Consider the following 230,686-nt stretch of genomic DNA (forward strand, 5'->3'; position numbering starts at 1 on the left):
GGGCCGTCCAGGTGATGCCATCGGGGCTGGTCATCACCCGGTTGCCGGTGCCATCGACTGATACAGCGACAAAGAGGCCATTACCGTAGGTGATGGATGTCCATTGATTATCGGTGGCTGCTGTGCGGGACGTCCAGGTAATGCCATCGGGACTGGTCATGACCCGGTTGCCGGTGCCATCGACTGATACAGCGACAAATACGCCATTGCCATAAGTGACGGAGTACCAGGTATTATCGGCGGCTGATGTGCGGGCCGTCCAGGTGATGCCATCGGGGCTGGTCATCACCCGGTTGCCGGTGCCATCGACTGATACAGCGACAAAGAGGCCATTGCCATAGGTGATGGATGTCCATTCATTATCGGCGGCTGCTGTGCGGGCCGTCCAGGTGATACCATCGGGCGAGGTCATCACCGGGTTACCACTGGCATTGGCTGCCACGGCCACAAACAGGCCATTGCCGTAGGTGACAGAGGTCCATTGATTATCGGCGGCTGACGTCCGGCTGGTCCAGATGGTGCCGGGTTGAGCTTGAGTGGCTGGGGCCAGGACTAGCCAACAGACAAGCACATAAAACGCCCGGAGAATGCGGCTGATGTATTGATGCGTCATAATACGTGAAAAATGAGTAGGAGAAAACGATGAACCAGGCTTAGGCAAAGGTGCCAAAAGCCACAGCAATAGGCCAGATAAACGACGAGAGCCAGCGGGGATCAACTGGCCCGGAAAGAAACGGGAGTAGATTGTATGCATCTGTAATTGGGTTATTGAATTTATACCCGCAAAGCACCCTAATTTTCCGGTCCTAATCCTGCCAATCGTATCCCTCAATCGGCAAACCACATCCCCAATTCTGCCAATCGTATCCCCAATCCTGCCAAACCGCATTTTTGTCGGCTTTGACTGCTATTTTAGCTACATGTTAGCGCTCAAACTGCTTATTCCGTTTTCTGCCGGCTCTTAGTTGGGTGGATAGAAGCTACCAGAGCGACTACTTTTATCGTAACTTGATATGCGTTACCAGTGCTTTTGCAACGCCCTCAGCCGTTGCCTGAAAGTCAGTCTGCTACTTAGCTGGCTGGTGGGGGCTGGGTCCGGTATTGTTGTTTGTGGTCAGGCTCCGGTTCCCAAATCGCCGTTCCTGTTCAGTTCACGCCACCTCACCGTTGAACAGGGATTACCCAACCGGTATGTGTTTACCGTTGGGCAGGACAAAAAAGGCTTTGTCTGGATTGGTACCCTCGACAATGCGTATCGGTTCGATGGGCAACGGTTTCATGCCCTCCCCACGAAGGCCAACACCCCCCAAAACAAGCGGTATGTGCCGATGGTAAACCACATCCTGACCGATCCGGTTGGTAATTTGTGGCTAACGGGCTACCTCAACACGGAATATGATAAACTCCTGATTTTGCCGCCTGGCAAAACTACCCCGCTGCCGGTGGAGGTTGCCTTTAAACAAGCCTCGCTGTTTCGCAACGACCCCATTACGGCCTTCGTCGAAAAAAACGGTCAGTCGTTTCAGTTCCTGCTTACTCTGGGCGGCCAACTCATTCACTGTACGAAAAAGGGTCGTTTTGTGTCGATTGGGCGGTATGCTGAATCCGGCAAACCAGTCAAGTTGCTGGGGCAGCTCGAAACCCCGCAGGGCAACCTGATGCTGTCGATGGCGACACCCCAAACCCCGCAACGCAGCCTGTTGCTCGAAGTAGATGCGAGAGGGCAAACCATCCGTCGGCGAGTGCTGCCCCATCGGCTCAAGCCCATCTGGTGCGAACCTGATGGGACCGTTTATTTGCAGGCCAGCCCGCCCCCCGCAGGAGCCCCTGCGCTGCCCCGCCTGTCGGCCCATCTACTCGATCAGTTTCTGTTTCGGCTGGCCCCCGATGGCACTCTCAGTCCGTTACCGATTCCGTTTGCGGCCAGCCCCTTTGCCGACAACGACCCTACTTTGCTGAATGGAGCCCAGGCGCGGTACGACCCGATCCGAAAGCTGTTCTGGATCAGCGGTAAACGAACCTGTTTTGCCTGGCATCCCACCCACGGCGTCATCTTCGACCTGCGCAAAACCGACCTGTTCACCAACAGTATGCAGCTTTTCTGGCCTGCCTTTATCGACCGGACGGGTGCGGTCTGGTTTGGTACCGAAGATGGCGTAGTGCTGATCACGGTAGAAGCCGACCGGTTTAAGCGGTATTTATATCAGGCCGATCCGAAATCGGATGCGGCCCGTTTTTCGATTCGGGGCATGGTGCCGCAGGGCAACCGGATGTGGGTCAATACTACCACCAGCCAATGGCTCCAGTTAGAAACGGGGCGGAGCGAGCCGTTAGCCTCCCCCACCGACTCAGTCCAACAGTATCTAAAAGGCCTTTACCCGGCCATAGGCACGAGCCGGGGCGATATCTGGGCGGCCGAAACCTACCTGATTCACCGCGACGGTGCCACCAACCGGTTTCGTGTTTATCCCTTCGTCCGCAATTGGACCGACAATTTTGGCAGTGCTCTCTGGCACGATGGCAGGCATCGGGTCTGGATCGGTCACGAGCATGGGATTTCGGTATTCGATGAGCGCCAGAAACAGGTTCGGGCCTTTGACGGGTACAATGGGTTTAGCGAACTGGCCCAAAACCGCATCAATGGCTTCTTTCCTGATGACAGGGAGGGGGGCGGTCGGTATGCCGCATCACCCGCATCGGCGAACCGGTCGTCACAGATTTGGGTGGCGGCCTCATCGGGACTGTATCTGCTCGACAGCCTGCGGGGCATTACGGCCCGCTACAGCACCCACAACAACACCTTACCCTTCGACCATATCATGTTTGTGCATCCCGATCCTGAACAGGCGGGGGTGTACTGGCTGGCCACGCGGGGGGGCGGGCTGGTTCGCTGGAATCGCCGTACGGGTCAGTATCAGCAATTCACCCAGAAAGATGGCCTGTCGGACAATACGCTGTATGCCATTTATGAAGACCACGCGCACCGGCTCTGGCTCCCCAGCAATTATGGCCTCATGGCGTTTCACCGACAAACGCATCAGGTACGAATTTTTCATGTCCGAAACGGGATTGCCGACGAGGAATTTAACCGAACCAGCTTTTGCCGCACCGCTGATGGGCAATTGTTTTTTGGGGGACTGAATGGCATTACGGCCTTCTACCCCGATCAGATTCAGTTCGAGAAACCAGCCCAGGCCCCCATGCTGATTACGGGGTACCATAAGTTAAACGTCAATACCGGTCAAACGGTCGACTACCTGGCGGACTATCAAAAACAGGGTGAGATTGAGCTTACCGCCAACGATCGACTAATTTCGCTGTCGTTTTCTGTGCTCGATTACCGATTTCTGAACAAAACCCGGCTGTGGTATCGCATTGTCGGCTGGCAGGACAAATGGGATATACAACCCCAGATGGACCTGCGCATGAACGGCCTGCCCGCTGGCAGTTATACACTGAAGGTAAGGGCTCAGACCATAAACGGCGACTGGGTATCGCCGGTGCTTAGTATTCCCATCCGCATTGCGAAACCGTTTTACCTGCAAACCTGGTTCGTCTTGCTGATGTTACTGCTGGTGTTGAGCCTTTTTCTGGTTGAAATTAACCGCCGAAACCAGCGATTTGTGCTTGAACGGGCAAAGCTGGAAGAAGAAGTGGCCCGACGAACGGCCCAAATTGAGCGCGATAAGTCTATAATCGAACAGCAGGCGGCCGATTTGCGGGCCAATGCCACCCTTAAAACCCGGTTTTTTGCCAACGTATCCCACGAGTTTCGTACTCCGCTGACTCTGATTCTGGGACCTATCCAGTATTTGGCCAAACGGATTTCTGACGTCGGCACCCTTCAACTGCTACAGGCTATGGAACGCAATACCCAGCAGATGCTGGGACTGGTAACGGACCTGCTTAACATGACCCGGTTCGACAGTGGGCAGTTTGGCCTTAATGAGCAACCTGCCGAACTTACCCAAACGATCCGGCAACTGGTGGATACGTTCAGACCACAAGCCCAGTTTAACGGGGTTGACCTTTGGGTGACGGGTCTCGATACCCCTCTGACGCTCCCGTTAGATACGGAAAAATTCGAGACTGTTTTACGCAACGTAGTTGCTAATGCCATACACTATACGTCGTTGGGCGACAGTATCATTGTTCGCTTAACCCGTACGGATGGTCATGCCCTAATCGACGTTATCGACACGGGCCTGGGTATTCACCCCGACGACCTGCCTCATATTTTTGAGCGGTACTTTCAATCCAACCAACCCGACAAACCCCTGCGCGGAGGAACGGGAATCGGGCTGGCCCTTTGTCAGGAATATTGTGCACTCTGGGGCGGCACCATCACAGTGAGCAGTGAGATTGGCAAAGGCTGTACGTTCAGGATCGCCTATCCGATACGGCCATTTGAACAGGGCCTTGTTCAGCACTCAACCACAACAGCGGCTGTCCTGTCGCCGGACTGCTCCCCCACGCTTGGTACTAACCTTGGTAGTGATAACCCATTGTTTATCAACCCGCCCGGTATCGCTGACGAAATTCCGGGCGTCAGCCAGCCCTCTATTTTGCTGATCGACGACAATCCCGATATTATTCTTTACGTACAAACACTGCTACGTCCGTATTACCGGGTCAGCACGGTACAAAACGGCCGGGAGGCCCTTAGTATATTAAGCTTGTGTCCGCAGAATCAGCTACCCCAGTTGATTATATCCGATATTATGATGCCCGAAGTGGATGGGTTGGCGCTCGTCAGTGAACTCCGGTCGAATGCTCTGCTCCGCTCAATTCCGGTTATTCTGCTTACGGCACGGGCCGATCTGGAGGTTCGATTACAGGCCCTTCAGCTGGGCGTAGCCGACTACCTGACAAAGCCTTTCAGTGAATCAGAATTGCTGACCCGTGTGCAAAATCTACTGGATCGCTTCGACGAGCAACGCGTCTGGCAACAGGCCGAGGGTGCCGGTGAGGTGATCGCGCTGGCAACGATGAACGATGCTGACTGGCTTCAGTTTGTTCAGTTTATTATTCGTAAAAATTTGATTAATAGTCAGTTAACTATTAAGTCGCTGTCCGAAATTGCCAACGTGAGCGAGCGGCAACTGTACCGTCGTACTAAAACTCTGACGGGCTTATCGCCCAATCAGCTTATTCAGGAAATCAGGCTACAGGTCGCGCATGAACTGTTCGAACTGCACCCCGAAGCCATGATTAAAACGATTGCCCTACAGGTAGGTTATCAAAAAGCCTCGTATTTCTCCCGGCTCTACCGCGACCGGTTTGGCCATGAACCCGGCAAGCGATATGAACAGGAAACCGCCCTGTAGGCTGTCATCCTGATGGAGTCAACCCGTTGCCAATGACAGCCAGAGCTTACAGGACCGGGCCTGGCGCGGAGGCAATTGAGTGTGAGTAGCCAAAATTCACCGTCTGCGCGTACAATCCCAGTCTAAACCGCTTTTTGGTCTCGTTGCGTCTAAAATAATACGAGAAAACTAGTGGTCGCCCTGATGTGTATTGGGATGCTGTATACCCAGTTTTTCGCCCAAAACGGGGGTAAAGGGCGTTTCCGTATGGTAGTCCGTTGGTAACTGGTTTACGACGATTCGCAAAGTGAGTCTTGCCGAACTTGGGAAATCCTATGTAATTATAGATTTCGGTGCACTGGCAGACAGTACCCTCGTGCAGACCGGCGCGATTCAGAAAGCTATCGATGCGGCCGCTCAGCAGAGTGGGGCTTCGACGTTGCCATATCCGAACATGACCGTCTATTCAATTTTAAGTTCGAAGATATTATCGTCGATAGTAAAAACGCGGCTATTAATAAAAAAGCAGTGAACGGGATAACGCTCAAAAACGTGAAAATCAATCAAACCATCGTAAAGTAACTGACGGTCGTTACCATAATTTGGTAAAATAGCTACTCAAACAAAATGCCCTCTGAATGATTCAGAGGGCATTTTGTTTGAGGGAAATTCGCTTTGCAGGGACTACTTATCCAGCACCACCGTTTCGCCGATCAGGTAAGCACCCGACTCGGTCGCCAGGTTGTAGACGGCCTTCACCGACCGGATGGTGGCTTCTGTCCGAACGACTTTATAGCCAACAACGCTGTTAGTTGTTGCTTCATAGCGGTACAGTACCTCTCCGGCCTGTACGTCGCCCAAAGCCTTGCGACCGGTTGCGGTCAGGACGGGATGGTTACCCGTTGCTTCCAGTAACATAGGGGCCACAAGGGTATTACGAGTACCGGCGGTTAGTTCGTCTGCTGAAGCCAGCCACACGCCAGCCAGGTTGAATTCGGCGTTTTTGTGAACGGTCACGTTCGTAACGCGGGTTGGGGTCAGGGTTTTCGTTTTAGCATTATACCCGAGTACTATATCGCCCGTTTTTACGTCGCTGATGGCTTTGGATGAACCATCGGCCAGTGTAACCGGCGCATCGGCAGCAAAGCAGAAGTTATACTCTTCTTTTTTCTTGCCACCCTCTTCCGTCTTGCCCGCGCCACCTGACAGCAGATTCGCCATCTCGCGCGACAGTACGAACGTCAGTGTTGACATCAGGCCGGGTTCTTTCTCCCCAACATATTTGAGGTCATCGATGTAGGCATCCCACGCTTTCCGGTCGCCCGTAGCACCGGGGATCACGAACGGCTTCACCTCGTTGGTTTTGGTATTCTGGTAAATGGCTAGTAAACCAAGTTCCTTGGTGTCTTCCACGGTGAATACCTTGTACAGATAAATTTTGCGCGTTACCCCGTCGCTGTATGTGAACACATAGGCCGGGCGCTCTTCGTAGCGATCCAGAATAAAGCCGCCCGATTTGAAATAGGTGTCTTTGTCGAGGTTAGCCACTTTAATGGCTTTGATTGCTTTTAATTGCTCAGCGGTCATGCTGGCACTGGCCGTTGCTGTTTGTGCCGAAACACGCTGGCTGAGTAGCTGTGTTGCCAGGGCGCAACACAGAAAGATCACAATAGAGAGCAGGTTGTTTTTCATAGTATTTTCTGTCATGCTGACGAAGGAAGCATCTTCGGACAGGACACATTTATAATATTGATGAAGATGCTTCCTTCGTCAGCATGACAAACGTAAAACTTATTATTTCTTTGTGTATTCACCAACTCGGGCATGGAGTGCTTCGACCGTTCGTCGGGCCGATGTGAACGCACCCGCCATCCAGGCAGTCAGGTAGGTTGTGTGTTCTCCCGCGAAATAGATGTTACCATCCGGTTCGAGTAAAGTTGCGTAATATTTTTTACGGGTGGCATCATCGTAGGTAGCCCAGCCGCCACCGCTGTACGGCAGTCGATGCCAAGCCAGCGAGAAGGAATTTTCAAATTCGGATGGGTACTGCGGGTGAATTTTACCCCCCTGGGCCAGCGCGATTTTCTCGCGCTCGGCAACCGGTAAAGCGCCAATGGCTTCGGCTCGGCTGTAAAAATTATAGTAGCCAATTAACACGCCCTTTTTGCCTTGTAAGCCAAACGATGGGTACCAGATCTGGTTTATGTCCATGTTGGTTCGGGAAATGCCGCCATAGATACCGTCATCCTCTTCCCAAAAACGACGCTTAAACTGAAGCCCGATCTTGCCGGTTTTCATGTAGGGAATAAAGTCGGCCGCTCGTTTTACCGTCCCTGAGAGGTCGGATTCGAGGTTTTTAAGCATAGGCAAGGGCAGCGTGCAGACGCAAAACTCGCCGGTAATCTCGACAGGCTTACCGTCTTTCTGGTACACCACCCGAACGCCGTTTTCGGTCTTCCGAAGCTCACTGACCGGCGCATTGAAAAAGATTTTACCGGCCAGCTTTTTTTCGAGTGCTCTGGGAATTGCATCCATACCGCCAACGGGCTGCAAGAGCGTCGACTGCTGTTCGTAGGCATAGTCTCCCACGTTATAGAAAACGGGCTGCATAAATCCCGAGCGAAGTAAATCTGTCAGGCCGTAAGGGTCGGTTAGGGTGCCGGGTGTGTGGCCTGCACCGGGATCGCTCTTTGCTTTGTAACCCCGGCGGTTAGTGCCTTTATAAAGATGGGCAGTGTTCAGGTCACCTTCATTCTTGAGAAAATCAATTAGCTTTTCAACGTCTTCTTTGGTGAGTTGCTGATCCAGCGACGATTGGTCGAGGGCTTTGGCCAGTAGTTCGGCTGTGTAACCGCGCATATCGAAGTGATAGTCACTAATGCGCATACGCCGGTTGGCTAGATCGCCGGTACCGCCCTCATTGTAGAGGTAGGCCGATTCGTTAGCCCCATTGAAGATTTCGAGGGGTACGCCCAGTTCGCGGCAGTATTGCAGCGTAATCTGGTGGTGGTGCGGAATGCGGGCGGCTCCGCCGTTAAAATAAAGACCGTTTTCGAACGAACAGGTTTGTGGCGTTCCGCCCGCCAATTCGGTTTCTTTGGTACCCCCGCGAACGGTCCAGACGCGTCCACCGGAGCGAGATCGGGCTTCCAGAACGGTACAGTCGTAGCCCAGTTTACCGAGTTCATAAGCGGTGGTCATACCGGCCAGGCCGGCCCCTAAAATAATGACTTTCCGACCTTTGCCGTCACTCGTCTTCCCGTTGGCGGGTAAGTCGAGGGCCGATGCCGGTGCGGGATGCAACATTCCCCAAGCCAGGAGGCTGGCGTAACTGGCACTTGTTGAATTAATAAAGTCTCTTCGTGTCATTCCTTTTCAGTAATAGGAGCGAGGAGTCGGGAGCGAGAATAAGAACCTGCTTTGGCAAAACTCCTGACTTCTCGCTCCTCGCTCCTACCTCCTTTTTTAGCCAACTACCTTTTTGAATCCATCAATGAACATGGCCATTTCGTCCATGGTACCCACGCTGACCCGGCAATAGGGCTGCCCGTTGAAGTCGCGTGTCTGGATGCCGATGCCCTGCGCAAACATCTGATTGCTGAAAGCCCCCGTTTTCATGCGAATTGGGAACAGGATAAAATTGGTGTACGACGGAATGACCTCATATCCCATGTTCGTCAGGGCTTTGGTCGTATAATCGCGTGCTTTTGCGTTTTCGGTCCGGCAATGGTCCTGCCAGGCTACGTCTTTGTAACTGGCGATACCGGCCATCAGGGTCGTTATGCTGACATTACCTTCGGCACCGATGTACTGGTGCAGTGTTTTCAACATTTCAGGCTGAGCCATAGCATAACCTAAACGCAAACCGGCAAAGCCATGGATTTTTGAGAAAGTACGTGCCTGGATAATATTCAGCCCTTCGGCCACCAGCTTGCCGAGCATGGGCCGGTCTGTAGGCGACAAAAAGTCAATGTAGGCTTCGTCGAGGAAGACGGGGACTTTGGGAGCCACTTCCCGACAGAACGCTTCGAGTTCGGCCGGCGACAGGATGGTGCCCGTCGGGTTGTTGGGGTTCACAATGTACACCAGCTTCACGTCGGGCGTGAGGGCGGCCTTTAGCGCGGGCAGATCAAACTTATAATCTTTCGTTAAAGGGATGGGCTTGATAGTGGCGCCGAATTTGGTGGTTTTATCCAGCAGGTCGTCGTAGGTAGGGCGGCAGGTAAGAATGGTGCCTCCCCCCTTTGCGAAGTGTTCGGCGGCAGCGAGCAGGATATCCGATGACCCCGGCGACATCAGAATGTTCTGAGGTTTTACCCCTTCATTGTCACTGATCAACTTCTTCATTGGGCCAAACTCCATCCAGGCATAGCGGTTGCCAATTTCGGCTGCTTTCATGATGGCATCTTTCGCACTTTGAGCGATACCCAGTGGGTTTTCGTTGGCAAGCAGGCGAACCTTCAGTTTGGACATCTTCTCAAATGGGTCGTCCGTAAAGGCAAACTCATTCGTAAATCCGGAAGCTAAAGGGGCATTAGGACTACCGGCGGCAGCTGGTGTAAACCGGCTCAAACCAAGGCCAGCAGTGAGAAGGCCGCTGGCGCGAAGCCAGTCCCGACGAGATAGTTGTGATGACATATTTGTGTGTTTTTGTACTTATCAGGGATAAAATAAAAGTAAAACAAAATCTAACTCATTAGTAGATAGGGTTTTGTGAAAGTACGAATTAATGTCAATAAAAGAGTTTTTTTCGTAAGAATACCTTTTAAAAAATTTTGGCTATTCTGCTTATTTCAAAATTATCAGGGATTGATAAAGACTTTAATAGAATTAAAGATGCCCATTTGATCAAATTTCATTTGTTAGGCTATCATTGGTAGATCATGTATTAACGAGATCCTGTTGAACTCAGATGGCACATAAAAAAGGACAGTGTTTTGATACACTGTCCTTTTCTAAAAAGACTAATCAGGTGTACCGGGCGTCTTATTTCCGGTAAATCAACTGAACTTTACCAACAGCCGTGGCCGTCGACGATACCGGGAGGGTATAGCTAACAGGAACTGATGCGGCAAGCTCTTCAATATTCTTGGTTTTAGAATAGGTATATGTTTCCTGACTACCAGCGTCGTACTTCAGCGTAAGTGTGTTGTTGGTAAAGTCCCAGGTACCACCCGCATCATCAACCGTTACACTTTTATAGTTTTCATTGAAGGTATTGTCTGAATAAACATCGATAGTCGACCCAAACGATTCGAAATAATATAAGTCGAGGGCTGCTCCGTTGATGTTAGCGGTGGCTGGAAAGCCACTCAGTAAACCTCGGTTCAATTCCCAGCGCCCTACAACGGCCGGTGGTGGTGCCGGATCACTGTTTTTATTACAGGATGTCAGCCCTACGAACGAGACGACCAGGCAGAACACATATACATAATGCTTCATAAACAATTGATTTTCAGTAAAGTCAAAACGAAACAGGGACAAGTGATGGTAAGCTACAAAAAATAATAATAGAGCACTACCGTAAATACGCTAAAAACACACTTATTGATGCAATGAACACTTACATTGTTTTTGGCTTCAGGTATTTATCGAACCATTGCAGATACCGGTCAATCCGATCTTTCTGATAGCTGGGAACGGAGATGCCGTGGAACTGGCCCGGATAGATAATTAACTGGGTTGGTATGCCCAGCGACCGGAGTGCCTGAAACATTTGCTCACTGCCCGCCGTCGGTACGTTGAAGTCTTTCTCGCCCGCCATAAATAACGTTGGGGTTTTGATACGGTCCGCTTTCAGGAACGGGTAGGATAATTTCAACCATTTATCCGTGTTCTTCCACGGAGCACCCAGTTCCGTTTCGTACTGATTTGTATATTGGTCGATGCCGTACATGGATAGTTGCAGGGAGCTACCGGCTCCGCTGGCAGCGGCCTTAAATCGGGTGTCGGTGGCGATGGTGTAATTGGTTAGGATACCGCCGTAACTCCATCCGCCAATGCCTAGTCGGTCGGGGTCGGCAATGCCTTTTTCAACGACGTAATCCGTTGCTCCCAGAATATCCAGCACTTCTTTGTTGCCCCAGTCAGCGTAAATGGCTTTGGTGTAATCAAGTCCCCGCCCATTACTGCCCCGGTAGTTGACCGCTACCACCGCATAGCCCCCGGCCGCCAGCAGTTGCCGGGTTATGTCGAACGAGAATTCGTCCTGTGATACGGGTCCGCCGTGAATGAAGAAGATGGTGGGTAATTTCTTACCAACGGGTGCATTGGCGGGTTTGAACAATAGGTTGGATACCTGCGCCCCATCTTTACTTTTCGATGTAAATCCTTCTACGGTTGCCAGTTCGAGCGGGGCCATAAATGCATCGTGTGTATGCGTAAGCCGGCGTGTTGCGCCGTTCTCGATGGCGTATAGTTCACCGGGTAGTTGTGGCTCGCTCATGAGCGTGACCCAAGTGCCAGCGGCTACGGGCTCTAACTCGCCAAAAGCCCGGTTACCGCTAATGAGCTTAGTGAATTTCCCGTCCAGCGTATACTGACCTACGTAGGCCTGCCGGTCGTCCTGTACCAGTACGCCAATCGTTTGCCCATCTTTGGCCCAGCGCGGGTTACGAATGGGGCGGTCCATTGCTTTCGAGAGAAGTGTAGGCTCGCCCCCATCACGGCTGATAACGGCCAGAACGGGCTGATCATACATCAGGAAATTGCCCGATGCCGTAGAGCGCGTGTAGGCAATGCGTTTGCCGTCGGGACTCCATTCGGGGTTGTTGTCGGAGCCCGGCCAGGAGGTCAGCTGTTTCATTTTGGCCCCCTTTTTGGCGTCGATGATGTAAATGTCGGTGTTCTGATTCCGGTCGGGGTCTTCGGTGCGGTTACTCACAAACGCCAGCTGCGAACCATCCGGCGACCAGACCGGCGAGGATTCGTCATAGTCGCCCGTTGTGAGCGTATCCAGTTTTTTGGTTGCTATATCAAATACATAGAGGTGTGAAGACCCTTTTTCGAGATACCCTTTCACATCGGCCTTGAAGTGGTAGCGGTCCAGTACGTAGGGTTTGCGGACTTTGGTCTTGGCCGAATCGGCATAATCGGGGTCGCGAAGGACCATCGCGATCTTTTTTCCATCCGGCGACCAGACGTATTCTTCCAGATCGGTTTTCAGATCAGTGAGTTTTTTGGCTTCGCCACCCCGGCGGTCCATCAGCCAGATCTGCCCTTTGGTAGCCCCCTGCCGCGAGGAGATGAACGACAGGTATTTGCCATCGGGGCTGAACCGCGCCCTCGATTCGGGATCGGGGCTGTTGGTTACCTGAATGGACTCCTTCCCGTCGTAACTCACCATCCAGACATCGGAGCTACGTTTGTCTTTGGTCGTATCGACTGTTGATAGGCCATATGCAATCCATTTACCATCGGGTGATACCTGCGGATCGCTCAGCGTTTGTAGTCGGTAAATATCCTTTGAGTTGATTGGCCGTTTTTTTACCGGCGTCTGGGCCATACTCACAAGCGATGAGAGGGCAAAAAGAGAAAAGAGGATCGAGCGGTTCATAGGGTAATTGATTAAATGTATTCCTGGACCGGGCCGCGTTCGGCTTTAGTCCTTGTTTTGATCGTATTAGTAGTTTATCGTAGTGGATAAATCAGGGGCTAAAGCCGAACGCGGCCCGGCCCGTGGGTACGTTACCCCGCCAACTCCTGTAGCGCCTTCACAAAAGCGTCGAGTTCGGCGGTGGTAGTGTATACATGGGGAGTGACGCGCACACCCTGCACCGGGGGCGAGTCGATGGCGACGGTGAATATCTTGTACTTGTCGAGCAGTACTTTTGCCAGCTCGGCGGGTGTTTTCCCGGCTACCCCTACGTTGGCGATGGCGCAGGAGCGGGCGGGTGCTTCGGGCGTGTTCAGGATAATCTTCGGGTTGTGCCGTACCTGATCTGTCCAGTAGCGTTGCAGGTAGCGAAGTCGGGCTTCCTTGCGTTCGATGCCAATACTTTCGTGAAATTTGATGGCGTCCTGAATAGCCAGATCGGTAGCAACGGGGTGCGTTCCGGTATGGTTGAGTTTCCGGATGTCGGTATCGGGAACGCTGCTATCAGCAAACATGGGCCAGATACCGGCAATCTTATCCTTGCGAACATAGAGCATGCCGGCTCCCAGTGGTGTGCCGAGCCATTTGTGCAGGCTACTCGCGTAGTAATCGCAGCCACCGAGATCGGCCAGTTTGAAGTTCAGCTGAGCAAAGGCGTGGGCGCCATCCACCAGCACCTCAACCCCGTGTTTATGCGCCATCTCGGTAATCTGACGGATCGGCAAAATCTGCCCGGTGATGTTCACCATATGGCACACCATCAAGAGCCGGGTTTTGGGCGTAATCGCCCTCTCGTACAGACTTACGATCTCCGCATCGGATTTGGGGTGGTTGGGTAACGAAAGCGTTCGGTTCACAATCCCGTGCCGCCGGGCCTGAAGCTTGAACATATCCTGCATGGCCCCATAATCCTGCTGCGCCATGATGGTTTCGTCGCCCGCTTTCCAGCTCAGTCCGCCAATGACCGTATCCAGCGATTCGGTGGTGTTTCGGGTGATGATCAGTTCGTCGGGGGAACAGCCCAGCAATCGGGCCAGCTGCGTTTGGGATTCCCGTTTATCATCGAACTGGCGCGTCCGCATGTAGTAAGACGACACCGAGTTGATCCGCTGAATGTGTTTCAGGTAACTGTCCATCACGGGCTGTGCCGCCAGCGAGTAATACCCGTTTTCGAGCTGTATAAAGTCCTTCGTAACGGGGTAAGCCGCCCGAATGTCGGTCCAGAAGTCTTCGGTTTGGGCTAGTGTTGCCGAGGGTACATGCGCCACCTTCGCCAGCGTTTCATCCAGACCTGCCCAAGTCGATAAGGCGGCTGTTCCGGCAAGGGATTTCAGGAATTGACGTTTGGAGAGGTTGGACATGGGGATTTGACGTAGATTAAGCGTTTGATGTACGACAAGAAAGAGACCGTCTGCGTGGTGTCAGGTTCTCAAACCTGACAGACAAGGGTGTTTCGATTCTCAAGATCTCGATAAAGACGAGCGTTAGGTTTTGAGAAGCCTAACGCTCGTCTTTATCACCTCTATCGCAAATTCGGAACCGGCAAAACGGGTAGGCTTTCGTTGCCATCTTCGCTGACGGCCTGCACGGCAAAATAATAGTTGTCCTTTGAATAGGGGAGGGTCATGCCGAGTTTGGTCGTGAAGAATTTCTTCTGCCAGAATGGCCAGTAGGTTTCCCGCATCAATACATAATACCCCTTCACTTTGCCTGTCTGTGGTGCCTGCCAGTATAGTACCGTTGCGTTAGTGAGGTTCCGAACATCGACCGTTACTTTCTGGGGGACCGCCGGGGCCTTCGCCAGGTTGGCGAGTGTAGCCAGGTTGATCGCGGTGTTTTTGCGGAGGTATTCGAAATCCATGAACTTGGGGTAGTCGCCGTATTCAATGCCGTTTTCGGTGCGTAGATCCTGGTGCTGATGTTCGTAGTTCTCGTTCATCTCGGTCAGACGAACGGCGGCAAAACCACGCTGTACGTAGGGCGTATGGTCGCCCCCGCGCAGGTACCGGTCATTGCGGTACACCATGACGACCTCCAGATTTTCGACGTACCGCTCTCCGACTTCTTTCAGGTAACGGGCCAGGGTGCGGGCTTTACCATCGTTTTCATTGCCAAACTGCCGGATTTGTCCGATACGTCCGGTCGTGTCTTTCATTAGATTGCCCGGTAACCCTTCGCTGAATACCCGGATGCGAGTGTTGTCGATGATGCGGGTGTCGCTGCTGTTGTTGCTGCCCATAATGTCGTTATTGAGCACCGCTTCGAGGTTCCATTTCTCCTTGATGGCTCGCTCCGACAAGTGTTCCGCACCTAATAAGCCCTGCTCTTCACCCGTCAGCGTGACGAAAATGACTGTGGCCGGAAAGGATGATTTGCTCATGACCCGGCACAGTTCAATGACGGCGGCCGTGCCTGAGCCATCGTCGTTGGCACCCGGCGCGTCCGATTCGCGGTTCATCACGTTCGTGACGCGGCTGTCCATGTGGCCCTGCACAATGAAAACGCGGGTGTCGGTGGGGTCGGTACCTTTCAGGGTGGCCATCACGTTGCCCATGTTGGCGGGCTTGTCCACGCGCCGACCGTCGGGCTGGAGTGTCCAGGTGTCGAGGGTAGCGGTCATGCGCCCACCCGACTGTTTGGCGTACTGGTTGAATTTGCCAAGAATCCACTGGCGGGCGGCACCAAGGCCTTTCTTCGCGACGGGGGCGTTAGCATCGGTTGGAACGCTCAGCGTATGGCGGGTACCAAAACTAACGAGGCCATTGATATGAGCCCGCAGGCTATCGGCCGAAATCTGGCTAATGAGATCTGCGATTTGGGGGTCGCGGTTAACAATGGTTTGTGCGTTGAGTAAGGGTGAAAAAAGAAGGAAAGCGATAAAAAGGAGACGCGATGTACCTGTTTGCATGAGTTTGCTGATTGAATCAGCGAAACTACTAAAAAAGCACAACCCAGCCTAGTTCGCGCTTTTTAGAATGGCTGGGCCAATGAATATTTTGATAAGTAATGTCTGCGCCGAATAATGATGAGCCTTTTTCGGCATCGTTTGCTGCGTATCGTCTCGTGTTTAGTACTATCAGTGCATAACGGGTAAACAGCTTTTGACCGACGTAAGCCCATAAGCCCGTTTATTCCGGATGGTGTAGTTGGCTATCAATTTGCCGTCTTTGTCCCACACGCGTTGGGGGCCGTCCTGTTCACCAAGGGTATAACGGCTTTCTTCCCGTTTCTTACCATCCGGAAAAAAGACGAGCTGCGGTCCATCATATTGATCGTGGCGGTAGTGGAACACGTACCGGGGCTGGCCGTTGGGCCACCACTGTTTATAAATCCCTTCTTTTTTTTCGTTCACGAATCGGCGTTCCAGTAGTTTCTCGCCCGTATTATACCAGCCTTTTGCCAGTCCGTTCTCCCGACCATCCACGATGGGTAATCGGTAAACGATCAGGCCATCTTTTTCCTTCTCGACCATGTAGCCTGAAAACAACGCTCCTTTGTAGTACCAGCCGCTATCGGTTTTTTGCAGCAACGGATCATAATTGACAACCTCTACTGGCGGTGGGTTTCGGGAGTTGTTCAGCCAGAGAAACAAACACGCCCCAAACGAAAGCAGCAGACCGGCGAGCAACCATTTTTTCATACGACGAGCTTAAGAAACGAATAGGTTTATTGAACAACCAGGAACTGGCCCATCATGCCGCCGTCTTCGTGGTTCGAGAAGTGGCAATGGTACATAAAGGCGTTGGTGCTGCTGGCGAAATCATCAAACTTGGCGATCACCGAAACGCTTTCGCCAACGGGTACAAAAACCGTGTCTTTCCAGCCCGATTCGTGCGTACCCACAGCCCCCGAACTTCTCGAAATAATCTTGAACTGAATGTCGTGAATATGGAAGGAGTGCCCGAAAATGTTGTTGTTGGTGATCGTCCATTTTTCAATGGCATTCAGCTTGATCGTGTGGTTAATCCTCGTTTCGCCGTAGAGGTTGTTGTCGAACGAAAAGGCCGTGGCACCCTGTCCGCCGGTGATGGTGATGGTTCGGCTGTTGGTCACGTCGGCATTTGTCCAGTATGTGTTTGTGGTCAACTTGGCCGGAAGGGCCGTGATGCCGGTTGGTGTAGAGGCCTTCACATTAACATGCAGCACGGCAAAATCCTTGTTGTTCAGTAAACTTCCGAAATCCCCGCTGGTACTGGGCTCGCCACCCGGAAAGCCAAAGGCCTGCCCGGCGTTGTACGCCATCAGGTCCAGACTCGACCCAACGGCATCGTTGCCAAGGTTGACCAAAATCTCGACGCGCTCGCCTACCATCATTTTTACCCGCGTTACCGGTACCGGCGTATCCAGTAGTCCACCATCGTTGGTAATAATGTAAAACGTTCGGTTGTCGCTGAAACCCAGGCTGTACCCGCGTTCGATTTCGGCGTTGAGAATGCGCAGCCGCACAAATTGCTTTGGTAAACTCACTTGGGCATTGGCAGTGCCGTTGGTCAACTGATAGTCGCCATAGGCACGATTGGAGAGGTCGAAGGCGTTGGTTGAGGTGTAGTTCCGGCTGGTGAGGATGAGTGGAATATCGTCTTCGCCATAGGTGCGGGGCAGGGCCAGCGCCGATTCAACGGGGTCTTTGATGATGATCAGGCCACCGGCCCCGTAGGTTAGCTGCTCCTTGGTTTTTTCGTGCAGATGCGGGTGATACCAGTAGGTACCCGCATTGTTCTTCACCTCAAACGACGGCGACCAGGTGGTACCAGCGTCGATCATCTGGTGCGGGCCACCGTCCATAACGGCCGGGATATGGAAACCATGCCAGTGGGTGGTTGTTGCTTCCGCCAGGTTGTTGGTCACGTTCAGCTTCACCAGATCGCCCTTATTCATGATCAGCGTAGGACCCCAGAACGACGTGTTGTTATAGCTGTAAGTGTTGGTCACCGAACCCGACCGCAGTTGTTTAGTCGATTTGGCGAGCGTCAGGTTAAAGGTTGTGCCCGATAGCGTAGGCGGAATCCAGAGGTCATTATAGGTCGATGTGCCCGTCGTGGTCGTGGTACTAGTCGTTCCCGTCGTTGATGGCGTAACGGTGTCGTCGGCCTGTTTACTGCAACTGATAACAAACAGGAAGCCCAGAGATACGGTGAGCGTGAGGATTTTTTGCATGGTAGGGCGGTAAAATGAACACTTGGGCAGTGCCGAAACAGGTTGCCAAGGTTCAGATTAGACGACACGACATGCGTATTCCTATGGGTGAGGGTTGAATTTTGGGCGGGGTGAATTTTTTGGGTATTAAACAACATCATTTTATTAAAACCCCAACGAAACCCCTACCCCTGCGGCCAGTTGCCCCGTTACCGGAACAGGAGCCAGGGACATGCCCACGCGGGGTTGACGCAGCAGTTCATTATAGCGCGTGACGGCCTTATTGACCTGCCCGTTCCCGATAATCGAAAGCGTTAACGATGCCGCAATCGAACCTCCGTAAACCGTCCAGTACGTGCCCCCCGTGCGGTTACTGCTCAGTAAAATATACGCCAGCGGTAAGAGTGCCGTCAGGCGACTCAGGGTCGTTACAGTGCGAAATACCTGAAAACGGTGCGACACATCGGGGTCGTTAAGCTCATAGAACGGAATCTCCAGCGAATAGGGCGACGAGAGTTTTTTACCACCGTAGAAGTATACGCTTCCCAATGACGATGAGCCATATGCCCGTTCAATGGGCAGCAGGTGGGCCGGTATGGGCACGGTCCGGTAATGAGCGGTGTCTTCGTCGCGTCGACGCTGGGCGTTGACACTGATCGAAATAGTAAGCAGTAGTAAAGTGAGTAAGGTAACTGTTCGCATAGGGATAGAACGAAAAAAAGTGCCGGTGAGCAGTTATGACCTGTAAAAATAATGACGCTCCCATAGAAAGCGTCATTAGAAAAGGATAAGCAGCAACGTTTACTTTACCACCTTCAGCGTTCCCTGCATCAGCGACGAGTGGCCGGGGAAGGAGCATACGAACTGGTAATCGCCCGGCTCGGTTGGCGCCAGGAAATAGATCGTTTCGGAGGTTTCGGGCTGTAAAATGTTGGTGTGATACAGCACGTTAGACGTAGCGGGTACGTAGTTCATCTTTGGGCCGTTCAGATTAAGCCGAAGAGCCGCATCGCCAACGGCGTTGGCCGCACCGGGTTTCGTGATCACGAAGTTGTGCAGCATGTCGTCGTTGTTGTTGAAGACGAGTTTGATCCGGCTGCCTGCTTTTACCTCCAGTTTATCCGTGTCGAATTTCAGGCCGGGTTTCGTGCCCACCGTCAGCGTTTGATCGGCACCGTTGGCCCAGTCGGCGGGCATGGTTACCGTCCGTTTGGCGTTCACCGATTTTACGTTTTTGCTGGTGGTAACGGCCGCTTTCTTTTCGGCCGCCATCATCTCGGCATGGTCGTGTTTGGCCATGGCAACGGCGCGGGCGGGTAGCGTCAGTTTCTCACCCGGCGCAATGGCGTTGAGCGTGTAATAACCAACCGAGTGCAGCAGCGGCATACCCGACGCCGACCGGACGCCCTCTGCTTTCACTTCATGAATGTAGCCTTCGCGCAGAACGGTGTCGGCCACGATCCGGGCGCTCATCCCATCGGGCGCTACCACAACACCCCGGATGGGTACCGGACGGGCATTTTCAATGGGACTTCCGTAGGTTCTGTGGTATTTGTAAGTGAAGCTGTTCAGGCTGTAGCTTTCGGGACTTTCGGCGGTTTTCCGGTCGACGGGGGCGGTGAAGGTCACTTCAAAGCCATCAGGTTTGGAGGTGATGGTCTTCATCTCGAATGGCATTTTACCCGTCCAGACCAGCCGCTGGATACCATACGGGTCTTTGCCCGTAGCGGCCCAGCCCCGGCTCGTCATACCGACAAACATGGAGCCATCCTGACCCCAAACGGTGCGGATGATACCCGACTGAAACCCTTCGCGGAAGGGGAAACAGGCTCCCTGCCACTCCCCGTTAACTTTTTCAAGCGCCACGCGCATGATTTTGCTGTGGCCCTGATCACCCACGAACAGTTGCCCGGCAAACGGTCCGAAAGCGCCTTTGGTGGTATCTTCCTTGAAGTCGGAGGTCGAAATGCCCATCAGCGTGTGCGGAAACCAGACGGCGGGTACTTTCAGCTCTTTAACGGTTTTTGCCACCTCAAACATGGGCTTGCCTGTGCTGGGGACCTCTTCCGGCTTGAGCGATAAAGGCGAACCCGGCTCACCCGACCAGCGCAGACCGGCGGGATTCCCGGCAAAAGCGCCTTTGGTCAGGTTCGTCATCCGGCCTGAGCCAACCCAGTCGCCCTGATTCTCGGTGTAGAAAATGCTGCCATCGTGCAGAATACCGAACCCGGCGGGCGACCGAAGACCCGTTGCCCAGGGTGTCATTTCGCCTTTTTCGGTTAGTTTGAGCATCCAGCCGCGCCATTTGGCCAGGCTGGCTCCGTACCCGATCCAGTCGAGGTTGAGGGTAATGATCATGTCGCCATCGGGCAGCAGCACGGGACCGTAGCTGTATTCATGGTAATTGCCCGACAGAGGCCATTTGTAAAATGAGCGATACTCGTCCGCTACGTCGTCGCCGTCGTTATCGACCAGTTTCGTGACTTCGCCCCGCTGCGTGCAGAGGAAGTACCCTTTTGGGTGCCACATCAGGCCCAACGGCTCGTGCAAACCCGACGCAAACTTTTTATAGGTTGGTACGCGGCTGCCTTGCATGTAGGGGTTGCTGATGATCCAGACCTCGCCCCGGCGGGTACAAGCGGCCAGACGGCCATCGGGCAGGGGAGCCAGGCCACCCACTTCGAGTTTTATCGTTTCCGGAATCGGTAAGGTCACGATTCGGTAGTAATCCTCTTCCGTAGCCGGGCGCTGAGCCAGTGCAGTCGAGAGGGGGAGTAAAAGAGCAAGAAGAAGACCGGGTAGGGGCATTAATTTTTTCATAGTCTGATTAAGTTCAGGACGTATACTATAAAAGCGGAGAAGAGCGAAACGTCAGGCAATTCGTAAGCCATTCGGCGTTGGCCGTTCGGTTTGGAGCAGGGTTACGGTACCATCGTCGGCAACGGCACCCAGCACCAGGCATTCGCTCATGAAGGTGGCAATTTGTTTGGGTGGGAAATTCACCACGGCCACCACCTGTTTGCCGATCAGGTTGTCGGGTTGATAAAGTTTCGTGAGTTGTGCCGAAGTCCGTTTGGTGCCTAATTCGCCGAAATCAATGGTCAGTTTATAGGCCGGTTTGCGTGCCTGCGGGAACGCTTCAACCGCTACGACGGTACCCGCTCGAATGTCTACTTTCTCGAAGTCAGCCCAGGTGATACTCTCATTCATCAACATTCACGAAAACATTAAAAAACAATCGAATACTGCACCGATCCTGCCCCGTTTTTCACATCGACGGGTAGCAATACTTCCTGCTTTCCGTTGCTCTGCCGCACTTTTACTTTGGCTTTGGGATCGAAACGTATGTAGTAACTGCGGTCGTTGATGGCATAAACACCCTTGCTCACTTCGTCGACGGTGGTTCCGGCGGCTACCCGGCAGTAGGGCGTACCATCCGGCGAACCTTTTAGGGTCAGTGTCCGCACCAGGGCGTTACCTTCCGGGCGGATCGCATCGGTAACGGCGGCACCGGCCAGTGTATACTCCATGGTAGGTATGCCCTGTTTATCGACCGTCAGGCCTTTGTATTGCAGAATGTTTTCGCCGAGACTGTCGGGCCAGGCCGTAGCGTCGTTCGTCAGCACCATCAGGGGCGACTGAGCCGGTAGCCGGACAGGTACGCCCATCGGGCTCAGCAGCTGCGGTTCGCCCCGCTCATACCACATTTCAGTTACGTCGGCAAAATCGCCTTTCCAAGTTTGTATCAGCGCCATCTGGTTCAGGTCGACAGTATAGTGTACCCCTTCCGGCGAACCAACGGACAGGCTGTGGGTGCGTTTGGTCTTTTCGCCCGGCAACTGCACGAAGGAGCGAACCAGTTCCGCTTTTGTGGTCGGTTTAACGCTTACCACTGCCACGGGATCAGGCTCGGGGAGCGACGATAAGGAGTGAAGCGGTTGTGGGCGGGTACCCACCTGCGATACAAATAAACCCAGTCCGGGCCGGAACCAGGACCTCGAAAAATAGACGTCTACCGTGTGTGGACCCGCTGTGAGGGTCGTGGTGCCGAAGCTGGACTGCCCTAGTTCCCGGTGGTCGGTTGGAATAACTTCTTTGCCATCAATCCACACGCCCCCAACGCCACCCCGGTTTAGCTCAAATTGATAGTCTCCGGCCTGAAGGGCATTCAGTTTGCCCGAAAACAGGATGGAATACTGGCGAGGCTGGCCATACGACACTTCGTAGGTGAGCAGGGTGGTGGTGTCCTGTTTCAGAACCTTTTTACTGCGGGCCTCATCGCGGCTGGTCACGTAGCCGCCTTCAACGATGGTGTAGCTAACCGGGCCGCTCCACTGCGCTACCGTTCGGGGCGACATGACCCGGTAACCAACGTTACGGATCGCTACTGAACCAGTTTTGGTCATGATCGTCAGCGGCCCCAGTTTGGTATTGTTGAGCGTTTGGCTTTCGCGCACCGTTACGCCGTTAAGAGCCAGTTTTTCGAGCAGAGCGGGCCGGTTGGCACTGCCGGTTTTGTACCATACATCAACGGTTTGCCACAAACCGGGGGCTTTGGTCAGCCGGGCAAGTTCCTGGGTACCGGCAAACGAAATTGCCTGACCCGTGGGCAACGTCAGCACCAGATCGGCGTTGGCGGATAGCAGCACATCGAAGCGAAGCCGAAAATCATCGGTGGGCGTCAACAGCGTCAGCGGTTCTGTAGAACCGGTCAGGATGGTGCTGCCGGGCTGTGTTCGCATGGACGTCACGTCGGCCGTTGGGGATACCGAACCGACCAGCTGCCAGCCAGCGGGCCGTGTTAGTTGAGCCAGCGAAACGGTTGGTAACTCTTTCTGTGCGTAAAGCGGCAGGGCCAGAAGCCAACTTAACAGCAGAAGTGTACTCTGATTAAAAAACAAGGTAATCCGTTTAGTCATATATCTATTCATGTAGAAATGGCTACTATTGTAGTCATCAAAAATACACAAACAAGCTGGTCTACTTACAGACCACAAAAACTTTTGTCCGCTACCTCCCGTTTACCGGGTGTTGACGCGTGCAATGCGTAACCCAAGCAACTTTTTACCATGAAAGCAATCGTACTTTTAGTTACGGCAACAACGACCTTAGCACTGGCTGGTCCTGGCACTATGAGGCCCGGTAAGGCAACAAAATCAGTTCCTGCAAAGCCTCACACGGTGTCGGCGACCCGCGCGGCCATAGCGCCTGATCCTGATAATGGCGGCCTTAAACTAACGAATGGATTTCGGGCCCTCGTCTTTGCCGATAACCTCGGTAAAGCCCGCCACCTTGCGGTCGACAATGCCGGAACGGTGTTTGTGAAACTTGAAAAACTCAATGAAGGCAAAGGCATCGTTGAGCTGATCGACGCCAATGGCGATGGACGCGCCGACGAGACCATTAAGTTCAGTGACAATACCGGCACGGGGATGGCTATTTACAATGGCTACATGTATGCCTCGTCCGACACGTCGGTATATCGGTACAAACTGACGAATGGCAAGGTGATGGAGACGACACCCATGGAGCCGATCATTACGGGCCTGACGCTGCAACGTCAGCACGCCAGCAAGTCGCTGGCCATCTCGCCGGATGGCAAGTTGTTCGTTAATTTCGGTGCCCCCTCAAACGCCTGCCAGGAAAAAGACCGGCAGAAGGGTTCTAAAGGCATGGACCCCTGCCCGATTCTGGAAGAGTACGGCGGCATCTGGCAGTTCGACGCCAACAAATTGAATCAGCATAAAGCCGATGGAAAGCGCTACGCTACCGGTATTCGTAACGCGGTTGCCCTGGACTGGAATACCGCCAACAATACACTCTACGCCATGCAGCACGGCCGCGACAACCTGAACAACTGGGGCGGAATCTTCACCGACGAGTACAGTGCCGAGTTTCCTTCCGAAGAGATGCTGATGGTGAAAGAGGGGTCGGACTTTGGCTGGCCATACTGCTTCAACAACCACGAGAAGAACCAGAAACTGCTGGCCCCTGAATACGGTGGCGATGGCTCGAAAGTAGACCGTTGTGCCGGAAAAGATAAGCCCATTATGGCATTTCCGGGACACTGGGCACCCAATGACCTGCTGTTCTACACCGGAAACGCTTTCCCGGCGCGGTACAAAAACGGTGCATTTGTGTGTTTTCACGGGTCCTGGAACCGCGCTCCGCTGAAACAGGGCGGCTATTTTGTGGCGTTTATTCCATTTGGAAAAGACGGACGGCCATCGGGTAAGTACGAAGTATTTGCCGAAAACTTTGCCGGTGTAGCCGAAGAAGGTAAACCTGGTACCAATGTCAACGCGGGTAAGCTGGACCTGGCCAGCCCCGGTGATGCGAAAGCCCGGCCGGTTGGTCTGGCTCAGGGACCCGACGGCTCCTTATACATTTCCGACTCGGTAAAAGGTAAGGTGTGGCGGGTGATGTATATGGCCAAAAAATAACTATATGCCTCATAGTCGATTGATTGGGGTAAGTAGTTGATAATAAGCCTCCTGATATCTGTTTTCTCTTTGAAAAGCGTACTCTCTGTGTAGGGTACGCTTTTTTTATGCAGGCTGGAGCCGGTCCATAAACCTGGTTTTTATCCAGATCGCTACACCTTAATTGGTCATGATTCGCTGAAGTAAGCCGTACCTACAGGGCCGTTGCTACGACGGTAACGTAATAAAATCCCCCCACAGCGGGCCCGGCAGTGAAGGTGGTATAGGGCCGGTTAAGCAGATTGGTACCGCCCACTTTAAACGACAGCGAATTGACCGATTGGCCAAGGTTAGGGAGGGCGTAGCTAAGTTGCGCGTCGAAAGTGTTTATGGCCGGGACAACGCCCGTTGCCAGTGACGACTGCCACAGGAAGGAGCTTTGGTATTTGTAGTTTACCGAAAACCCGAGGTTTTGCCAGAGTGTCGGATTCGAAACGCCCACGTTCGTGATCCATCTTGGCGTATTAAAGGCTTCTTCCAGCCCATCGCCCTGGTCGGTGCGATCCAGTTTGGCCAGCGAGGCATTGCCCGAAATCACCCAGTCTCGACCCGCTGCATACCGAAGCCCCAGGCTCGATCCGTAGTTATACACTTTCGTTTTCGAGTTGGTCCATAGGCGGTAGCGGTCCTGCTGATTCCGGTCGGAGAGGTAATAGGCCAGCGAATCGGGGTTCTTGCCCTTGGGAATGTTGGCCTCTACCTGCGCGATGAAATTACGGTAAACGTTAAAATAGAAATCAACGTCCACGTACAGCTTTTTGTCGGAAAACAGCCCTTTGTATCCCACTTCGATGCTGTTTACCTGCTCGGGTTTCAGGTAAGTATAGGTGTTGGGCCTCAACAGCCCTTTGTTCTTTTGAATCGCCTGTTCGGTCGTCAGTTTATTGATGTTGACATCCGTATTGAGAGCCGCCTGAAACGCATCGATAGAGGTACGCAGATACGAGTTCTCGAAAATGCCCTGCGACATGATCTTCAGCCCGCCAACGCGCTTCACCCCACCGGAGTTGACATTGGAAAATGCCTCGAACAACGACGGAAACCGGTAGCCGGTCTGGTACGATGCCCGGAACGTATGGTTTTCGGCGGGCGAAAATACCGCTGATATCCGGGGGTTGACTTTCGGGTCAAAATAGGTGTTTTTGTCGACGCGGATCGACCCGCTGAGTTTTAGTTTATCGCCGAAAAAGGAGCGTGATGCCTGCACAAAACCCCCGGTTTTGCCATAGATCAGGTTATTGCTGGTCTTGTCCGGGTTGATAAAGTAATTACCGTCGGGGAAGACCACGTAGCGCCGGAAGTCCAGACCCGCCAGCAGGTCGATGCCGGTTTTCTGCCGGAAACTCGCCCACAAGACACGGGTTGGCTCTACCTGCGCTTCGGCATGGTATAGCCACGATTTCACCCGCAGAGCCGCGCCAACATCCCAGTTGTTGATGTCGCGGAGTTTATCCACTTGCTGGTTAAAGGTTTCCGAACCCGGTTGCGGACGGCCTGCATCGGCCGTGGTTCGGGCGGTGCGGAGGGCGTCGGCTATGGATTGGCCGGTTGTGGTACGGCTCATGAACTGGTTCGAAAAGTCGGTAAACCACTGGTTGTCGGATTTAAACGACTTATCTATATTTTCGGCCATCGATCGGATGTTGTAGGAGTCGCCCGTGTTTTCGCGCGTTCGGTAGGCCCGGATCTGCACCGAGGGTGATGTGAGCGTAAGGCCGTGCTGGTCGAGCAGGTAGTTCTCCAGCCGGAAGCGGTTCGTGCGTTGATACACGTTGTTGAGCGTAGCGGCTTTATACTGGTAGGAGAGAGTCAGGTTCGGACGAATTCGCCAGTATAAACCTACATCACCCCGGAGATTTCGGAGGCTCAGATCCGTGATGTCGTTCTCAAAATAACCCGTTCGGGATACCACATATTTTTTCCCGCCCAGCGTCAGTGTTCGCCGGTTGGCCGACTCATCGCCGTAGTTGTTGACCAGGTCGCTGCCCGGATTGTTCGCACCCGTCAGGCCCAGTGAGGTGTTGGCGTTAGGGTTCAGGTCCAACTGGTCGCGGGCAATCCAGTCGTAGCCGCTCTGGTAGGTAAGGTTAATTTTGACCGCCACCCGCGACCCCACCGTCCGGGCATACCGCAGACTGGTCTCGCTGTAAACTGTGGCCGTAACCAGCGGATCATTAACATGATTGACTGCTGTTTTCTGGCTCATACTCAGGCCCGGCGACGAAAAAGGATCTTTGGTTATCAGTTGCGCCAGACCATTGAGGGCGTTGAGGCCGTAAAGTGCCGAAGCCGCACCGGGTACAATCTCCACCCGTTGAATATCCAGATCGGAGGGGGCGAGTGCGTTGGCGATCGGCGCTCCAATATGCGGTGCCTGGTTGTCCATACCATCCACCAACTGCACGAAGCGCACATTGGTCGGGTTGGCAAAGCCGCGCGTGTTGTACACCTTGAACCCTAAGCTTGATGTCAGTAATTGAACGCCTTTGAGGTTTTCAATTGCGTCGAAATAGGAGGGCTGAGCCGACAGTCGAATCTGCCGGGCGTCGAGTAATTCAATGCTTACGGGCGATTTAAGGACATTTTCGGGAATGCGTGAAGCCGTAATAACAATCTCGTTGAGCTGAATTTTGCGCAGCGAATCCTTCGGGCTGATCGTGCTGTCGGGTAGCATATCGGCCTGTGCGTATGAACAGATCAGCAAAAGAACCAGTAAAAGGTAGCGCATAAATCGTTATTTCCGTCGAAATATAACGACCGATATGTTTTGACGGAAATAACGGGTGTCTCTTTACATCGAAAAGTGATGGAGCGGCCTGGCTGATAGATGGTGTTACTACCGTAAAATGAGTATACCTTTACACCTTTATAATAGACAATAAGTAGGTCGATTTATGGAAAAGATCCCACCAATAGATGTATTACTAGAAAACTATATATTACACATCGGTGCCAGATACATCGCACTACTATCTCCGGAGGATCAGACCAGTTTAATAAATCTGGTAAATCAAGTTGGAAAATCTCCTTCTGACGACTGCCCAACAGCTTATCAGCCACTTAAAAAGCCTGACAAATCATTGGCTAACAGTCCTTTCGGTCGTTTGGAGCAGCAGTGGCAGGAAGCTTTAGTCGGCTCTCCGGTAAAAGAACCATGTTCAACGGAATCGTCGAGGATGTTTTTTCAGCGAGCACTCTTAGTTAACCAACGGGAGATCGAGTCTACGCTGTCATCCATTAAACGAATGGATAAACTCATTGCCCGAGCTGAAACGACTTGTCATAGGTCTGACCAACAAGACAAACTAATTGAGCATTACCGGTCTGTTCAAGTCAGTTTTACAACACGTTTAGAACAACTGAAATCGTTTCGGGAAAGACGGATGGGTTCGCGCTTTGCCAGTAGCGAAATAGAGTAACCCCTAACTGGCATAGGCATTGGCTCGTGCCAGCCTTCTCAGGGTAAATTCGCTAGTTCGTCGGCCAGGAATTTCTGAAATCGCTCCTGTAGGCCCCGGTAGTGATTGAGGTACTTTTCGCCTTCGGGCGTTATGATCGTGCCACCGCCTTTTTCACCTCCGGTTTGCGTTACCACCAGTGGCGTGCTGGCCTGGGTATTCATCGAATGAACCATTTCCCAGGCCCGTTTATACGACATGTTCATGGCTTTGGCGGCCTGATTGATGGAGCCGGTACGCTGGATGTGGCCCAGTAATTCCAGGCGACCAATGCCCATGAATCGGTCGGCGGTATCGTTCGACAGTGTTTCAAGCCAGATGCGGCCGTTGATGCGGAGGTTCATGCCGGAAACAAACGTTTGTTTGAGAGGCTAAAGTACGACGGATTCACTAGTTCACGGCTCGTTTCACACCCAACCGCCCGAACGTGCCTTTTAATCGAACCAGCTCTCTATTCTTCAGACTGATCGAATCTTTGGCCTGCTGGCTGATGTTCCGGGCTACACTGTCGGACATGAACCAGCCGAGAGGATATTTCTCGTTGTAGGCTAGTCGGAGGGTCAGGTAGTTGGTTTTTGGGTTGGTGAACCGGTCCATGAAGGAGTTGAACATATTGTCGCGGGTAACGGAGCCGTTGTCCCAGGCATTTAGAAACGCCAGCAACGGAATCTGGATCTCCTGCAGAATAGACCGCTTGTGTGGCAGATTGCCAATACTATTACTATTCTGAATGAAGAGCACGTAGGGAATAACCGTGACCCGCTCGGTCGTGTCGAGCCGACGAATGGACGGAACGAGGTTGTTCAATAGCTGAATGCAGGTTTCCACACCCGAATTATCGAAGTAGCCGCCATCAACCACGTGTCCGCCATATGGCTGTATGCGACCTTTACCAACGGCAGTATCTTTCTGAATCAGCCCGCCGTTGGTCACAATGGGAAATCGACTGCATAACGAAGCCGCCGTCTTGAGGGGAATATCCGTTTCCAGCACATCCAGGGTAGAGACCACATTTTTGAAATAACGTGCGTCGAGATTCAGGTTCGAGGTGATAGTTTTCTGCCCCGATTCGGCCAGAGTGCCGTTGAGCAGCAGTGAGGGCAGGTTATAATTATAACCCGCCCGTGTCTGGTACAACTGCGTCAGCGACGAATCGAGGGTAGACAACGCCAGGTTGTTGTAGTAGGAAGCCGCCCACGAGTCTTCGAGCCATTTGGCACGCTCCAGCGAGGGCACCGGCGCCGGAATAAGCCGCTGCACGGATTCGGGAAAGAGCAGCGCCGACGATACGCCCGATAAATAATCATCCCGAATCACTTTCCGAAACTGCTCGAAGGTGCGGGTGCGGTCGGCTTCAGCAAAATCGCGCAGGAAGGCCGTGTAAAAAACCGTGCCCACGCCCCCGCCTGATACGCCACTCAGCGCGTACACATGCCGACTGAAGCCCGGAATGATGGAGTCGAGCCGGATGAGCGTCTCGGCGGTCCAGTTCAATGCACGAATGCCTCCGCCTTCGGCTGCTACCAGTACCAGCGGAATGGTATCGCCATCCTCCTGCCGACGGGCCGCTACCCATTGGGCAAAATGGGCTTCGACGGTCGGGCGTTGCGAAATGGGCGGCACTGTATTGTCCGTGGCCTGCCGAACCGCCGTATTATCGTTAAATGCACTGATGATAACCAGGTAGCCCACCGTTATCAGCACCAGCGGACGGTAGCGGTAGTCATTGAAGTATACCACCACACTGCCCCAGAAGGTGTACATCGTAATACCGAAAATAATAATAGCCGTGGGGCGCAGCCGCTGGGCCAGCCCCCATTGGACCGGCAGGCTAAAGAACGCAATCAAAAACAGGGTCAGCACAACGCCCGTCCGGATCACCAGCCGCCCCAGGGGATGCCGCCACAACCCCCGGATATCCTGCTTAAAATTGGTGTACCGGTCCGAAAAACGCCAGTGATCGGGTAATTCAAAAACAGAGACGTTGCGTTCTACCCAAAGGAATTGGACGAGCATCGAGCCGCTTTCCAACAGGAGCAGATACGGTTGCCAGCGGTCGGGTTTCCAGAACGCGTACGCCAGAATCAGGGCCGGAATAACTCCCCCGACTTTAGGAAGCCATCGGAGCAACACGTCACATTCTTTATTGATGCGAAGGCCAACGGGTGAAATATGCAGAATCATACGCGTACAGCCATACACGAGCCAGCTCCAGACCAGTGTGCTAAGCAATATGTACTGGAATAGCCGATGAAAAACGCCATCGTCGATCACGGCATTGATCATGTCGCCTGCCTGATCGGGAACGGTCAGGATATAGAGCGAGAGTAGGAGGGTAATGATAATGATAAAGGCATTGCGCTGCGTCTGGTAAAACGCGATGGTGTAATTTCTAAGGTGCTCTGTAAACGACGGTGGTGTACTGGGCTGCACAGGAAATAGGATTGAATCGTCAATGAATTGAATGTACTCCTTTGCCGTTTCCCGGCGATCAAATCATTCGTTAAGTTCTAACAAAATCTATTCATATAACGTCTGCAGTCTCAATTCCAGTCATACTTTCCGGTCGATAGTTTCTTCGCCCGGTGCATCTACAGACCCCGCCATTTTCTTTTGCGTACCTTTGCGGAAAACCACCAGCTATATAACCTAAATGGACGTAAAAGACAGCAACGGGACAATCCTCGCCGAAGGAGATTCGGTTAAGTTGATCAAAGACTTGAAAGTAAGAGGATCATCGGCCACCCTGAAGCGGGGAACCGTCGTAAAAAACATTCGGCTTACCGACGATGCGGAGGAAATTGAAGGCAAGGTCGAGAAAACGGTAATGGTGCTGAAAACGATGTTTTTGCAGAAGGTGTAACCGCCAGAACTATTGCTTAAATCCCTGCCACGGTTATCCTGTAACGCACCAGGTAACCGTGGCAGGGGTCTAAAAAAAAGGCTACCCTTCAGCCTAAATCCGGCCGTTCGCCCCGCCGGATCGCATTCACCAGATTGTGCGCCCGGCGGGTGGGCTCTGGAATACGGTAGCCACCGTTGCAGGCCAGCGTCAGCGAAATGGCCGTTTCGAGGTCGATCAGATTGCCCGGCGACACATACACCGGATTGACCTTGTTCTTCGTGCGCAATGCCGCCCCGATCACTTCATTATAATGCCGCATCGGCGACCAGTTGCCGCGTTCCGGTGCCGGTTCGTCATACTTGCCTACCAGCACCGATTTGCCGCAGCCAAACGTCGGTCGGTTCAGGAACAGGCCTGCGTGGGAGGCAATCCCGATCCGGCGCGGATGGGCCGTCCCATGACCGTCGAACATCACCACATCGGGTTCGGTCTTGAGTTTTTGCCAGGCCAGCAGCAGCGACGGAATCTCGCGAAACGAAAGCAATCCCGGAATGTAAGGGAACGGTGCCATGCTCACCACGCCCGTTTCTTCGATGGTTTCGAGCGTATCGAGCCGCAGCACCACAATACCAGCATACACCGTCTCCTCGAACTTGTTGAACGAAATATCGCAGCCCGCAATGGTTTCGGCTGGTTTGGTCAGGGGTTCGATGCGAATCTGGCCGCGTAACTGATTTTGCAGGACGACAGCTTCGGTGGGCGATACATTCCAGTCGTGTAAGGGTTGGTAAGTGGCCATAGGCAGATATGATTCGTGTCTATCTAACTCACCGGATTGTACAAGGGTTTGCTTTTCAGAACTTCATTGAGGCTGCTTCCGGATTAAGGTCACGACAAAATCAAATTGTGAATCGGTATGCATCAGCAAATCATTTATGGTTACGGGCACGTCGTAATCCGGCAGTGTGCCGCGCCCTTTCTGCTTTGGTTCAGGCACGGCATTGTTGTAATAAACCAGCGGTGTTGTTACCTGTATGCCTGACTTGGGGAGTCCAAGGGTAATAAAACTACCCCCATTGCCCCCTTCATAGGCACCGCCGGATTCCGTACCGATAAAAACGCCCACTTTATTGGCATGGGCAACCGCCAGAAACTCCGACGCTGTCGAGGCACTTTCGCCATTCATGAGCACATAAACCTGTCCCCTGAACCGATTTGGTTTAGGAGCATACCGTTTGGGGGTTCGACCCGTCGAATCAATGCCGCTGTCTTGTTTGAGCGTAAACGTACCGTCATGTTCAGCGGTCAACTCATTTTTTATATTTTTCCGGTTGGCTTCGGAGAGATCCGAAAAGACAAGAAACTCGCTCCCGGTGGTGCCATCGCTGATACTGTGTTGGCGTTTGTAATAGGGTACCGCCGAATCCGTCTTCATCAGATACGTGAGCAACTCAATCCCCTGACTGTCCCACCCACCCGTATTGCCTCTGACATCAACGATCAAGTGCTGAATTCGTTGCTTTTCCATTTTAGCCAGGCTTTTATCCATAAATGTCCGAAAGACGGTCACGGCTTCAGTACTGTTTCTGGCCCCCTCGCCCCCAAAGCCATCGAATCGAAGAATAGCAGTGTTTGCCAGTGTATCAGGGAAAGACAAGCGCCAGGGGTGTTTCTGCTTTTTGTTGACATACCAGGCGACTATTTGCTTATTGATGGGATTTTTGATCATTTGCCGAAGCGACATGCGGTATGGTTGCGCCGGCGTATTCACCTCAATCGTATCGCCCGTCAGGCTGCGGAATCTGAGCAAAAATGTATCCGGCTGGCCGACGAACCAATAATAGAACAAGTTGAAAAGTTCACCCCGCATCTGACTCTTTGACGATTGGATATAGCCATCGGCCCAGTGGTGTCGGTCCATTTGCCGCCGGATATCGTCCATCGGCTGGCCGTTGATGCTAAGTAGCTCGAAGCCGGGTTTGATGGTTTGGTCGGTCGTACCGTTCATCAGGACGAAGAAGCGTTGTTGAGTGGTCCAGATAAAAAATGGATTGGTTTTCAGTACTTTATTGAACTTATTGCGCCAGTTTTTCTCTGGTAATGCATGCGTATGTGCGCAGCGAATGTCGGCCATGAGGGCTTCAACGGTGCGGTAAAAATCGTAGAACGGAAGTGGCTTGGTCAGCGTACCGGCAAGGCTGTCCAGTTTTGCCTGCATGATGGCTTTGGGCGTGTAGCGGTACAAACCCGGATGCGTTTCTTCGAGCAGCCTGCGGAGGTAACCGAAGTCGGTCTGCATGTCGGAGGGTTGCAGGGTTCTGGTTTTTAGTGAGTCGATGGCTGGCTGGGCGTGGCCACCCAACGAAAACAGGAATGAAAGGAAAAGGCAACCGATAGTTTTCATGGTGCATTGATTTTAGGCCAAAACAGGCCATAATCAATGCAGTAGTCCACTCAAATCCAGATTTGAGCAGTGATTTTCAGGATTCCGTGGCCTGATGCCCGATATACTGTTTAGGCGACTGACCCGTTGCCTGCCGGAAGGCCCGTTGAAAGGTAGCCTGTGAGTTGAACCCGCACTCGAAGGCAATACCGGTTAGGGTCAGATGCTGGTTGGCGGGGTTGGTCAACTGCCGCTTGACAGCCTCAATCCGGTAGTCGTTGACAAACGCATTGAAGCTTTTCCGGAGGTGCTGATTCAAGACAAAAGACACTGTCTTTGATGGCAGCTGCACGTGCCGCCCAACCTTGTCAACGGTCAGTTCCGGGTCGAGGTAGAGTTTGTCCGTTTGCATGGCATGTGTCAACAGGCTAATGGCCTTGTCAACGGTTTCGGCGGGGATAACCGTGGCATTGGCTTTGAAAGGAGCCTCTTCGACCGGGCTATACCGGGCATGCAGATAACCTTTCAGCCCCAGCCAGTAAATTAAAACGGCAATGGGAATATAAATCGGGTACCAGCCAAACTGATCCAGCCAGGCCGACCGGGTATCCGGAATAATGTAGGGTACCAGGTGCACGAGCCATACGACCTGAAAACCCAAAAAAATGTTGATAAACTGCCAGAGCCATCGCAGCGTCTGGGCCTGAGTACCTGTTTTCTGGTCTTCATTGGCTTGTTTGTACTGGTTGAGCCAGCGTCTTGTCAGAATAAGATAAGTAGTTACAGAGAGCCAGCGTGGAATATCAGCGTAGGTGTCATATTCATTCATGACATGTCCCCAGAGCGGGCCATCCGATGCCGGAACCAGGCCAAGAAGCAATCCCCCCAGAAAAATCCAGCCAATTAGTTTGGCACCCCAATCCACCACAACGGGGTAAAAATGCCGCCGTTGCCGACGACCCAGCCGAAAAGCCGGGTCCAGCATGGCTTTCGTGTAAAAGTAAATAAGCGGCCCCAGCGGCATGGCCATGATGAGGGGCAGGAAATCCAACGCGAAGATTACCCAGCGATTAGAAAGAGGTACGGCTATGGCCAGGCTCATCAGCGCCAGCAAACCGATCAGCGCACCCAGCAGCCGATTCGAAAGCCGGTGTCCTTTTGGGGTTGTCCATAACAACGTCGACAGGATAAATCCCTGTAAAGCACCCAGCAGTAAAATCAGGTCGAACGGAGAGATGGTCATAGACAAACGTGCGTTTACTTAGTCTAGTCGACAACCTGCGCCACATTTGGGTTCAGGTTGGTCGGGTTAACGTCAAAATAAATACAATGCCCTATCAATTCGACCATTGAGCGAGGAGGATTTTCGCTCATCTACTTAGTTGGTTGTCTTACAAGGATATATGAAATAAATTACACCTTCCGTTCGTAAAGTTTTTCAAAAAGAGCGTGCAACCTTTTTGTATCTTTCCACATCATTTCGCTGTTAAACCACTTTATCCATTCCTATGGAATCGGCATTTCCTTCTTCGTTTGAATCCGGTCGGGAGCAAACGGCTGCTCGCTCCGGTAGCTGGCGGCTGGGTATACCTACTTACGTTTACGCCGTTGTTTTTTCGTCCCTTTGTGTACTCATAGGCCTGCTCTGGGATATTATGTGGCACATGAGTATCGGGCGCGATGGGCTACTGGCTCCACCCCACGTGGTTATTTATGTAGGTGCTATTGTATCGGGGCTGTTTTCGGCTTACCAGATTTTAAGCCTTACATTAACAAAAAACCATCCCGGCCGCGCACAGGCCGTTCCCTTCTGGGGTGTCTTCTATGGTCCGCTAGGCGCGATGTTCTGTGTGTGGGGCGCATTGGCCATGCTTACATCGGCTCCGTTCGATGATTGGTGGCACAACACCTACGGGCTCGACGTTCAGATCCTGACACCCCCGCATACGATTCTGGCTATCGGCATCATGACGGTGCAGTTTGGCGCAATTGTGGGCGTACTGGCCCTGCAAAACAAATACCGAAATCCGGTACAATCACTTCAAGAGTCTACAGAAGCGGCTCAGCGGGGTATCCGACTCAAGTGGCTGTTTGCTATTTCGGCCGGGTTGCTGCTAACAATGCTATACACGCTGCTTTCGGAGTCGCTGGGTATGCGCGAATCGCACGAGTCCGGCTTTTACGCGACGGCCGCCATCATTCTGCCCTTCTATCTGCTGGCCGTTGGTCGGGCTTCGCTCTTGCGCTGGCCCATTACCACCATTGCGGCCATCTACATGCTCAGCATGCTGATTCCGAGCTGGGTCTTGCAGAACTTCCCGGCAACACCCCGTCTTGGCCCGGTTCTGAATCCCATCACGCACTATCAGCCATTTGTATTCCCGCTGGTATTGATTATTCCGGGCCTTGTTCTCGACTGGCTCATGCATCGGTTCGAAGCCCCGGCAGGAGGCAAACGCAAGATGAACGACTGGGTATTGTCGGTTGTCTATGCCGTTGGATTTATGCTTGTTTTACTCGCCGTTCAATGGCCGTTTGGCGAATTTCTGCTGACGTCGCCGTACGCCCAGAACGGCATTTTCCTTTCGTATTCCTGGACCTACGACAGTTCCCCCGATTGGGAGTATCGCCACGCGTTTGCACCCTGGAACATACAGTCGGCTGCCGATTTCAGCATTGGCTTCGCGAAAGCACTGGTATATGCTACCCTCTCAACGCGTATTGGCTTGCTGTGGGGTAACTGGATGAAACGGGTCGTTCGATAAGCCACATTATAAGTATAAAGAAATCAGGCACATGCAAGCCCAAACCTATAAAAGGCAAAGTCGAATAAAGTGGTTTATTATTCTTTATTCATTCATCCTGGCATTCGGTCATTCACTTATTGTATCTGCCCACGTGGGCAGTTCGGGTGTAATTGTGCAGAAACAGGCGGGTAAATACCAGTTGTTGATCAGTGTGCAACCGCCGGATGTTGTACCCGGAACGGCTAAAGTTACGGTGTATGTAGAGCAGGGGCGGGTGAACAGCATTGGTGCACGCCCCATCTACTTCCGCTCGGGCAATAAAGGTGCCCCCACGCACGATGAACTGGTCCTGATGGCCGATAACCGCTACGAAGCCGATTTATGGCTGATGGGTTCCGGCTCATCCAGCATCGAACTCACAATCGACGGCCCTGATGGCAAACAGCAGGTTGTTGTACCCGTTATGGCCATTGCCACAGCTTTACGCGACATGCCTGCCGAAACAGGCTGGGGGCTGGCTGCTATGGGGCTGTTGCTGGTGGTCATGCTGGTCACCATCATTGGGGCCAGTAATTCGGATGGCGTAGTGCTGCCGGGGCAACCCGCTCCGCCTAAACTCGGTCGTCGGCGATTGGTTGGTATGGGGGCTGGTCTGGTTGCCATCGCGCTGATCCTGACGGGCTGGCGAACCTGGTGGAACAGCACGGCTGAGGAGTACAGGAACCAGCAGTTGTACAAGCCCGCGCCCATCCAAGCCTCGGTCCGCGTAGCCGATGCACAGCGGGTGCTATCGATTCAATTCGATACGACCGGTTCCGGCAAAGATCGTCGGCAACGCCGGATGGTAAGCTACATACTGCCCGACCACGGCAAACTGATGCACGCGTTTCTGGTGCGTATGCCGGGGCTGGATGCCTTTGCACACCTCCATCCTAACCGGCGGGATACGTTGAATTTCGAAGCGGCCCTGCCAGCTCTGCCGGGGGGTAAATACCTGCTTTACGCCGATGTCGTTTATCGAAATGGTTTTGCCGAAACGCTGACGGATACCGTCGACGTACCTTCGCTTAAAATCCCGGCGGAGTCGGCAGTCGCTGCCAAGTCTACGGATCCGGACGATAGCTGGCTCCTAACCGAGCCGATGGGTGTGAAAGCGGGGGCCGTCAACGTACCGCACCTGGATAACGACATGGTGGTTTGTGGAAAACCGGGTGCCAGCATGAAGCTGGACGATGGCTCTTCCATGCTCTGGATGGACAAGCCGGGCGCGGTACTGGAGGCCGGTAAGTTATACACCCTGAAATTTGCCGTTGCCGATGCTCAGGGAAAAGCAACAGTTCTGGAGCCCTATCTGGGTATGGCCGGACACGCGGCTATTCTGCGTTCTGATGGCTCCGTGTATATTCACCTTCATCCGGTGGGTACCTACTCTATGGCCGCAGAAGAGTCCCTGTCCAGTCGAATCGCTGATACATCCCGGACATTTCGTTACCCGGATGCCGTTCGTTTCCGCGACAGCATTGATGCCTATGTCAATAAGCTGAAGACATTGCCTGAAGCCGATAAAAATAAAGTACTATCCGCATCTATGTCGGGTATGAGTCATTCCATGAAAACGAACAACATGGTTGAGTTTCCGTATGCTTTTCCAAGGGCTGGTCACTACCGCATCTGGGTACAGGTAAAACGGAATGGCCGGGTTTTAACGGGGGTATTCGATACGCAGGTTAAAGAGCCTTTACTCTAAAAAGTGGTCCTAACTCGTTCAGAATCAGTTTTTGGGCGAGTTAGGGTAAAATTTTATAGATTTTTTTTGGGCAGAGGACTTGACAAGCGTCAAAAAACGCCTACCTTTGCATCCACAATTCGCCGATTGGCAGGCGAAGTTGATAATGCGAAAGTAGCTCAGCTGGTAGAGCGCGACCTTGCCAAGGTCGAGGTCGCGGGTTCGAACCCCGTCTTTCGCTCCACAAAAAGGCACCGAAACCGGTGCTTTTTTTGTAAAGACCGCTTCGCTTTAGTGAAGCATGGAATGCCGGGATGGTGGAATTGGTAGACACGCCGGACTTAAAATCCTGTGGGCCTCAAGCCCGTGCGGGTTCGACTCCCGCTCCTGGTACAAAAACAGAAAAGCCGCTGATAGTCAGCGGCTTTTCTGTTTTTGTACCGGCTGTTTTCTATAAGATAGATACGTTGTCCAGTCCGCCGGTATCTTCTCTTGCTTTAAACTCTCCCCGTATCCGTACCTCGGTTAGGTTGCTTAAAACACGCTCAATATCTGCTTTCGTCGCTTTTTTGTGATTGATCTCCCATCCACTGAACTCATTCAATGGGATACGATAGCTCGTCCAGGTGATGCCGGGGTTATAGGCCGTATTAAACGTGAGCTTGTCTTTTCCGTCCGTCAGGATAACATCATCGGCGTCGTACTGACTGGCAATGCTCGACTGCATGAGATCAAACCGCAGTACTTTCCCGTATCCCTTTTGTACCTTTTGGGTAAAGCCGGGTGAGGCAATGAAGTACCAGGCCGTTTCGAGTCGGTCGATGGCATAGATGTATCCATCCGGGTTACCGCCATGAGCACTATAATGCGGTGCCGTACTTTCCGCAATGTCCGAAACACGCCAGCCCTGATCACCTCCATCAAAAGTGTCTATGTTAGACGGGGGCGGACTCTGCTCACTGAAACGGACACAGTTTACCAGCAAGACCGGTGAAAAACCAATTAAAAAAGTGAGGATAAGAGCTATGGACTTGCCCGGCTTCACTGACATTGTAACAAATGAAGAATTTTCTATATAGTCAAATATAGTAACTTTTAGTTTTCTATAAATATAATTTGTTAATAAATGTAAAAAGCCAGACTCAACTTGGTCTGGCTTTTCTTTTACTTAACCTTATAGATAAACAGTCTTACTAAGGCTGGTTAGACCATGCGCTGGAATCGGTATCCGATCAGTCACGAAAATTAAGGACTGAACAGGGGAGGTGTTTGCGGTTAGAATCCATATCGGGCACCGAGTTGAAACTGGTACGGGTTGCCGCTTAAGCCAGATACCCCCGCGTTAGTGTTGACTGCGTATTTATAGTTGTTTGTGGCAGGATCGAAGCCCGCTCTGGACAACAGCGTAGTGGCACCTAGCGCGTGGTTAATACCCCAAGACTTATTGATCAGGTTAGCGGTGTTGAACAAGTCGCCGGACAGTTCGAGGTACTGCTTTTTGAACGTTTTAACTTTATAAGTCAGGCGCAGGTCAACCGTTCCGTAAAAAGGATTCACCCCGCCATTCCGTTCGGCAACTTTCCCGAAGCTATTACGGATGTAATCTTTCGCGCTTTTTTCGACGTTGGGGTTGTTCAGAATGGCATTGATACCGTCTCGCAGATACTGGGGCGTTTCGGGGCTATTAGGGTCGAAAACAAAAGCCAGATCGTTTGTTTCCACGAAATCGCCGTTGATGTTGCCATTCACAATCATTGAATAGCGGGTACCGCTTAACCCTGAAAACCGGAAGCCCAAATTGAACCCGTAGAAGGTAGGCGTATTCCCGTAAACCACAATTTTATTCTGGAAATGGTTATCGGAGTAGTTCATCTGATTCAGGATGCGGGGATCGCCAGCCGTATACTGAACCAATGTTGCCGTGTTGGCTACGTTGCCGTTGTAAGACGTATTGTCTTTCGTCTGGTTCCAGGTGTATGAAGCCGCAATTTCGCCATCCCGGAAATACCGGTAGTTGGCATCCACAACAACGGCCGCCTGATTTACTTTACCCAGACTTTCCAGTTCGAGCACGCGGCCTACTTCGGTCGTTTTACGGCCAAGGGTCCAGTTCTGTGAGCCATTAGACGTTAAAATCGATGAGGCAGGGACGTAAACAGGGCGGTTGGCCTCCTGCGATAAGGTGAAAAAAGGCTGATCGACCATGTTCTTATCGATATACGTGTAGTTGTTCCGGGCAAATGACATATATCCCGCAACGCTCATCCTGAAATTGGGGCTGAAGAAGTGGCTGTACGACCCATTGAGCTTATAAACGGTAGGGACTTTGGCGTCCTTGCCATTCATGTTGATGGTGTACAGTTTCGGCACGTTAGGGTTATTCACCAGATCCAGGCCCGGAGCAGCGGCCGGATTGGCACGGTAGGCCGGGAAGTTTGGCGCAGGCACCAGATTACCGGTTACATCAATGCTGGCAATGTGGCTACCGTCAAACAGCATGTTGTTGATCATCGAATAGGGGTTCAGGGCCGAGCCCAGAATGCCACCACCTAACCGAACAATATCTTTTCCATCCTGACGAACATCCCAGGTGAGCTGCACCCGTGGCTGTATCTGAAGGGTAGCCAGCTTGTTGTCGGTGCGCAAGCCCAGCGTGTTGAAGACGGTCTGGTTAAAATTCGGTTTGGTCAGGTAATCGGTATAATCGATACGAATACCCCCCGTCACGTTCAGACCCGGTGCCACCGTCGTTTGCGCCTGTGCGTAGACGGTCGGAATAAGCACGTTGAATTTAACATTGGGCGTGTTGCTCAGGTACACATCCCGTGTGAACCGATACGGAGCCAGGTTGTTGAACGCGTCCAGGCCGGTATACCAGAAACGGCCGTTGGTTTCACTTCCGTAAATGGAGTTCTGGTTGCTGAACGTCACACCGGCGCCAAAGGTGAAGTTGAATTTATTGGTATTTACGTACAGGTTGTCAACCAACTGAACGAGGTTATTATTGAAATAGTCTCCGCCGTAGCGCTGGCCGCCCAACTGGATACTCGTAAACAGCGTCTTGGTCGAATCCGTTGGGTTTACAGAGGCCACATTGGCCACCGTTGCCCGTGGGATATTGGCTTCCGGCAATTGCGGATTGGCGTACATTTTATTGTACTCCCAAAAGTGCTGAAGTTTCAGTTCATTGGTCACTTTCGGACTGATGGTTGTCCGCAACGAAGCCAGCAGGCTGTTATTGGAACTCTTGCGAGTGCTGTACACCTCATACATGTTGATGGCTGTATTATCGCCGTCCGACTGGTTGTCCAGATCATAGATGTAGTTATCACGGATCGTCAGGAGGTTCTTCGCATTGATTTGCCAGTCGATACGGGCAAAAAGGGCCTGCGTATTTTTAAAACGCGTAAACTGACCAAACTGCGGAGCGCTGCCCACCCCATACTTGCTGCGGGCAATACTCAGAAACTTGTCTTCGGTGGCCTGGGTCACGTTGTAGCGCAGGACATCGGCCGTCGATTGAATCGGGGCGATCAGCAGCGGTTGGGTGCTGGCCTGACGGTCCCAGGCGACAAAAAAGTGCAGTTTATCTTTGATGATGGGGCCACCCAGCGAAAAGCCGTACTGCGCCGTGTTAAAGGGAAGGTTTCTTTTCTGCTGATTTAAGCCGTAGGGGCTCGACAGCCAGTTGGTGCGCAGGAAGGTGAAGGCGCTGCCGCTCAGTTTGTTGGTTCCCGACTTCGTTACGGTACTGATGGTACCTCCACCGGCATTGCCGTAGGTGACGTCATACTGGTTGGTTACCACCTGAAACTCCCGAACGGCCTCCATCGTAATCGAATAAGCCCCCGTAGGCTGTCCACCGGCAATGGTGCTGCGGGCGGCCATGCCATCGATGGTAAAATTAGTGGCCGAACCCAACTGCCCGCCCAGACTATTGCCGGTGCTCAATGGCGACAGGTCGGCCAGGGTTGAAAAGTTTCGCCCGTTTACCGGCAGCCGGTTGATGTCTTTGGCCGTAATAGCGGTTGCCGTGCCTATATTTTCGATCTTGTTAGTCAGCGATGTTGACGTAATCACGACCGTTTCCAGCTCCTGGGTGTTCTCGACCATTTTGAAGGATACCTGCAAGAGATCACCCTGGTTGAGCGCAAAGCCGGTTTGTGACTGAGTCGCCATACCGACGAACTGAACCGTTATGGAATAAGGGGCTCCGAGGGGCAACTCCTTCAGCCGGAATTCACCTTTCTCATTGGATACGGTATTCGCCTTGAAGCCGGTAGATTCATTTTTGACCTGGACGGTAGCCATCTCCAGTGGTTTGCCAGCCTGATCGATTATTTTTCCGGAGATGCCCGCCAGATTAGTTTGGGCGTTTGAAAGATGAGTTATAAAAAGAAAAAGTATAAAAAAAAGCTTTGAAAAGTTAACCATTGCTTGGGGATTTGGGTACCTGCAAATATCCCCAGCCAATATTGCCCAGTTATGACGTGTGCGTTATCATACTTTGAACAAATGCGTGTCTGATGAGTCACAGCCGTCACTTACCAGTAATTTGACAACTCTCGCCGGAACACCCGCTACGACGGTATTTGCGGGTACATCCCGACTCACCACGGCCCCGGCAGCTACAACGGCATTCTCCCCCACAGTAACGCCGGGCAAAATCGTAGCGCCCGCACCAAGCCAGGCATTGCGTTTGATCACGATCGGTCGGGGAATCAGCGTAGTGCGGTCTGCCGGGTCCAGCGGGTGATTCTCGGAGGTTAGGTTGACGCGTGGGCCAACCTGAACGTCATCCTCAATGGTGATGCCCCCAATGTCCAGAAAGGAGCAGGCATGATTAATAAAGATATTTTTGCCAAGCCGAATGAACCGGCCAAAGTTGGTGTGAAAGGGCGGGAAGATCGTTGTCGACTCGTCAATCTCGGTACCGATGATGGTACTTAACTGACGGCGTACCTGATCAACGTCCGTTGCCGTAGCATTCATCTGGACGCATAATCGGATGGCGCGGCCAACGACTTCGCCAAATTTGCTGTACTCCGGATCGTCTTTTCGTAAAAGTTCGCCAGCCTGTAGCCGTTGAAAAATATCGGTATTGTGAGATTGACTCGTCATTCGCTGTAGTTTTATTGTCCTTAAATTGGGTTGCGCTTCCGGCTGAAAGCGATACAGGTACTTTCTGCCGGAAGTGAACGATCGTTACTCGGGCGTAATTCGCAGCAGGGCATCCGGGGCATTGGTGAGTACATAAAGAGCCCCGTCCGGGCCGATCTTTAAATCCCGTACTCGCCCATAGCCTTTCAGCAGCACTTCCTGTTTGAGCACTTTATCGCCGTCGATCACCAGGCGTCGGATTTCTTCAAATTTGAGCGCTGTGACCAGCAAATTGTTTTTCCAGCGCGGAAATCGCTGACCGGTTACGAAGGCAATGGCACTGACGGCGATCGAGGGCGTCCAGTAGGTAATTGGCTGCTCCATGCCATCCCGCTGTGTTTCTGTGGTGATAATGCTGCCGTTGTAGTCAATGCCATAGGTGATGACCGGCCACCCGTAATTGGCGCCCTTCTTCAGAATATTCAGTTCGTCACCGCCCTGCGGCCCGTGTTCGCTGGCGTAGATCACGCCCGTTACCGGGTGCTGCGCCAGTCCCTGTGCGTTGCGATTCCCCCAACTGTAAATAGCCTGTAAGGTGTTCGCTTTGCCGTAGAGGGGATTGTCTTTCGGGATAGTCCCGTCGGGATTGATGCGATAGATTTTACCGGAAGGTCTCGATAAAATCTGGGCGTCATTGGCGCGGTTCATATCGCCAATGGTAAAATACAGATACCCCTGTTTATCGAACAGAAACCGACAACCCCACCGTGTTCCGCCGGTCACCAGGAGCGAGTCGTGGACCTGAAACAAGGTCTGCTCCTCTACCCACTGATGCTCCCGAACCTTACCACGGACAATTTTGGTCATTCCCGCCGTTTTTTTGTCCGGGCTATTTTGCGGATTGTGGCTGAAACCGATGTAAATCCATCCGTTTGTTTTGTAGGCCGGGTCGAGCGCCAGATCCATCATGCCGCCAACCAGATCCGTGCCGTAGGTTTTGGGCAGGCCGGTAATTTTCTGAGGGTCCAGCTTACCGTTAGTCAGTGCGTAAAGCTCTCCGTTTTTGCCGGTAATCAACGCCTGGTTCGCGTCGACAAACTCAATTCCCCAGGGGCTTTCCAAGCCTTCCGTGACCAGTTTTTCGATCCTGAGTTTGTACAGTTCGGTATCGACGCGAAGAGGTAAGTCGGACTTTTTTACCAGCTCCGGGGAGGATTGCACATTAAGAATGAAGTCGGTGACGGCCTCAATCTCCTTTGCCGAAAGAACGCCCTCGAATTTGATCATCTCGGTCGATGGAATCCCATTTCGAATCGTTTTCAACAGAGAAGTACGGTCGCCACCGTGTTTCCATTCTTTTTTGATGAGCGCTGGTCCCGCGCTGCCCTGCAACTGGGCACCGTGGCAACCGGCACAGTAGGTTTTATAAACGACCTGACCGTTTTGCGCTACCGACTGACCAATACCCGCCAACAACAGAACAACGCTGACAAACAATCTACCACGCAATGACATAACCGTTAACGACGTATTCATTATTTATCCGATTAGGGCTGAAGCTTTTTCTGATTGGCAATTTACACGCCGGGCGTCAGTTCTTTCAGCCCGGCCGCCCTGTCATTTTCAGACATTGGTGAACGCTGGGCGGATGGCTGGAAGTCGGGTCGATTTCCAGCTATATTCAAACAGCCCGCAGCAGCTTGTCCGGCGTAATGGGCAAGTCACGAACGCGCTGGCCTGTAGCGTTGAAAACGGCGTTCGCAACGGCTGCGGCAAATCCGATCAGAGCAATCTCGCCCATGCCTTTGGCGCCCATCGGATTGATGATCGGGTCAGGCTTGTCGATCATGATCGTTTCAATGGCCGGCACATCGGCGTGAACTGCTACGTGATAATCGGCCAGGTTGTTGTTGACGAAGCGGCCGAAGCGGTGGTCGATGACCGCTTCTTCGGTCAGGGCCATGCCGATGCCGCCCGCTACTCCGCCAATCATCTGACTGGCGGCCGTTTTGGGACTCACGATACGGCCCGAATCGGCCACGCTCACGGCTTTAGCCACGCGCACGACCCCCGTTAGCGGGTTGACACGTACCTGCACGAAATGAACCGAAAAGGAGTACATTGAATACTTTGCGTGTTCCGGTCCACCCTTCGAGTCTTTCGTTTTGTCGATCACCGTCAGTTTATTTGCCTGCATCAGCTCGCTGACGGCTACCTTTTTCCCCGGCTCTTTTTCGACGGAAAGTATACCATCGGCCATCGTTAATTCACTGGCCTGTCGGCCAGCCAATGGGCCACCCGCTTTGAGGGCCAGTTCCATCAGCTCATTTTTAACGCTCGTGCAGGCATCGAACACCGCCGACCCCACCGCCGAGACAATGGCTGAACCACCCTGTGTGGGCGCTTTGGGCAAGGATGTATCGCCATACTCGACCTTAATGCGATTCATGGGTACGCCCAGTACGTTGTGCGCGATCATGGTCAGGGCCGTTCCGGTGCCGGGTCCAATGTCGGTCACGGCACTTTGAATAGTTAGTGATCCATCGGCTTTCAGCAGGGCACGGGCACTGGCCTCCCAACGGAACGCATTGAACGTACCGGTGCTCATGCCATAGCCTACCAGCCAGTCGCCCTCCCGCGTACTACCCGGCTGGAGTTTGCGGTTGTTCCAGCCAATGGCCTCGGCCCCGCGCTGATACGCTTCTTTCAGGTGTTTGCTCGAATAGGGGCGGTTGCGTTCCGGGTCGGTTTCGGTGTAATTGCGGAGCCGGAATTCGATGGGGTCGAGGTTCAGCTTATGGGCCATCTCGTCCATCGCTGATTCCAGTGCAAAGGCGCCCGTGGCTTCGCCGGGACCCCGCATCCAAATCGGTACGCTCCGGTCGAGTCGTACAATGCGGTAGCGGGTGCTCACGTTGGGGCAGGCATACAGAAACTTCGTCATGTTGACGGTGGCTTCGGTGAAGTCCTCATAACTGGCCGTTTCGGCGGTAGCCGCGTGGGCAAGCCCAATTAGTTTGCCGTCCTGATCGGCACCCATGTTGATCGTTTGTACCGTATAGGGCCGGTGGCCAACCAGGGTAAACATCTGACTCCGGTTTACCACCAGCTTTATAGGCCGGTTGATTTTTCGGGCAATAGCGACGACCGCCGTTTCCTGCGGCCAGGTACGTAAACCCATACCAAAACCGCCCCCCATGAACTCCGTATGTACATGGATGTTCTTTGGGTCGATCTTGAACGCTTCGGCCATTGCCTGCTGTGTCGCATTTACGCCCTGCGTTTTGGCGTAGATCATCAACGAGTTTGCTCCCGTCCAGTGAGCCAGAATACCGTGCAGCTCCATTGGATTATGGACTTCTACCGGAATCGTGTAGTTCGCTTCCAGCGTAACCGGAGCCGTTTTGTAGCCGTCGGCTGTGCCCCGCACGTAGTTGCCTCCCTCTTCGCCCCTGGGCGCGACACCTTCTGACAGGTGCTTCTGTAAGTCGGTGCGGGCCGGTTGCTTGGTGTAGGTCGCTTTGACGAGTGAGGCCGCGTAGGTGGCTCGCTCAAAACTGTCGGCAACGACCATAGCGATGGGTTGCCCGTCAAACAAAATTTTAGGACTGCTCAGTATTCGGTAGGTCTCCTCGGTTTTCGGTTTGGGGGCCGGGCCGTCGGCTTCACCGCCAACGGGGGCGTCCCAGCCCGGAATAGGCGGCATGTTCTGGTGCGTAAATACGCCCAGCACACCTGGTGCGCTCAGCGCTTTTTTTGTGTCCAGACTGGCAATGGTCCCCCTAGCGATCTCGCTGCCAACGATGACGCAATAGGCCATGTTAGGTACCTCAAAATCGGCGAAGTACTTGCCCCCGCCGGTCACTTTCATCCGTCCATCGATCCGATCAATGGGCGGATTTTTTAAGTCTTTGGTCATGATCAGGCGTTTTTAGTGGCGGTTTTGAGCGCGTCAACAATTGAGTTAGGGGCTAGTGTCAGCTTGAAATCATTTTCACCATAGCCCTTTGCGCCCTGCATAGCCAGTGTGGCCGCCTGTTTGAAATTGGCTTCGGTAGCGGGTTTGCCTTTTAGAAATTCCTCAGCCGCCGTTAGTCGCCACGGTTTGTGAGCAACCCCACCCATTGCCAGCCGAACATCCTGAATCGTGTTCCGTTTAATATCCAGCCCGACGCCTACTGAGACCAGGGCAAAGGCATACGACGCCCGATCCCGCACTTTCAGGTAGTGCGAATTGTCGGCAAACCGGTTCGTTGGCAAATCCACCGACATGATCAGTTCGCCGGGTTGCAGGGTATTGTCTTTCTCCGGCATGTCGCCGGGAAGCCGATGGAAATTGCTGAACGGAATGGTACGGTCGCCTTTGGGTCCCGACACGTTCACTGTCGCGTCCAGTGCTACAAGTGCAATACACATATCGCTGGGGTGAACGGCAATGCATTTTTCGGATCGACCGGATTGCCCCGTTTCGGTTCCAAAGATGGCGTGCATTCGGTTGTGTCCGCCAATGGCTCCACAACCGGACGGCCCGTTAGCACGTCCTTTATCGGGTCCGGCCTGAACCGGACTTCGCTTGTTGCAGGGCATCGACGTATCATATAAATACGGGCACCGGGTGCGCTGCATCATGTTGCCGCCCACTGTGGCCATATTCCGGAGCTGCGCCGAGGCACCCGCATTAAGGGCTTGCGACAACAGCGGAAAGTGTTTCTTCACCAGCTCGTTATCGGCCACTGTTGAGTTTTTGGCCATGGCCCCGATCCGTAAACCAGTTGCTGTTTTTTCAATCGTTGCCAGTGGCAGCTTATTGATATCGACCAGCCGTTCAGGAATGATGACCTCGCGTTTCATCAGGTCGATGAGGTTGGTGCCACCGGCCAGAAAGTACGTGCCGCTCTCTTTGGTGATCGCCGAAATGGCGGCTTTGGGGGTCGTGACCCGCGTAAACTGAAACGGATTCATACCTTGGTTCCTCCCTTTTTTACATCCATGATGGCATCGACAATGTTCGCATACGCTCCGCATCGGCAGATGTTGCCGCTCATGTATTCCCGAATCTCGTCCGGGCTATTGGCGTGCCCTTCGCGGATGCAAGCCACTGCCGACATGATCTGGCCGGGCGTGCAGTAACCACACTGAAAACCGTCGTGTTTGATAAAGGCTTCCTGCATGGGGTGTAATTGGGCAGTTGCCGGGTCGCCATTCGTGAGGCCTTCAATGGTTGTTACCTGGCAGCCTTCGGTGGTCATGGCCAGTGTCAGGCAGGCGTTAACGCGGGTACCGTCGACGTGAACCGTACAGGCTCCGCATTGGCCGTGGTCGCACCCTTTTTTGGTGCCGGTCAGGTGAAGTTGTTCGCGCAGGAGGTCGAGCAGGGTGACCCTTGGCTCAATGGACAACTGCTGCATCGTGCCGTTGATGTTGACCTGAAGCGGCATCTGCTCGAAAGCCACCGCCATTTTTTCATCAAGGCCGTGGTCAACTGCGGCTATTGCGGTTGGTGGCGTCAGTGCCAGCGCAGCCAGCGCCGAGGATTGCTTTAAAAAGTTTCGTCGGGATGAATCAGAAGAGTCTAATTCACCAAAATGTTCGTGTTCAGGCATAACGTCAGTTGGTTTAAAAACCAGTCCTGAAATCCGTAAGTCCTTTCCAAAGGATTTATGGATTTCAGGACTGGTAAAAACTATTTTCAGGCAGTCTTAAGCGATCAAAACGATCCGTATTAACCTACATTTTTCGTTAACGGCAACGGGTTCACTCCACCGCATAGGTTACTGTTACATTGCCGGAACCCAGGGCGGCAGCAAGCCCCGCCGGGTTATCGATTCGTCCCATCTTTGTATAACTGTAGGATGTAGAAAAGGATTTATAGAAAAGGACCAGCGTGTTCGATCCATACAGCATCAGGTCGCCCGTTTGGATCGTTCCGGGGTTCGATGCGTTAGTCGGCAGCGGTCCCGCGTCCGGGTCTTTTGAGAAATTGAAATACTTCTCATTACCGTTTAGGTCAAGCATGGAAACGCTCAGTGGCAACCGGGCTTTGAACGCCGTAACGGTTGGTTTATCGAGAAGCGTGGCGTTGAACGTTTGAGACCCAATCCTGATCTTTATCGTACTGCCAATGGGTTTATCGCTCATTGTAGTGTCCGTTTGTTGTGTATCGGCCGCTTTGGAAAAGGAGTTTTCGTCCGGTTTACAAGCCATGATACCTATGAAAAACAGGATGAGCGGCAGTGGGGTAGAAGCAGCCATCTTTTTCTCAATGAAGGGCGTTGTATTCTTCCTCTGTAACGGGCTGTAACCAGTCGACGGCGCCCCCTTTGCTCACGTTGGGGTTGATGGCAATGTGTGTAAACTTCCCGCTTGGGCCCGCGCCATGCCAGTGTTCCACCCCGGATGCTATAGTGACCGACTGACCTTCGTGAAAAACCTGAAGGGGCTGCCCTTTTTCCTGATAATAACCTGTGCCGTGGGTCGCCAGCAGTATCTGGCCGTTGGGATGCGTATGCCAAACCGTTTTCGCTTTTGGCTCAAAAGTGACCTGGCTGACAACACAATCGGTTTGGGCGTTGGGACCCGCTAGTGTTGTTACCCGTACGGTACCGGTAAAGTTGGCCGCAGGCCCCTGTGTTGGCGCCTGCGGGCTGATTGGTTTCGCTGACTGTGCCATAACTGGATGTGTAAGTTGTAAGAGTAACGTACCTAAAAGGAAGTAGGTGACGAATTGTCCCAACGTTCTACTTTGTGTTTTCATACGGTTGAGTTTTAAGGCAAAGCTATCCAAACCGTGTGGGCGATCTTATAGCGAAACCAGTGCATTTTTTATGAAAATCGCACTTTTGCGATAAAATATGAGTTGCCGGGATTTGGTGTATCAAAGGCTTTGTTCCGGCGTTATAGCCTGTGAGTCCGACGAATAGAGCTACTGCCCTGACACGTGTTCATCGAGAGATAAGCCCCTTACTGTTATGAAAACACGACCGCACCGGAAGATCGGTGACCCGCAGCCCATTACGATGGTGTACGATATGCCATCGCTGCTGCCCCCTGGCACAACGCCCGTAAGCAGACTGTACTATGAAGACTGGAACATAAAGATCGTTGATCGGGAGAAAAGCGGCTGCGACAACTATCTGTCGCCTAATCGGCGCGATTTCTACAAGATCATGCTCATGACCAGCGGCACCGGGCTAAAAACAATGGGCAAACATCAATATTTCATTGACGAGCGGACTATTCTTTTTTTGCACCCGAATGAAATAGTGTGCTGGCGCAACGCGAGCCCTACGGTGGGCGGAGGGATTTTCTGCATGTTTAAAAAGCGGTACCTCGATCAGCACCCTTCACTGAAACTGATCATCGATCGGTATCGGTTTTTCACCGAGAAGAAAATACTGAGGCTTTCCGAGCAATCGACCCGGATGATTCACGGTCTGTTAACTCAGATGAGGGCCGAAGCGGCCACGGGCGACCCACTAGCCGAAGAAGCCATGCAGGCCTATGTCCAGCTTATTATGGTTGAAAGTCTTAAGGGGACGGATTACGCGCCCACCGGCGAAATAACCAGCGATTACCACCATGTCTACGCATTCTTCGAACTGCTCGAAAAAGAAACGAACCTGGCCAATCTGGATAATCCGATCCGGATGCGCTCGGCCAAAGACTACGCCGAGAAACTGAACCTTAATCCGAGTTACCTGAATGGGCTGGTGAAAAAGCATACCGGGCAACCCATCAGTTCACTCATTAAAAATCGCCTGTTAGAGGAAAGTAAGGCACTACTGGTCCAGACAGACTGGACCTTACAGGCAATCAGCCAAATCATTGGCTTTGCCGACCAGCCTAATTTCAGCCAGTTTTTCAAAAAGTACGTGGGCGTAACGCCTAACGAGTTCCGGCGCTCCCCCATTTCCCCGGACTATGAAGGCGTAGCGCAGCCCGGCAAGCCCGAATTAATTGTGTTCTGAAGCGTTAAGCCTGGTTTATTGGAGAGGGTTTTCGGCGCGCTCCCAGCCATGAGGTGGGAAAACAGCAGCGGTGTTACGAAGGTATCGGCTTATAAACCGGACTCCTCGGTAACACCGCTGCTGTTTTATTGTGGAGTCAGTTTCTTAAAGATGACAAGCCAGGCTTGTCATCTTTAAGAAACTGACTCCACGCCTTAATGGGCACGATTCATTAAAACTTAGCCTTTCCCGAATCCAGGAATGCTACGAAATGCGAAATGTCGCGGTCGTAATTTTTGGGGGATACCAGCAATTTGCCGTCGCTGTTGACCAGGCAATAGTGGGGCTGGGCGTTGTTATTGAACTTCGTGATTTGCAGATCGGCGTTTTGGGCACCAATCGTCTTCTTTACCTTCTGGTCGTAAGTCGAGGTGTACCAATCTGCTTCGGGTAGTTCGGTTTTATCGTCTACGTACAAGGCCACTACCACAAAGTCGTTCTGCAAGCGCGACATCACCGCCGGATCCGACCAGACGCGGGATTCCATTTCGCGGCAGTTGACGCAGCCATGGCCGGTGAAGTCAATAAATATGGGTTTATTGACTTTTTTGGAATAGGCCAGTGCCTGTTTGTAATCGAAGAAGCCCTGCAAGCCGTGGGGCAGGTGAAACAGGTTCGCGTATTTAGGCGTCTCGGTCAGGGCATTGGCCGGATTTGCCGCTATTTGTCGATTCGTCAGATTAAAATCCTGCGATGTTTCGGGCGGCAGATAACCGGACAACGCTTTGAGCGGAGCGCCCCAGAGGCCGGGAATCATGTATACCACGAACGAGAGGGTGATAATCGCCAGCAGCAATTTCTGCACGCTGATGTACTTGGTCTCGCTGTCGTGAGGTAAGCGGAGTTTGCCGAGGAAGTAAAAGCCAATCAGGGCAAAAATCACAATCCAGAGCGACAGGAACACCTCCCGGTCGAGTAATCCCCAGTGATATACCTGATCGGCAATGCTCAGGAACTTCAATGCCAGGGCCAGTTCCAGAAATCCAAGCACCACTTTCACCGAGTTGAGCCAGCCACCCGACCGGGGCAGGTTCTTCAGCCATTGCGGGAAGGCTGCAAATAAAGTAAACGGAATCGCAAATGCTGAGGAGAAAGCGGCCATTCCTAAAATAGGTTTCACCACTTCGCCACCCGCCGAAGCAACCAGCAAACTACCGACGATAGGCCCTGTGCAGGAGAACGATACCAGCACGAGCGTAAATGCCATAAAGAAGATGCCGGCAATGCCGCCCTGCTCCGATTTAGCATCGGCTTTATTGATGAGCGAGTTGGGCAATACAATTTCGAACAGACCCAGGAAGGAAAGACCGAAGATGAAGAAGATGGCGAAAAACAGAATGTTTGGCAGCCAGTGCGTACTGACGAAGTTGGCGAATGCCGGGCCGTTGAACCGGGATACTACCGTACCGATCAGCACGTAAATGCCAATGATAAACGCCCCATAGAGCAACGCTTTCCACTGACCACCCTGCTGGTTGGTGAAGAAGCTAACCGTAGCCGGAATGATCGGGAACACACAGGGCGTGAGCAACGCGACTAAACCCGACAGGAATGCGGCCAGCATAAAACTCCATAGGGAGCCATTGGCGGCCGGTGTACCTTCTTCGACGCTTGCTTCCGGTTGCGTGAGCACTTTTGAAACGCTTGAGTCAGCCTGAGCATCCGTTAAGGCTGCCGTCTTCGTTTCGGTTTCGGTGGGTGTAGTGGCCGCAACGGCTGTTTCGGAGGTTGGTGGCGTAACCGTCGATGCGGCTGCCGGGGCTGATGCCGTTGTCGCAGTCGCTGGTGCTGTAGCCGCCGACGATGCGTTGATTGCTACGGAAAAGTCGGCTTCTGCCGGAGGGAGGCAGGTGCCATCTTTCGATGAGCAGGACATGTATTCGGCTGTGCCGGAGAATGTGGCTGTTGGCTTAAGCAATTTAACTTTCTGAATGAAAACGGCTTTGTTTTCAAATTGACGCACTTTAGCTCCCCAAACTTCCTCATAAACCTCCTGAACACCCACGGGTGTTACCTTACCAACAAGGGTATAGGCATCGGACGCCGGAAACTTGAACGTAGTGGGCAGTGGACCAATATTGGGATCGAGGTCATTGGAGTAAACATGCCAGTTTTGGTCAATACTGACCTGAATCCGGACACTGACAACATCGCCAACCTGAGCAGGCTGCTTATCGACTTTGGCTGACCAACTGGTTGGGTCTTTACGTATTTGCGCCAGTGCAGTTAGACTGATGAACAGCCACACAACAAGCGTACTAAATGATTTCATACCGCTTTGGGTAAGTGATGGTTTTGGTGAGTGAACAGCAATTGAACGAAAATATTTCCATTTCGGGTGTAACTACACAAGAAAACCCCGATGCGGGCCGGGGTTTTCGGGAGAAAGCACAAAAATTTATACTCAATAGCTGAATAGCACCGGATTCAGTTCGTCCTGCGGATGGCTGCCCACCGCCACATTATCGAGCCATTTGGCGTGGTCGGCTACCTGGAATTTATTGCGGGGCTGCATAATGACCTGATCTTTATCCATATAAATCATGGTCATCACTTTGCGCGGCCGATCAGAGACGTTCGGACCGGCACGGTGGAAGGTCCAGCCCGCGTGGTAACTCACCTCGCCGAGGTCGAACGGGGTGTCGTGAACGTTGAAGTTTTGCCGGGCGAGTTCTTCGGCCAGGATTTTCTCGCTGGCATCGCTGATTTCTACATCGCGGCCTATTTCGACAATCTGGCTGCCTTCGGCAAAGGCCAGCGGCCCCATTTCCATGGGTGTTTCCTGTAACGGAATCCAGACGGTAACGGTATTGGGTGATGCCAGCGGCCAGTAAAACTGGTCGGCATGCCAGGGCGTAATGCCGCCCGATGGTTCTTTATAGAGCGCCTGGTCGTGGTAGATACGAACCCCCTGTACGCCCATCAGATCGGTAGCGATCCGGGCCAGACGTTTCGAGAAAACGAATTCTTTCGCCTGCTCATCTTCGCGCCACAGATTCATAATCTGGAGAAAAGCCCGCTCGTAAGTCGTGCGTTCCTCCATCGGTTTAATGAGCGTGTTGAGCTTAAAGACCAGATCGGTTATGATGGTGCCATAATAGTCGAGTACAGCCGGACTGAGTACATCTTTCAACTTCACATAGCCCTTCTCCTGGTAGAACGCAATGGCGTCCTGACTAACCGAATAAGGAATATCCAGCTCCTTCAGTAATGTCTCTTTGTCAATGATTGCTTCCATACATTAAGGTTTAAGAATTTTGATAGAACAAATGTAAAAAACATATCCCGGCCATCAAGACAGCGTTTTTACGAATTAATGTCTAATTTTGACAAGATTTTCTTTGATTGTTTTTCTTTGATGTTAAAATAGCGTGGTTTATGAAAGCCCTTTTTGAAAAGGTGATGTTCAACGAGCAAAGCTCATTGCTTGTGCGGCACTTTCAAATACCTTATTTCGATGCGCCCTGGCACTACCATCCTGAGTACGAACTAACCTATATTGCCAAAAGCCACGGACGTCGGTTTGTGGGCGACCATGTCGAGTCATTTCAGGCGGGTGATCTGGTATTGCTCGGCCCCGATCTGCCGCATTTCTGGCGAAATGATGATGACTATTACCAGGCTGATTCCGTACAGAAGGCCGTATCCATCGTTGTGCAGTTTCCGGCTACGTTTCCTGAGCGGGGGTTGGCAATGGTACCTGAAGCGGAGTCGGTGCGCAACCTACTCGAACGATCCCGGTATGGCCTATGCTTTAGTCCGGGCATGAGCCAGTCCGTCAGTGTACTGTTGGAGCAGTTGCCGCAGCAGACGGGCTTGCCTCAGGTACTGAGTTTACTAACCATATTGAACGAACTCTCAACCGATCAGGAAGCATACCTACTGGCCAGCGACGGCTATCAACTGGCTCCCGGTGTGGCCGAAACGGAACGAATGAAGCGGGTGCTGGAATATGTTCTGCTGCATTTTCGGGAAGAGATTCGCATAGAAACCATTGCTTCGATTGCCGGCATGGCTCCGGCGGCTTTCTGCCGGTACTTTAAAAATCGTACCCGGAAGACGTTTGTCGAGTACTTAAATGAATTGCGCATCAGTCACGCCCGTAAGCTACTCACCGCAAGCGATCTAAGTGTGAGCCAGGTGAGTCTTGACTGCGGGTATAACAACAGCTCTCACTTTCACCGACAGTTTAAGCTCTACACCAGCATGACCCCTTTTCAATACCAGGCGCTGGCAAAAGGAAAAGGATAATTTACTCGTTGGATTTCCCGCAAATTCTACCATTTTCTACCGTACCTTTGTATCCTACTAAGTTGGTTGTTTGCCGGTTCGCCGGAACAACCGTCCGGAATCAAAAGAACCGAATACAAAAACGCTCGTAGCATGACGACCGCCACCACCACCCGCGATACGCAGGTATTTGACCTAATTGCTAAAGAACAACACCGGCAGGAGTCGGGTATTGAATTAATAGCTTCCGAAAACTTCGTGTCGCCCGCCGTTATGGAAGCGGCAGGAAGTGTCCTGACCAACAAATACGCCGAAGGCCTGCCCGGCAAACGGTATTATGGCGGTTGCGAAGTGGTCGATCAGGTTGAGCAGATCGCCATTGACCGCGCTAAAGAACTGTTCGGTGCCAGCTGGGTTAACGTACAGCCGCACTCGGGTGCCAACGCCAACACAGCCGTATTCCTGGCCTGTCTACATCCCGGCGATACCATTCTGGGTTTCGACCTCTCGCATGGTGGTCACCTTACCCATGGATCGTCGGTAAATATTTCGGGTAAATATTTCCGCCCGACGTTCTACGGGGTCGAAAAAGAAACCGGTGTTATCAACTACGATGTGGTTGAAGAAACCGCCAAGCGCGAGCGCCCAAAGCTTTTGATCTGCGGTGCCTCGGCCTACAGCCGCGATTGGGATTACGCCCGTCTGCGTGCCATTGCCGACGAAATTGGTGCCCTGTTGCTGGCCGACGTATCGCACCCGGCCGGTCTGATCGCCAAAGGTCTGCTGAACGATCCGCTGGCCCATGCGCACATCGTTACCACCACAACGCACAAAACACTGCGCGGCACACGGGGTGGTATCATCATGATGCGGAATGATTTCGAGAACCCATTCGGTATTAAAACCATTAAGGGCGAAACCCGTCTGATGTCGTCGCTGCTGGATTCGGGGGTATTTCCGGGTACGCAGGGTGGACCGTTAGAACATATTATTGCGGCTAAAGCTGTTGCCTTCGGCGAAGCACTGAGCGACGATTTTTATGATTATGCCGTTCAGGTGAAAGCCAACGCGCAGGCTATGGCCAACGCTTTCCTGAGCCGGGGCTACGAAATTATTTCGGGCGGTACAGATAACCACCTGATGCTGATCGACCTGCGTTCGAAAGGTCTGACGGGTAAATTGGCCGAGAATACGCTGATCAAAGCCGATATCACCATCAACAAAAACATGGTGCCCTTCGACGATAAGTCGCCGATGGTAACGTCGGGCATGCGGGTTGGTACAGCCGCGATGACTACGCGTGGTCTGAAAGAATCGGACATGGAGCAAATTGTCGTATATATCGACAAGGTGTTGATGAACCACGACGACGCAGCAACACTGGCAACCGTTAAAGAAGAAATCAACGAGTGGATGAAAGCATTTCCGCTCTATGCTTAGTTTAAGGAGTTAGAAGCGAGGAGTCAGGAGCGGGGAGTTGTCCACGCTCAGCTCCTCACTCCTAACTTCTCGCTCCTAACTACTAATACCAATGCCTCTCGATCAACTGACTGACGAAGAAATCGACTCCGAAGGGAAAGAAATGTCCTTCCTGGATCATCTGGAAGAACTACGCTGGCACATTATCCGTGCGGTCGCTTCTATTTTTGTGTTTGCCATCATTGCTTTCGTTTACATTGAGGAAATTTTCGACGTCGTGATTATGGGGCCTAAGAACCCCAACTTCTGGACGTACCGGATGATGTGTAAGCTGGCCGACACAACGGGTTATACCGACCTGTGCGTGAAGAAGCTCAATTTTGAGTTGCAGTCGCTGGGCGTATCCGATCAGTTTACGATGGCCATGACCTCATCGGCAATTATTGGTCTTTGTTTCGCTTTCCCGTATGCTTTCTGGGAATTGTGGCGGTTTATCAAACCGGGTCTGCGTAATGTCGAACGGGACGCTGCTCGGGGTGCGGTATTTTTTGTTTCCCTGCTGTTCACGATGGGGCTTCTGTTTGGCTATTTCATCGTGTCGCCCCTGGCGATCAACTTCCTGGCTAACTTCCAGATTACGCCGGAAATCAAGAACCAGTTCGACATCACGTCCTACATTGGCATACTTGTTACCCTTTCGCTGGGTTGCGCCCTGATCTTTCAGATGCCGATGATCGCCTACGTATTGTCGAAAGTGGGTGTTCTGACGCCAAAGTACATGCGCGAGTATCGTAAACACGCCTGGATCGTAATTCTGGTTGTGGCGGGTATCATCACCCCATCGCCGGATATTTACAGTCAGGTCTTAGTGGCACTCCCATTAACCTTGTTGTACGAAGTAAGTATTCTGGTATCGGCACGGATTGAGAAGGCGCGGCTGAAAGCACAGCGAGAGCTGGAAAAAGCCCAATAAGCAGCTTATACTGAGAGGCCCTTTCCTGGTGGAAGGGCCTTTTTGTTTTGACGGATTCGTATATTTACTAATGAAAAAGCCCGCCGAACCGATAAAGGTTGACGGGTTTCAGCTTCCATTACTGGCAGTGTTTGCCGATCTGCCAGCGTAAAAAGTAGTAAACGATGCCACAGTACGATTTCAAAAAATACCATTACCGTTCCATTAACGCGGCTACCGACGCCGAACGGGCGGCCATCAATCAGGAACTGAAAGACTTGTATAACTCGCTGCCTGATGCCGAAAAAGACGATTTCAACAGTCAGCTTCAATCATTCCTGGCAAAAGAAATGGGCCGACTAAAATCCAATTACGAATCGGTGAAGGGCAATCTAGGCGATAATTAGTTCTTGATGGAGTCGTTGATTGTTGAATTAGTTGTTCTGCAAACGGCCACTACACAACCAGTCTACTACTGCACCACAATCTAAATCATGCCTCGCGCTTTCAACTCCAGGTACTTGTTCACGGTGTTGGCGGTCAGGTTCTGCGGGGCTGTCAGGATGGTTTGAATACCGTATTGGCCCAATTCCTTTACAATCTGTTTCTTCTCGAAGGTGAATTTCTCACCAATCGTTTTCAGGTAAATCTGTTCCGTATCGGCTGCGGGCTGGTCGAGGAGGGTGCGAAGTTCGGTGTTTTCGAAGAAGATGACCAGCAGCAGGTGATCTTTGGCTAACCGGCGCAGATAGGGCAACTGCCGATGCATGGCATTGACCGTTTCGAAATTTGTGAACAATAACAACAGGCTCCGCTGGCGGATATTGGCTCGAACGCTGGCATACAGACTCTCATAGTCCGTTTCCAGAAAGCGCGTTTTCTGCCGATAGAGCAATTCCAGAATTCTCAGCATGTGCCCTGTCCGGCGGTCGGCGGGAAGGAGTTGGCCGACGTGATTGGAGAAGGTTAAAATACCGGCCCGATCCTGCTTCATAAGCGCGATATTGCTGAGTACCAAACTGGCGTTGATAGCGTAATCGAGCAGCGTCAGCCCATCAAACGGCGACTGCATCACGCGGCCTTTGTCGATCAGGCAGTAAACGGGTTGCGAACGTTCGTCCTGATAGGCGTTAATCATCAACGCCGTTCCCTGAGAATCACTTCGGCGGGAGGTCGCTTTCCAGTTAATAGTCCGGACATCGTCGCCGGTCGCGTAGGGGCGGACCTGTTCAAATTCCATGCTGTGGCCAATCCGCCGAATTCGTTTCACGCCCACCTCATTGAGCCGGTTGGTAGCTGCCAGAAGTTCGTATTGCCGCATTTGCAGGTAAGACGGGTACACGGCCACGAGTTTGCCCTGCTCGAACTGATACCGTCGCTTCAGTAACCCCAACGGCGACAGCGCATAGACGTTAACCGCGCCAAAACTGTATTCGCCCCGCCGGGTTGGCCGGAGTTCGTAGCGGATAGCCCGTGTTTCGCGCGGATTCAAACGAGCGCGAAACAGCACGTCGCGCCGTTGAAACTGAAACGGAATCTCGTCGATCACTTCCAGATGGGCCGCGAACGTGTATTGATTTTCGAGGTAGATCGTAATCGGGTTCTCGTCGCCGTTCGACAGCCGATCCGGCACTTCCCGACGGGCAAAAATACCGGGGCGCGGGCCAAGTCGGAACAACAGCCACCCATCAATGCCAATCAATAGAACAAAGACCGCAAAGGCCACCTGAACCAGCGGGAGTAGAATGGGGAATGCATAGGCCGCCACGAAAAGCAGGATCAGCGCGATAAGGAAAAACCACAGGCGCGTGGCAACGAAAAGCGGATGGAATACTTTCATTCGGTTTGACGGTTTTGGGCCAGTAGCCGTTTGTCGCGTTCAATTTCGGCCATTAACTCCTCTTCGGTAGGGAGGTACAGCCTATACTTCGACGCGAACAGCTGCTGGCTTCCATTCAGGACAGAATACTTCGCTACGGTTTCATTCTTCTCCGTACACAGAATCAAGCCGATGGTCGGATTGTCGTCGGGTTGTTTGTGTTGCTCTTCGTACATACGAACGTACATATCCATCTGGCCAACTTCCTGGTGAGTCAATTTTCCCATTTTAAGGTCAACCAGTACAAAGCATCGGAGCATATAATTGTAGAAAACCAGATCGACCCGAAAACTATCGTCGCCCTCAACCATACGCTGCTGTCGGGCTACAAACGCAAAGCCTTTACCCAGTTCCAGCATGAACGTTTGTAGGTTATCCAATAAAGCCTGTTCCAGGTCTTTTTCATACACCTTCCAGTTGGGCTTCAAATCCAGAAATTCCAGAATGTAAGGGTCTTTCAAAATGTCTTTGGGCTCCAGCTTGAGGGGGCGGGTTTTTTCATCGGCTTCGCGTTTGATATCGGGTCGGTCGGCCTCACGTGTGGCTAGCAAACGTTCGTAATAGAACGAATTGATCTGCCTTTCCAGCGCCCGGCTACTCCATTGCTGCTGAGCCGTTTCGGCCATGTACCACGCCCGGGCATCGGGGTTGTCGACTTTCAACAACAAGCGATAATGAGTCCAGCTCAATTCGGGACGCACTGCGTCCCGAATTGGAAAGGTTGAATAGAATTGTCGAATTCGTCGCATCTCACGTTCATCAAATCCCTTTCCAAAATCGGTGGTCAATCGTTGGGCGAGGTATTTGAGCAGACCGCTGCCATATTCGGCCCGGTTGTTACCCTGCTGTTCTTCTTCAACAATCAACTGGCCGATCTGCCAATAGGATTCAACCATGGCGAAATTAACGGCTCTGTAAGCATTTTGGCGGGCACTGTCCAGAACAGTCCGAATGCTTTCGTAAAAGGTTTTCATCAAGTCTTACGGTTAAGACCATAAGTTACGGTTTTAATTGTTTTAGTTTACTTAAGGCCTCGTCTATTTCTTCTTCATAGATAGGATTTGTGTCATCTTCCTGATAATCGCCGGTGCGCTCAGCGCGTAACGCTTTATAAAAGAAAGACGCATCCTGAAAGGCCGTTCGGGCTTCGGTGAGTCGGTTTAGCTGTAAATAAGCTATGCCTTTGTGGTAGGCCACCAACGCACTCTTGGGATAATTCTTGGCCGCTTTATCGAGGTCGCTTAACGCTTTATCGGCCTGATTGATGGCGATATAGCTGACTGCGCGGCTGACAAAATGCCGGTAGTTGACCCATTCCGCCCCGTGCTTGGTTGCCAGTGAATCAATGCCGACGCTGAAATGATAGAGTGCTTTCGAATGGTTTCCAAGGCCGCGGTACGCTAGCCCCAGCAGGTAACTGACCGGGTTATTCCCGATCATGTCGTCGAAGTTGGCCGTTAGTGCATCGTAGGCTTGCAAATGGGACAGGGCGCGGGGGTAGTCGTGCAGCCGGGAGAGATAGTTTTCGCCAATGAACCCGTGTTCTTTCGGGTAGCTGCCGGTCATCTTCTCCATCCATACTGTGGCTTCTTCGTAGTTTTTCTGTGTCAGACAGGTGAAAACCTGGCTGCGGTACTGTTGCACCGAGGTTTCGGTCGTTTCCGGTTTATCTACTACCATACCTCGACGTCCACCCATGAAAAATGGAATGCCCATCGCCTGGCGGTTATTCGCCAGCATGATCGAGGTCCACCTTACAGACTGCCCGCCATCCTGGGCCAGGGCCAACCCTGCCAGAAGGCAAAGGACGAGAATGTTTGGTATAAGGTACTTCATGGCAGAATATCGGTTATGGCTCCGTCTTTGAGCCGGAGCGTGAGCGACACCGCTGTGTCGTAGGTGAGTTCGGCCGGGTCTTTGCCGGGGTGTAGAAATGAGTTGGTTGTCAGGTAGTTCCGGCAGATGGTCAGTAGTTGATCCGTTAGCTGGCTATCGAACGCTTTCGGGCAGTAATCATCACCAAACCCTTTTACGTTAAACAAGCCGCTTTGCCCGGCGCAGTTCACCACAAATGTTATGTTCAGTAAACCGGACTGTTCTCTTTGACTGACGGGTCGATAGTACTTGGTCAGCAACTGGTGAAGTTGATACTGCCGGGATGTATGGCTCACCTGCGTTGTTTGCCATAAAGGTTGAAAACAGACTGAACACGTTTGAAAACCCACGGGCTGGAGGGGTTCATCAGGCGACAGGTTGCGTACCAGCCGAAATGTCTCCGTTGCAACCGAACAACTATTCCAGCCAATCGCCTGCACCTGTTTCGGCAGAAGGCTCGTGATCTGCCACAGCGGTTTATAGCCTCCCTCGCTATTGTGTTGATTACCGAAAATCACCAGAAAGACGGAGTTGCCAAACGCTGCCAGTCGCCAGAAATGAGCCGTACGCTGCTTCGTCGCCGGGTTTTCCAGACTTACCCGGCCATTGGCGTACAGGTAAACGGTTAGGTTATTCGATTGCCAGACGCGTCCGCTCAGCTGCCGGTATGTACTGGCCGAGTCGACAGGAATGTCCGTAAATCGGCGAAAAACCATCGGAAACGTTGTTCCGATACGGAGCAGATCGTCTTGTGCCGTTACCAACCGGGGGGCAAAATGAATGGTGTCGAGCCGTACCCGTTCGCCCTCAATCGCCCAGGTCGATGTCAATGCGTTGGCCGAACCGTCTACCACGCCCAACTGATAGGTACTGTCCGTATTCAGCTTGATATAGGTTGGTAAGGGGCAGGTAAAATCAGTGCCCATTTCGGTGTGGAGGCCGATCCAGGTACCGGTTAGCTGCTCCCGCGTTTGCCCCTTGATCAGTGAAGCGTGCAGAATGAGCAGTGAAAAATAGAGACCAGTCAGACACCATCGACCCGCTCTCAACCAACGGGGTGACTGGATAGGGTGGAGGGTATGTCGACTGCTTTTCATGGATTACGCATCTGTACTGCATCTGCCCGGGACTGCATCTGCCCCGGATTGCATCCGGGGTTATCAATAGTCAACCCTTTCAGGGTTGTTTGTATGAGGGATAGTCATCGGGGTACGTCAATTTTCTGGACGAGCTGGGTAATGACCTCATCGGCGGTGCCGCCTTCCATTTCGCGCTCGGGGGTGAGCAGTACGCGGTGGCGCAATACCGACGGAGCTAATTCCTGAACATCTTCGGGCGTGATAAAATCGCGCCCCCGAAGGGTAGCCAGTGCTTTGGCGCTGTTGAGCAATGCAACCGACGCGCGGGGCGACGCACCCAGATACAGTGACTTGTTGGTTCGGGTCGACTGTACGATCTGCGCAATGTAATCGAACAATTTATCTTCTACATGCACCTGATGTACCAGTCCGCGCAGGGTGGCCAGCTGGTCGGCGGTTAACACGGGCTGAACGGCATCCAATGCGTCGTTCAGGTTGCGCCGACCGGCACTTTGCCGCTGGTGATGCCCCCGCAAAATGTCCGTTTCCTCGTTGCCGACCGGATAGCCCACAACGATCTTGAACAGAAACCGGTCCAACTGAGCTTCGGGCAGTCGATACGTACCTTCCTGCTCAATGGGATTTTGGGTGGCCAGCACCATAAACGGTTCGTCGAGTGGGTAGGTCGTGCCATCATTCGTCACCTGCCGCTCTTCCATCACTTCGAACAGGGCCGCCTGCGTTTTGGCGGGAGCCCGGTTGATCTCGTCGATTAGCACCAGATTAGAAAAAATTGGCCCCTGCCGAAACATGAAATCGCCTGTTTTGGGGACAAAGACGGAGTTGCCCAGCACATCGGACGGCATCAAATCGGGCGTGAACTGAATCCGGCTGAAGCCCACCGACATGGTTTTAGCCAGCAGCTTAGCGGTCAATGTTTTGGCGACACCCGGTACGCCCTCAATAAGCACGTGGCCGTCGGCGAGCAGGGCCGTCAGGAGCAGGTCAATGGTTTGATGCTGGCCAACAATAACCTTTCCGACTTCGGCGCGGATAGCGTCGACAGAGGCAGTCAGGGAAGTAAGATCGATACGCGTTTGAAAGGAGTCCATAGGGCGTCAGAACCGGGATTTTTATGATTTTTTTGACTGACTATGATTTCTGTAAGAAGCTTTCTATGAAAGCAAAATCATAGTCAGTCAGAAAAATCATAGAAATCCCGGTTCAGATAGTTTGTTTAAAATGTTCCATTGCCTGATTTAACGTAATCAAATTGTATTCCGACAGCGAAATACTCTTCTGGGCCTCGCGCAGGAGCCTCACCAGATAAGCGGTTTCGTCTGGTGAGGCTCCACTTTTCTGCGCCAGTGCTTCGGCAAAGTCTTTGTCCAGAACCGTCGTGTTTAACCCGTATCGTTCGCGAATGTCGGCGAGAAAATACTGGATCTTCTTCCGGGCCAGGTTTTCATGATCACCCTGCTGAAAATACAGCTGGCCGATGGTCTTCACGAAATCCAGCGACGTATTCCGGGGTGGTTCGACAACGGGAATAATTCGCTGGGTCCGCTTTCCGGCGAAAATCGCGTAAAAAATAAGACCAAACACCACCAGATAATACGCCCAGTTAAGGGCTGTCTGCGAGCGGATATACCGGAAGATAGACTGCTGGTCTTCATCGAATCGCCCCTGTTTCTGGAATTCATCCCAGTAAGTTGGCTGAGTGGGTAGATACGATAACGCTTTAAACGCATAATCCGACGTTTTCTGCCCCAGCACGTAATAATTGGTAAAAGCCAACGGTAAGTTATGAATGAAAAACTGTCCCTTCCCAAGCTGTACCCGAATAAAAACCGGTTCTTTACGAGCATTTCGGCCCAGTACGGTTATCTGGCCGGGTTTGGTTATTCGCAGAAAATTTCGCCCGTCATCGTACGTAAAATTATATCCGGCAGCCTTTTGTAAGGCTGGGTTGACAAAGTACTGGCGCAGAGTTGAATCGGCCCTGGTCGGCTCTTTTACCTCGGCTCTGAACCCCAGTACTTTACCCAACGAATCGGGCAGGTCATAGGCCGAGATAAATACATTGTTCCCCCGCCTGACGTAGCTGAACAACTGTTTCAGATCATTCCGGTCGGCGTTGAAGTTCTGGCATATAAGCAGATAATTACTATGTCCGGGTAGTTTCGTTTCGGTCAGGAAATTATAGACCGGTAAACGTGTCTCGTGTATTGCCGAGGGTTTTATGACATCGGGCAGCAGTTCGAACAACGCCTGTGTGCCAAACGGAATTTTGTCGTCGTTCTCGTAGGTTGGCCGCCAGTCAATGGGTTTCGGACGGTAGTACTCGAAGAGTGAGTAAGCCGTTATCGTAGCCAGCAGAATAAGCAGATATTTATTTGGTTTTAGCAAAAGCTCGGGTGCCGGATGGCCGGTCAGTTCTTACGTTGTTACTTGTTTATTAGCCCGATTGAACGAGTTGAAGCTGGTTCGTAAGGCTGCAAACTGAGTTTCGTCAATGGGGAAATCGCCGTACCAGGTAAACTCGAATTGCCGGGTGAGGCTTTCAAAATCTGACTGAAGCGATGAGTTCGCCAACTCATAGACATACTGCCGGTTGGTTTTATTGGGCTTGTACTGAATACGGCCCGTATCGCTCAGCTGCTTGAGTGTTTGCAGATACAGTAAGCGAACGGCCAGTCTGAAATTACGCTGGCCAACGGCTTCATCAACGGCGGTGTCGAAGTTGATCTCATGAATGTTCTCAGCCAGATTCTCGTATGCCAGATCGACCGACTGTGCTTTCTTCGAAAACAGAAAACCCAGCACTTCGGCCTTCATGAGCAGGTAAATTGCCGTACCGGCAATGGCTGTGAGAATAACGTACTGCCATACGTTCTGATAAGCCTCGCTAGCCAGAAAACGGCCTATTTTGCTTAGGAGCCATACCCAAAAACGGGCCAGTGGATTTTCGGGGGGAGGGGCTTCATTGGCGTATTGATAGTCGTGATCGGTTTGTTTGTCGCGCAGATGGTCCGGGTCCGGGTAGCGCACACGCATCGGAACCCGGTCGTCGCGGGCATTAATTACGGCGGGTTTCACTGCCGTTGAATCAGCTCGTTTCGTCTGCGCCCAGACTCCTGCCGACGTTCCCGGCAGGAGTAGACAAAGCCAGCACACTACCAGCCAGACCGTTCGTACATCAATACGCTCCTTCATCCGTTGCACGGGGTTGGGTTGTTGACGTGCCAATGGAGTCGATGGCCGAGAACAGCCCCCTTCCTTCCTGCTGTTCTATCAAATTTGTGTACTGAAAGCCAATGGCTACGTAGAGTATAACGTTCAGAAGAGTTCGACCTACGATGTTGATCACATTGCCGAGAATAAGCCATACAACGGATACATCAGGCAGCAGTTTGGCCCCCGTAAAAAAGGCGATAATGGCGGTAGGTGCGGCAAAGAGAAAGCCAATGATGGTTACAATGATACCCATCACCAGAATCAGCCCAAAGGTAGACCACCACTTGTCGCGGATGAGCTTGAAACAACGGTTCCAGGTGGTGCCGAAATCCGCTCCTTCAAACACCGTAACGGCCAGAGATAACGACAGAACGATGGCCACGTAGACACCCGGTATAAAAAGAAACATGAATCCAACACCGATGATGATTGAGTTCAGCAGCGAAATAACCAGCGCCCGCCCGATTACCGGCTGAACTTCTGCCCAAATTTCGGGAACGCTTATGTCCGTACTTTTTGTCCGGTTGTAAAGTTTCATGTGGGTGTAAGTTGTCAGAATAACCGCTACGTTGGCCAGCAGACTGAACAGCATAGCTACCCAGAAGGTTGGCGAAAAGACCTGGCCCATCATCCGAAAAGCAGCCATTGGATCGGTGGGATTGGCGTTGTCCGGGTCGTCCATCAGATGCAGCATATTCGACTGCATCACACCTGATGCAATACCCGCCACCAGGGCTACCGGTCCTACAATGTAAAGCAGCGCCAGTCCAAGGCTGCGCATATTCTGAATAACGTACTGAAACGTGGCATTGATCTTATTGCCGAAATCGCGTTGTTCGAAGAGTTCAATCATGGTTTATCGTACGGTTAAGGGAGATAGGATACAGAACAAAATACCAGATAATGAAAGCGGCTGACACCATAATGATACTTCCGCTCACAAGGGGCGGCAGGGTTAGCCGCGTGACAAAACTCTCCAGGAAGCCCGCCATGATGAAAACCGGCACCAACCCGACGGCAATCTTCAACCCCTGTTTGATGCCCCGTTTGAACGACTCCAGCCGGGAGAAGGTGCCCGGAAACAACAGGCTGTTACCCACCGTGAGGCCCGCGCACCCGGCAATGATAATAGCCGAAATCTCGAGCGTACCGTGAATCCAGATTTTCAGGACGGAGTCGAGGAGGAGCCCGCGTTCATAGAAAAAGTATTGAAAAGCCCCCAGCATAACCCCGTTGTAAAAAAGCATCGCCATGGTGCCAAACGAAGCAAACAGACCAAAAATAAACGTTCGAAAGGCCACGTAAATGTTGTTCAGGGTGATCTGAACAAACATCGTCGACTGATCGCTGCTGTTGTAAACGCCCAGCGGATCACCTTTGCTGATGTTTTCCAGCGTCATGTTCACGTACGCGTCGCCCAGAATGAGCCGAACAAACGTGTTGTCGTGTGCGGCAGACAGCCAGCCGAGGATGCCCGCTGCCAGAAAGATACCCGCCGATACCACCAGCAATTTATGCGACTGTTTAAACAGAAGTGGTAGTTCGTATTTCCAGAACGTGATGAACCGGCTGCGGTCGTCGCGTCGGTTCTGCATCAGGCCCCGGTGCATCTGAGCCGCAAGTCCGTTGAGGTAGCGCGTTACGTTCGAGTCGGGGTAGAAGGTGCGGGCGTAGGACAGGTCGTCGGTCAGTTCCACGAAGCGGGCTGTTAGCTCATCGGGGTCGCGAGTGGGGTTTTGCTCGATGTCGCGCCATTTGTCCGTATTGCGTTTAACGAAAAGAGCTTCGCGCATAAGAGTCGTACCGGGTTAGTGATTGGTATGGAGCAGCAGGCGGTAAAAACAGGAGAGGGTCATCAGCTAAGTTAGCAAATGCAATGTAGCCATAAGCAGGTTTTTTGTGAAAAGTTTTTGATGCAAGGGCCTTACTAACGACTTTTGGTCTTTGACTCACGACTCCTGCGCATGTCTGTTGCCATCCACACCTCCCAGAACGTTTTACTGGAATACGAACCGGCCAGTGTTGGCGAGCGAATTCTGGCTGCCATGCTCGACTACCTGGTTATTTTTGGGTGGATCCTGCTGGTCTTTGGCATTCCTGCCAGGCTGAGTGTAACGCCCGGTACGTTCTATTCGATTCTGGTGATGGCTCCCGTTTTATTCTACGATCTGCTGTCCGAATGGCTGCTGAACGGACGGAGTGTTGGCAAGATTGCGCTGGGTATCCGGGTGGTCATGCTGGATGGGTCGCAGCCCGGTATAGGTGCTTATCTGCTCCGGTGGGTGCTGCGCATCGTTGAATCCGTAGGCTTTCTCGGCGGTGTGGTGCCCATTATTACGGTGGCTGCCAACGGAAGAGGGCAACGGCTGGGCGACATTGCTGCCGGAACCACTGTCGTGAAACTTAAACCGGCCGTTTCGCTGGATGATGTGCTGATGCAGCCCTTACCCGAAACCTACGAAGTCCGGTTTCCTGATGTACGGTTATTGTCGGACCGGGATATGGGCATTATCCGGCATATCCTTCGTCAGGGCGATGAACTGGCCATCCAGCGAACGGCCGATAAAATTAAAGAGGTAACCGGTATCCGGAGCGATTTGCCAAATTGGACTTTTCTGGAAACGGTTGTTTCCGATTATCAGTTTATAACCATGCAGTAACGCGGCTGGAAAGCCGCATTGATGAACAATTACGGCGGCTTTTCGGCCGCGCTACTTATGCTCGATTCGATCAAATCCCTTGCCCGCCAGTACGCGGCCGATATTGTCCAGACCCGCCGACACCTGCACGCGCATCCCGAACTTTCTTTCCATGAGCGGAATACGGCCCGCTTTGTGGCCGATCAACTCAAAGCCATTGGCATTACTCCACAGGAGGGTGTGGCTGATACCGGTCTTGTCGCCATCATTGAAGGGCGTAATGCCGGCAGTCGGGTTGTTGCGCTTCGGGCCGATATGGATGCCTTGCCCATTCATGAAGCCAATGATGTGCCGTATAAATCGACCGTTGACGGTGTTATGCATGCCTGCGGGCACGATGCACATACGGCCAGTCTGCTCGGCGTGGCCCGTATTCTGCACGTGCTGCGCGACCAGTTCGACGGGACGGTGAAGCTCGTTTTTCAGCCGGGCGAAGAGAAAGCACCGGGTGGCGCATCGCTCATGATTAAAGAAGGGGTGCTCGAAAATCCGGCCCCCATAAGTATGATCGGTCAGCACGTAGCACCGAATATCCCGGTGGGCAAAATCGGCTTCCGCGAAGGCATGTATATGGCCAGTACGGATGAGCTGTACCTGACCGTTCGCGGAAAAGGAGGCCATGCGGCCATGCCCGATAACCTGGTCGACCCGGTGCTGATCGCTTCTCATATTATTGTTGCTTTACAGCAGATCATCAGCCGCAACCGGCCACCGGCGAGCCCGTCGGTATTGTCGTTTGGTCGGTTCATTGCCGATGGTGTCACGAATGTTATTCCGAATGAAGTGACCATTCAGGGCACGTTCCGGTGCATGAATGAAGAGTGGCGCGAAGAGGGTAAAAAACGTATGGTCAAGCTGGCCGAAGGTATCGCCGAAGCCATGGGCGGCTCCTGCGAGTTTACCATCGTTCACGGTTACCCATTCCTGAAAAACCACCCCGAACTAACCCGGCGCGTGCGTTCGCAGGCGGTCGAGTACATGGGTGCCGAAAACATCGTCGACCTCGATCTATGGATGGCGGGCGAAGATTTTGCCTTCTATTCACAAGTTGTCGATTCGTGTTTTTATCGGCTCGGCACCCGCAACGAAGCGCGCGGTATCGTCTCGGGGGTTCACACGCCCACGTTCGACATCGATGAAGCCTCATTGGAAACCGGCGCGGGCCTGATGAGCTGGCTGGCGGTGCAGGAGTTGCGGGTTGTGTAGGTAGAGCTGGGCCTCCCAATTAGGGGCTGATAAACAATTCGCTTAACGCAGAGTTAAAATCCGGACCTGGACGAAGCACAGACTTATAACTCGTTCATCGTACCAAAAATGAAAATAGGAATCATTGGCGCCGGCTTCATCGGCAGTGCCCTTGCCGTTCGGCTCACGAGCCTCGGCCATTCAGTAGCTATTGCCAACTCCCGTGGCCCTGAAACACTGGGTGAGGTGGCCCAAAAAACCGGCGCTACTCCCGTTACCTCCCAGGAAGCGGCTCACTACGGCGAAATCATCGTGGTGACCATTCCACTGAAAAATATTCCCGATCTACCCAAAGACTTGTTCGTGGGTGTACCCGCTGAAGTGCCCGTTATTGATACCAGCAACTACTATCCCTTGTTGCGGGATGGACACATCGCCGAACTAGAGCAGGGGGAGCTGACTGAAAGCGAATGGGTACAGCAACACCTTGGCCGGCCTGTTATAAAGGTGTTTAACAATATCCTGGCTGACCATCTTGAAAATTTGGGACAGCCCGCTGGTACACCCGGCCGTATCGGTCTGCCGGTGGCCGGCGATGATCCCACAGCCAAGCAAAAAGTAATGGCCCTGGTGGAGGAGTTGGGCTTTGATGCGGTGGATAATGGTCGTCTGCATGAATCATGGCGGCAACAGCCCGGCACACCCTGCTACGCAGCCGATCTTTCCGCCAGTGAGCTACGGCAACAATTAGAAAGCCTGGGTTCAGAGCGCACGGAGCAGCAACACGCGCAGTTTTTGGCCAACCATGCTGCGCTTGAAAAGCAAATGGAAGCGCAGGGTATCCAGCTGAAATAGCCAACAACCAATCCCGCTTTCCTTCAAACCACAGACTTTCACGGAAAGCCGCACTCGGTTCTTACCGGTGCGGCTTTCTCTTTTTTTATCTTAGATCGTGCCAGCCGTAATCGGACCCTAAAAATGCATTGGCTGGACAATATTGATCAGTCACTAATGATGCCCCTAATAGCTAACAGTCTCTTTCTTCTTCACTCAAAAACCATGAGTAGGGGAAAAATCGTGGACTAGTTAAATGAAAGGTTTCAGGCCTTTTCTCTCCTGATCAGTCGCCGTTCAAAAAAAACGTCCGGTTTATTTTTAAATAAGGTAGAGTGCTGGGGGTAACGTGGTCAGATGGCCCGAACATTGGGCATACCAGGTCGATCAGCTTTTCGAAGTCTTTAAATATTCATCATTTGGAGAAAGAAATCAGTCCTTATTGAACCCGGATCAGCTGAACGCCCAGCACCGGACGACCATCGGCCGTAACACCCTGAATCACCACACGCACCGTTCGCACAACGTCCGACAGTGGAAAGCGTAGCTGGCTGCGTCCCTGACTGTCGGTTTGCATCAACGGTTTCCAGTATAGTACATCCCGGCGATCGACGGGGCCGGAAATGGCGCTGGCAGCTACCTCCGCATCATAGCGCGGGACGTAAAACTCACGCTGCACCGACGGGTAGCCAATAAATTGAATTGGCGTCATACCTTCTCCGGGTTTTGCACTTCCCTGCATGGATCGATATCTTTTTGTGTAAAATGCAATGACTCCGTTGGCTCCCCGAGCCCCGTAAGTACCCGTCGTAGTTGCACTTTTCAGCACTTCGATCCGTTCAATATCGGTTGGGCTGAAGAGCATCAATGCATTTCCATTGGGATCCTCTATGGGTATGCCATCCATCAAATACAAAGGGTATGAACCCATGTTAAAACTATCCGATCCCCGAATCGATACAAAGTAGGCAACTGCTTGCGCGGCCCCCACTCGTTTGACCCGAACACCTGCCAATCGTCCCTGGATCATTTCGTATAGATTCTGGTAGGATGATGATTTTTCATCGACCACCAGAACAGCATCGGCCTCATTGTGCAAACTACGCAGTTGAATATCGTCGGGCCTTTTATCGAATTTTTGCGCTCGAACGGTCACCTCTTTCAGCACTTTTGCTGTTTTATCGCGATAAAGATCGGCGTTTGCTTCCTGCCGAGTGCGGGCCGCTTCCAGCTGGGCTCGCAACGTCGACCCGTTTGGCGCAACGGCCGGTTTGCCAGATTCCCACAACGTACCCGGCCTTTCCTGAACCAGAAAGGCTTCTTTAGCCGACATGTTTTTTAACTGACGATCGGTGATTTGCGTCACTAGCCGTACCGTGTCGGCAATGGCCAGCCCCGCCAGCCGAAAACGTCCCTGGTCGTCAGTACCCGCCGATTTTATGGACGATTGCCCGGCTATCGGCACCACCATGAGCTGCGCACCGGGGATGGGTTGGTTTTTCGCATTGACAATACGTCCCCTGAGTGATACACCCCCCAGCCGTTCCGTTTCGGGCGTGCCCGTCACCCGTCGCCAGCCTTGGGTTAACAATAGGTCGTCCAGCGCCCGACGGGTTTCGGCCGTGTGATTCACAATGTATTGATTGGGGTTTTCGATACGGCCCCGAAGCTCTCCCGTGAGCAGCAGATGAGCTGGCAAGGTAGCGTCGGCTGTATCGTCCGGCACCTGGTCGGCATCGGTAATCGAGGCTGATAAAGCAGCCAGTGCCGGTAATTCTTTATCCGTCAGACTAAGACTCAGGATAGCCTGCTCGCGGGGTTGGTATCGGGTTTTATTGACCCCCATCTGCACACGTACCGGTGCCACGAATTCGGGTACAAACACCAATCGCTCGGCTTGCGGTTTGGCGATGGCATCGTACAGGGTGATTTGGGCCAAACCCGGCAACCAGCTCATCATGGGTAAGCTTAGCTTCGCCACCCCATTTTGAAGGAGAATTTTTCGCTGATCGACCACCCGGCCGTGCTGCTGAATCAGGATATACACCGAGTCGCTAATGGTCCGGTTAGCACTCCCTATAGTCAACATCAGACGGGTGGTATCACTGAGGACATCGGCTGAAAGCAACAGCCCTTCCGTTTCAGGTTTGGGCAATGGAATGCGCTTCGGCTGGTTGTTATACGATAGGTCGGCATAATACGTCCGCTGCGGCTTTGGTTCCATCAACACGCTGGTCATCCCCTGCCGATTGGTTTGGAAACGAACAACTTCAGCACCCTGGTCGTCGATAATACGCCCGGCGATGGGCAGGCCATGTCCGTTAGGCTGTACGATCTTTACGCCCAGACGTGCGGCCAAGCCCGTAATCCATCGACCACCTTCCGGCAAAATCTGAACGTCTGGTAGCTGAGCGAGAGAATCACTTCGTAGGGATGTCTCATTCCGAAACAGATTGTAGATCACCACCGATCGTTCGAAAGCCGGGCGTCGCTGAGCGTCATCTTCGTCGGTGTAGGCACGTAAGCGATACGTTCCCGTCATGAGGGTATCTGACAGGCGAAAATTGCCTTCGCCCCGGCCGTCGACGATACGTACCCACTGGTGCTGCACAAGCTTGCCGGTTGATGAAAGCAAGTCGACGTGCAGGGCCGTTTCGCCACTGGCTCGCTGGTGATTGGCCGCGTCGAGTAGGTAGGTACTCATCCAGAGTCGGTCGCCCGTGGCGTAAACTGGTTTGTCGATGTGTACGAACAGGCTGGGAGACAGCCACTTGAATTGATCGTTGAAGGCCGTCGTGATACGCTCCATTCGGGCGTCGGGTGGGGCGAGTTTCCCCTGGGTAGCCAAGGGGTCGTTCGTGAGCGTCCCCTTTTCACTGCCTCCGGGTTTCCAGTCGGCGGGTAATAGGGTCGATAGCCGGTCATTGCCCATCGAGCCTTTTGCTTCCATACCTTCCGGCTTCGTAATAACGCCATCGACGGTCATTTGCAGATGACCGTTAGGCAGTTTCATTTCTGTATAGGCATAACGTGCATCAGGATAGGGCGAGTAACCCGAGACTGCATTCGTATAGAACACAATTAGTTTCATGGGCGAAACCAGCTGTCGTTCGGTCGGTAATCGACCGGGTTGAATCAAGGTAGATACCTTAATGGGAACCAGACGCTTGTAATCATTAACCGCAGCGGTCAGGGTAATCGACCGACCTTCGAGGGAGAGCGGCTTCGTTACATCTTCCTGGTAGACCAGAAAACCGGCCTCTTTGAACGTATTATCCGTCAGGCTGGCCATCAGGTGTCGGATTGAGCCTTTGTAAGCAATCAGCCGGTTACGCCGAAACCGGCTGGCTTGCCGTTCGTTCTCGGGCTTTAATTCTTCAAAACGGGCCGTACCTGCCGAATAAACCTCTCCTGAGGCCGTCGCGTCGAAGTGCTGCAATGCGTAGATCAGTCGATAACCTAGCGCCTGGTTTTCAATGACCAGCGGCTCTGTAGCCGTTGCATACAGATGCTCTTTATCTTCTTTGAAATGGAGAACTTCGCTGTTTACCAGCAAACACTGCCCGCCAAACGGCTCGCCGAAGAGTTGCTTTTTGAACTGACGTAAATGCCGTTCCAAATTCTTCGGGTTTCCCCGAACGGTTACCGCATCCAGCGTTTGTTCGCTCTGTTTCAGCCGGAAATCTGCTTTCTGCGGTGCCGTATTATCGAATCGGATCGTTTGCGTGGCAGGCTGGTAGCCAACGAACGAAGCGGCTATTTCGACCGTGCCCAGTGGGACACCTGGCAATGTGTAAAAGCCTTTTTCGTTGGTGACGGCCCCCCGCGTTGATCCATTGACGTAGACATTGGCAAACGGCATGGGTTTTCCCGTCGTGGCATCCAGTACATAGCCAGTCAGTACGGTTGTCGTTTGCCCATAAGCCAGCCAAGTCGATCCCCATAGTAGAACGACGGTTAACCAACCGATAATGAACGAGCCACGCATAATTCGTAAATTTCCCGCTCTAAAAAGACTACGCTACGCAATTATACCCGTAGCTGTACTATCGAGAGCCCTGCTATGAATGCACCATCCCTCTCTACATCCGTTCATGCCGAAAGTCCGGAGGCCTGGCGGCAATGGCTCGCGGAGAACCATGCGACCGAAACGAGCGTCTGGCTGGCTATTTACAAGAAGGCGAGCGGCAGACCCAGCGTTACGTATGACCAGGCCGTAGATGAAGCCCTATGCTTCGGCTGGATCGATAGTTCAGCCCGAAAAGGGGATACCGATCATTACTTTCAGTTCTTTGCCCGCCGTAATCCGAAAAGCAATTGGAGTGGCGTCAACAAGGCTAAAGTCGCCAAGTTGATACATGCTGGCAAAATGACCGAAGCGGGTATGGCGATGGTGGATCTGGCGAAACAAACCGGTACCTGGACGGCACTGGACGAGGTCGAAAACCTAATCTGTCCGCCGGATCTGGCCGAAGAACTCAGGCAAAATCCAACCGCTAAGGGATATTTCGACGCGTTCCCGAAATCTGTGAAACGCGGTATTCTGGAATGGCTGCTCAATGCAAAAACGGCCGCAACACGAGCCAAACGTATCCGGGAAATTGTAACACGGGCCGAGCAAAACGAACGCGCCAATCAATATGTGCCGAAGTCAATATAAGCCAATCATGTACTTAGCTTAATGATATGTTTACAGGAGCAGGCGGTTTATTCATAATCACGTAATACCTGAGGTCGACTTTTGCAGGATTAATCCTGCAAAAGTCGACCTCACTTTATGACCAATTTCTCTCTACGCTCAACAATCAGTATCGTTACCGCCATTTCTCTGATTGCGGTCGCCTGTGAAGACCACCGTTTAGTTTCCGTACCCGATTTTCCGGCTGCTGTCGATGCGACAAATCCCGGTACGTTCCTGCCAGCTATTTTGGCGGACGTTAACGGTGTCAACGTGTATAATGGGGGCTTTGGATCGGCTATCGTAGCTGATCCGAACGACCCCGGTGCGTTTTATATGCTGACGGACCGGGGGCCAAATATTGACGGTACCACGGCGAACTCCAAAGTTTTTGCCAAACCGGATTTTACTCCTCAAATCGGGAAGTTTCGGGTTAAAAACGGGCTCATGACGCTGGAGAAAATCATTGAACTTAAAAATAGTGCCGGTGGAAAGCTGAATGGGTTGCCTAATCCGGCTAATTCCGGGGGAACCGGCGAAACCGCACTGGATATAAATGGGAATAACCTAGGGACAAGCGTTGACGGAATCGACTCCGAAGGTCTCGCTGTTGCGTCGGACGGGACGTTCTGGGTGAGTGACGAATACGGCCCGCACATTGTTCATTTCGACGCCAATGGGCAGACCATCGAGCGGATCAATCCCTTCGGATCGGGCACGGGTGGTCGTAAAATTCCCCTCGTTTTAGCCACTCGTCGACCCAATCGGGGCATGGAAGGGCTGACCCTAACGCCCGATGGAAAAACACTGGTGGGTATTATGCAATATCCTTTATACAACCCATCGTCGGCCGCTGTCTCGGGTTCGCTGGTGACGCGGATACTCACGTTTGATGTAGCGACCGGCGCAACCAAACAGTTTGTGTACCTGATCGAACGATCGAATTTACAGGCCGTCAGTGAGATTGCTGCGGTTACGAATACCACATTTCTGGTGCTCGAACGGGACGGAGAATACGGTACGGATGCCAACAAGTCTACCCTGTTCAAGCGTGTTTATAAAATCGATCTGACCGGTGCAACGGACATATCTGATCCGGCTAATGGGGCAAATGGCAAATTGTATGGCGGAAAAACCGTTGAGGAACTTAAAACGGCCGCCATGTTACAGACAAATGGTATCGTACCGGTCAGCAAAACGCTTGTTCTGGACCTGGCAACCGAAACGAACCCGGTTTATCCGCACGACAAGGCCGAAGGAATCGCACTCATCAGCCCGACGCTACTGGCGCTATCAAACGATGATGATTTCGGGGTTACAGGCACGGGAACTTATACCGCTAAAATTCTCCCTGCCACCAACACAATCGACAAAAATCGGGTCTATTTCATCACGTTAAAAGCACCTGTGAAATAAGCAGGCTGATTGCCGACCCGTTTGTTTATTGCTTACTCTTTCTTTTGTCCACTGTTCACCCTGGGAGGTCTGCAACCGATGTTGCAGACCTCTTTCTGTTGAGGTCTGTATTGCAACATTCTAAATTACGGCTATCGGCAAAAGAGGGTCTCCAAATTGCACAAACCATTCCTTGATTGTTATACATTTGTACTTCCTTATATCGTTCTATTTGAAAGTTAAATTCGCTCTACGCACATGAACAGAAGAGACGCCCTCATGCGGGTGGCCGCCCTGGCTGGCGCAACAATGTCGCTGCCCGCCATGGCTGATACGCTCGAAGCTTCGGCTGCCCGACGCGCCCTAACCGGCAAACCGCTTTTCTTCACGGCCGACCAGGATGCGACCGTTGCTGAACTCGCTGATACCATAATTCCAACGACCAAAACACCGGGTGCCAAAGCGGCCAAGGTGAATGAAGTAATCGATATTATCCTGAAAGACTGCTATAAGGCAGACGATCAGCAACGCTTCGTTGAAGGATTGACCCATACCAACAAACTAAGCCAGGATGCTTATGGTAAGGCGTTTGTTCAACTCGACCCAACCCAGCGAATTGCAATCGTAACAAAACTACAAACGGAGGCTAAAGATCAGTTGGCGCAGATGAATTCGAACAAGGCTGCTGCCAAAGTCGAAAACTCCCAGGCCGATCTGCAAATGCCGGATGCGAAGAAGCGGTACACGCCATTCTTCACCATGCTGAAAGACCTGACCTTAACCGGCTACTTCACCTCGGAGATCGGCTGTACGCAGGCGCTCGAATACGTGGCTGTTCCCGGTCGTTACGATGGCTGCGTTACGCTCAAACCCGGCCAAAAGGCGTGGGCCATTTAAATTAGTACGTAGGCGTTAGGAGCGAGGACGGGGCCGCCCGGCGGTGAGGAGTTGCTGACGCAAGCCAGGAACGCGCCAGCCCTTCTATCTCCTGACTCCTGATGAATAAACCAGTATGCAGGAACGAGTTGTATGACGCGTCAGCCCTCCTGACTCCTCGCTCCGAACTACTAACTCCTTTAAAAAACTCATGAATCTTAATATAGACGCAAAAAAAGATATGACCTACGACGCGATTGTCGTTGGGTCGGGTATTTCGGGTGGCTGGGCTGCCAAAGAACTTACCCAGAAAGGATTGAAAGTGCTGATGCTGGAGCGGGGCCGCGATGTAAAACACATCGAAGGCTACCCAACGGCTACCAATAACCCATGGGATTTCCCACACCGGGGGCGTATCACGACGATGGCTGCCGAAGAGTACTGGGCCAATATGCGGACCGGCTACACCGCCAACGAAGAGTGGCGCCACTTCTTCGAGAACGATAAAGAAAACCCATACCTCGAAAAGGAAAACCGTAAAGTAGACTGGATTCGGGGGTATCACGTAGGCGGTCGGTCGCTGATGTGGGGTCGGCAGAGTTACCGCTGGAACAAGGAAGACTTCATGGCCAACGGCAAGGAGGGCATTGGCGTCGACTGGCCAATCCGTTACGAAGATCTGGCTCCCTGGTATAGCTATGTGGAGACGTTTGTAGGCGTATCGGGCAGTAAAGATGGTCTGGATGTATTGCCCGATGGTAACTTCCTGCCCGCTATGCAGATGAACTGCCTGGAAAAAGAAGCAAAAAAGAAAATTGAAAAAGCCTTCCCGGCGCGTATGGTTACCATGGGTCGTACGGCCCACCTGACAGCCCCCAAACAATTGCACTACGACCTCGGACGGGCGGCCTGCCAGTTCCGTAACCAGTGTATGCGGGGTTGCCCATACGGCGCTTACTTCAGCACGCAGTCGGCTACGCTGCCAGCGGCCATGAAGACCGGTAAACTCACACTCCGTCCCGATTCTATTGTATCGGAAGTACTGTACGATGAGAAAAAAGGCAAGGCAACCGGCGTTCGGGTGATCGACCAGAATACCAAAGAAGTTCGTGAATACTACGCCCGGGTCATCTTCCTGAACGCGTCGGCTTTTGCCAGCACGTCTATCCTGATGAACTCGAAATCGCACCGGTTCCCGAACGGAATGGGGAACGAATCCGATCAGCTTGGCCGCAACATCATGGACCACCACCTGGCTGCGGGTGCTGCCGGAACATTTGACGGTATGGAAGATCAGTACTACTACGGTCGGCGGGCCAATGGTGTGTACATTCCACGCTACCGGAACTGGCATGGCGACAAGCGCGATTACGTTCGTGGCTTTGGCTACCAGGGTGGTGCCGGTCGTGGCGGCTGGAACCGGGGTAACGGCCAGGAAGGATTTGGTGCCGACTTTAAAGAAAGCCTGACGACACCCGGCCAATGGACCATGAGCCTGGGTGGATTTGGTGAGATGATCGCCAACCCCAACAACCGGATGACCCTCTCGCCCGACCAGAAAGACAAATGGGGGCTGCCGCTGATCGTGTTCGACGCAGCCTACGGCGAGAACGAAAAGAAAATGCGTATCGACATGATGAACGACGCGGCCGAGATGCTCGAAGCCGCCGGTCTGAAAAACGTAACGCCTTATAACGACGAATCGAAAAACCCCGGTATCGGTATCCACGAAATGGGTACCGCCCGCATGGGCCGTGATCCCAAAACATCGGTGCTGAATGCGCATAACCAACTGCACGCCGTTAAGAACGTATTCAATACGGACGGTGCATGTATGACATCTGCATCCTGCGTAAATCCATCATTGACTTATATGGCCCTGACAGCCCGCGCGGCTGACTTCGCCGTTAAGGAAATGAAAAAGGGAACGTTGTAAGTCGTTGCTGCTAACGAAAAAGCGGGTAGCTGGCCTTTAGGGCTGGTTACCCGCTTTTTGTATACAATACGCCAACCAGAGAGTAGCCAGACTTATAGGCTGGAAAGATGGCTTAAGTTAACGACTGCAAATGCTGAATCAGAGTGCTCGTGCGATGGGTCTCTTTTTATTGCGGATTTACCTTCGGCATGGTTAACCCTGAGAAGCTTCTCGGGTGACGCAAATGAATGAAGCGTAAAGTATAGCAAAAAAAATAAAGGAAAATATAAACACTCTTTCTATTAGACTAGTTATGCTATAGATTAAACAGTTAAATCTTGTTTAAACTTAACTCAGCGATGAAAAAAATAATGATAATGGGTTGGATGCTGGTAGCTGGCTTGGCCCTAAATGCAACTGCACAGACAACGAATACAACGACGAACTCCGGTTCGACGGGTACCACAGGTACTGGCACGACAGGGACAACAGGTACCGGAACAACCCGCACGGGTACGACCGGAACGATGGGAACCGGTACAACTGGTACGGGTACCACTGGAACAATGGGTACGGGTACTACCGGTACAGGTACCTATAGCAACGGCACGAACACGGGTACCAACTCAGGTACTTACCAGACGCAACCCCCAACCAATTCCAATCAGGGTACATCGACCGGTACCTATTCGAATGGAACGGGCGTAAATACGGGTACTAATGTACCACCAACCGGTACCGGATCAATGGGAACGGGCACTACAGGCACGGGTACCACCGGAACGATGGGTACGGGTACAACTGGTACGATGGGAACCGGCACTACAGGTACGGGTACAATGAGTTCGGGCTCAACGAGCGGTACGAACTCATCGACCGGCACCAGCGACCGGATGAATAACGGTTCAACGGGTAATGGTAGCCGCCGGACACGTAGCAGCAACAGCTCAACTACAACGACGCCTACAACACCGCCAACAACAACGACTACGCCCCCTGAAAAGTAAGGGTGTAGATGGTTAAAACGTAGATGGGGTCATACCTTTGTAAGGGTATGACCCTTTTTTTTATGTCTGAGCAGCCTTCTTTACTTTCCGTAACTGAGTTAACCGTCCGGCGCGGTGGTCGGATTATTCTTCATAATTTGCATTTTGATATAAAGTCCGGAGAATACTGGACCATTACAGGGCCAATGGGAAGTGGTAAAAGTACTTTCCTGCAGGCATTGGCGGGTCAGTTTCATGCTCCACTCGGTAGTCTGGAGCGCCGTGTTCCCGTCGAGTTTGTATCGTTCAAAGAAGAATCCAGCCGCTTTTCGTACAGCAGCTACTTTTACCAACAGCGGTATCAGGCTACCATGAGCGACAGGGCCGACGACGGATATACCGCTATTCCCTTGCTACGCGATTTTTTACAGGCGACAGATTCGCCGGAAGACAGCGCATTGCTTGATCGGCTCGGCCTGACTCCGCTGCTCGATCGCTCGTTTATCAAGCTATCCAACGGACAGACCCGCAAGGCCCGGATTGGGAAAGCCCTGCTGAAACATCCGTCCGTTTTACTGTTGGATAACCCTTTCGTTGGCCTGGACAGTACCTTCCGAAAAGACCTGACCAACTGGCTGGGCGAGCTAACCAACCACGGATTGACCCTTGTGCTGGTCAACGACTCCACCGATCTGCCCGCCTTTAGTACCCATGTTGCCGTACTAAGCAAAGGAAAGCTTAGCTGGTCGGGACCCAAAGAGGCCTACCAACCAGAACAGTACGCCAAAGATGCCATGTCTGCACCACCTGTTCTGCAAACAAAAGCACAGCAAACAGATTTTACCGAAGCCTTCCGTTTACAGGCTGTATCGGTCCGCTATGGCGAAACCATTATTCTGGACGGTCTCGACTGGGTCGTGAAGGCGAGGGAGCGGTGGGCCTTATTTGGTCCTAACGGGGCTGGAAAAAGCGTTTTACTGAGCCTTCTCTATGGCGATCATCCGCAGGCCTATTCAAATAACGTAAGCGTTTTTGGCTATCGGCGGGGCAAATCAGGTGAGAGCATCTGGGATGTAAAACGCCGGATCGGGTTTGTGTCGCCGGAGCTTCACCTTTACTTCCCTCCGCATCTGACGGCTCGGCAGGTAGCGTTATCAGGCCTGACGGATACGCTGACACCGCCAAATCGGGTCTCGCCCGAAACAGAAATTGATTTGGCTAATTTGCTGACCTACTTTGGTTTATCCGGTATTGATAACCGCTCTTTCGGTACATTATCGGCGGGCGAGCAGCGGGTTGTGCTGTTGATCAGAGCCTTCCTGAAAAATCCGGCCGTTCTGCTACTCGATGAGCCTTTTCAGGCCATCGATAGCCACCATGTCGATTTGGCTCGCCGGTTAATTGACAGCTTTAGCGATAAAACGATTTTGTTTGTTACACATAACCGTAACGAACTGCCGGAAAGTATCAATCAACTATATACACTCGATACAAATACGGGCAAGGAAGAAGAGGATAAGTAACTGCCAGCTCTGGCTGATAGGGGTTAGTACAGGCTGAAATACATTTTTGATCTGTCGACCAACAGTCGATAACCGGGAAAGGGTTGATTATTGGCATGGTTTATGATGAATTGGCTCGTTTTTGCAGACTCCTTAGTCGATGAGATGCTAAGTCGGTAAATAGGGTGCCAAACCCTGTAAATTATACGAAAAAGTAGCTTGTGGCGAAGCTGGATAGGCAAAGAGAAGGTTGGCATGATATTCGTCTTCATATGGCGTAATTGATACGCCGGATGAATAAACAGGTACTAACTAATTTTAGCGGTTACTTCAGATGGTTGGCAGTGTTGTTATTGGTTATACAGGCGATTCCGACTTTTTCGCAGCCCGTAGTCGATACATGCCAGCATCCCGACCCACCCGTAATCACAGGTTCGGCAACGCTTGTCTGTCGGAATGAACCTGTTACGCTAACAGCAACTGGCTGTGTCGGTACGGTTGTGTGGTCGAATGGAGAAACCGGATTCAGTATCCGGGTAAAGCCCCAGCAAACAACTAAATACACCGCTATTTGCCGGGTCGGAATGGGTTGCATCAGTTGCTTCGCCAACGTGTGGAAGGTTAAGGTGAACACCCCCGAAGCTCCTCTTGTTACCCCCTCCGCCAACGTGGTTTGCCCCGGTTCGTCAGTAACATTGACGGCAACAAACTGCGCGGGTACCGTTCGCTGGTCCGACATGACTACCGGCCCTGTCTGGATAGGAAAGCTGGTTCAAACGGCCACCTTTCAGGCAACTTGTGAGCAGAATAATTGTGTAAGTAATCCGTCAAGAGCGGTTTCCGTGCAGGTGGCTACACCCACTGTCCCCATACTTTCGGTCAGTAATCCCGAAATATGCATGGGGCAGCCGGTTCAGCTTTTGGCATCCGGTTGCGTAGGCACTGTTCGCTGGACAGACGGTGGTAAGGGAGCATTCAGAACCGTGATGCCCGAACAAACCGGCAACTACCGGGCCGTTTGTGAGCTTGGTTCATGCCAGAGTGATAGCTCAGGGCCGGTGTCTGTACGGGTGCGGCCAATGAACTCCCAACTAACATTGAAAACCAGTCTTATCAATGGCTGCCCGTTTCAAACAGTTGATTTGTCAAAGGCGCTGGCGGATGCCGCGTTAGTTGAATACACATCCTATCACTTTCGAACGGGACCAGCGCTTACTTCGCCGACGGTACAATCTCCCGGTGCCGTCGGTACAGGAACCTATTTTGTTTCTGCCCGTACTGCCGATGGTTGTTACACGAACCCCGTGGCCGTAACGGTCAACATTACGGATTGCCCCAATGCTATTCCGGCCTGTTTGAGCAATCCGCCCACGCTGGCGCTTCGGGTCGATTCGCTCGACTGGGCGAAAGGAGTTGTGCGGATGACGGCATTACCCGGTGGTTCAGCGCAGGTGATCAACTGGCAGAGTGATGGGGGCGGGTTGTTTACGGATACCGGACTGGCTGCTCGCTACCTGTTATCGGACACCGACCTGCAGCGTGGCAAGGCCCAGTTTACCCTTTCTGCTCCTGATCCTGATGGGGATGGACCTTGCAGAGGTGCCATGGTACAGCAAACGGTCATGGCCCCTTCCCTCGAATCAATTGCCTTGACTAAAAAGGCGAAGGAGTCAATCTCACTAACCGGTAACGAAACGACGCAGTTTATGCTCCATTCACAGGAGTCGGAACAGGACCTGGGTTTATTTATTCCGGAAGGTTTTTCACCCAATGGTGACGGGGTCAATGATCGCTTCGTCATTAAGCTATTGCCCGCATCAGTAACGATTCAACTGGAGATTTTTAATCGTTGGGGGCAACTTGTTTATCAGAAGACAAACTACCAGAATGATTGGGATGGTACAACCAATCAGGGAATCGGTGCAGCGGATGCAAAAAACGAACTGCCCGACGGAACGTATTATTATCAAATACGTCTGAGCGATGGACGTGAGTATGTTCGTTTTTTAACGTTGGCGCGGTAAGGTTCAGTACTGAAGGAAGGGCCGCTTGATTGGCCATTAAATAAGAGATTAAAGGCCGTAAGGCATGACGACGCGTCGAAAATGGGTACGAATTGGAAACTATTGATAGGGGGCGTGCTACTGTGGCTAAGCTGTTTAACCGCCTGCGCACAGTCGGATTCATTGATTCGACAAGCCGATCGTTTGTTGAGTTATAAAGCCTATGGACGTGCGATAGAGGCTTATGCCGAACTGTTAACGGGTTATGATAAACAACTGAGTGCCGCCCAAAAATCGGCTGTTCAAGGTCATTTGGCTTTTGCCTATCAGCAGGTGGGCGACAGTCAGAAAGCGGAGCGCTATTACTTTGAGGCCATCGCTTCCAATCCGAAAGAAGATGCGCAGCAGGCGTTGGAATATGCCAAGACACTAGCTGGTAACGGTAAGTTTCAGGAGTCCCAGAAACAGTATGAACGCTATTTACAGCTGAAAGACAAACAACCGGCACGGGCGCAGCCAATGGCTCCGGTAACTGGCTTCCACAAAGACGCAATCCGGTATCGGCTGGAGTATCTGGACTTAAATTCGAAGGGGGAGGAGTTTAGTCCGGCTTTTTATCGGGACGGCCTCGTGTACGTTGCCGGTCAAAAAGGCGGAGCAACTATTGAAACGATGAGTGGTGGCGGTTCTGGCTATCTCGACCTGTTTTATGTACCGAATCGCAACAACCTGAAAGTCGCCAGTATCATCAATGCTGATGGCAGTATCCGTAAAGCAACGGATAACCGCCCGAAAAGTCGTCAGACAATCGGCGGGGATGGTTATTCCCGGCCAACGGCTAACGATTCGCGAACGGTGCCGAATTTTAATGACGGAACGTCAATTGCGGAAGGCCTGGGCTATGACGGCTCCAAAGATGATCCGGTACGACGCTTCAGCCGGACCATCAACACGAAGTACCACGAAGGTCCGGCAACGTTCTCGAGGGATGGCCTGCGCATCATATTTACGCGTAACAACTACAACAATGGCCGGACCAGCAAGAGCGTCGAAGGGGTCACAAAACTGAAACTATACACTGCTGTTCAGCAAAACGGTGCCTGGTCATCTATCGAAGAGCTACCGTTTAATAGTGACGAATATTCCGTTGGGCATCCAACGCTGAGCCAGGATGAACAATGGCTGTATTTCGCTTCTGATATGCCCGGTGGTTTGGGCGGTACAGATCTGTACGTTAGCCGATACGCAGATGGGCAGTGGGGGCGTCCTGTCAACCTGGGCCCCATGATCAATACCAAAGGGAATGAACTGTTCCCGTTCATCGACGAAGCCGGCAACCTCTATTTTTCGTCCGATGGCCGTAAAGGGCTGGGCGGACTGGATATTTTTGTTACCAGTCTGATCAATGGCCAGTCTGCCGGGAGCGTTGAGCATCTCAATGCCCCCATCAACTCCGTTAAGGACGATTTCGGCCTGATTACGGATGGTGACCGCAGGGGTGGGTATTTCAGCAGTAATCGGCGCGATGGCAATGACGACATCTACCGGTTTGTCCGGGAAAGCTCCCTCTTCGAATGCCGGGACCTGACCATTCGTTTGTATGATACCAATACGGGACAGCCCCTGGACAGCGTAAATGTGTTGATAAAAGCCAAGGGCGAAGGCCAGCCCGATCGTACCTTAGTGAGCGACGCCAACGGGTTTCTGCGCATCTGTCTGGAAGGGAGTAATTCATTTATCTTTCAGGCGAGCCGTGATGGTTACATCAATGGCATAGTGGGCTTTACCACGCGCTCCCTCACCGATGACCAGCCCAGCCGGCTGGAAATCGGTTTAATAAAACCAACGGTTGTCATCGATACGATTGCCGTATCCAATAACAACCTTGTGCTGACTGCCACCCCGTTGACCCACTCACGTGTTCATGGCGTGATTATGGGCGCCCGCGACCATAAACCTATAGAAGGAGTTACCGTCAGAATTCGGAATGAATGCGACCGCAGCCAGCGCGAGTACATTACCGGACCGGATGGCAAATATATGTTCGATGTAATTGAAGGGTGCGACTATACGCTGGTAGCATCGAAACCTGCCTTTGGTACGAATACCAACCGAATCAAGCGGCTTCCCAAAAAGACAAAGCCAAAAGAAGTTTCTGCCGATTTACGCATGCTAAGCGTTGGCGACGTTGTTACAATTGACAATATCTATTACGACCTGGATCGCTCCAGCCTTCGGGACGATGCCGCCCGTGAGCTGGATAAAGTGGTGGCCACCATGCGTAAATACCCGTCGCTCATTATTGAAATTCGCTCGCACACCGACAGCCGGGGCGATGCCGAACGCAACAAGGCACTATCCTTACAGCGAGCCAAAGCCGTAGCCGCTTACCTGGCCTCGAAGGGCATCAGCCGCAAGCGGATGGCAACGCTGGGTATGGGGGAGTCGCAGTTAGTGAACAACTGCACAGACGGCGTCATCTGCACCGAGGCCGAACACCAGCGTAACCGCCGTACAGAATTCAGGGTTGTGGAGATAAAGTGATGGATGAGTGATATTTTTGCCCCGGCTATTCATCATTCTAATTCTTCACTTAGTTAGTGCTTACGTTCCCAACCAGTAAAATCAACCTGGGCCTCCGTATTACGGAAAAGCGGCCGGATGGGTTTCATAACTTACAATCGTGCTTCTATCCCGTGGGCTGGGGGGATATTCTGGAGGTGGTACCTGCGGCCGCTAGGGAGGTCAGCTTTACCAGCAGTGGACTGCCTATTCCGGGTAGCCCGGATCATAACCTCTGCTTACGCGCCTATAATCTGCTAAAAGCTGATTTTGCACTGCCTCCGGTTCAGATGCACCTGCATAAGCTGGTGCCTATTGGGGCCGGATTAGGCGGGGGATCGGCCGATGCGGCCTTCGCCCTGAAGCTGCTGAATGAGCAGTTTGCGCTCGGGTTAACAAATCCGCAACTGGAAGACTATGCCCGGCAACTGGGGAGTGACTGTGCATTTTTTATCCAGAACCGGCCGTTGTACTGTACCCAAAAAGGGGATGTGTTTTCGGATATTGCCGTTGATCTGAACGGCTATTTCATTGTGCTGGTGTATCCTAATCTGGCCATTTCAACCGCAGAAGCCTACGCCGGAATAAAACCCCGCCAACCGGAAGCCAATCTCTATGAACAGTTGCTGGAACCGGTTGCCAACTGGCGGGATACCATCCATAATGACTTTGAAGACAGCCTGTTCCCGCGCTACCCCATACTACCCCAACTGAAAGCTCAACTTTACGAATCCGGGGCTGTTTATGCCAGCATGAGTGGCTCTGGGTCAACCGTCTACGGCATTTTTAATGCACCTGTCGATATGCCAAACCAATTTTCAGATTACCGCGTTTGGAAAGGAAAGTTGTAACCCGGCGTTGCTATCAACTAAACCGTAACCCGACTATTGTACCCTGAGTAGATGAGCAATTTGATAACGAAACGGCGTGAGCCGTTCCGCTTTATGGTTTGGATGGGCATTGCCAGTAGTATCATACTATTTACGATGCTACTCGTTGCCTACGTGGTTCGCAGAACAGCACCCGGCTGGAGTGACATAAAGCTACCGAACGTATTTCTAGTAAGTACGGGTGTTATTTTGCTAAGCAGCCTGACACTGAAAAACGCCATTCAGGCATTCAGGCACGAACGGTTTGGCAGCTACCGAACCAACATTGCCACCACCTTTGGATTGGGCGTATTATTTATCATCTTACAAGCCTGGGGCTGGCGGCAGATGGCACGGGCAGGTGTCGGTCTGGAGGGTAACCCGGCGGGTGGCTTCGTCTACATTATCTCCGGCATTCACTTGTTGCATATATTAGTCGGGCTCATATTTCTGGCTATTCTCCTGGCCGAAGCCCTCCGCAGACGGCTCTACATCGACTCATTCGTTTACAGTGTAAATCCGCCTAACTCGCTCAAGATCAAATTAATATCTCTATACTGGCATTTCGTTGATATTCTCTGGATTGGCCTGTTCATCTTTTTAGTGATTCACCACGGCCTCGATTTACGGCTCTCGCTTTAATAGCTAAGGGCTTTCTATCGTTATTTGTTTAGTACTACGTTCGTATCTCTATTTTTCATGAAAAAAATCGCTCTCTGGGCAGGGTTATGGGCATTAAGCCTGGCATCATTTGCTCAAACTGCACCTCCGTCAACGCCGGGTTCAAAATACGACCCGCTGGCGCTCTTTCACCCGCTCTTCAATATGCAGCCCGGCAATGATTACCGCAACGGAAGTGGGGCTCCGGGACCGCGTTACTGGCAAAATCGCTCAGATTATCAGATTAACGTCACGCTCGATGATCAGCAGAATACAATCACCGGCGAAGTGACGATCACCTATAAGAACAATTCGCCCGAAACACTGCCTTACCTGTGGCTGCAACTGGATCAGAACGCGTTTAGCGATACATCACGGGCCTCTAAAACGACCCCTATTTCGGGCGGGCGCTTTGGTAACCTGGGCTTTTCGGGCGGACTGACCATCACCAGCGTGACGGTTGATGAGGGAAAAGGCAAATTCACGACCATGCCTTATACCATCACTGATACCCGGATGCAGGTACGGCTAACTGAGCCCGTAAAGGCCAATGGCGACGTGGTGAAAGTGAAGGTGGCTTATTCCTTTAAAATCCCCGAATACGGCTCCGATCGCATGGGCCAGTTGAAGCGTAAGGACGGGATCATCTACGAAATAGCCCAGTGGTACCCCCGCATGTGCGTTTATGACGACATCGAAGGCTGGAACGTGTTACCTTATCTGGGCGCCGGTGAGTTTTACCTCGATTATGGTGATTATGAATACACCGTTACGGCCCCCTGGAATCATATCGTAGTGGGTTCGGGCGAGTTGCTCAACCCGAATGACGTGCTCACCGCCGAACAACTGAAACGACTCGATCAGGCGCGTAAAAGCGATAAGACAGTTATTATCCGGGGAAAAGATGAAGTAAATAACCCCGATACACGGCCTAAGCGGACAGGTACACTGACCTGGAAATTCCGTTGCCTCAACACCCGCGATGTGGCCTGGGCGTCGTCCAAAGCGTTTGTGTGGGATGCTGCTAAAATGAACCTGCCAAGTGGTAAGCCAGCACTGGCACAGTCGGTATATCCGGCCGAAAGTGCCACGAACGACTCCTGGAATCGCTCGACCGAATACGTAAAAGGCTGCCTTGAGTTTTACTCGAAATACCTCTATGAGTTCAGCTATCCGGTAGCTACTAACGTAGCGGGTATCGTGGGCGGAATGGAATACCCCGGTATTGTTTTCTGCGACCATAAAGACAAGAAAGATGCGCTTTGGGGTGTAACCGATCACGAGTTCGGCCACAACTGGTTCCCGATGATCGTGGGCAACAACGAACGGAAATTTCCGTGGATGGACGAAGGGTTCAATACCTTTATCAACACGCTGTCGACGGCTAATTTCAATAAAGGCGAGTACGACCGCGAGCGGGGTACCATGCACGACATTGCGCCTGCGCTGTTTTACCCGGCTGAACCTATCATGACTATTCCGGATGTTCAGCAGTCGCGGGCACTGGGCATTCTGGCGTATTATAAACCGGGCATGGGCCTCAAGCTCCTCCGCGATGTAATTCTTGGAGCTGATCGATTCGATTTTGCCTTTAAAAATTACGTAAGCCGCTGGGCCTTCAAGCACCCGACCCCGTATGATTTCTTCCGTACGATGGAAGACGGTGCGGGTGAAGACCTGGGCTGGTTCTGGCGCGGGTATTTCTACGAAACGTGGAAGCTCGACCAGAGCGTAAGAGAAGTAAAATACGTGGATGGTGCTGCCGACAAAGGCTCGCTGATCTCCATTGAAAACCTCGATAAGCTGGCAATGCCGGTGACCATCGAAGTGACCGAATCGAACGGTAAAAAAGGCCGCGTCAATCTGCCCATCGAAGTATGGCAGCGGGGCGGCACCTGGACGTTCAAATACAACTCGACGTCGCCCCTAAAGACGGTCGTTGTTGACCCCGACCAGAAACTGCCGGACATTAACAGCAAAAACAACGTATGGCGCGCAGAAGCGCAATAGGAAAAAAGTAAGTGGCGGCCTGGTATCAGGCCGCCACTTACTTTTTTATACCTCTACCAGCATGGCACCGAAGGAGTAACCGCCACCAAAGACGGTGATTACGATCCGCTGGCCTTTCTGGAACGTATCCCATTGCTCAGACAGGGCAATGGCACAACCAGCACAACCGGTGTTTCCGTAGCGTTGTATGTTGGAGATGAGCTTTTCTTCGGGCAGCCCCAGGGTTTTCATAACGTTTCGCGAGATACGCAGATTTGCCTGGTGAGGCAGAATATAATCTATATCGGCGAGAGTCAGGCCACATTGCTCAATGACCTGTAAACTGGCCTTTGGCATGTACAGGCAGGCATTAATGAATACATCCCGTCCATGCGGCATGGTAACACCCCCATCGGCCGGTTTCATCATCACCCCCGTCGTGGCTTTAGGCGTATGAGCCGCCCCGCCGGTAGTCAATGCTTTTATAACAAAGTCGCCCTCGTGCTGGCGCTCTTTTGTGATGAGCAGCGCAGCCGCACCATCACCCCATAAATGCCCCGAGATCGTATCGGTCTCATTATAGTAAAGCGTGTTGTGCTCCGATACGATGACGAGCGCACGGGTTGCTTTATTCAGGGCAAAATACCCCTCTACTACTTCAATAGCGTTTAACAGAGACGAACAGGCTGTCGAGATCGAAATAACAGGAATATCGGCAATGCCCAGATAGTGCTGAGCTTCGTGAGCCAGAGAAACAATGGTGTCGTAAGGCGTGTAGGTACCCCCAACAATTAAATCGACGTTGGTCAGGTCAGCTTTTTCGCTGAGCCGCTGAACAACCTCAATGGTCATGGTATTCGTATTCTCACCGGGGCCGGCTTTGCGTCGCTCCGCAATACCCGTCCGTTCAATAATCCACTCGCTGGATAAGCCATTGAGCTTGGTAAAATGTTCATTGCCAACTACCTGCGAAGGCAGATAATGGCTTACTGCATGTATGTACATCAGGCCAAATAAATAGGGCTAATTCGTATATAACCCAAATTAGTACTTAAAGTTAAATCCTTCCGGGAAAACGTGGTATTGAACATTAGAACAATACAATAATGTATTGATTATGTCTATTTTTTAGTGCCTTTTTGCGTCATCAGGTGGTCGTAAGAACGAACGAATAAAAGTGAAGCAACTTATCTGCTTCCGTGGTCCAGTTGTAGAACTGTTCGACCGCCTGCCGTCCGCGCTGGCCCATACGGCGGGCTTCGGCTGGGTTTTCGATCAAATAGGCTAGTGCCTCAGTGACTTGTTCCGTATCGTAGGGAGAAACGCAGAAGCCGCACTGGTGGCGGTCAACGATATCGCGGTAAAGTGGAAAGTCGGATGTAATAACGGGTAGGCCAAGGGCCATATATTCGAACAATTTTGTTGTATAAGATTCTGGGTAATCACCAACGGGCTTTAGCAGGGCTAGTCCGGCTGTGGCACCACGAGCATACGGAAAAGCAAGACGCTGGTCTGTATACCCATTGAAGTGGAGATGATCCCGAACCCGGTCGTAGCCAGGCAGGTTTTCCAGATTTGTGTCCGTAAAGGTACGCCGACCAAACAGATGCACAATGAACCGGGGATATGTTATTCCTAATTTGGCGAAGCTATTAACCAATGTATCAATGGCTCGGTCGAAGCTGAGCAAGCCTATATAAAAGAAAGAGGGCGTTTCGGAGCTTGGGTTATACGGTGTATAAAAGGGGGCCAGGAAGGAGAGAAGCGGGTAATTATAGATGACCGCATGAGGTTTGGCCAGCTGCGTGTATGTGCTCAAATACCCGTGTTCTGTGAAAATGAGGTAGAAATGCCGCTGGGCCAGCCGGTCGAACAGGCGGAACATCTGCCGAAGCAAAGTCCCGTTATTGCTGGTCTTTAGCTGTATCTTTTTATGGAGGTTTTCCTGTACTTCATAAATGACCTCAGCCCCCAACAGTCGAAATAGGTACGAAAAGGGCAAAAACTCCGGTGAGTAAACATGCACAAGCCGCGGACGTAGCCAGATGCAGCGCAGTACAATAAAAGGGCAGGTAATCAGCAACCGCCAGATAATCCGACTAAAATAGGGGAGTTGAACGAAACGAATAACCGGCGAAACCGCCGGATCGGCATGGGGGAGGGCGCAGAAGACTTCATAAACCGCAGCGAGCGTCTGACATTGCTTGAATACCACGCGCGGGTCCTGTGGCGGGTGCGCGGTGCTGATGTGTAGGACGCGGGTTTTCTTCATGAAGGCGTTTGCTACTTAATAACGCCAAACGTACGCAGTTCTGCGTCGATCTTTTCATTCCATCGTTCCTGAGCAACCTGGTTAAGGCTGTGATTGGTTTCATCATCATACTGGCTTTGCATGCGACTCATCTCTCGAAAGGATTCCAGAAACTGGTATTGTGTAAGACTGTTATAATCCTCCATCGTCAGGTTTTCGGGCTGAATTTTCCGCTTAAAGCGCTCTACAATGATCTTCACAATATCGAAGTGGCGTTGTTCGTGGTTGAGCGCGTATGCATTGCGGGCATCGGCCCGGCCCCAGGAAGACTGTTTCAGCATATACGCCTTGGCCGACAGGTTGAGGATGATAACGCCGTCTTTTACACTGCTTTTTCCCTCATAGGCAAAGCTGGTAAACACTTCGGCAGCATAATGACTACCCTGGCGCGGGGGTGCCTTGAAGTCGTTCCAGGTGAGCTTCCGGGCCGGATTGTAATGAACCGTGTCGTCGTCGGTGATTCGGGTATCGTCGGTGAAAATAACCTTGAGGCTTAGGGCTAATTTTTCGTTGTTGCCGCTTTCCCGTTTCATGTACTCGTTCAGGCTTCGCAGAGACGATACTACGGCCTGTCGAATAGTCGGTTCGATAACTGATGGGTCGCTCAACGGGCGGGTGTAGGTGGCACTGCCCTGGTAATCGGTCAGGCGGGTGCTGGTCGCGTTGCCGTCGTCATCTTTCCCCAGTAGCTCGAAGGTAACGGCAAAGGTGAACTTACCCGACACCCGGTTCCCGGAAGCCGTTTCACTAACCCGGCACTGGCGGATACGCATGGCAATGGGCCGCAACGATTTATTTTGTTTGAGCCCCTGGTCGATGAACTTCATGAAACTACTGGCTACGCCCTTGTCCAGGTCAACGGGTTGGGGGGGCTGGTTCAGTACCAGGGCCAAATGCGCCACCGGACCCCGGTCTGAACGTTGGTCGGTAACGGCAGCGATATAAAATTCCTTTGGGGTAAACGGCAGCGACTCGGGGCGGAGCCGGATTGGATCCGGGGCTGAAAAAAGCGCGAGTGACCCAACTATAAACAGCGCAAAAAAAGCTTTATTCATCCTGCCTAATTAACGACTTGTTCAGGTAAAAAGTGCTCGCTTATACACACAAAAACGCCCTTCGAATGTAGCATCCGAAGGGCGTTTTATCAAGCGTTAACGTCTGTTAATCAATGAGCATCGCCTTGCCGCTCACCACGTCGTTTTCAACCGTTTTGAACTTCACATCGCGCTTCACCGAGCCATCGACATACTGAACGTTAACGCGGGCGTTACGGTCCAGTTTGGCTACCCGTACCGGCGCCTGACGAGGTGGCATGGGTGGCGCTCCCGCGCCCATGGCGTTGTTCTCAGCCATCCGCCGGGCGTATTCTTCGGGCCCCGTTGCCAGGTGGTCGTCGTCAAAGTCTTCCATATTGGTATGGAGCTGTGGCTGCGGCTGTGGCCTTTGCTGCGCCGGTGCCTGACGAATTTCCTGCTGCACTTCTTCCGCGTCCTGCGCCGGAATATCGGCTTTGGTCAGGAAGTTAATCGTATCGAAATTGACCTTGTTCAGGAAGCGTTTGAACAACTCGACAGACTCGAACTTGTAGACAAGCAACGGATCTTTTTGTTCGAATACCGCATTCTGAACCGACTGTTTCAGATCGTCCATTTCGCGGAGGTGTTCCTTCCACTCCTGATCGATGACCGACAGGGTTACGGCTTTCTCCATCTCCGTTACGATATCGCGCGCGCCCGATTCAACCGCTTTTCGCAAGTCGGTAACGACCGTTAGTTCGTGCATACCGTCGGAGAAAGGCACTACGATATTTTTGATCTGATGGCCCTGCTCGGTCAGAACCTGCGTTAGTACGGGCAACGCTTTGTCGGCAATCGCCTGGTTCTTGGCCTGGTAATTGGCTTCGGCTTCTTCGTATAACCGGCGCGTCTGATCCGGCTTTTTCAGGCGGTTGAATTCCTCGGCCGTCAGCGCAGGGGAAAGGCCAAGGGTAGTCAGCAACTGAAGTTTGATCTCTTCGTAGTTGCCTTCGGCGTTGTTCACCGTTTCTTCAACCACGTCGTACATGGTGTTGGCAATATCCAGTGGCAGACGATCGCCGAACAGCGCGTTTCGACGGCGTTTGTAAATAGCCTCACGCTGGTAGTTCATTACGTCGTCGTACTCAAGCAGCCGCTTCCGGATGCCGAAGTTATTCTCTTCCACTTTCTTCTGTGCCCGCTCGATGGACTTGGTGATCATCGAGTGCTGAATCACTTCGCCCTCTTCCAGACCCATGCGGTCCATGACTTTCGCAATCCGCTCGGAACCGAACAAACGCATCAGGCTGTCTTCCAGCGAGACGAAGAACTGCGAGGTACCTGGATCGCCCTGACGACCGGCCCGACCACGCAACTGCCGGTCGACCCGGCGGGATTCGTGACGCTCTGTGCCGATAATGGCCAGACCGCCCGCTGCCCGCGACTCGGGGGTCAGTTTAATATCCGTACCCCGACCAGCCATGTTGGTGGCAATCGTAACGGTACCGGGTAAACCGGCCGAAGCTACGATTTCGGCTTCGCGCTGGTGGTATTTAGCGTTCAGTACCTGGTGTTGAATTTTACGCAGCGTCAGCAGACGGCTCAGTAATTCGGAGTTTTCGACCGAGGTTGTACCCACAAGTACCGGCCGTCCTTTCTCAACGAGACTAGTAATCTCGTCGACAACGGCATTGTATTTCTCGCGCACCGACCGATATACTTTGTCTTCTTCATCGGCTCGGCTAATGGCCCGGTTCGTTGGAATAACGACCACGTCCATTTTGTAGATCTGCCAGAATTCGGAGGCTTCCGTTTCAGCCGTACCAGTCATACCCGCCCGCTTGTGGTACATCCGGAAATAGTTCTGGAGCGTAACTGTGGCGTAAGTCTGGGTAGCGTCTTCAACTTTTACATTCTCTTTGGCTTCAACCGCCTGGTGCAGACCGTCCGACCACCGGCGACCTTCCATGATCCGGCCCGTTTGCTCATCCACAATCTTCACCTTGCCGTCCATGATCACGTACTCGGTGTCTTTTTCGAATAAGCAATAGGCTTTCAGCAACTGGTTGACGGTGTTGATACGCTGGGTTTTTACGGCGTAATCCCGAACAACGGCTTCTTTGTGCAGAATTTTTTCCTGCTCCGAGAAGTCACCGCTTTTATCGATGGCATTGAGGTCGATGGACAGGTCGGGCAGGATGAAGAAGTTGGGATCTTCGCCCGAGCCGGTGATGTAGTCAATTCCCTTTTCGGTCAGATCAATGCCGTTATGCCGCTCGTCGATGGTAAAATACAGCGGAGCGTCGGCTTCGGGCATCAGCTTCTGGTTTTCGGCCAGGTAGATCGATTCCGTTTTCTGAAGCAGGGCCTTGTTGCCGGTTTCACTCAAAAACTTGATCAGTGGCTTATGCTTTGGCAAACCGCGGTATGCTCGGAATAAAGACAGGCCTCCTTCTTTTTCGTCGCCAGCGGCAATCTTTTTCTTGGCGTCGTTCAGGTAATCGTAAACCAGCTTGCGCTGGGCCTCTACCAATCGCGATACGCGGGGCTTCAGCTCGATATAATCCTGTTCGTCGCCACGCGGAACGGGTCCGCTGATGATGAGCGGTGTCCGGGCATCGTCGATCAGTACGGAGTCGACCTCATCGACCATGGCGTAATGGTGTTTCCGCTGAACCAGTTCACTCGGTTCGCGGGCCATGTTGTCGCGCAGGTAGTCGAAACCAAATTCGTTGTTGGTACCGTAGGTGATATCGGCCAGGTAGGCCATCTTCCGCTGTTCCGAGTTCGGCTGGTGCTTATCGATGCAATCGACCCGCATGCTGTGAAACTCGAAAAGCGGAGCCATCCATTCGGAGTCACGCTTGGCCAGGTAATCGTTGACCGTAACGATGTGCACACCCCGACCGGCAAGGCCGTTGAGAAAGGCAGGGAAAGTAGCCACGAGGGTTTTACCTTCGCCCGTTGCCATCTCGGCAATTTTACCCTGGTGAAGCACAACCCCACCAATGATCTGGACATTGTAATGCACCATGTCCCACTTGATGGGTGTTCCGGCGGCATCCCAGGTGTTGGACCAATGGGCCAGATCGCCGTCAATCTGTACGTTGCGTTTGCGGGTAGCAATCTCGCGGTCGAAATCAGTGGCCGTAACGGTCAGCTGCTCATTCTCCGTAAACCGGCGGGCTGTTTCTTTAACAACGGCAAACGCACGAGGAAGAATATCAAGCAGAACACGCTCCAGTTCGGTGTTGCGGTCGGCTTCGAGTTTATCAATTCGATTAAAGAGCCGCTCTTTTTCGTTGACATCCACATCAGGATGACTGACATGCTCGTTAATCTCACTGATCTGGTTGTCGATGTCGGCCAGTTCGGCAGCAATTTGAGCTTTAAGGTCAGCGGATACCCGACGCAGTTCGTCGTTGGAAAGGGCTTTCAACTGAGCAAATTCGGCATTGACCTTTTCAACGTAGGGAAGCAATTCCTTGATATCCCGTTGTGATTTAGTCCCGAAAAATTTAGCTATCAGGTTAATCATGTTATCTTTATTAAATAGTCGTTATCGGTCTATTGTAGCGGTCAATAGTTGTTAATCATTAGTTATCAATGACTAATGGCAGCAAAAGCAGTACATATTGACTGACCAACCGACTTTTAGCCACAAATTTAGTGCATTACAGCGGTACTACAATCGAAGAGGCCGTTGGATAGGTACTCAATGATTATATGGAACGTTGTTTAAAAGGAATCCATTACTTTTGCAGTTCAAATTTTGGCCCAACAGCCATTGTTTATGTTTATTAAAGACAAATTGTCATATTTTCTTCATCGTTCACGCTCGTTTCACGCTATTTTACTGGTTTTTCTACTGGCAGGCGCTTTCCAGGCGGTAGCTCAGCGGCCCCGCTCGCGGGTAGACCAGTTGAGTGACGAAGACGTACAGAACTTCTATCGGAAAGCACAGGCGAGTGGCTTGAGCGAGGTGCAAATCGAACAGGCAGCCATGTCTCAGGGATATACGCTCGATGACATCGCTAAAATGCGGAAGCGCATGGCGCAGATCCGTACGTTAACCTCCCTGCCGCAGAACCAACTTCCTAAAGAAAGCTTTAAGGGTAGCCGGGAGGTTCCATCTGATTTGTCCATGCGCTCAGACACCCTCGAGGTGGATAGCGTTCGCAAAGACACGACCAAAAAGCTTCGAGTCTTTGGGGCTTCTTTATTTGAAAATGCCAAAATGTCATTTGAGCCTAATTTACGGATCGCGACGCCCCGTAATTACATTGTAGGGCCTGATGACGAAATAAGAGTTGACATTTCGGGAGCCTCAACCGGCGATTTTCAGTTGAAAGTCAGTCCCGATGGAACGGTGAAAGTGCCGGATCTGGCTCCGATCTTTGTGAGTGGATTAACCATTGAACAGGCCGAACAGCGTATTATTGCTCGTTTACGCCAAGGGGGTTATCAGGGGCTGGGTAAGCCCGGAAGTGGTACCAGCGCCAACGTTACCCTGACGAACATCCGTAGTATTCGGGTTATTCTAGTCGGGGAGGTCGTTCGGCCGGGAACCTATACCATCTCTTCCCTGGGCTCCGTCATGAATGCGCTTTATCTGGCGGGTGGGCCGAACCCGGAAACCGGATCATTCCGGAAAATCAATGTTGTTCGGGGTAACCGCATTGTCAGGACCCTCGACTTATACGACTTCATTTTACGAGCCGACCAGCGCGATAACATTCGCCTGCAGGATCAGGACGTCATTCGCGTAGCCGATTACGAAGCACACGTTGAACTCACCGGACAGGTTCGTCGGCCCGCTATTTTTGAAATACTACCCGGCGAAACCTTGAAAACAGTGCTGGCTTTTGCCGGTGGTTTTGGCGATGACGCTTATCGGGCTTCCATTACACTCCGGCGTAACACCGCCCGCGAACGCCGGATCGTTACGATAACGGAAGAGCAGATTGCCACCTTCGTTCCGAAAGCCGGTGATAAGTACAACGTCGGCAAAATTTTGGAGCGTTACGAAAACCGGGTACAGGTAGCAGGGGCCGTCATGCGTCCCGGCGATTACTCCCTCGAACCGGGCTTGGAAACCGTCCGTCAGTTGATTACCCGGGCCGATGGTCTGCGTAAAGACGCGTTTACCAATCGCGCTACCATTGTTCGTGAACGCGCAGATATGGATCGGGAGAACCTGTCTTTCGATCTGGGTAAACTCATGCGTGGCGAAGTAGCTGATATACCGCTGCAAAGCCAGGACAGCCTGACGGTTCTATCCATTCGCGAGCTTCGGGAGCCGTACTACGTGACTATTGAGGGGGCGGTGAACATGCCCGACACCATCGACTTTATTACAAACATGAGCGTTGCCGATCTGATCGCTCATGCGGGGGGCTTCCAGGAAGGAGCCAAACCCAATTTAATTGAAGTGGCCCGGCGCATTCGTCAGGACTCGGCGGGGGTACGAAAAACGATGATGGAGATATATCGATTCGCCATTGACCGCAACCTCCAGATTACGCCTATGGAAGCTAATCCCGGCAGCTCGCCGGAATTCCGGCTACAACCATTCGATATAGTCTATGTTCGAACCTCTCCAAACTATGAAGCGCAACGTCAGGTTATGGTGTACGGTGAAGTCATGCAACCCGGTAACTATGCAATAGCCAACCGACAGGAGCGGATAGGGGATGTTATAAAGCGGGCTGGTGGACTCAAACCGGAAGCTTACATGGCCGGAGCGCAGTTTCGTCGGAATGGGCAGTTAATTGGGAACGACCTGCGTGATCTGATCGCCAACCCGAATGTGGAGGAAAATTTATTACTTCAGGATAAGGATACGTTATACATCCCACGCCGGTCAGAAATTATTACCGTTCAGGGAGCCGTATTAAATCCGTCCTCAATTAGTTATAAAGAAGACTTCAAGTTCGACGACTACATAAGTGAAGCGGGTGGCTTTACGGACAATGCCCGGCAAAGGAAAGCTTATATAGTCTACCCAAACGGTCGAAAGGATCGTTCCCATTCATTTCTGTTTTTTGTCTCCCGCCCCCGTATTGATCCTGGATCAACCATTAATGTTCCCTTTAAGCCAATTGATTCAAATCGGCTAAGTCCGGGAGAACGAATAGGTATCTTTTCACTACTGGCAACGGTATCCATTGCGCTCATCAATGTTCTGCTTCGTTAACTAAATCGTTTATTGTTACTATGTCAGTTACGGAGGCTAAAAAGCAGGAAAATACGGAGGAAAACGAAATTGAAATTCGGCTGAGCGATGTTGTGCGGTTTTTAGGAGCTAGTCGTAAAGCCGCTTTCACAGGAGGAGTTATAATGCTTCTAATAGGCGCATTGTATGCATTCTCCAAACCAAACCAGTATGATGCCTCCGTAACAGTTATGCCCGAGATTCAGTCAAAAACTGGTGGATTAGGGGGGTTAAGTTCATTAGCTGGTTTAGCTGGTATTGATATTGGTGGCGGTTCAATAGGTGGTAGTATGGATGCTATCCGACCAGATGTATATCCTAACGTTTTGCAAAGTGTCCCGTTTGCTTTACACCTTTTACAGCAACCTGTTTATTCACAGCTTTTAAAGAAAGAAACATCACTACAGACTTTTTTTGAAGAGCAAGGCGGGCATTCGTGGTTTAGTAAGTCTTCAGCAGAAGGTGATGACGAGAAGCTAATTACACTTGATCCAAACAATCGAAGCAAGACATTGCAGATTACAAAAAAGCAGGAGGAGCTTATTCTGCAAATACATGAGTCTGTGTCAGCTACTTTTGATAAGAAAACGGCCATTATCACTGTATCTGCTTCGCTGCCTGATCCGGTTGTGGCAGCAACGGTTGCTCGTTTGTCATTAGAATATCTGACAAATTATATTGTTAGTTATCGGACAGAAAAAGCGAGGAATCAAGTTGAATTCTTGAGTAATCAGGTTAATGATGCAAAAAGCCGCTATCAACGAGCAGAGTATGCGTTATCGAGCTACAGAGATCGTAACCGAAATATCTTCTTAGAGACAGCAAAGATTGAGGAGCAGCGTATCCAAGCAGAGTTTTTGCTGACTCAGAGTGTATACACGGATCTCTCAAAACAACTGGAGCAGGCGAAAATTAAAGTTGCTGAAGAATCCCCTGTTTTTAAAGTTCTTGAACCAGCAAGAATACCTTTGAAAAAAAGCGGACCAAAACGTACGGTTATTATGCTGGGCTTTGCCATAGTAGGAGCTTTGTTAGGAATATTTACACATGGAATAAGCAGACTTCGTAACTCGAAAAAATAATCTTGTGAAGACAGCCTTAATATGTGGTATATCGGGCCAAGACGGTGCGTATCTGGCAAAATTCCTAATAAAAAAAGGATATAAAGTTTTTGGTGGGTCACGCGATGCACAAATGTCCTCTTTTGGCAATTTAAAGCAATTAGGTATCCGTGCAGAAGTAGAGACCATATCAATCAGCATCAATGACTTTAGGTCTGTTTTACAGACATTACAGCGCACAAAACCAACAGAAGTGTATAATCTGGCCGGTCAAAGCTCAGTAGGACTTTCTTTTGAGCAGCCCGTTGAGACATTGGAGAGCATCAGTGTGGGTACGCTTAATCTTTTGGAGGCTATTCGTTTTACAGGGAGCGATATTCGATTCTACAATGCTGGTTCAAGTGAATGCTTTGGAGATACGGGTAGCATTGCGGCCGATGAGCTAACCCCTTTTAGACCAAGAAGCCCTTATGGAGTAGCAAAAGCTGCTGCCTTCTGGCAAGTTGCCAACTACCGAGAAGCATATGAGCTACATGCTAGTACGGGTATTCTCTTTAATCATGAATCGCCACTCCGGCCAGAACGTTTTGTAACACAGAAGATTGTATCTGCCGCTTGTCGTATTGCCAGTGGAAGCGCTGAATCACTGGTTTTAGGAAACATTGATGTAGCTCGCGACTGGGGATGGGCCCCTGATTATGTTGAAGCTATGTGGTCAATGCTTCAACAGAATAATGCGGATGATTATGTGATTGCTACAGGGCATACATACAAACTAAAAGACTTTATTGATGTAGTATTTAAAACCGTCGGATTAAACTGGCAAGACCATGTACAGATAGATTCATCGTTTTTCAGACCTACCGACATTGCTGAGGGACATGCTAATCCAACAAAAGCAAAAACTCAATTAAACTGGAAAGCAAGTCATACAATGGAAGATGTTGCCAGAATGATGGTTGAGGAAAAGTTAATAATGTAGTAAAATGATATTGTATCAAAATTAATATGAAAACAATATCACTCTCTTATTTAAGAAGCCGAATCATAAATACTCACCCTCGAACCCGCAAAGCCCAACTGAATACCTTGTTAGGCCTGCTTGTTAAAGGAGGAGGTATGTTAATTTCATTATTATTAGTACCACTAACAATCGATTATCTTTCAAAAGAAACCTATGGTACCTGGTTAACTATCAGTTCGATTGTGACGATGTTAGTGTTTTTAGATATAGGTATAGGAAATGGTTTACGTAACAAGTTTTCAGAAGCCGTTGCTAATCAAGATGTAATGCTTGCTCGCACTTACATTAGTACTGCTTATGCCATCTTTAGTGTTATCCAGTTTGTATTCCTAACTATATTTCTTCTTGCATTACCTTATATTCCTTTACAGAAAATATTTAATACGCATATCGATCTAAAACAATTACAATTCATCGTTCTTGTAACAGTTGTTGCAATGGCAATGAAGTTAGTGCTTGATATTATTTCATATGTATTATTTGCTCTTCAGGAATCAAGCCGAGTTGGCTTGATAACATTTCTTTCTAATGCGCTTATTCTTGTTGGAACATATGGATTAATACATTTTTCGTCAGGCAATCTAATTTATATAGCTGTATTATCAGCCTTTAGTCCAATTATTGTATTACTGTTGAGCGGTATCTTATTATATAAGAACAAACTCAGCCAATATAAACCTGCTTTCCACCTAATTAACTGGTATTATGCAAAAAGCCTGTTATCCTTAGGTTATAAATTTTTTGTTATCCAGATAGCTGTAGTAGTCTTGTTCTATTCGGATAATCTTATTATCACCCATTTATTTGGCCCATCAGAAGTAACACCTTACAATGTTTCTTTTCGGTATTTTAATGCCATAACAACAATTTTCACTATTATCATTGCTCCTTACTGGTCAGCCTTTACAGAGGCATTTGTGAAAAAAGATAATGAATGGATAAAGAAGACGTACAATTCCTTACAGAAAATGTGGTTACTGTTCATAGTCGCAGTTTTTATGATGGTAATACTAGCAAAACCAATTTATGCTGTTTGGGTAGGTAACAGGATAGAGGTACCAACTACGCTCAATATGGCAATGGGATTAAGTGTACTAATTATCTGTTGGAATAATATCACTGTATCCGTTATAAATGGTTTAGGGAAAGTAAAACTACAGCTTATATGTTCCGTAATGGCTAGTATACTTAACATTCCTCTGGCTGTTTATTTAGGAAGAGAGTTGGGCCTTGGCACTACCGGCGTTATACTTTCTACCTGTTTATCTTTATTACCTGCAACTATTACAGGTACATTACAGGCCCGGAAATTAATTAACGGAAATGCTTATGGTATATGGGCCGCATAACCAGTGTAACTATGAAGTTTTTTGACAAGATTAAAGAATTAATGGCTCTTGTAAAGCGGATCAGGCGAGACAATGAAGAGCAACGGTTTATACTTGGTTCTTTGTTAGCCAAAAATATTGCACAGTCAAAGTCAATTCAAGAGGCTGAGTTTAAAGTTTTCTCTCAGTTTGGTGATGACGGAATTATCCAATTTTTAGTAAATAATATACGACCTGCTTCTACCAAATTTGTTGAATTTGGCGTTGAAAATTACGAAGAATCCAATACGCGATTTCTGTTAATGTTTAATAATTGGCAGGGGTTGATAATTGATGGATCAAATTCTAATATAGAATATATCAAGAATAGTTCTATTTACTGGCAATATGAACTGACAGCTGTAAATTCGTTTATTACTGCTGAAAATATCAATCATATTCTTGCTGAGAATGGTTTTAATGGAAACATAGGTCTTCTTAGTATAGACATAGATGGTAATGACTACTGGGTTTGGCAAGCCATAACCGTTACAGAGGCAGATATTGTTGTAGCTGAATACAATAGTTTGTTTGGGTGGGAACGAGCGATTACTGTCCCTTATAAGGCAGACTTTTTTAGAGGAGCAGCTCATTACTCTTATTTGTACTTCGGCGCTTCATTAGCTGCCCTTTGTGAACTTGCTGAAGCGAAGGGGTATGCATTTGTAGGTTGTAATCAGGCTGGAAACAACGCTTACTTTGTTAAAAAGCACTTAGTTGGGTCTTTACCCATACCCAGTATCGAAAAGGGCTATGTGGCTGCACGTTTCAGGGAAGGACGTGACAAGGATAAAAAGCTGACATTTGATAACGAAGCATCCAGGCTAAACACGATCAAAGGCTTACCCGTTTTTAATACTAGGACTGGACTGATGGAAACAATTTAAACGATGAATATCTTTTTTGATCATCAAACGTTCTCATTACAGTCATACGGCGGAATTTCACGCTATTATGCTGAATTGATTTCTGGTATTAACAGTACGATTAACGACCATGCGTACCTTCCACTAGTCTTTTCAAATAATACACATTTAAGTGAATGTGGTATACCCATAAGAGATCTATTCCCCGGTAAGGCTTTCTATAAAAAATCGCAGCTGATATATAAAGTTAACCAAGCATACACAATAGCTCAGCTTAAAAACAAAAAATTCGATATTTTTCATGCTACTTATTATGATTCGTATTTTGTTCCTTATTTAAAACGAAAACCTTTTGTGATAACTTTTCTGGATATGATCCATGAAAGGTTTGCTACTCAGTTCTCTGGGTTACCAGGTAATGATTTGGTTACTAAACAGAAACAATTAATTGCTAACCACGCTGATCGAATAATCGCAATTTCTGAAAGTACAAAACGTGATATTGTGGAAATACTAAATGTAGATCCAGCGAAGATTGATGTGATCTATCTGGGAAGTTCGTTGAAGCTGCTTGAGAGAGATAATAAAAGATTAAGTATTGATTCTCCCTATCTATTATTTGTAGGACGTAGAGAAAGGTACAAGAACTTTGAAGGGTTACTTAGTGCAATCTACCCATTATTGAAGAAATATAATTTAAAACTTTTATGCGCAGGGGGGGGAGAATTCACGCAAAAAGAGCGTCTGTTAATTCATTCGTATGGTGTAGATGCCTTAGTTGAGCAATGCCCAATAATAAATGATTCTACATTACAGGACCTTTATAGCCAAGCTACTGCTTTTCTTTTCCCAACTATGTATGAAGGTTTTGGAATTCCTGTTTTAGAGGCATTTGCTTGTAATTGCCCATGCATAGTGAGTAACCTCAGTTCACTACCTGAAGTGGCAGGAGATGCTGCATTGTACATCGATCCTTCCCGGCCAGAATCAATAGGATATGCCATTGAGCAAATTCTTCACAACTCAAATCTCCGGCAAATCTTAATTGAGAAGGGGAGACAACAGTTGAGCCATTTCTCATGGCAAAAAACTGTGAACGAGACATTATCGTTATACAATTCTTTAGTTTAAGTGTCAAACAACAGTCACTCTGGGCAAATATTATCAAGATAGCTGTTCTAATAATCAATCACCTCCAATAATTACCCAGTCTCAAGCACTGCTAGGATCAAGCCAAATAGTGTGGAAAGTATCAACCAACGATTCGGCAGTTGTTATATTCGGTCTAAAATATCCTGCCGTCGTGAGAGCCAAACCCCGAGCCACAAATAAAATAAATAGGCTAAGATAGCTAGGTTGTGTCGCTGCTCAATCCAGTTTAGATGGATATTAATATATTAGAATAAGTAAAGCAGGTCTATAACCCAGCCAAATAACTAACCAGAAAGCAGAGATAAAAATAACAACCTAAATCTTATCTTGCACGAATTCAGGTGTGAGGATGTCAATATTATAACGGCCAATCAGTAAGCCGTATAATCCCAAATGCTTTAATAATAATAATCTCGAAGCAATTGCAAACGGAACTCCAATTACTTAGAGTATCTACCTTATAGTAAGACCATGGTGAATCTTTAAGTGATAAATGCTTATCTACTAAGTAACCTAATATTGCAAAAAAAAGTATATTTTGAAAAATTTCATTGGCTGCACTATCCCAGGCATCGCTAACGCTTGGCTAATACTCTTTACACAAAAAGCATTTGCATTAATTTTCTATGATACGTTATCTGGAATGACTAAATCAAGACTAGGCTCATGTACTACTCATAGCATAGCGACAAATCTTGTCCAATTGACAAATGAATAATTTGATTTAAACCGGTTAGCACTTTGTGTTTGGATTTGTAGTACAATTATTAGATTCAAAAGACTTCAAGTTAAGCGTGCAATGCAATTTGCTTGCTACTCTTGTGATTAAATAGAAAACGAAAAATTAAGCAGATATTGCTGACTATCTAATAGGTTCTATTAAATATATATAAAATTGCTATGGGATGCTTAATCGTATAGTAAAATATAAATATCGTTACTTGTGCATTCAAATTTAATGAAGTTCAGATGAAAAATCATATATATAATAGTAATTAAAATTAAAGCAGCAAAATGCTATGAATATACTCTTAAGGAATTATAGTGTGTTTAGTAATTAGATAAAGCAGAATTATTGCAAATTATTACTGTTAAGTTTATTACTATGCTTTCAAGTCACAAGGCCTTCCATAGAGTTTACATAAAAATTGTAAACTATTATTCGTATTTCAACTTATTCAAACTACAAATAATAGTTGAGTCGCTGTTTAATATACAAGTGAAATCATGCGCAATCTGTATCTTAACTATTAAGCTTTAAAATGAGTAAAATATTATCGGCATTAAAAATACAAAATGTCATTTTAATTAATATTCGTTCCAGTGGTTGAGAGTGATCTAAAGCTAACCACAATATTCACTATGAGTGCATAAGTGTTAGTCTAAATAGGTTAAGACTAAACCAGCAAACAATGATTAATGATGAAATATACATCCCTTTTTCATTAGAGCTAGTTGTATGGATAAATTTATTTGTAGCCAATCAGTTCTGCTTTTGTATCGATGTATAAGTGAACAAATAAGTTAATAAATAGCTTTTGTTAACGTTATTTCTATTAACAGAACTAAGTGAGTCGCAGTATATTAAAGAATAGATAAACAGATAGTTCTTACTATGGTATATCTAACAGAAATTAGTGTGTTATCCATTTTATATATAATTTCGAAGCTAAATGTAAGTAATACTTACATTCAATAATTAAATCAATGAAATTGATGACGGTAGTCATCAATAAGAAAGTGTGGTTATGAAACTCCAGGGAAGTCCTTTAATATCTGTGATTACAGTTGTGTTTAATGCCAATTCAACTGTAGAGGCCTCTATGAAGAGCGTATTGAACCAGGATAAAGATCTTTTTGAATACCTGATCATTGATGGAGGTAGTACAGATGGAACATTGGATGTTATTCAGAAGTATGAAAAATACCTGACAGATTGGGTTAGCGAACCTGATAAGGGAATTTACGATGCTATGAACAAGGGGATCGATCGGGCTAAAGGTCAATGGATATACTTTTTAGGGGCGGATGATATGTTATGTGAAGGTATTCTGGCTAGAATAAAAAATTATTTAACATCTGGTGTAAAGGTGGTCTATGGAAATGTAAAATTTGATAATGGTCATATTATGCGTTCTCATATTGGTATAAGATGCTTATTCGAAAACAGGCTTCATCATCAAAGTGCTTTTTATCATCGAAGTTTGTTCAACAACTTTCGATATGATCAACACTTTCGAATATGTGCTGATTATGAACTAACCCTACGAATATACCTTCAGAAGCAACCTTTTTTATATATTCCTTATGAGATCGCCTTTTTTGCCTCTGGAGGAGCCAGTGATGAGTTAACAAGTAATGATATTAACCGTATAAGAGCAAAATACATTAATTATCCTCTAGTTAACTCAATAATGAGTTTAATGATTGATACATATTATTTCTATTTCAGAACGAAGTTGAAAGCCAAGAAGCATCTACAAAATGCACTAATCGGCAGGTGATTAATGGCATTTTAAAGATAATGAAATGGACGTTTCTAATAAGATTCCACTAATGACAAAAGAAAATGTAGCTGGTGTTGTCGTTTTATATAATAGCCCGAATTCCACGATTGATAATATTTTAACGTATATCGATCAGGTAAAAAAGCTTTATGTTGTTGATAATTCAAGCGTACCAAATGCAGAATTAGTAAAATCGCTGCAATTGTACAATAGTATACACTATCATTCATTAAACGGAAATAAAGGCATTGCAACGGCTTTAAACTGGGCTGCCAAACAAGCAATTAAAGATGACTTTTCTGCGCTTTTAACAATGGATGATGATACTCGGACACCTTCATCTATGGTTCAGGATATGCTTGATTTCTGGCTTAAGTACCCTGATCCAATCGGTATTATATCAGGGATACATCACAATAAACCTGTTGATGCACCCTTTAGAAAACTAGATTATACGTTAACTTCTGGTAATATATTAAACTTAGAAGCGTATAAAATGATAGGGCCCTTCAGGGATGATTTTTTTATAGACCATGTTGATCATGACTACGGATTACGCTTAAATCAAAATGGTTATAAAGTAATCGAACTACCCGGTATTCGATTGGAACATCAATTGGGAGATACGAATTTGTTAATAATTAGCGGATATACGATAGGTTCATATGGTAGTCACTCACCTACTCGATTATATTATTTCGCTCGCAATGGGATTTATATGGCATGTAAGTACTTTTTTAGCTATCCATCATTCTCTTGGATGGTGTTTAAAGAACTATTGAAAAGATGGGTCAAAGCTTTTTTAATGCAAAAGGATCAAAGGTTACGTACAAAAATGTTGTACAGAGGAATTTCAGATGGATTTAAGGGTAAATTAGGGGAGCTTGATTAAAACCAGCGAATTAGTATTTTGATCATGTAAAAATGCCTATAAGGTTTATAGATATGGATCCTATATTTGGAAATTATACTTTAAGAGTTAAAAAGTATAATTTAATTTTATTATTATATATCGTCTTGGCTACATTATGTTTTGTATTTGTAGCTTATGATGACATATATAATGCTACAGAGCAAGTATATACTTCATCATCATTGAGGTTTTATGCTGATCATCCTACCTATGTTAATGATTATAGAAACTATAAAGATAACTTATTACTATTTTTGGCTTTTAGACCAAACTATGTAGGCCCCTTTTTTGTAATTTGGCTTATAGGCGATAATTTGCTGAGAGTCTTTATTTTCAATATTTTTTGTTTAATATTGTCTATTAGAATTATCTTTCTTACTAAGTATTTTAAGGAAAATTTGTTCTTATTATTACTACTAATTAACCCTATTACCTTTCTATCACTGTTTTCAATAAATAAAGAAATACTTGCTCTACTCTCTATGAGTTTCTTTATATATTCTCTTATACAACCTAAATTTCCTTATATTTTTATTGGATTATTATTTAGCTTTTTGGCAAAAAAAGAATTGACCTTTTTTATTGTCATATTATACGGAATTTTTTACTTAATACCGCGCTGGAATCAATATAAATATTATATATATATCCTATTTATATCACTTATTTCGGTTGGTAGCTATTTCATAAATAAGAATTTTAATGCTATTAGTGAGTATGCAGTCGAAACGCAAACTGCTGTCACAAATGCAGGAAGTGGTGGAACGATTTTAGTTTTAAATGAACTACAAAATAGATATGGATACTTTTTAGTCATAATACCTAAAGTATTTTTAAACCTTTATGGAAGTGTACTATCTAGGACTGGTCAAATGATAGATTTCAAAGATGTGTATAACGATGTTGTTGTCTGGGGACAATCATTTTTATTTCTGTTCGTTCTGCCATTTAGCATATATATACAGTGGAAAAAGAGTAATCTCGTTGCTAGTAAGCTTTTCTTTTCATTCATTATATCATGTATCTTGTTCTCTTATATACCTGTTGTCCAAAATAGATATTTTTATAGCTCATATATAATACTTGTCGCATTAATTTCTATAAAAAAATCGAATTTTTGGGGAAATAAAAGCTCACAAAGTATTGGTATATCTTTAAAAGATCAGAAATAGAAATGATTAGTTTTTAAATTTGTTTTAATGAATTTGAAGTGTACCGTGTAAAATACGAAAGGTATAATATAGTATTTTATATAGTTTATTCATTTGTTAATGAAGTAGTAAGGTTTAACATAAATATTTGCTATGATGGTTAGTGTTTGTATGGCAACTTATAATGGTGAAAAATACATTGCCCGTCAGCTAGAATCTATTTTGTGTCAGTTAGATTCTTCTGATGAAATAATCATATCTGATGATAATTCAACGGATAGTACTTTATTAATAATTAAAATGATATCAGATGCTCGCATTAAAGTGTTTATTAATGAAGGAGTATCCGGTCCAATGGGCAATTTTGAACAGGCATTTTTGCGCGCTTCTGGTGATTATATTTTATTAGCAGATCAAGATGATTATTGGCTTCCTCAGAAAGTACATATATTGAGTAATATATTAAAGTATAATGATTTAGTGCTTTCAAACTGTCAAGTTGTTGATAAGCAAGGTACTATACTTTATCCGTCTTTCTTTACTTATAGGAAAAGTAAACCTGGATTTTGGCGAAATCTTTATAGAAACTCTTATATAGGTTGTTGCATGGCGTTTCGCCGTGAGGTGTTGAGCTACGCCTTACCTATCCCGCCAAAAGTGCATATGCATGATTGGTGGATTGGTTTACTAGCAGAAGCAAAAGGCAAAGTATGCTTTTACCCTCAACCGCTTATTCAATATGTCCGTCATGGAGAGAATGCCTCTCCAACTGGTGAAGTAGGTTACAATTTAACTAAGCGAATAGAAAATCGTTTAACTATGTTGTGGTACGTGACTAAACGTTTAGTAATTCAGTTTATTAAGAAATATTGATTAATGTAGCAAATATGGTTTCAGTAGTTATTCCTACGTACAATGCCGAAAATTACTTGCCTAGTTTGTTTGATAGTTTGCAAAGACAAACTCAAGCTCATGAACTAATTTGTATAGATTCAGAGTCAAATTATGCGACTCAAGCGTTATTGCAGAGGGAAGGGGTCAGGGTAGTACCCATTAAGAAAAATAAGTTTAATCATGGCACTACGCGTAATTTGGGAGTTGAACTATCTACTTATGACACAATTATTTTTTTAACCCAAGACGCTTTGCCCGCTTCACCCTATACTTTGCAAACTATTGTGGAGAACTTATATAGCCGAGACGACATTGCAATGGCTTATGGTAGACAGTTACCATATACTCATACAGGACCTTTTGGTAAACTTGCCCGTTATATAAATTATCCGGATAAAAGTATAATTAAAACAAGTGCATTGATTCCAGAGATGGGAATTCGTGCCTGTTCATGTTCCAATTCTTTTGCTGCATATCGAAAATCTGATTTATTAACGATTGGTGGTTTTCCAGAGAATATAATTTTAGGTGAAGATGTAACGGTTGCTGCACACTATATTCTGCATGGCAAAGCAGTATCTTACTGTGCTGAGGCTGAAGTGTTTCATTCGCATGACTACTCTTTGAGTGAAGAATTTAAACGATACTTTGATATAGGAGTTTTTCACAATGAGCAAAGAGATGTTTTAAAATATTTTAAGCAAACTGAATCTGAAGGTTTTAAATATTTTATTACAGAATTTAATTATTTGAAAGATAATAATTACTTACATTTAGTAATTCCACAAGTTGTCCGTACCTTAAGTAAATATATAGGTTACAAACTAGGTACAATGGACAGTATAATTCCGCTTGATATGAAGCGTAAATTAAGTATGCATAAATCTTACTGGATATAGATATATATAATATTATAGATAGTTCATTATCAAGGAGTTAATTATAGGATTGTATGTACTTATATTCAAACTGAAGAGGGGGTAATCCTTGTAATCTCCTATTCTTATGAATATAAGTAATAACACAAGCGTATTCAGACCTAACATACAGTTGTACAACTACTTTCTATGAATGTTTTCCACTTTTATTAATACAAAAGATTTATATAGTGAAAACAAAGTGTTTTTGGTGTTATTTTTGTTTAAAGTTGTCAAGAAAGGTCTAGTTAATTATTTCAATATAAATTAAATTCTATGAAATTCACTTTTACTGCATTGTTGCTGATACTTGTTTCGAAGAATATATTAGCACAAACGAATTATGTAGCAACAACTCCTTCTTCTACAACGCCTGGTTCAGATAATACGCTTGTTGGCATTGGAGCTGGTAATTTAAACATGAGTGGAGCAAGCAACCTTTTTATTGGGAAAGGAACAGGTACATTAAATATGGCCGGAACTCAAAATGTTTTTCTAGGTGCTTCTTCTGGAACTCAAAATTCGTCTGGGCAGCAAAATTCCTTCCTAGGTTTTAGTACAGGTTTCAATACTACCACTGGTAATAATAATACCTTTTTGGGAGCCAAAAGTGGTTATACTAATACTACTGGATATAATAACGTTTTTACTGGTGATAAATCCGGTTTTTTTAACTTAACAGGTTATAATAATGCCTTCTATGGCTCTGGAGCGGGATATGCAAATTCGCAAGGTAGTAACAATACTTTTTTGGGAGCAGACGCAGGTGGCGGTAACAATACGGGTTCGGAAAATGTATTTATAGGATCGTTATCTGGATCATCAAATGGTGCTGCTATACAAAATACATTTGTCGGCGTTAACACAGGGGTAAGTAACACAGGTCAATTTAACACCTTCATTGGCTACGGGTCAGGTCTTAACAATCAGACTGGAAGTAATAACGTGTTCGTTGGCTTTCAAGCTGGCAAAAATAATGTAACAGGTCTAGGTAATATGTTTCTTGGACAATTGGCAGGTGCAAGTAACAGTGCCGGAAACTATAACTTATTTATGGGTAATTCTTCTGGAGAATTAAATACTCTTGGAATAGGTAACACATTTATAGGAGATGGGGCAGGGCGTGGCAACATTACAGGTAACAAAAATGTGTATATAGGACAATACTCTGGATTTAGTGCGAATTCTCAAAGCTCAAGTAATGTTTTTATAGGATATGGGTCAGGAAGTGTTAGCACAGTCCTTAATAATGCTATTGCTATTGGTGCAGACGCTCAGGTTACCATCTCTAACGCTCTCGTACTGGGTAGTAATGTAAACGTGGGCATTGGAACATCGGCACCTGCTGCCAAATTAGAAGTCGTGTCCAGCACTACGGGTACATCCGGGCTACGCTTAACAAACCTTACCAGTGCGGTTAGTACAACAGCTACATCAAGTAAATTCCTGACAGTAAACGCAACTGGTGATGTAATTATAGCGACGGCCGCTGCGGGTAGTGGACGTGTAGCAGCTTCTGAAACCGACGCTTTGTGGTCTTTAGATGGGAAAAACCTTCAAAATACAAACGCGGGAGGGGTGATCATCGGGCCGGGGGTAGGGCAAACGCCGGCTGGATACCGCTTGTATGTAGCGGATGGTGTATTAACCGAAAAGGTGAAAGTAGCCGTTAAAAGCTCCAATGATTGGTCCGACCGGGTATTCGAGAAAGGATATTACCTCCGGGGCTTAAAAGAGGTTGAAGCGTATATTAATCGCGAAAAACATCTTCCCGGCATACCCTCAGCTGAGGAAGTGGTTAAAGAAGGTGTAGACGTCGGCAAAATGCAGGCTAAACTGCTCGAGAAGGTCGAAGAACTTACGCTGTATGTGATTGAATTGAAAAAGCAGAATGAGGCTTTAACACAGAAAAGTAAACAACTAGAGAATCGAGTAAATAAACTACAGTCAAAAGCACGCAAGTAATATGAGAGCGATACTAACATTGGCGGTATGCTGTTTATCCTTACTTACGTTTGCGCAGACTGTGCCTCAATCGCTGCGAATTCAGGTAAGTTACGATAAAGGCGGTCAACACCTGGAGCAGGCAGTAGAAACAATAGTGGCCGTCAACACAGTAGGCAAAGCGAGCGCTGTTGCCTACCAGGCAGGTCGCTCGATAACCCTGCTGCCCGGCTTTCAGGCTAACCAGGGTAGCTTATTCACCGCAGATATCAAGCCTGTCGTCAGCGCAGGTAACGAATTGTCGTTACAGGTAAAAGCTTACCCGAACCCTTTTGATGAGTCGACAATGATTGATTATTATTTGCCGGCAGATGGGAAAGTGACGATCGTAATTATAGATGCTCAGGGTAAAATTGTCAGTCAACTGGTAAAAGATGAAAATCAGTCGGTGGGCAAACATCAGATAGAATGGAATGCAGCGACCTTAAAAGCTGGAATGTATATACCCGTTATTGAGCATAATCAGAAGAAAGTAGTAGGGAGGCTGGTGAAGAAATAGGTTGCCGGTTTAATAAATCGTTCAAAAAGAGACCCGTTAATAGCAAACGGGTCTCTTTTTATGTACGCTTCATTAGTTTTGTGTTTCCATTCCGGTAAGAAATAGAAATCAATTCGTAGAAAGAGGTGCGTACAATCACCTTTAGGGCCCTTCTTTTCTACCTTATATCAATCGCTCGATGCCTATTTGTGAAAAGTCAAGACTGTTTAGCGTATTCTTTTTTTTGACGACTGTCTCCTTTGTCCGGGCACAGCCGGTTCGAACTCCAACACAGTATACTGCTGAACTTGGTACTTACCTTTCTTCATCGACGGAAACGCCTTTCTGGCTACGGGCGAACCAGTATGGTATTGTTCCTAATCAATCTCCCACGGCAACATTTCGGGTGGGCTTATATAGCGAGTACGATGCAAAACGCCAAAGTACGGGTCAGTGGCGTAGGTCGAAGTACGATGTTGGTTACGGCTTCAATGTTGTAGCAAACGCCAGTCAAAACCAACTGCCCTATGAGCGAAAGGTATTGTTGCCCGAAGCCTACGTGAAAGCAAGGCGGGGGATATGGGAATTGTATGTTGGGCGACGACGTGAAAAGTTCGGGCTGGCTGATTCAACGCTATCGACCGGCTCTTACGCCTGGTCGGGCAATGCCATGCCTATTCCCAAAATTCAAATTTCCATCCCAACATTTACACCTATCGGTTTTACAAAAGGCTGGGTGGCGGTGCAGGGATCGTTCGCGCATGGCTACATGGATGCCAATGGCTACATCAAAAATGCCATGATGCATCAAAAATCGCTGTATCTGCGCTTCGGTCGGGCGCAGGATGTGGTGCGGGTTTACGGAGGCTTGAATCATCAGGCTGTGTGGGGCGGAAAGATTGCAGATCCCGCTAATATTCCGCCGTCGATTCAGAGCGACGGGAAACTGCCATCCGGTTTTCGTAATTACCTGTACGTTGTATCAACCCTCTATCCCCGTCAGACAGATACAAGCCAGTATAACTACTTTGATTTGACCAACCGGGTTGGTAACCACCTCGGATCGATCGACATGGCCATAGAGTTCGATCTGGTTCGGCATACCTTATATATATACCGTCAGAATATTTATGAGGATGGCTCACTGTTTTACCTGATAAACATTGCCGATGGGCTCAACGGCCTACGTATTCGCCGAAATAACCCGAAAGCAATTATCCGTGATATTCTATTCGAGTTTTTAAACACGACCAGCCAGGGCGGGCCGGAGTTTATCATTGATGACCCAAACAAAAGGGGTAAAGACGATTATTTCAATCATCAACAGTTTCGTGATGGCTGGGCATATCGGCAGCATACAATAGGTACCCCTTTTATCCCGCCTGCGTTGGGGCCGCAAGACCAGTACCCGACAGGTACGTTTACGGCCAATAACCGGGTATATGTGTTTCATACCGGAATCGCCGGAAGTTTGCCTGGGCACGGACGGGCATTGGCCGGGCCGTTGTCGTACCAGCTTAAACTTTCGTTTAGTCGAAATCTGGGAACCTATAATAATCCTTTTCAAACGGTACGTGATCAGTTTTCGGGCTACGCCAGTGTGGTGGCTCCTTTGTCTATACTAGGCGGAATACAGCTCTCGGCCAGCGTTGCAACAGACGCAGGAACCCTGTATCAGAATAGTGTTGGCACGTACATCAGTTTACGAAAGGTGTGGCAAAGCAGGCCGTCGGAGAAGTGAGCTTAAAATAAGTAATGGCATTTTGGATTTTTTTAAGCTGGCATTTCGCCTTAATTTGCGACCCGGTGGATGAGCCGTAAGATAATATTCATGTCAACACATCAACTGTATGCTCTAATTTAGCGTAACATAGTAGTAAAAGCCCTTGGCCTAGAAGAGTTGAGAGTAAATTCAGTAAGTATGAGGCACCGGTATTCCATACTATTTTTTCCGCTTCATGTAATCGTTGATTTCCTGAGCCTGAATGTAGCCTTTGTTGGGGCATACATTCTTAAATTCCAGGCCGTCGAACCGGTTGCAGAGCCTCCCTATGCGTCTCTTTGGGTCATATTTAACTTAGTGTGGTTAATTGAAATACTAATTCTCAAGCCCTACATATTCCCCCGCCAACTCTTTAAGGCAGACCATCTAATAAAAAAATTATTAATTCTGATGGCTATTCATATGGCTGTCATTGCTATTTACTGGGTAGCGGTAAAAGGCTATTATTTTTCACGCGAACATCTGCTTATTACCTACTTGTTGTTCACCGGTCTGGCTGTTGTGTTTCGATTGGGCGGACTGGTCTTTTTAAAAGAATACCGGGCCAGAGGGTACAATAATCGTCGGTATGTAATTGTTGGCTATGGTAAACTAGCCGTATCGATCCAGCGGTTTTATGAAGCTCATCCCGAAATGGGATTCCGTTTTCATGGTTACTTCGATGAGCCATCAATTGAAAATCGGCATTTACTCAAGGGGAGTTATGACGACTTACCCGCCCATATTCAGTTGGAGGGAATTGATTGTGTATACTGCTGTATGCCCTACATTGATAATGGACGGTTAAAAACGATTGTTGAAGAAGCCGAGTCGGTCGATTATCAGGTAAAGTTATTGGTTGATTTTCGTGGGTTTATGGCGCGTGGCGCATCTGTTGAGTACCATGATTTTTTGCCGGTACTCAATGTGTCGTCGCAGATGCTGGCAAATTTTCAGGTAAATACGCTCAAACGGTTATTCGATATTTTGTTCTCATTGGCCGCGCTGGGCTTAGGTATGCCTATGTTGATCATTTTGGCTGCTATAACCAAGCTTACGTCGTCTGGCCCGATCTTTTATGCCCAGGAGCGTATTGGGCAGGGCGGTAAGCCATTTAAGATTTTTAAGTTCCGCAGCATGTATGTCGATTCGGAACGGTCGGGACCGGTGTTGTCGGGAGGCTTGCTCGATGATCGCATTACGCCCTGGGGGCGGTTTATGCGAAAAACCCGGCTCGACGAAATGCCTCAGTTTTACAATGTACTGATAGGGGATATGTCTGTAGTAGGCCCCCGGCCGGAACGCCAGTACTTCATTGATCAAATTGTTGAAATCGCCCCAGAGTACCGGTCTCTGCTAAAAGTAAAACCGGGGATCACGTCTATCGGACAAATTAAATATGGCTATGCAGCCAATATTGACGAAATGGTACAACGGTTGCGGTACGACCTGTTGTATCCCCGACGTCGCTCTTTTTTGTTTGATATGTGGATCATCGCCCAAACGCTTCGGGTAATGGCCCAGGGCCGTGGCAAATAATGGCTACTGTTCGATCAGGAGTATAACCGGCCTGTTTCCTATGAGATTTTTGTTGGTGTGGATTGCGTATGGAACCCTTATTTGCTTTGGCAGCGAGTTAGTCTATGGACAACGTATTAATCAGTATCAACTCGAAGTAGGGGGACTGGGCTCGTCTGATCAGACGCCCTTCTGGTTGCGAGCTAATCAATATGGTACTGTACCACTATCAAATCCAGCTTTACGATTCAATGCTGGTATTCAGGCAGGGTATCGTCCTGCCGATAGTACGGGCCATCGGCCGAAAGCCGATTGGGGATACGGCCTCAGCGTAGTGGCCAATGTAGGCTCGACAAGCCAGTTTCTACTTCCGGAAGCGTACATCAAAGGGCGCGTAGGGGCATTTGAACTCTACGTCGGCCGACGCAAGGAAGTTATCGGCCTTGTGGATACGCTGCTGACGAGTGGCTCATACATATGGTCGGGAAATGCGCTGCCTTTCCCGAAAATTCAACTGGCACTCCCGATTTTTACATCTATTCCGTTTACCAAAGGCGTAATTTCGGTAATGGGGACTTTCTCGCACGGCTGGTTCGAGAATGGTGACCGATTAGTGAAGGATTCTTACCTTCATCAGTCTTCATTTTATGGTCGTTTGGGTAAGCCGTCGTGGCGGGTTCGGTTGTATGGGGGATTCAATCACCAAGTTATGTGGGCAGGCCATTCCGATTACCTGGACCCAACTGTAGCTACAAACGGCAAGCTTCCCTCAAATATTAAATATTATCCGGCGGTCGTGTTAGGCACCCGAAACCCGTTTCCGGACGATCAGAATATTCAGACAATCAGTCATTTTGAAGAGAATAGAATTGGTAATCACTTAGGTTCTGTTGACTTTGCCGCTGAGCTAAATTTGAATCACTGGAATTTGTTTGTTTATCGTCAATTTATGTACGACGACGGCTCCCTGTTTTATGGTACAAATCTGGACGATGGGTTAAATGGCTTACGCATTCGAACCCGCGATCAGCCAACAGGGGCCGCTTTTTTTCTTAAGCAGATCACCTTTGAATATATGTTTACAGGAAGTCAGGGTGGTGACCTGTTTATTCTCGACAATCCACAAAAGCGGGGACGGGACGATTATTTTACTAATAGTCAGTACCAAGATGGCTGGACCTATTTTGGCCGTACGATTGGTACCCCATTCATTACGCCCCAAATTGAAGTGCGGTCGACGTTACCTGCACGCTATGGTATTGCCAATAATCGGGTAAGTCTTTTTCATGTTGGACTGAGTGCCCTGGTGCTGAATAAAGTGGACATAACAACCCGGTTGTCTTTCAGTCGAAACGCGGGCTCTTATCCTATCCCTTATCTAACGATCCCGGCCCAGTTTTCCGGTTTAATTACGGCATCAGTACCTACGAATCTATTGGGAGGAACCACCCTGAACGGGTCGATCGCGGTTGACTCCGGCGAGTTACTACCAAATAGTGTGGGCGCGTATGTAGCCATACGGAAAACCGGCCTGCTTGGTGGAAGTCGACGAGTAACCGGCTCAACTCGTAGAGCTTATTAGGATAGATTTGGGAGTTTAGAAAGATAGGTCGTAAACTTTCAGGGAATTTTAATGTACCATTGAAAACGGTAAAGCCTACTTTTGCCGGAACTTGGTTTTTAAAGTAATAGTAGCGTAAACATGTGGGTTTGGATGGTGCGGATAAATAAACTTTTGAACTGGTTTAGCTTTGTCGTCTTAATTGGACTGGGTGTGTCCTGTGGGCAGAATCAAACAAATCTCAAGCAGTCAGCACGGGCATTGCGAAATTGTTCCGATGAGCAGATTCTTACAGAAGCTCAGCAGGCAGCGATTCGGCAGCAAATCAATGCAGATGAGAAGTCCCGCCAGATTGCTGAGATTTTTCGACAGAAAGTACGGGGTGGTCTGAACGGAAATGTGCTGGTGGCCCAAAAAGGCATGATTCTGTATAAGAATTGCTTTGGCCTGGGCCATTTTGAACGGAGCCAGCGCGATACGCTGGTCGAAGATTCCAAATTTCAGTTAGCCTCGCTCTCAAAGACCTTTACGGCTGTGGGCACGCTAAAGCTGATTGAAGCCGGAAAACTTACGTTTGAAGATACCATCCAGAAATTCTACCCTGATTTTCCATACCATGGCATCACCGTTCGGGAGCTATTGAGCCATCGCAGCGGCCTGCCCAATTACCAATACGCCTTCGACGACAGCATGAAGGTGAACTTCTACAAGAAAGAAAAACCTTATCCGACCAACGCAACCATTATGCACTGGTTTGCTACGGTTAAGCCAACCCCCAGGCCCTACAATATTCCGGGCCGCGGGTTTAGCTACAGCAATACCAACTACATGGTGCTGGCGTCAATAATCGAGAAGGTAACCGGCCAAACCTACGAAGCGTTTATTCATAAGAATATCTTCGAGCCGCTGGGGATGCACCATACGTTCGTGGCAACAACAAAGAACGATTCCATCAACTATCATCGAACTGCCGGTTATCAATGGAATCGACGTATTCCCAAAGATTATTACGACGATGTGGTGGGCGATAAGGGAATCTATTCAACCACGGGTGATTTATTCCGCTGGTATCGGGCACTGAACGCCGATTGTCTGCTGCCCAAAAAGATGCTTGCCGAAGCGTTTATTCCGCGAAGTTTCGAACGGAAAGGGGCAAAAAATTACGGCTACGGTTTCCGGATGATGCTGAACGATACCAAGCAGCCCGAATACATTTATCATTCCGGCTGGTGGAAAGGCTACAATACCATGTTCTGGTTCAGCCCTAAAGATGAATACGTAATCATCATTCTGGGTAACCGCTACAACACTACGGTATACCGGGTCAAAGAACTGATCGATGTCCTCCATGGGGGAGCCAACAACAAGGTTTCGTCAGAAGAGAGCGAGGTAGAAATATGAGTAGAGCCGACCTAACGGTCGGCTTTTTGCGATTTATGTCTAACCCGGCTCAGGGAGCCGTACTCTTTTTATGCGTTTTGTACTGCTTTGTATGCTTTCGGCCACTTTGTTACCCCAACTCGCCCAGTCGCAGGATATTGTCAAGTTATGGCCCGACGGCGCCATCCCTAATGCCATAGCCGGCGCCCAGCTAACGGAAAAATCGGAAACGGACGCCAATGGTATTCTGCGGATCAGTAATGTCACAGTACCTACACTAACCGTTTTTCTGCCTGCTAAAGAGAAAGCGACCGGTGCAGCCGTCATGATTTGCCCCGGCGGTGGGTACGGAATTCTGGCGGCCAGTCATGAAGGGTCAGATATTGCCAAATGGTTCAATGAGATGGGCGTTGCTGCCTTCGTATTGAAATACCGGCTTCCCAATCCGACCATTATGACCAACCAGCAGGAGGTGCCGTTACTCGACGCCATGCAGGGGATGACACTCATTCGGCAGAATGCATCCCGGTATGCTATTGACCCTAACAAGATTGGTGTCATGGGTTTTTCGGCGGGAGGACATTTGGCGTCTACCCTCGCCACCCATTATGACAAAGGCCCGAAAGCCAGCGAGCAGGCAAAGCCGAACTTTGCGATTTTGCTGTACCCTGTCGTTACATTTGGGGAGAAAGCACACGCGGGTTCGCGCAATAATCTGTTAGGAAAGCTGGCCAGTTCGCCTGAACTGATTGCTTATTACTCCAACGAATTACAGGTGAGCAGTAAAACGCCCCCCACATTTCTGGTTCATGCAGAAGATGACAAAGCCGTTCCTGTTGAAAATAGCATCAGCTTTTATCTGGCCTGCCTGAAAAACGGCGTTCCAGCCGAAATGCACTTGTATCCAACTGGCGGACATGGCTTTGGGATGCGCACAGCCAAATTCGGCTCACTCAATATGTGGCCGGAAGCCTGCAAAGCCTGGCTGACAACGCTGACCGCAGCGAAATAGAGCTTGAAAAGTTTGTTGAGCACAGAGTACACACAGATTAAAAGTCAGTAGTATCATCTCTGTGTGCTCTGTGCCTCTGTGTTCAACAAATTTTGCTCAGTTACTTCTCATTAAGGATCAGCGGGACATTGCCGCGTCCACCCATAATGACAATCTTGGCGTTTGGCGATGCTGCCAGCTCCCGCTGTGCCTTGATTTGTTCATACTGTAGCTGCTTATCACTTAGACCCGTAGACAGGATCTTTTGATAATCGGCGATACCCTGCGCTTCCACCCGTTTCCGCTCGGCTTCCTGACGCTCTTTTTGTAGAACGAACTGCATCTTTTGAGCGTCCTGCTCGGCGTTGATCTTGGATTCGATGGTTTTCTTAACGGACGCTGGTAAGTCAATATTCCGGATCAACAGCTGTTCCAGCGACAAGCCCCGCTTTCTAAAATCAACTTCAATTGTCTTGTAAATTCGCGACTGGAACTCATCGCGTCGGCTGGAGTACAGGGCTACCGCATCATAGTAGACGGCGTTGTCCCGAATCCGGGTTCGGGTAATGGGACGGACAATCTTGTCCATGTAGTCCGGTCCAATTTCCCGATAGATTTTGGGTGCCTGCGTCGGCATGACCCGGTACAGAACCGTTAAGTCTATAACGACTTCCAGTCCATCGGCAGTCAGTACACGAATAGCATCGTCGCCCTGCTTCTGGCCTTCATCGTGCGCGGCCGACATCGTGTAATTCTGCGTTTTTATATCGAACTCAGTCACCGAAGCCAGTGGATTGACAAAGTTTAAGCCCGAGTTGAGGGTTCGGTCACTGACATTGCCGAAGAGCGAAATGACGCCCACCTGTCCGGCGTCGATTTGACGGACACTGGCAGAAAGCAGTCCGAAGAGTAACAGAATTATGCCGATAACCTTGGCGGGTCTGGAGTAACGGGAGAACGTTAGGGCAGGTGTATTGATGGCAAATCCGGCGATAAGCACCAGAATGCCAAGAGTGATAAAAAACATAGTTTTAGGTGAAGATAAGGCAACGGTCTGCTCAAAGAGCAAAAAGGTAGCCGGGTAAAGAGATAAGTAAAAAGTACGGAGTGAGAGGAGAGATCGCCTACCGGCGTTGGGGCGGAGCCATATACATTTGAGGTCTAAAGACGGGTCAAATGTAGGTGATAATCAGCTTGTAAAGAAGCGAAGCGGGAGGAACGGACGGGGAGAATGCCAGTCGGCTGCGGGCTGGGATGACCACTAAGCAGGGATACAAAAAAAGGCATCCGGTAGACTACCAGATGCCTTTCTTAACCACACTATTAACCCTTCAGTAGATTAGCGTGAAGTTTTCGTACTTTTCTTCTTGTCTTTAGCTGCAGGAGCGGTAGCAGGTGTAGCCGCCGTTTCAACAGCAGCACCAGCTGCTACAACTTCGCCTTTCAGATAAAGCACCGTTTGACCTGCTTCAGCGTTGCTCGTTACCGTTACCGATTTGTTGAATGGACCGGCAGCAGCAGCATTGTAGGTTGCAGAGATCGACCCCGTTTTGCCCGGCATGATTGGTTCACGTGAGAAACTTGGTTTCGTGCAACCGCAGGAAGCTTGAGCGTCGTTGATAACGACAGGATCCGTACCCGTGTTCTTGAACTCAAATACGTGCGTAACAGGCTTACCTTGCTCAACTTTGCCGAAATCATGAGTTTCTTTCGCAAATTTCAGAACCCCTTTCTGGGCGTAGCTAACTGCGACAAACACAAACAAAGCTACGAAAAGTGAAAAAATCTTTTTCATTGGACTAAACGGAATTATGGTTTGGTTTTAAAATACTAAGCCTTATAATCAGCACCTAGAGCAAACTGTTTGCCAAACACGCTGTTGATTTCATTCGGTCAACAAATAAACTCAAAAAATCGTTTTTTTGAAAGCTGACTTGTTTTGCCTTACTTTTACTTTCACTTGGTAACTGACTTATTTTTTAGGTCAGCTACTTCATCGATAAATTGATTGTTAGACGATTTCAATCCGTGGCTCTGTTGTGATAGCAAACGAACAACTCCGCTCGACTGATATTATAAGTCGTGAAAAAATCCTGTCAGATTACCTATTGGCTTGCGAAAGCCGACAGGTGAGTTTGTTGGGTCGGCGTGATGTGATGGGAGGGAGGGCTAAATTCGGCATATTTGGCGACGGCAAAGAATTGGCGCAACTGGCCGCAGCCAGTGCATTTAACCGGGGTGATTTCCGGTCCGGCTATTACCGGGACCAAACGTTCGTAGCCGCGCTGGGCGAGCTACGCTGGACGGAGTTTTTTGCGCAACTTTATGCCCACACCGATTTGGATGCCGAGCCTAATACCGCTGGCCGGTCAATGAATGGACACTTTGCTACCCGCTGGCTCGATGAACAGGGGTTGTGGCGAAACCAAACCGAACTCTATAATTCCGTCTGTGATATTGCGCCTACCGCCGGGCAGGTGCCCCGCTCGCTTGGGCTGGCGTATGCCTCCAAACTGTTTCGTAATAACCCCGAACTGAGCGACCTGACCAGTTTTTCGCACAATGGTAACGAAATCGTTTTCTCAACCATTGGCGATGCATCTACCTCGCAGGGTATGTTCTGGGAAGCCATGAACGCGGCCGGTGTGTTGCAAGTGCCGCTCCTGATGTCGGTATGGGACGATGGGTATGGTATATCTGTGCCGGTCGAATATCAGACCGTTAAAGGCAGCATTTCCAAAGCCCTGGCCGGTTTTCAGCGCGACAGCGAAGACAAGGGTATCGAACTATTTACCGTAAAAGGATGGGATTATCCGGCATTGCTGGAAACGTATCAGCAGGCCGCTCATATCTGTCGGACAGAGCATGTGCCCGTACTGGTTCACGTACAGGAGTTGACGCAGCCACAGGGCCACTCAACCTCGGGCTCGCACGAACGGTATAAATCAAAACAGCGCCTTGCCTGGGAAGCGGAGCATGATTGCAATGTACTGTTTCGGCGCTGGATTCTGGAGAATGGTTACGCCACCAGCGAAGAACTCGAAGCCATTGAAGCAGAAGCTAAGCAAATTGCCAAAAACGCGCGAATTGAAGCTTGGGACGCCTATCAGGCATCTATGAAAGGGGATTTCACGGAAGCCCTCGATCTGCTGCAGCAAACGGCCCGCCACCACCCGAAAGCTGCCGAATTAATGGCTATTCGGGAAGAACTTCGGAAAACGTTCTCCCCCGTACGTCGGGATGCAGTGTCGGCGGTTCGAAAAGCTCTTCGGTTGTTACGGACCGATACCGGTGCCGGGCGGCACCGGCTGAAAGCCTGGCTCGACCGGACAAACGCCGAAAACAACGACCGCTTCAGTTCCCATTTATACAGCCAGTCGCCCGATTCGCCGATGCTGGTACAGGGGGTTCCTGCTCAGTATGATGAGGAGGGGACCGTACTCGACGGGTATCAGCTGCTTCAACATTATTTCGACAGCCTGTTCAGCCGCGACCCGCGCGTTGTGGCGCTGGGTGAAGACGTTGGACACATTGGCGATGTAAATCAGGGCTTTGCGGGCTTGCAGGAAAAATTTGGCGAGATACGTATTACCGATACCGGCATTCGCGAAACCACCATTATCGGGCAGGGCATCGGTATGGCCATGCGCGGACTTCGGCCCATCGTTGAAATTCAGTATTTCGACTACGTTTATTATACGCTGGCCACCCTGACAGACGATCTGGCTACGCTGCAATACCGGACTAAAGGTGGGCAGAAAGCACCGCTTATCGTCCGGACGCGCGGCCACCGACTGGAGGGCATCTGGCATTCGGGTTCGCCCATGGGCACGATGCTGAGCAGTTTGCGCGGGCTTCATGTACTGGTTCCCCGCAACATGACGCAGGCCGTTGGCTTCTATAACACCCTCATGAAAGGCGATGACCCCGCCCTGCTGATCGAATCCCTGAACGGCTATCGCCTGAAAGAGCAGTTGCCCACGAACCTGAACGAATTCTGTGTACCGTTGGGTGTACCGGAGGTATTGCAGTCTGGCTCCGACGTGACGGTCGTAACCTACGGCTCCATGTGCCGGATTGTGCTGGAAGCCGCCGGACAGCTGGCCGGTATGGGAATCAGCATGGAGGTGATTGACGTACAAACCTTGTTGCCGTTCGACGTGAATCACCAGATTGTCGAATCAATTAAGAAAACGAACCGGGTCCTGTTCGCCGATGAAGATGTGCCCGGTGGTGCATCGGCTTACATGATGCAGCAGGTTGTCGAATGCCAGAATGCCTACCGCTATCTGGATTCGGCCCCGATGACCTTATCGGCCAAAGCCCATAGACCTCCTTATGGCTCCGATGGAGATTATTTCTCCAAGCCAAACGTTGATGATGTAATCGAAACTGTTTACGCCATCATGAGCGAAGCCGAACCAGAGCGGTTTCCAAAAATATAGCGAAAGAATGAAAGAGTGAAAGAACGAAACTGGTCCGCCGAAGCGGAGTGATCTTCGATAGTAATCTTGCACTCTTTCGCTCTTCTACTCTTTCACTTTTTAAAATGTCATACTTCAAGGACATACAATCGGGTATCCGGACAACGCTGAAGGGACTGAGCTTGACCTTAAGGCACTTGCGCAACGCAACGAAGCGCCGAACGGCGGAAGGAATAGCCAGCGATTCGTACTTCGATTTGCAGAATGGCCTGGTTACGCTTCAATATCCGTACGAACAATTACCCATTCCCGACAATGGGCGTTACCGGCTTCGGAATGAGATTGAGGACTGCATCGTCTGCGACAAATGCGCAAAAGTCTGCCCTGTCGATTGCATTACCATTGATGCCATCAAAGCCACCGAAGAGGTTGGTCGGGCATCCGACGGATCGCCAATACGCCTGTATGCGGCAAAATTTGACATCGACATGGCCAAGTGCTGCTATTGCGGCCTGTGCACGGTGGTATGCCCCACCGAATGTCTGACCATGGATAAGAAATTCGATTACAGTGAATTCGAACTCGGCAAGCTAACGTATAATTTCTCGAACCTGACTCCCGATCAGGCCGATGAGAAACGTGCCTTGTATGAGCAGTTTCTGCGGGAGAAAGAAGAAGCGAAAGCGGCTCAGATAGCTGCCAAAGCCGTAACCTCTCCGGCTCCCGAGCCAAGTGTGAGTGCCGCGCCTAAACGCCCGGTATTCAAGCCAACCGCTAAACCAGCGGCTCCGCCAGCCGAACCGCATATACCGGCTAACTCAGAAGGATCATCTATCGAGCACCCGCTTACCGACGCCACGCCGGACGAGATGCAGCAAATTGCCCAGGGTGGGCTGGAAGTCGCGAAACATCCCGTGTTCCGGCCAACGAAAAAGCCGGTCGTAAACGTGACTGACGTTCCGGCCGACGATGCGCCCGCATCACAACCTACCTCTGCTGAAACGCCGGAAACACCGAAACCCGCAGCCAAAACAGCCGGTTTCCGGCCGACGATGAAGCCGCCCGTCGCCAAATCGACCGAGCCAAAAACGGAAGATCAACCAGAAGCGGCAGCACCGGTGGAAGCCACGAAGCCTACACCGGCATTCCGACCGACGATGAAGCCGCCCGTTGCGAAAACTGCCGAACCGCAAATAGACGTTCAACCGGAGGAAAAGGCCGAACCGCCTAAACCGAAACCGGCTTTCCGGCCAACGATGAAGCCCCCAACGGTTGCCAAATCGGAGCCGGATGCGCCACAGGCCGGTTCGTCTGAGCCCGAATTGCCTAAAGCAAAACCGGCTGCTTTTAAGCCAACGATGAAGCCGCCTAAACCCGCCGAACCGGAATCGGCAACACCGGCAGAAGCACCGAAGCCTACACCGGCTTTCCGACCAACGATGAAGCCTGCGACTGTTCCGCAGCCACCAGGCGAGGAAAGTCCGGCCCCTGCGCCAGCAACTGTAGTAAAGGCGGAGGAGCCAATACTACCGGATAGCGAACCCGTCAAACCGAAGCCAGCCGCCTTTCGGCCAACGATGAAGCCTAAGCCCAAAGCCGACGACGCATCGGATACCCCTCTTCCATCAGACCTATAAACCCAGTGGTTCAATTTGCTTTTTATTTTTTTGCTGTGTTGACGTTAGGCGGAGCGTTGGCTGTTTTGCTGACGCGTAATGTGCTTTACGCGGCTTTCTTTCTATTGCTTACGCTCTTTGGCGTGGCCGGGTTGTTCGTCCTGGCCGGTGCCGATTTTCTGGCCATCGCTCAGATCATGATTTACGTTGGGGGGGTACTGGTGCTGGTTATTTTCGGTGTGATGCTCACCCACAAACCCGAACGTCCGGCAGATGCGAACAGCCAGCAGCCCAACCGCATTCTATCGGCCAACCGGTTTGCAAAGGGAGCCGGGTGGATCATTCCGATTCTGGTGGTTGGAGCTCTGTTTATGGCTTTACAAACGTTGCTGGCTCGGGCAAACTTCACGTTGCTCGATCAACCGGCTGGCTGGCAGAATACGACAACCATTATCGGTAAACAGCTGATGACCGAATACGTTGTTCCTTTCGAAATTGCCGGAGTTTTATTGCTGGCGGCTCTCGTTGGTGCCACGTATCTGGCTGCTTTCCATACTAAATCCTCCCGACATGCAACCCGTTAACAGCCATCTTTTTTTACTGGTAGGCGCTGGTCTTTTTAGCATTGGACTGGCCGTGGTGCTGCTCAAACGGCATGCTATCGTGGTGCTGATGGGTGTTGAACTGATGCTCAACGCCGTTAACATTAACCTCGTGGCGTTCAGTCAGTACGACCCCGACCGCTTACAAGGTCAGATGTTAAGTTTATTCGTCATGGTTGTAGCCGCTGCTGAGTCGGCCGTTGCGCTGGCCATCGTGATGCAGGTTTACCGCCATTTCCGTACGGCGCAGTTGGATGAATTGAACGAACTGAAGCAGTGAGCGATTTATTTGAGCCGATCATAGACGGTATCCTCAACGAAGGCTACGGCCTGATCGATAATTTTCTGACGGCCGATGAAGTAGCTGCGTTGGCTTCCCGGCTTCGGCAACGGCGCGCAGCGGGGCAATTTAAAGCAGCTGGTATCGGTAATCAGCAGGTAACGATCGAGCAGACCATTCGGGGTGACGAAATTATGTGGCTGGATGAAGCCAGCGCAACCGCTGACGAAGCCACTTTCCTGCAACGCGTCGGTTCGTTTGTGGACTATGTCAATCAAACCTGCTACCTCGGCCTGCGCGATTACGAGTTTCACTATGCACTCTATCCGCCCGGTACGTTCTACAAACGCCACCTGGACCAGTTTCGCAGTGATTCACGCCGGAAGCTATCCGTCATCTGCTACCTCAATTCCGATTGGCAGGAGGCCGATGGCGGGCAACTGGACCTTTATCTGCCCGATGCCGAAAATATGACCGAACATCAGGTTACAGTCTCGCCAATTGGGGGCAGATTAGTGTGTTTTGAGAGCGCACGACTCGAACATGAGGTGCTGCCCGCCACCCGCGAACGCCTAAGCGTGACGGGCTGGTTAAAAACGAATTACTAGACGTTTGTTTCCATAGAGCAGAATCGGGATATTTGCGGCCAATTCTGATGAACGACGAATGCCCGCCAACCCCTTCCAACTGCCTCACCTCTTAACGGCTATTATACTTCTGTTACCCTTTGCCGGGTTTCTGGTGTTGACAATGGCCAGTCGGCGGGTGGCGCAGTTCATCGCCATTTTACTGACGGGAACGGGCTTGATATTGTCTGTTTTGCTGGCCTTAAACCTGCCCGAACAGGCGGTTGTGCTCCAAACCGATTGGGCCATTTTATCCGGGGCTTCCTTTTCGGTTACGTTTCGGGTCGATGCGCTGGCAGCGTTAATGCTTCTGCTGGTGCATTTCGTCGCGTTGCTGGTACAAGTTTATTCCATTGCCTACCTGCACGACGAGCCGAAGCTGCGTCGTTATTTCTCGTACTTACAGGTGTTTGTGGGGGCTATGCTGGGCATCATTCTCGCCGGAAATCTACTGGTGATGTATGGTTTCTGGGAACTGGTTGGGCTGGCGTCTTACCTGCTGATCGGGTTTTATGCCGAGCGCCCTGCCGCGTCTCAGGCAGCCAAGAAGGCATTTCTGATGAACCGCGTGGGTGATATTGGCTTCCTGATTGGTATTTTTCTGACCTATTATTATTTCGACACGCTCGATTTTACGGCTCTGGCCGACAAAGGGGCCGACGGCATTGCACCCACTGCCCTTGGCCTTTGCTTATTCATGGGTTGTGTCGGTAAATCAGCGCAGTTTCCGTTACTCACCTGGCTTCCCGATGCCATGGAAGGCCCCACACCGGTATCGGCGTTGCTTCACGCGGCCACGATGGTTGCTGCGGGCATCTTTCTGCTAGCCCGTATTCATCCGCTTCTGTCGCCTGATGCGCTGGTTGTTATTACCCTTATTGGTACTATAACTACGCTTTGGGGAGGGTATGCGGCCGTTTTTCAAACCGATATCAAGAAAGTCCTCGCCTTCTCAACCGTGTCGCAGCTGGGGCTGATGGTCGTGGGGATGGGAACGGGGAATGTTGCCGGGGCTATGTTCCATCTGCTGACCCATGCCTTTTTTAAAGCAGGCTTGTTCCTCAGTGCCGGGGCCATCATTCACGCTGTACACAGCCAGGATATGCGGCAGATGGGCGGTTTACGTAAGGTATTACCGATAACATTCGTTGCCTATACCGTTTGTGCGGCAGCCCTGTCCGGCTTACCATTTTTATCGGGCTTTCTATCGAAAGAGGCTATTCTGGGCGGGGCGTTTGGCTGGGCGGAAACGCAAGGGGCCGGTCTGTTCACCAGTGTACCGATACTCCTGTTGCTATCCTCAGGTCTGACGGCTTTTTACATGGCCCGGCAATGGCGGCTGGTATTCTTTGGTGCGTACCGAAGCGAAATAACCCCTTTGTCAACAGCACACGAACCCGGTTGGCTGATGCGTGGACCAGTCGTCATTCTGGCTGCTTTATCACTCTGGGTCTGGTTCTCCATAAATCCTCTGTCCGGCCAGGATAGCTGGTTTTTCCGGCTGTTACCCCCGGCAGATGAACCGCATTTCTGGTGGCTGGCTCCCGTTTCTGTTGCCCTCGTTTTACTGGGAGGCTGGACTGGCTTTCGCTTACAGGAGCCCGGTGAAGACCGCAGTTATGTTCGATTTTCGGTTAACTATGGTTTTCTGGATGTCTTTTACGACCGAATCGCTATCCGGCCAACGGTTCGGCTGGCAACGTTCCTTAACCGTACCGACCAGCGTGCGATTGATGGGGTCGTCAACGGGGCGGGTATCGCTACCGTTGTGTTGGCGCATCTGACCAGCTTGCTGGACCGGATGGGTGTGGATGGCCTGGTAAATGGTGCCGCCTGGCTGGCGGGCCGGTTGGGGCAGTTGACCCGGTCGGTGCAGAACGGCCGGGTACAGTCGTACATTACGGCGGCTGTAATGGGCTTGCTGGTAATACTTTGGTGGTTGCTTTAACGTCTGGGCCAGGCCATTGCCTGATCTCTGGTAAATACGGGTCAAACAGGATGTTGGCCCAGTTAGCTATATGATTCTTTCGTTACTCATTTTTATTCCCTTAATCGGCTCGCTCGTGGTGGCGCTGCTGCCCGAACGTCAGACCAGTCTGTTTCGATGGATTGCGCTGGCCGTAACGCTGGTCGAAGTCGTGCTGGCGGGTATGGCCTGGGCCGGATTTGACAAAGCCACAGCCGGATATCAATTTCTTCAACAGGCGGATTGGATTACACTGCCATTAGGAAATCTGGGCGTTGTGTCCATCGATTATCTGGTTGGCGTAGATGGGATTAGCCTGCCGTTGGTCGTCTTGTCGGCGGTGGTGATGCTCATTGGGGTAGTATCCTCCTGGCCCATGACGCACCGGCAAAAAGCGTATTATTCGCTCTATCTGTTACTCACGGGCACCATTATGGGCTGCTTCGTGGCGCTTGACTTCTTTTTGTTCTTCCTGTTTTTTGAGTTTATGCTCCTGCCGATGTACTTCCTGATCGGTTTATGGGGCGGACCGCGACGGGAGTACGCGTCCATCAAGTTCTTTCTTTACACACTGCTCGGCTCGCTGCTGATTCTGCTGGTCATGATTGCCCTGTATCTGTCCGTTATGGACCCGGTCAGTACGGCGGTAGTGGCCGGCATCGTTTCGGATTCATCGGAAGTAACGGATGAGGTGATCCGCAGCATTCAGTCGTTTCTTCAGAATGGGCAGCTGAGCACCTCGCAGGTGGTGCATACGTTCGACATGCGGTATCTGGCCGACGGCCGTAATTACCTGCCCAATACGTTTCTCAATCCCGCTGCCGAGCCACTTGTTCTGGGGCTTCCGGCGCGAATGCTGGCCTTCTGGGCCATCTTTATCGGGTTTGCTATCAAATTACCCATTGTTCCGTTACACACCTGGCTCCCCGATGCCCACGTAGAAGCACCAACACCTGTCTCGGTTATTCTGGCCGGGGTGCTGCTCAAAATTGGTGGCTATGGGTTTATCCGAATTGCCTGGGATTTCTTCCCCGATGGAGCCGCCCAATATGCACAGGTATTGGCCGGACTCGGTGTGCTGTCAATCGTGTATGGTGGCCTGAATGCGCTGGCCCAGGCTGATCTCAAAAAGATGATCGCATATTCGTCGGTGTCGCACATGGGTTTTGTGTTGTTGGGGGTGGCCTCGTTAACCGCCGAGGGTATCAACGGAGCTATTTACCAGATGGTAAGCCATGGTATTCTGTCGGCTATGCTTTTCCTGATTGTGGGTGTTGTATATGACCGTACCCACGACCGGCGGATCGAGTCGTACCGGGGCCTGTTGCAACTGATGCCGCAATATGCCACACTCACCGCAATCGCCTTTTTTGGTTCGCTGGGATTACCCGGCTTTTCGGGTTTTGTGGGGGAGTTGTTTACCCTGATGGGTAGCTTTCAGTCGGAGTGGTTGCCCGGCTGGTTCACGGCGGTGGCTACCCTGGGTATTTTGCTGGCGGCAGCTTACTTTCTCTGGACGTTCCAGCGCATGTTTTTCGGTTCGCCCTGGCTTGGCCCTTTTGAATCGAAATCCGGCATCGCACCTGTTATTACCGATCTGACCTTTCGGGAAAAGTTAATGCTGGTACCGCTGGGAGCCATTGCGCTGATACTGGGTTTATTCCCCAATCTGGTCTTCAACCTCACGAACGCTACCGTAACCCAGTGGCTGGTGAAGTTTGCCGTGGAGTAAAGCAGGTTGGCTTGCGCTTATTTTCCGTACTTCCGACGTCGAACCGCTTGCCAGATAAAGCCGACCAGACCAACCAGCGCCAGCGGACCCAGTAGATTGAGAAGCTGCCAGCCCGTTCGATTGGCATCAACTTTTATCTTGTCTAACGGACGAAGCGTAATGGTCCGGGCACGAGCCGCGATCACGCCCGTTGGATCGACCAGGTAGTCAATGGCGTTCAGGGCAAAATCTTTGTTGCCGAACGTAGTGCGGGTAAAACGATCGAAACCCAGCGGATAGGGCGCATTACGTTTGTAATCGACATCGTTGACGATCAAATCGCCATCCGAGCAAATGAGCACCCGCGATGGTACACCCTCAGGCCGGAACCCGTTGGCGCGAGGATCGCCGGGCAGAATCCGGTTGGCAAATAGCGACTGAAACCGACCTTCGAGCAAACAGCCGATAAGCTTTATTCCTTCGTTATAGGTTTTAGGGTCGGGTTGTTGCCGGGCTTCGTTGTACGAAATCAGGGCAGGAGCTTTGAGTACCTTTGTGTAAGGCGATGTCAGCAGCAAGGGCGTTTTACGGATGCCCGGAGCCCTTACCGTATCCAGCGTGCTGGTAAATCGGGCCAGCACGGCGTCGAGGTTGCGCACGATGGGATTTCCCGATGTTCCGAAATTGTTAAGCAGCGGATAAAACCGCCAGGGGAGGAGTTGAATATTGGGTTTATCGCCCAGGTTGCCTACGTTGAGCGGGATGGGTGCGCAATAGTAATCCTTCACTACATCCCGATTAAGCCGGATACCCCAGCGAAAAAACAGATCATCCAGGTTCAGGCTGAGGGGCTGTGCGTAGGTTCCTTCATTGCTGACGCTGTCGACGCGCTGCCCATCCACAAAAAACAAAGCCCGTCCGCCATTCACCACATATTGATCGATCTTGAAAATCTCTTCTTCCGTAAAGGGTTTATCCGGTTTAGGTACCAGCATGACATCAAGCCCGGCAATAGGACCGGGTTTGCTCATGTCGATAAAAAAAAGGTCGTAGTTCTGCTGAACCGATGCCAGTAAGTCGGCGAAGCGGGAGGGAGGCACCTGCGTATGGTCGTAGAGCAAACCTACCCGTCGGCGGTTTTCGGCCGTTTGAGTTAGCCGGCGGATGGTCGATGCCAGTTGAAATTCGACCCCTTCGTACGATTGGTTGAGCTGTTCTGCCGGCGATGCCGTCTTGTTGCCTTTCAAAAAAAGAGCCGCTGTTTCCTGACCTTTGTAGGAGACGATAGCGCCCGGGAAAACCAGTTTTTCGGTTCGTTTGCCTCCTTCATTATCGAACAAATTTGTGGGCAGCAAACCCCGCTGTTGTAGCTTGTCGATGAATTTATTCTTCTCCTGAGGATTGCTGATCTGGTCCGGGTCAATGAACCGATACGTAATGGTCTTACCGGCGCGGGCCTGAAACTCGTCCAGCGTTTCGCGAACGGCATTTTCAAGCCGTTTGAAACCCGGCGGCAAATCGCCCGTCAGGTAGACATCAACGTGAATGTCATCGGGTAGGTCGGCCAGGAGCGTTTGCGTGGCCTCCGACAGGGTAAAGCGTTTTTCCTGCGTTAGATCGATCCGAAAAAATACGAATGCCGACAGAACATTGATGGCGATTAATGCGGCAAGAAGCAGGACTGTGCGCAGTGAAGGGGATTTCATACGGGACTTTAACGAACAACGAAACTGAAATGGTCTTTCGGATAGTGTCGGAAGGCCGGTTTCTCAGTTTTTAATTTAAGCGCTGCTCCGGGATAACGGTTAGGTTAATCGTTTTTGCATCATCCTGAGCTGTTTGCGGGGTATCCAGCTTGTCCGGGGCGATACCTAATTCTTTCATCAACCGATACTGTTTTGCTTCCAGATAAGCAAGCCGGGAGAGTATCTGGCTCATCCGGGCATCCTGTTCGTCCTGCCGCTGAAGCAGGTAAGCCGTCTTTACTTCCAGCTCATCAAGGCGTTGTTTATCGCGCTCACTCATAATGGTTTCCGGTGAGAATTACGAGGCAAGATACAGATTTTAACGGTGAAAGTGTGAAAGAGCGATTCGCTGAAATTTTCGCTCTTTCACGCTTTAAAATCCTCCCCGGTCGTAGAAGCTCCGGCGACGGCTGAGCTTAAGTTCCTGCAAAATAGAGGATCGGGCCCGTAAATCGAACGAGTAGTTCCCCGACCGGAAGTTATTGCCCGAATAAGGCGTCCAGTTAAAGGCCATTTCCCAGCAGTGCAGATCCCGGTTGATACCGATGGTCGTGAGCGTCGGGCTTTTAAAGGCAAAGTCATAACCCGTGTTGACCGTTACTTTCCATTTTGGCGTCAGGCTCAGGTCGCCTGTTAAGGTTAGCGCCTGGATCACCTGTGAATTTTCCGGCGTTAACTTGGTCAGGCCAAATGTGTAGCTTACGTTCATGGACCAGGGGACGTTGAAGTCGACGTACAACTCCGGGTTGTTATTAATCGCCTTGAGCGTTGCATCGGAGGCATTTGGGCTGCTTTTCTTTTTGTCGGCCTGTTTTGGCGCAAACCGGGCGCTAACGTACGCCTGTAAATTTGTCATGCGCAGCAACCCCTGCCCCGCCTGGAACGCATAGAGGCTAGGCACCCGAATGTATTCCTGATTTGCGTAGTCCCGTATGGTCAGGATTGAAGGCGAATATGAAAGCGGGGTTACAGTTGTTGTTGGGAAATAATACTGGGCCGTTCCACCATAAGCGCGATACGCGTAGGGGTCGAAGGTAGAGGAAAGGTTGAAACTGATATTCTTAAAAACCTGCGTGTTGGCGTTCAGCGAGATCGGCGACAGTTTGTAATCGGGAGCCAGCAGGTTATAACTGCCGTTTATGCTCAGGTTATCGAAGATCGGGATCTTCTTGAATTCCTGTCCGGATGAATCGCTGCGGGTCCGCACTTTCATCTCCAGCTGGTTTACGATACCAAACGTGATGAACGCCGACTGCGTGCTCGATGCACTGCCTGCACTACCCCCCAGTCCCCGGAACACGGATAGCGTCCGGCGGTATTCCGGCAAACCGGCCAGCGTACCCACGGCCGGTAGTACCTGAAACTGCCCAAAGGCGGGGTTGGTAAAGTCAGGAACGTAGCTGAACGATATGGATGGTGCCACTGTATGACGGATGGCCTCAATGCGCTTGCTGCGGATGAAGAACGTGCCGTAAAAGCGTGTGTTCATGCTGGCATTGACCGAGAAGTTATAGGAGGGAAAAAATCCCTTCGTCGTATCCACCCGTACGCCGTTCTTCTCGGCATCGTAATTATAGCTCAGGCGTTTGGTGTAGATATCACCCTGTATGGAAAAACCGGGTGTCAGGTTAATGTACCGGAGGAGTTTGACGTTGGGCAGCGAAATAGGAATACTGTACCGCGCCTGAACGACCCGGTTGTTCCAGATTCGATTGGCGTTTTGCATATTGAAGGCAATCAGGTTCGGATCGGCCTCGACAATGCCGAACCGGATGTTGTTGGCCCGCCGGATACTGTCTTCAATACGCTGGAGGGTGCTTACCGTGGCTATGTTGGATATAACCGTAAAGCCCAGCCCGGTGGTGTCGATCTGTCGGCGAATGGTGTTGCTCACCGTAATCGACCCGCTCACATCGAGGCCCACCCGGAAGCTTTCGTACCAGCGGCCGGTGCCGCCTTTCAGAGCGAAGGGCGAAATCTGGTTGATGCCGAAGTTGAAATCCGAGGATACGTCGGTTTTGCCGTTCTCCCGAACCCCCGTCTTCTGGTTTACCTGACCAAACTGCTGGTTGACCCGGAAGTTGGCCCCCGCCCGGGCGTACTGCCCGAAACTGCGGCTATACTGTACCGATGAACCTGCCACGTTGGAAATGTACTGGCTGGTACTGTACGAGTTGAACTGGTTATAGCTGTTGCTGCTTACGTTTACGTTGGCCGAGAAGCTGCCCCGTCCGCGCGGAACCGGCGAGTGCGACCAGGTAAAGGAAAAGTCATTCCGGGGTGTCTGCGTCGTATCGACCCGGTCGCCGGAGCGGTTGCGGTTAAATTGCAGGTTCAGGCTTCCGCTGTAGCGATACCGTTTGTTGTAGGCCGACGAAAGGCCCAGTCCCCAGCTACCCCGCGAATAGATCTGGCCTTTGAACTGTAACCCTAGGTTTTCGCTCACCGCCCAGTAATAACCACCATCGCGCAGGTAGAACCCTCGTCCATTGGGCTCTTCGCCATACTGTGGCACAATAATGCCTGATACCCCAATCTCTTTTCGCTTTGGAAACGGGAAGAATCCAAACGGCAGCCCGATGGGCAGCGGAATCTGATTGATGACCAGATTGAACGGTCCAGCCACGACCTGCGTGTTATGAATTACCTTTAGTTTGCTGGCGTTGATGTGGAAGTGCGGTGTAGCCAGATTACAGGTTGTGTAAATTGCTTTACCAATGTACAGATTGTCTTCATCGTCTTTCTTGACGGTCTGCCCCCGAATGTTGCCTTCACCCTGCTGGGTAATAACGCCCTGAATCCGGCCTTTTCGGGATTTGAAATTATAGCGAATCTCTTTGGCGTCATATTTCCCCTCGCCGTCCTGGAAAATAGGGCGTCCGATCAGTTTTTTCGCTGTTGAATCGTAACGGCCTATCGCGTAAACCTCGTTCGTTAAGTAATTGAGTCGGATATAGGCCGCTTTGAGCGAAATGTCGCCGTAAACAACGCTGGCATCACCAAACAACTCGACCGTTCGACCATCGGCCGAATAAAAAGTGGAGTCTTTGGCCTGGTATTTAACCGTTGTCTTGAACGAGTCGGAGCTTTGCAGCGAGTCTTTGGCAATCGAATCGCGCACGGCCATCTGCAACGAATCCGTTTTCGCGGACACGGCATTGATAACCGTCTGGCTCTCCGGCCGAACAACGTTTGGCGATACCAGTCCGGGTTGAACCGGCGCTTGACTAATTGATGCTTTTTGCTGGGCAAGAGCCTCCTGCTGTCGGAGCTTAGCCGCACGAGCCCGCTTTCGGGCCGATAAACGGACGGGTGGCTGTGGTGAGATTGCCCTGGCAACCGCAACGCCTTTGCCAGTTGCAATGCCCGCAACCGGTAATCGGCCGGATGGAGTTTGTACCAGACGGATTGGTTTGGGCTGTAAAGACCGCAGGGAGTCGAGCCGAACGGGTGCAAGTTTCGATGGCGCAACAGCCGTAACTACCCGTTTGGACGGGCGCGAACGGACGGAATCCCGACTGGCGGGGCGGGCAGCGGACGAAGGCAGTGGAGTGCTTAGTCGCTTTGTGTCGCTACCGAGCCGGTTCGGGGCCGAATAGTTGTTGTTAAGCTGGCGCTCCAGATCGCTCTCCTGATTTGTTCCAGCCGAACCTGTTGGCAGATTGGGCAGCGTTGCCGTACCGGACGAAGGGCCGGTAACGACCCGACCGGCGGGTTTTTTCTGACCGGAAGCCGGGGTGGGCGTGCTATCGGTTACCGTTTCGAAGGTAGCATCAGGTACCCGCTGCGCTGGTGTGCCAGCGGGGGGTAAGCCGCCTTTGGATGGCTGCCGGGGCGTTTCTTTGCGCTGTCCCAACGCGGTCAACGTCCAGAGTAGACAGATAAGAAAGCACGATGCTTTTATCCATGTTGGTCGTATCAGCGAGGGCCGCAAAATAAAGTATACTTTTTTCAGGATTATTAAAAAAATTATATTTGCCAAAAGGCCGTTAAGTCTATGGCTTACAAAGGTATTCACGAACAGTTATTCCGCTACCGCATTGAAACGTTTTTGGTCGTTAAAAATTATTAAATCAACCGGTATCCGTATTTCGGCAACATCTCCCGGAATAATGACAACAGCGGTCTTATTGATCCTGCCCTTGCTGGCTCTTACCACATCCAGCGAATTATCGCCCGATTTGACACAAGATACGACCCGTCGGGCCGGGTCGCAGGAGCTGGAAACCGCCCCTAACGACGGGCCAAACCAGGTTCGAACGGTTGTGCTCGATGCCGGCCACGGCGGCAAAGACCCCGGCACGCATGGTCGGTATGTAAAGGAAAAGGCCGTCAACCTGTCTCTAATTCTTCAATTAGGCCGGAAAATTAAGAATAAGCATCCAAATGTTCGGGTTATTTATACCCGCTCGTCCGATCATTTCGTCGATTTGATTGAGCGGGGGGCCATCGCCAATCGTAACCGGGCCGACCTGTTCATCTCTATTCACTGCAATGCCAGCCCCTCCAGCAGCCAGGTGTATGGCACAGAAACCTACACCCTTGGCTTACACAGAACCCAGCGTAATCTGGACGTGGCACGTCGGGAAAACGCGGTTATCTTACAGGAAAAAAATTACCAGCAAACGTACAAAGGTTTCGATCCTAACTCACCACTGGCTACCATCATGCTGGCGAACTACCAGCATGCCTTTATGGGAAGTAGCATCAATTTCGCCGAAAAGATTGAACGGAGTTTTCGCCACAATGCCGATCGGAAAAGCAACGGGGTCAAACAGGCCGGTTTTATCGTCCTCTGGAAAGCGACAATGCCCAGTGTGCTGATTGAAACGGGCTACCTGACGAACCCGACTGAAGAAGATTATCTTCGGTCGGATGAAGGGCAGGATGAAATATCGACCGCGATCTACAAGGCTTTCCTGCAATACAAACAGGAAATAGAAGCCGGTGAGTAAGTAAACAGCCAGCTATCCTACTACCCTTGCCTTCACCTTTGGCGCTTTTTCCTGTTTTTACGGGACAAACACTCACCAAAGTTGGTTATAGGATCAATCAACCGGATAGGTCCGTGAGCACAGACCATCCCCCTTTATACACACATGAAAGTTTCCAAGGAAGTAAGAGTAGGGTTGTTAGCTGTCATCTCATTGATGATGCTCTACTTTGGATTTAGGTTTTTGAAAGGCTCCGATTTCTTCTCCTCTACGCATAAATATCAGGTTATTTATAGTAACATTGATGGTCTGGTTGCCTCTAATCCGGTTAGCATCAATGGTTTAACAGTAGGGCAGGTTAAGAGTATAGAGATTTTACAAGACCAGAAAAACAAGCTGTTAGTAACGCTTGAGGTTAAAAAAGGAATTGTCGTTACCCAGGGTACACGGGCTGTTCTGGCCGACGACGGTCTGCTGGGCGGTAAACTTATCCGGCTGGGCATTAACTACGGAAAGCCGGAGCTTGCCGATGGAGGTATGTTGATCGCGGCCAACGAATCGGGGCTGTCGGCGCTGATTCGCGAAAAAACCCTGCCCGTTTTGAATAACGTTGATTCGCTGACCTATCAGCTCAACCGCGTTGTTGCTCAGTTCGACCAGACGGGCGTTGTGCTTAACCAGACGCTGCGCAGTGCTAATGCGGCAGTGGGAACACTTGGTTTAACGATTTCTGAAAATCGGGCGGGCCTTCAGGCAACGCTGGCTAATGTAAATAAGCTGTCGTCGTCGCTGATCGAAACAGAAAAACAACTTAAGCCAATTTTAGCCAAGGCCGATACGTTCGCCGACTCGCTCCAGGGACTCCAACTGAAACAAACGCTGGGTAGCGTCAACAAAACGGTCGACAATTTGCAAAAGATTTTGGGGGCGATCAACAAAGGCGAGGGATCGCTGGGCAAACTAGCGTCGGACGAAGCCCTGTACCGTAACGTCAATGCCACGACGGCCAGTCTCGAAAAACTCCTGACCGACCTTCGGGAGAACCCAAAACGATACGTTCATTTCTCGCTCTTCGGCCGTAAAGAAAAACCCGCTTCCACCACCGAAACGGCGCCAGTCAGTACGACGGGTATGACCAGCCGGGTCGATTCGACGAAGTAATAATTACCACCAACCCCCTAAAGGATGCTTTGCCTATTCTGGAGCAAAGCCCCTTTAGGGGGTTGGGAGCATATAAGCTTAACTATCCTAATTCACTAGCACAACCCCTTTGTCTTTGGCCATCTGGTTGATTCGCATTAGATTAGTTTCGATTGTCATTTTCAGTTTCCCCAATTGGGCATCAACTTCCTGCGTTAACTTACTGCGTACTTCTTCACCCTGTTTCGTTGGCCGGAAGTCGCCCTGGGCCTGCTCGCTCATGAGGTGGGCCAGCCGGTTGTTGAGTTTGATACCGTAGTTGAGCGGGTCCTGAACGCTCATGTTTTTGGTTTGGTGAATATCGTTCTCAATGGTTTTTAGTTCATCTTCAAACGTTTTGATGACATCGTTGATGTCCCTGTTCTTCTCGTCAGACCCCATCTTGTTCTTCAGGTACGTTAGGTCCTCTTTTATCTTGCGCAGGTTGACAATGCCTTCGTTAGCCTCGGTTACCTTGTTGCGTACCTTTATCAGGAAGTCGAACTGGGCCTGGTAATCTTCCGGCGTTGTTTTCAGGCGCGGGTCTTTGAGTATCTCGAACGGTTGTGTCTGCGATTGACCATTTACCGTTAATCTAACCTGGTATTTTCCCGGTACGGCTTTAGGTCCGAGGTTGGGCGAGCCGTAGAACACCATACCGGGGAAGATTTTGTAGCCGGGGTAACGCATATCCCACACAAAGCGGTCGCCCCCGGACTTCACTTTCAGGAGGTCCGCTTTTTCTTTGGCTTTGCTGCTGAAGGAGCGGATCAGGTTGCCGTTGCTTTCCAGAATTTCCAGTTTCACCTCCGAAGCCGGATCGGCTTTTTTAATGAAGTAATGAATCATCACGCCATTGGGGTGATTTTCGCCTTCCAGAGCAGCCTCGCGTTTGTCGGAACCAGCCATGCGGTAGGTTGCCATTGGCTGATATAGGACAACTTCTTTCGTCGCTACATCGCTCTTGAGCTGGTGAAGCGGAGTTAGGTCGTCGATCAGCCAGAAACTACGCCCGTGCGTAGCCGCTATGAGGTTATCGTTCTTGACAGCCAGATCGTGAATGGGAACCGGCGGCAGGTTGAGCTGAAGTTTCGACCAGTTCTCGCCATCGTCGAACGATACCCAGACGCCCCGCTCGGTGCCCGCATAAAGCAACCCTTTTCGTTTTGGATCGGCCCGTACAACCCGCACAAACTCATCTTTAGGAATGCCCTTGGTCATCACCGTCCAGGTTTTGCCGTAATCCAGCGTCTTGTAGATGTAGGGCGTATAATCGCCAAACTTGTACGATGTTGCTGCAATGTAAGCGCCCCCTTTTACGAAGGGGCTGACCTCCACCGAGTTCATCATGTTGTACTTCGGCGAGGTAGGCGGGGTGACGTTTTTCCAGTTCTTGCCGCCGTCTGTGGTTACATGCACCAGCCCATCATCCGAACCCGTCCAGATTTCGCCTTCGGTGTAGGGCGACTCAGCAGCCGCAAAGACGTTGGCGTAGTATTCGGCTCCGGTATTGTCCTGCGTAATCGGCCCGCCCGACGACTTGATGGTTTCGGGTTCTCCTCTCGACAGATCGGGGCTGATCACTTCCCAGCTTTCGCCCCCCGTGTAACTCACATGCAGGTGGTTTGAGCCAGCGTAGAGTTTCTTAGGGTTATGCGGACTGAAAAAGACCGGATAATTCCAGTTAAAGCGGTACTTCATCGCGTCGGCACCGGAACCGGCGGGCAGATCGGGGTAAATGTTGGTGGAGCGTTCCTGGCCCGTGGCAATGTCCTGCATGGTCATGTACCCTTTGTAATCACCCCCGAAGACGACCTCACTGTTCAGCGGGTCGGGAGCCAGATGAGCACTCTCACCAATGGCCAGGGCTACCCAGTCTTTTTCGGTAACGGACGTGCTGCCCGTCCGGTGCGAAATTCGCACACTGGTGTTGTCCTGCTGTGCGCCATAGATACGATAAGGGAAATGGTTATCGGTCGAAACGCGGTAGAACTGGGCGGTGGGCTGATTGTGGTAGGTTGTCCAGTTGTTGCCGCCATCGGTCGAAATTTGCGCGCCCCCATCATCGGCAATGGCCATCCGTTTGTTGTTGTTCGGGTCGATCCAGAGGTCGTGGTGATCGCCGTGGGGCGCGTTCTTCAACTCAAAGGTTTTGCCGCCATCTTTCGAGACGCCATAACTTACGTTCATCACATACACAATGTCCTCGTTTTGCGAGTCGGCGTAAATACGGCAGTAGTACCAGGCCCGTTGCAGCAACGCACGATCCTGATTGATTTTGGCCCAGGTTTTCCCAGCATCATCTGAGCGGTAAACGCCACCGGCGTCTTTGTTTTCGATGATAGCCCAAACGCGACTGGAGTTTTTCGGCGAAACAGTCACACCGATGATGCCGTTGGTACCCGATGGCATCCCCGACTTATCCGACAGGTTTTCCCAGGTGTCGCCCCCATCGGTGCTTTTCCACAGCTTGGAGTCGGGGCCACCGCTATCCATCCGGTAGCCGTTGCGCTTCATGTTCCAGGTGCTGGCATATATGATGCGCGGGTTGTTGGGGTCGAGGACCAGATCGGCGGCACCCGCCTGATCGTTGATGTACAGCACCTTTTTCCAGGTTTGCCCGCCATCGGTACTGCGGAAAACACCCCGCATCTCATTGGGTTTCCAGAGGTTGCCCATTGCCGCGACATAAACCACATCGGGATTTTTGGGATGGATGCGAATGCGGGCGATGTGTTTGGAATCGGTCAGCCCGATGCGTTTCCAGCTTGTGCCCGCATCGGTCGAACGCCACATGCCGGTGCCTGAGGCTACGTTGTTGCGTAAGGTCTGCTCGCCTTCGCCTACATAAATGACGTTGGGGTCACTTTCGGCAACGGCTACCGCGCCAATCGTTCCGCCAAAGTAATTGTCGGTGATGCTGCCCCAGGTCTGCCCGCCATCGGTTGTGCGCCAGACGCCCCCGCCCACGGTGCCCATGTAATAGAGGTTGGGGTTGTCTTTCACACCCGTTACCGTACAGGAGCGCCCGCCACGAAAGGGTCCCAGTTCGCGCCAGCGCAGCCCTTCGTAAGTAGCGGGCTCAAAGGTGACGGTTGCCGGTGCTTTCTGCGCCTGACCCATGGCGAGATGGCTAACCACCAGCGTGAGAACAATGTAAAGAAAAGACGTATGCATGGGAGAATTGGATTTTTAGCTTATCAGCTGGCTGAAACCCGGTAAAAGGCTGATTTTATAATTTTATCAAACTTAGCAAATGGTTATAATTTTACTGCCGTCAATGGTTTCATTTCATTATAAAATTTTGGAAAATGTTGAAATATCCAAATATACTTGTTGATATGTGTGTGCTCAGTACTACGACTGTTCTAACTAGTTTTGACGATTGCATTTTTGGGATGGCAACAACTCCCTTACTTTAGGGTTTTCCACTTGCCCATAGTAAGTACACTTCGCCTTCATTTATGCAGACGCTTCTCGACGAACTCGCCCAACGCACCACGAAAACTCAACTTGGTGGCGGACAAAAAAAAATTGACGACCAGCATAAAAAAGGTAAGCTGACGGCCCGCGAACGCATCCACTACCTGACCGATGCCGATAAGCCGTTCGTCGAAATCGGCCTCTTCACGGGCGAGGGTATGTATGCCGAACATGGTGGTTGCCCGTCGGGTGGGGTGGTTGTGGGGATTGGCTACGTATCGGGACGGCAGTGCGTCATTGTGGCGAACGATGCTACTGTGAAAGCCGGTGCCTGGTTCCCGATTACGGCCAAGAAAAACCTCCGGGCACAGGAAATTGCCATGGAGAATCAATTACCCATTATCTATCTGGTCGACAGCGCGGGTGTTTACCTGCCGTTGCAGGACGAAGTATTTGCCGATAAAGAACACTTTGGCCGCACGTTTCGGAACAACGCCCATCTCTCGGCGATGGGTGTTCTCCAGGTGGCAGCGGTTATGGGCAGCTGCGTTGCCGGAGGGGCGTATCTGCCCATTATGTCCGACGAAGCGCTGATCGTGGAAGGAACCGGCTCCATATTTCTGGCGGGGCCGTATCTGGTCAAAGCGTCGATTGGCGAAGATGTCGACGCCGAAACGCTGGGCGGGGCCGTTACGCACACCGATATTTCGGGCGTGATCGACAACCGGTACCCGGACGATAAAAGCTGTCTGGATGCCATTAAGCGTATCCTCGATAAAACGGGTCATCAGCCAACCGCCGGCTTCGACCGGATTGAACCGGTACTGCCCGCTAAAAATCCCGCCGACATCTACCAGATTCTCCCCGCCGACCGGGTAAAACCCTACGATATGCAGGAGATTGTGGATAGACTTGTGGATAACTCGGCCTTCGATGCGTATAAACCCGGTTACGGGCAATCGCTCATTTGCGGGTACGCCCGAATTGACGGCTGGGCGGTGGGTATCGTGGCCAATCAGCGGAAAGTAGTGAAAGCCAAAGGAAAAACCGGGCAACCAACGGAAATGCAGATGGGAGGGGTTATTTACGGCGATGCCGCCGACAAAGCCGCCCGGTTTATCATGAACTGCAACCAGAAACGGATTCCGCTGGTGTTTTTACAGGATGTGTCAGGCTTTATGGTCGGGAGTCGGGCCGAGCAGGGCGGGATCATTAAAGACGGTGCCAAAATGGTCAGCGCGATGGCCAATTCGGTCGTGCCCAAGTTTACGGTCGTGGTCGGCAATAGTTATGGAGCGGGTAATTATGCCATGTGCGGTAAAGCCTACGACCCCCGGCTGATGCTGGCCTGGCCAACGGCACAAATGGCGGTGATGAGTGGGGCCTCGGCTGCTAAAACGTTACTCCAGATTCAGGTGGCGGCTCAGAAAGCCAAAGGCCAGCCCATGACCGCCGAAGAAGAACAGGCTCAACTCGATAAGATAACGGATCAGTACAACGCCCAGCTTTCGCCCTATTACGCAGCTGCCCGCTTGTGGGTCGACGCTGTCATTGACCCACTCGACACGCGAAAAATTCTGTCAGAAGGTATTTCGGCGGCTAATCACGCGCCTATTACAAAACGATTTTCAGTAGGGGTGATTCAAACGTAGAGCCTGTTTTAAACTTTTATTCTCAAAGGTAAATTGGGCATTTTTGTCATCCCGACGCAGGAGGGATCTTCGGTAGAAAAAACAATTCTCCTACCGAAGATCCCTCCTGCGTCGGGATGACAAAAAGCACTTATTGCCAACTTACTTATGAAAGTTAAAACTGTCTTTCTGTGATAGAAGGATTAACCACGGAGCCCACAGAGGATTCAACTAAAGAAACTCTGTGGGCTCCGTGCCGCTGTGGTTCAATTATTTACTTCGCAGTCCGCAATGCCTTCACCTCGTCAGCCGTTACGGCGTCGGCTTTGTTGCCAAAATTGCTGCGGATATAGGTGAGCACATCGGCAATCTGGGTGTCGTTGAGGAAGTCGTGGGCGGGCATGGCGTTATCATACATATCACCTTCAATCTCCTGTCCCTGCAAGCCTTTCAGCAACACATTGATCAGCCGGGTTTTATCGCCCAATACCCACTCTGTTCCGCGTAAAGGTGGATTTAAGTTGGGTACGCCGGAGCCATTGGCCTGATGGCAGGTCAGGCAGTTTTGTTCGTAAATAAGCTGCCCTGACGATTTGGTAGCCGCAACAGCTGGTTTAGCCGCCGTTTTGGTGGCTGGCTTCTTCGTTTGAGCGATGGCAACGGAAAGCGAGAGACAGAGGAATAAGGTGGCGATTGATTTCATCAGGATAACGTTTTCTGAATAACGGGTTGGGGTAACGAATGGTTGTCAAGGCGACTCCTGCCTGACGGTTTATTTACGCCATTTCAGTGTATTTAGCATGTGCATGATATCCTTGCGAATGTACTGAATAACGGGTTGCAGGGAATCGTTTTCAGTTGCCGTGTTAAAGTACAAAGCCCCCCGTAGGAAATGCGTCGTTGAATCGGTCGTAACAAACTGTACCTGGCTGGGTACCTCACCTGCCAGATCAATAACGCTGGCTTCCAGACCGGACTTTAGCCGGATTTTGCGCTGCTCGATGGCGTACGCTTTAATATTATGCCGGGCTGCCAGTTTATAGGAATCTTCGAGCATAGCCCGCAGCCGGTTTACGTCGTTGTTTACCGGCTTGTACGTCAGCTGAACGCTGGCCTTAAACATGGGATAGCTGATGAAAATCCAGTGCGGCTCCGACCGGGCAAAGGTATCGGGCAGAATTTTAGCAATTGAGTTGTATTCGAACTGATAGGGATGGGTAGGGGCGAGCAACTTGTAGCTTGGCGTGGGTAGGTCGAAACGGGGAAACCCCTTTGGTTTCGGTACGTAATTCTCCGACGAGTCGCTGCCGCAAGCGGCTAAAAACAGCCCCGAAAATAGAATGAGTGCGTATTTTATCACAGATGTATGTAGCCTGGACGGCCACGTCCGGGTAGCTAGATTCATGACTTTCATCCCGGACGTGGCCGTCCAGGCTACATCAAAACGCAAAAGCCCGGCGGTTTCGTGCCGGGCTGTGCGTAAAGTCTATACGACGATCAATTAAGCATTTACATCTTCCAGTTCTTCCTTCATAACCGGCTGGCCCATCAGGGTAGCAAACCGGTTGATGTTGAAGGTAGGCTCAAACCAGACTTCGCCCATAACCGGGTGTTTTACCGGTACATCGGGGTTTTTGATTTCGTTCAATAACACGCCCGTGTCGCCGGTCGTATGGCGTTTTACCTGCCGGATCGTGTACATCTGGTCACGCTTTGGCGTTTGTATGCCAAACTCAGCATAGAAAGCCAGCACAGGGGCCGGAAAATTGTCGTTTGTGCAAATAACTTCCATAGTCGTCTGAACCTGGATTTAGCAGATTTTTATGATTTACCTGATTGCAGGAGAAACCTCCTGAAAATCCAGACTGATTTTGTTGTTTAACACTAGTTTGATTAAAAATGTCCTGCTAGGCAGACAAATTTAATCTTTTGGTGATAAGTAGGAAAATCCTTTGGATCACCGAACAGTCAGCTAAATATCCTGATACGTAATTGCTATTCTTCGTAGCGATAATCAAGAAAATCATTTAAACCCTGAAAACCCCGCGGGGCCGCCCGTGCGGTTCGGATTAGCCTTCAAACAGATTCCCTAACTGCCCCAGTACGGAGCCGCTTTCTTTGTGGGCTTGTCCGCCCCCCGGCGACAGGCGCTGTACAAGTTTAGAAATTGGCATCGACTGAATCCAGACCTTCCCGGAGCCGCGCAGTGTAGCTAAAAACAAACCTTCACCACCAAAAACCATACTGCGAAGGCCACCCGCTCGCTGAACATCGAAAGCGATACTTGGCTCGAAACCAACGACACAACCCGTATCGACACGCAGGGTTTCGTTGTTCAGCGTACGTTCAACGACCACACCGCCCGCATGAATGAAGGCCATACCGTCGCTCTGCACTTTCTCCAGAATAAAGCCTTCGCCCCCGAAGAAGCCTGCTCCTAAACGCTGGTTAAAGTGAATGCTTAGTCTCGTACCCAGCGCTGCGCATAAAAAGGCATCCTTCTGAACAATAAGTGTATTTCCATACACATTGGCCATGTTAATAGGCATGATCGTGCCGGGATAAGGCGCCGAGAAAGCGACCTTCCGTTTGCCAACACCCCGGTTGGTAAAGTGCGTCATGAAGAGCGACTCGCCCATAACCATCCGCGAACCGGCCTGAAGGAGCTTGCCCAGGAAGCCCTGGTCGGGCTGTGAACCGTCGCCCATTTTAGTTTCAAAGGTGATGCCGTCTTCCATATAAAGCATTGAGCCTGCTTCGGCAATGACGGTTTCGTTGGGGTCCAGTTCTATTTCAACGATCTGGATGTCTTCGCCAATAATCTTGTAGTCGATTTCGTGAGCGTACATAGTCAGCTTTGGTTAAACTAAACAAGTAATGATGGGCGAAAACTAATGAATGGTACGCAGTTTACTGATAAATTATCTGACGAACGGCCCAAAAAAAGCCCGACCGGGCTTTTTGGCAGGTCGGGCTTTTAGCGTTGATTGATGTCGTCGGGTAAATCGTTGTCCGTCTCATCGAAGAGGTGATCATCATCGGACTCCTCATCTTTCTCATCTTCATCCGGCTCGCCTTTTAGATTCAGGTCGGTACGGTGACGAAGTTTTTTGTCATCAACCGTTTTGTTCAGAAACTGATTGATCCGGTCAATGTCAAAACTCGTCGTGATCTCGCCGAATGAGTTTATCTGAATGTCGAAACCTTCAAGTTCTTTATGAACGCGGGGCTTATCATTCTCGTCAGGATTAGTTTTTTTCTTTGCCATGAGCTTCGTGGTTTAGGACAAACCTATAAGGTCTCAAAGACCGAAACCCCGGTTTGGCGTATAAGTTTAAAAAATTAAATGGATTCTGGTGCAGGTGGCAGGCTGGCGCGAGTATTTACTCGTGCCTTTAATTATGCAAGCATTCGCTTGCGTCAGTGAATACTGACTTCATAAAAAGGCACGGGCGAATGCCCGCGCCAGCTCAACCTTACCCCAGCGTCGACAGTGCTTTCTCCAGCCGGGCTACGGTTTCATCTTTACCAATGATTTCCATGGTTAGCATCAGGTCCGGACCCGCGCCGGAACCCGTGAGGGCAAGGCGCATAGCCTGCATGATTTTGCCCTGCTTGATACCCGCCTGCTGCATGGCATCGCCAAGGGTATGCTTGATGTTATCGGCCAGAAAATCGCCGGAAAAGGTTTGCAGTGCATCCCGGAAAACGGCTACTGCTTTCCGGGCATCGTCATTCCATTTGGCGGTTACGATGGCTTCGTCGTAAGTCGTTGGCGCGTTGAAGATTGTACCGGCTTCGGTAAAGATTTCGTGCGCGAAGTTGACGCGTCCTTTGAGCAGGGCCGTAATCTTCTCCGCCTTCTCCAAAGAACAGCTAAACCCCGCGGCTTCGGCCTGTTGCTGAACGGCAGGGGCCAGGTCGGCATCGGGTTGCAGACGAATGTACTGGTGGTTGAACCACTGCGCTTTCTGAATATCGAAACGCGCGCCCGCTTTGTGCACCTGCGCAATATCGAAGCTGGCAATCAACTCATCCATCGTAAACAGTTCCTGTTCTGTGCCGGGGTTCCAGCCCAGCAACGCCAGGAAGTTGATGGTAGCTTCGGGCAGGTAGCCATCTTCCCGAAATCCACGCGCCGTTACGCCCGTAAAGGGGTCGGTCCACTGGAGCGGGAAGATCGGAAAGCCGCCAAGGTCGGCATCGCGTTTGCTGAGTTTGCCATTGCCTTCGGGCTTCAGAAGCAAGGGCAGGTGAGCAAACTGCGGCATGGTATCTTCCCAGCCCAGATAACGGTACAATAACACGTGCAAGGGGGCCGAGGGCAACCACTCTTCACCCCGGATCACGTGCGTGATTTCCATCAGATGGTCGTCCACAATATTGGCGAGGTGGTAAGTTGGCAAGCCGTCAGATTTCAGCAGCACTTTATCATCGATGGCCGACGAATGTACATTTACCCAGCCCCGAATCATGTCGTTGAGCCGAACCTCCTCTTTGCGGGGTGTTTTCAGCCGGATTACAAACGGGTCGCCCGCGTCCATGCGTGCCTTCACGTCCTCGGGCTTCATGGTGAGGGAGTTGCGCATCTGCATCCGCGTGATGGCGTTGTACTGCGCTGCCGGTGCATTGGCTTCTTCGAGCCGTTTGCGCATGGCGTCCAGTTCTTCGGCCGTATCGAAGGCATAATAGGCTTTGCCCTCATCGACTAGCCGCTGGGCTTCTTTCTGGTAAATCGCCCTGCGTTCCGACTGGCGGTAAGGTGCGTGGGGGCCACCGGTACCCTGGCCCTCGTCAATTTCAATGCCTACCCATTTCAGGGATTCCAGAATGTACTCTTCGGCACCCGGTACGAAGCGGTTCTGGTCGGTATCTTCGATACGCAGGAGCATTTTGCCGCCCATTTTTCGGGCAAACAGGTAATTATAAAGCGCAGTACGCACTCCGCCAATGTGCAGCGGGCCGGTAGGGCTGGGCGCGAAACGAACGCGAACGGGTCTTGACATGAGAGTATGTAAAGAGTGAACGAGTGAACGAGCGAATAGCGCACCAGATCGCTGACGCGTCAGCCATTCTTTGGCTCTGTCGCCATTCGCTCGTTCACTATTGGACAGCTATTACTGAAATTTCAACGTTAACATCTTTAGGTAGCCGGGCTACTTCTACGGTTTCGCGGGCGGGTGGGTTTTCGGTGAAGAACCGGCCGTATACCTCGTTGATGGCCGCGAAGTTGTTCATGTCCTTCACGAAAATACTGCTCTTGACCACGTCGGGGTAATCCATCCCGGCGGCTTTCAGTATCGCACCGATATTTTCCATTACCTTTTGGGTCTCGGCCTGAATATTGCCGTTAGGGGCCAACTCAATGGCCACCTGACCCGATACGAAGAGGGTTCCGTTAATTTTAACGGCCTGACTGTATGGACCGATGGGAGCCGGGGCATCGTCGGTATAAACAATTTGTTTGCTCATGGTTTTTAATGATGAGTAGTCTACGCAGGGCAAATCGTGTAGTTACAGGAAAGATAACTGCTTGCTGGCTGCAGACTGACAAGTAAATTGGCTGCAAGTTATCACTAAACCCCCGGATGGCCGAAAATCGGACAGGCATCTTCGCAAAAACGATTCCCGGCACCGCAAAACCCCTTGATCAACTACAGAATATGGCTTTTTGGGATGATTTTCTAGAAAACGCATCAGCTGATGCTGAATCTCAGTTTGACCGGCTCAAGAGTCGGCTTTTTGGACGGCTTGATGCCAGTAAACCTTACCGCATTATTTATTACCGAGGGTTCGGCAGTCCAACGGCAGTCTGGCTGACGGGCCGCGTTTTACGTCAGCGGGATCTCAGTACACCCAGCGACCGGGACACATTTCTGCAAAATCTTCTGGCCACATACCAACGATTTGGTAGCCGGGAAGTGGCTGGCATACCTGTGCGTATTGAGGCTTTCGGGCAAACTCATACGGCTGTAACCAATGAAGACGGTTTCTTTGCGGTGACAATCAACCCACCTAATGATCTGCCACCAGGCCGGGCGTGGTTTCCGGTCCGCTATTCGCTGGACGGTGTTGAACAACCGGCAACTGATCTGAGTGAAGAACGCATGCCTGACGTGGCTCGGCCCAATATGGCCCAACCCGTTATGAAAGAAGGTCATTTGATGATTTCGCCCCCTTACAGCCAGTTTGGCGTTATTTCGGATATTGACGATACCGTACTTGTAACGGATGCGACCAATCTGTTGCAAACCGCCAGACTTACGTTTCTCGGAAATGCCTACACCCGGTTGCCGTTTGAGGGAATAGCCGCTTTTTATCGGGCGTTGCAGAGCGGGCCGGTTACGACCCTGTTCAATCCAATTTATTTCGTATCGAGCAGCCCCTGGAATCTGTACGATCTGCTGGTCGACTTTTTCCGCATCCAGGGTATTCCCAAAGGGCCTATTCTGCTGAGGGAGCTGGATCTCGGGGCTAAGTTGTTTTCATCTCAGGGTCATCATACGCACAAACTGTCCATGATTCGGAAAGTGCTGGACGTAAATCCTCAGTTGCCCTTTGTACTCATTGGCGATAGTGGACAGCAGGACCCCGAGATCTATGCACAAGTGGTGCGCGAAAATCCCGGCCGCATTCTGGCGGTGTACATTCGCGACGTAACCCCCGACCAGCGCGACGCGTCTGTACGCGAACTGATCCGAACCACCGAAGCGAGCAAGGTGCCCATGCTGCTGGTTGCCGATACCGTTGCTGCTGCCGAACATGCTGCGTCGCTGGGACTGATTGATCCCGACACCATCCCCGAAATCCGGGCCGATCGACGCGCCGACAAGGAAAGTTGATTTTTTTCGCAATCGACGCAACCTGTTTGGCAAACCGACCGTATTGACGAACGAACCGGTTCAACTGTTCTTTTTCCACCTTTTAACACAGTTGATAACATGAAACGAATCGTTTACGTCAACCCCTCCCTGGTTGCAGCGCTCCTATTGATCGTGGTCCTTTTTTCCTGTAAAGAAGAAAATCCGGCGGTTGTATCACCAGCTATTTCCCTGGCAACATCGTCCGTTGGCACCGTCATGACGGGCGAAGGAGGAAAAACGCTCTATTTCTACGCCGGTGATGCAGCCGGAGATGGCACCTGTACCGGCACTTGTAAGGATAACTGGCCCATTTTTTACAAAGAAGGGACAGATCTTACGCTGGGCACAGGTTTGAAAGTGAGTGATTTTGCTACGATTACGCGAGTGGATGGTAGTAAACAAACGACGTTCAAAGGCTGGCCGCTCTACTACTTTAAAAACGACGCCAAAGCTGGTGACGTCAGCGGTGATAAAGTAGGTAACGTATGGATGGCGGCAAAGACAAATTACACCGTCATGCTGGCTTCCCGGCAGTTGGTAGGTAATGATGGGAAAAATTATACATTTGATACCAAAGAGGGCGTCGGCAACTCGCTATTTTTAGTCGACAGTGTTGGACGAACTTTATATGCATTCGCTTTTGATAAGAAAAACGTAAATAAATACACCAAGGCAGATTTGAGTAACGATGCCACCTGGCCCATATTTGTGACGTCCACGATTGGCGAAGTTCCCTCAGTACTGGATAAAAACGACTTTAAAATCATCACCGCAGTAGGCAAATCACAGCTAACGTATAAAGGCTGGCCACTCTATTATTTTGGACCGGATCAGGGCATCAGAGGTAAAACTCTGGGCGTAAGTGTGCCGAGACCGGGTGTCTGGCCAGTGGTGAACAATACGTCGCCCGTTGCTCCGGATTAAGTGAGTTAAAGTAGTGCCATCCTCCTCACCGATTTACCAGTTGCCATTAGCCAAAAACTAAACTTTTTAATAGGTTACTTTGTCCAACGCACCTAACATACTTGCCTTGAATGACCTTCTGGCTGGCTGCTTGCGCAACCAGCGGAAAAGTCAGGAATTGCTCTACAAGCAGTTCTACGGCTATGCTATGAGTGTTTGTCTGCGCTACGCCCCCACTCGTGAGGGAGCGCTGGAAGTATTGAATGATGGATTTTTGAAGGTATTCACGCGATTGGACCAGTACGATTCTACGCAGCCGTTTAAAGGATGGCTTCGGCGAATTTTGATTAACGCGGCCATTGATCACTACCGACAGGAGGTGCGGCATCATAACCATGAAGCTGTAGAACAGGTTGAACAGACCGTAGCGACCGAATCGGCCGATGCCTTTGGGCAGCTGGCCCACGAAGAGCTGATGGGTCTTGTTCAGCGGCTGTCACCTGCCTATCGCCTAGTATTTAATTTGTATGTTATGGATGGATTCACGCACGAGGAAATTGCCGGTCAACTCGGTATTTCTGTAGGAGCGTCGAAGTCGAACCTGGCCCGGGCACGGGAAAACCTGCGCACGTTAGTAAAGCGCTTAAACAACGATGAGTATGTCAGAGCTAACCGATGACCAATTGGACGGGCTCTTCAGAAAGTCGGCTGAAGAGTTTGATCCACCATTTGACCCGGCGGCCTGGCAGGATATGAAAAGCCGGCTGGATGAGTACGATGGGACTGTGCCCGGTAAAACGCCACTTTGGAAGAATATTCTCCGATGGGGGGCGGCCGTTTCGCTGCTTTTATTGTTGATGTTTGGTAGTTACTATACCTACGATAGCGTTACCAATGGCCGGGATTCTTCATCGGTTGTGGCCGTTGTGCTGCCGCCCATGAATACCAGTGCGCCATTGGCTGGAACAATGCCGCCCACGCAGCAGCGATCTGTAAAGAGTAAAGTTTCGGAAGTCGGCTCCGAACAACGTCAATCGCCGGGTGTTTCGGGGCCGTCGGTTGAGAAGGATGATCAACCGGCTGCGCCGGAAACGTTGAAAACGCCGACCGCTTCCGGAGAAGCAAATGCAACGAAAGAGGAAAACCCTGCGTACGAAGTAAACAGCAGACGAGTCGGAGCGAACCGTGAAGAAACTACCCGCAACCGAACTATGCCTGCTGAGCGTATCCCGGCCACGGCAGTTGATACAAAACGGAGGAAACAGCGCACCGGAAAACCAGTAATTGAGTCGGTTTTCATCGGTAAGCGGCCTAAGTCGGGTCGTATTGACAACAACGCAAGCACTATCGTTGCCAACTCAAACTACCCGAAGATCACTTTGGGAGCATCATTGGAAACGAAACGGTCATCCGAACGCAATCGAACATTGGTATCTGTTGGTGTTGCAAGCACTAGTGAGTCTATTAACCAACCTAATGGAGTTCAAGCAGAAGCAGCCGGATTGTCAGTTATTAACGAATTGGCAATCCGGCCTGCAAACTGGCCTAAAGCGCTGCCTTTTACGGGTCGTGATCTGGTCGTTGCTTCTCCACCACCTTTGGCCGAGCCGAGTGTAGTACCTAAACCACCCGTAACGCACGAATTTAGTGTTCGATTTGCCGTAGCGCCCGATTTGAGTTCGGTAGGGTTGAAAAACTTCAGTCGGCCCGGTACAAACGTGGGGTTACTGCTGGAGTACCGGCTGGCTTCCCGCTGGAGTGTACAGGCCGGACTTATTCAAAGTACAAAAATCTACCAGGCGAAAGGGTCGGAATATACAGCTCCACCCGGTTCGTATGTAGACATGGTGAAGGCGAAACTAGGCAGTGTCGACGGTCGATGCAACATGTTCGACATCCCGATTAACCTTCGTTATGACGTGCTCTTACGGCCGAGAGAAACCGGACTATCGCCAACTCGCTGGTTTATAAGTGGTGGTGTAACAAGCTATTACATTAAACAGGAAGACTATGTATATAACTATACCGGCTATGTGCATAATGCGGTTTCGGAATGGAGTACCAAAACCGGCGGCTATGGCTTCAGTCAGTTAAACTTGTCTGTTGGCTATGAGCGGGCATTAACAAAACGCCTTTCGTGGCAGATAGAGCCTTTTATGAAAATGCCCCTAAAGGGTGTTGGCTTTTTCAAAATCGATTTGCTGAGCACCGGTACGTTTTTCTCAATCCGTTACAAACTTTAAAAGCGCACGCCCGATCAAAGCCTGACACGGCTGGTAATTATTGTTACTACACGAAATAAACCAAAGGACAACCCAATGAAAAGCAATCCAACAGCCGACCAAATGAATCGTGGTGAATTTCTGCGCAGCCTGGGCATGAGTAGTGCCGCCCTGATGGCGTTTTACTGCATGGGAACCACATTGAGTTCCTGCTCGTCGAAGGGCAGCGATGACCCTGCGCCGTCAACTCCTGTACCCAGCACGGGCATAACCGGTAATGCTGAGGTATCTAAGGGGGCTATCAACTTCACCTTGAGCCTGGGCGACACAAATTTCAGTAAGCTCAAAACCGCCGGGCAATATGTGCTGGTGGGAAGCCTGATCGTGGCCAGAACAGCCGCCGGGCAGTATGTTGCGCTGTCCAAAACCTGCACCCACGAAGGGACCGACGTACAGTACCGGTCGACCCAAAATGATTTTTACTGCACAAACCACGGCTCCGAGTTCAGCACTACGGGCGCTGTAGAGGTAGGCCCCGCTTCCCGGCCGCTAACGCAGTACAAAACCGCCCTGAGTACAGACGGAAACTCACTCACCGTTACCGCTTAACCGGTCTGATCACAAACGTAACCAACTTCTGAAAACCGGGTTGTCCGGTTTTCAGACCAATTACTAACTGATAAATCGTATCGGATGAGATATGTTTGTTTTGCCTTGCTGATGTGCCTCGGGGCAAGTACCCTGCGTGCTCAGGACTCGACAGCCATTCGGCGGGATACAACGATAACGCCCGCAACAGATGCTTCGGCGACTGATTTGCTGGCCGGTTTAAGCGACTCAACACAGTCGCAGCCTGAGCTGCTCCCCCATAAAATGATATTCACCCAGCGGGTATTCTGGGGACCCAGGGGATTGCTGCGTTCGATGAATGTGGCGCCCCTCTCGCCCGAAGGCCGCGCCCATGAATTGAAAATAAGGCGGACGATGCTCGTGGCGCACCAGATTGGCGGTTTTGTCACGCTGGCGGGTTTCATTGCGCAGGGCCTATTGGGAGCCAAACTCTACAATGCCAAAGGGCAGGACTATGTCGACACAAAAAAATGGCATGAGCGGTCGGCTACGTTTATCAATGTCACTTACGGTACAACGCTATTGCTCTCACTAACGGCCCCACCGCCGGTAATAGGTGCCCGGAAAGGGTTTACCTCCATCAAACTGCATAAATACCTGGCTATTGTTCACCTGACGGGTATGGTAGCTACCAATATTCTGGCGGGCATGATTCAGGATAATTCATCGCTTAAACCCTATCACCGGGCGGCTGCCTATACCACCTTTGGTGCGTATGCGGCTTCGGTTCTTGCCCTAACTTTCTAAGATCATGAATAATACAATCAAGTATAGCTGCTGGCTGGCTATCGGGCTTCTGTGTGCCTTTGTCAGTCCCATGGCCAAACGAAAGCTGGTGGCAGATAAAGCGTTGTCGACTGTGACTTACTCGGCCAAACACCCGCTGCACAAATGGGATGGAGTAAGCCACGACGTCAATTGCGCCGTTATTTACAACGACGAGACCAAGCAGCCCGAAACCGTGGCCGTCTCGCTGAAAGTGGCTTCGTTCGATAGTGACAACAACAATCGGGATTCGCACGCCATGGAGGTACTTGACGGGCTAAAGTTTCCGAATGTGACCTTTGTCAGTTCCGATATAAAGCCCGGTGAGAACGGGGCGCTGATTGCCAAAGGTACACTGACTTTCCATGGCGTAGCCAAACCCGCTACCTTGCAGGCAAGCCGGAAAGACGCGGGCGGAAAAATGACGTTGACGGGTGAATTTCCCGTAAACATGAGCGATCATAACATTGAGCGGCCATCCCTTATGGGCTTAAAAACCGAGGATGCGATGATTCTTAAGTTCAATGTCGTATTTGCTTTGTGAATATATTGCGTAGTCGGGGTTGGTTAGTTCATGTAAGCCCTCTTCGACTACGCACGCTATTCCGGGCTTTTTATGAGAAACCTACTTCTACTGTTTTTTGCCAGTACCGCGTTTACTGCTTTGGCGCAAAAGCAGCTCTCTCCCCAGCAGATTCAGGCATTCGATGCCTACGTAGAAGCCGCCCGTAAGGCCTGGCAAGTGCCGGGATTGTCCATTACGGTCGTTAAAGACAACAAGGTCATTTTCAAGAAAGGGTATGGCGTGCGGGAGCTTGGTAAGCCCGAACGCGTGGATACCCAAACGTTATTCGCCTGCGCATCGACCACTAAAGCCATGACCGTTGCGCTCATGGGGATACTGGTCGATGAAGGTAAACTTGCCTGGGATGACCCTGTTTCCAGATACCTGCCCGAACTCAAACTCTACGACCCCTACGTAACAAAATCGCTGCGTATCCGGGATTTGCTCATTCACGATACCGGCGTTGGCAGTACAGATTTCATGACCGGTGCCATGACCATTCCGGTCAATGAGATGTTCCGGCGGATGGAACTGGTGAAGCCAAGCTACCCCTTCCGGGCCGGATTTGTGTATCAGAACACCTTCTACTCGGCCGCTGGTCGAATCATTGAGCGGATCGAGGGGAAAACCTGGGCCGAAGCCATCCGGGAGCGTATCTTCCTGCCACTGGGCATGACCCGAACGGCACCCAAACGCGGATACATCACGGATAGCAACCTCACTAAACCTCATTTCAACATCAATGACACCATTACCGTAATCGATTACGGTGCCGATAGTGAAGTCGGCTCGGCGGGGGCGGTCTGGTCTTCGGCCGACGACATCAGCAAGTGGGTCATCTGCATGCTCGACAGTAGCAAGTACAAGGGTGGCCGTTTGTTGAAGCCCCAAACCTGGGCTGAAATTTTTACGCCCCAAACCTTTTTTCCGGAAGATGAATACCCAACCATGCAACTGCTGAAACCCAACTGGCGAACCTATGGGCTAGGCTGGTACCAGCATGACTACAAGGGACGGAAAGTGAATTTTCATACCGGTAGCCTCTCGGGACTGACGGCCATAACGGGGCAGCTACCGGACGAGAAACTGGGCGTTTTCGTCTTCGGAAATTACGACCATGCTGAACTTCGGCACGCGCTGATGTACAAAGCGTTCGACTGGTTCGCACTGGGCGGCACCCGCGACTGGAGCGCTGAATTCAAAAAGCTGTATTCAAAAATTAAACAGGAAGATAAGCAGGCGCGGGCGAATGCCGATGCCAGACGGGTATTGAATACAACCCCAACTTTACCGCTAGACCAGTATGCCGGAATATACAGCAGTCCCCTTTATGGAAACGCCGATGTCAGCGTTTCGGGTAATCGGTTAATGGTGAATATCAATGATAATGCTCTGAATGCCAGCCTTTCACATTGGCAATACGATGTGTTTTCTGGTCCCTATCAGAAAGCCTGGTATGGAAAAGCCAAAGCGAGGTTTAACGTAAGTGCATCGGGCCGGGTCGAATCGCTGACCTTTGACGGAATGGAGTTTAAGAAGCCGTGATGTTAAAAGTTAAAAATAGCAACCGTGGCACGCCTGCTATTCGCTTTTACAGTTAGTTGCTGGCAGCCAGACTGCGGTTTAACCCACGCCGGGACAGGATCGCGCTGATAACAACCAGTACCGACGCCAGGTAAAAGGGAGCACCCGGCAGGTAGACAGGCGCGGCTGGCGAGGTAAAGAAGGAGAATAGGTTCGTCATGATGAGCGGCCCGAAGATAGAGGTCGTGCTGGTCAGGCTGGTCAGTGCTCCCTGCAATTCGCCCTGTTCGTTGGCGGGCACCTGATTGGAGATAATACCCTGAATGGAAGGCCCGGCAATGCCGCCCATGGCATACACCATCATAAAGGCAAACATCATCCAGCTTTGCGTAGCAATGGCAAACAGCAAAAAACCAATGGCGCTGAACGTAAGGCCAATGTACACCGAACGCTGCGGTCCAAGTTTAGGGATGATAATTCGACTTAGTCCACCCTGTACGATGGCAAAAGAGAGACCGATGGCCGCCAGCGAGAGGCCAACGGTTTTTTCATCCCACTTGAATTTTTCCATGGAATAGAACGTCCAGGTACCCTGCACGGCAAATCCGGCAATGTACACCAGCACCAGCGAGGCTACCAGACCGAGGATAACGGGATACTTACCCAGCCGCATGAGTGAGCCAATGGGGTTGGCGCGTCGCCAGTCGAAAGGCCGCCGGTTTTCGGGGGCGAGCGATTCGGGCAGGATAAACAGGCCGTACAGAAAGTTGACCATGGTGAGGCCAGCGGCTACGAAGAACGGAACCCTGGGGCCATATTGGCCTAAGAAACCACCCGCTGCCGGGCCAAGAATGAAGCCAACGCCAAAGGCGGCTCCAATGAGACCGAAATTCTGTGCCCGCTTTTCCGGTGTGCTGATGTCGGCAATGTAAGCCGTTGCCGTCGTGAAGCTGGCTCCGGTAACCCCTGCCAGCAACCGCCCGATGAAGAGCCATTCGATGGTAGGTGCAAAACCCTGGAGAATGTAATCGAGCCCAAATCCAAATAACGAGAACAACAACACCGGTCTACGCCCGAAGCGATCACTCAGCCCGCCCAGTATCGGCGAAAAGAGAAACTGCATGGCGGCATACGAAAAGGACAGCCAGCCGCCCCAGCTTGCCGCCTGACTAATGTTGCCGTGAATGAGTTGTTCAATCAGTTTCGGAAAAACCGGAATGATAATGCCCAGCCCTGTAACATCAATGAGGAGCGTAATGAAAATGAAAACTAAGGCGGGAGCCGTGCGTTTGGAGGACATAGAAGTGTTAGGAGTGAGGAGTTAGGAGCGAGGAGTGAGGAGTTGCTGACGCATGCAAACAGACGCGTCAGTCCTCCTCACTCCTCGCTCCTAACTCCTCACTCCTTAAAAAAACTAAGCGTATGTGTTCAGCATTACTGGCATTACCAGCATCAGAATGTCTTCGTTTTCTTCTTTGTCGGCTGGGATGAGCAGACCGGCGCGGTTCGGTGCCGACATTTCGAGCGAGATCATTTTGGCGCTCAGGTTGCTCAGCACTTCGGCCATTAGCTTGGCGTTGAAACCGATTTCCATGGCGTCGCCTTCGTAGTCGCAGAGGAGCTTCTCGTTGGCTTCGTTGGAATAGTCGAGATCTTCGGCCGAGATGGTCAGCGAGTTGGCTTTGAGCGACAGCCGAATCTGGTGCGTGGTGCGGTTGGCGTAAATCATGATCCGCTTCAGCGAGTTGAGCAGATCCGTACGGCCAATGGTCATCACGTTCGGGTTGTTGGTCGGAATGGCGTTTTCGTAGTCGGGGAAACGCTCGTCGATCAGGCGGCAGATCAACTGTGTCGGACCGAACGTGAACGACGCATTCGCCTGACTGAACTCGGCCGTAACGGGTACGTTTTCGGGCAGCGATGCCTTCAGCAGTTGCAGAGCTTTGCGGGGAATAATGATCGACGTGCTGGCCGATGCGTTCAGGTCGGTTCGGCGGTAGCGAATGAGCCGGTGGCCGTCTGTGGCTACAAAGGTGGCGTTATCGTCGTTCAGTTGCAGGAGTACGCCCGTCATAGCCGGACGCAGGTCGTCGGTGCTGGTGGCGAAAACCGTGTTATTGATGGCGCTGAGCAACACATCCGACGTCATATCGACCGACATGTTTTTGTTCACCGTCGGCAGTTTCGGGAAGTCGATCGGGTTTTCGCCGGAGAGCTTATAGCGGCCGTTGTCGGTGAGGATTTCGGTACCGAAGGTATCGGTGTCGATATTCACGGTAACGGGCTGCTCGGGCAGGCTGCGGAGCGTATCCAGCAATAATTTGGCCGGAATGGCAATGGAGCCGCTCTCGCTGGCTTCAACCGGAATCTGCGTGGTCATGGTTGTTTGCAGATCCGACGCCGTTACGGTGAGTGTGCCCCCCGTTAAGCCATCCCCAACGTCGATACGAAAGAGGAAGTTTTCGAGGATAGGGACAATCGGATTCGTTGCCACGACGCCGTTGATATGCTGCAGATTTTTTAGCAGGACAGACGAGGAAACTATAAATTTCATGTACGAAATGTCTAAAGGATGTGTTGTCTATATGAGAACAAAAGTAGCAAAAATTACCGAGTCTTAAGGTGGTTATTTTCAAACGGTAGGTAGCGTGGAACGGCTGGCTACGAACGACTGTTTACGGGGTATTATCGGTAAAACTATGGAAGCTGAAATTGTTAATCGCGTCGCTAACAGCGGCCTTGTCACGCTTGATTTAGAGGAGTATTATCACCCTGGCGAGCGGGTCGTCTACGATTTGAAAGACAACCTGTTTATGGGGTTAATTCTGAAAGAGAAAGACTTTCGGGCTTTCTTGAAAGAGCACGACTGGAGCCAGTATACGGGCAAAAACGTGGCCATCACCTGTACGGAAGATGCCATTGTACCTACCTGGGCGTATATGTTGCTGACCTTGCAGTTACAGCCGTTCGCCAATACGATCGTGTTCGGTAATCTGGCTGATCTGGAGGAAAAGCTGTATTACGACGCCATTGCAAAAATCAATCCTGAAGATTACCGGGATGTGCGTGTGGTCATAAAAGGATGCTCCAAAGTACCCGTGCCTACCGCGGCCTACGTAGAGATCACGCGGATACTTCGCCCCGTTGCCCAGAGCCTGCTCTTCGGCGAGCCATGTAGCACGGTGCCGTTGTATAAGCGCCCGAAAGTGTAGGGTAGTTGAGTTGGCGCGGGCGTTTACCCGTGCCTTTACATGAAGTCAGTATGCACAGACGTCAGCGAATGCTGACTTAATAAGAGGCACGGGTCAATGCCCGCGCCAGTAGATCGACTCGCGTCAGCCTAAACATTAAAGCTACATTAAAACAAAGTACGTGCCGTTCTTAGTTTATGGGAAGTATACTATTAATTCGCGTGGGATTACCATGTGAATGCGTAAGCCATCTTCACCTAAATTTCACTACGAATGAGTACAACATCTTTTTCTTACCGTTTTTACTTACTGATTGCCTTGGTTATCGCTTCCGGTTGCGCCCGGAATCCGGTTACGGGGAAGCGCGAAATAAGCCTGATGTCGACCGAGCAGGAAATTGCTCTTGGGAAAGAATCACACCCTTCGGTCGTCTCGACGATGGGGTTGTATGAGAACAAGAACCTTCAGGCATTTATGAATGAGAAGGGTAAGGCTATGGCTAAGATTTCACATCGGCCTGATCTGCCTTACCAGTTTTACATCGTCGATTCGCCCATTGTCAATGCCTTTGCTGTGCCGGGCGGATATGTCTATTTCACACGCGGTATTCTGGCTCACTTCAACAACGAAGCGGAGTTTGCCGGGGTTCTTGGCCACGAGATAGGCCATATCACCGCCCGCCATGCCGCCCGCTCGCAGAAAAGCCAGTTGCTGAGCACCATTGCACTGATTGGCGGGGCCGTTCTGGCTCCTCAGGTCGTTGGTCAGAACATGGAAGCCCTTCAGCAGGGATTAGGCCTGTTATCCCTCAAGTACAGTCGCGATCATGAGTCGGAGTCCGATAAACTCGGCGTCGAATATTCCAGCAAAATTGGCTACGACGCCAACCAGATGGCGGATTTCTTTAACACACTCAAACGCATTTCGGAGAGTTCGGGACAGGCCGTGCCGCAGTTTATGTCGACCCACCCTGATCCCGGTAATCGCTACACGCGGGTACATGAACTGGCCAAAGAGTATCAGGCTAAAAACCCGGCTAATTACCAGGTTGATCGTGACCGATACCTGCGGCTGATCGACGGAATCATGTATGGCGAAGACCCTAAACAGGGCTTTGTCGAGAATGGACAGTTTTACCATCCCGAGCTACGGTTTCAGTTTCCGGTACCCAGCGGCTGGCAGTCTCAGAATTCACCCAGCCAGTTTCAGATGGCCGCTAAAGACGGAAAATCGGCTATGATCCTGATGTTGGCGAAAGGCAATTCGCTGGATGAAGCGGCCCAGAATCTGGTGAAAGAATTAAGTTTGAATGTGTTGGAGAACAGTAAAACGACTATCAACGGCAACCCGGCCTACGTGCTTATTTCCCGGCAGCAGCAACAACAGCAACAGGGCCAGCCGCAGCAACAGCAGGACCCCAAAACGGCCCTCCAGATCGGTACCTGGCTGATTCAGTACAACAATGCCGTTTACGCGCTGCATGGCCTGTCCAGCGGAGCCGATTTCAACAGTTCGTTCGGGACGTTCAAGCAGGTTGCCGGAAATTTTCGTTCACTCACCGATTCGGATAAGCTCAATCGGAAACCGGAACGTGTTTTCGTTAAAACGGCACCACGCGATGGTTCCTTTCGGGATGTCGTAACGGCTTTGGGCATGCCCACCAGTCGGGTTGACGAACTCGGTGTACTTAACGGGCTCAAAGCAGATGATCGGGTAGCACGAGGGACTTTGGTTAAGGTTATCAGCCGATAAGAGAAGACAATCGATAGCTTTATTGAGCTACCTATAGACCGGACGGATTCAGCCCGTCAACAAGAAAGCTTCACTCACGGGTGAGGCTTTTTTGTTTCCTTTTAGCCCTAATACTAACCGTCTTCAACTGTTTGGTTTTGGGTTTTGATTGCTTTTAACTTATTTGGTAACTATTCCTTTGAACCAATTAGTTAGCCCCCTTTCCGTATGCAACTCGAAATCAGAGACCTTACAAAAACATATTCTAACGGTGTACGGGCGTTGAAAGGCGTCAACCTGACTATCTCGCAGGGGATGTTTGGCTTGCTGGGTCCCAACGGGGCCGGAAAATCGAGCCTTATGCGTACCATTGCCACCTTACAGGAGGCCGACAGCGGTTCTGTTCACTTGACCGGCGTTACGGGTGAAGACCTGAATGTGTTGACCCAAAAAGATGCCGTGCGCCGTGTACTAGGCTATCTGCCGCAGGAGTTTGGCGTATACCCGAGGGTAACGGCCGAAACCATGCTCGACCATATTGCCACACTAAAAGGAGTTGCCAACGGCCGCGAGCGTAAAGCTATTGTGGAAGGGTTGCTGCAAAAAGTGAACCTGTATCAGGTGCGCAAGAAGAATCTCGGTACTTTTTCGGGTGGGATGAAACAACGTTTTGGTATTGCCCAGGCCCTGATCGGTAATCCCCGGCTCATCATCGTCGATGAACCCACCGCCGGGCTGGACCCCGCCGAGCGCAACCGCTTTCATAACCTGTTGTCCGAAATTGGGGAGAATACCATCGTGATCCTGTCGACGCATATCGTGGAGGATGTCACGAACCTGTGCTCCGACATGGCCATTATCTGCCTCGGCGAAGTGGTGGCCGCCGGGAACCCGAATGATTTGGTCAATGATCTGAAAGGGAAAATCTGGCAAACCTCCGTCGAAAAATCGGAGATAGAAACGTACCGCCAGCAGCACCGCATTATTTCCGCCCAGCTCAAAGGCGGGAAAACGCGGCTCCATGCGTACAGTGATCTCCCGTTGTCCGGCTTCGACCCCGTCACGCCCGATCTTGAAGATGTGTACTTCGCCAAGATTACGGAGAAGATGGAAGCGGTTACCGTTTAGGAGTTGGGAGGTAGGAGTGAGGAGTTAGGAGGGAGTGCAACTCTAATCACTCGCGTATCAGGTAACCGTATATGATCCACCTTTTAAAACTTGTATTCACATGGAAAAAACAAAGCATTTCAACGAGTTGGTCGTTTGGCAAAAGTCGCACCAATTTGTTCTGGATATATATAAACTGACAAAGCAGTTTCCCAAAGAAGAGGTATTCGGGTTGACGTCCCAACTCAGGCGTAGTGCGGTATCGGTACCCGGTAATATTGCTGAAGGTTATCGCAAGCGGACAATTCCGGATAAGGCAAAATTCCTGAATACGGCACAGGGGTCGCTGGATGAGTCGCTGTACTACCTTATTTTGGCTCATGATCTGGAGTACGCTGACACTAACGCTCTTCAGGCTGATTTGGAAGAAATAGCACGTATGTTAAACGCCTATTACACGGCTATAAATAACCAGCGTTAGGTACCGGGGAGACAACTCCTCTCTTCTCGCTCCTACCTCCTAACTCCTTGTAATCCCCATGTTCCCCGCAATCTTCAAATTCGAACTGGCGTACCGGCTCAAGCGACCTGCTACGTACTTGTATGCCCTGATTTTATTCCTATTTACGTTCCTTTTCGTCATCTATGGCAGTGGTCCCGCATCGGAGAAAACGAATGTCAATTCGCCATATGCCGTCAGTCAGTTTGTTGTCGTGATGACCATTTTTGGGATGCTCATCGCGTCGGCTATTATGGGCGTACCCGTTTACCGCGACATTGAGCACAACACGAAGAACTACTTTTTTACCTTCCCTATCACCGAAAAAGGCTACGTGCTGGGGCGGTACATGGGGTCTTTTGTGGTGCTGCTGGGCGTTATGGCCGTTGGGTTACTGGGTATCGTGATCGGATCCATGCTGGGGCCAGTCTTTAATCTGGCTAACAATACCGAACGCTTCGGACCCATTCGGTTTCGCGATTATGTTTACCCCTTTCTGGTGTTCGTCGTGCCGAATATGTTCCTGGTTGGTAGTATCTTCTTTGCGCTCGTAGCCTTCTCGCGGCAAGTGTTTTCGACCTATGCAGGGAGTATCTTACTCTTTATTGCCTACTTGCTGGGGTCGACGCTATCGCAGGATATTGATAACAAACAGCTCGTTAATCTTATGGACCCCTTCGGTACCTTTGCCTACGATGCCGCTACCAAATACTGGTCGCCGGTGGAGCAAAATACATTGCTGGCTCCGTTGGAGGGCGATCTGCTGACTAACCGGCTCATCTGGTTCGGGGTGGCACTGCTCGTCTTTCTGGTAACCCTGTTCCGGTTTGACTTCTCGCGTTTTCTGGCCGTCAAACTAGGCAAAGCTTCGAAAGACGATGTCGCGACGAAAGGTGCTCCCTCACTGGCGAGTCTGCCCGTTGTTACGCCCGTTTTTCAGGTAGGCACCTACGTTCGGCAGATGTTCCGGCAGGCGCGTATCGAATTCGCCAACATCGTTCGCGATCCGTACTTCATTGCTATTTTGCTGGGAGCCGTGCTGTTTTTATTTCTGGACGGCTGGTTCGGCACTGAAATTTACGGCACCCCCTCGCTGCCAACAACCTACTCTATGCTTGAAGCGCGAAACGGCACGTTCTTCTTCTTCGTGCTGGTTGTCATCATCTTCTACACGGGCGAGGTGGTTCACCGCGATAAGGTGGTTCATTACGATACCATCGCCGATGCACTGCCCGTGCCCGACTGGATGAATTACGGAGCCAAATTGCTGTCGATGACCTATATATGCCTGCTGCTCTGTGGCCTTATTCTGGTGTCGGGTGTGTTGAACCAGACGGTGAAAGGGTATTTTAATTACGAATTTTCGCTCTACCTCCGAGACTTGCTGGGTATCGCCTTCACGCAATACTTCCAACTGGTGATGCTGGCATTTTTTGTGCATACCATGGTCAACCAGAAGTTTGTGGGGCATATCGTTACGCTGGCGGTGTATATCGTTATCTGGGCGGTACCTCTGTTTGCTGATTTCAATTACCGGCTGGCCATTCCCTTTTCGGGCGGGAGCGTTCAAATTTCGGACATGAACGGATTTGGGCATTACCTGGCCAGCATTGGCTCATTCCGCCTGTACTGGTATGCGTTTGGCGGCTTGCTGCTGGTGCTGGCCCTGTGGTTCTGGAACCGGGGTGCCGACACCAGTTTCAAAGCCCGATGGCAACTGGCCCGACAGCGCATGGGGCGCGGCTCGATGGTGTTATTCGCGGTACTCCTGCTCGCCTTCGTGAGCATGGGAGCCTGGATTTATACCAACGTGAGCGTGAAGAACAAGTATTACTCCATTGACGAGCAACGGGAACAGCAGGCCACTTTTGAAAAAGTATATCACAAGTTTGCTAATGTGCTGCAACCAAAAATTACCAGTGCGAAGGTGAACGTCGATATCTATCCAGAAGAGTTTAAAGCCGTGGCGACGGGACGTTTTTTGATGGTTAATAAAGGGGATAAACCCATCGACTCGCTGCATCTAACCATCCCGACGGATAACTTCCATCGGCAACTGACGAGGTTTACGGTCGATGGCAAAGCGCCCAAACAGGTGTTAAACGACGCGAAGTTGGGGTACTTTATCTATCAGTTGCCCAAGCGGATGAATCCAGGCGATACGGCGCACCTCGATATGGCGGTATCCGGCGAATACGTCGGTTTTACCAATAGTGGCGACCAGCGCGGTGTGATAGCCAACGGTACATTCTTCAACGTGGGTATATTTCCCTCCTTTGGCTACGATCAGGATGGCGAATTGAGCAGCGATAAATACCGGAAGAAATATGGCCTGCCCATAAAACAATGGGCCTTACCAGCACAAAATGACCCGGCTGGCCTGCGTGACTTCCTGTTTACGGACGATGCCGACTGGGTCACGTTTGAAGGCACCATCTCGACCTCGCCCGACCAGACGGCCATCATGCCCGGCGAACTGCTGAAAACCTGGACGAAGAACGACTCGAATGGCAAACCGCGTAAATACTTCCAGTACAAGCTCCCCGGCTTCTCCGATTATTTTTTCAGTATGTGTTCCGCCCGATATGGTGTTATGCGCGACAAATGGACTGGAGCCGATGGGAAGACTGTCACCCTGGAAATCTATCATCATCCCGGCCACAATAGAAACCTTAACCGGTTTATGGCCAGTATGAAGGCGTCGTTGGCCTACTATACAAAAAACTACGCGCCATATCCGTATCCGGTATTGCGGGTACTGGAGTTTCCGCGTTATGCTAGTTTCGCCCAGTCCTATCCAACCACAGTTCCCTATTCGGAAGAGTTTGGCTGGGTGGGTGACTTCCACGATCCAAACAAAACGGATTACGCTTTTTTTGTAACGGCTCATGAAGTGGCCCACCAGTGGTGGGGCCACCAGATCATGCCCAGCCGGACACGCGGAGCCAACCAGATATCCGAAACCATGGCTGAATATTCGGCGCTGATGGTGATGAAGCAGCGATATGGTGCTGATGCCATGCCGAAATTTCTAAAGTATAGCCTGGATCAGTATCTGCGTGGTCGGGCCAATGAAGACAAGTTTGAAGCGAACGTACTCGATAACGATACCCGCGCCTATATCTGGTATCAGAAAGCCTCGATTCTGATGTACGCCCTGCAAGACTACATTGGTGAAGATCGGGTCAACAAGGCCATGAACGACTACATGAAAGCGGCCCGTTTCCGGCAGAAAGCCCCATTCACCACCTCACTCGAATGGTACAGTTTCCTCAAAGCCGCTACTCCTGATTCGCTCAAACCCTGGCTGACGGATAACTTCGAGAAGCTCACGCTCTACGACAACCGCATCACCAAAGCCGAAGCCAGGTCCATTGGCTTCGGCCAGTATAAAGTTACCCTGCACGTACGAACGGCCACCGAATACTACGACAAAGCAGGTAAGGAGATCAGTAAAGGGAAAGGCCCCGTCATTGCCGATATTGCCGTGCTGACCGACGATAGCAAGAACAAAGATGGACTAACCACCAAAGTGCCGCTCCTGCTCCAGAAACGCAGCTTAACCCCCGGCGAACACGTGATTGAGGTAACCGTTAAAGGCAAACCTGTGAAGGCGGGCATCGACCCGTACAACAAATTGATCGACCGCGTTTCGGACGATAACCTGGTAAACGTAGAGATGCTGTAAGTCTCGGCAGACCGGTCGTCTATAAGGTACTGGTGTTGTCATGCTCAATTGCCCGTGACCCTATCGGTAACGGGCAATTTTGGTTAATGCCTATATAAACGCGTATTTTGGCATACGTTAAACAAGCTGTTATGTTACGCTCGCTCGAAATCCGAAACTACCGCAACTTCCGCCAAAGCCTATGGGAACAGCTTTAACGAAAACCTATCTCGATCACAACGCCGACCTCTGCCTCCGTTTCGTAAGCTGGCTTACCTTGTTATTCAACGCCCAATAGCCATGCTCGACTTTCGTCTCAACGTTTTTTATACCGTTGCCAAACGGCTTAGTTTCACCAAAGCCGCTGCGGAACTGTACGTGACGCAGCCCGCCGTAACCAAACACATTCAGGAACTCGAACACCAGTTCGGGACAGCCCTCTTCGACAGGCGGGGGAATCAGATCAGCCTGACCACCGCCGGAGCCGTGCTGCTTCGTCATGCCGAAACCATCATGGCGACCTACCGCCAACTGGAGTTCGACATGAACGCCCTCAAAGGCGAATCGGGGGGGACATTGCGGGTGGGGGCTAGTACCACCGTGGCGCAATACGTGATTCCGCCGGTACTGGCCCGCTTTCGGGAACAGTCGGCCGATGTGGCGATTTCACTGGTGTCAGGAAATACCGAGCAGATCGAGCAGCTGCTGCTGAATAACGACATCGACCTGGGGCTGGTGGAAGGCCGGACGCACCACAGCGACATTCGCTATACCTCTTTCGTCAAAGACGAACTCGTGCTCATCTGCCGCGCCGACCATCCGCTGGCCGACCGCGATGAGATCACGCTGGATGAACTGCGTTTAATTCCCATCGTACTCCGCGAACGGGGGTCCGGTTCGCTGGAAGTGATCGAGCACGCACTTCGGGGAGCGGGTCTGAAACTCACCGACCTGACCATCGACATGCACCTGGGTAATACCGAAAGCATAAAGTCCTATCTGGGCAGTTCGCGCTGTATGGCGTTTGTGTCGGTCTTTGCGGTACAGCATGAGCTTCAGGCCGGAAGCCTTAAAATCCTCGACGTCCAGAATCTGTCCATTCAACGGGACTTGTATTCTATTCAGCTACAGGGCGTAAGCGAAGGACTCGCCGATACGTTTATGCGGTTTGCCCGACAGCATTACAAACGTCGATAAGGATACGTGCCTAACCCGCTATGACCGCCAGCTCTTTTTTTACTTTTTCGTAAAAGACCGGCACTTTCAGGCGAGGGTCGCCTTTGCCAAGCGTTTCGATGGGTAGATAGCCCCGATAGCCGGAGTCGTGTACGATATGCATGATTTTGCTAAGATCGGTTGCTTCTTCTTTGCCGTTAACAAACAGGTTTTCCTTCAGTTGCCAGGTGGCAGCATAGGGCGCCACACGTGCGATCTGCTCGTAGGGGTCGCCAATTTTGAAGCTGCCGATGTCCAGGTTGACGGCCAGCCATTCGGAGTTGACCCGTTGCACAATGTCCAGAACATGGTCTGCCGTTTCAATGAAATCGGCATGATTCTGTAGTACGATCATGACGCCCTGCTTGGCCGCATAGTCCGCACATTCCCGAATGGCCTCGACAACCCGGGCCGTGACGGCATCCCGATTGTAGCCCGTTGGCAGTTCTTTGCCCGTACCCGAAAAGATACGAATGACCGGTGCGCCCAGACGGGCGGCTACACCCGTCCATTTTTTCACCAGTTCGATTTCTCCTTTCCGGCGGTTGGCGTCGGGTAAGGTGAAGTCATTCCGGACGCCCGTTCCACTAATATCGAGCCCCATTCGGAAAGCTTTTCGCTTGATCTGGTACACATAGCTATCGTCGGGTAAGGCCGGGTACTTTGGGAAGTAATACCCCGTTGGGTCGACGGCATCGAAGCCCAAATCGGCGCAGAATGCCAGCACCTGTTCGAGGGTCATCTGCCCGTTCATCAGCGGCTCATTGAACGAATAGAGGTTACAGCTTAGCCGGATGGGATTTACTTTAGTCGCTGCCCCGCTGCTTTTACCCGGAGCATAGGTCATTCCGGTTGAGGCAACAAAAGGCAGACTGGCCGCAGCGGTCCTGAGAAAGGTTCGTCGGTCTGAAGTGAGCATAGGCATACGGTCTGGAAGGCTAGGGTTATCGGCTAACGTTTTTCCCGAAAACAGGAATAAGTTTTCGTATAAGGAAGTGAAATTAGGCGATCTACTTGCTTTGCAGGATGGGCATAACAACGCTGGTCGGCAGCTCCCCGACCCTGGCCGTGTAATCAGAGAAGTTGCTGGTCGTTGGACGGAAATCGCGAAGCAGTTGAACTTGCTGTTATGACACTTCATCCCCTATTTAGTACAACTCATGCATTATCCAGTGGTACAGGTGCCCTTCACGACTAACTTAATGACGTTGGACTACAAGGGTGCTGGCAGAAAGTGTCAGCTTGAGACCAATTATAGAAACGAATGGCCCGGCCGATACCATGCAGCAGTTAAATGACAAATGGATGCGCATCATCGGCGTCCCGGTGCTGTCTCTGGCCGGGCAGTGGATGATGTACGGTTATACCGGCATTCCGTATCCCGACGATTGGCGCATTCCGTTTTTCTTCATTTTGGGGGCTATTCTGGTCTGGGAAACGAATCGTCTGGGAATACTACTTTCCCGGAAGCGCTACCCCGAACTGGCGCAAACCCTCAAACGGGTACTTTATCAACTCGCCTGGTTTATTTTTTTCTGTAGCCTTATCCGCATCGCACAAACGTATTTTTATCAGGTTATTGGCCTTTGGCACTCCACGGATGTGTTTGAAGTAAAGCCGTATTTTTTCAATACCCTCGTCTCCGTCGTCGGGACGGTTCAGGCAGCGGCTGTTTTCGAAGGCATTTACCTGTACCAACGCTGGCAGGTGTCGTATGCCGAAGCGCAGGAGTTAAAGAAAGTAAACCTGCAAAGTCAGCTCGATTCCTTAAAAACGCAGATCAATCCCCATTTCCTGTTCAATAACCTGAATTCCCTGTCGGCTCTGATTACAACCGATGCGCATCAGGCGGAGCGCTTTCTGGATGAGTTATCGTCGGTATACCGCTATTTGCTCCAGCAGAATAACCGGGATCTGTGCCCCCTTACGGACGAGATGAACTTTATCGGCGCCTATTTCCACCTGCTCAAGACCCGGTATAACGATGGCATTTTTCTAGAAACGGCTATCGAAACGCGGTACATGACCTACCTCATTCCGCCACTCACGCTGCAGATTTTATTCGAAAACGCCATCAAACACAATGTCATTGCCGTCAATTATCCGTTAACGATACGGCTCTATACCCAAAATGGCATGCTGTATGTCGAGAATAATATTCAGAAAAAGAAGATCGTTGTGCCATCGAATAAAATTGGCTTGCAGAACATCCTGATGAAGTACAAACTACTCGATCAGTCAACCGTTCTGGTATACAACGACGACGACAGATTCCTGGTTGGCCTGCCGCTCATTATGCCCTGATGTTGAATACCCGTTGGCATCACCTTATACAGCCACACCTTCCAGTAGCTCTCCGTATTGGTGAAGATACTTTCGAGATGAAGCTGGTTTTCGGCTGCATTGTCGATAGGAACCGCCGAGATCACGTACTCACCACCCAACGCCATCAGGGCGTTCGTGTCGATCTGTAAATGCTTTAGATGCGGTTGCTGCGTTTTGCCGAACAGGTAATGCAGGCCCAGCTCTGCCGTGTAGAGGTAAGCCCGGCAGGCGTAGGCATCGTAATAAGCGCGCATCTTCGGGGTACCCTTCGCCAATTCTGCAGCGATGATCTTTCGAAAAGCGTGCTTGTAGGGCAGGGGGTAATTATTCTGGTAGCTATCCAGCGTATAAAAGCCGTTGAATTGCGCCACAGACGGGTGCATGCCGAGGCAAATGACACGATAGTCGGCCTGTGGCTTGCCAATATAATTCCGCAGCTGCGCGAACTGTTTTTCGGCGAAAAAAGCCCGGAAGGAGGGATGCTCGGCTTCGGTAACGTAGCCGAGCATTTTGCCTGTGTTGATTTTCCACTCTTTGTTGGCGATGATCATGGTTATGAACTGAGCCGCCAGAAAGAGCTTCACCCACCGGCCTCGGGCCTCGAACTGGCGCAGTGCCAGCGCAAACAGAATAAACCAGAGCGTTGGCAGCAGGAAATAGAACCGGTCGAACTGAAACACCCGGAACTTCATGCCCAGCGGACTATCGCCCAGCCACATGACCAGGTAATGGTAAAACGCATGGATCAGGCAGATGAGCAGCGCCAGAAGCGGTAGGCCGATCAGCCACTTGGCCGACCGGAAATCCCGCTTCCGTAACGCCTGATACGCACCCGCTATCGCTACGGCCAGGATACCCCGTGTTAGAAAGGCGCCGGTGTTGAACATCGGCCAGAGGAACAGATCACGGGCCCGGTACCAGCTGTTGAGGAGCCGCATAGACCGCAGCCGACCGTAATTGAACTCAACCCGATGAGATATATACGTCTCATTGACAAACCCGTAGATCAACTCCCACTCGCTGGCCAGATAGAGGAGCGAAAGCAGAAACAAGCCACTGAAGTAATCCCAGTTCATCTGTCGGTCCCGAAGCACGACCACTACGCCAAGAAGGCCCAGTGCCACGCAGATGAACAGACCCGCCCAAACGAAGAAAGAATAGAAGGGAAAAAGTACGATAATAAGCCAGTTGGTCCAGTGGCCCTGCCGGTTCAGCAAATTCAGAAAGGCAAACAGCAGCAACGGCTGGCCCGTTACCGATGCCCCGTGCACGATGTAACAAGGTACCAGCGCGAACAGAAACGCGATGCCTACCCGCGCCAGTCCCCACGGCGATTCGGGCAGTAAATACGTTTTAAGCAAGAGGTACATGCCCAGAAAGCCAATACCATGAACGGCAACAAAATTGATGACGTGCGCGGTATAGGGCGCTGCCAGGTAAAACGAGAGAACTTCAACGTTCAGCCCCGTCCGGAAGGCCGATCGCGGAATGCCGCTAAAGGATGTAGCGGCATGGGGGCCGCTGCTCATCATATTCGGAATGACCGTACTGAGGTCGAAGTCGAAGGCTGTATTGGTGATTTTTAGCAGGTACAGATACAGGAAATCGCTGTCCAGATTATCGTGTACGGTGAGGTGTGCCCCTTCGCCGAGCCATACGTATGGAAAAACGTACAGCAGTAGCAACCCGACGGCAATGAGCAGATACGTTTTTTCAGAATTTGTCGTAGCGAAGCGAGGAGGCATACCGGATTGAAATGAACCGCGAAACTACTGAAATTCGCTGAGATGGCCGGAAGGTCAGGAAGCCGTTCTGGTTTTTTGTACTTTTACGCCGTCAACTCATTCATCATGCAATCACTCTCTATCCTTGGTTTCCTGACCGCTCTGTCACTAACGACGGTGTCAGTACAGGCGCAGAATCGACCCGCCAAATCACCCTCTTCCCGTTCGGCAGTAGCGACGCCAACGACCAAACTACCTGAGTTCAGCCTGTCTCGTGCGGAGGTCGAAGCACACATGCGGTTTCTAGCATCCGACGAACTGGAAGGTCGCCGAACGGGTGAGCAGGGCAACCGGGTTGCTGCCCGTTACATAGCCGAGCAGTTTCGGCAGTTGGGCCTCAAACCGGCGGGCAATGTAGCCGGTAAGCCGGATTACTTTCAGCCCATCAGCTTCGAGCGCGTCAAAGCGGCCAGCAGCGGCACCATGCTCATTGGTAAAGATACGCTGCACCTGGGTAAAGAACTGGTGGTCATGGCAGGTGGTCCAACAAACCTGTCGGGCGAGGTTGTTTATGTCGGTTACGGCCTGACAGATGGTGAGGATGGTTATAAAGGCCGCGATGTGAAAGGCCGGATTCTGGTGGCGCAGGGTGGCTCGCCCGATGCCAAAGGCCCCCGCGAAATCTTCAATGCATCGGCTGCCAAGCGCAAGCTGGCCTCCGAAAAAGGCGCTGCTGCCCTGATCGAACTGTATAGCGAATCCATTCCCTGGGGCTTCGTAAATCAGTATTTCAACCGCGAACAGTTATCCGTTGCCAGTACGCCGGAGGGCGCTATGCCCGTCACCCACCTGTGGATCAACAACGCCAACAACCAGTATAAACAGCTCAAAGAAGCGGGTCAATCGGTCAGCATTCGTACATCCGGCCGGCCGCGTACCATGACGATGTCGGCGAATGTGGCGGGTATTATTGAGGGAACCGATCCTGCCCTTAAAAGTGAATATGTGTTGCTGTCAGCCCATTTTGATCACATCGGCGTAGGCAAACAAAGTGGCACGCCCTATCAGCCCGGCGACAGTATTTTTAATGGTGCGCGGGATAACGCCATGGGTACGGTGGCTATTTTAGAAGCGGCCAAGGCGCTGTCGCAGCAACGGCCCAAACGGTCGGTGCTGGTGGTTGCGCTGACGGGCGAGGAGGTGGGTTTGCTGGGCAGCCGTTATTATGCCGAACACCCGCTGGTACCTTTGAAACAGACTGTTTTCGATATGAATATTGATGGGGCCGGTTATAGTGATACGACCATTATATCGGTAATTGGGCTGGAACGAACAGGGGCTAAATCAGAAATTGAGACAGCCGCTAACGCGTTTGGCCTTGGCGTATTTGCCGAACCGGCGCCCGAGCAGGGCCTGTTTGACCGCTCCGACAACGTAAGTTTTGCCGCCAAAGGGATTCCCGCCCCTACGTTCTCGCCCGGCTTTAAATCGTTCGACGAGGCTATCCAGAAATATTATCACCAGGCCATCGACAACCCCGAGTCGCTGGATTTTGGGTATACGCAGAAGTTCTGTCAGGCTTATGCCTATGCGGCCCGCCTGGTAGCCGACCGGGCTACACGCCCCCAATGGTCGGCGGGGGATAAGTACGAAGCCGCCGGGAAAGCGCTGTATGGCCAATAGTAGAGTTTGCAAAAATCAGCTTTTCAGTAGGATGGCTGATTGGCAGTTCATCCACCACATGAACCGATTATCACACCGGAAAACTAAACGAGTCGTCGCAGCGTTTATTTACTGATAAAGACACCCAGACATGTTATTCAAATATCTGTTCATCATCACCCTTATTATTCTGTTTGTGCCGCCCGTACGCCGGTTTGTATTTTACCTGCTCGTTGGCCGACAGTTGGTTAAGCAGCAAAAGCAACAGACGTCAGCGTCCGGCAGGAGTCGGGAAGGTGAAGTACGGGTAAACACAGCGCCCAAGAAAGGAGATTCTTCTTTCACAGGTGGGGAGTATGTCGACTACGAAGAAGTTAAATAGATTGTAACAGCATGACAAAATCATGCTGGCAAAATAAAGAAGCCCGGCAACGTCCATCACGTTGCCGGGCTTCCTCTTTTTATGGCGGCTACTGCTCTATTTCCTTTTTGTACTTGACGGCCAGCCCGGTCATTACATACCCGTTGTCGGTCATGGACGTGTAGTACGTGTAACGGACAGCAACCAGCGCATCGGCACCGAGTTTCTTTGCCTGTAGCGTCAGTCGGGTAAGCATCAGTTCTTTCTGCTGCATGTCGTTGCCCCGGCTAAGCATTCGCCTGTTTCCCGATTGCCGGGTTTCCAGAGGTACCTCGCCTTTTATTTCCAGGTCCTGCAAGGGGGCAAAAGGACGTTCGGGTCGTTGCGTGTCATAAAACACATCGACCGGATAGGTTGGCTTGTTTTGCAGATAAACCGCGGGCCTGAAACAGCCGGTCAGGCTAAGTAAACACAGTACAAACGCCAGCTTTTTCATGGTTGGGTGGTCATTGATGTCAAAACGTCGGCTACAACGCGCGGGTAATGGGCGTGTTCCAGAGCCTGCACTTTCCGGGCGATGTCGTCGGGCGTATCGGTGGGTACTACCGGGCAACTCGCCTGAAAAATAATCTGTCCTTCGTCGTATCGTTCGTTCACGTAGTGAATTGTAATGCCCGACTCGGTTTCTCGGGTGGCTGCAACAGCCTCGTGTACGAAGTGGCCATACATACCCTTACCACCAAATTTAGGCAATAACGCCGGATGAATGTTAACTATTTTATTCGGAAACGCCCGTACCAGATCAGCAGGCATCAGCCACATGAAACCAGCCAGTACAATCAGGTCAATCTCTTGGTTAAGAAGAAGTTGCGTGATCTTGTCGGTATCGTAGAACGTCTTCCGGTCGAAGAGAAGTACCGGGATATGCAGACGCCGACTGCGTTCGATAACACCCGCCTTGGGATTGTTCGTAACAACCAGCGCGACATTCACGTCGGCGTTATCGGTAAAATAGTCGGCAATTTTTTCGGCATTGGAGCCGGAACCGGAAGCAAACAGGGCGATGCGTTTCAAAATAGGTGAATTGTGGAGTTGGTAAGTCGTGATGTCGGGTTCTTAACCCGACATCACATGACACCGTCAAAATTACAACTTTTACCTATTTTTGTGGGTACTCGCTCTATTCCAATGCTGGCAACTCATCAACTTAGGTTTGACTACGGCCCTACCAAACAGTTCACATTTCCCGATGTTCACTGCGCTGACCGCGAAGCCCTGCTGGTTTTAGGGCAGTCGGGTACGGGCAAAACGACGTTTCTGCATTTACTGGCCTTACTCTTGACGCCTAAAAGCGGGTCTGTACTGATCAACCAGACGGATTTGACGAAGCTGAATGCGGCTGAAACCGCAGCTTTTCGGGCCAAGAATCTGGGGATCGTCTACCAAAAGCCTCACTTCGTCAGCTCACTGTCGGTAATGGATAACCTGCTGATGGCGAACTACCTGGCCAACAAACCCCAGGACAAAGCCCGCGCCCGGGAGTTGGCCGCTCAGTTGGGGTTTGGCGATCATCTGTCGAAAAAAACCAATCAGCTAAGCCAGGGAGAACAGCAACGGGTAAGCATTGCCCGTGCGGTAATGAATCAGCCCAATGTCATTCTGGCCGATGAGCCAACTTCCAGCCTCGACGACGAAAACACCAGTCGGGTAGTTTCGCTGCTACGGCAGCAGTCGGAGCAGATAGGAGCCAGTTTACTGGTCGTAACGCACGACCAGCGGTTAAAAGATGCCTTCGAGAATCGAGTCAATCTGTAGTGTCTATCCGGCATCAACTGATACGCCAAAAACGGTATGTATAAATTTCTCCTATTGTTTCTATTGATTCCGGCGCTTGCCATTGGGCAAAATCGGAAGAAGAAAGATTACCTCGTTTCGCTCAATACGCAGTACGGCACCATGCGGCTGGTGCTCTACGACCAAACGCCGAAGCATAAGGAAAACTTCATTAAGCTCGTCAATCAGAAGTTCTACGACAGTCTGCTGTTTCACCGGGTCATTCCGATGTTCATGATTCAGGGGGGCGATCCAAACTCGCGGAAAGCCCAGGCAGACCAGCCCCTCGGTAATGGCGATATCGGCTATAAAGTCCCGGCCGAATTCGTTCCGGCCCTGTTCCATAAGAAAGGAGCCCTGGCAGCCGCCCGCGACGGTAATCCCGAGAAAGCATCGAGTGGTTGCCAGTTCTACATTGTACAGGGGCGCGTTTGGGACGATGCCGGGTTGCAGACGCAGCTAAAGCGCATCGAAGCCATGAAAGGACATGTCCCGACCGATGAACAGCAACAAGTTTATAAGACTCTTGGCGGGTCACCTCATCTGGATGGCAATTACACGGTTTTTGGAGAGGTTATCGACGGGTTGGCTATTATTGACAGTGTAGCCAAGCAACCGCGAAACGAAATGGACCGCCCCGAAAAGGACGTCCGCATGTCTATGACCGGTCAATGGGTAAAGAAAAAGAAAATCACGAAACAGTATAATTATAGGTATTAGGAGCGCGGAGTGAGGAGGGTTGACGCCAGCATTCTATCTTGCGTCAGCCCTCCTCACTCCGCGCTCCTGGTACTGCTTCCTTTATGAAAAAAATCCTCATCACTGGCGCCAATGGGTTGCTGGGCCAAAAATTGGTTGGGCTGATAACGCAGCAATCGGATGTTGAACTGATTGCCACCGCACGGGGCGAAAACCGCTTGCCTTTTTCAGAAGGGTACACCTACCGGTCAATGGATATAACTGATCGCCAGCAGGTGCTGGATGTGATTGGCGAAGTACAGCCGGACGTCGTTATCCACGGGGCAGCCATGACCGATGTGGATAAGTGCGAAGTGCAGAAAGATGCCTGCTGGGCGCAGAACGTACACGCTGTTGAATACATCATTGAGGCCTGTCGGCCCATCAACGCGTTTCTGGTTCATGTATCGACCGACTTTATTTTTGATGGGGCCGCCGGTCCCTACGACGAAACCGCCGAAGCGAATCCCATCAGTTTCTACGGATGGAGCAAGCAGGCGGGAGAATCGGCCGTGCGGCATTCAGACATCCGCTGGGCCATTGCCCGAACGGTGCTCGTGTATGGTATTGCGCACGATATGAGCCGCAGCAACATCATTCTTTGGGTTAAAAAGTCACTGGAAGATGGAAAAAATATCAAAGTCGTAACCGATCAATGGCGAAGCCCGACCCTGGCCGAAGATCTGGCAATGGGCTGCTTCCTCATCGCTGACCAGGAAGCGGAAGGCATTTTCAACATCTCCGGTAAAGAGGTACTGACGCCCTATGAAATGGCCATCCAGACAGCCGATTATTTTGGCCTCGACAAATCCCTGATTGCGCAGGCCGATGCATCGACCTTTACGCAGGTGGCCCGTCGCCCGCCCCGCACCGGCTTTATTCTGGACAAAGCCCGGACGGTACTGGGTTACGAACCCCACAGCTTCGCCGAAGGCATCGCCGTATTGGCGGAGCAACTTCGTTAGTTATTAGTTATTAAGTTTTGGCTATTAGGGCTCTATCTTTCAATGGCTGATAGTTAAATACCCGGTAACTCACTAACGAAAAGCAATGACGCTCCATCTGAAAGCAAAGCCCGGCAGCAAGGTTGATCAACTGTTCTACGATGCCGCCGGGCAGCTTAACGCAAAGATCAGGGCACCGGCGCAGGACGGGAAGGCCAACGCCTACCTGATCGAATTTCTGGCGAAGCAACTCGGTATTCCCAAATCCGGAGTAACTATTGTGGCCGGGTTCACCAATCCGCACAAACGCATTGAGGTAGCTGTATCAGAAGAGGTCCTTGTACGCTTCCTGAAGCAGTTACAGTAACTATTACTATACTAAAAAGAAGGCCCGACTACGTGTAGCCGGGCCTTGTCATTAGATTAGATTGGTCAATAGCTTACTTTTTATCCCACCAAACACGGGTGTCCAGATCATCGGCTCCCTGCCGCGAAACGGCTTCCTGCCGGTTAGCGGTGTTCACCGCAATTTCAGAGTCCGGATACGATAACCGATTGATAAAGCTGCCTTTGATCTCCTTACCCGGATAGGGGTTAGGCGTTAGAGTCGGGAACCCACTCCGCCGGAAATTGGCGAACACTTCGGGTCCGTTCAGGAAAGACGCCACCCAGTATTGGGTATTGATCAGTTCCAGGCCTTTTGCCGCGCTGTACGGATTTTTGGCCAGATAAGCTGCAATGTCGGCATCGGCAACCAGCGATGTGGCGGCATAATCACCCAACTGTTTCATGTGTGCCGTGATCCCGGCATTGTAAAAGTCGGCAGCATTGCCGGTTGTCCAGGTGCGCTGGGCCGCTTCGGCCAGCAGGAGCTGCGTTTGGGCGTAGGTAACCAGGTAGCAGGGTGCAAACTGGCTTCCCATGCGGGTACGGTCCAACTGGCTGTAATCGTAAAAGCTGGCCAGACCATCCTGCGTGGCTCTGGCAGTAATCGTGCCATTATCGAAGCCAAGGGGCATGCCTATTTGGGGGGCTATGTCACGACTGGCTCTGGCGGCCGTCTGCTCCGGACCACTTTTGGCACCTACATAGCGAACGGCGATCGATACAAGACGTGGATCGGATGTCGATTTCAGGTAATCGACAAACATTTTGGTCAGGTAGTAGTTGGCCGCTTCGGTCGAGTTAAGCGTAGCACCTACGCCGTTGGTATAGTTGGCATTGTTCCGAATAACGGCATTATCGGCGTTGGTTTGCATCAGGCCACCGGCAACGGCTTTCTGAACGGTCGACTGGGCCAGCGTGGGGTTTACTTTCGACAAACGCATGCCCACCCGAAGCAGGAGCGAATTGCCAAACCGTTTCCACTTCGTAATGTCGCCACCATAGGTAACCTCACCAGCCTCGGTTGCTTTCGACGCATCGAGAGCGGCCGTCGCTTCGGTCAGTTCCTTAATCAGGTCATTATAAATGCTCTCCTGCGTATCGTACTTGGGGGTTACATTATTCGAGATGTAGCCAACACCAGCCTGGCTGTATGGAATGTCACCATACGTATCCGTCAGTACAGAAAACGTATAGGCTTTCCAGATGCGGGCCATATTGTAGAGGTTGGCCCGGTTAGGGTCGGCTTTGGTCTGGTTGATTACGTCGACCAGATACCGAACGACGTTCTGGTAATACTGCCGCCAGATACCTCCGTTGACGCCCGAGGGGCCTCTGTTGTCGATATTATAATTGCCACCGGCAACGATACCTGAGTTTGGCGTGAACATCTGCTGAACGATAGGCTCCTCGAAGGTCAGTATACTGCCCGGAAACGAGGTGCTAATCATAGCATTGTTAAACGTGAATACCGGGTTGAGAGCCGTGGCCGCTGTTGGGTTGACGTTTAGCTCATCGAACCCTTTGTCGCAACTGCTTGTCGAAAAAAGCAGGGCAACCAGGGGTATATATAAGAGTATCTTTTTCATAAAAATCTGTCTGTCAGATCAACAAGGTTCAAAAGGCGGCTACGGCGGCCCGGCTTATCGATCTTTATAGATTTTGGTTAAAATTTAACATTCAGGTTAAACCCAATGCTGCGGGTAGTTGGCAAACCGGTCGATTCCAGACCAATCAGGTTGTCTGAGCTGAAGCCAAACTGCTCGGGGTCGATGTTGGGTACCCATTTTTTGATGATGGCTACGTTGTTGGCTACGGCACTCAACCGAATACCTTTGATGAACAGCGTCTTTGGGAGCAGCTTGGTGAAATCGTAGCCCAGGCTGATCTGGCGGAGCTTCCACAAACCGGCATCATAGACGACCTGCTCGCCCAGGCTCTTGGAACGGCCTACCGAGTAGTAATCCTGCACAAAGGCCCGAACAGCATTCACTTCACCTTTATCGTTCACGCCAACACCCACCATTTTGTTATCGGCATCGCCCCGGCCTACCAGTGTTTCTTTATGTAGTCCGTGACGGAATGCGTTCAGGTTCGTACCCGAAATCATTTTACCGCCCAGTTTGAAGTCGATCAGGAACGACAGGTTAATGCCTTTGTAGTTGACCGTATTGGTGATACCACCGGTATACTTGGGCAAGGCCGATCCAAACGAAATGGGAGCCGGTGTACGGACGGGTAGCCCATCGCCCCCGTGAACGATTTGGCCCGCAGCATTCCGTACATAACCAAAACTGTATAACTGACCGAGTTCTTCACCCACAACCTGCCGGAGATCACCTACGTAAATACCGTTACCAACCACGATCTGTTCGCCCGGTTTGTCGGTCAACAGTTTGAGCAGTTTGGTTTTGTTATAGGCTCCGTTCAGCGTAATATCCCAGAAGAAATCCTTGGTACGAATGGGGGAGAGGTTAAGCAATACTTCGATACCCTGGTTCTGGCTCTGCCCGTTGTTGATCAGTGTGCTGGTGTAGCCTGAAGCATCAGACGACTGGGCCTGAACAATCTGGTCGCTGGTGATTTTACGGTAAACGGCCATGTCCAGTCCAACCCGGTTATTAAACAACTTCAACTCCAGACCCACTTCGGTTTCCGCCGTACGGCTGGGTTTGAGGGTAGCGCTGGGTACCGTACTGGAGGTAATGTTGCCCACCGGCTGTCCCAGACCTGCCGGATTGGGGAACAGGTTGGCGTTGACGGAGTAGAACAGGTTGTTCGAGTAAGGTGCTACGTCGCCGTCACTACCCACTTCCGCATACGCTGCCCGGATCTTACCGAAGTTGATGAAGGAGGGCAGGTTGTCGAAGGCCTGCGAGAAGACGAAGCTACCCGTTAACGAAGGGTAAAGGATGCTTCGATTTGCTGGCGAAAGGGTAGAGAACCAGTCGTTCCGTACCGTTCCATTCAGGAAGAGGACATCTTTGAATGAGAACTCAGCGGCCGTGTATAACGAATTCACTTTCCGCTCGCTCAGGCCATAGGTTGGGTCTTTCACCCGTCCGTTCTGTGGAACATAAAGGCCCCGCACAATGAAATCCGTTACCTGTACGCTGTTGAGGTCACTGCGACGGTACAACTGGTTGCCGCCAACGGTGAGGTCAACACCAAACGCACCAAATTTATGATTGGCACCAATCAGGAAGTCGGCGTTGATTTCGCGGAAACGGCGGGCGTCCTGTACGTACGCACCGTTTACAAAACCGGCCGGTGCAGCTGCCAGTGAGGCCTGCCCCGTCGGGAAGTTATAATCCTGATCGCGCGACCAGTAATCCTGTCCAACACGGCCCTGCACATACAGCCAGTCGGTTACGTTGTAGCGGGCTGTAACGTTGCCGAACAGGCGATCCCGGCGGATATTCTCAAATTTGTTGTTAAGGACAAAATAAGGGTTTGTGCGGTTCATGAAACGCGAGTACACAAACTCGTTGCCCGTAGCTGGGTTGATCTGGTTGGCTTCCAGCACGTCCAGCGGCATGGAGTTGGCCAGCGTGTAAATAACCGTTGGCGTACTGTTGTCCTGCTGGGCAATCTGGGGCGGGTTCTTATTATACTCGTTTGAGTAGTTGAGCGTTCCCGTAACCGTTAACCGTGGCGACAGGTTGTAGCTGAAACCCAGGTTGATCGTTTTGCGGCTAAAGGTGTTGTTCCGCGTAATGCCTTTGTTGTCCAGGTTGGCGATAGACAGGTTGAATCCACCTTTTTCGCTGCCCGACGATACGGCAACCGAATTGGTCCAGGTCGAACCGTCGCGGTAGAAGGTATTGATCCGGTTACGAACGGGCGCATAAGGCACCGTTACACCCCCAAACAGCACCTGTGTCTGACCGGCAAACTTCTCTCCAAAGCTCCATACACCCGATGTTGGGTTGGGGGCTGTTGGCCGAACACCGTACTCACCCTGCCCGTAATCGTACTGGTAGTCGGTAAAGTCCATTGGGTGATCTGTTGTAAAGTTGCTATTGAACGTTACACCAATACCCTGGCCGGTGCCTTTGGTTTTGGTCGTGATCAGGATAGCACCGTCTTTGGCGCGGGAGCCATACAGAGCCGCTGCCGTACCCCCTTTCAATACCGTCATTCCCTCAATGTCGTCGGGGTTGATAGACGAAAGACCGTCACCACCGTCGGAGTAGTTCCGGTCGCGGTTACCGATCGAGTTGTCGCCACCGGTATTGCCATTATTCTGGCCAAAGTTGGTATTGTCGATAGGAACGCCGTTCACAACAATAAGCGGGCTGTTTTGACCCGAGAAGGACGACTGGCCTCGAATACGAATTTTACTCGTTCCGGCGGCTCCCGTACCCAGGCTGCTGATGTTAACCCCCGCAATTTTACCCTGAAGGGCGTTGATGAAGTTGACCGTACGGTTGGTAGTTACCTGTTCGGGGTTGACGATTGCGGTAGCGTACCCCAACCGTTTGGCTTCTTTCTTAATACCCAGCGCTGTTACGACGACTTCGCCCAGGTTCTGCTCCGCTTCCTGAAGCGTTACCGTTAACTGAGTCTGGTTCCCAATGGTTAGTGTTTGCCCGGCAAAGCCAATGGCGCTGAATACCAGCGTGGCATTGGCCGGTACGTTAAGGTTGAAGGACCCGTTTGCGTCGGTAGTGGTACCCAACTGAGTATTTCTGACTAATATTGTTACACCCGGAATTGGCTGTTGGTCCTTGCCAGCTATAACCCGACCCGTAACGCGCCGGTCTTGGGCCAGTGCGGTATGGCTAATCAGGAAAGTGACCCATACGGCTAGTATACAGGTACTAATCCTCGTTCGTAAATTGTGTGCCATTTTAAATTAGATTGGTTTTAAGTTTTGAATTCAGATTAATCCAAAATTTTCTTTTTTTAATTACAGAATAACAAAGGTAATGATTTGCTGTATTTACCGCAGAATTTTTATGCTTAAAACATGAGTTTTTAAGCCGTAAATAAAAATTTTGGAAATTGTAAAATATGTATTCACCTTTGTCTACCAGATAAGGGGGGTATTGGCTCCTTTTAAATTCGGCAATGTTATGAAAATGACCCGGCAACACACTCAGTTTCGCGTAAATGCCCATTCTGTGTATTTCACCTCAACCAGAGCGGTGAATATGTGTTGTTGTTAAACGCTGATAAGCCCTCTACATTTCTCTGGATAGAATCCCCTTTTTTTTCAACTGTCTCTAAATCGTTTTTTATTAACTGCATTACTATACCTAATCTGTATAGTAAATAGGAATAAAGTAAATTAATTTGAATTACACCAATAATGATTCCCATGGTAGCTATATCTGATAATCTGATTACCACACAACCAACGCAGCTGTTAACAGCCGCCGAGCGGGCCTTCTTCGAAAAGAATGGATTTCTCCACATCAAAAATTTTGTGAGCCGGAAAACGGTGCAGCTTTTTTTGCATGAATTGCAAGAGGTGGAGGCTGGTTGGCTAGCTGAAGAGGTCGATAAAATCAACGGTACGCCCATCAAATACGGTCGGGATGAGAACGGTCGGCGCATTGTTCAACGGTTTGCATTTGCTTCGCTTTTCAGTCCGGTATTACATGAATTTTTGCAGGATGAGCGTCTGGAGGAATTGACTCAGCTGTTACAGCCCTACAGCGGCCGTATTGGCGAGGAAGAGAAGGATGGGCTGGTTGTTAATCACTACGTCCGCACACCAGAGAGCAATTTTTCCCGTATGGGCTGGCATACCGATAGCCCGCGCGATTTGTTTCTGGGGCATCGAATCCGGCCCATGCTCAACGTGGGATTGCACCTCGATGACTGCCCGATGAGTAACGGCGGTTTACGGGTGTTACCGGGTACGCATAAGCAAAATACCCTGCTCACGCTGTTCCGTAAACGTCAGTTCATCGACCACCGCCCCGACCCGCGCGAAGTTGGGTTCGATATTGAAGCGGGCGATCTGACCATCCACAACGGCAGTTTGTGGCATCGCGTCGAGCAGTCGCCCAATATTGGGGCCGCCAGCCGTCGCCGGGTCATGTATATTCCACTGGTAACGGGCGAATACCAGCCCAAAAATGCCGCCAGTAAGACGCCCTTCTATCACCGGCTCGGTGCTAAAATCTTTCGGTAGGAAAGGTAGTGTGGCTTGACTCTCATCCGTAAACGTAACTAGATATGACACTCGAATTTCAGAATGAACTAGGCGATATTCGCTCGGTAACGACCCAGGCCCGCGATAAATCTATTTTGGTTGAGCCTCTGCTTACGGGCGATCTGGCTCCTTTTTTTAGCCTTGCCGGTGCGCCAACGAATTGGCGAGCCTCGATCTTTAATCAGAAAGTGCCCGAATCTGCTACGTCCATTCTGGATCTGGTGAACGCCCGCCCACTGGTGGTGAGCTTTTATTGCCCCTGCTGGGGGCGATACGCCCGGCCGTATCTTGATTCACTGGTTCGGTTGAACCAGGTATTGATGGACGCTGATGCGGAACTGGTGGTGTTTTCCAATGAATCACCGAGTATATTGGCTCGTCAGGTGGGTGAGCTGGATTTTCGGGTGGCGTACGATGCCGAATCGACGGTTGCCCGGCGTTTTGGCGTCTACAGTGAAGACCATCCCGTTTGGGAGCGTATTTCGGGAATCTCGGAAGACGCCTTCACACCCGCCTTGTACGTAATTGGGCAGGACCGCCGGATTGCTTATCATTTTCTGGATGAGAATTTCGACCGGTCGCTCGATGCCGAATCCATCGTTTCTGTTGTTCATCGTCTTAACCAGTTGCATCATGAAGTTTATTAATCAGCCTGTCGGCCCTTTAAATAACTACTCAAGGTGTTTTTTCGGCTTATGGTTTCTGGCCATGGCAGCCTCCGTAGGCTGGCGTACTACCGATGGCCCATCGTACAAAGAACAGATTGACGCCTGGCACCAGACGCGTGTAAACGCCCTCAAAAGTGAAACCGGCTGGCTGAATCTTGCCGGACTATTCTGGCTCAGCAACGGGAAAAACTCGCTCGGGCGCGGCACCAACTTCGATCTGGCTTTTCCGGCTGCCGATGCGCCCGCCGATTTGGGTGCGCTTTATTTAGAGAAAGAGTCGGTTCGGTTTGTGCCCAAAGCTGGGGCGGATGTCCTGGCCGATGGCAAACCCGTTACCGGACCATTGCTTATCTTTGCGCCCGATCAGAAGCCGGTTGTGCTGGCAAGTGGTTCCCTGCGCTGGTTTATCATCAAGCGGGGACCTAAATACGGTGTTCGGCTCCGGGATTTGGACAACCCGAACTTAAAGGTTTTTCAAACCATCGACCGGTATCCTGTCGATGAAAGCTGGCGGGTAAAGGCACGGCTCGAAACGCCCGCGACGCCTACAACTATACCCATCATTGATGTGCTGGGCCTGACGTCGCAGCAACCCCTGGCAGGGACGCTGGTCTTTGAACGGGCCGGCAAAACGTATCGGCTGGATGCCGTTGAAGAGGGCGACAAGCTTTTTATCCTCTTCGGCGATCCAACTAATGAACACGAAACCTACGGTGCCGGTCGGTTCCTCTATGCCGACAGACCTGTTTCCAGCGCCGGACCGGACAGGAAAGGATTGGTTGTTCTTGATTTTAACCAGTCCATTAATCCGCCCTGCGCGTTTACAGCCTACGCTACATGCCCCATTCCGCCGAAGCAGAATAAACTGGCAGTAGCGGTAACGGCGGGCGAAAAACGATATGGTGAGCATTAAGTGTTGAGTCTAGGAAGAGGCACGGGTGAATACCCGCGCCAGCCTGGAAGTCAATAACCTTCTATGAATTGATTCGTGTAGTAATTGACTTATAATGAGTACACCGACAATAACAAGGGCAGGGCTTGTTTCCAAACTGCCCAACGTAGGCACCACCATTTTTACGGTCATGTCGAAGCTGGCGGCCGAGACCGGTGCTATCAACCTATCGCAGGGCTTTCCCGGCTTCGACTGCTCGCCCGAACTGGTATCGCTGGTTGAAAAGTACCTCCGGAATGGCTTCAATCAATATGCTCCCATGACCGGCGTTCCGGCCCTTCGGGAAGCACTCGCTCAGAAAACGTTTGCCGAATACAACGTCGCCTACGACCCCGAAACGGAAGTGACGATCACCTCGGGGGCTACCGAAGCCATCTTTGCGGCCATTACCGCCGTTGTGCGTCCCGGTCAGAGCGCCGGACCGGACGAAGTGATCGTACTGGAACCGGCTTACGATAGTTACGTACCCGCTATCGAACTCAACGGAGGTGTTCCCATTTATGTGACATTGACCCCGTCCAGCCGGTCTGCCGGTGCGGTAGATTCGCCGGATTACGCCATCAATTGGCAACAGGTTCGTGACAAGATCACGGACAGGACCCGGCTGATCCTGGTCAACACGCCCCATAATCCTACCGGCTATGTCTGGACCGCCGACGACCTGAACCAACTGGCCGATCTGATCCGCAATCGCAACATCTGGATTGTGAGCGATGAAGTGTATGAACACATCCTGTTCGATGGGCGGAAGCACCACTCGCTTATGACCCATCCCGAACTTCAGGAATGCACCTTTGTGGTGGGGTCTTTCGGTAAAACCTTTCACATTACGGGTTGGAAAATAGGGTACTGCCTGGCCCCCAAAGAACTCAGTGCCGAGTTTCGGAAAGTTCATCAGTATCTGACGTTCAGCACCGTAACCCCCATTCAGTACGCTCTGGCCGATTACCTGCAGGAACCGTCGCACTATCGGCAGCTGTCGGATTTTTACCAGCGTAAACGCGATTTGTTTCTGGCTGGTTTACAGGGCTCCCGGTTTACTGCCAGGCCCGCCGAGGGAAGCTTCTTTCAGACCGTTTCGTATGCCGCTATCACCGATGAGCCGGATTATGACCTGGCCATCCGACTAACCAAAGAGATCGGAGTAGCGTCAATTCCGGTTTCGGTGTTTTACAATCAGAAGAACGATTACAAGACGTTACGGTTCTGCTTTGCCAAAGACGACAGTGTTTTGCAGGAAGCCGCCGAACGACTGAGTAAATTGTAACGCTTCAAACTGCCCGGCCCCATAACAGGCAACCTAGTACACCGCTCCCGGCGACCCGATCCAAAGAGCGTGGCTGGTAGCCAAACGGGTAATTCCCACCCTAATTCGGCCTGATAAATTGCAGGCTATCGATCAGGTTCATACGTAACCGATTCACCGCTTAGGCTGAACGCTGTGTTGACAACATGGTGAAGCTGGGCCTATGCACAAATTCACTAAGTGTATATTTTTGTATAAATAGTAATAATAAATTATAATTTTATAAAATTAATATACTTAATTATTGTGTAATATAGCCTACTAAGTCTTATTATTGAAGCTAAATACCCAATACGTAACTAACTTCATGAATAAGTTTTATAATAAACCCAATTTCTCAATTGGGCGATGGCTGCTATTTAGCCTTGTGGTTTCAATCACGCTGGGCTTTGCCTTGTACACGAACCACGCCTGGGAGGACTGGTATATCACGTTTCGAGCCAGTAAAAACCTGGCAATGGGAAATGGTCTTGTTTTTACGCCTGGCGAACATCTTCATACATTCACTTCTCCACTGGGAACCCTCATCCCGGCGCTCCTGAGCTATGGGGTTGGCCCCAGCAACGATGAGTTAGTTCTTTGGCTGTTTCGGCTTGTCAGTGCTACTCTATTAGGCTTTTCGGCCATGCTGTTACTCCGGTGTGCCCGCAAGTCGGTTCAGTATGCGCTTCCCGTATTTATGGTAGTGGCCGTTTTAGCGCTCGATGCCAAAATCATCGATTACTCCATAAACGGGATGGAAACGGCATTCATGGTTTTTTTTCTGTCGTTATTAATCTATGCACTTATCGTTCCGCTTCATAATTCGGTGTACTGGCTGGCACTCGCCATTGCTGGTTTGATGTGGAGCCGCCCCGACAGTTTTGTGTACATCGGGTCTGTTATGACCGGTATTTTTCTGTTTAATCCCCAAAGTCGACTAGCTCGGTCGCGGGCTGAGTGGCTCTCTCATTTTGTACGCGCCGGGTTGCTGGGCCTGCTTATGTACCTGCCGTGGGTAGCGTGCGCGTGGTGGTATTATGGCACACCTATACCCAATACCATTACCGCAAAGGGACTCGGTTACTTTGATACGGTAGCGCTGGCAAAAGAATTTATCCTGTTCCCGATTACATCGTTTTTTTCGATAAATAACAGCCTGCAATCAACATACGGCCCTGCTTACATGAGTTTTGGCGGCTGGAACCTGCTCATCCCGTTGTTCAGCAAACTGCTTACGTTTGTTGGGATCAGCTACTGGATGCTGCCGTTTGCCCGGCGGGCTGTTCGTCCATGGTCATTCGCTGCGTACCTGGCGCAGTTTTATCTGAGTCATGTTATACCAACGCCCTATCCCTGGTACGTCCCCAGTGTTACCGTGCTTTGTACATGGGCGCTGGCACTGGAGTTTAATCATTTCATTGATTGGGTATGTCAGAAGCGCCCGACGCTTATCCCCGCTATCAAGAGCATCACAGTAACCGTAATTGGATTTCAATTGGTCGTTCTTGTATGTGTAGCCTATCAAATGCGGGTTCAGCAGCAGCTTATTGAAACGTCCAATCGAAAGAATATTGGTTTATGGCTGAGTGAACACGCCAAGCCGGGTAGTACCGTTTATCTGGAATGTCTCGGTTATATCGGCTTCTACTCCAATATGAAAATGTACGATTTTCCGGGCCTCTCTTCAAAAGAGGTGGTCGAAGCACGTAAAACGTTGAAAAGTAACGACCTGAATAAACTCGTTCCGTATTTAAAGCCGGACTACCTGGTACTGCGGCCGGTCGATCAGATCAATACAAGCCTGAAAGAACAGTATGTACAGGTAAAGCGGTTCGACGTATCAAACCTCGTGAATAGCTATTCTTTTTTACCTGGTCGGGGTTATCTCCAGTTTGACCAGACGTTTACCGTCTACAAACGAAAACTCCAGACAGATCAAATACTTACGCTCAAGTAGCTGAATAAAGTGTTCAACACAACTAGCCGTATGGCCGGAGTACTTGTATAAATTATGGTTTAACCGCTCAACCACAGAACTTAATTGCTTAGTTTTGACAATGCTAATATTAATTTAGTATTAAAAAATCATTACTAAATTGTTAAGTCTATGGAAAGAACTCTTCGTTTATTTTTAATCAAAAGGCTATTCATAACGATGATAGCCTTTTTGTTTTACGGATCACTATGGGCTCAGACACCCATTCAGGGAACGGTGCTCGATGCCAAGAAAGAGCCGCTCGTCGGTATAAATGTGCTGGTAAAAGGAACTACGCGCGGAACGGTTACGGACGTGAACGGCAAGTTTACTGTCAATGCCGACCCGGCCGCAACGCTGATTTTCTCGGGCGTCGGTTTTGTTCGGCAGGAAGTGCCCGTGGGGAGCCGGACGGATGTGTCGGTGACGCTTGCCGAAGATAATGCCGTGTTGAGCGAAGTAGTGGTTACCGCGCTGGGTATCAAACGGGACAAGCGTTCATTAGGGTACTCCATTCAGGAACTAAACGGGCAGGATATTTCGGCGGCTAAAGAAGCCAATGTAGCCACAACGCTGGCCGGTAAAATGGCCGGTGTGCAGGTGACCCGCTCGGCCAACGGTGCCGGGGGCTCGTCGCGGGTGATTATCCGGGGGGCTAACTCGCTCGTGGGAAACAGCCAGCCGCTGTATGTGATTGACGGCATCCCGATGGATAACCAGAACCCGCGCGCTCCCGGCAGCTCGGGTGGTATCGACTACGGCGACGGTATTTCGAACATCAATTCCGAAGATATCGAGACAATTTCTGTCCTGAAAGGCCCCAATGCGGCTGCGCTATACGGGCAGCGGGGTAGTAACGGCGTGGTACTGATTACAACTAAATCGGGTAAGAACCGCAAAGGAATTGGGGTTAAATACGGCATCGACTATTCATTGGGTGATGCGCTGGTGCTGCCCGATTTCCAGGACGAATACGGCCAGGGTCTGGATGGTACATTTACTAACTTCCGGGGCAACGACGGTAAAATCTACACCTGGGCCGCAGCACAGGCCGCCAATATCCAGGGAGTTCCCAAAATGAGCGGTGGCCGTGACCGATTTACCCGCTCAAGCTGGGGCGCTCGTATGGAGGGGCAGCCTTACGAAGACCAGTGGGGTAATCTGCTGAACCTGACCCCGCAGCCCAATACGTTCCAGAAGTTTTTCAATACCGAAAAGCAGATGGTTAACAACCTGAGTCTGGAGGGTGGCAATGATGCCGTGAACTACCGGGTGGCGTATTCCAACACAAATATCAATGGCTATGTACCGACCAATACCCTCAACCGGAACAACATCAGCCTACGAACAGTGGCTAAAGTTACCTCGAAGTTAGAGGCTGATGTGAAGGTTAATTACATTGCCCAGCAGGGCGTGAACCGGCCAACGGTTTCAGACGCGGCCGATAACCCGGCGTATATCTTTATCAGCCAGCCCCGCAGCATGCCAATGGATATTCTGGCTAATTCGGCCTGGACGGCGGCTGATATTTCCAAACAACTTGGCTATGGTACAACCCCGTTCGTAGGCCTCGAAAAAACCTACGCCACCAACTCGTCAACGGCCAATCCTTACTGGACAATGTCCCGAACCCGCAATTCCGACGAGCGGCAGCGGATTATCGGACTGGTCAGACTGAGTTATCAGTTCAACGACTGGATTCGGCTGACGGCTCGCACCGGTACGGATTTCTATACCGATCAGCGGTTCCGCTACCGCGACAAGGGTACCTACGTGACGGCCAATAAAAATGGGGATATCACCGAAGAAGTGACCCGCACCCGCGAAGATAACAGCGACGTTCTGCTGTCTCTTACGCCCAAAGTTTCAGAAGATATTTCGTTCTCGTTCAACCTGGGGGCCAACCACCAGCGTTATTACTCACGCACAACAGGAAATACCGGAAATGAATTTATTGCCCCTAATCTGTTCATCATTAACAATACGCTAACCAATTCGTACGTCTTCGGCCTGACAGAATCGGCCATCAATTCGGTTTATGGGTCGGGTTCGGTTGGGTATAAGGAGATGGCGTTCATTGATTTCTCGGCCCGGAATGACTGGTCGTCGACGCTGTCGCCCAAAAACAACTCGTTTTTTTACCCGGCCATTAGCGGTAGCCTTATTTTGACGGATGCGCTGCGGCTGCAAAGTCCTACGCTGAGTTTCCTGAAAGTGAGAGCTTCCTGGGCACAGGCGGGTAGCTCGGGCAGTCCCTACCAGCTCAACGGCAATTACTCGCTGGACCAGTATACCCAGGGCGGTATTCCGCTGGCTTCGTTTGCGTCGACCATTCCCGATCCTAACCTGAAAAATGAGCTGACCACGTCCAACGAGTTTGGGCTGGAAGCGCGTCTGTTCAAAAATCGGGTGGGCGTAACGATTGCGTATTACAACGCCAGCACCAAAAATCAGATTCTGAACGTACCGCTGCCCCCGTCGAGCACATTTACCTCCCGGCTGATCAATGCGGGTGAAATTCGTAACCACGGTATCGAGCTGTCGGTTAATGCCACGCCCGTTAAACTGGCTTCGGGTTTCTCCTGGGATGCTACGCTGAACTACTCGCACAACCGCAACGAAGTGGTTTCGCTGGCAGAAGGCGTATCTACTTATATCCTCGGCAGCGACCGGGGGGTGCAGGTCATTGCCACACCCGGCAAGCCGTTCGGTACGATTTTGGGCAACGGATTTCAGTGGCTTCGCGATGGTGCCGGGAATCGGATCATCGACCCCGCTACGGGACTTCCGGTCAAAACAAATTCCAAGATTCTGTACGAAATGGGTAACGCGCTGCCGAAGTGGATTGGCGGTTTTAACAACGTATTCCGGTACAAAGGCATCACCCTGTCGGGGCTGATCGACGTTAGCCAGGGCGGTAAAGTGTACTCGCAGAGCTTGCGTGAGGAGCTGGTGTACGGCACGATCAAAAAGACGCTGCCCGGCCGTGATGGAAGTTACATAGCTGAAGGCGTTGTCGGGTCGAAATCGGCCGATGGAAGCTGGACCGGCACCGGACAGGCGAATACCAAAACGGTGCGGGCGCAGGACTACTGGAACGTAGTGGCACCGGACAAGGATAACGTTGTGTCGGAAGAGTTGCTGAACGATGCCAGCTACGTCATCCTGCGGGAAATGACGCTTAACTACAGCTTGCCCGCGAAACTGGTAAGCCGCACGCCCTTCCGCAATATCCGGGCCGGGGTATATGGCCGGAATCTGTTCTACTTACAGCGGAAGACAGACGGCTTTGCGCCGGAAGCTTCAGCATTCAACGTCAACAACTCGTCGCTGGGCCTGGAATCGACCGCGCTGCCACTGCTGCGGTATTTCGGCGTTAGCCTGAATGTAGAATTGTAAATCGTATTGCGAGTCGATACGATTCGTTACTCAAACCTTCATGAATCAATGAAAAAAATACTGAAACCCATATACATCGCCGTTGCTCTGCTGATTGCGCAGGGATGTACGGATGATTTTGAAAAAATAAATACCCCGCCTACATCGGTCACGACCATCGACCCCGGCCTGGTGTTATCGAAAGTACAGCGCGACGCGGCTTTTTCGGAGGGGTTCGAATATCCTAATAACCAGTTCGGCTCCTGGGTACAGCAGTGGGCGGGTGGTGTGCTGATTTCGAGTTCGCGCTACGTACAGCAGGCCGACACCGATCTTTGGGCCAGCCATTACGTTTACCTGCGTAACATCAGCCAGATTCGAAACCAGCTGCTGAAGGGCCTCGAAAATGACCCGAAAGGCCGCACCAAGATTGCTATTGCCCGCATTGTGGAAATTTCGATCTGGCAGCGTCTGACGGATTTATTTGGCGATGTGCCTTATTCGCAAAGTGCGCTGGGCGTCGAAAATGTGAACAACCAGCCGGTGTTCGACACGCAGGAGGCTATTTACAAGTCCCTGATTACGGAGCTGGATGCGGCCATCGCCAAGCTTACGGTTGGGGATGAAAGCTACGGCAACGCTGATTTTTATTACAAAGGCGATGTGGCTAAATGGAAGAAGTACGGCAATTCGCTGAAGCTGCGGCTGGGTATGCGTATCCGGTATGCGAACCCTACGCTGGCCCAGAAAACCGTTACCGAAGCCATGGGACAGCCTTTACTGGAGTCGAACGCCGATAATGCTGTTATCCCGACTTATAATGATGCTACCAACGCCAACGTCCACCCGGTGCTGAACCACTGGCTGGCCGGAAGCCCCGACTTGAAATACCTGGCGGATACGTTTGTCAATCAGCTTGTTGCTACAAGCGACCCACGGCTGCCCGCGCTGGTTCAGCCAACGGTTAACTCGGTAAAAGCCGGGAAGCCTGCCTACAAAGGCATCGGGGTAGCCCTCACGGATGCGTTGTTAAAAACGATCATCAAAGACGATTACTCCACAGCTTCGCAAACAACCTTTTTCAATAAAGCCTATTCGCCCGCCATTCCCTGCGCGCACATGACCTTTGCGGACGTGAGTTTCTATAAGTCCGAGGCCGCTCTGGAAGGCTGGGGCGCCACCACCGATCAGGCCGAGAAGTTCTATCAGGACGGGGTCAAAGCGGCTATGGCAATGGCTCCCTACAACGTAACGGCTATTCCGGCAACTTACACAGAACTGTCGTTTATGGGACTGACGAAAGAGCAGAAGCTCGAAAAGATCGGGACGCAGAAATGGATTCAGCTGTTCGGTCGCTCGTACGAAGCCTTTATTGAGTGGCGCCGAATGGGCTACCCCAAACTGACGCCGGGGCCAAATGCCGGTTCGACCAACGGGCAAATTCCCCGCCGGTCGGTGTATTCGACCCAGGAGGCTCTGCTTAATAAAGCTAATTACGATGCTGCCGTAGCCCGATTCTCCAGCGGGGACTCGTACCTGAGCAAAGTGTGGTGGGATAAGCGGTAACAACACCCGTCTGAAACGGGCAAGGGGCAGCATAATCTTAAACGATCATGCTGCCCCTTGCCCGTTTCAGACAACTATGTTTATTGGCTATCGGTATCGGTAGGACTGGCAATTTTGGCTAGATCCTTATTTTCAGGAAACAGGGCCAGTCCTTTGGTAAGCCACTCGTTGCGGGCTGTTTCATCTTTCGTAACCAGTTCGTTGTACGAAATCAGGTATTTGAACGCCAGAACGAGGTCTTTTTTGTATCGGTTTCGTTCTTCTTCCTTGTCGGCCACCATGCTGATAAACTGCTCGAAGTACGGTTTGGCTTTGCCCTTCATCACCGCTTCTTCGGGGGCGTAGGCGTAATAATTGGCTTTAGCCCGGTAGAGTACCGTTGGGGCGTAATCGGGTGAGCCTTGCTGGGCCAGTGCCAGGGCCGAATCGGCCAGGGCGAACCGGAGGGTATCGCGTTCGAGTTTACCGGAACTGTCGCGTTTGAAGCCGAGGGTGTAGTTGCTCATGCCGTATCGGAACAGATCCTGTACATCGGCTTTGAAGCCATGCTTAGCCGCCGAATCCAGAATAGCGACCGCTTCGGGGTGTTTTTTTGCCCGGTAGTAATACTTGGCGATGTCGCTGTACAGGTTATCTGTGGTGTCGAAGGGGGCGGCTTTGGCGAGGTAAATCGCGCCCAGGGAGTCATCACTGGCGCTGTCGGTCGCCATGTACGCCCGGCCCAGGTACTTGTAATCGTCCGGCATGGCTTTGTCCGGCGCTTTTTCCAGGAATGTATTGATATTCTCGATGGCCTTGTCGGGCTGTTTGAGCGACGAGTAGGCCCAGCCTTTTATGCGGTATACAATCGGGTTCTGACCCAGGGCCGTCCGGTTGCTGTCGATCAGGGTAACAGCCCGCTGGAAGTCGTTGGCCAGAAAGTGAAATTGTGCCTGACGCAGCAGCGTTTCCTGCCGGGCATCGTGCGCCACCCGAACGTACTGGTCCATGTAGCTGGCTGCTTCTTTGTAGCGGTTGACCAGAAAATACAGTTCGGCGAGCTGGTTGTAGGCCGGGGCATACGACGCATTAGCTTCAATGGCTTTTTTATAGTTCTCGACGGCCAGGTTCAGGTTGCGTCCCTGCCAGTAAATATCGCCGATGCGCTGGTACACCCGCGATGGGTTCATGCCCAGTTCGAGGGCACTTTCGTAGCGGGTAACGGCCGTACCGGCATCCTTGTTCAGGTAGTGGGCATCGCCCAAGGCCAGCTGAATCGATGCGTTTTTCTTGTCGCGTTCGGTGGCCTGATTCAGGTAGTCAATGGCTTTGGCGGCATTGACCGCTTTGGCGTAAACGGGTTTTATGGACCCATTGCCGGGCGTCAGGTAGCCCGTATAAGCTTCCCCGATTCGGTATAGAATATCAGCGTTTTTGCTTTTGCTCTTTTTTAGCACCTCAGCCAGTTTAGGCTCCGCATTGGCTGCGTTATTTTCGACCAGATAGCTGATAGCCAGTCCCGTTTCGTTGAGTGGCGTGCGCTTTTCATCCATCGACAGGCCTTTGTTAAACCAGATACGGGCCGAATCGGGCTGACCCGAGCGCAGGTATCCGTAGCCCGCGTCGAACAGGCTTTGCATCGACGGACTTTGCTGCGCATTTCGGTTCAGCAGTTGCTTGGCCTCTGTAAACTGGCCAAGGTTCATCAGGGTGTTGGCATCGGGAGCGGGGGCTTGTGCCAGCGCTCCTACGGACAATCCTGACAGAAGTAAGGTTTTTATGTGCGTTCTCATGTTGCGTTTAGGTTTAGCCTCCCTGTCATGATTCGTCTTCTGGAGAAGGCATAAGCAAGGTGCAACACAGAACTAAGAGAGGGCTTAAGGATTTCTTAGAATTGCCTTAGAAGCCGATATTCTGGTTAGGCATCTACCTGCTCAGCCTGATACCCCGCCTTTTGAACTGCTTTCATGACCAGGTCGGCAATGCGGTTATCGGTGGTTTGTACGGTGAGGAGGTTATCGGGTGCTTCGGTAGCGATGTTCCAGCCATCAACTTGCTCAATGTCGTTGAGGTTCAGCGTAACGGCGGCAACATCGTCGCTCGATTTAATGTTGGTCTTGAAATTTAGTGTTTCCATATTGTTGAGTTAATTATGTATTCAATAGTCTCTGGCTGTTTAGTATATAACTAGAAAAAGAGAAAGCTGTCCCGAAACTGGAAGGTCACAGCGCCCAGGTACGCATTTTTGGTGAATACCGCTGCCCGATAGCTACCGGGTTTAAGCGTTTTTATCGGGCTAAGGCTAAACGAAATTCGCTGTGGCTTTCGGCTAAAATTCACGTTCTGCACCGCGTGGACGGGTATCACTTCATTGACATCGGCCAGAGAAACCGTTATGTCGCGCAGCGGTTCAGGCATGGCATTTTGCTGGCTGTCCGTCAGGCTTAAATACACATCCTGTACGCCATCCAGGTGCAATTCGGCCGGTATGTCCAACGAAATAGTAAGCGCATTTACTTTTTTAGCTTTCGCCGTTTCTTTTCGGTTGGCTTTGGTAGCTACAACGAGAAACGCATCGCCCGTAACGGCCGATTCCGGTACTTTCGTGAGCAGCGAAGAGTTGAGGGTGTTCAGCTGTTGCTGTAGTTCCTTATTCTGACTAAGGAGCAGACTGTTCGAATCTGTAAGCCAGTTCAGTTTATCCTGAATGGCGCCCATCTGATTTTCCAGACTGTCGCGCAGGGTGGTGAGTGTACTTACGTTTTGGCCGAGCTGCCGGATCGTGTTGCCGGAGCTGGCAGCTTGCTGCCGTAGTCCGTTCAGTTGCTGGTTGCGGGACGCTACCTGCCCATGCACGGCAGTGAGCCGTTTATTGAGCCATCCGTTTTCGTCGGTAGCCGTTTCTAACTGGCTTTCCAGACTGCGTACGTCGCCCTCCAGCCGCAGTTTGGCGGATAACAGGGAGTCGGCTCGTTGTTCGTTCAGGTCGTTTTCTTTATTGAGCGTTTGGGTACTCTGCCAATAGTAAAAACCAAAGGCTACAAGAAACGCAGTCAGCGTGGCGAGTATGCCGGTTAACAGGTTATTTCGTTGTGCCATAGCCTTGTTTGTCAATAGTGTTTGTCAATCTTATTGCTTGTGTAAAGCTGGCAGAATTGTGTTATAGGCTGCTTAAGGAAAACTTAAAATCTGCTTAGAGACTATTCTCTACCAATGAGATGCCACGGATACTTGTCTGTATAGCGTCACGGGCCGAAGCCTGTAGGTACGTTGTGAGCTATCGCGTAGAGTAAATAAGTCCACTAAAACGAATGGAATTTGGCAGTTTGCACTAATATTCGTGTAGAAAACCGGATAGCCGGTTACATTTTCCTGACCTTTTCTCAACTGATATGCTCGTTAATGACCCTAATGTGCGTCGCACCAAACGTCCGGACACCATAGCGCAGATTGGCACTTTTCTGCGCGAACGGTTCAGTCTGGAAGAAGATAAAGACGATCAGACCGGTGTGGTTCAGGCAATCAGCCGGGGTATTGAGTTTAGGGGTATTAACCTCTGGACGCTCATTTTTGCCATTTTTATTGCGTCCATTGGTCTTAATGTCAACTCAACGGCTGTCATTATCGGGGCCATGCTTATTTCGCCGTTGATGGGGCCTATTATGGGTATCGGGCTGGGGGTGGGAATCAATGATCTGGCCATGATTCTGCAATCATTGAAAAATCTTAGCATTGCCGTGGTTATCAGCCTGATTACCTCAACGGTCTACTTCCTGATTAGCCCTTTACATATTGCTCAGTCCGAATTGCTGGCTCGCACATCGCCCACCGTCTGGGATGCGTTCATTGCTTTCTTTGGTGGGCTGGCAGGTATTGTGGCGGGTTCACGGCGTGAGAAGATCACCAACGTCATACCGGGCGTTGCCATTGCTACGGCGCTGATGCCGCCCATCTGTACGGCGGGTTATGGACTCTCCATCGGCAACCTCTATTATTTTGCCGGGGCCTTTTACCTGTTTCTTATCAATAGCGTCTGCATCAGCCTGGCTACTTTCCTGATCGTTCGGTTTCTGGGCTACGATCAGAAAGAATACCCGACACCGGAAGTAGAACGGCGGGTTCGGCACACGATATGGATGGCGGTTTTAATTGTTGTCGTACCCAGTACGTACCTCGGCTACCAGATTGTCCGGAAAACGATCTTTGAACAGTCTGCCAAGCGTTTCATCGCCAACGAATGCAATTTTCAGTTTCGACAGGTCATCAAATACGATGCCCACTTTAACCGAAAGCAGAGCCGGCTGGAGCTAACGCTGGTTGGTGAGCCCTTGCCCAAAGATTCGATCAACCTGTTAACCTCAAAGATGCCTGCTTATGGGCTGAACGATGCTAAGCTAATAGTACGCCAGGGGAGTATTAAAGATGCATCTGTGGATGTCGATGCGATCACTACCTCCGTCACCGACCAGGTGGTTCGGTATAATCAGGCGTCGATTGCCGTAAAAGAACAGACTATCGATTCGCTGCGCCGGTACATAGAGCAAACCCAGTCCGAAAAATTGCCGATAGCTGATCTACGCGACGAGCTAAAAACGCTCATGCCCGATGTTCGGACGTTTACCGCAGCACGCTCGCTGGTGATGTCGGGCAATAGTTCGAAACCGGATACGGTCATGCTGGTGTATGCCCGGTTCTCCCGCCGACATACGACGGCTGAACGGAAGCGTGTTGAAAAGTGGCTTCAGACGCGTACAAAAAGTAAGCGGATCAAGCTATTGATCGAGTAAGTAGCTTATTGTCGCAGCAAGCTCGGCACATCGACCAGCCACACAATCAGGAGGGAAATCAGAAAGAGCACAATCACGAAGAGTAATAGCCAGTCGGGCTGCCGGGTAGGTTTGCTCTCTGCGAACTGATCTGATTTGGTGTGTAGGTTATTCGTATCCGTCCCGGATGACCGAAGAGAGGAAACCTCCCGGTTGAGCGTGTTTTTTTTGGGCATAGACAGGCTGTTTTCAGTACGGTCGGGCTTGGTGAACACCATACAGCCAAAGTTGATGTACCCAACTTAATATTCCCTGATAAATTCCTTAGAATCTCCTTAGAGTGAAATTAGTGAATGGTTAGCTTTAGCGAGTAAGGGAACAGCGAATAGCCAACGATCATTGAGGAATACGGATGGAGAAAACGGTGGGTTGGCCAGGGGTTGAGTCAACGGCCAATTGTCCGCCGTGCAGGCGGATAATCCGAGAAACCAGCGATAACCCGACGCCATAACCCCGAACATCGGCTGTCTGACGGCTGCGATAAAACGGCTCGAAAATGTAAGGCAGGTCATCTGCCGGGATGGAGGCTCCTGTGTTTTTTACGCTCACTATTAAGGTGTTGGGCTCCGTGCTGACATGTACCTGCGCCCGGCCATCGTCGGCAAATTTGCAGGCATTTTCCACCAGATTTTTTAGGGCCGTAGCCAGCAGCGTTCGGTTGCCGTTCAGCGTCAGCTGATCGGGGTCGTCGGGGAGCGCGCCCATACTGACCGTTACCTGATAACGGGGGTTAAGGACCGTTACTTCATCGCGGATATCCCATACAAGCTCGTCGAGCCGCACCACATCCGTCAGCATCCCGGTGGCATTGTCCTTGTTTACCTGCGAAAGTTGGAGCAGTTCGTGGGTGAGGGTTGCCAGCTCGCGCACATCGTCGAGTACCGAACGGATCGTTTGGCTATACGCTTCCGGCTCCCGCTGTTTCAGTAAACTCACTTCCAGCTGCGAACTGATTTGCGTGAGCGGGTTTTTGAGCTCGTGCGAGACGTTGGCGACAAACATACGCTGTAACCGAAACGATTCCGCAACCCGGTCCAGCAATTGGTTGATCGTTGCCGACAAGCGACTGATTTCATCATCGTCTTTGGTAACGGCTAGTCGTTCATTCCGGTTTTGCGGAAAAATGGCACTCAGCGTGTAGTCAATTTGCTGCATGGGTTGTAACGCATCGCCCGCGAAAAACCAGCCGGAAATCGCCGTAATGGCGGCAATTAGCGCAAAAAGACCCGATAGCGCCCAGATCAGACGCCGTAAAAATTCATCGCCATAAAGGTTTTTTGCGCTGGCGATAACGACGTACTGGCCGGAAGCCGTCATGAATCGAATGCCGGAAATGTAATAGCCGTTTTGTTGAAAGTCTTTCTTTTTCGATTGGCGAATGGTAATCCGGGTCGGCTTATCGATCTGCAACGTCAGGGATTCATTCGTGACGAAAATTACAGAGTCCCGGTTATCAAAAATGATAATCTTTTGCTCGGGCAACTGGTCTTTCCGAATCCGGTTCAACTGCTGAATCAGTTGCGCATCCAGCCGATGCCGAATAAGCATATCGCCCGCCGTATTGGCCTTCCGGTCGAGCCGCCGGTAAAAATCGGACGAGATAAAATACCAGCAAAAGGCATAGATACTCACGAAGGCAAGCAGCATAATACTGGATACCAAGCCCGTAAATCGTATCGTAAGCCGCTTGCGGATAGTCATATCTTATTTTAGGCGTGAGGAGTTAGAAGCGAGGAGTGAGGAATCAGCTTCGAGCTAATACTCGCTCCTCACTCCTCTTTAAACATGTAGCCCATGCCGAAATGAGTGTGGATGAGTTTCTTGTCGAAGCCCTTATCGATCTTTTTGCGGAGGTAGTTGATGTACACCTCCACGACATTGGTGCCCGTATCGAAGTTTAAATCCCAGACGTGCTCGGCAATGGAGGGTTTGGATAGCACACGTCCCTGATTCCGCATCAGAAACTCCAGTAGGGCAAACTCGCGGGCGGTCAGTTCGATTGGCTGACCATCGCGCGTAACGGTCTTGGCGTCCAGATTGATCTCGATACCGCCATACCGCAGCATCTGCGCCGTCATGGTAACCTGCGTACCCCGCTTGGTCAGGGAACGCACCCGCGCCAGAAGTTCGGCAAACTGAAAGGGTTTGGCCAGATACTGATCCGCACCGGCGTCGAAGCCCTGAATCCGATCTTCGGTTTCGTCCAGCGCCGTTAGCATCAGAATGGGTGTACTGACGCCCTCGGCCCGGAGCTGACGGCAGAGTTCATAGCCGTTTAGCCCCGGCAAAATAAGGTCGGTAATGATGGCGGCATAGGTATTTTTAAGCGCCAGCCGTTTGGCAAGCAGGCCATCATAGGCAATGTCGACCTCAAACTGGCTTTCTTCCAGCCCCTGCTGAATGGCTTGCAGGGTTTTGGGTTCGTCTTCAACGACCAGAAGTTTCATAACGCAAGTGTGTAGGGCAGGGCAAATTGGCCTGCCCTACACTACTAACTTATTTTAGGCGGGTATGTCCTGAAAAGAAGCAGATACAGGGAAGAAATCTCGGCCTATCAGGCTTCGACCAGTACGTCGCTCATGCGCTGGAGTAAGGTTTCGACGTCGCGCTGCCGGGCCAGATGGTAGCGGGCGAAAGACGTTCCCGGACCTACCTTTACGGTATAGGCCCAGTTTGGCAACTGCCGGAACATGTCTTCGTCCGTTGTGTCGTCGCCAATACTAACAATAAAATCATAAGGTGTCTGCTCGAAGATCGAGAGTGCCACCGTGCCTTTGCTATGCAGGGCGGGCTTCACTTCCACCACTTTACTACCCTGAATGACCGTGAGCGGAATGGACGAATCGGCCCGTCGGAGTTGACTGGCCAGGTCATTGGCCTGGGCTTCAATATCGTCCGTTTCGGCCATTCGGTAGTGCCACGCAATGGCAGTTTCCTTCTCTTCGATGAATGAGCCGGGAAAACGTGCCACAAACGTCTCCATCGTTGTGCGAACCGTATCGACCCAGTCGCCGGTCGATAGGTCGAGACGTTCCCAGGGCTGGTCAGGTTTTTTCAGAAAAGCGCCGTGTTCGGCCACCAGATGCACCGGAATACCCGCGAAGGTTTTCTCCAGAAAGGCCCTGTTTCGGCCACTGATCACGACCAGGTCGCTGTTTTCGGCCAGGTTGTACAGCGATTTCTTTATTTCTTCCGATGGTTTCGCCTGTGCCGGGTCGTTAATGAGCGGGGCCAGTGTGCCGTCGAAGTCAAAGAGTAAGAGCCGTTGGCGGGCGTCGCTCAGGGCGTTGATGAACGGCTGGATCGGGAGGTCGGTTTCCAAAGTTGATTGAGTCGTTTTAAGGTTGTCAAAAGCCGTAAGGAAATCGCTGCTCCAGCGGAACACATTATGGTTTTGTAAATGGGTACGCATCTTGATCAACCGCGCTTCCTGCTCGGCTGCGGGCATGAGCAGACCCTGTTTGATGGCGTCGGCTACTTCCTGTTTGTCGGTTGGGTTGATAATCAGCGCTTCGGGCAACTCCTGTGCGGCTCCCGCCAGTTCGCTCAGAATCAGCACCCCTCTGTTGTCATATCGGCTGGCCACAAACTCTTTGCAAACCAGGTTCATGCCATCCCGAACGGGGGTAATGAGGGCAACGTCGCAGGCGGTATAGAGCGCCATCAGTTCCGGGAAGCTCAGCGAATTGTACGAATAGACGATGGGGCGCCAGCCAATCGTGCCGAACAGCCCGTTGATCCGGCCAACGGCTTCTTCGATTTCGCGCTTTATTTCCTGATATTGGGGGATGGTATCGCGGGAGGGAACCACCGTGATCACAAACGTTACTTTGTCGTGCCAGTCGGGATTTTGCTCCAGAAAGCGTTCGTAGCCCAGCAGTCGGTAAGTAATGCCTTTGGTGTAATCGAGCCGGTCGACCGAGAAGATGATTTTGTTCTGGCGAAGCAGGTTCTGGTAATGCTGCCGGGTGTTGGCCACGGTTGTATCCTGCCCGCTGGTATTGAATTTGTTGAAGTCGATACTGATCGGGAAGTCTTTCACAACTACCGAGCGGTCGGGCAGAACGACCCGCTGCTCAATGATGGGCAGAGCCAGTACTTCCGTCACACTCCCCAGAAAATGCTGTACATAATCGTTGGTGTGAAAGCCAACGACATCGGCCCCCAGTAGTCCTTTTATCAGGGCCTGGCGCCAACTGCGGGGCAGCAGTTTAACGATTTCGTAGGTAGGGAAGGGGATATGGAAAAAGTAGCCAATGGTGGCATCGGGCACGGACTGCCGAACCATTTCGGGCAGGAGCATCAACTGGAAATCGTGTATCCAGATCAGATCGCCCGGTTGGACCAGGGCGGTCAGCTCTTCCAGAAAGCGGATGTTGGCCTGTTGGTAATGCTGGAAATCAGCTTCGTTGAACGATGCGTACGAAGGAAAATAGTGAAACAGCGGCCAGATCAGGTCGTTGCTAAACCCTTCGTAAAAGCCCTTGTGAACGGCCTCGTCCATAAAAACAGGGTGCGCAACGAACGTCTCATTCTCGAGAGCCGGTGCGTTGTCCTGCTGCATGGCCGCATCGCCATGGCCCACCCAGTGGATTTTGGTTGACTGGTCGCCCTGATTCTGGCCCATCTGCTCTGCCATAGATAACACCGCCGAAACCAGACCGCCCGAGTTCTGCTTCAGCTCGGGGCCGTCGTCTGTTTGCTGAATGGTAAATGGTAATCGGTAAGAAACAATTAGTAAACGTTTATAGGACGACTTAGAAGTTTTCATCAGGTTGTGGTGCGTTACTGAACGCGCAGTGTCTTACCATAAAGTTCGTAGCAGCAACTTAGAGGAGCCTTAAGCAAATCTTAGAAACTGCTTAGAAGTAGGTAAGCGGTTGACTGTTTATCTAAACTTTATGTTTCGCCCAAGGTTTCAACTAAAACCGCAAAAGCAGACCGGCGGTCCGCTGCCAACTGGTTTCAGAAGATCTTAATCGACTCAACAGGTATGATAAACGATAATGTAGAACAACAGAGTAATCTCCGCTGGTATAAAGACGCCATCATCTATGAATTGCACATCAAAGCGTTTTGCGATGGAAATGGCGATGGTATCGGCGATTTTGAGGGGCTGCTTGGCAAGCTGGATTATTTGCAGGAACTGGGCGTAACGGCCATCTGGCTGCTGCCTTTCTACCCGTCGCCCCTGCGCGATGATGGGTACGACATTGCCGATTACTACACCATCAACCCGTCGTACGGTACCATCGAGCAGTTTAAAATACTCCTTAAGGAAGCGCACCTGCGTAATCTTAAGGTAATTACCGAGCTGGTTATTAATCACTCCTCCGACCAGCACCCCTGGTTTCAACGCGCCCGGCGTGCCCCCAAAGGCTCACCCGAACGCGACTACTACGTCTGGACCGACGACCCGACGCAGTTTAGGGATGTACGCATCATTTTCCAGGATTTCGAAACTTCCAACTGGACCTGGGATCAGGAAGCGCAGCAGTATTACTGGCACCGCTTTTTCCACCACCAGCCCGACCTGAACTACGACAATCCGCTGGTACAGGACGAGGTGTTCAAAATGATCGACTATTGGTGCGAACTCGGTGTGGATGGCTTCCGACTCGATGCCGTTCCCTATCTATTTGAGCGGGAGGGTACCAATGGCGAGAACCTGCCCGAAACACACGCCTTCCTGAAGAAACTGCGCAAACACGTCGACGACCATTTTCCCGGCGTCGTCTTTCTGGCCGAAGCCAACATGTGGCCGGAGGATTCGGCTTCGTATTTTGGCGATGGCGACGAGTGCCACATGAACTACCATTTTCCGGTCATGCCCCGCATGTTCATGTCGCTGCAAATGGAAGACCGGTACCCCATTACCGATATTTTCGACCAGACGCCCGCCATTCCGGAAAGCTGTCAGTGGGCTATTTTCCTGCGTAACCACGACGAGCTGACTCTCGAAATGGTGACCGACGAAGAGCGGGATTACATGTATAAGACCTACGCCAAAGACCCGAAAGCGAAGATCAATCTTGGCATTCGGCACCGGCTGGCCCCGCTCATGGGTAACAACCGGAAGCGTATCGAGCTGCTGAACAGCCTGCTGTTTTCGTTGCCCGGTACGCCCGTGATCTACTACGGCGACGAAATCGGGATGGGCGACAATGTCTACCTGGGCGACCGGGATGGGGTGCGAACTCCTATGCAGTGGTCGCCGGACCGCAACGCGGGTTTCTCGGCTACCAACCCGCAGAAGCTGTATCTGCCCACTATTCTTGATCCGGAATATCATTACGAAGCCGTGAACGTGGAGAATCAGCGGGCCAATACCTCATCGCTGTTCTGGTTCATGAAGCGGATGATCAACCTGCGTAAACAATACAAGGCGTTTGGGCGGGGCGATATGAAATTCATGAACGTCGAAAACCCGAAAGTGCTGGCTTTTACCCGCACGTATGAAGAACAGACGCTGCTGATTGTCGTCAACTTATCCAAGTACGCCCAACCGGCGGAGGTGGAGTTGAGTGGTTTTTCGGGCTACGTGCCGGTAGAAGCGTTCAGTAAAAACGCCTTTCCGACCATTTCGAGCACCGAAACCTACTTCTTTACGCTGGCTCCGCACGATTACCAGTGGTTTGTGCTGGAGAAAGCTCCCTCCGAAGCGGCCCGCGTATTCCAGCTGCCCGGCGTGCGCGTCGACGACTGGAATGAACTGATGAGCCGAAACACGCGCACCCTGCTGGAAACGAAAGTGCTGCCGGATTACCTCCTCCGCGCAGACTGGTTCGACGATAAAAAGCAGACCATGCGGGGCATCACCATCCTGAAAAACGGAATCCTTCCGCTGGCAAACAGCACGGCCCACGTGCTGCTGCTTGAGGTGTCGTACGAGCGGGGGTTGCCGGAGTTGTTCCAGTTGATCGTTGCCTTCGTTCGGGAAACCTCAGCGGAGAAGCTACTGGCCAATTGCCCTCAGGCCGTGCTGGCGGATATGGAAGTCGGCGCCGAAACCGGCATCCTCTGCGACGGTATCTACCTGACAGAGGTTCAGTTGGCTCTGCTGCAGAACGTGGGTGGGGCAAAACAGGATGGGGTACGCAATCTTACGTTCCAGCGGACACCAAAACTGGAGGAATACCTGCGGGAGCACAGCGAGATAAAACCTAAACTGATGCCCGCCAATCCGGGATACGTATCCATCAGCTACGATCAGTGCTATTTGCTGAAGCTCTACCGACAGGTAGAAATGTCGGTCAACCCCGACACCGAACTGACGCGGTTCCTATCCGAAACGGCCAATTTCGAGTATGTACCTGCCTTTGCCGGTTCCATCGAATTGAGTACCACTGAAAAGCCCGTTATGCTCGGCACCCTGCAGGAGCAGGTAGCCAGTCACGGCGATGGGAAACGGTATGTGCTGGAGCGGATCAACAATTTCATCGAACGGATTCTGGCCCGCGACAAAACCCAGCTGGCCGCTGCCATGAACGTGCCGGTGAGCAGGTTGAGTGACCCCATTCCATTTGAGGATCTGCCGGTTGAGACAAGAGAGTTAATTGGTCAGCGGTCGGCCGATCAGTCCAGCTTGCTGGGCACCCGCATTGGCCAGATGCACCTCGCCCTGGCTTCCAATACCAGTCTGAAAGAGTTTGCGCCGGAAGAGTTTTCGCTGCACTACCAGCGGTCGCTTTTTTCGGGTTTGCAGTCGCTGGTGCGGGAAAGCTACCAGACGCAGAGACGGAATGTGCAGCGACTTCCGGAGGGGGTTCGGCAGGATGTAGAGCAGATGCTGGAACGCAAAGAGGATGTGCTGAACACCCTCAGACGGATCTATGCCCATAAGCTGGAAACCACCAAAATTCGGAACCACGGCGATCTGCAACTGGAAAAGATCCTGCTCACCGGTAAGGATCTGGCTATTCAGGATTTCGGCGGTGACCCGAGCCGGAGTTACAGCGAACGTCGGCTAAAACGGTCGCCCCTGCGCGATGTAGCGGCCATGATTCGATCGTTCTATTATGTTGGCTATCAGGGATTTCTGGAGAATAACCAGGTGCCGAAAGAAGAAACGATCAAACTGCTGCCCTACGCCGGATTCTGGGCACACTCCATGAGCAGCTTCTTCATGAAGGCGTATCTGGAAACGGTCCAGGGTAGTTCGTTTATTCCGAAAAGCACCGACGAACTGCAAATGATGCTTGAAACGTATTTGCTCGAAAAGGCTATTTCAGACTTCAATCACGAGTTAAGCTACCGTCCCGACTGGGTGCATGTGCCCCTGCAAATCATCAAGTCGATCGTCGTGTCGCCCGAAGTTGCCGTGCCGGAACTGGTATAATACAGACCGACGGTGGTGATCGTCACGCATCACCACCGTCGGATTTTGTGTCCGTAGACTGCGTAAAAAATCAGGTAGCTATAACAGACCGGCAGCAGCCAGTAGGCCTGCTTTGTGCCGAACACGTCGGCAAAGTGACCGTATACGAGCGGCATCAGGGCATTGCCGCACAGGCCCATAATCAGTAAAGACGCCCCCACTTTGGTGAAGCGGCCCAGTCCGTCGAGGGCCAGCGGCCAGATACCCGCCCAGATCAACGAGTTTGCCAGCCCCAGACTGATCAGAAACCAGAGCGAAACATCGGTCGTGTGCCCGAGCAGGGTGACGCGCCCGCTTGTGGTCAGCAGCAACAGGCTGAACGTCAGGCCGAGTAGCGTGCAAATTCGAAAGGCGTTCACCTGCCGAATCCATTTAGGAATGGCGCTGATGCCGATGATATAGCCCGTAATGGTGGCGGTGAGGATATAGGACGGAAAGACTTTGGCTTCGAGGATGGAAAGCCCCATGGAGGTGGCGTATCCAATTACGGTGTCGATGGCAACAACCTGTGCCCCCACGTGGAAAAAGATAGCGACGGCCCCCAGAACGGCCTGCGGAAATTGCAGGATACTCGTTTTGTCGGCGTTGGCGATGGCCAGTTCATCGCTTTCCTGCTCCGTGTCGATTTCGGGTAGGGGCGACCGCCAGATCAACAAGCCCAATCCCATCAAGACCACGCTGACTACCGAATACGGCACGATCACCCGCCGAATCAATGCATCCAGCGCGGCTGCCCGAACAGCGGGTTCCATAGTGGGCAACTGCTTGAACAGATCGCTGTCCGTGGGGCGCAGAATGGCAGCTGCAAACAGGAGGGGGGCCAGAATACCTGCCATTTTGTTACAGATGCCCATGATGCTGATGCGCTGGGCGGCCCGGTCGTGCGGACCCAGCACGGTGATGTACGGGTTGGCGGCTGTTTGCAGGATCGCCAGACCAACGCCGATGGTGAACAGGCCCGTCAGGAAAATCAGGTATGCCCGGCTCAACGCGGCCGGTATAAAAATCATAGCCCCCAGCGACATAGTAAAAAAGCCCACCATCATCCCGCGCTTGAACCCGACTTTCCTGAGTAGCCGCGATGCCGGAACCGACATGACGAGGTAGGAAATGTAGAACGCAAAAGCAACTAGGTACGACTGAAAATTGGTCAGTTCACAGGCGATCTTGAAATACGGGATCAGGATGGCGTTTACCCAGGTGACAAACCCGAATACAAAAAACAGCACGCCAATAATGCCGATCGAAATCGTTGTATCGCGTGGGCTAAGGGTTTTTGAGTCCATAGTTTTTAAGGGGCTTGCCACAAAGATTCATAGAGGTTGCACGGAGATACACTAAGTTATTTTTCTCTGCGCATCGCTGTGTAATAACCGTTTTTAGTAATCCCATCAACAAAAAGCCCTAACTCATCCTGCCTGAACAATACCAGATCGGCGGGGGCACCAATGGTCAAGCCGCCCTGCTGGGGCAAATTCAGCAATCGGCTGGCGTTGATTGATGCCATCTCCCAGGCTTGAGTTAGCGAAGACAACTGTAAGCGAACCAACTGGTTGACGCCCCACAAAAGTGGTTGTGCCGATCCGGCCAGTACCGTGGGTTTACCCGCCAGATGCAGCTTGCCTTCGTCGGTCAGCGTAACCTCACCGCCAACCGGCGAGTGGTAGTTTCCGGCGGGCATACCGCCCAGGCTAACGCTGTCGCTGATCAGTATGGCCTTTTCTGCTTTCATGCGGACGATAACTTTTAGCACAGAGGGCGGCAAATGAAACCCATCGGCAATGACCGTCGCGGCCAGTTCATCCTGCGCCAGTTGCTCCCAGATGTAATTCGGGTGGCGGGGTAAAAGCTGATGGGCGGCATTGCCAAGGTGAGTCGATAACCGCGCTCCCGCATCGACCGCTTCCTGAATCTGAGCCGAACTTGCCGCCGTATGCCCAATGGCCACCAGCAAGCCGTTCTCAACACACCGCCGGATGAAATCAGCCGAACCGGGCCACTCCGGCGACAGGGTAATCAAGCGTGAACGCCCACCCGACGCTTCGATAAATGAGTTTAGCAGCGACCAGTCGGGGGGCTTGACATGGGCTTTGGGATGCGCCCCGAGCGGCCCTTCTTCCGGCGAGATAAACGGCCCTTCCAGATGGATACCGCCGATGCAGGACGCCACCAGCGCAGAGGTTTCGCAGGCCCGATCAAGGGTTCGCAGAATCGTTCGAATCGCTTCGTCGGCGTTTGTGATGACCGTGGGGTAGAACGTAGTAACGCCAAGCCGCAGCAGCGAATTCGTGATTTGTATGACCTCATCGACCGTCAGGGCGGTCGTATTGAAATCAATTCCGGCGAAGCCATTTACCTGAATATCCACCAGACCGGGGCCGATGAATGGCAAGGTTTCGTCAGGCGCTTGCTCCCTTTTCTGGACGTCCGTAATGAGGCCAGCTTTGATCGTGACATCGACCGGTTCGTTCGTCTGGTAGTGAATTCCGGATAGAATCAGTGGGTCCGTATGTTGGTCGAAACGCATCATAGAAGCGCGTTGCCGAAAGACGCTTCGTCGACGTAAAGGGTGCAGTTAGGATGCGTTCGGAGAATGGACGCGGGACAGGCTGTTGCGATCGGCCCGGTCAGCATCTGGTACACCGCATCGCGTTTCGTAGGGCCGGGGACCACACAAAAAAGGCTTTCTCCGGCCATCAGCGTAGGAACGGTCAACGTGAGGGCTTCATGCGGCACATCATCCAGCGTAGGAAAACAGCCATCGTTGACCTGCTGCTGCCGACAAATATCATCCAGTTGAACCCGCTTGATAACGGCTGAATCCGCAAAATCGGCTACGGGCGGGTCGTTGAAGGCGATGTGCCCGTTTTCGCCGATGCCCAGACAGATTATGTCAATCGGGGCTTCAGTCAAACGTTTAGTGTAGGTCTGAGCGGCATTGTCCGCACGGCTGTCGATCAGATTCACCGTTCGGGGTTTGACCCGGTCGAACAGGTGTTCGCGCAGGAACATACCGAATCGTTGGGGGGCGTTTTCGGATAACCCCACGTATTCGTCCATGTGGAAAACGTCGATGCGCGACCAGTCGATGTCGGTACTTTCGGCCAGATAAGCCAGCAGTTCATTTTGCGAAGGAGCCGCAGCGAAAATTATCCGGATCGTTGGCTTTCCAGTCAGTAGGGCGTTGATTTTCTCAACAACAGCCTGCCCCGCCGATGCGCCCATCTCCTGTCGGGTTGGGTAAACATTGACCCGGAGGGCGTCGACCAGTGCTGTTTTTATGAGTTGACTCATGGGGTTTTAGGTTGCAGCGTGGACGGGGTCGCCCGAGCGATGGTACTCCGCGTTACGGAAACGTCCAGCTAAATTCAATTTCAACTAACTCGCAACATCGAACAGAATGCTTTCATTTTTCTTTCGCCAGTTTCTGTGCTTTCTGCCGTACCGTTTTCAGTAGCACCGGCACACCGCCGAGTCGTTTGCTTTCGTCGGTGGCTTCCATAAACGTGTAGATTTCCAGCGTTTCCTCTGCACTGACGGGCGATACGCCGGTCTTGAAGAACTCAATAATCTGAACGAGCAGGGGGCGGTATCCGTCATAGGGGCCAAGGGGGGCGTTGCCTTTTTCGCCGTAGGCCGTACCGCCGTATTCATTTTTGCCCGTCCGCGTTCCCCGAAAGGTACCAATCCGCCCATCGGCCCAGGTGCCCACTACGACATCGGTGCCATCGGTCTGCACCCGAACGACCTGCTTGCAGCCGGTCCCCATTGCGGTATACAGCGTTTCGACGCCGTGAATGCCGTACCAGAACAGGTCGGGGTGAGTTTTCTCCAGATGGGCCGGGCTAAAAGCATCGGCACCCAGCACGGCCCCAATCGACCCTTTGGCAACCGCCTGGGCACTGGCCGAATACCGCAGGGAGGAGGCCGAAAAAATAGGAACGTTCATCCGTTTGGCCTGCTCAAAAATAAGCAGAGCATCGGGAAGCGTACCGGCAACGGGTTTGTCGATAAAGAGCCGTTTTCCGGCTTTCAGTACCTGCATAGCCTGTTGCAGATGCGGCCGACCGTCGTTGGTTTCCAACAGAACAACGTCAACTTTCTTCAGCAAGTCGGGGATAGAGCCGACAATCTCCACGCCCATCTTTTTTACCTCTTCGGTATAGCCGGGAATGCGCTTCGTGCTGGATTCAATGTCGGCGCTCCCTTGCGGGTAGGCTGCCACCACGGTAAATCCCGCCAGGTCCGGTCCCGAATTCGGGTCGTTGAGGAGTTTCGTAAACGCGGTACTGTGCGATGTGTCCAGCCCAATGATACCAACCCGACCTTTGTCGGCTGTTGGTGTACGGGTAAAATCTGTCAGATCTGAGAAGCCAGCCGCCAAACCCAGGGTGGCAGCAGACTGAATGAAGGTTCGTCGTGTGTGCATGAGTAGGGGATTATCAAACCACTGGCATCCAGGCCGGATTATACTCCCGACCCCAGAGCTTCATGGCTTCGGGGTCGTTTTTGATCCGTCCGGTGGCGGGGTCGCAGCTTAGTGAGCGGCCTACGCGCTGGGCAATGTTGCCCAACTGGCATAGCAGCACACTTTTGTTGGCGTCCTCGATGGACGAAACCGGCCGTACGCCCGTCCGGATGGCATCGCGGAAGTTAGCGAAATGGTCGACGTCCATGTCGAAGCCCGGTCCCGATGCGGTGATCTGGTTCGAGTCGCCCGTCACCTTTTTAAGTTCTTTGTTCTTGTTGTCGTAGAGGGTGTAGCCGTTACCCTGGATAGCCATAGTGCCTTTTTCTCCGTAGAAATCGACGCCACCCGAAATGCCTTCTATGTTGCGCCCATTGCAGCTCCGGCCTTCCCAGGAAATGCTCTTCCGATTGGCGAAGGCAAAGTTGGTGAGCTGCGTATCGGGTGTTTCCCAGTCGTCCTCAAAGGCGTAACGACCTCCTACCGAGTTCACTTCCGTAGGGTAGTCGACTTCCAGACCCCAGCGGCATAAGTCGATAAAGTGCGTGCCGTTGTTGAGCAGTTCGCCGGTACCCCAGTGCCAGAACCAGTGCCAGTTGTAAGGGTGAATGTTGTCGCGGTAGTCCCGACGCGGGGCCGGTCCCTGCCAGAGGTCGAAGTTGAACCCGGCGGGAACGGGGGCGGGTTTACCATGGCCGATACTCACGCGGGTGTTGGCGTACCAGGCTTTGGCAAAGTACGCCCGGCCAATAGCGCCCTCTTTTACCATATTGATGGCTTCGACCACCTTGGGCCACGACCGGCGCTGGTTGCCCATCTGCACCACTTTCTTGTATTTATGAGCCGCTTCGACCAGCCATTCGCCTTCGCGTGGGTTGTGGCTGCACGGCTTTTCGACGTACACATGCTTCCCGGCTTTCAGGGCCAGAATAGCAGCAGGGGCGTGCCAATGATCAGGGGCGGCAATGACCAGCGCATCGATGGCTTTGTCGTCGAGAATCTGCCGGAAATCGGTAACGGTTTTTGGGGCTTTCTTCTGTCCACCGGCCAGTACGGCTTTTACACCTTTGGTAACGGCCTGATCGTCCACATCGCAGATATAGCCCACTTCGGCACCTGGTAGTTTGGCAAATCCCTGCGCCAGGGCCTCACCCCGCCCATTGGTGCCCATAATGCCGATAACCACTTTCTCGGCCGCCGAGCCGTTGGTTTGAATAAGCGGGCCGGGAGCGCTCAGGAAACCCATACTGACACTCGCTGCGGTGGCCTGTTTGATAAATTCTCTGCGGGGAACGATGCTTGCCATGAGACGGATATGGTTGGAAAAGGGGAGGGGTTGGGGTGGGGTAGCTACTTTTACTGGTAAGTAAAGAAATTTGAGAACCTCTTTTACCCTGATACAAGGGCATTAGTACGCGGCTTTTCTCTTTCGTAAATACCCGGGAAATCATTTCATAACACACCAATTTACTTCAATCCTGATACAACCCCCTATATTTATCCGCCAGACAGGTTCTGGCTACGGCACATTATGAAAATCAATTTACGGTCTATTACTTCCGGACTCTATGTACTTGCCAGTGTTTCGTTACTGAGCAGCTGTCATCAGTTTGGACCTGCCAGCGGTGGTCGGTCGGCGGTGTCGTCGGCTTATCGAACGGCTACCGATGATAGCACGCTTACCAACACATCTCCTTTTTTGATGCCGTACAACCGGGTTATCGACGGGGCGGGGGAGTCGGTGAGTTTTGGCGAGGCCAATGTCGAAAACCATAGCCTGGATGCCGTACTGCTGCCCGATAAAAAAACGCTGGTGGTGGAAGATCGCTACGGCATCGCGTTCTTCGACGTGAAAAGTCATAAGCTGGTTTCGCGTTGGGATTACAACAAAGGGTCGAGACTGAAGGGAGGCATGAGTTCCTTTTCGGGGATCAAAGCCATCGTTCACCACGATTCAACCTATATTTTCTGGGGTGCCGGTGGTCGTGATGTCGCGAACTCACACGTGATGCAGGTCGTTTGGGACGGCTCCCGTGCCCGGCTCATTCGGGCCATTCCGTTCGAACCCATTGCACCGGCTACCATCGCCCTGCCCAATGAAGTAGCGCTAAGAGAGGAATCAGGCGAACTGATGCTCTACACTGTGCTGAACGGGAATAACCAACTGGTGAAAGTCCGGGTCAACGACCAGCGGGTAATCTGGACGGCCCCCACCGGGGTGGCACCTTTTGGCCTGACACTCCTCGGCAACCGCGCCTACGTAACCAACTGGGCCGGGCCGGTTCCTGATGCTGCCAACGGCTTGGAAACGGCCGGTATTCCCTGGGGCAGCGCTTACATCGATCCAAAAACGGGCGCTATGGCCCGAGGAACGGTGTCCATCATCGACATTACCCAGGGCAAACCGGAGCGGGAGCTGTCCGTCGGGCTGCACCCCAACGCCATCATCAGCAGCCCCGATCAGCAGTTTTTGTACGTGGCCAACGGGAACAGTGATTACGTGTCGGTTATCAGCGCCAAAACCCAGCAGGTGACGGATTCCATCTTTGTGGGACTGTTCAACCGGGGGAATGGCTACATCGGCAGTACGCCTAATGGACTGACCATCAATCCGCAGGGAACTACGCTCTATGTGGCCAATGGAATGGATAACGCCCTTTGCGTGGTGGCTCTTGGCGAGAAAGCGTCGGCTACCGGGAAAGGGGCTTCGGTTATCAAAGGCTATATTCCCACGCAGGCCTATCCGTCGGGTATTGTGCTGAACGACAACGAACTGTACGTGACGAATCTGGAAGCCATCGGCGCCCGAATTGCCAACCCGGTCGATCAGGGGAGCCAGGGCAAAAATCCGTCGAAGGAATTAAAAGCCTACAACTCGCACAAACAACTGGCCTCTATTTCCTTTATTCCCGTTCCTGCTCAGGCACAACTGGATACGTATACCGACAAGGTAAAACGCATGAGTCAGCAGTTTCGGCTGGCGTTAACGGAGCAGGCACCCCGGCCAAATGTGGCGCCTAAACCCGTGCCCGAGCGCATCGGCGAGCCGTCGGTATTCAAGCACGTGCTGTATATTATCAAGGAAAATCGCACTTACGACCAGGTTCTGGGCGATATGCCGCAGGGCAACGGCGCCCCCGAACTGTGCATCTTCGGCGATAGCATCACACCCAACCAGCACCGGCTGGCGCAGGATTATCTGCTGATGGACAACTACCACGTGTCGGGTAAATCGTCGGCCGAGGGACACCATTGGGCGAGTGCGGCCATGGTAACGGATTATACCGAAAAGAGCGTTCGGGCGTGGTTCCGCAGTTACCCGCACGTGCTGTATGATGCCATGGTGTACAACAAAAAAGGGCTGATCTGGAACAACGCCCTCGACCACGGCAAAACAGTACGCATGTACGGCGAAGCCTGTTCCTGCACCTTCGACAAAAAAGCCTACGACTGGAGCAAGTTGTATCAGCTTCGGCAGGAGAGCAAACCCTTCTCGTTTACCAATACGTCGACCATCTCGCGGGTGCGGCCCATTCTGGCCATGGATTTTCCGGGCTGCGACGACGAAACCATCAGCGACCAGATGCGCGCCGATGCGTTTATCAAGGAGCTGAACGAAATAGCCGCCAACCCCAACGCCGACCTGCCAAACCTGATGGTGATGTCGCTGCCTAACGATCACACCTCGGGCATGAGCCCCGGCTTTCCAGTGCCCCGCGCTATGGTGGCCGATAACGACCTGGCCGTGGGGCGCATTGTCGATGCCATCACGCACAGCCGGTTTGCGGCTTCAACGGTCATATTCATTACCGAAGATGATTCGCAGGCGGGTTGGGACCATGTGTCGGCCTACCGAACAACGGGTTTTGTCATCAGCCCGTACTCGCGGTTGCAGAAAACGGTGCGTACCAATTACAACCAGACCTCCGTGGTGCGGACGATGGAGCAGATTCTGGGTTTGCCGCCCATGAATGTCATCGACGCCACCGCCCTGCCCATGTTCGACTGCTTCACGGATAAACCGGACTTCTCGTTTGCCTACACCGCCCTGCCCAACCGGGTATCGCTCACCGAAATGAATGCGTTGCCGGCAGGACAGAAAGGTGCGTCACTGCGCTTCACGAACCAGTCGATTCGCTTTGGTTTCCATCAGATCGACCGGGGGCACGACGACCTCCTCAACCGGATTCTGTGGTTCACGGCCAAAGGCAAAAAGAAATACCCCGCCCATCTGGCAGGTGCTGAAGATGATGACGACGACGACGACGATTAATGGTTTCTCTACGGTAGCACTGTGGTGTCAGTTTTAAGAAACTGACACGGTGAGGTTTCTCAAAACTTCGTTCGCCTGGTTTTCAAACCCGACACCACGGAAAATATAGCAATCTCGTAAAACGCATTTACTGACTCTATTAACCCTCTTAATCGAATGAAAACCTTTTCGACAGTACTCTGCGGCATTAGTCTGATGCTGGCCGTAGTGGCGGGCTGCCACCGGGCGGGCAACACGACCGCGTCTTCGGAAGAAGCTGAGACGTACCAGGAACTGGCCGCTAAACGGGTCAACCTACCCAACGGATGGGCCCTGACACCGCCGGGCCGGAGCCTCGACCTCGACGATCTTCCCCTGAATCTGGTGGTTTCGCCCTCCAGAAAATACCTGGCTGTAACCAACAATGGGCAGAGTACCCAAAGTATTACGCTGATCGATGCCGGTACGGAGCAGATTGTTGATACCGCCAAAGTCGGTAAGTCGTACCTGGGGCTGGCCTTCAGCCAGGACGAAACACGGCTCTACGCGTCGGGTGGGAACGACAACCGGATTCTGGTCTATAAAATCGAGAATAAACAACTGGTGCCCGACGAGCCGATTGTCCTGGGAAAACCCTGGCCGGTTAAAATTTCACCGACGGGCCTGTGCATTGATGATGCGAAGAATAGAATTTACATCGTCACGAAAGAAGATAGCTCGCTGTACATCGCCGATACCAAAACCCGGCAGGTACTCAACAAACTGAACATCGGCGCTGCAGCTTACACCTGTAAGCTGTCGCCGGATAAGAATGAGTTGTTTATTTCGTCCTGGGGTGGGGCCAGCGTGCTGGTCGTGGATGTTAACAAGCAGACGATAACCGCTAAGATTCCGACGAACAAGAATCCCAACGACCTGCTGCTTACCAAAGACGGTAAATACCTCTACGTTGCGAATGGCAACGACAATACCGTGGCGCTCATCGACGTCGCGAAGCGGCAGGTGATTGAAACGCTCACGACCTCGCTCTTTCCCAATGCCCCCGTTGGTACTACGCCTAACGGTCTGGCTCTGAGCGACGACGAGAATACGCTCTACATCGCCAACGCTGATAATAACTGTCTGGCGGTGTTCGATGTCGCCCGTAAAGGGCATAGCCAATCCAGCGGCTTCATCCCGACGGGCTGGTACCCAACGGCGGTAAAGGTGATCGGTTCCAAACTTTACGTGACCAACGGCAAAGGGTTTTCCTCGAAAGCCAATCCAAAAGGGCCCAATCCGGTGCGGACGCGTACCCCGCAGCAGGTCGGTCCCAATCCGCAGGCCAACCCTGGCCCCGTTCAGTATATCGCGGGTCTGTTCAAAGGGACGCTCTCCATCATCGACACGCCGGATGCCGAAACGCTGGCGGCTTATTCGCGGCTGGTGTATGCCAACACGCCCTACACAAAAAGCAAGGAGCTGCAGGCGGAGGGGGAAGCCGGCAACCCCATTCCAATGCGGGTGGGAGATAAGTCGCCCATCAAATATGTATTTTATATCATCAAGGAGAACCGCACCTACGACCAGATTCTGGGCGATATGAAAGAAGGCAACGGCGACGCATCGCTGTGCCTGTTTCCCGAAAAGGTAACGCCGAACCAGCACGCGCTGGCGAAAGAATTTGTGCTGCTGGATAACTTCTACGTCGATGCCGAAGTTAGTGCCGACGGGCACAACTGGTCGTCGGCGGCTTACGCCAACGATTATGTCGAGAAGAACTGGGTTACCAGCTACGGCGGTCGGGGAGGAACGTACGATTACGAAGGGCAGAAGGAAATAGCACACCCGCGCGATGGCTTCATCTGGGACCATTGCCAGCGGGCGGGCATATCGTTCCGGAGTTACGGCTGGTTTGCCGACGACGAAAAGCCGAACATCAAAACGCTGGAAGGGAAGTTCTGCCCCACCTTTAAAGGGTACAATCTGGGCTATCTGGACAGCAAGCGCGAGGAAGCCTGGGAAACCGATTTCGACCAGTTGCTGACCGCCGGAAAACTGCCAACGTTCAATACGCTGCGGTTTGGCAACGACCACACCTCGGGAGCCCGCATCGGCATGCCTACGCCCGATGCTGCCGTTGCCGATAATGACCTGGCCGTGGGTCGGTTCGTGGAGCACCTGTCCAAAAGTTCGATCTGGAATCAGTCGGTGGTGTTTATTCTGGAAGATGATGCTCAGAACGGCCCCGACCATGTAGATGCCCACCGCTCGATAGCGTTCGTGGCCGGTGGCTTTGTGAAGCGTAATTTTGTCGACCACACCATGTACTCGACCTCGGGTTTGCTGCGGACCATCGAGCTGATTCTGGGTCTGAAACCCATGAGCCAGTACGATGCGGCTGCTACGCCCATGTGGCGCTGTTTCGATAAAAAGGCTAATCCGGCTCCGTTTACGGCCCGTGAAGCCGGTATCGATATCAACCAGAAAAACGTAGCAGTCAACGTAAATTCAAAACGATCGTCACTTTTTAACCTGACCCGCCCCGACGAAATCGACGACCTTATTTTCAGCGAGATCGTGTGGCAAACGGTGCGTGGGGAGAAAAGTGTAATGCCCGCCCCGCGCCGGGGGGCCTTTGTCCGAACCGGCAAAACTGCCGATGGCGATGATGACGATGATGACTAACGGTGCCGGGTAGAACACCGGCTGATTTTCAGCCCAAATCACTACCTTTGCGCTTTGCTGCTCCTTCTATCGTGGATTCAATTCGAGTATTTGCCCCCGCCACTGTGGCTAACGTTGCCTGTGGATTTGATATTTTTGGGTTTGCCGTCGATAACCCCGGCGACCAGATTGTACTGACAACCAGCGATGAGCCGGGCGTTCGGATCACAGATATTATCGGCGACGACGGGCGTTTGCCCCGCGAAGCAGCCCGGAATACGGCGGGTATTGCCATACAGACCTATCTCAGGAGCATAGACCGTACGGACCTCGGCCTCGACATTGTGCTGCATAAGCAGATGCCGCTGGGTAGTGGCCTGGGGTCCAGCGCGGCCAGTGCCGTAGCGGGTGTCTTCGCCGTTAATGAGCTGCTGGGTCGGCCGTTGCCCATTCTGAAGCTGCTGCCTTTTGCGATGGAGGGCGAACGCATTGCCTGTGGCTCGGCCCATGCCGATAACGTTGGGCCGTCGTTGCTGGGTGGATTTGTAGTGGTACGAAGCTACAGTCCATTGGACGTTATTAAGATCGAAACCCCGGCCACACTGTTCTGCACGCTGGTTCACCCCGATATTGAAGTCAACACCAAAGACGCGCGCTTCATCCTGAAAAACGAAGTGTCACTTAAGAACACGATTATCCAGATGGGTAACGTGGCCGGTCTGATCGCCGGTTTAATGACGCCCGACTATAGCCTTATCAGCCGGTCGCTCGTCGACGTAATCATTGAGCCGGTGCGGGCCATTCTGATTCCGGAATTTAACGAGGCTAAACAGGCTGCGCTGGATAACGGTGCCCTGGGCTGCAGCATTTCCGGCTCCGGGCCATCGATGTTCGCGCTGAGCCGCGATGCTCAAACCGCCGAAAAAGTAGGTGCCGCCATGCAGCAGGCGTTCCTGGCCGTTGGTATCGCCAGCGAAGCCTACGTGTCGGAAATCAACCGGCAGGGACCAAAAGTACTGGCAAATTAAGCGAAGGGCTTATTCCCGGCACAGACTCTACCCGAAACCAGTCGAAATCGGTATAGCCCGAGTCATGGCCCGGTATAGTCTGTGACTATGCCCAACGACCAGTGGACGCCCACCTTTACCAGTTTCCGATGGAGCTGAGTAACCCCGTTCCTAAGTCCGGCAGCGGGGAGACGGTCGGCCGCTGCCGGACTACGCTGGTTACTCTTGTTACAACGCCAGTTCCATTGGTTTGCTGCTGAAGCCGAAATACGATTTTGCGTTGCCGTAGCAGATCTTCTGAACTACCTGGCCCGTCCAGTCGATGTCGTCGGGGAGTTCGCCGTTTTCGATGTCGTTGCCGAAGAGGTTGCAGAGAATCCGGCGGAAATACTCGTGGCGCGGGTAACTCAGAAAGCTGCGTGAATCAGTCAGCATACCCACAAACCGGCTCAGCAGCCCCATGTTGGACAGCGCATTCAACTGGTGCTCCATACCCTCTTTCTGATCGAGAAACCACCAGCCCGAGCCAAATTGTACTTTACCCGCTACAGAACCGTCGTTGAAGTTACCGATCATGGTCGCCATCAACTCATTGTCGCCGGGGTTGAGGTTGTAGAGAATCGTTTTGGCTAGTTTATCCGTTGTGTCGAGCCGGTCGAGAAAGCGAGCCAGCGCCCGCGCCTGCGAGAAGTCGCCGATGCTGTCCCAGCCCGTGTCGGGTCCCAGTTGGCGCAACATGCGGGAGTTGTTGTTGCGCAGCGCACCAAGGTGAAACTGCTGGGTCCATCCTTTCTCCCAATCCATCTCGGCCAGATACACCAGCATGGCCGATTTGAATTTCAGTACTTCAGCTTGCGTCAGTGGCTGCCCGGTATGCCGGAGTTTGTTGAAAATGGCGTGGATTTGGGCTTCCGTGTAGTCTTCGGCATAGATCTGTTCCAGTCCGTGGTCGGACAGTTTACAGCCCATGGCTGCAAAGTAATCGTGCCGCTGGCGCAGCGCATCCAGAAAATCGTTGAAATTCCTGATCTCCCGGTTGCTGGCCGTTTCCAGCCGGGTAACATACAGATTGAAAGCGGTAGCATCTTCGACCGCCATGGCTTTGTCGGGCCGGAAGGTAGGTAGTACGCTGATCTCGAAGCCCGCATCGAGCAGCTTCTGGTGGTGTTCCAGCGAATCGACGGGGTCGTCGGTGGTGCAGACGGTCTCCACATTCATCCGGCGCAGCAGGTTCCGCACCGAAAAATCCGGCGACTGGAGCTGTTCGGTACAACTGTCGTAAATCCGGCGCGCACTCGTCCCATTGAGGGTTTCGGTGATGCCGAAATAGCGTTGTAACTCCAGATGTGTCCAGTGGTAAAGCGGGTTGCGCAGGGTATAAGGCACCGTTTCGGTCCACTTCTGAAATTTGGCGAAGTCGTCCTGCTTGCCGGTGCAATAGCTTTCATCGACGCCATTGGCCCGCATGGCCCGCCACTTGTAATGATCGCCGTAAAGCCAGATCTGGGTCAGGTTGTCGAACGTCAGGTCATTGGCAATCTGGTCGGGAGGCAGATGGCAGTGGTAGTCGATGATCGGCATGGGTTTGGCAAACTCGTGGTAGAGCTGTTGAGCCGTTTCCGTTTGCAATAAGAAGTTGTCGGTCAAAAAGGGTTTTTTCATGGAGGAATTAAGATGAATAAGAAGTTGTGTATCGGTCGTTATAGCCTGCTAACGTGAAACGCCCCGTTTCCAGAGGATGAAGTCGTCCTGTCCGTGGTGCATGGCCGCTACCGTGGGGTAGATCGTTTACCTTCGTTGAAATTGCCTTTTTCATAGAAATACACTCGACAGCCCACCGGCTGTTCAGGGCATTACCTAATCAAGATTAAATGCGCTATTTCTGTGAACGAAGCGTTCCGGATTATTTTTTCACGCAATCGTTATCGGGAACGTTGCCGATTTCAAACGTGTCCTGAAAAAGGACGGTGGGTGTGTGAACAGGAGGTGTTTTCAAAAGACCGAAAGGTGTGAAATGCCTTGATTACGCTTTTGTACTTTTTAGGGAAAGCGGGTCATCCATACCAGACTTTTTTTACTGCGCCGTGGGTGAGTTCGGTATTGGCGACGTTGCTGGTTTGGGTGCGACCGCCGGGAGGATAAATCATCGTCATAAAACAATACTCCCGATGGTCAGGCAGCCTGGCCGGGTGAGCGGAACCAGTTTGTCTGACCATCGGGAGTAGAAGGATTGCAGCGGATTTGGTACGTGCTTGTACCCTGAACGGGATTAGAAGCCTAGCCCGAGTGCAAAGCCGCGGATTGTTGGGTTGCCGGGTAGCGATGCCCCCGCCGTGGCCGAGCCAGTGGTTAAATTGATCGTATACAATTGGGTTGTACCGTTTGACCGAAGCAGCGCGTAGGCGGTGCCCGATGTGCCGCCAATATCGAATCCGTTGGCTGCTTCGGCCATGAAGCCTAATGAACCTACCGATACCAGCGTGCCGTTGTTCGGCGGATTCTGCTGAACCAGCATAACCGAAGCGCCCTGAATATCGAGGTTATACAGCGTAGTTGTGGTAGCACCCGCAAAATTGTTCGTATAAGCCGATGCCGATACCATTGGTGTTCCCGGATTGAGCGGGCCATCTACGGCGGCAACCGCACCATCGTTCGGATTCAGCCGCAGGTTCTGCCCGGTGGTTGTCGTGACCCGAATCCGGTCGACGGTGGGGTTGAAATCAAAGCCGACATCCGTTCCCGACAGCAAAGTGCTCAGCGGACCCGCACCCACCATTGTGGCCGCCCCGTTGGATGTATTGATGGTGTACAGCCGACTGCTGCTGCCAATGGCGTACAACTGTCCGTTTGCGGGTCTGAAATCAATCCCGTAAAGTACTTCGGCGGGTTGAAGACCGGTAAGCGCCTTCGTTACGGGGGCAGGATTCATGGGGTTAAAGATGAGCAGGTTATTGGCTCCGTCAAGGGCGTAGGCAACGGGTTCGGTTGGGATGGCCAGACCAATGATGGTGCCGGGAAGATTGCCCAGTTTCTGCAATCGTCCCGTCGACAGGTTGATCTGCTGTAACTCCGAAACGCCGTTGAACATGACGGCCACCAGCCCCTGAGTGTTATCGGTTGGCGAAATGTCGAAGCCCGCCGACCCCGTAATGTCTAACCCCAATGGGCCAACATCCGTTAGTGTGCCGTTGTTGGGCGGGTTTTGTATGTAGAGCCGATCCGTTGCGGGGTCGATGTCGTACAAGGTAGTCGTGGTGGAGCCCGCCCGGTTGTTGGTATAGGCAACTTCCGAAATCATTGCCCCGAAAACGCCGTTGATGTTTCCGTCAACGGCGGCTACTGTGCCGGTTTCGGGGTTCAGGCGTAAATCCTGCCCGGTATTCGTTACCAGCCGGATGCGGTCAACGGTCGGGTTAAAATCCAGCCCGACCACAGAACCGGCTACGGCAGGGGTAAAGGGCGTAGTGGTCAGAGCGCGTCCTTCGGCGGTTGCTGTGTTGATGACAAACAGGCGGCTCATGTTACTAACGCCGTAAAGCTGCCCCGTGGCCGGTCTGAAATCAATCGACAGGATTCGTTCTCCGGATGCCAGACCGGTGATGGTTGTTGTGGCCATCGGGGCATTGGGCGTCCGGATGTTCAACCGTACCAGTTGATTGGCGTCGTTGAGGGCATAAATGGTGGCATCGGGCAGGGTGGAGGAATCGGGCGATAGCCGGTGGTCCTGGCAACCGTCCAGGATTAGTAAGGAGCCGACCGCTAGTAGTCCGGTAAACAGTCGAAGCGTTTTACTGTAAAGCGTAGTCATCATTTTTCGCGTTGAAAAGTAAGTCGAGTTACAGCGTTTCATTGCTGCACTTGACTATACGTGACCACGCACCAAACGGATTCGTAAAGATTAAAATATGATTAAAAAATTTTCAAATACTTTAACTTCCTGCGAATCGAATTGTGTTTACCACACTTTTTTCACGCTCAAAAAACCGCCCGCGCTACCCGGCAACAGGTCACCCCGGTCTATCGCCACGGAGGTTGTAAGAACCGTGCCGGGCCACTGGTTAAGTGGCCACTGCGCAATCAATAAGCCGGAAAACTGGTGGAACACTTGCGGATAAGGCTGTTTGTAAGAGCCGAAATTCCGGCTGTACGACAGGCGGGTGGTCAGGGTTGGGCCTTGCCGGAATGCACCCCTGCCCCCCACATACCAGGCTATGATGCGGTTGTTGGGGTAGTAACCGTTGCCGCCATAGGTGTTCCCGATCTCCGGTGCCAGCTCGGGCCGTGGCATAATAAACGGCGTACCCAGCGTACGCTCCCGATACGACCAGCCCTGGATATACTGGCTATGGTTGAAGTAGTTATCCGCCCCCTGATAGCGCGCGGTCGGGTCGAAGGTTGGGCCACTTTGATTGGTGGTACTCAGCCACTCGAGTAATAGGTGCTGAAATCGAAATCGGGAACGGGCGTTCGACCGATTCAGGTACCGCAGTCCGGTCAGGCCATCGGGCACATTCTGCAACGCCAGCCCCGACGCATCGTCGTACATGTGCTGGTGGTAGAGAAACCAGTTGTGGTTGCTGCCGTTCCATTCCACGGCAATATCGTAGCTGCCAACGTGGTTGCCTAACCGATTTGTCCCGTCGAAACTCGTAAACCGATCATTTTCAAGCGCATCCGGATAGCGCCCCGTGACGAGCGAGAGGTAGTCCCGGAAGGAAGTGGAAAGACTTCCGTTTATCGCCAGGGGTGTACCCATGAGGTAGTCAGCGTGGCCGCCCCACTGCACCTGATGGTTCAGCCCGGCATACACCCGAATTAGCCACTTTGGCTTGCCAATACGCCCATACAGGTATTTCTGGTGGAGATAGCTATCCTTAATGTAGGCATCGATGAGCCAGCCGTGCGCGTAGCCAACCCGAAACGACAGCAGGTTTTTGGTAAAACCAATCGGTACAAAGTTGGGGGTATGCAGCTGGATTTTAGGGAATGGCATGGCATTGCCCGACCAGGCCACAAAGCCCGATGTCAGGAGCGTATCGCCCAGGCCAGCGACCTCCCGACGATTACCGCCGTATAGTTCAAAAACACCATAGCGAACACGTACGTAAGCGTCGGGCAGGAGAATTGCCGGTTGGCCGGATGCAGCGCGGGGACCGGCATTGGCAACGGCGTAAAGGCCAAACCCCCAGTTGAATCGGGACTTTTTTGCCGAACTGGAATCTGGCTGTGGCTTATACGCACGGGAAAGCCCCAGCCGAACAGTGGCAAACGAACCGCGTACGGGTGTAGTGGCATATTGATTGGCCCTCAGCCAGAATGGATTTTGCTCATTCGACGCGGCTAATCCACCCAGTTCAGCCGAATACTGCATTAATCCCGACGACGAAGTGGTTTGTGACCATGCCAAAGTTTGACTAATAAAAACGAGGCTGGCAATCAGGTATAATAATTGCATAAACGCCTAAGGTGATGGAAGTATGAGACTGGTGAGCAAACATACGATGGAATGTCGAATCAAGTTTGCCTCCCTTATTGTCGCTTTTCTGAAACATCTTCCTGTTATTTTTCATTATTATATACTTAGACATATGAAAACAACCTACCGGATGAGTATACCATATACCACACTGAATAATGGGGTTGAAATGCCTTTGTTGGGACTCGGTGTCTATGCGCCCAAACACAATGATGAAGTGCAGTCGGCCATCGAATGCGCACTTGAAGTGGGGTGCCGTTTAATTGATACGGCGGCTGCTTACGGCAACGAACGCGAAGTAGCTGATGCCATACGCTCCAGTGGTATTCCGAGAAGCGATATTTTCATTACCACCAAAGTCTGGAACGAAGACCAGGGTTATAACCGTACCCTGCGGGCCTTTAACCGAAGCCTCGACCGGCTGGGTATCGATGTCGTTGACCTCTACTTGATTCACTGGCCAATAAAACAGCACCGTCACGAAACCTGGCGGGCACTCGAAAAAATTTATTCGGAAGGCCGGGCCAGAGCTATAGGCGTGTCAAACCATTACCCGGCACATATCGACGAGTTACTTACCGAAGCGCAGATTACCCCGGCGATCAATCAGATTGAGTTCAGTCCGTACTGCTATCTGCCCGAGGTGATGGACTACTGCCGCCAGAAAACTATTCAGCCCGAAGGCTACGCACCCCTGGTTCGGGGTCAAAAAGCAGGCGACCCTAAATTGGTTGCGCTGTCCGAAAAATACGGGAAGTCGACTTACCAACTCCTGATCCGGTGGTCCCTGCAGCATGGTGTGGTTACCATTCCAAAGTCGGTTAAACGGGAGCGAATTCAGGAAAATTTCAATGTGCTGGATTTCACCATTTCGGACGAAGATATGACCCTGATGGATACTTTCTACGATAACACGCGCATTGCCGACGACCCGCGCGATATTTTATAATATCCTAAATGAAGGTACTTATCCTCTGATTATCAGGGGCTGGTGATGCACTACGCAATCGACCGAACCTTGTTCATGCAATAGGGTTGCCAGGGCATCCAGCCCCCATTCTTCACACCGGCGGTGGCCCACGGCAATCACCGCAATGCCGGTTTCATCAACTGCCTGCTGGCCCGGTTTACGATAAGCGCCTGTCAGATACAGATGAGCACCCCGTTCGGCGGCTTCCCGGACGAGCGCATCGGTCATAGCGCCTACTACCGCAATTCGGGAACTATCGGGATGCCAGCCCGTGGAACCGTGCCCCGCTTCGGCCCGGTCGTATCCGCCAAAACGATCTTTAACGACAGACAGCCAATGATCGAACTCCTGTTCGGGTACATCAACCAGCATTCCAATAGGGCGTTTGGACGTAGATTCTTTGGTTGTGGGGTCTGCTTTATACCCTAGTGGTTTTGGTGGGTTAAGGGCTTCCAACTGGCTGGCTAACCGGGTGTTGTACCCAATGGTCAGGGTTTCGTCGAAGGGAAGATGATGGGATAAAACACCCACATCGGGTGGTAAATGGGTTAGGTCGAGTTGCCACGGGCGGTGCAGCCACAGGGCGTCGAGGTCCATCTCCGTTACCCATTTTGCCAAACCCGGAAACGGCTCCAGGGCCAACCCAATCCGTTGAACCGGCTGTGTCGACGGACGATAAACGCCCCCCTGTTCGTCTGTCGGATAGTGGTGAACAGATAGCTCGTTTTTTAGTAAATTAGCTAGATCATCGATCGTAGGTGTAGCGGAGTCCATTTTTGTAAAACGATATAAAGCGGGATTGGTTTGCTATGCGAAAGCTCATTTTATACATCGCCACCTCTCTTGATGGCTACATTGCCCGCGTCGACGGGCGCGTCGACTGGCTTGAGTCGATTTCTAATCCGGATCAGCTTGATTATGGTTATGCTGACTTCCTGGCTTCGGTAGACACCACCCTCATGGGAAATTCAACCTATCAAACGATTCTGGGTTTTGGAGGGGAGTTTCCGTATGCTGATAAACTAAACTATGTGTTCAGCCGCCAGGCCAGCCTGACAGACACGAATGATGTTCGGTTTGTGACTGACGATCCGGCCATCTTTGTGAAATCCCTGAAAAATCAACCCGGAAAAGACATCTGGTTAGTGGGTGGCGGGCAGTTAAACACCGTCCTGCTCAATGCCGGGTTAATCGACCGGCTCATCATTACCCTGGCACCGGTTAGTTTGGGGACTGGTATCCCGCTTTTCGGGGCAGACGCCGTAGAAACACAGTTTACGCTCCTAACGTCAGAACCGTTCGAAACGGGCTTTTTGCAGGTGGTATACGAGCCGATACCTCTTCCAATCGACCGTTAACTCAAACAGGTTTGGTTTTCCCGAGAGGAAAACCGTAAGTTTGCAGTCTTAACAGTAGCCGCTGCTGCGGTTCGATAAAGCCGATGATTTTCCTCGCTTAAAAACCTACGCGGTTTTTACTTCTTCTCTGGTTGCTGCCACCAACTCATACGTCGCCTATGACGCAACTGGTGCATTTGGCAGCTACGCTCATGTTTACTTCATTCATACGCTGTCAATAGCCACTGGGCTGTTGCGCTTTCCTTTGTGTCAATGACCAAATTCTTTCGGTTATTCCTGGCCGCATTGCGCGGTACAGAAACCAATTTTACAACCGGTAGCATCAATCGGGCTATCTTCCTGCTCTCCGTTCCCATGATTCTGGAAATGGTGATGGAATCGCTGTTTGCCGTTGTCGACGTCTTCTTTGTGGCCAAAATCGGGACGGAAGCCATTGCGACGGTAGGGCTCACGGAGTCGGTGCTGACCATCGTTTATTCCATTGCCATTGGCCTCAGTACGGCGGCTACGGCGCTGGTGTCTCGCCGGGTAGGGGAGGATAACCAGCGGGGAGCCGGTACCGCCGTGGGGCAGGTCATTCTGGTATCCCTGACGATGGGCGTTTTGATGGGCGGAATCGGCTTCTTGTGTGCCGAAGACATTCTGCGGCTGATGGGGGGCGATGCCCGACTCATTGCCAACGGAGTCGGGTTTACGCGGATGATCTTTGCGAGTGCTCCGGCCATTGTGCTGCTGTATACCCTGAGCGGTTGTTTGCGCGGGTCGGGCGATGCCTCCGTTGCCATGCGGTCGCTATGGCTGGCCAATGGGGTCAACATCGTCCTGTGTCCGGTCTTCATTTTCGGACTTGGCCCCATACCGGCGCTGGGTGTAATGGGCTCGGCGGTGGCAACTACCATTGGCCGATCCATCGGGGTATTGTATCAACTCTACGCCCTGACGCGGGTAAAAGGGGTTATTCAGGTCTTACGGGCCGATATGGCACCCGACGCGGGCATCATTCGCAATCTGCTGAGTATAGCCGTAGGAGGAACCAGCCAGTTCCTGGTCGGATCGGCCAGCTGGATATTTCTGACACGCATACTGTCTACCTTTGGCAGCGATGTGGTGGCGGGGTATACCATCGCAATCCGCATCATTGTGTTTACCATTCTGCCCTCCTGGGGACTGGCGAATGCTGCCGCTACGCTGGTGGGACAAAATCTGGGGGCGGGTCAGCCCGAACGTGCCGAGACCTCCGCCTGGCGGGCGGCTTTCTGCAACATGCTCTTTCTGGCAGCCGTTGGCGCCGGTTTTTTTCTGGGCGCAGCGCCCATTGTGGGCCTGTTCGACAATAATGTCCGGGTGGTGGAAATAGCCGTCGAATGCCTTCGGGTGTTTTGCCTTGGCTATCTGTTCATGGCCTACGGGATGGTGCTTAGCCAGTCGCTCAACGGGGCCGGCGACACCCGTACCCCAACAATCATTAACATAGTGTGTTTTTGGGTTGTTGAAATCCCGCTGGCGTACCTGCTGGCGCATACCCTGAACTGGGGGCCGCCGGGGGTGTTCTGGTCGGTGGCCATCAGCGAAACGTTGCTGGCCGGTGTGGCTATCTGGGTTTTCCGTCGGGGACGCTGGAAAACCGTGCAGGTTTAGGGATACTTCGAG

General features: G+C 51.3%; 173 protein-coding genes and 2 tRNA genes. 91 read left to right on the plus strand and 84 right to left on the minus strand.

Annotated elements, in window-relative coordinates:
* Positions 1-613, minus strand: a 613-nt coding sequence (locus ACYVJM_RS20285; protein WP_461150058.1) for a hypothetical protein, incomplete at its 3' end; no start/stop codon positions are given.
* 400 nt (positions 614-1,013) lie between these two features.
* Between ACYVJM_RS20285 and ACYVJM_RS20290 the strand changes: the two genes are divergently transcribed.
* Complete coding sequence (locus ACYVJM_RS20290; protein ID WP_461150059.1) at positions 1,014-5,327, plus strand: hybrid sensor histidine kinase/response regulator transcription factor; 4,314 nt, start codon at positions 1,014-1,016, stop codon at positions 5,325-5,327.
* Between the two features lie 663 nt (positions 5,328-5,990).
* Here ACYVJM_RS20290 and ACYVJM_RS20295 read toward each other — a convergent pair.
* The 13 genes from ACYVJM_RS20295 to ACYVJM_RS20355 all read right to left on the minus strand — a co-directional run bounded on the left by ACYVJM_RS20295 (position 5,991) and on the right by ACYVJM_RS20355 (position 22,955).
* Positions 5,991-6,998: a Hint domain-containing protein gene (locus ACYVJM_RS20295; RefSeq protein WP_461150060.1), complete on the minus strand. Its 1,008-nt coding sequence runs from the start codon at positions 6,996-6,998 to the stop codon at positions 5,991-5,993.
* 102 nt (positions 6,999-7,100) lie between these two features.
* Complete coding sequence (locus tag ACYVJM_RS20300; protein ID WP_461150061.1) at positions 7,101-8,675, minus strand: flavin monoamine oxidase family protein; 1,575 nt, start codon at positions 8,673-8,675, stop codon at positions 7,101-7,103.
* A 96-nt stretch (positions 8,676-8,771) separates the two neighbouring features.
* Complete coding sequence (locus ACYVJM_RS20305) at positions 8,772-9,944, minus strand: pyridoxal phosphate-dependent aminotransferase (protein ID WP_461150062.1); 1,173 nt, start codon at positions 9,942-9,944, stop codon at positions 8,772-8,774.
* A gap of 348 nt (positions 9,945-10,292) precedes the next feature.
* A complete protein-coding gene (locus ACYVJM_RS20310; protein ID WP_461150063.1) occupies positions 10,293-10,748 on the minus strand; it encodes a hypothetical protein in 456 nt (151 codons plus the stop codon).
* 121 nt (positions 10,749-10,869) lie between these two features.
* On the minus strand, positions 10,870-12,861 hold the full coding sequence (locus tag ACYVJM_RS20315; RefSeq protein ID WP_461150064.1) for a S9 family peptidase: 1,992 nt from the start codon (positions 12,859-12,861) through the stop codon (positions 10,870-10,872).
* Positions 12,862-12,992: 131 nt separating this feature from the next.
* Positions 12,993-14,261 carry an aminotransferase class V-fold PLP-dependent enzyme gene (locus tag ACYVJM_RS20320; RefSeq protein WP_461150065.1) on the minus strand — a complete coding sequence of 423 codons (1,269 nt, stop codon included), beginning with the start codon at positions 14,259-14,261 and terminating at the stop codon, positions 12,993-12,995.
* Between the two features lie 161 nt (positions 14,262-14,422).
* Complete coding sequence (locus ACYVJM_RS20325) at positions 14,423-15,808, minus strand: M20/M25/M40 family metallo-hydrolase (RefSeq protein ID WP_461150066.1); 1,386 nt, start codon at positions 15,806-15,808, stop codon at positions 14,423-14,425.
* Positions 15,809-15,976: 168 nt separating this feature from the next.
* The gene (locus ACYVJM_RS20330; protein WP_461150067.1) at positions 15,977-16,540 is read right to left on the minus strand and encodes a toxin-antitoxin system YwqK family antitoxin; all 564 of its coding nucleotides are present in this window, start codon (positions 16,538-16,540) and stop codon (positions 15,977-15,979) included.
* Between the two features lie 26 nt (positions 16,541-16,566).
* Complete coding sequence (locus ACYVJM_RS20335; protein WP_461150068.1) at positions 16,567-18,057, minus strand: multicopper oxidase family protein; 1,491 nt, start codon at positions 18,055-18,057, stop codon at positions 16,567-16,569.
* 144 nt (positions 18,058-18,201) lie between these two features.
* Positions 18,202-18,738, minus strand: coding sequence for a hypothetical protein (locus tag ACYVJM_RS20340; RefSeq protein ID WP_461150069.1), 537 nt, complete (start codon positions 18,736-18,738; stop codon positions 18,202-18,204).
* 99 nt (positions 18,739-18,837) lie between these two features.
* Positions 18,838-20,856 carry a plastocyanin/azurin family copper-binding protein gene (locus ACYVJM_RS20345; RefSeq protein ID WP_461150070.1) on the minus strand — a complete coding sequence of 673 codons (2,019 nt, stop codon included), beginning with the start codon at positions 20,854-20,856 and terminating at the stop codon, positions 18,838-18,840.
* A gap of 51 nt (positions 20,857-20,907) precedes the next feature.
* A complete protein-coding gene (locus tag ACYVJM_RS20350) occupies positions 20,908-21,246 on the minus strand; it encodes a tRNA-binding protein (RefSeq protein WP_461150071.1) in 339 nt (112 codons plus the stop codon).
* Between the two features lie 17 nt (positions 21,247-21,263).
* Complete coding sequence (locus ACYVJM_RS20355; protein WP_461150072.1) at positions 21,264-22,955, minus strand: hypothetical protein; 1,692 nt, start codon at positions 22,953-22,955, stop codon at positions 21,264-21,266.
* Positions 22,956-23,105: 150 nt separating this feature from the next.
* On the opposite strand from ACYVJM_RS20355, the gene ACYVJM_RS20360 reads away from it, so the two are divergent.
* The gene (locus ACYVJM_RS20360; protein ID WP_461150073.1) at positions 23,106-24,479 is read left to right on the plus strand and encodes a PQQ-dependent sugar dehydrogenase; all 1,374 of its coding nucleotides are present in this window, start codon (positions 23,106-23,108) and stop codon (positions 24,477-24,479) included.
* A gap of 193 nt (positions 24,480-24,672) precedes the next feature.
* Here the strand turns inward: ACYVJM_RS20360 and ACYVJM_RS20365 are convergent, their stop codons facing one another.
* Positions 24,673-27,246, minus strand: coding sequence for a TonB-dependent receptor plug domain-containing protein (locus ACYVJM_RS20365; RefSeq protein ID WP_461150074.1), 2,574 nt, complete (start codon positions 27,244-27,246; stop codon positions 24,673-24,675).
* Positions 27,247-27,412: 166 nt separating this feature from the next.
* Between ACYVJM_RS20365 and ACYVJM_RS20370 the strand changes: the two genes are divergently transcribed.
* A complete protein-coding gene (locus ACYVJM_RS20370; RefSeq protein WP_461150075.1) occupies positions 27,413-27,937 on the plus strand; it encodes a hypothetical protein in 525 nt (174 codons plus the stop codon).
* A 38-nt stretch (positions 27,938-27,975) separates the two neighbouring features.
* On the opposite strand, the gene ACYVJM_RS20375 is transcribed toward ACYVJM_RS20370, so the two are convergent.
* Both ACYVJM_RS20375 and ACYVJM_RS20380 read right to left on the minus strand, forming a co-directional pair.
* Positions 27,976-28,320, minus strand: coding sequence for a winged helix-turn-helix domain-containing protein (locus tag ACYVJM_RS20375; protein ID WP_461150076.1), 345 nt, complete (start codon positions 28,318-28,320; stop codon positions 27,976-27,978).
* Between the two features lie 46 nt (positions 28,321-28,366).
* Positions 28,367-30,409, minus strand: a complete 2,043-nt coding sequence (locus ACYVJM_RS20380) for a hypothetical protein (protein WP_461150077.1) — start codon at positions 30,407-30,409, stop codon at positions 28,367-28,369.
* A 220-nt stretch (positions 30,410-30,629) separates the two neighbouring features.
* Between ACYVJM_RS20380 and ACYVJM_RS20385 the strand changes: the two genes are divergently transcribed.
* Positions 30,630-30,839 carry an alkylphosphonate utilization protein gene (locus ACYVJM_RS20385; protein ID WP_461150078.1) on the plus strand — a complete coding sequence of 70 codons (210 nt, stop codon included), beginning with the start codon at positions 30,630-30,632 and terminating at the stop codon, positions 30,837-30,839.
* Between the two features lie 88 nt (positions 30,840-30,927).
* On the opposite strand, the gene nfi is transcribed toward ACYVJM_RS20385, so the two are convergent.
* The 3 genes from nfi to ACYVJM_RS20400 all read right to left on the minus strand — a co-directional run bounded on the left by nfi (position 30,928) and on the right by ACYVJM_RS20400 (position 34,447).
* Complete coding sequence (gene nfi / locus ACYVJM_RS20390) at positions 30,928-31,620, minus strand: deoxyribonuclease V (protein ID WP_461150079.1); 693 nt, start codon at positions 31,618-31,620, stop codon at positions 30,928-30,930.
* 63 nt (positions 31,621-31,683) lie between these two features.
* Entirely contained in the window at positions 31,684-33,225 is a 1,542-nt protein-coding gene (locus tag ACYVJM_RS20395; protein WP_461150080.1) for a S41 family peptidase, read from the minus strand.
* Positions 33,226-33,301: 76 nt separating this feature from the next.
* A complete protein-coding gene (locus ACYVJM_RS20400; protein WP_461150081.1) occupies positions 33,302-34,447 on the minus strand; it encodes a helix-turn-helix domain-containing protein in 1,146 nt (381 codons plus the stop codon).
* A 265-nt stretch (positions 34,448-34,712) separates the two neighbouring features.
* On the opposite strand from ACYVJM_RS20400, the gene ACYVJM_RS20405 reads away from it, so the two are divergent.
* The 4 genes from ACYVJM_RS20405 (at position 34,713) to ACYVJM_RS20420 (ending at position 38,070) form a co-directional block, all read left to right on the plus strand.
* Positions 34,713-35,969: a hypothetical protein gene (locus ACYVJM_RS20405; RefSeq protein WP_461150082.1), complete on the plus strand. Its 1,257-nt coding sequence runs from the start codon at positions 34,713-34,715 to the stop codon at positions 35,967-35,969.
* A 31-nt stretch (positions 35,970-36,000) separates the two neighbouring features.
* Positions 36,001-37,698 carry a hypothetical protein gene (locus ACYVJM_RS20410; protein ID WP_461150083.1) on the plus strand — a complete coding sequence of 566 codons (1,698 nt, stop codon included), beginning with the start codon at positions 36,001-36,003 and terminating at the stop codon, positions 37,696-37,698.
* Between the two features lie 147 nt (positions 37,699-37,845).
* A tRNA-Gly gene (locus ACYVJM_RS20415) sits at positions 37,846-37,921 on the plus strand.
* Between the two features lie 64 nt (positions 37,922-37,985).
* Positions 37,986-38,070, plus strand: a tRNA-Leu gene (locus tag ACYVJM_RS20420).
* Positions 38,071-38,128: 58 nt separating this feature from the next.
* Here the strand turns inward: ACYVJM_RS20420 and ACYVJM_RS20425 are convergent.
* The 9 genes from ACYVJM_RS20425 to ACYVJM_RS20465 all read right to left on the minus strand — a co-directional run bounded on the left by ACYVJM_RS20425 (position 38,129) and on the right by ACYVJM_RS20465 (position 49,447).
* Complete coding sequence (locus ACYVJM_RS20425; RefSeq protein ID WP_461150084.1) at positions 38,129-38,728, minus strand: laminin B domain-containing protein; 600 nt, start codon at positions 38,726-38,728, stop codon at positions 38,129-38,131.
* A gap of 224 nt (positions 38,729-38,952) precedes the next feature.
* Positions 38,953-42,111 (minus strand): TonB-dependent receptor, encoded by a 3,159-nt coding sequence (locus ACYVJM_RS20430; protein ID WP_461150085.1) that lies wholly within the window; start codon positions 42,109-42,111, stop codon positions 38,953-38,955.
* A 66-nt stretch (positions 42,112-42,177) separates the two neighbouring features.
* Positions 42,178-42,798: a DapH/DapD/GlmU-related protein gene (locus ACYVJM_RS20435; RefSeq protein ID WP_461150086.1), complete on the minus strand. Its 621-nt coding sequence runs from the start codon at positions 42,796-42,798 to the stop codon at positions 42,178-42,180.
* An 84-nt stretch (positions 42,799-42,882) separates the two neighbouring features.
* Entirely contained in the window at positions 42,883-44,313 is a 1,431-nt protein-coding gene (locus ACYVJM_RS20440) for a PQQ-dependent sugar dehydrogenase (RefSeq protein WP_461150087.1), read from the minus strand.
* A gap of 145 nt (positions 44,314-44,458) precedes the next feature.
* Positions 44,459-46,696, minus strand: coding sequence for a xanthine dehydrogenase family protein molybdopterin-binding subunit (locus tag ACYVJM_RS20445; protein WP_461150088.1), 2,238 nt, complete (start codon positions 46,694-46,696; stop codon positions 44,459-44,461).
* Between the two features lie 2 nt (positions 46,697-46,698).
* Entirely contained in the window at positions 46,699-47,739 is a 1,041-nt protein-coding gene (locus ACYVJM_RS20450) for an FAD binding domain-containing protein (protein ID WP_461150089.1), read from the minus strand.
* A complete protein-coding gene (locus tag ACYVJM_RS20455) occupies positions 47,736-48,380 on the minus strand; it encodes a (2Fe-2S)-binding protein (RefSeq protein WP_461150090.1) in 645 nt (214 codons plus the stop codon). Before ACYVJM_RS20455 ends, ACYVJM_RS20450 begins: the two co-directional genes overlap by 4 nt.
* 151 nt (positions 48,381-48,531) lie before the next feature.
* Positions 48,532-49,029 (minus strand): cyclophilin-like fold protein, encoded by a 498-nt coding sequence (locus ACYVJM_RS20460; protein ID WP_461150091.1) that lies wholly within the window; start codon positions 49,027-49,029, stop codon positions 48,532-48,534.
* Positions 49,030-49,036: 7 nt separating this feature from the next.
* Positions 49,037-49,447, minus strand: a complete 411-nt coding sequence (locus tag ACYVJM_RS20465) for a cupin domain-containing protein (RefSeq protein ID WP_461150092.1) — start codon at positions 49,445-49,447, stop codon at positions 49,037-49,039.
* Positions 49,448-49,745: 298 nt separating this feature from the next.
* On the opposite strand from ACYVJM_RS20465, the gene ACYVJM_RS20470 reads away from it, so the two are divergent.
* A complete protein-coding gene (locus tag ACYVJM_RS20470) occupies positions 49,746-50,744 on the plus strand; it encodes a helix-turn-helix domain-containing protein (RefSeq protein ID WP_461150093.1) in 999 nt (332 codons plus the stop codon).
* Positions 50,745-50,955: 211 nt separating this feature from the next.
* Here ACYVJM_RS20470 and ACYVJM_RS20475 read toward each other — a convergent pair whose 3' ends face one another.
* The gene (locus ACYVJM_RS20475; protein ID WP_461150094.1) at positions 50,956-53,055 is read right to left on the minus strand and encodes a protein-disulfide reductase DsbD family protein; all 2,100 of its coding nucleotides are present in this window, start codon (positions 53,053-53,055) and stop codon (positions 50,956-50,958) included.
* Between the two features lie 132 nt (positions 53,056-53,187).
* On the minus strand, positions 53,188-54,021 hold the full coding sequence (locus ACYVJM_RS20480) for a phytanoyl-CoA dioxygenase family protein (RefSeq protein ID WP_461150095.1): 834 nt from the start codon (positions 54,019-54,021) through the stop codon (positions 53,188-53,190).
* Positions 54,022-54,161: 140 nt separating this feature from the next.
* Here ACYVJM_RS20480 and ACYVJM_RS20485 point away from each other — a divergent pair, with 140 nt between their 5' ends.
* From ACYVJM_RS20485 to ACYVJM_RS20500, 4 genes are all read left to right on the plus strand, one after another.
* Positions 54,162-55,034, plus strand: coding sequence for an AraC family transcriptional regulator (locus tag ACYVJM_RS20485; RefSeq protein WP_461150096.1), 873 nt, complete (start codon positions 54,162-54,164; stop codon positions 55,032-55,034).
* A 132-nt stretch (positions 55,035-55,166) separates the two neighbouring features.
* The gene (locus ACYVJM_RS20490; protein WP_461150097.1) at positions 55,167-56,453 is read left to right on the plus strand and encodes a serine hydroxymethyltransferase; all 1,287 of its coding nucleotides are present in this window, start codon (positions 55,167-55,169) and stop codon (positions 56,451-56,453) included.
* A 91-nt stretch (positions 56,454-56,544) separates the two neighbouring features.
* A complete protein-coding gene (gene tatC, locus ACYVJM_RS20495) occupies positions 56,545-57,405 on the plus strand; it encodes a twin-arginine translocase subunit TatC (RefSeq protein ID WP_461150098.1) in 861 nt (286 codons plus the stop codon).
* A gap of 164 nt (positions 57,406-57,569) precedes the next feature.
* The gene (locus tag ACYVJM_RS20500; protein ID WP_461150099.1) at positions 57,570-57,791 is read left to right on the plus strand and encodes a hypothetical protein; all 222 of its coding nucleotides are present in this window, start codon (positions 57,570-57,572) and stop codon (positions 57,789-57,791) included.
* Positions 57,792-57,871: 80 nt separating this feature from the next.
* Here the strand turns inward: ACYVJM_RS20500 and ACYVJM_RS20505 are convergent, their stop codons facing one another.
* The 9 genes from ACYVJM_RS20505 to ACYVJM_RS20545 all read right to left on the minus strand — a co-directional run bounded on the left by ACYVJM_RS20505 (position 57,872) and on the right by ACYVJM_RS20545 (position 67,247).
* On the minus strand, positions 57,872-59,224 hold the full coding sequence (locus ACYVJM_RS20505) for a DUF58 domain-containing protein (RefSeq protein ID WP_461150100.1): 1,353 nt from the start codon (positions 59,222-59,224) through the stop codon (positions 57,872-57,874).
* Entirely contained in the window at positions 59,221-60,237 is a 1,017-nt protein-coding gene (locus ACYVJM_RS20510) for a PDDEXK nuclease domain-containing protein (RefSeq protein WP_461150101.1), read from the minus strand. Before ACYVJM_RS20510 ends, ACYVJM_RS20505 begins: the two co-directional genes overlap by 4 nt.
* A 25-nt stretch (positions 60,238-60,262) precedes the next feature.
* Positions 60,263-61,099, minus strand: coding sequence for a tetratricopeptide repeat protein (locus ACYVJM_RS20515; RefSeq protein ID WP_461150102.1), 837 nt, complete (start codon positions 61,097-61,099; stop codon positions 60,263-60,265).
* A complete protein-coding gene (locus tag ACYVJM_RS20520) occupies positions 61,096-62,235 on the minus strand; it encodes a hypothetical protein (protein ID WP_461150103.1) in 1,140 nt (379 codons plus the stop codon). Before ACYVJM_RS20520 ends, ACYVJM_RS20515 begins: the two co-directional genes overlap by 4 nt.
* Before the next feature lie 104 nt (positions 62,236-62,339).
* Complete coding sequence (locus ACYVJM_RS20525) at positions 62,340-63,329, minus strand: AAA family ATPase (RefSeq protein ID WP_461150104.1); 990 nt, start codon at positions 63,327-63,329, stop codon at positions 62,340-62,342.
* Between the two features lie 112 nt (positions 63,330-63,441).
* Entirely contained in the window at positions 63,442-64,626 is a 1,185-nt protein-coding gene (locus ACYVJM_RS20530) for a DUF4350 domain-containing protein (protein ID WP_461150105.1), read from the minus strand.
* A 30-nt stretch (positions 64,627-64,656) separates the two neighbouring features.
* Complete coding sequence (locus ACYVJM_RS20535) at positions 64,657-65,433, minus strand: DUF4129 domain-containing protein (protein WP_461150106.1); 777 nt, start codon at positions 65,431-65,433, stop codon at positions 64,657-64,659.
* The gene (locus ACYVJM_RS20540) at positions 65,417-66,307 is read right to left on the minus strand and encodes a YciC family protein (RefSeq protein ID WP_461150107.1); all 891 of its coding nucleotides are present in this window, start codon (positions 66,305-66,307) and stop codon (positions 65,417-65,419) included. Before ACYVJM_RS20540 ends, ACYVJM_RS20535 begins: the two co-directional genes overlap by 17 nt.
* Positions 66,300-67,247 carry a stage II sporulation protein M gene (locus ACYVJM_RS20545; RefSeq protein ID WP_461150108.1) on the minus strand — a complete coding sequence of 316 codons (948 nt, stop codon included), beginning with the start codon at positions 67,245-67,247 and terminating at the stop codon, positions 66,300-66,302. The genes ACYVJM_RS20540 and ACYVJM_RS20545 overlap by 8 nt, the downstream gene beginning before the upstream one ends.
* Positions 67,248-67,418: 171 nt before the next feature.
* Between ACYVJM_RS20545 and ACYVJM_RS20550 the strand changes: the two genes are divergently transcribed.
* The 3 genes from ACYVJM_RS20550 to ACYVJM_RS20560 all read left to right on the plus strand — a co-directional run bounded on the left by ACYVJM_RS20550 (position 67,419) and on the right by ACYVJM_RS20560 (position 70,193).
* A complete protein-coding gene (locus ACYVJM_RS20550; RefSeq protein ID WP_461150109.1) occupies positions 67,419-68,114 on the plus strand; it encodes an RDD family protein in 696 nt (231 codons plus the stop codon).
* Positions 68,115-68,171: 57 nt separating this feature from the next.
* Positions 68,172-69,359, plus strand: a complete 1,188-nt coding sequence (locus ACYVJM_RS20555) for a M20 metallopeptidase family protein (protein ID WP_461150255.1) — start codon at positions 68,172-68,174, stop codon at positions 69,357-69,359.
* Between the two features lie 96 nt (positions 69,360-69,455).
* Positions 69,456-70,193, plus strand: coding sequence for an NADPH-dependent F420 reductase (locus tag ACYVJM_RS20560; protein ID WP_461150256.1), 738 nt, complete (start codon positions 69,456-69,458; stop codon positions 70,191-70,193).
* A gap of 418 nt (positions 70,194-70,611) precedes the next feature.
* Here ACYVJM_RS20560 and ACYVJM_RS20565 read toward each other — a convergent pair whose 3' ends face one another.
* On the minus strand, positions 70,612-74,160 hold the full coding sequence (locus ACYVJM_RS20565) for a carboxypeptidase-like regulatory domain-containing protein (protein ID WP_461150110.1): 3,549 nt from the start codon (positions 74,158-74,160) through the stop codon (positions 70,612-70,614).
* Positions 74,161-74,235: 75 nt separating this feature from the next.
* Here ACYVJM_RS20565 and ACYVJM_RS20570 point away from each other — a divergent pair, with 75 nt between their 5' ends.
* The 6 genes from ACYVJM_RS20570 (at position 74,236) to ACYVJM_RS20595 (ending at position 81,545) form a co-directional block, all read left to right on the plus strand.
* Positions 74,236-74,832: a YdeI/OmpD-associated family protein gene (locus ACYVJM_RS20570; RefSeq protein WP_461150111.1), complete on the plus strand. Its 597-nt coding sequence runs from the start codon at positions 74,236-74,238 to the stop codon at positions 74,830-74,832.
* Between the two features lie 117 nt (positions 74,833-74,949).
* A complete protein-coding gene (locus ACYVJM_RS20575) occupies positions 74,950-76,266 on the plus strand; it encodes an esterase-like activity of phytase family protein (protein WP_461150112.1) in 1,317 nt (438 codons plus the stop codon).
* Positions 76,267-76,503: 237 nt separating this feature from the next.
* On the plus strand, positions 76,504-77,142 hold the full coding sequence (locus ACYVJM_RS20580; protein WP_461150113.1) for a gluconate 2-dehydrogenase subunit 3 family protein: 639 nt from the start codon (positions 76,504-76,506) through the stop codon (positions 77,140-77,142).
* Positions 77,143-77,332: 190 nt separating this feature from the next.
* Positions 77,333-79,057 (plus strand): GMC oxidoreductase, encoded by a 1,725-nt coding sequence (locus ACYVJM_RS20585; protein WP_461150114.1) that lies wholly within the window; start codon positions 77,333-77,335, stop codon positions 79,055-79,057.
* 338 nt (positions 79,058-79,395) lie between these two features.
* Positions 79,396-80,043 carry a hypothetical protein gene (locus ACYVJM_RS20590; protein ID WP_461150115.1) on the plus strand — a complete coding sequence of 216 codons (648 nt, stop codon included), beginning with the start codon at positions 79,396-79,398 and terminating at the stop codon, positions 80,041-80,043.
* 47 nt (positions 80,044-80,090) lie between these two features.
* Positions 80,091-81,545 carry an ATP-binding cassette domain-containing protein gene (locus tag ACYVJM_RS20595; protein WP_461150116.1) on the plus strand — a complete coding sequence of 485 codons (1,455 nt, stop codon included), beginning with the start codon at positions 80,091-80,093 and terminating at the stop codon, positions 81,543-81,545.
* Positions 81,546-81,849: 304 nt separating this feature from the next.
* Here the strand turns inward: ACYVJM_RS20595 and ACYVJM_RS20600 are convergent, their stop codons facing one another.
* Positions 81,850-82,263, minus strand: a complete 414-nt coding sequence (locus tag ACYVJM_RS20600; protein ID WP_461150117.1) for a hypothetical protein — start codon at positions 82,261-82,263, stop codon at positions 81,850-81,852.
* Between ACYVJM_RS20600 and ACYVJM_RS20605 the strand changes: the two genes are divergently transcribed.
* The 5 genes from ACYVJM_RS20605 to ACYVJM_RS20625 all read left to right on the plus strand — a co-directional run bounded on the left by ACYVJM_RS20605 (position 82,262) and on the right by ACYVJM_RS20625 (position 89,628).
* Complete coding sequence (locus ACYVJM_RS20605; RefSeq protein WP_461150118.1) at positions 82,262-83,548, plus strand: gliding motility-associated C-terminal domain-containing protein; 1,287 nt, start codon at positions 82,262-82,264, stop codon at positions 83,546-83,548. The two genes, ACYVJM_RS20600 and ACYVJM_RS20605, sit on opposite strands and share 2 nt — an antisense overlap.
* 81 nt (positions 83,549-83,629) lie before the next feature.
* Positions 83,630-86,071 (plus strand): OmpA family protein, encoded by a 2,442-nt coding sequence (locus ACYVJM_RS20610; protein ID WP_461150119.1) that lies wholly within the window; start codon positions 83,630-83,632, stop codon positions 86,069-86,071.
* A 56-nt stretch (positions 86,072-86,127) separates the two neighbouring features.
* Positions 86,128-86,940 (plus strand): 4-(cytidine 5'-diphospho)-2-C-methyl-D-erythritol kinase, encoded by an 813-nt coding sequence (gene ispE, locus ACYVJM_RS20615; RefSeq protein ID WP_461150120.1) that lies wholly within the window; start codon positions 86,128-86,130, stop codon positions 86,938-86,940.
* 51 nt (positions 86,941-86,991) lie between these two features.
* A complete protein-coding gene (locus tag ACYVJM_RS20620) occupies positions 86,992-87,600 on the plus strand; it encodes a cytochrome c oxidase subunit 3 (protein WP_461150121.1) in 609 nt (202 codons plus the stop codon).
* 57 nt (positions 87,601-87,657) lie between these two features.
* The gene (locus ACYVJM_RS20625; RefSeq protein ID WP_461150122.1) at positions 87,658-89,628 is read left to right on the plus strand and encodes a M1 family metallopeptidase; all 1,971 of its coding nucleotides are present in this window, start codon (positions 87,658-87,660) and stop codon (positions 89,626-89,628) included.
* Positions 89,629-89,673: 45 nt separating this feature from the next.
* Here the strand turns inward: ACYVJM_RS20625 and ACYVJM_RS20630 are convergent, their stop codons facing one another.
* The 4 genes from ACYVJM_RS20630 to secA all read right to left on the minus strand — a co-directional run bounded on the left by ACYVJM_RS20630 (position 89,674) and on the right by secA (position 96,472).
* A complete protein-coding gene (locus ACYVJM_RS20630) occupies positions 89,674-90,612 on the minus strand; it encodes a 3-oxoacyl-ACP synthase III family protein (RefSeq protein WP_461150123.1) in 939 nt (312 codons plus the stop codon).
* A gap of 142 nt (positions 90,613-90,754) precedes the next feature.
* Positions 90,755-91,879 (minus strand): glycosyltransferase, encoded by a 1,125-nt coding sequence (locus tag ACYVJM_RS20635; protein WP_461150124.1) that lies wholly within the window; start codon positions 91,877-91,879, stop codon positions 90,755-90,757.
* Between the two features lie 11 nt (positions 91,880-91,890).
* Positions 91,891-92,973, minus strand: coding sequence for a hypothetical protein (locus ACYVJM_RS20640; protein WP_461150125.1), 1,083 nt, complete (start codon positions 92,971-92,973; stop codon positions 91,891-91,893).
* 106 nt (positions 92,974-93,079) lie between these two features.
* Positions 93,080-96,472 carry a preprotein translocase subunit SecA gene (gene secA, locus ACYVJM_RS20645; RefSeq protein WP_461150126.1) on the minus strand — a complete coding sequence of 1,131 codons (3,393 nt, stop codon included), beginning with the start codon at positions 96,470-96,472 and terminating at the stop codon, positions 93,080-93,082.
* Positions 96,473-96,727: 255 nt separating this feature from the next.
* Between secA and ACYVJM_RS20650 the strand changes: the two genes are divergently transcribed.
* From ACYVJM_RS20650 to ACYVJM_RS20735, 18 genes are all read left to right on the plus strand, one after another.
* Entirely contained in the window at positions 96,728-99,130 is a 2,403-nt protein-coding gene (locus ACYVJM_RS20650) for an SLBB domain-containing protein (RefSeq protein ID WP_461150127.1), read from the plus strand.
* Positions 99,131-99,150: 20 nt separating this feature from the next.
* Positions 99,151-100,230 (plus strand): lipopolysaccharide biosynthesis protein, encoded by a 1,080-nt coding sequence (locus ACYVJM_RS20655; protein WP_461150128.1) that lies wholly within the window; start codon positions 99,151-99,153, stop codon positions 100,228-100,230.
* A 4-nt stretch (positions 100,231-100,234) separates the two neighbouring features.
* Positions 100,235-101,191 carry a GDP-mannose 4,6-dehydratase gene (locus ACYVJM_RS20660; protein WP_461150129.1) on the plus strand — a complete coding sequence of 319 codons (957 nt, stop codon included), beginning with the start codon at positions 100,235-100,237 and terminating at the stop codon, positions 101,189-101,191.
* Between the two features lie 26 nt (positions 101,192-101,217).
* Positions 101,218-102,582 carry an oligosaccharide flippase family protein gene (locus tag ACYVJM_RS20665; protein WP_461150130.1) on the plus strand — a complete coding sequence of 455 codons (1,365 nt, stop codon included), beginning with the start codon at positions 101,218-101,220 and terminating at the stop codon, positions 102,580-102,582.
* Positions 102,583-102,593: 11 nt separating this feature from the next.
* Complete coding sequence (locus tag ACYVJM_RS20670) at positions 102,594-103,487, plus strand: hypothetical protein (RefSeq protein WP_461150131.1); 894 nt, start codon at positions 102,594-102,596, stop codon at positions 103,485-103,487.
* A gap of 3 nt (positions 103,488-103,490) precedes the next feature.
* Positions 103,491-104,597: a glycosyltransferase family 4 protein gene (locus tag ACYVJM_RS20675; RefSeq protein ID WP_461150132.1), complete on the plus strand. Its 1,107-nt coding sequence runs from the start codon at positions 103,491-103,493 to the stop codon at positions 104,595-104,597.
* Between the two features lie 1,769 nt (positions 104,598-106,366).
* Positions 106,367-107,122, plus strand: coding sequence for a glycosyltransferase family 2 protein (locus ACYVJM_RS20680; protein WP_461150133.1), 756 nt, complete (start codon positions 106,367-106,369; stop codon positions 107,120-107,122).
* 52 nt (positions 107,123-107,174) lie between these two features.
* On the plus strand, positions 107,175-108,017 hold the full coding sequence (locus ACYVJM_RS20685; RefSeq protein WP_461150134.1) for a glycosyltransferase family 2 protein: 843 nt from the start codon (positions 107,175-107,177) through the stop codon (positions 108,015-108,017).
* 53 nt (positions 108,018-108,070) lie between these two features.
* Entirely contained in the window at positions 108,071-109,210 is a 1,140-nt protein-coding gene (locus ACYVJM_RS20690) for a hypothetical protein (protein ID WP_461150135.1), read from the plus strand.
* Positions 109,211-109,342: 132 nt separating this feature from the next.
* Entirely contained in the window at positions 109,343-110,062 is a 720-nt protein-coding gene (locus ACYVJM_RS20695; RefSeq protein WP_461150136.1) for a glycosyltransferase family 2 protein, read from the plus strand.
* 14 nt (positions 110,063-110,076) lie between these two features.
* Positions 110,077-110,982 (plus strand): glycosyltransferase family 2 protein, encoded by a 906-nt coding sequence (locus tag ACYVJM_RS20700; protein ID WP_461150137.1) that lies wholly within the window; start codon positions 110,077-110,079, stop codon positions 110,980-110,982.
* A gap of 294 nt (positions 110,983-111,276) precedes the next feature.
* Positions 111,277-112,965: a beta strand repeat-containing protein gene (locus ACYVJM_RS20705; protein ID WP_461150138.1), complete on the plus strand. Its 1,689-nt coding sequence runs from the start codon at positions 111,277-111,279 to the stop codon at positions 112,963-112,965.
* A gap of 1 nt (position 112,966) precedes the next feature.
* A complete protein-coding gene (locus tag ACYVJM_RS20710; protein ID WP_461150139.1) occupies positions 112,967-113,503 on the plus strand; it encodes a T9SS type A sorting domain-containing protein in 537 nt (178 codons plus the stop codon).
* A 223-nt stretch (positions 113,504-113,726) separates the two neighbouring features.
* Positions 113,727-115,223, plus strand: a complete 1,497-nt coding sequence (locus ACYVJM_RS20715; RefSeq protein WP_461150140.1) for a capsule assembly Wzi family protein — start codon at positions 113,727-113,729, stop codon at positions 115,221-115,223.
* 180 nt (positions 115,224-115,403) lie between these two features.
* Positions 115,404-116,783 (plus strand): sugar transferase, encoded by a 1,380-nt coding sequence (locus ACYVJM_RS20720; protein ID WP_461150141.1) that lies wholly within the window; start codon positions 115,404-115,406, stop codon positions 116,781-116,783.
* Between the two features lie 40 nt (positions 116,784-116,823).
* On the plus strand, positions 116,824-118,344 hold the full coding sequence (locus tag ACYVJM_RS20725) for a capsule assembly Wzi family protein (protein ID WP_461150142.1): 1,521 nt from the start codon (positions 116,824-116,826) through the stop codon (positions 118,342-118,344).
* A 132-nt stretch (positions 118,345-118,476) separates the two neighbouring features.
* Positions 118,477-119,724 carry a serine hydrolase domain-containing protein gene (locus tag ACYVJM_RS20730; protein WP_461150257.1) on the plus strand — a complete coding sequence of 416 codons (1,248 nt, stop codon included), beginning with the start codon at positions 118,477-118,479 and terminating at the stop codon, positions 119,722-119,724.
* Between the two features lie 91 nt (positions 119,725-119,815).
* A complete protein-coding gene (locus ACYVJM_RS20735) occupies positions 119,816-120,715 on the plus strand; it encodes an alpha/beta hydrolase (protein ID WP_461150143.1) in 900 nt (299 codons plus the stop codon).
* 100 nt (positions 120,716-120,815) lie between these two features.
* Here the strand turns inward: ACYVJM_RS20735 and ACYVJM_RS20740 are convergent, their stop codons facing one another.
* Together ACYVJM_RS20740 and ACYVJM_RS20745 are read right to left on the minus strand one after the other, a co-directional pair.
* Complete coding sequence (locus ACYVJM_RS20740) at positions 120,816-121,721, minus strand: prohibitin family protein (RefSeq protein WP_461150144.1); 906 nt, start codon at positions 121,719-121,721, stop codon at positions 120,816-120,818.
* 312 nt (positions 121,722-122,033) lie between these two features.
* Positions 122,034-122,489: a DUF1573 domain-containing protein gene (locus tag ACYVJM_RS20745; RefSeq protein WP_461150145.1), complete on the minus strand. Its 456-nt coding sequence runs from the start codon at positions 122,487-122,489 to the stop codon at positions 122,034-122,036.
* Positions 122,490-122,733: 244 nt separating this feature from the next.
* Here ACYVJM_RS20745 and ACYVJM_RS20750 point away from each other — a divergent pair, with 244 nt between their 5' ends.
* The 7 genes from ACYVJM_RS20750 to ACYVJM_RS20780 all read left to right on the plus strand — a co-directional run bounded on the left by ACYVJM_RS20750 (position 122,734) and on the right by ACYVJM_RS20780 (position 131,940).
* Complete coding sequence (locus ACYVJM_RS20750; protein ID WP_461150146.1) at positions 122,734-125,139, plus strand: alpha-ketoacid dehydrogenase subunit alpha/beta; 2,406 nt, start codon at positions 122,734-122,736, stop codon at positions 125,137-125,139.
* Positions 125,140-125,243: 104 nt separating this feature from the next.
* Positions 125,244-126,755 (plus strand): 4Fe-4S dicluster domain-containing protein, encoded by a 1,512-nt coding sequence (locus ACYVJM_RS20755; protein ID WP_461150147.1) that lies wholly within the window; start codon positions 125,244-125,246, stop codon positions 126,753-126,755.
* Between the two features lie 5 nt (positions 126,756-126,760).
* Positions 126,761-127,318 carry an NADH-quinone oxidoreductase subunit J family protein gene (locus tag ACYVJM_RS20760; protein ID WP_461150148.1) on the plus strand — a complete coding sequence of 186 codons (558 nt, stop codon included), beginning with the start codon at positions 126,761-126,763 and terminating at the stop codon, positions 127,316-127,318.
* Complete coding sequence (gene nuoK, locus ACYVJM_RS20765; protein WP_461150149.1) at positions 127,305-127,616, plus strand: NADH-quinone oxidoreductase subunit NuoK; 312 nt, start codon at positions 127,305-127,307, stop codon at positions 127,614-127,616. The genes ACYVJM_RS20760 and nuoK overlap by 14 nt, the downstream gene beginning before the upstream one ends.
* Positions 127,613-128,224, plus strand: a complete 612-nt coding sequence (locus ACYVJM_RS20770; protein WP_461150150.1) for a 2OG-Fe(II) oxygenase — start codon at positions 127,613-127,615, stop codon at positions 128,222-128,224. The genes nuoK and ACYVJM_RS20770 overlap by 4 nt, the downstream gene beginning before the upstream one ends.
* A gap of 58 nt (positions 128,225-128,282) precedes the next feature.
* On the plus strand, positions 128,283-130,190 hold the full coding sequence (locus tag ACYVJM_RS20775) for an NADH-quinone oxidoreductase subunit 5 family protein (RefSeq protein WP_461150151.1): 1,908 nt from the start codon (positions 128,283-128,285) through the stop codon (positions 130,188-130,190).
* Positions 130,191-130,260: 70 nt separating this feature from the next.
* On the plus strand, positions 130,261-131,940 hold the full coding sequence (locus ACYVJM_RS20780) for a complex I subunit 4 family protein (protein ID WP_461150152.1): 1,680 nt from the start codon (positions 130,261-130,263) through the stop codon (positions 131,938-131,940).
* 17 nt (positions 131,941-131,957) lie between these two features.
* Here ACYVJM_RS20780 and gldG read toward each other — a convergent pair whose 3' ends face one another.
* From gldG to ACYVJM_RS20795, 3 genes are all read right to left on the minus strand, one after another.
* A complete protein-coding gene (gldG, locus tag ACYVJM_RS20785; RefSeq protein WP_461150153.1) occupies positions 131,958-133,625 on the minus strand; it encodes a gliding motility-associated ABC transporter substrate-binding protein GldG in 1,668 nt (555 codons plus the stop codon).
* Between the two features lie 70 nt (positions 133,626-133,695).
* Complete coding sequence (locus ACYVJM_RS20790; protein WP_461150154.1) at positions 133,696-133,944, minus strand: hypothetical protein; 249 nt, start codon at positions 133,942-133,944, stop codon at positions 133,696-133,698.
* Between the two features lie 93 nt (positions 133,945-134,037).
* Positions 134,038-137,682 carry a putative LPS assembly protein LptD gene (locus ACYVJM_RS20795; RefSeq protein WP_461150155.1) on the minus strand — a complete coding sequence of 1,215 codons (3,645 nt, stop codon included), beginning with the start codon at positions 137,680-137,682 and terminating at the stop codon, positions 134,038-134,040.
* A 94-nt stretch (positions 137,683-137,776) separates the two neighbouring features.
* Between ACYVJM_RS20795 and ACYVJM_RS20800 the strand changes: the two genes are divergently transcribed.
* Positions 137,777-138,619 (plus strand): N-acetylmuramoyl-L-alanine amidase family protein, encoded by an 843-nt coding sequence (locus tag ACYVJM_RS20800; RefSeq protein WP_461150156.1) that lies wholly within the window; start codon positions 137,777-137,779, stop codon positions 138,617-138,619.
* 144 nt (positions 138,620-138,763) lie between these two features.
* Positions 138,764-139,759, plus strand: a complete 996-nt coding sequence (locus ACYVJM_RS20805; protein ID WP_461150157.1) for an MlaD family protein — start codon at positions 138,764-138,766, stop codon at positions 139,757-139,759.
* Between the two features lie 87 nt (positions 139,760-139,846).
* Here the strand turns inward: ACYVJM_RS20805 and ACYVJM_RS20810 are convergent, their stop codons facing one another.
* The gene (locus ACYVJM_RS20810) at positions 139,847-142,954 is read right to left on the minus strand and encodes a VPS10 domain-containing protein (protein ID WP_461150158.1); all 3,108 of its coding nucleotides are present in this window, start codon (positions 142,952-142,954) and stop codon (positions 139,847-139,849) included.
* 287 nt (positions 142,955-143,241) lie between these two features.
* Between ACYVJM_RS20810 and ACYVJM_RS20815 the strand changes: the two genes are divergently transcribed.
* Positions 143,242-144,852, plus strand: coding sequence for an acyl-CoA carboxylase subunit beta (locus tag ACYVJM_RS20815; protein WP_461150159.1), 1,611 nt, complete (start codon positions 143,242-143,244; stop codon positions 144,850-144,852).
* 253 nt (positions 144,853-145,105) lie between these two features.
* Here the strand turns inward: ACYVJM_RS20815 and ACYVJM_RS20820 are convergent, their stop codons facing one another.
* From ACYVJM_RS20820 to ACYVJM_RS20850, 7 genes are all read right to left on the minus strand, one after another.
* Complete coding sequence (locus ACYVJM_RS20820) at positions 145,106-145,534, minus strand: c-type cytochrome (protein WP_461150160.1); 429 nt, start codon at positions 145,532-145,534, stop codon at positions 145,106-145,108.
* 69 nt (positions 145,535-145,603) lie between these two features.
* Positions 145,604-146,191 carry a gliding motility lipoprotein GldD gene (gldD, locus tag ACYVJM_RS20825; protein ID WP_461150161.1) on the minus strand — a complete coding sequence of 196 codons (588 nt, stop codon included), beginning with the start codon at positions 146,189-146,191 and terminating at the stop codon, positions 145,604-145,606.
* A gap of 141 nt (positions 146,192-146,332) precedes the next feature.
* Complete coding sequence (locus tag ACYVJM_RS20830; RefSeq protein ID WP_297370652.1) at positions 146,333-146,623, minus strand: hypothetical protein; 291 nt, start codon at positions 146,621-146,623, stop codon at positions 146,333-146,335.
* A gap of 277 nt (positions 146,624-146,900) precedes the next feature.
* Complete coding sequence (locus ACYVJM_RS20835; protein WP_461150162.1) at positions 146,901-147,680, minus strand: TIGR00266 family protein; 780 nt, start codon at positions 147,678-147,680, stop codon at positions 146,901-146,903.
* Between the two features lie 128 nt (positions 147,681-147,808).
* Positions 147,809-148,099, minus strand: coding sequence for a hypothetical protein (locus ACYVJM_RS20840; RefSeq protein WP_461150163.1), 291 nt, complete (start codon positions 148,097-148,099; stop codon positions 147,809-147,811).
* A 208-nt stretch (positions 148,100-148,307) separates the two neighbouring features.
* Positions 148,308-149,837 carry a glutamate--tRNA ligase gene (gltX, locus tag ACYVJM_RS20845; RefSeq protein WP_461150164.1) on the minus strand — a complete coding sequence of 510 codons (1,530 nt, stop codon included), beginning with the start codon at positions 149,835-149,837 and terminating at the stop codon, positions 148,308-148,310.
* A gap of 97 nt (positions 149,838-149,934) precedes the next feature.
* Positions 149,935-150,303, minus strand: a complete 369-nt coding sequence (locus ACYVJM_RS20850) for a Rid family detoxifying hydrolase (RefSeq protein WP_461150165.1) — start codon at positions 150,301-150,303, stop codon at positions 149,935-149,937.
* Positions 150,304-150,494: 191 nt separating this feature from the next.
* On the opposite strand from ACYVJM_RS20850, the gene ACYVJM_RS20855 reads away from it, so the two are divergent.
* The 8 genes from ACYVJM_RS20855 (at position 150,495) to ACYVJM_RS20890 (ending at position 158,324) form a co-directional block, all read left to right on the plus strand.
* Entirely contained in the window at positions 150,495-151,673 is a 1,179-nt protein-coding gene (locus ACYVJM_RS20855; RefSeq protein WP_461150258.1) for an App1 family protein, read from the plus strand.
* 99 nt (positions 151,674-151,772) lie between these two features.
* A complete protein-coding gene (locus tag ACYVJM_RS20860) occupies positions 151,773-152,618 on the plus strand; it encodes a hypothetical protein (RefSeq protein WP_461150166.1) in 846 nt (281 codons plus the stop codon).
* 79 nt (positions 152,619-152,697) lie between these two features.
* Positions 152,698-153,276, plus strand: coding sequence for an RNA polymerase sigma factor (locus ACYVJM_RS20865; protein WP_461150167.1), 579 nt, complete (start codon positions 152,698-152,700; stop codon positions 153,274-153,276).
* The gene (locus ACYVJM_RS20870) at positions 153,257-154,840 is read left to right on the plus strand and encodes a porin family protein (RefSeq protein ID WP_461150168.1); all 1,584 of its coding nucleotides are present in this window, start codon (positions 153,257-153,259) and stop codon (positions 154,838-154,840) included. The genes ACYVJM_RS20865 and ACYVJM_RS20870 overlap by 20 nt, the downstream gene beginning before the upstream one ends.
* A 75-nt stretch (positions 154,841-154,915) precedes the next feature.
* Positions 154,916-155,428 carry a QcrA and Rieske domain-containing protein gene (locus tag ACYVJM_RS20875; protein ID WP_461150169.1) on the plus strand — a complete coding sequence of 171 codons (513 nt, stop codon included), beginning with the start codon at positions 154,916-154,918 and terminating at the stop codon, positions 155,426-155,428.
* Positions 155,429-155,512: 84 nt separating this feature from the next.
* Entirely contained in the window at positions 155,513-156,196 is a 684-nt protein-coding gene (locus tag ACYVJM_RS20880; protein WP_461150170.1) for a hypothetical protein, read from the plus strand.
* Between the two features lie 4 nt (positions 156,197-156,200).
* Entirely contained in the window at positions 156,201-156,758 is a 558-nt protein-coding gene (locus ACYVJM_RS20885) for a YceI family protein (protein ID WP_461150171.1), read from the plus strand.
* A 72-nt stretch (positions 156,759-156,830) separates the two neighbouring features.
* Complete coding sequence (locus tag ACYVJM_RS20890) at positions 156,831-158,324, plus strand: serine hydrolase (RefSeq protein WP_461150172.1); 1,494 nt, start codon at positions 156,831-156,833, stop codon at positions 158,322-158,324.
* A 52-nt stretch (positions 158,325-158,376) separates the two neighbouring features.
* Here ACYVJM_RS20890 and ACYVJM_RS20895 read toward each other — a convergent pair whose 3' ends face one another.
* Both ACYVJM_RS20895 and dnaN read right to left on the minus strand, forming a co-directional pair.
* Positions 158,377-159,603, minus strand: coding sequence for a TCR/Tet family MFS transporter (locus tag ACYVJM_RS20895; RefSeq protein WP_461150173.1), 1,227 nt, complete (start codon positions 159,601-159,603; stop codon positions 158,377-158,379).
* A gap of 114 nt (positions 159,604-159,717) precedes the next feature.
* Positions 159,718-160,857, minus strand: coding sequence for a DNA polymerase III subunit beta (gene dnaN, locus ACYVJM_RS20900; protein ID WP_461150174.1), 1,140 nt, complete (start codon positions 160,855-160,857; stop codon positions 159,718-159,720).
* A gap of 145 nt (positions 160,858-161,002) precedes the next feature.
* Here dnaN and ACYVJM_RS20905 point away from each other — a divergent pair, with 145 nt between their 5' ends.
* The 6 genes from ACYVJM_RS20905 to ACYVJM_RS20930 all read left to right on the plus strand — a co-directional run bounded on the left by ACYVJM_RS20905 (position 161,003) and on the right by ACYVJM_RS20930 (position 169,695).
* Positions 161,003-161,515 (plus strand): DUF2480 family protein, encoded by a 513-nt coding sequence (locus tag ACYVJM_RS20905; RefSeq protein WP_461150175.1) that lies wholly within the window; start codon positions 161,003-161,005, stop codon positions 161,513-161,515.
* Positions 161,516-161,767: 252 nt separating this feature from the next.
* Positions 161,768-163,246: a M48 family metalloprotease gene (locus tag ACYVJM_RS20910; protein WP_461150176.1), complete on the plus strand. Its 1,479-nt coding sequence runs from the start codon at positions 161,768-161,770 to the stop codon at positions 163,244-163,246.
* 207 nt (positions 163,247-163,453) lie between these two features.
* Complete coding sequence (locus tag ACYVJM_RS20915; protein ID WP_461150177.1) at positions 163,454-164,353, plus strand: ABC transporter ATP-binding protein; 900 nt, start codon at positions 163,454-163,456, stop codon at positions 164,351-164,353.
* Positions 164,354-164,453: 100 nt separating this feature from the next.
* Positions 164,454-164,813 carry a four helix bundle protein gene (locus ACYVJM_RS20920; RefSeq protein ID WP_461150178.1) on the plus strand — a complete coding sequence of 120 codons (360 nt, stop codon included), beginning with the start codon at positions 164,454-164,456 and terminating at the stop codon, positions 164,811-164,813.
* Between the two features lie 58 nt (positions 164,814-164,871).
* Positions 164,872-168,519, plus strand: a complete 3,648-nt coding sequence (locus ACYVJM_RS20925; RefSeq protein WP_461150179.1) for an ABC transporter permease/M1 family aminopeptidase — start codon at positions 164,872-164,874, stop codon at positions 168,517-168,519.
* Positions 168,520-168,798: 279 nt separating this feature from the next.
* Positions 168,799-169,695, plus strand: coding sequence for a LysR family transcriptional regulator (locus tag ACYVJM_RS20930; protein ID WP_461150180.1), 897 nt, complete (start codon positions 168,799-168,801; stop codon positions 169,693-169,695).
* A gap of 10 nt (positions 169,696-169,705) precedes the next feature.
* Here ACYVJM_RS20930 and ACYVJM_RS20935 read toward each other — a convergent pair whose 3' ends face one another.
* Positions 169,706-170,638, minus strand: a complete 933-nt coding sequence (locus tag ACYVJM_RS20935) for a sugar phosphate isomerase/epimerase family protein (RefSeq protein WP_461150181.1) — start codon at positions 170,636-170,638, stop codon at positions 169,706-169,708.
* Between the two features lie 317 nt (positions 170,639-170,955).
* Between ACYVJM_RS20935 and ACYVJM_RS20940 the strand changes: the two genes are divergently transcribed.
* A complete protein-coding gene (locus ACYVJM_RS20940) occupies positions 170,956-172,017 on the plus strand; it encodes a sensor histidine kinase (protein ID WP_461150182.1) in 1,062 nt (353 codons plus the stop codon).
* Here ACYVJM_RS20940 and ACYVJM_RS20945 read toward each other — a convergent pair.
* On the minus strand, positions 171,948-173,783 hold the full coding sequence (locus tag ACYVJM_RS20945) for a DUF6044 family protein (RefSeq protein WP_461150183.1): 1,836 nt from the start codon (positions 173,781-173,783) through the stop codon (positions 171,948-171,950). The genes ACYVJM_RS20940 and ACYVJM_RS20945 overlap by 70 nt on opposite strands.
* 105 nt (positions 173,784-173,888) lie before the next feature.
* Between ACYVJM_RS20945 and ACYVJM_RS20950 the strand changes: the two genes are divergently transcribed.
* Both ACYVJM_RS20950 and ACYVJM_RS20955 read left to right on the plus strand, forming a co-directional pair.
* Entirely contained in the window at positions 173,889-175,445 is a 1,557-nt protein-coding gene (locus ACYVJM_RS20950) for a M20/M25/M40 family metallo-hydrolase (protein WP_461150184.1), read from the plus strand.
* A gap of 130 nt (positions 175,446-175,575) precedes the next feature.
* Positions 175,576-175,806 carry a DUF4834 domain-containing protein gene (locus tag ACYVJM_RS20955; RefSeq protein WP_461150185.1) on the plus strand — a complete coding sequence of 77 codons (231 nt, stop codon included), beginning with the start codon at positions 175,576-175,578 and terminating at the stop codon, positions 175,804-175,806.
* Positions 175,807-175,894: 88 nt separating this feature from the next.
* Here the strand turns inward: ACYVJM_RS20955 and ACYVJM_RS20960 are convergent, their stop codons facing one another.
* The gene (locus ACYVJM_RS20960) at positions 175,895-176,281 is read right to left on the minus strand and encodes a hypothetical protein (RefSeq protein ID WP_461150186.1); all 387 of its coding nucleotides are present in this window, start codon (positions 176,279-176,281) and stop codon (positions 175,895-175,897) included.
* Positions 176,278-176,859, minus strand: coding sequence for a phosphoribosylglycinamide formyltransferase (purN, locus tag ACYVJM_RS20965; RefSeq protein WP_461150187.1), 582 nt, complete (start codon positions 176,857-176,859; stop codon positions 176,278-176,280). Before purN ends, ACYVJM_RS20960 begins: the two co-directional genes overlap by 4 nt.
* A 114-nt stretch (positions 176,860-176,973) precedes the next feature.
* On the opposite strand from purN, the gene ACYVJM_RS20970 reads away from it, so the two are divergent.
* The 4 genes from ACYVJM_RS20970 (at position 176,974) to ACYVJM_RS20985 (ending at position 179,667) form a co-directional block, all read left to right on the plus strand.
* A complete protein-coding gene (locus tag ACYVJM_RS20970) occupies positions 176,974-177,600 on the plus strand; it encodes an ABC transporter ATP-binding protein (protein WP_461150188.1) in 627 nt (208 codons plus the stop codon).
* A 36-nt stretch (positions 177,601-177,636) separates the two neighbouring features.
* Complete coding sequence (locus ACYVJM_RS20975) at positions 177,637-178,338, plus strand: peptidylprolyl isomerase (RefSeq protein WP_461150189.1); 702 nt, start codon at positions 177,637-177,639, stop codon at positions 178,336-178,338.
* 83 nt (positions 178,339-178,421) lie between these two features.
* The gene (locus ACYVJM_RS20980; RefSeq protein WP_461150190.1) at positions 178,422-179,321 is read left to right on the plus strand and encodes an SDR family oxidoreductase; all 900 of its coding nucleotides are present in this window, start codon (positions 178,422-178,424) and stop codon (positions 179,319-179,321) included.
* 85 nt (positions 179,322-179,406) lie between these two features.
* Positions 179,407-179,667, plus strand: coding sequence for a DUF167 domain-containing protein (locus ACYVJM_RS20985; RefSeq protein WP_461150191.1), 261 nt, complete (start codon positions 179,407-179,409; stop codon positions 179,665-179,667).
* Between the two features lie 73 nt (positions 179,668-179,740).
* On the opposite strand, the gene ACYVJM_RS20990 is transcribed toward ACYVJM_RS20985, so the two are convergent.
* Positions 179,741-181,273, minus strand: a complete 1,533-nt coding sequence (locus ACYVJM_RS20990) for a SusD/RagB family nutrient-binding outer membrane lipoprotein (RefSeq protein WP_461150192.1) — start codon at positions 181,271-181,273, stop codon at positions 179,741-179,743.
* Between the two features lie 77 nt (positions 181,274-181,350).
* Positions 181,351-184,536 (minus strand): SusC/RagA family TonB-linked outer membrane protein, encoded by a 3,186-nt coding sequence (locus ACYVJM_RS20995; RefSeq protein WP_461150193.1) that lies wholly within the window; start codon positions 184,534-184,536, stop codon positions 181,351-181,353.
* A 471-nt stretch (positions 184,537-185,007) separates the two neighbouring features.
* Between ACYVJM_RS20995 and ACYVJM_RS21000 the strand changes: the two genes are divergently transcribed.
* The 7 genes from ACYVJM_RS21000 to ACYVJM_RS21030 all read left to right on the plus strand — a co-directional run bounded on the left by ACYVJM_RS21000 (position 185,008) and on the right by ACYVJM_RS21030 (position 195,677).
* Positions 185,008-185,829 (plus strand): phytanoyl-CoA dioxygenase family protein, encoded by an 822-nt coding sequence (locus ACYVJM_RS21000; protein WP_461150194.1) that lies wholly within the window; start codon positions 185,008-185,010, stop codon positions 185,827-185,829.
* A gap of 44 nt (positions 185,830-185,873) precedes the next feature.
* The gene (locus ACYVJM_RS21005; protein WP_461150195.1) at positions 185,874-186,497 is read left to right on the plus strand and encodes a peroxiredoxin family protein; all 624 of its coding nucleotides are present in this window, start codon (positions 185,874-185,876) and stop codon (positions 186,495-186,497) included.
* On the plus strand, positions 186,484-187,431 hold the full coding sequence (locus tag ACYVJM_RS21010; protein WP_461150196.1) for a DUF1684 domain-containing protein: 948 nt from the start codon (positions 186,484-186,486) through the stop codon (positions 187,429-187,431). Before ACYVJM_RS21005 ends, ACYVJM_RS21010 begins: the two co-directional genes overlap by 14 nt.
* 94 nt (positions 187,432-187,525) lie before the next feature.
* The gene (locus ACYVJM_RS21015; protein WP_461150197.1) at positions 187,526-188,737 is read left to right on the plus strand and encodes a methionine aminotransferase; all 1,212 of its coding nucleotides are present in this window, start codon (positions 187,526-187,528) and stop codon (positions 188,735-188,737) included.
* A 346-nt stretch (positions 188,738-189,083) separates the two neighbouring features.
* Positions 189,084-190,715: a hypothetical protein gene (locus ACYVJM_RS21020; protein WP_461150198.1), complete on the plus strand. Its 1,632-nt coding sequence runs from the start codon at positions 189,084-189,086 to the stop codon at positions 190,713-190,715.
* Positions 190,716-190,913: 198 nt separating this feature from the next.
* Positions 190,914-194,132 carry a SusC/RagA family TonB-linked outer membrane protein gene (locus ACYVJM_RS21025; RefSeq protein WP_461150199.1) on the plus strand — a complete coding sequence of 1,073 codons (3,219 nt, stop codon included), beginning with the start codon at positions 190,914-190,916 and terminating at the stop codon, positions 194,130-194,132.
* 48 nt (positions 194,133-194,180) lie between these two features.
* On the plus strand, positions 194,181-195,677 hold the full coding sequence (locus ACYVJM_RS21030; RefSeq protein ID WP_461150200.1) for a SusD/RagB family nutrient-binding outer membrane lipoprotein: 1,497 nt from the start codon (positions 194,181-194,183) through the stop codon (positions 195,675-195,677).
* Between the two features lie 80 nt (positions 195,678-195,757).
* Here the strand turns inward: ACYVJM_RS21030 and ACYVJM_RS21035 are convergent, their stop codons facing one another.
* The 3 genes from ACYVJM_RS21035 to ACYVJM_RS21045 form a co-directional block, all read right to left on the minus strand.
* On the minus strand, positions 195,758-197,449 hold the full coding sequence (locus ACYVJM_RS21035) for a tetratricopeptide repeat protein (protein ID WP_461150201.1): 1,692 nt from the start codon (positions 197,447-197,449) through the stop codon (positions 195,758-195,760).
* A 125-nt stretch (positions 197,450-197,574) separates the two neighbouring features.
* The gene (locus tag ACYVJM_RS21040) at positions 197,575-197,793 is read right to left on the minus strand and encodes a copper chaperone (protein WP_461150202.1); all 219 of its coding nucleotides are present in this window, start codon (positions 197,791-197,793) and stop codon (positions 197,575-197,577) included.
* A gap of 50 nt (positions 197,794-197,843) precedes the next feature.
* Positions 197,844-198,755 (minus strand): hypothetical protein, encoded by a 912-nt coding sequence (locus ACYVJM_RS21045; protein WP_461150203.1) that lies wholly within the window; start codon positions 198,753-198,755, stop codon positions 197,844-197,846.
* A 293-nt stretch (positions 198,756-199,048) separates the two neighbouring features.
* On the opposite strand from ACYVJM_RS21045, the gene ACYVJM_RS21050 reads away from it, so the two are divergent.
* A complete protein-coding gene (locus ACYVJM_RS21050) occupies positions 199,049-200,443 on the plus strand; it encodes a TIGR00341 family protein (protein ID WP_461150204.1) in 1,395 nt (464 codons plus the stop codon).
* 5 nt (positions 200,444-200,448) lie between these two features.
* On the opposite strand, the gene ACYVJM_RS21055 is transcribed toward ACYVJM_RS21050, so the two are convergent.
* The 4 genes from ACYVJM_RS21055 to ACYVJM_RS21070 form a co-directional block, all read right to left on the minus strand.
* A complete protein-coding gene (locus ACYVJM_RS21055; RefSeq protein WP_461150205.1) occupies positions 200,449-200,700 on the minus strand; it encodes a hypothetical protein in 252 nt (83 codons plus the stop codon).
* Positions 200,701-200,818: 118 nt separating this feature from the next.
* Entirely contained in the window at positions 200,819-202,183 is a 1,365-nt protein-coding gene (locus ACYVJM_RS21060) for a sensor histidine kinase (protein WP_461150206.1), read from the minus strand.
* Positions 202,184-202,251: 68 nt separating this feature from the next.
* The gene (locus tag ACYVJM_RS21065) at positions 202,252-202,929 is read right to left on the minus strand and encodes a response regulator transcription factor (RefSeq protein ID WP_461150207.1); all 678 of its coding nucleotides are present in this window, start codon (positions 202,927-202,929) and stop codon (positions 202,252-202,254) included.
* A 107-nt stretch (positions 202,930-203,036) separates the two neighbouring features.
* The gene (locus ACYVJM_RS21070; RefSeq protein WP_461150208.1) at positions 203,037-205,253 is read right to left on the minus strand and encodes a bifunctional alpha,alpha-trehalose-phosphate synthase (UDP-forming)/trehalose-phosphatase; all 2,217 of its coding nucleotides are present in this window, start codon (positions 205,251-205,253) and stop codon (positions 203,037-203,039) included.
* Positions 205,254-205,475: 222 nt separating this feature from the next.
* On the opposite strand from ACYVJM_RS21070, the gene treS reads away from it, so the two are divergent.
* Positions 205,476-208,820, plus strand: coding sequence for a maltose alpha-D-glucosyltransferase (treS, locus tag ACYVJM_RS21075; RefSeq protein ID WP_461150209.1), 3,345 nt, complete (start codon positions 205,476-205,478; stop codon positions 208,818-208,820).
* A gap of 29 nt (positions 208,821-208,849) precedes the next feature.
* Here the strand turns inward: treS and ACYVJM_RS21080 are convergent, their stop codons facing one another.
* The 5 genes from ACYVJM_RS21080 to ACYVJM_RS21100 form a co-directional block, all read right to left on the minus strand.
* Positions 208,850-210,145, minus strand: coding sequence for a sugar MFS transporter (locus ACYVJM_RS21080; protein WP_461150210.1), 1,296 nt, complete (start codon positions 210,143-210,145; stop codon positions 208,850-208,852).
* 56 nt (positions 210,146-210,201) lie between these two features.
* Positions 210,202-211,389, minus strand: a complete 1,188-nt coding sequence (locus ACYVJM_RS21085; protein WP_461150211.1) for an N-acetylglucosamine-6-phosphate deacetylase — start codon at positions 211,387-211,389, stop codon at positions 210,202-210,204.
* On the minus strand, positions 211,386-212,153 hold the full coding sequence (locus ACYVJM_RS21090; RefSeq protein ID WP_461150212.1) for a glucosamine-6-phosphate deaminase: 768 nt from the start codon (positions 212,151-212,153) through the stop codon (positions 211,386-211,388). The genes ACYVJM_RS21085 and ACYVJM_RS21090 overlap by 4 nt, the downstream gene beginning before the upstream one ends.
* Positions 212,154-212,265: 112 nt before the next feature.
* The gene (locus tag ACYVJM_RS21095) at positions 212,266-213,288 is read right to left on the minus strand and encodes a Gfo/Idh/MocA family protein (RefSeq protein ID WP_461150213.1); all 1,023 of its coding nucleotides are present in this window, start codon (positions 213,286-213,288) and stop codon (positions 212,266-212,268) included.
* Between the two features lie 13 nt (positions 213,289-213,301).
* The gene (locus tag ACYVJM_RS21100; protein ID WP_461150214.1) at positions 213,302-214,633 is read right to left on the minus strand and encodes a Gfo/Idh/MocA family protein; all 1,332 of its coding nucleotides are present in this window, start codon (positions 214,631-214,633) and stop codon (positions 213,302-213,304) included.
* A 225-nt stretch (positions 214,634-214,858) separates the two neighbouring features.
* Here ACYVJM_RS21100 and ACYVJM_RS21105 point away from each other — a divergent pair, with 225 nt between their 5' ends.
* From ACYVJM_RS21105 to ACYVJM_RS21115, 3 genes are all read left to right on the plus strand, one after another.
* Positions 214,859-217,600, plus strand: a complete 2,742-nt coding sequence (locus ACYVJM_RS21105) for a bifunctional YncE family protein/alkaline phosphatase family protein (RefSeq protein WP_461150215.1) — start codon at positions 214,859-214,861, stop codon at positions 217,598-217,600.
* A 156-nt stretch (positions 217,601-217,756) separates the two neighbouring features.
* A complete protein-coding gene (locus ACYVJM_RS21110; RefSeq protein WP_461150216.1) occupies positions 217,757-220,246 on the plus strand; it encodes a bifunctional YncE family protein/alkaline phosphatase family protein in 2,490 nt (829 codons plus the stop codon).
* A 71-nt stretch (positions 220,247-220,317) separates the two neighbouring features.
* The gene (locus ACYVJM_RS21115) at positions 220,318-221,253 is read left to right on the plus strand and encodes a homoserine kinase (RefSeq protein WP_461150217.1); all 936 of its coding nucleotides are present in this window, start codon (positions 220,318-220,320) and stop codon (positions 221,251-221,253) included.
* Between the two features lie 207 nt (positions 221,254-221,460).
* Here the strand turns inward: ACYVJM_RS21115 and uxaC are convergent, their stop codons facing one another.
* The 4 genes from uxaC to ACYVJM_RS21135 form a co-directional block, all read right to left on the minus strand.
* The gene (gene uxaC, locus ACYVJM_RS21120; protein ID WP_461150218.1) at positions 221,461-222,894 is read right to left on the minus strand and encodes a glucuronate isomerase; all 1,434 of its coding nucleotides are present in this window, start codon (positions 222,892-222,894) and stop codon (positions 221,461-221,463) included.
* Between the two features lie 392 nt (positions 222,895-223,286).
* Positions 223,287-223,448: a hypothetical protein gene (locus ACYVJM_RS21125; RefSeq protein ID WP_461150219.1), complete on the minus strand. Its 162-nt coding sequence runs from the start codon at positions 223,446-223,448 to the stop codon at positions 223,287-223,289.
* Between the two features lie 53 nt (positions 223,449-223,501).
* A complete protein-coding gene (locus ACYVJM_RS21130; protein WP_461150259.1) occupies positions 223,502-225,040 on the minus strand; it encodes a DUF4394 domain-containing protein in 1,539 nt (512 codons plus the stop codon).
* A 147-nt stretch (positions 225,041-225,187) separates the two neighbouring features.
* A complete protein-coding gene (locus ACYVJM_RS21135; protein ID WP_461150220.1) occupies positions 225,188-226,687 on the minus strand; it encodes a capsule assembly Wzi family protein in 1,500 nt (499 codons plus the stop codon).
* 133 nt (positions 226,688-226,820) lie between these two features.
* Here ACYVJM_RS21135 and ACYVJM_RS21140 point away from each other — a divergent pair, with 133 nt between their 5' ends.
* Positions 226,821-227,657 carry an aldo/keto reductase gene (locus tag ACYVJM_RS21140; protein WP_461150221.1) on the plus strand — a complete coding sequence of 279 codons (837 nt, stop codon included), beginning with the start codon at positions 226,821-226,823 and terminating at the stop codon, positions 227,655-227,657.
* A gap of 18 nt (positions 227,658-227,675) precedes the next feature.
* On the opposite strand, the gene ACYVJM_RS21145 is transcribed toward ACYVJM_RS21140, so the two are convergent.
* Positions 227,676-228,452 carry a Nif3-like dinuclear metal center hexameric protein gene (locus tag ACYVJM_RS21145; protein WP_461150222.1) on the minus strand — a complete coding sequence of 259 codons (777 nt, stop codon included), beginning with the start codon at positions 228,450-228,452 and terminating at the stop codon, positions 227,676-227,678.
* 35 nt (positions 228,453-228,487) lie between these two features.
* Here ACYVJM_RS21145 and ACYVJM_RS21150 point away from each other — a divergent pair, with 35 nt between their 5' ends.
* Both ACYVJM_RS21150 and ACYVJM_RS21155 read left to right on the plus strand, forming a co-directional pair.
* Positions 228,488-229,036, plus strand: a complete 549-nt coding sequence (locus tag ACYVJM_RS21150) for a dihydrofolate reductase family protein (protein ID WP_461150223.1) — start codon at positions 228,488-228,490, stop codon at positions 229,034-229,036.
* A 252-nt stretch (positions 229,037-229,288) separates the two neighbouring features.
* Positions 229,289-230,674, plus strand: coding sequence for an MATE family efflux transporter (locus ACYVJM_RS21155; protein WP_461150224.1), 1,386 nt, complete (start codon positions 229,289-229,291; stop codon positions 230,672-230,674).
* The last annotated feature ends 12 nt before the right edge of the window (positions 230,675-230,686 follow it).

This window comes from Spirosoma pulveris, from assembly GCF_054781875.1.

Coding starts and splice junctions, on each gene's coding strand:
- ACYVJM_RS20290 (WP_461150059.1), top strand. CDS start 1,014: ATGCGTTACCAGTGCTTTTGCAACGCCCTCAGCCGTTGCCTGAAAGTC.
- ACYVJM_RS20295 (WP_461150060.1), bottom strand. CDS start 6,998: ATGAAAAACAACCTGCTCTCTATTGTGATCTTTCTGTGTTGCGCCCTG.
- ACYVJM_RS20300 (WP_461150061.1), bottom strand. CDS start 8,675: ATGACACGAAGAGACTTTATTAATTCAACAAGTGCCAGTTACGCCAGC.
- ACYVJM_RS20305 (WP_461150062.1), bottom strand. CDS start 9,944: ATGTCATCACAACTATCTCGTCGGGACTGGCTTCGCGCCAGCGGCCTT.
- ACYVJM_RS20310 (WP_461150063.1), bottom strand. CDS start 10,748: ATGAAGCATTATGTATATGTGTTCTGCCTGGTCGTCTCGTTCGTAGGG.
- ACYVJM_RS20315 (WP_461150064.1), bottom strand. CDS start 12,861: ATGAACCGCTCGATCCTCTTTTCTCTTTTTGCCCTCTCATCGCTTGTG.
- ACYVJM_RS20320 (WP_461150065.1), bottom strand. CDS start 14,261: ATGTCCAACCTCTCCAAACGTCAATTCCTGAAATCCCTTGCCGGAACA.
- ACYVJM_RS20325 (WP_461150066.1), bottom strand. CDS start 15,808: ATGCAAACAGGTACATCGCGTCTCCTTTTTATCGCTTTCCTTCTTTTT.
- ACYVJM_RS20330 (WP_461150067.1), bottom strand. CDS start 16,540: ATGAAAAAATGGTTGCTCGCCGGTCTGCTGCTTTCGTTTGGGGCGTGT.
- ACYVJM_RS20335 (WP_461150068.1), bottom strand. CDS start 18,057: ATGCAAAAAATCCTCACGCTCACCGTATCTCTGGGCTTCCTGTTTGTT.
- ACYVJM_RS20340 (WP_461150069.1), bottom strand. CDS start 18,738: ATGCGAACAGTTACCTTACTCACTTTACTACTGCTTACTATTTCGATC.
- ACYVJM_RS20345 (WP_461150070.1), bottom strand. CDS start 20,856: ATGAAAAAATTAATGCCCCTACCCGGTCTTCTTCTTGCTCTTTTACTC.
- ACYVJM_RS20350 (WP_461150071.1), bottom strand. CDS start 21,246: ATGAATGAGAGTATCACCTGGGCTGACTTCGAGAAAGTAGACATTCGA.
- ACYVJM_RS20355 (WP_461150072.1), bottom strand. CDS start 22,955: ATGACTAAACGGATTACCTTGTTTTTTAATCAGAGTACACTTCTGCTG.
- ACYVJM_RS20360 (WP_461150073.1), top strand. CDS start 23,106: ATGAAAGCAATCGTACTTTTAGTTACGGCAACAACGACCTTAGCACTG.
- ACYVJM_RS20365 (WP_461150074.1), bottom strand. CDS start 27,246: ATGCGCTACCTTTTACTGGTTCTTTTGCTGATCTGTTCATACGCACAG.
- ACYVJM_RS20370 (WP_461150075.1), top strand. CDS start 27,413: ATGGAAAAGATCCCACCAATAGATGTATTACTAGAAAACTATATATTA.
- ACYVJM_RS20375 (WP_461150076.1), bottom strand. CDS start 28,320: ATGAACCTCCGCATCAACGGCCGCATCTGGCTTGAAACACTGTCGAAC.
- ACYVJM_RS20385 (WP_461150078.1), top strand. CDS start 30,630: ATGGACGTAAAAGACAGCAACGGGACAATCCTCGCCGAAGGAGATTCG.
- nfi (WP_461150079.1), bottom strand. CDS start 31,620: ATGGCCACTTACCAACCCTTACACGACTGGAATGTATCGCCCACCGAA.
- ACYVJM_RS20395 (WP_461150080.1), bottom strand. CDS start 33,225: ATGAAAACTATCGGTTGCCTTTTCCTTTCATTCCTGTTTTCGTTGGGT.
- ACYVJM_RS20400 (WP_461150081.1), bottom strand. CDS start 34,447: ATGACCATCTCTCCGTTCGACCTGATTTTACTGCTGGGTGCTTTACAG.
- ACYVJM_RS20405 (WP_461150082.1), top strand. CDS start 34,713: ATGGAATCGGCATTTCCTTCTTCGTTTGAATCCGGTCGGGAGCAAACG.
- ACYVJM_RS20410 (WP_461150083.1), top strand. CDS start 36,001: ATGCAAGCCCAAACCTATAAAAGGCAAAGTCGAATAAAGTGGTTTATT.
- ACYVJM_RS20425 (WP_461150084.1), bottom strand. CDS start 38,728: ATGTCAGTGAAGCCGGGCAAGTCCATAGCTCTTATCCTCACTTTTTTA.
- ACYVJM_RS20430 (WP_461150085.1), bottom strand. CDS start 42,111: ATGGTTAACTTTTCAAAGCTTTTTTTTATACTTTTTCTTTTTATAACT.
- ACYVJM_RS20435 (WP_461150086.1), bottom strand. CDS start 42,798: ATGACGAGTCAATCTCACAATACCGATATTTTTCAACGGCTACAGGCT.
- ACYVJM_RS20440 (WP_461150087.1), bottom strand. CDS start 44,313: ATGAATACGTCGTTAACGGTTATGTCATTGCGTGGTAGATTGTTTGTC.
- ACYVJM_RS20445 (WP_461150088.1), bottom strand. CDS start 46,696: ATGACCAAAGACTTAAAAAATCCGCCCATTGATCGGATCGATGGACGG.
- ACYVJM_RS20450 (WP_461150089.1), bottom strand. CDS start 47,739: ATGAATCCGTTTCAGTTTACGCGGGTCACGACCCCCAAAGCCGCCATT.
- ACYVJM_RS20455 (WP_461150090.1), bottom strand. CDS start 48,380: ATGCCTGAACACGAACATTTTGGTGAATTAGACTCTTCTGATTCATCC.
- ACYVJM_RS20460 (WP_461150091.1), bottom strand. CDS start 49,029: ATGGCTGCTTCTACCCCACTGCCGCTCATCCTGTTTTTCATAGGTATC.
- ACYVJM_RS20465 (WP_461150092.1), bottom strand. CDS start 49,447: ATGGCACAGTCAGCGAAACCAATCAGCCCGCAGGCGCCAACACAGGGG.
- ACYVJM_RS20470 (WP_461150093.1), top strand. CDS start 49,746: ATGAAAACACGACCGCACCGGAAGATCGGTGACCCGCAGCCCATTACG.
- ACYVJM_RS20475 (WP_461150094.1), bottom strand. CDS start 53,055: ATGAAATCATTTAGTACGCTTGTTGTGTGGCTGTTCATCAGTCTAACT.
- ACYVJM_RS20480 (WP_461150095.1), bottom strand. CDS start 54,021: ATGGAAGCAATCATTGACAAAGAGACATTACTGAAGGAGCTGGATATT.
- ACYVJM_RS20485 (WP_461150096.1), top strand. CDS start 54,162: ATGAAAGCCCTTTTTGAAAAGGTGATGTTCAACGAGCAAAGCTCATTG.
- ACYVJM_RS20490 (WP_461150097.1), top strand. CDS start 55,167: ATGACGACCGCCACCACCACCCGCGATACGCAGGTATTTGACCTAATT.
- tatC (WP_461150098.1), top strand. CDS start 56,545: ATGCCTCTCGATCAACTGACTGACGAAGAAATCGACTCCGAAGGGAAA.
- ACYVJM_RS20500 (WP_461150099.1), top strand. CDS start 57,570: ATGCCACAGTACGATTTCAAAAAATACCATTACCGTTCCATTAACGCG.
- ACYVJM_RS20505 (WP_461150100.1), bottom strand. CDS start 59,224: ATGAAAGTATTCCATCCGCTTTTCGTTGCCACGCGCCTGTGGTTTTTC.
- ACYVJM_RS20510 (WP_461150101.1), bottom strand. CDS start 60,237: ATGAAAACCTTTTACGAAAGCATTCGGACTGTTCTGGACAGTGCCCGC.
- ACYVJM_RS20515 (WP_461150102.1), bottom strand. CDS start 61,099: ATGAAGTACCTTATACCAAACATTCTCGTCCTTTGCCTTCTGGCAGGG.
- ACYVJM_RS20520 (WP_461150103.1), bottom strand. CDS start 62,235: ATGAAAAGCAGTCGACATACCCTCCACCCTATCCAGTCACCCCGTTGG.
- ACYVJM_RS20525 (WP_461150104.1), bottom strand. CDS start 63,329: ATGGACTCCTTTCAAACGCGTATCGATCTTACTTCCCTGACTGCCTCT.
- ACYVJM_RS20535 (WP_461150106.1), bottom strand. CDS start 65,433: ATGAAGGAGCGTATTGATGTACGAACGGTCTGGCTGGTAGTGTGCTGG.
- ACYVJM_RS20540 (WP_461150107.1), bottom strand. CDS start 66,307: ATGATTGAACTCTTCGAACAACGCGATTTCGGCAATAAGATCAATGCC.
- ACYVJM_RS20545 (WP_461150108.1), bottom strand. CDS start 67,247: ATGCGCGAAGCTCTTTTCGTTAAACGCAATACGGACAAATGGCGCGAC.
- ACYVJM_RS20550 (WP_461150109.1), top strand. CDS start 67,419: ATGTCTGTTGCCATCCACACCTCCCAGAACGTTTTACTGGAATACGAA.
- ACYVJM_RS20555 (WP_461150255.1), top strand. CDS start 68,172: ATGCTCGATTCGATCAAATCCCTTGCCCGCCAGTACGCGGCCGATATT.
- ACYVJM_RS20565 (WP_461150110.1), bottom strand. CDS start 74,160: ATGCGTGGCTCGTTCATTATCGGTTGGTTAACCGTCGTTCTACTATGG.
- ACYVJM_RS20570 (WP_461150111.1), top strand. CDS start 74,236: ATGAATGCACCATCCCTCTCTACATCCGTTCATGCCGAAAGTCCGGAG.
- ACYVJM_RS20575 (WP_461150112.1), top strand. CDS start 74,950: ATGACCAATTTCTCTCTACGCTCAACAATCAGTATCGTTACCGCCATT.
- ACYVJM_RS20580 (WP_461150113.1), top strand. CDS start 76,504: ATGAACAGAAGAGACGCCCTCATGCGGGTGGCCGCCCTGGCTGGCGCA.
- ACYVJM_RS20585 (WP_461150114.1), top strand. CDS start 77,333: ATGAATCTTAATATAGACGCAAAAAAAGATATGACCTACGACGCGATT.
- ACYVJM_RS20590 (WP_461150115.1), top strand. CDS start 79,396: ATGAAAAAAATAATGATAATGGGTTGGATGCTGGTAGCTGGCTTGGCC.
- ACYVJM_RS20595 (WP_461150116.1), top strand. CDS start 80,091: ATGACCCTTTTTTTTATGTCTGAGCAGCCTTCTTTACTTTCCGTAACT.
- ACYVJM_RS20605 (WP_461150118.1), top strand. CDS start 82,262: ATGACTACCGGCCCTGTCTGGATAGGAAAGCTGGTTCAAACGGCCACC.
- ACYVJM_RS20600 (WP_461150117.1), bottom strand. CDS start 82,263: ATGTCGGACCAGCGAACGGTACCCGCGCAGTTTGTTGCCGTCAATGTT.
- ACYVJM_RS20610 (WP_461150119.1), top strand. CDS start 83,630: ATGGGTACGAATTGGAAACTATTGATAGGGGGCGTGCTACTGTGGCTA.
- ACYVJM_RS20620 (WP_461150121.1), top strand. CDS start 86,992: ATGAGCAATTTGATAACGAAACGGCGTGAGCCGTTCCGCTTTATGGTT.
- ACYVJM_RS20625 (WP_461150122.1), top strand. CDS start 87,658: ATGAAAAAAATCGCTCTCTGGGCAGGGTTATGGGCATTAAGCCTGGCA.
- ACYVJM_RS20630 (WP_461150123.1), bottom strand. CDS start 90,612: ATGTACATACATGCAGTAAGCCATTATCTGCCTTCGCAGGTAGTTGGC.
- ACYVJM_RS20635 (WP_461150124.1), bottom strand. CDS start 91,879: ATGAAGAAAACCCGCGTCCTACACATCAGCACCGCGCACCCGCCACAG.
- ACYVJM_RS20640 (WP_461150125.1), bottom strand. CDS start 92,973: ATGAATAAAGCTTTTTTTGCGCTGTTTATAGTTGGGTCACTCGCGCTT.
- secA (WP_461150126.1), bottom strand. CDS start 96,472: ATGATTAACCTGATAGCTAAATTTTTCGGGACTAAATCACAACGGGAT.
- ACYVJM_RS20650 (WP_461150127.1), top strand. CDS start 96,728: ATGTTTATTAAAGACAAATTGTCATATTTTCTTCATCGTTCACGCTCG.
- ACYVJM_RS20655 (WP_461150128.1), top strand. CDS start 99,151: ATGTCAGTTACGGAGGCTAAAAAGCAGGAAAATACGGAGGAAAACGAA.
- ACYVJM_RS20665 (WP_461150130.1), top strand. CDS start 101,218: ATGAAAACAATATCACTCTCTTATTTAAGAAGCCGAATCATAAATACT.
- ACYVJM_RS20670 (WP_461150131.1), top strand. CDS start 102,594: ATGAAGTTTTTTGACAAGATTAAAGAATTAATGGCTCTTGTAAAGCGG.
- ACYVJM_RS20675 (WP_461150132.1), top strand. CDS start 103,491: ATGAATATCTTTTTTGATCATCAAACGTTCTCATTACAGTCATACGGC.
- ACYVJM_RS20680 (WP_461150133.1), top strand. CDS start 106,367: ATGAAACTCCAGGGAAGTCCTTTAATATCTGTGATTACAGTTGTGTTT.
- ACYVJM_RS20685 (WP_461150134.1), top strand. CDS start 107,175: ATGACAAAAGAAAATGTAGCTGGTGTTGTCGTTTTATATAATAGCCCG.
- ACYVJM_RS20690 (WP_461150135.1), top strand. CDS start 108,071: ATGGATCCTATATTTGGAAATTATACTTTAAGAGTTAAAAAGTATAAT.
- ACYVJM_RS20695 (WP_461150136.1), top strand. CDS start 109,343: ATGATGGTTAGTGTTTGTATGGCAACTTATAATGGTGAAAAATACATT.
- ACYVJM_RS20700 (WP_461150137.1), top strand. CDS start 110,077: ATGGTTTCAGTAGTTATTCCTACGTACAATGCCGAAAATTACTTGCCT.
- ACYVJM_RS20705 (WP_461150138.1), top strand. CDS start 111,277: ATGAAATTCACTTTTACTGCATTGTTGCTGATACTTGTTTCGAAGAAT.
- ACYVJM_RS20710 (WP_461150139.1), top strand. CDS start 112,967: ATGAGAGCGATACTAACATTGGCGGTATGCTGTTTATCCTTACTTACG.
- ACYVJM_RS20720 (WP_461150141.1), top strand. CDS start 115,404: ATGAGGCACCGGTATTCCATACTATTTTTTCCGCTTCATGTAATCGTT.
- ACYVJM_RS20725 (WP_461150142.1), top strand. CDS start 116,824: ATGAGATTTTTGTTGGTGTGGATTGCGTATGGAACCCTTATTTGCTTT.
- ACYVJM_RS20730 (WP_461150257.1), top strand. CDS start 118,477: ATGGTGCGGATAAATAAACTTTTGAACTGGTTTAGCTTTGTCGTCTTA.
- ACYVJM_RS20735 (WP_461150143.1), top strand. CDS start 119,816: ATGCTTTCGGCCACTTTGTTACCCCAACTCGCCCAGTCGCAGGATATT.
- ACYVJM_RS20740 (WP_461150144.1), bottom strand. CDS start 121,721: ATGTTTTTTATCACTCTTGGCATTCTGGTGCTTATCGCCGGATTTGCC.
- ACYVJM_RS20745 (WP_461150145.1), bottom strand. CDS start 122,489: ATGAAAAAGATTTTTTCACTTTTCGTAGCTTTGTTTGTGTTTGTCGCA.
- ACYVJM_RS20755 (WP_461150147.1), top strand. CDS start 125,244: ATGTCATACTTCAAGGACATACAATCGGGTATCCGGACAACGCTGAAG.
- nuoK (WP_461150149.1), top strand. CDS start 127,305: ATGCAACCCGTTAACAGCCATCTTTTTTTACTGGTAGGCGCTGGTCTT.
- ACYVJM_RS20775 (WP_461150151.1), top strand. CDS start 128,283: ATGCCCGCCAACCCCTTCCAACTGCCTCACCTCTTAACGGCTATTATA.
- ACYVJM_RS20780 (WP_461150152.1), top strand. CDS start 130,261: ATGATTCTTTCGTTACTCATTTTTATTCCCTTAATCGGCTCGCTCGTG.
- gldG (WP_461150153.1), bottom strand. CDS start 133,625: ATGAAATCCCCTTCACTGCGCACAGTCCTGCTTCTTGCCGCATTAATC.
- ACYVJM_RS20790 (WP_461150154.1), bottom strand. CDS start 133,944: ATGAGTGAGCGCGATAAACAACGCCTTGATGAGCTGGAAGTAAAGACG.
- ACYVJM_RS20800 (WP_461150156.1), top strand. CDS start 137,777: ATGACAACAGCGGTCTTATTGATCCTGCCCTTGCTGGCTCTTACCACA.
- ACYVJM_RS20805 (WP_461150157.1), top strand. CDS start 138,764: ATGAAAGTTTCCAAGGAAGTAAGAGTAGGGTTGTTAGCTGTCATCTCA.
- ACYVJM_RS20810 (WP_461150158.1), bottom strand. CDS start 142,954: ATGCATACGTCTTTTCTTTACATTGTTCTCACGCTGGTGGTTAGCCAT.
- ACYVJM_RS20815 (WP_461150159.1), top strand. CDS start 143,242: ATGCAGACGCTTCTCGACGAACTCGCCCAACGCACCACGAAAACTCAA.
- ACYVJM_RS20820 (WP_461150160.1), bottom strand. CDS start 145,534: ATGAAATCAATCGCCACCTTATTCCTCTGTCTCTCGCTTTCCGTTGCC.
- ACYVJM_RS20830 (WP_297370652.1), bottom strand. CDS start 146,623: ATGGAAGTTATTTGCACAAACGACAATTTTCCGGCCCCTGTGCTGGCT.
- ACYVJM_RS20835 (WP_461150162.1), bottom strand. CDS start 147,680: ATGTACGCTCACGAAATCGACTACAAGATTATTGGCGAAGACATCCAG.
- ACYVJM_RS20840 (WP_461150163.1), bottom strand. CDS start 148,099: ATGGCAAAGAAAAAAACTAATCCTGACGAGAATGATAAGCCCCGCGTT.
- gltX (WP_461150164.1), bottom strand. CDS start 149,837: ATGTCAAGACCCGTTCGCGTTCGTTTCGCGCCCAGCCCTACCGGCCCG.
- ACYVJM_RS20850 (WP_461150165.1), bottom strand. CDS start 150,303: ATGAGCAAACAAATTGTTTATACCGACGATGCCCCGGCTCCCATCGGT.
- ACYVJM_RS20855 (WP_461150258.1), top strand. CDS start 150,495: ATGGCTTTTTGGGATGATTTTCTAGAAAACGCATCAGCTGATGCTGAA.
- ACYVJM_RS20860 (WP_461150166.1), top strand. CDS start 151,773: ATGAAACGAATCGTTTACGTCAACCCCTCCCTGGTTGCAGCGCTCCTA.
- ACYVJM_RS20870 (WP_461150168.1), top strand. CDS start 153,257: ATGTCAGAGCTAACCGATGACCAATTGGACGGGCTCTTCAGAAAGTCG.
- ACYVJM_RS20875 (WP_461150169.1), top strand. CDS start 154,916: ATGAAAAGCAATCCAACAGCCGACCAAATGAATCGTGGTGAATTTCTG.
- ACYVJM_RS20880 (WP_461150170.1), top strand. CDS start 155,513: ATGAGATATGTTTGTTTTGCCTTGCTGATGTGCCTCGGGGCAAGTACC.
- ACYVJM_RS20885 (WP_461150171.1), top strand. CDS start 156,201: ATGAATAATACAATCAAGTATAGCTGCTGGCTGGCTATCGGGCTTCTG.
- ACYVJM_RS20890 (WP_461150172.1), top strand. CDS start 156,831: ATGAGAAACCTACTTCTACTGTTTTTTGCCAGTACCGCGTTTACTGCT.
- ACYVJM_RS20895 (WP_461150173.1), bottom strand. CDS start 159,603: ATGTCCTCCAAACGCACGGCTCCCGCCTTAGTTTTCATTTTCATTACG.
- dnaN (WP_461150174.1), bottom strand. CDS start 160,857: ATGAAATTTATAGTTTCCTCGTCTGTCCTGCTAAAAAATCTGCAGCAT.
- ACYVJM_RS20905 (WP_461150175.1), top strand. CDS start 161,003: ATGGAAGCTGAAATTGTTAATCGCGTCGCTAACAGCGGCCTTGTCACG.
- ACYVJM_RS20910 (WP_461150176.1), top strand. CDS start 161,768: ATGAGTACAACATCTTTTTCTTACCGTTTTTACTTACTGATTGCCTTG.
- ACYVJM_RS20915 (WP_461150177.1), top strand. CDS start 163,454: ATGCAACTCGAAATCAGAGACCTTACAAAAACATATTCTAACGGTGTA.
- ACYVJM_RS20920 (WP_461150178.1), top strand. CDS start 164,454: ATGGAAAAAACAAAGCATTTCAACGAGTTGGTCGTTTGGCAAAAGTCG.
- ACYVJM_RS20925 (WP_461150179.1), top strand. CDS start 164,872: ATGTTCCCCGCAATCTTCAAATTCGAACTGGCGTACCGGCTCAAGCGA.
- ACYVJM_RS20930 (WP_461150180.1), top strand. CDS start 168,799: ATGCTCGACTTTCGTCTCAACGTTTTTTATACCGTTGCCAAACGGCTT.
- ACYVJM_RS20935 (WP_461150181.1), bottom strand. CDS start 170,638: ATGCCTATGCTCACTTCAGACCGACGAACCTTTCTCAGGACCGCTGCG.
- ACYVJM_RS20945 (WP_461150183.1), bottom strand. CDS start 173,783: ATGCCTCCTCGCTTCGCTACGACAAATTCTGAAAAAACGTATCTGCTC.
- ACYVJM_RS20950 (WP_461150184.1), top strand. CDS start 173,889: ATGCAATCACTCTCTATCCTTGGTTTCCTGACCGCTCTGTCACTAACG.
- ACYVJM_RS20955 (WP_461150185.1), top strand. CDS start 175,576: ATGTTATTCAAATATCTGTTCATCATCACCCTTATTATTCTGTTTGTG.
- ACYVJM_RS20960 (WP_461150186.1), bottom strand. CDS start 176,281: ATGAAAAAGCTGGCGTTTGTACTGTGTTTACTTAGCCTGACCGGCTGT.
- ACYVJM_RS20970 (WP_461150188.1), top strand. CDS start 176,974: ATGCTGGCAACTCATCAACTTAGGTTTGACTACGGCCCTACCAAACAG.
- ACYVJM_RS20975 (WP_461150189.1), top strand. CDS start 177,637: ATGTATAAATTTCTCCTATTGTTTCTATTGATTCCGGCGCTTGCCATT.
- ACYVJM_RS20980 (WP_461150190.1), top strand. CDS start 178,422: ATGAAAAAAATCCTCATCACTGGCGCCAATGGGTTGCTGGGCCAAAAA.
- ACYVJM_RS20985 (WP_461150191.1), top strand. CDS start 179,407: ATGACGCTCCATCTGAAAGCAAAGCCCGGCAGCAAGGTTGATCAACTG.
- ACYVJM_RS20990 (WP_461150192.1), bottom strand. CDS start 181,273: ATGAAAAAGATACTCTTATATATACCCCTGGTTGCCCTGCTTTTTTCG.
- ACYVJM_RS20995 (WP_461150193.1), bottom strand. CDS start 184,536: ATGGCACACAATTTACGAACGAGGATTAGTACCTGTATACTAGCCGTA.
- ACYVJM_RS21000 (WP_461150194.1), top strand. CDS start 185,008: ATGGTAGCTATATCTGATAATCTGATTACCACACAACCAACGCAGCTG.
- ACYVJM_RS21005 (WP_461150195.1), top strand. CDS start 185,874: ATGACACTCGAATTTCAGAATGAACTAGGCGATATTCGCTCGGTAACG.
- ACYVJM_RS21010 (WP_461150196.1), top strand. CDS start 186,484: ATGAAGTTTATTAATCAGCCTGTCGGCCCTTTAAATAACTACTCAAGG.
- ACYVJM_RS21015 (WP_461150197.1), top strand. CDS start 187,526: ATGAGTACACCGACAATAACAAGGGCAGGGCTTGTTTCCAAACTGCCC.
- ACYVJM_RS21020 (WP_461150198.1), top strand. CDS start 189,084: ATGAATAAGTTTTATAATAAACCCAATTTCTCAATTGGGCGATGGCTG.
- ACYVJM_RS21025 (WP_461150199.1), top strand. CDS start 190,914: ATGATAGCCTTTTTGTTTTACGGATCACTATGGGCTCAGACACCCATT.
- ACYVJM_RS21030 (WP_461150200.1), top strand. CDS start 194,181: ATGAAAAAAATACTGAAACCCATATACATCGCCGTTGCTCTGCTGATT.
- ACYVJM_RS21035 (WP_461150201.1), bottom strand. CDS start 197,449: ATGAGAACGCACATAAAAACCTTACTTCTGTCAGGATTGTCCGTAGGA.
- ACYVJM_RS21040 (WP_461150202.1), bottom strand. CDS start 197,793: ATGGAAACACTAAATTTCAAGACCAACATTAAATCGAGCGACGATGTT.
- ACYVJM_RS21045 (WP_461150203.1), bottom strand. CDS start 198,755: ATGGCACAACGAAATAACCTGTTAACCGGCATACTCGCCACGCTGACT.
- ACYVJM_RS21050 (WP_461150204.1), top strand. CDS start 199,049: ATGCTCGTTAATGACCCTAATGTGCGTCGCACCAAACGTCCGGACACC.
- ACYVJM_RS21055 (WP_461150205.1), bottom strand. CDS start 200,700: ATGGTGTTCACCAAGCCCGACCGTACTGAAAACAGCCTGTCTATGCCC.
- ACYVJM_RS21060 (WP_461150206.1), bottom strand. CDS start 202,183: ATGACTATCCGCAAGCGGCTTACGATACGATTTACGGGCTTGGTATCC.
- ACYVJM_RS21065 (WP_461150207.1), bottom strand. CDS start 202,929: ATGAAACTTCTGGTCGTTGAAGACGAACCCAAAACCCTGCAAGCCATT.
- ACYVJM_RS21070 (WP_461150208.1), bottom strand. CDS start 205,253: ATGAAAACTTCTAAGTCGTCCTATAAACGTTTACTAATTGTTTCTTAC.
- treS (WP_461150209.1), top strand. CDS start 205,476: ATGATAAACGATAATGTAGAACAACAGAGTAATCTCCGCTGGTATAAA.
- ACYVJM_RS21080 (WP_461150210.1), bottom strand. CDS start 210,145: ATGGACTCAAAAACCCTTAGCCCACGCGATACAACGATTTCGATCGGC.
- ACYVJM_RS21085 (WP_461150211.1), bottom strand. CDS start 211,389: ATGATGCGTTTCGACCAACATACGGACCCACTGATTCTATCCGGAATT.
- ACYVJM_RS21090 (WP_461150212.1), bottom strand. CDS start 212,153: ATGAGTCAACTCATAAAAACAGCACTGGTCGACGCCCTCCGGGTCAAT.
- ACYVJM_RS21095 (WP_461150213.1), bottom strand. CDS start 213,288: ATGCACACACGACGAACCTTCATTCAGTCTGCTGCCACCCTGGGTTTG.
- ACYVJM_RS21100 (WP_461150214.1), bottom strand. CDS start 214,633: ATGGCAAGCATCGTTCCCCGCAGAGAATTTATCAAACAGGCCACCGCA.
- ACYVJM_RS21105 (WP_461150215.1), top strand. CDS start 214,859: ATGAAAATCAATTTACGGTCTATTACTTCCGGACTCTATGTACTTGCC.
- ACYVJM_RS21110 (WP_461150216.1), top strand. CDS start 217,757: ATGAAAACCTTTTCGACAGTACTCTGCGGCATTAGTCTGATGCTGGCC.
- uxaC (WP_461150218.1), bottom strand. CDS start 222,894: ATGAAAAAACCCTTTTTGACCGACAACTTCTTATTGCAAACGGAAACG.
- ACYVJM_RS21125 (WP_461150219.1), bottom strand. CDS start 223,448: ATGGTCAGACAAACTGGTTCCGCTCACCCGGCCAGGCTGCCTGACCAT.
- ACYVJM_RS21130 (WP_461150259.1), bottom strand. CDS start 225,040: ATGACTACGCTTTACAGTAAAACGCTTCGACTGTTTACCGGACTACTA.
- ACYVJM_RS21135 (WP_461150220.1), bottom strand. CDS start 226,687: ATGCAATTATTATACCTGATTGCCAGCCTCGTTTTTATTAGTCAAACT.
- ACYVJM_RS21140 (WP_461150221.1), top strand. CDS start 226,821: ATGAAAACAACCTACCGGATGAGTATACCATATACCACACTGAATAAT.
- ACYVJM_RS21145 (WP_461150222.1), bottom strand. CDS start 228,452: ATGGACTCCGCTACACCTACGATCGATGATCTAGCTAATTTACTAAAA.
- ACYVJM_RS21150 (WP_461150223.1), top strand. CDS start 228,488: ATGCGAAAGCTCATTTTATACATCGCCACCTCTCTTGATGGCTACATT.
- ACYVJM_RS21155 (WP_461150224.1), top strand. CDS start 229,289: ATGACCAAATTCTTTCGGTTATTCCTGGCCGCATTGCGCGGTACAGAA.